Raw genomic sequence first — 212,219 nt, 5'->3', positions numbered from 1 at the left:
CTGCCAACACATCGCGCTGCTGACATCGACCAGTTGCTGCCTCATCGTTGGAAACCTGACGTAGCCGCGATATAACCTCAGCTCGCGCCAGCGCTACCTGCCGTGCCTTCCCCGGGCGCTTACCCTATATTCCTATATTCCGGCACAGCATTCGCTGCGGTCTCTGAATCCTTCCCTATTTTAGGCACTCGTCTAAGATCAGCGTATTTCTAACAAATCTCCACCAAAAAATTTCCGACAAAAACTCATTTTTGTCGGCGTTTGTTTTCATCTTCGCTCTATATCGCGGATAGTGCGCTCTGCACTCTGAAGAAAAGGTCCACCCTTTCCTTCCGGGCACGCCTTCGCTCACCTTGCCTTAACAGCAATCTCAAAATACTGTATAAATATACAGTACAAACTCATTGCCTCTAGTTGCTCGAAGCCGGGCAGGGCGGAGCATTCCCTATTAAACGAGCGTGTCTATGGCAGCAGCGATTCAGCTTGCGACAACTCCCCTGTCATCGCAATTGCGACGACACATGTGGCAAGGCAACGAGCTTGCCGAGGGAGAGTCGAGGGTAGTGCCGAGCGGCTATGTCGCGCTGGATCACGTGTTGCCAGGACAAGGCTGGCCGGCTAGTAGCGTGACGGAGTTGCTGGTCGAACACTGTGGCGTAGGAGAAATGCGCTTGTTGGCCAACGCGCTTCGTCATCTTACGAAGCAGGCCGGGCGGCATGTCATGCTCGTGGCGCCTCCTTATCGGCCATGCGCCGTGACATTGAGGGCGTGGGGCGTCGATGTCGAACGCGTCCTATGGGTGCGTTCGAACGAAGACAAGGCGCTGTGGGCGGCCACCCAGGCATTGAAGCAGGATGGCGTCGGCGCGGTTCTGGTGTGGTTGTCGAATGCGCGCGCCGATAAAGTCCGGCGTTTGCAAGTTGCAGCTCTAGAGTCGAGCGCTCTGGCATTTTTGATCCGCCCCGTCGAGGCCGCTACGCAATCGTCGCCCGCGCCATTGCGCATGATCTGTGAACCGCTCCTGCCAGCTAATGCGGAGACGATCAATCGTCGTCAGTGGATCCAGGAGATTGGTCTGTCGATAGATATCTTCAAGCGCCGCGGACCGCCGCTCGCCAAGCCTCTTCGTCTCGTTTTGCCTCTGCAAGGCGCCTTGTTGCCGAAGGACGGAGCGGGCAGCCATCAAGTATTAGAGACCCAACATGTTGTGGATCGCCGTCGCATTGCCTCTCTTGTCGCTGGAAGCGGTAAAGCCGTTGATACCGCTCCCGGATGGTTCGTCCGCGCAGCGGAATCGGTGTGAGCCGCGCGGCAACGCAAGCCCGTCGCGCGCAGCCGAAAGCGCCGCCGAGGCGCGCTGTTATGCGCTCGCCGATCACGCGCATATTCTGCTGCCTGACGCCGCTGCGTTGCATGCCGGCGTACAACGCGGTCATTCGCGTTCGTCCGCGGTGGCATTGGCGCCCGGACTCGAACTGCTGAGCGCCGATGCCGCCCGCGAAACTCAGGCATTCGAAGCCATCGCGCTTGCCTTGTTGACCTACACGCCGAAGGTTTCGCTGGCCGACGCGCATACCTTGCTGCTGGAAGTCGGCTCCGGTTTGAGATTGTTCGGTGGCTTGCGGGCCTTGTTGTCGCGCGTGTCGGCCACGGTCGCCGAATTCGGCTACACCGCACGCATCGCCTGTGCGCCGACGGCGTGGGGCGCGTGGCTATTGGCGCAGGCCCGCGCCGATCGGCAGGGGCGTCGTTGGCATGTGATGAAGGACGCTTCGCTTATACGTGTGCTCGACCGGTTGCCTGTTTCACTGCTGCCGGTGGCACAGGTTCATCGCGATGCGTTTCGGCATGTCGGATGCGCAACGCTCGCCGATTTGCGGCAGTTGCCAAGATCAGGCGTGGTGCGGCGTTTTGGCAGCGGCATTCTCGATCTGTTGGCGCAGGCGTATGGCACGCGCCCCGATCCGCGTGAATCGTTTCGCGCGCCGGCGTCGTTTCATGCGCAACTGGAGTTGCCGTCGCGCGTCGATAACGCCGATGCGCTCCTGTTCGCCGCGCGTCGGCTGCTCGTGCAGTTGGCCGGTTGGCTGAGTGCGCATCATGCGGCGCTCAGCGGTTACACGTTGCTGCTCGAGCATGAATTGGCGTCCCGTCATGCACCGAAGACATCGAGCCTGAAGGTCGCGTGGGCCGTCCCGTCGCGTGATGCCGAGCATCTCATCTGGCTGCTGCGAGAGAAGTTGAATCAGACTGTTCTTGCCGCGCCGGTCATCGAATTGAAGCTGATTGCCGATCAGATCGCCGAGTATGCGGGCCAGTCGGACACTCTGTTCCCCATGCCGGAATCCGACGGCGAATCGATCGCGCGTCTGCTCGAACGCTTGAGCGCACGGCTGGGTCCGGAGAACGTGCTGCAGATGTCGGTGCAGGACGATCATCGCCCGGAGCGGGCAATGCGTGTCGAGGCGTACCAGGCACAGGCGTTCTCGCGCAAGAAGCGTTCGCAGGCGAAGGCGCGGCCCAGAATCAAGGCGGATAAAACCTGGCTCACCGATGAGCTGCGGCACGCCGCCGCGGAAGAAACGCGCACCTCGGGCGCGGCCGGAACCGAAACCGAAACCGAAACCGGAACTCAGCCAATCCCGCGCCCATCGGCATCGGCCAACGCAAAAACCGCCAGTGCTTCCACAGCGCAACAAACATCGCTGAATCTGCCCGACAGTGTATTGCCCTCGCAACCTCGCCCGGTCTGGATGCTCGATCAGCCACTGCGTCTGATGATGCGCGACCAGCGTCCTGTTTATCGCCGGCCACTGAAAATGCTCACACGCACTGAGCGGATCGAGGCAGGGTGGTGGGACGGCGATCTTGTCGAGCGTGATTACTACGTCGCAGCCGACGACCGCGGCCATATGTTCTGGGTGTTCCGCGACCGTATCAATGGCGAGTGGTATTTACAGGGTATGTTCGGTTGAACATCATGACAGTTTCCGTATCTTCGCTTCTCCCGCAGCGCCCGCCCGCCTCGAACTTGCCCGCGTATGCGGAGTTGCATTGCCTGACCAATTTCACGTTTTTGCGTGGCGCCTCGCATCCGCATGAACTCGTCGGGCGCGCCCTGTCGCACGGCTATAGCGCACTCGCCATTACCGACGAGTGTTCATTGGCGGGCGTCGTGCGCGCGCATACGGCGTTAAAGGAAATCAAGGCTGAGCAGAATCGTCAACGGAAAGAGATCGAGGAAAAGCTGCAAGGAGCGCAAGCGTCGCAATCAGATCTGCTTCCGGAAGGAGCGTTGGACGCAGCGGTTCAGCAGGAGGCCGAAGAAAACGAGGTGTTGAAACCGCTTCCTCATCTGATCATAGGCAGCGAACTGAATCTGACGGATGCAACCGGCGAGCCTTTTTGCACACTGATTGCGCTTGCAACCAATCGCAACGGCTATGGCAATCTTTCCGAGCTGATCACGCTCGCCCGCTCACGCGCGGAGAAAGGCAGCTATCGGTTGGGCCCGTCCGATTTCACCGATTCGTTGCCGCATCTCGATCATCTGCGGACTTTGCCCGATTGCGTGCTGATTCTCGTGCCGCAACGCACGGCCACGCTGTCGCACACGCTGCATTGCGCGCACTGGCTTGCCTCGTTCGCCGCGCAACGATCGTGGATTGCACTCGAGCTTTGGCAAACCGGCAGCGACGATCTCCAGATCGACGCCTTGCGGACGATTTCAAAAGCGAGCGGTTTGCCGCTGGTTGCAGCGGGCGGCGTTCTGATGCACACGCGCTCGCGCAAGCCTTTGCAGGACACCATGACCGCCATTGGCCTCAACACGCCGCTTGCGGCATGCGGCCATGCACTCGAAGCCAATGCCGAACGGCATATGCGTACGCGCGTACGCCTGTCCAGGCTCTATCCGCGCGATACGCTCGAAGAAACGCTGACGATCGCCGCGCTATGCCGCTTCTCGCTCGACGAACTCAAGTATGAGTACCCGGAAGAACTGGTGCCCGTCGGCGAGTCGCCGGCGAGCTATCTGCGCAAGCTCGTCATGGCGGGGGCGATGGAGCGCTGGCCGAACGGCATGGATCTGAAGCGCATCAGTCAGATCGAAAAGGAATTGGAGCTGATCGCCGATCTGGAATACGAAAAGTACTTTCTGACGGTTCACGATATCGTGAGTTTCGCGCGATCGAGAAACATTCTGTGCCAGGGCCGGGGGTCGGCGGCGAATTCGGTTGTCTGCTATTGCCTGCATGTGACGGAAATCGACCCCGTGCACATGAACATGCTGGTCGAGCGCTTCATCTCGCGCGCACGCAACGAGCCGCCCGATATCGACGTCGATTTCGAACATCAGCGCCGCGAAGAGGTGATCCAGTACATCTACGGGAAATACGGGCGTCATCGCGCGGCGCTGACGGCATCGCTGATTACCTATCATGTGCGCAGTGCACTGAAAGACGTCGGCAAGGCGTTGGGTCTCGAGGCCTCGTTGATCGAGCGAATCAGCAAGTCGCAGCAATGGTGGGACGGCTCCGAGGCCGTCGCCGGCTATCTGGCGGAAGCAGGCTTCGACGCCAATTCTCACATTACGAAGAATCTGATCCGTCTCACGAAGGAGTTGCGTCTTTTTCCGCGCCATCTGTCGCAACACGTCGGCGGCTTTGTGATCGCCAAAGACAAGCTCTCGCGGCTCGTGCCGATCGAGAACGCGACGATGAAAGACCGTAGCGTGATCGAATGGGATAAAGACGATATCGACGCCCTCAAGCTGCTGAAGGTCGACGTGCTCGCGCTCGGCATGTTGTCGGCCATCCGCCGGGCGCTGGAATTCGTCGCGCTGAGACGCGGTTTTCCGCAATTCCGTGTGCAGGACATTCCGCGCGAGGACCGCGCCGTCTACGAAATGTGCGGTCATGCGGACACGGTCGGTGTATTCCAGATCGAATCGCGCGCGCAGCAAAGCATGCTGCCGCGCCTGAAGCCGAGCAAGTACTACGATCTCGTGATCGAAGTCGCGATCGTGCGGCCGGGCCCGATTCAGGGCGGCATGGTGCATCCTTATTTGCGCCGCAAGCAGGGCCTCGAGCCGGTCGACTATGCGAAAGACGAACTTCGCCCTGTGCTGGAGCGCACGCTCGGCGTGCCGATTTTCCAGGAGCAGGTCATGCAACTGGCAATGGTCGCAGCGAAATACACCGGCGAGCAGGCCGACCAGTTGCGGCGCGCGATGGCGGCTTGGCGCCGCAGCGGTAATCTCGCGAAGTATCAGAAGGATTTGAGCGACCGCATGTCGGCGCGCGGCTACGAGCCGAAATTCATCGAGCGCATTTGCCAGCAGATCGAAGGTTTCGGCGAGTATGGTTTCCCGGAGAGCCATGCGGCGAGCTTCGCGCTCCTCGTCTATCTGAGTGCGTGGTTAAAGCGCTATGAACCGGCGGCCTTCCTGGCCGGCTTGCTCAATAGCCAGCCGCTGGGCTTCTATTCGCCGTCGCAACTCGTGCAGGATGCGAAGCGCCACGGCGTCAAGGTATTGCCGCCCGACGTGACCCTGAGCGACTGGGAGTCGGTCTTCGAACAACGCGGCCAGGAAGGGCGGCGGATCGCTTCGAGCGAAACCTGTTTGCATCGCCAGCAGGCCGTGCTATCCGGGCAGCAATTGCGCGATCTTTCGCTGCGCCGCCTGACGGTGAGCCGGACAGTGCGGCGCGCCGCGAAACGGTTGACCGCGCGCGTATTGCAGCCGTCCGGCACGTATGGCGCGCGCGGTCCCGCCGTGCGTCTCGGCATGCATCTGATCAAGGGCCTCGCGCAGACGGCCGCCGAGCGCATCATGGCGGCTCGCCGCGAGGCGCCGTTTGCCAATGTCGACGATCTCGCGCGCCGCGCGGCGCTCACGCGGCGCGACCTCGAAGCGCTGGCGGCGGCGAATGCGCTGGCGAGTATCGCGGGCCATCGGCGCGAAGCATGGTGGGCCGTGACCGCGCAACACGTCGTGCCCAGGTTGCTGCGCGATGCGCCAATCGCCGAAGCTCCACTCGTGTTGCCGCAGGCAGCGGAAGGCCGCGAAATCATCGACGATTACGCGAGCCTCGGTCTCACGCTCAATCGTCATCCGCTTGCGCTGTTGCGCGCACGTCTTGCGCAACAGCGCTTTCGCACGGCCGCTGATCTCGCCGCGTGCCGGCACGGCACGCTGGCGCGCGCATGCGGCATCGTCACCGTGCGACAGCGGCCGGGCACCGCGAACGGCACCATCTTCGTTTCCATCGAAGACGAGACTGGGTCGATCAATGTGATCGTCTGGCCGTCGCTGGTGGAAAAGCAGCGCAAGGCGCTACTGGGCGCTTCGCTGCTCGCCGTCTATGGCGTCTTGCAGCGCGACGACGGCGTCGCCACCGGCGGCAATCAGGACGAGAGCGCGGCGCGCGCGAATCAGGCGGGCAGGGCGCGACAGAAACACAAGGGCGAGGTGGTCCATCTCGTTGCTCATCGTCTGGAAGATCTGAGCGAATGGCTCGGCGACCTGGCTACCGCGAGCCGCGATTTCCATTGATGCCGCGCGTTGCCGTTTCAGTCTGGCGTATCAGATGTCCTATCGCCGCGCCACGGGAAGGCGGCCAACACCTGGCGTATCGCCGTATCGAACGGTGTGCGGCGGCCGATGCCTGACTGTTCGAGCCGCTCCGAAATGAGGTGGCAGTTGTGCGGGCGGGGCGTCGCATCGGTCGGCGTGGGTTGCGGCGTCAGCCGCGCGTCGAGTTCGAGCGCCTCGGCAAGGCGCACCGCGATTTCATATTTGGTCATCGGCTCGTCGCCCGACCATTGCACGATGCCGCGAATCGCGTTGCCCCCGGCATGACGCTCAAGCATTTGCCGGATCACGAACGCGACATCTGGCGTGAAGGTCGGATAGCGGATCGCCCATGCGTCCATGGCAGCAGCTTTGCCTTGCGCCGACGCCGATGCCGCAATCGCCGGTACGAGGCTCGTCACGGCGGATTCAGCCCAGTCGACGATCGGCCCATACAGCAACGGCAAACGCATCACACAGCCGAGATCGGTTGTCTCGGTCAGCGCGCGCTCGCCCTCCAGCTTGCTGCGCCCGTATGCATTGAGCGGCGCGGGCTGAGAATCGTGCCGGTAGGGCGGATGAGTGCCGTCGAAAACGTAGTCGGTGGACAGGGACAGCGTCCAGGCGCCGCGCCGCTGCGCAGCGGCGGCGATCGCGCGCACGGCCTCGACATTGAGCGCGCGTGCCAGGTCCGGGTCACGTTCGCACACGTCCGGGCGGCGCTCGGCGGCGGCAATCACAAGCGCGTCGGGCGCCTCGCGTTCGACGAACTGCCCGATTGCATGCGGGTCGCGAACATCGAGCGCGACAGTGGTGGGCGCCGGCCGGCTGAACGCGGTGCCGACGACCTGCCAGTCCGGTTGCCCTGCCAGTTCATCGACGATAGCGCGGCCCAGCAGGCCCGAAGCTCCTATGACGGCGACTTTGAACATGATCGCGTCCCGGCTAGCGCGCCGCGCCGGACGCAACGCCCGTGACGGTGTAGCCGGCCTCGTCGATGGCGGCCTTCAGTGCCTGTGCCGATTGAGTCGATTCCACGGCCACGCGGCCGGTCGCGAGATCCACCTGCACTTGCGCTCCGTCGTCATGTTCGCGGATAGCGTTCGTGACAGCCGCCACGCAATGCTGACAGCTCATGCCTTCAACCTGAAGTTCGGTTTTCATCGGAATTGCCTCGGGAAATGTCTGTAGCGATAGTTGGATTATGCCTGCGGTCCCAAATTTAAGTGGCTGACCTTCCCACGATGGGAAGGTGTACGATCGAAGCAAACACTGGGGAAATGATGATGAACATCGGTGAAGCGGCCCGCGAGTCGGGCGTCACGGCGAAAATGATTCGCTACTACGAAAGCGTCGGCTTGCTCGCGGCCAAATCCCGGACCAGCGCGGGTTATCGCGTCTACGGCCCGCAGGAGGTGCATTCGCTACGTTTCATCCGCCAGGCGCGCCGGCTCGGCTTTCTCGTCGAGGACATTCGGCGGCTACTGGCGCTCTGGCATGACCGCTCGCGCGCCAGTGCCGAAGTGAAAGCCATCGCGCTCGACCATGTAGCGGAACTCGATCGCCGAATCGCCGAACTCACCGACATGCGCAACACGTTGGCGCACCTCGCCACTCATTGCCATGGCGACGACCGCCCGGATTGCCCGATCATCGAGCGGCTCGCCGATGCGGAGCCGGTTTCCGCGGAGCACTGAATTCCGCTCGTTATCAGATGCGTTGACGGGGACAGGTGCAACCTCACCGACGAAACGTCGCGTTCAGCGTGCTTGCACCAATTTTGTGCTTAAAATAAAGGCATGCCTCACATCCCGCGCGGCAACACCCAGACGAACCGTGTCAAATCAACGCGATGCACGCACCATCTTTGTGCGTCATTCCAAAACGGAATGCACTTCATGCGAGCATTTCACTAGCGCGGTTGCACCACAAGCTTATAATTCGGGTTAACCCTTTTACGGGAAATCCCTGATGCCCAATCCACCGGGGATTCACGTCTGATCCTTGGAGAACATCATGTTTGCATACGTCCTTGAAAAGCTGAGCACCTGGTTTGAAACTGCCGAGCGCGATCGCCGCGAAGCGTATCTAGCTTCGTCGTCGGACATCGTCCAGCTCGAACAGCGCATCCGTTCGCTGGAAGCCAACGGCTATTCGCTGTAAGTTGCAGCGGCGCGCATGTTGCGCGGCCAGCGCACTTTAGTTGCAGCTGGTGGTAGTTGGATAGCAGTCAAGCGTTGAGCCCCGTTTGTGCGGGGCTTTGTCACATCTGGGCGCCAGAATTGCCTTCGGGGCGCCTAAAAATTCGACATGGCGAATCTCGGCTAGTCGCGAGGCCCGCGCCGCGGTAAGGTGAAGCGTTGCAACGCAACCCGCCCGCCATCCGGCATCTTTCACTCGAACCGGTCCGTCCATGTCTTCCATCCGTTCGCTCAAGCCCGCTCTGCCCGTCGTCGCGGTTTCATTGGCGATGGTTTGTGCCATGTCCAGCGCATTGGCCGCATCGAGCCATAGTCGCCAACCGCTGATCCTCGACTCGCAGAACGGTATCAGCGACGGCGAGAGCGGAACCATTCTGCAGACGGCGCCGCTATCGCGGCAACCCATTGTCGAAGCGCGGCCGATTGCGTCGCCTGTCGAGCTGGCGCCGAATTCATCCGTGCCGTTCGTGGTTGCGCCTTATATCCGGTTGCCTGTGGGCGGCAGTGCAGCCGGCGCGACGCCGCAACCGCAATCTCGTCCGGTGCCGCGTCCGCAATAGACGCACTTCACGCGAACTCCGTTTGTCGTTCTGCCGGTAGCGCTTGTTGGTTCGTTTGTTCGTGCGCGGCGTGTCCACGCCGGGCAGCGGATGCGCGCACGCGCACGTTCATTCGGGTTTGGGCGCATGGCGCGGCTCAGGTCGGACGACGACAATCTCCGGGCGGTCTCTCGCCCAAACCGGCCGATAGCTGGCCGCCGCGGCCGCCGCATCGAACGAAAACAGAAAAAAGGAGACGTCAAATGCGCAATAACTGGATGCGAGGTGCCGCCAGCTTCTGCGGCGCGTTGCTTGCCGCTGTCACCCTGCACGGCGTGGCATTCGCGAAAGACACGCCGGAAAAGCCGACGCTGACGATGGCCGTCGGCGGCCTGCCCGGACTTTACTATTTGCCGGTGCTCACCGCGCAGCAATTGGGCTACTTCAAGGACGAGGGCCTCGATGTCACGCTCGAAGATTTCGCAGGCGGCTCCAAAGCACTGGAGGCGGTGGTGGGCGGCAGCGCGGATGTCGGCGCGGGTGCATTCGAACACACGCTGTTCATGCAGGCGAAGGGGCAGCGCTACCGGGCATTTGCGCTGATGGGCCGCGCGCCGCAGATCGTGGTTGCGGTATTGACGTCGAAAGCCGACAAGATCAAGACGCTCGCTGACTTCAAAGGCGCGAAGGTGGGCGTGAGCGCGCCGGGCTCGTCGACGGATCTCGTGCTGACCGTGGCTTTGCGCAAGGCCGGCGTCCAGAGGAGCGACATCGCGGCGATCGGCGTAGGCAGCGGCGCAACGGTGCTCGCGGCGGTTGGCAACGGTCAGATCGACGCGCTTTCCAACGTCGACCCGATGATGACCAAGCTCACGCAAAGCGGCGCGATCAAGGTGCTCGTGGACACGCGCACCGTGAAGGGCACGCAGGAAATTTTCGGCGGGACGATGCCCGCCGGCACGCTCTACGCACCCGAGAGCTTCATCCAGAAGTATCCGAAGACGACACAGGCGCTCGCCAACGCCATCGTGCGTGCGGATCATTGGTTGCAAACCGCGAGCGACGCCGATCTGCTGAAAATGGTGCCGCCAGCCTATCTGCTGAACGACTCCGCGCTCTATGTGCAGGCCTTCCACAATGTGCGCGAAGCGTATTCGCCGGACGGCATCATGCCCGCGGACGGCCCGGCAACCTCGTTGCGCGCGCTCGCTTCGTTCGACACACGGCTCGATCCGAAGAAGATCGATCTGAACGCGACCTATACCAACGACTTCGCGCGCAAGGCCGCGGCGCAGCTCAAATAGGCACGCGGGGCGAAGGCGCGCCGACTCGTTGCGCGCGCTTGCGCTCGGACTCAATCGCCGCGGTATTCCACCTTGAATTGCGCGGCCTTGTCTTCGCCGAGCGTTTTCACCAGCCACGGCATCTGTTCCTTCAGCATTTTCGGCAGCGTGTACGGCGGATTGAGGATGAACATGCCGCTGCCGAAAAGCCCAAAGCCGTCCGCCGGCGGATTGCTCACTGTCAGACTCACGTGCAGCCAGTTGCGGTCCTGCAATTTCTTCAGCTGTTCGGGGAAGCGCTGCGACTCCGGCCGCTTCACCTGCGGATACCACACCGCGTACGTGCCCGTCGGAAATCGCTTCAGGCTTTCCTCGACGCAACGCAGCGTGCGCGTGTAGTCCCGCTTGTCCTCATACGATGGGTCGAGCAGCACCAGCGCGCGGCGCGGCGCGGGCGGGAGCAACGCGAGAATGCCGTCGAAACCGTCGCCCGCGTAGAGCATGGCGCGGCGGCCCGCATCGCGGAAATTGTGGCGCAGCACGTCGATTTCGGTGGTGTGCAGCTCGAACAGACGCATACGATCCTGTTCGCGCATCTGCCGCCAGGCGATATACGGCGAGCCCGGGTAGAAGCGCAACTGACCGTCGGGATTGAGCGCGGCGACTTCGTCGACATAGTCGGCGAACATCGACGGCAGATCGTTGCGTTCCCATAGTTTTGCGATGCCGGTTTGAAACTCGCCGGTCTTGACAGCAAAGCCTTCCTTCAGCGAATAGACGCCTGCGCCCGCATGCGTGTCGATGTACCAATAGGCTTTGTCCTTCTGGCCGAGATAGCGCAATAGCTGCAATGCGACGGCGTGTTTCAGAACGTCGGCGTGATTGCCTGCATGAAAGGCGTGGCGGTAGCTGAGCATGATGAGGAGATGCTGAAAGAGGACGCCGCTCCAGGCGGATTCGGCGATGCGGATGCAATGTGGCGGCACGGCGGCAAAGAGCGCCAGCGTGCAGCGCGGTCGCGTATTGTACGCGACGCCGAACGCCGAACGCCGCGGGTTGCCGCCGCCGGAAGGCCGAAACGACGAGCTTAGTCGCACGCGTCGCCGATGATTCCTTCAATCCGCTCCTTGATCTCCGGCGTAATGCGCTCGGCGACTTCGGCGGATTTCATGTTTTCGCCAATCTGCTCGACGCGCGATGCGCCGGTAATGACCGTGCTGACATGCGGATTTTTCAGAATCCACGCAATGGCGAGCTGGCCCACCGTGCAGCCCAATTCGCCGGCCACGTCGCCCAGGTTGCCGACGACATTGTTCTTGCTCGCGTCGATGAGCTGGTTGCGCAGCCAGTCGTAACCTTGCAACTGCGCGCGGCTGTCCGCCGGCACGCCGTTGCGGTATTTGCCCGTCAGCAGTCCGGACGCCAGCGGGCTCCACGTGGTGAGCCCAAGTCCGATATCCTCATAGAGACGCTTGTATTCCTGCTCCACGCGTTTGCGGTGAAACAGGTTGTACTGCGGCTGTTCCATGACCGGCTTGTGCAGATGATGCTTCTGCGCAATCTCGTAAGCGGCTCGGATTTCGTCGGCGCTCCACTCGGAGGTGCCCCAGTACAACGCCTTGCCGCGCGTGATCATGTCGCTCATTGCCCAGACGGTTTCCTCGACGGGCGTGTTCGGGTCCGGACGATGACAGAACACCAGATCGACGTAGTCCAGCTGCAGACGTTTGAGCGACGAGTCGATTGCGTTCAGCAGATATTTGCGGTTGAGCGTGTGATATTGATTGGGCGCTTCCGCGAGGCCCCAGAAGAACTTGGTCGACACCACGTAGCTCACGCGCGGCCACGCCAATTCCTTGAGCGCCTGCCCCATGATCTCTTCCGACTTGCCGCCCGCGTAGACCTCGGCATTGTCGAAGAAATTGACGCCCGCGTCGCGCGCGGCCGCGAGCGATTCCCGCGCCGCGCGATGGTCGACCTGATTGCCGTACGTGACCCACGAGCCGATGGACAATTCGCTGACTTGCAGGCCTGAGCGGCCTAGACGCCGATAATTCATGCAATTCCCCTCGAAAGTGAAGCGACCGGAATCCCGCCAGACGCCTAGTGTAAATACATAAGCCTGAGTGCGCGTTTTCCCGATCCGGTTCACATGCTTCATGCACAATAGCAGGATTGGCCGCAGTGCAGCATTCGGCCGAACGGTATAGGAAAACTCCAACGCGGGCCTATGACGTTTGGTCGACTTCACGCTGCGCGCGGCTCGTGTTCTCATTGCTCATTAACTGCACGGAGGTTCTGGATGTCGTCACTGAACACAAATCTGAATGGCAAGGTCGCGGTGGTTACGGGCGCCGCGAGCGGCATCGGCAAACAGATTGCGTTGACCCTTTCGGCTGCGGGCGCGGCTGTCGCGATCGCCGATCTGAACCAGGACGGGGCGAACGCCGTCGCTGAAGAAATCAGGAAGGGCGGCGGCAAGGCGATTGGCATCGCAATGGACGTCACCAACGAAGACGCGGTCAACCAGGGCATCGACAAAGTCGCCGCGGAACTGGGCTCCGTTGACATTCTCATATCCAACGCCGGCATTCAGATCGTCAATCCGATTGAAAACTACTCGTTTTCGGATTGGAAAAAGATGCAGGCCATTCACGTGGACGGCGCGTTCCTGACCACCAAGGCGGCCCTCAAGCACATGTACAAGGACGATCGCGGCGGCATTGTGATCTACATGGGCTCCGTTCATTCGCACGAGGCGTCGCCGCTCAAGTCCGCCTACGTGACGGCCAAGCATGCGCTGCTCGGGCTCGCCCGGGTGCTGGCGAAGGAAGGCGCGAAACACAACGTGCGCTCGCATGTCGTGTGTCCGGGCTTCGTGCGCACACCGCTCGTCGACAAGCAGATTCCGGAGCAGGCCAAAGAACTGAACATCAGCGAAGAAGAAGTGGTCAAGCGCGTGATGTTGGGCGGCACCGTCGACGGCATTTTCACCACCGTGGAAGACGTCGCGCAAACAGTCCTGTTCCTCTCGACTTTCCCCACGGCCGCGCTCACCGGCCAATCCTTTATTGTGAGTCACGGCTGGTACATGCAATAAGGAGGCGCGCATGGCGCAACGCAATCTCAAACGGGCGCGCGTCGGTGCGCCCGGCAATGGGGAAGGCGCAGGCGCCGGCGCAGCGTCGGCCGCGGCGCCTCATGGCCAGCTCCAGTTGCCCAATTACGAGACCATCGCGCTGACGCTACAAGGCGGAGGCGCGCTGGGCGCTTATCAGGCCGGTGTTTTCCAGGGGCTTCATGAAGCCGGTATCGAGCCGAACTGGCTGGCGGGCATTTCGATTGGCGCGTTGAATACGGCGATCATCGCGGGCAATCCGCCGGAAAAGCGCGTCGAGCGGCTTCTGCAATTCTGGGAGACGATCTGCCAACCTGCATTCGGGCCGCCTCTGCCGGCGTTTATCGAGCACGCGCTGTTCAATTCGAGCGACGCCGTGCGCAAAGCGTTCACCGCAACGCAGGCAATCGGAGCGCTCGTCGAAGGGCAGAAGGGCTTCTTCGTGCCGCGTTTTCCGCCGCCGTTGCCTACCTTGTCAGGGCCGCCTCAAGCGGCCAGCTACTATGACACCGCGCCGCTCAAGAGCACGTTGGAAGCGCTGTGCGACTTCGATCGCATCAACTCGCGCGAAATGCGTGTGTCTGTGGGCGCGGTCAATTGCGGGACCGGCAATTTTGCGTACTTCGACAATACCCACACCACGCTGAGGGCAGAGCACTTCATGGCGTCGGGCGCGTTGCCGCCGGGCTTCGCGGCAGTCGAAATCGACGGCGAGTATTACTGGGACGGCGGTTTGATGTCGAATACGCCGCTCTACGAGGTGGTGCAGACCACGCCGCGTCGAGACACGCTCGCGTTCCAGGTCGATCTGTGGAGTGCAATCGGGCCGGTGCCGGACAATATCACCGACGTGCAGGGCCGCATGAAAGACATTCAGTATTCGAGCCGCACACGACTTGTGACCGACATGCTGCAACGTTCGCAGCGTTTCCGTCACGTGCTGCGCGAGGTGCTGGATCGCGTGTCGCCTGACGAGCGCGATGACCCGTGGTGCAAGCTCGCCGAAGATCTATCGTGCTCGAAGCGCTATAACGTGATCCATCTCATCTATCGGAACAAGGAGTACGAAGGGCATTACAAGGACTTCCAGTTCGGTCTCTCCACCATGCAGGAACACTGGCAAAGCGGTCTGGAAGACATTCGCCATTCGCTCGCACAACCCGATTGGCTCGCCATGCCGGACAACGACGCTGGGTTCGTCACGCACGACATTCATCGCGATTCGCGCTGAAAGCTCATGCGGAAAAGTCAGGTCCGGAAACATGTCTGGAAACAGAAACGGCGCCCAGAAGGGCGCCGTTTTCACGACAATTGAAAACGCAGCAATCCGCGCTGCAATTCAATTTCAACGAAGGCGCACGTCACCGCGCGCCCTGCGAATCGCTTTACTTCAGGACGTGGGCTACCGCGTTGGCCACCACGTCCAGGTTGCGCGTGTTCAGCGCAGCCACGCAGATGCGGCCGGTGCTGACGGCGTAGATGCCGAACTCTTCGCGCAGCCGGTCCACTTGCGGCGCCGTCAGACCCGAGTACGAGAACATGCCGCGCTGTGCATTCACGAAGCTGAAGTCGCGGTCCACGCCGCTTGCCTTCAAACGCTCGACGAGACCATTGCGCATGGCGCGGATACGGTCGCGCATTTCGGCCAGTTCCGTTTCCCACGTGGCGCGCAGTTCCGGAGACGCGAGCACCGCGGCGACCACCGAACCGCCGTGCGTGGGCGGGTTCGAATAGTTCGTGCGGATCACGCGCTTGAGTTGCGACAGCACGCGAACGGCTTCTTCCTTGCTGCCGGTGATGATCGACAGTGCGCCGATACGCTCGCCGTACAGCGAGAACGACTTCGAGAAGGACGACGACACGAACACGTTCAGTTCCGATGCCGCGAAGAGGCGCACGGCTTCAGCATCTGCTTCGATGTTGTCGCCGAAACCCTGGTAGGCGATGTCGAGGAACGGCACCAGATTGCGCGCCTTGACGACTTCGACCACCTGCTTCCACTGATCGGCGTTGAGGTCGACGCCGGTCGGGTTGTGGCAACAGGCGTGCAGCACGACGATCGTGCCCGCCGCGTAGCTGTTCAGCGCGCTCAGCATGCCTTCGAAGTTCACGCCGTGCGTAGGCGCGTCGTAGTACGGGTACGACACGACTTCGAAGCCCGCGGCTTCGAACAGCGCGCGGTGGTTTTCCCAGCTCGGATCGCTGATCGCGACCTTGGCGTTCGGTTCGAGGCGCTTCAGGAAGTCGGCGCCGATTTTCAGCGCGCCCGTGCCGCCCAGTGCCTGCGCCGTCACAACGCGGCCCGCGGCGATCAGCGGCGAGTCGTTGCCGAGCAACAGCTTTTGCACGGCTGCGTCGTATGCGGCGATACCTTCGATCGGCAGATAGCCGCGCGGCAGCGCGGCTTCGACGCGAGCCTTTTCCGCGTCGCGCACGGCGCGCAGGAGCGGAATCTTGCCTTCTTCATTGAAATACACGCCGACGCCAAGATTGACCTTGGTGGCGCGCGTGTCGGCGTTGAAAGCTTCGTTCAGGCCCAGAATCGGGTCGCGGGGAGCAAGTTCGACGGCGGAGAACAGAGACATGATGGGTGGGCAGCAGTAGTGAAAAGAGGGCGGCTACGAGCATGGGCGGACGCACCGGAGCGTCTGAACGCAACCTGGCAGCGGACGGTGGCCACGCGAGCGCAACTTCGCATTGTAACGAATCCGCGAACGTTTTTCGGAGGAGAACGCCCTTTGGCGTGCCTATTTGCTTGAAAAACAGGCAGTTCGTCGCTAAATGACCAAGGTGTAGCGCGAGCGATGGCGTTGCAAGCCTACGCAGACCCGCTCAGTCTGTCTGTGTTCAACCCGTTAGAATGGTTTTTTGCCCAAGGCCGCAGCCGTCCCATGTCCGAACAACATCTGACCGAAGCCGAAGTAACTCTCGACGAATCCAAGTTCGTCCGATTCGAAGGCTCGCCGTTTCAGCTCTACCAGCCTTATCCGCCCGCCGGCGACCAGCCGACGGCGATCGAGACGCTTGTCGAAGGGGTGGAAGACGGTCTTTCGTTCCAGACGCTTCTCGGCGTGACGGGTTCGGGCAAGACCTTCACGATGGCCAATACCATCGCGCGACTCGGCCGTCCCGCTATCGTCTTCGCGCCGAACAAGACGCTGGCCGCACAGCTTTATTCCGAGTTCCGCGAGTTTTTTCCGCGCAACGCGGTCGAGTACTTCGTTTCGTACTACGACTACTACCAGCCGGAAGCGTACGTACCGCAGCGCGACCTGTTCATCGAGAAGGACTCGTCGATCAACGAGCATATCGAACAGATGCGTCTGTCGGCCACCAAGAGCCTGATGGAGCGGCGCGACGTGGTGATTGTCGCGACGGTCTCGGCGATTTACGGTATCGGCAATCCGTCCGAATACCATCAGATGATTCTCACGCTGCGCACGGGCGACCGGCTCGGGCAGCGCGACATCATCGCGCGGCTGATCGCGATGCAGTACAACCGCAACGAAGCGGATTTCCAGCGCGGCTCGTTCCGCGTGCGTGGCGACACGATCGATATTTTTCCGGCCGAACATGCGGAAATGGCGGTGCGCGTCGAACTGTTCGACGACGAAGTCGAAACGCTGCAGCTATTCGACCCGCTCACCGGCCGCGTGCGTCAGAAAATTCCGCGTTTTACGGTCTATCCGTCGTCGCACTATGTGACGCCGCGCGATACGGTCGTGCGCGCGGTCGAAACCATCAAGGCCGAGCTGCGCGAGCGGCTGGAGTTTTTCTATAGCGACGGCAAGCTGGTCGAAGCGCAGCGGCTCGAACAGCGCACCCGTTTCGATCTCGAGATGTTGCAGGAGCTCGGTTTCTGCAAGGGCATCGAAAATTACTCGCGGCACTTTTCGGGCGCAGCGCCCGGCGAGCCGCCGCCCACGCTGGTCGACTACCTGCCGTCGGACGCGATCATGCTGCTCGACGAATCGCACGTGCTGATCGGCCAGTTGAACGGCATGTACAACGGCGACCGGGCGCGTAAGGAAAATCTGGTCGACTACGGCTTCCGCTTGCCGTCGGCATTGGACAACCGGCCGCTCAAATTCAACGAGTTCGAGCGCAAGATGCGCCAGGTCGTGTTCGTGTCTGCCACGCCGGCGGATTACGAGAAGAAGACCGCGGGGCAGGTGGCGGAACAGCTCGTGCGTCCCACGGGCCTCGTCGATCCCGAAATCGAGGTGCGTCCGGCGCGCAGCCAGGTCGACGACGTGCTCGCCGAGATCAACGAGCGCGTGAAGGCCGGCGACCGCGTGCTCGTTACCGTGCTGACCAAGCGCATGGCCGAACAGTTGACGGAGTTTCTCGCCGACCACGGCGTCAAGGTGCGTTATCTGCACAGCGACATCGATACGGTGGAGCGGGTTGAAATCATCCGCGATTTGCGGCTCGGCACATTCGACGTGCTCGTCGGGATCAACCTGCTGCGCGAAGGTCTGGATATTCCGGAGGTGTCGCTCGTCGCGATTCTCGACGCCGACAAGGAAGGCTTTCTGCGCGCCGAGCGCTCGCTGATTCAGACCATCGGCCGGGCCGCGCGGAACGTGAACGGCAAGGCCATTCTGTATGCGGACAAAGTGACGGATTCGATGCGCCGCGCCATCGACGAAACCGAGCGGCGGCGGGCCAAGCAGATCGCCTTCAACCAGGAACACGGCATCACGCCGCGCGGCGTGGTGAAGCGCATCCGCGACATTATCGACGGCGTGTACAACGTCGACGACGCTCGCGCCGAACTGAAGGAACAGCAAACGCGCGCGAAGTTCGAGGACATGTCCGAGAAGCAGCTCGCCAAGGAACTCAAGCGCCTCGAAAAGCAGATGATGGAGCACGCGAAGAATCTCGAATTCGAGAAGGCCGCGCAAACGCGCGACCAGCTTGCGTTGCTGCGCCAGCGTGTGTTCGGGGCGAATGTCGGCGATCACGTGTCGGGCGCCGAGTAAAAAACGAAACCCGCTACAGAAAAGGCCGCGGCACTGCGCCGCGCCTTCCGCTTTTTTCCGTTTCCTTCGCGGGCGAGGACGCCCAACTTCGCCTCGTCCGGTCACTCCCTTTCCTTAAGGCTCCCTTAAGACCCTGCTCCCATAAGGCTTTGGGTTCGTTCGGATTTGTTCCAACAGACGAACGATGATAAACTCGACCAATATTGAGAATGGTTCGCATTAACGTTCGTAGCTGCGATGCCGGGTTGCGATGAATGAATGCGATCTGCTTGGGTTGTCGCCCGACGCGCTGTTCCAATGGATCGAATCGAGTCTGATAAAAACAAGGAGTGGTAATGCGGATTTCTTCATTTGTTCGTGGCGGCGTCGCAGCGGCGGCCGTGATGGCGGCTCTGTCGGCAACGGCAGCCGAGTACCCGATCGGCAAGCAGCAGATCCAGGGCGGCATGGAAATTGGCGCGGTGTATTTGCAGCCGATCACGATGGAACCCGAAGGCATGATGCGCAAGGCGTCGGAATCGGACATCCATCTGGAAGCGGACATCCACGCAATCAAGAACAATCCGACCGGTTTTGCCGAAGGCGACTGGATGCCCTATCTGCAAGTGCGTTATGAACTGACGAAGGCCGGTTCGAAAGACGCGCAAAAGGGCGATCTGATGCCGATGGTCGCCAACGACGGCCCGCACTACGGCGACAACGTCAAGCTGCAAGGCCCCGGCAAATATCACCTGAAGCTGATCGTCGAAGCGCCGATGCAAATGGGCCACATGGCATTTGGCCGCCACGTCGACAAGGAAACCGGCGTGGGTCCGTGGTTCAAGCCGTTCGCGCTGGAATACGACTTCACGTTCGCCGGCATCGGCAAGAAAGGCGGTTACTGATCGCCATGTTCGTCGCGGCGTGCCACGCAACAGGCTGCGGGCGACGCGCGACGAGTGAGTGAATGCAGCAGGCGGCGCGCGGCCCTTGTGTCTCGCGCCGCGTTTTCCGAAAAAAGCCCATGAGAATCAACCGAAAGATCGCAGTCCTCGTGTCGTCCATCTTGCTGGCGAGCGCAGCGCATGCCGCCGATCTGCCGACCTTCAAGCTGGAAATGAACGACGGCAAGCTCAATCCGGCGCGCATCGAAGTGCCGGCGCGGCAGCGTATCAAGATTGAGGTGCGCAATACCGGCAAGGGCGCGGCCGAGTTCGAGAGCGTCCAGTTGCGCAAGGAAAAAGTGTTGGCGCCGGGCGCGGATTCGTTTGTCGTGATCGCGCCGCTCGATCCGGGCGAGTACAAGTTTTTTGACGATTTCCACCAGCAGGCGCAGGGCGTGATCGTCGCGAAGTAGCCGTGGATGGAAGAACGCGGGCTTCCGACAGCCGGCGTTCGCTCCACCACTAGCAGAAAGAGCAGAAGGGAGAGCTTGATGGGTCAGATTCTATTCGTCGTGTGGCGGGAAAGTGTCGAGGCGTTGCTTGTCGTCGGCATCCTGTACGCGTGGTTGAAAAATGGCGACGACGACGCGCGCCGCGGCTTGCCGTACCTGTGGGGCGGCGTCGCTGCCGGCCTGATCGCGGCGGTCGCGCTCGGCGCGGCGCTGGTCGGCTTCACCGAAGTGCTCTCCGGCGACGCGCAGGACTATTTCCAGACCGCGATGGTGCTGATCGCCTGCGTGCTGATCGTGCAGATGGTCTTGTGGATGAAGCAGCACGGCCGCTCGCTCAAACGCGACATGGAACAGTCGCTGCAAAAAAGTCAGCGCGACTCGAACTGGTGGGGCGTCGCGCTGCTGGTCGCGCTGGCGATCGCGCGCGAAGGCAGCGAGACGGTCATCTTCCTGTACGGCCTGGGCTTCGGCCAGTCCGGTCACGTGGACAGCAGCCAGATGCTTGCGGTCGTGATCGGCCTCGCGCTCGCCTTCCTCACGTTCTACGTGCTGCAACTGGGCGGCAAGTTCTTCTCGTGGCGGCTCTTTTTCCGCATCACGGAAATCATGCTGCTGTTCCTCGGCGCGGGCCTGTTCCAGACGGGCGTCGACAAACTGATCGACAAGGAATTCCTGCCGACCATCGTCGACCAGGTGTGGAACACCTCGGGCATTCTCGACGATTCGAGCACCTTCGGCTCGCTGGTCGCGACGCTCACCGGTTACCGCGCACATCCGGCGCTGATGAATCTGATGGCCTACGCGGTCTACTGGGCGGTCGTCTATCTGCTGGTGCGCCGTGCCAACCGTAAGCCGACGCGGCAAGCCGCAGGGCGTGCGGCATGAGTACAGTCATGACCCGTCCGGGGCGGCTCGCCGCGGCGGGGCAGTGGATGCAGCGTCACGGCGCCGTGATCCGCGGCATCCAGTGGATCGTGGTGGCGGTGTATGCGTTGCTGATCATCGTGCCCGCGGTGTTGCCGCTGCCGGACGACAGCGCGCACTTGTGGAACAACCTGACGCTTGCCGCGCAGTTCGTGTTCTGGGGCATCTGGTGGCCGTTCGTGCTGCTCTCGATGGTGATGCTCGGCCGCGTCTGGTGCGGCGTGCTCTGTCCCGAAGGCGCGCTCGCGGAATTCGCCAGCAAGCACGGTCGCGGCAAGGCCATTCCGCACTGGATGCGCTGGGGCGGCTGGCCGTTCGTCGCGTTCGGCATCACGACCATCTATGGTCAGATGGTGAGCGTCTACCAGTATCCGAAAGCGGTGCTGCTGGTGCTCGGCGGCTCGACCCTGGCCGCTATCGTGATCGGCTTGCTTTATGGGCGGGAGAAGCGCGTCTGGTGCAAGTACCTGTGCCCCGTGAACGGGGTTTTTTCGCTTCTGGCGCGCCTCGCGCCGTTCCACTACAAAGTCGACGAAGACGCGTGGCGCCGCTCGTACAAGAACGGCGAGCACGGGCATCGCGTGATTCCGATCAACTGCGCGCCGCTCGTGCCGTTGCGCAATATGAAGGGCGCCTCCGACTGCCACATGTGCGGCCGTTGCAGCGGCCACCGCGACGCGATTGCGTTGACGTGGCGCGCACCTTCGTCGGAAGTCGTGCAACTCGGCGACAAGCAAGCGAACGCGTGGGATACCGCGCTGATCCTGTACGGCCTGCTCGGCATCGCGATCGGCGCGTTCCACTGGAGCGCTTCGCGCTGGTTCGTCGACCTCAAGATGTTCTTTGCCACCTGGCTTGTCGATCACGACATCACGTGGCCGCTCGACACCAACGCGCCGTGGTTCCTGTTCACGCATTATCCGGAACAGAACGACGTGTTCTCGTGGCTCGACGGCACGATGGTGATCGGCTACATCCTCGCGACGGCGCTCGTGTACGGCACCGCGCTGCTCGTCCTGCTGATGGGCGCGACGCGGATGCTCGGGCGCTTCAGCAGCGTGCGTCTGCATCATCTGACGCAAGGGCTGATTCCGATTGCGGGCGCCGGCGTGTTCCTCGGCTTGTCGGCGACCACGCTGTCGCTGTTGCGGGCCGAGCATGTGCCGTTGTGGTGGGCGTCGGACGTGCGCATCACGATTCTGGCGATCGCCAATCTGTGGAGCGCATGGCTCGCGTGGCTCGTCACGCGGCGCTACAGCGAGCGCTTCGTGCAGCGCGGCCTCGCGATGATCTGGTTCGCGGCTGCTCTCGCCGTGGTCGACAGCGCGTGGTGGCTGATGTTCTGGGGCTGGGCCTCGAAGTAGGGCGGCCTGATCGGGCGGCCTGATCGGGCGGCCTGCAAAGACATCGCCTGACGCCGGCAAATTCGAGTCAGCAAAAACAGAAGCCGTGGAGATGACATCATCTCCACGGCTTTTTCTTTCAACATGACGGCACACGCGTTTCGTGTCCGCATGGGCGGGAACCAAAAAAGCGGCCTGGCTGGCTGCGACGGCTGGCTTGGTGTCTGCACGAAGGGGTCTAGTTCTCACGTGCAAGCCGTCGTGGCTGGCTACTGCCGAACACCTCTCAAAGGAGGTGGTCCCCACAATACCCGGTACTGAAATTCCGTTCGTCCTACTTGGTCAGAATCAGCTTGCCCAAACGCGTGGCGCGCAATTGGTACGTCTCGCCGTTATGCACGATGCTGATGTGGCTATGTCCTTGCAGCAAAACCTCGCTGCGCACCACGCGTTCCGCCCGTTCGGCTGTCTCGCTCGACCCGTTCGTACGGCCTGTGGCCGGTTTGGCGGCGGCCGTTGCTGTTGACGCCGCTTTCGGACGGCTGGTCAACGCGGCGGATGGGCGGCGCAGGCTGAGCGTGGAGGGGCGCGTGGTATCGGTCATTCGGTTCGTGTTGTTGCTTGATTCGATGGATGAATTCTAAATGATAACCATTCCTATTTACAAGGGGCGAAAATTCATTGGATCTGGTTTTCGATAGATAAGGCTAACGGAAGAGAGAAGGCGCGAGGAAGACGGCGAAGGCCGCGCGTTGCACGCCGCCTCCGCCACGCGGCGCCCAATGCCATCGAGCGCACGCGCGTCGAGCGGCTGGCACGGCAGCACGGCTGCGGACGTGTCAGTGCAAGGAACCCGGTTCCTGCTTGGTCGTGACGTACTGACGGATCAGCCTGACTGTATCGATGTCGTTCTCGCGATACGCGGACTTCACGATCTCCTGTGTCTGCACGGCGTCCTGATCGTCGGAGACGGGCAGCGTGGTCGCGTACTCGAAGCGCAGAAACAGTTGCAGTTCGTCCGGCTGCTCGATGGTCATGGTCAGCGAGCCGCCGACGTAGTCCGCGGTCGGCAGGATGTCGTAGCGCACGCTCTGACTTTCCTGCAATGTGACACGGTCGCGCACCGTGGCCTGGCCGTAATGCAGCTCGCGTTCGAGCGTATTGCCCTCGCGCGAGAGAATCGTGCAACTGTCGAGTCCGATCACGAATAGTTGCGGCTGTTCGGCACGCAAAACGAGCCCTTCCCACAATTGCTCGCGGGTCATGGAATCGACAAGCGGATTCAACGGGTCGTTGATCTGGATAAGGTGTTCAAAATTCAAGACGACAGCTTCCTATGAAAGCGTTGCAATGACGTGGCGCAGCTTTACACAACCCGGCCATTCGCTGCTCACGCGGCAGTCAGACCCGAGCGGATCGCAATCGACCCGGTGAGGATCTTGTGAACTGGGCATGCATTGGCAATTTGCAAAAGTCGTTCCCGCTGCTCGTCGGACAGATCGCCGTGCAGCGTGATTTTGCGGTCGATGGTCGAGCCCTCTTCGCCGCTTTCGAAACTGAGCGCGACATGCACTTCCTGAAGAGGCCAGCCTTTGCGCTGCGCGTACATTTTCAGTGTCACCGACGTGCACGCGCCGAGGCTCGACAGCAGCAACGAAACCGGCGTCGGGCCGCGGTCGCCGCCGCCGAGCGATTCCGGTTCGTCGGCGAGCCACGTGTGTCTGCCGTCATCGAAATGGACCTGGTAATTCGTCGAACCGATATGGGCGGTGACGGTCGCTTCTGCCATGCGCGCTCCTGAGCCAAGGACGGAAATGGCCGTGCGCAACGGCTCGATAGCCTGATGGCTCGAAGGCGAAGGCGCGGCGGGAATTGCTATTGTGAACGAAGTCGGCGGCGTTTGTGCCGCGCGGTGGGTGCCTTTCGTGCGAGCGCCATCGCGCGTCGTGTGATGTGTGACGCGGCGGAGGAATCGCGCCGCGCCTGCTGCCCAACGCGCTCAGTGCGTGATCGAGCCCATGCGTCCGGTCTGATAGTCGACCACCGCCTGACGGATTTCGTCTTCCGTATTCATCACGAACGGGCCGTAGCGCACCACCGGTTCCTTCAGCGGCACGCCGCCAAGCAGCAGCACTTCCAGCGGCTCAGCGCCGGCCGTGAGCGTGACCGAGTCGCCGTCGTTGTTGAACACGACCATCTTGCGCGCGTCGATTTCCTGGCGCGCGTCGCCTTCGCCGTAAAAGCCTTTGCCCGACAAGCCATAGGCGAACACGCGATAGTCGGCGGGCACCGCTTGCCGGATCGTCGCGCCCGGCTGCAACGAAAAGTGCTGATACAGAATGGGCGTGCGCGTTTCGACCGCGGCCTTCACGCCAAGCGCCTCGCCGGCAATCACCTTGACGCGCACCTGGCCATCCGCAGAGGTGGCCACGGGAATCTGCGACGACGGCATTTCCTGGTAGCGCGGCGCGATCATCTTGTCGCGGCGCGGCAGGTTCACCCACAGTTGCAGGCCGTGCACGCGCCCGCCCGTGCGCACGAACGACGGGTCCGGCATTTCGCTATGCACGACGCCCGCGCCCGCGGTCATCCATTGCACGTCGCCGGCATGCAGGGTGCCGGAGTGGCCCGCTGAATCCTTATGGCCGAACTGGCCTTCGAGCACATATGTGACGGTTTCGAAGCCGCGATGCGGATGGTCGGGCGCGCCCTTGGCTTCGCCCGGCGCGTAGTCGACCGGTCCCATTTCGTCCAGCAGGAGGAACGGGTCGAAATCCATCAGCATGCGTGTGGGAAAGGGGCGGTGGACGATAAAGCCGCCGCCCTCGGTCGTGCGAACGGCGGGATACGTGCGTTCGATGGTGCGTGTCGCGGTCATCAAAGTCACCTCGAAAAATGGGGAATAGCGTTATTTTTGAAACATGAGGCTATTATAGGGACCGTTTTTATGGGTGCCAGCCGCCGTCACGCAATGGATTGTTCTATTACTGGAACGATGAGATGAAGATCGATTCACACAATCTGAATGACCTGATGTACTTCTCGCAGGTCGTCGAGCATGGAGGATTTTCCGCCGCCGAACGTGTGCTGGGGATTTCCAAATCGCGTCTGTCGCGCCGCCTGACCGAGCTGGAAGCGTCGCTCGGCGTGCGCCTCTTGCAACGCTCGACACGCAAGCTGGCGCTCACCGAGGCCGGGCAACTGTTCTACCAGCATTGCCAGGCGATGCTCAGCGAGGCGCAGGCGGCCGTCAACGTCGTGCAGCAACTGCGCTCGTCGCCGCGCGGCACGGTACGCGTGAGCGTGCCGGTCACGATTTCGCAGACCATTCTGTCGACGATCCTGCCGGAATTCATGCATCGCTATCCCGAAGTGAAAGTGGTGATGCGTGTGACGAATCGCGTGGTCGATCTGTTCGAAGATTCGATCGACGTCGCGTTGCGCGTGCGTTCCGATCCGCCGGAAAACGCCAATATCGTCGTGCGCCCGCTGTGGCGCACGCAGCAGATGCTGGTCGGTGCGCCGAGCCTGTTGCAGCAGAACGCGCCGCCGTTGCAGCCGAACGATCTCGCGCGTTTCGAAACCCTCGACGTGCCGACGAGCGACGGCCGCCACGTCTACAACCTGATCGCGCCCGACGGCACGCGTCACGCGCACGAACACGAGCCGCGCCTCGTGACCGCCGATCTTCTGACGATTCGCGAAGCCGTGCTGGCCGGCGTGGGCATCGCCGCCTTGCCGGAGATGATGTACGGCGCGTCGCTGCGCGCGGGGCAACTGTCGCCGGTCATGCCGGGCTGGACTTTTCCGATGCCGCAGTTGTATGCGGTCTTCGTGTCGCGTCAGGGCATGGTGCCGGCCGTGCGTGCTTTTGTCGATTATCTGGTCGAGATGCTCGATCCCGACGAAGGCAAGCACATCATGGGCGAATGCCCCGCGGCCAGCCCACCGGCCGCTTCGCGTGCGCAGGCGACCATTGCGTCGTAACAGATTGCGCGCCGCGCGGCATCGCTTTTAGCATTGAAGCGTGGCCTGTCATGAGTACTTTCAATGACCGTTTGCTTGAATGCGACGGCTCATAGGGCTATATTGAAATCCCTTCGCTAAGGAGTCTCTTATGCGAAAACTCATGGCCGCTATCATAGCGAGCCTGATAGGGCTGACAGCGCTGTCCGTGTCGAGCACGGCTGTCGCATGCGGTGATTCGAGCCAGCAGTCTTCGACCGATGGTAAATGAACCCGCCGCCCGAAGGCGCCGAGCGCGCACAAAAAAAGGCCTTCATCTGACGATGAAGGCCTTTTACTTTTCAGCCCTTGTTTCAAGGGGTTTTCGAAAAATCCCGTTCACTTGCCTTTCGGTTGCGTGACGAAACCGATCTTCGTGAGGCCGCCCGCCTGCGCCGCCGACATCACTTGCGCGACCTTTTCATAAGGCACTTTACGGTCTGCATCCAGATGCAATTCCGGCTGCGGATTCATTTGCGCGGCCTCTGCAATTTTCACGCTCAATTCGGCTTCGTTGACCTGCTTGTCGTTCCAAAGCACGTTGCCGTTGGCATCGACTGCGACCGTGACTTGCGCGGGCTTGCTGTCTTCCTTTTGACTGCTCGCATGCGGCAGATCGATTTTCACCGCGTGACGGATCACCGGAATCGTCACCATGAAAACGATCAGGAGAACCAACATCACGTCGACGAGCGGCGTCATGTTGATTTCGTTCATCAGGCCGTCGTCATCGTCGCCGGCGAAGGGGCTCATTGCCATCTGTGTGCCTCGTCGTTCAGTTGGCGCTTCAGTTGGCGCGAGTGGCGAGACGCAGGCCGTCGCCGCGTTTGGACGACGACAGGCGCGCGCCCGTCACGAAGAAGGCGTGCAAGCCGTGCGCGAAGCGGCTCAGCTTGGCGACGATCGACTTGTTCGCGCGCGTCAGCGCGTTGTAGCCGAGCACGGCCGGAATCGCGACGAAGAGACCGAACGCGGTCATGATCAGCGCTTCGCCGACCGGTCCCGCCACCTGGTCGATCGACGACTGGCCGCTTGCGCCGATCGCCAGCAGCGCGTGATAGATGCCCCACACCGTGCCGAACAGACCGACGAACGGCGCCGTGCTGCCGATCGACGCGAGAATCGCGAGACCGCTCTGCATGCGCGCGACGCTTTCGTCCATCGTGTCCTTCAGGCAGCGCGTGATCCAGTCGGACACGTCCATGCGATCGTGCAGATGCGGCTGTGTCTGGTGATGATGATCGGCTGCTTCCTGGCCCGACAGCGCGAGCGCGAGGAACGGGTTGGCCTGCGGCGTCGACGAGCCGGCGCCCAGCTTCTTCACGCCGTCGGCGAGATCGTCCGAATGCCAGAACGCCTGTTCGGCGTTCTTCGTGAGGCGGTTCAGACGCATCACGTTCCATCCCTTGATGACGATCACGCTCCACGACATCACCGACATCACCAGCAACGCGAGCGCGATGCCGCGCGTGACGAAATCCCCTTGCGCCCACACATGCGCCAATCCGTAGTTTTGCATTGCAATTCCTTTTTTTCGAAATTCGCTTCAATCTTCGAGATTGAAGTTGTAAGGCTGGGTATAGGCGGCTCGGACCGGCTGGCCGTCCTCCAGATAGGGCTTGCACGCGCTCGCATGCGCGGCGGCGAGCGCGGCGTCGTCCAGACGCGAAAAGCCGCTGCTTTTCTTCAATTCGATGTTTTCTAGCTTGCCGGTGAGGCCAACCACGAACTTCACATACGCGGTGCCTGTTTCGCCGCGCCGCCTGGAAAGCGCCGGATAGTCCGGCTTGGCAATATTGCAGTCGAGGTGCGAGACGTTCTTCGGCGCGGTGATTTCCATCGTTTGACGGCCGATCGCGGGCGCGGCGGGCGTTGCCGGCGCAACCGCAGCGGCAGGCGCGGGCGGCGTCGGCGCCGCGGCGGCTACGGGCGACGGCGCGGGCGCTTCGTGCAATGGCGTGAGCGTCGGCTTAGGCGTCGGCTTAAGCGTCGGCCTGGGCTGCACCTTGGGCTTGCTGCGAACCGGCGGCGCGGGCGTGGGCGGCGGCGCGATCGACTGCATCGCGACCGGCGCGGCGGCGGGCGCGGGCGGCAGCAGTTGCGCGGTCATGACGTGCGATTCCAGCGCGGGCTGAACGGGTTCGTGATGCGCCGGGACGATCACGGCAAGCAATGCAATGTGAACCACCGCGACCATGGCGGTCGCGCTCAGGACGCGGGGATTCATTCGGGAGGATGAAGCCGGTGCGGCACCGGCGGAAACGGTATGCGAGGCCTGCATGTTAGCGTGGCGGCGCGCTGTCGATGCAGCGCGTCTGGCAAGACTTCGTCATGTTCGAAAGATCAGCAGCGAAATGAACAAGGTGGTCACGAAACCAATCAGCAATTCCATCTCGAACTCCATTGACGGGTGAGCGGGTAGCTGGCTGGTACGGGTACTGGCTTGCTGACGGCAGTGGGATAACAACGCTGGAAACAGGTGCAGCAGTGAAGGGTGCAGCAGCGACAAACGGCGACAAACGGCGACAAACGGCGACAAACGGCGACAAACGGCGACAAACGGCGACAAACGGCAAGGCAGAAGCGGCGCGGGCGCCGAAACGAGCGCTGCGCCAGGCCCGGATAAACCGGTTCAGGCCGCCTTGCGTTCGTAGAACGTCAGCGGCACGGCTTGCTGATGATGCTCGAAGCCGCAGCGGCTCGCGCATACGCCGCTTTGCATCATGACGTCGCGCACGGAATCCGCGCACTTGCCGCAGCAGGAAGCCACGCCGAGTTCGAATTGCAGCTCGTCGAACGAATCGACGCCTTCTGCGATCGAGGCACGGATCTTTCGGTCAGAAACGGACTTGCAGACACAGACAATCATGGCGGGCGTCACAGCTAACGTTAATGCGAATTATTATCATTATGTTTGAGGCGTTTGGCAAGCGTCGGAGGGGCTTTTTTGTAACAAAACCAGACTCTTAGAAGGGTTTCGGCGGCGAGGCGAAGCAGTGCGCGTCCGCCCGGCGTGCCGCGCAATGCGTTCGATCTGAATGAAAAGCGCGCGGGCGGGACGCGAAAAACTGCGCCAGAAGCGGCCTTCAGGCCGGCTGGGAAGCCAATGCCGCCGTCCGACGGGAGGGAATCGCGACGTGCTCGACATCGGCGTCGATATGCAGCAGCGTCGCGACGAGTTGCCGCAGATGTGTGCCGTCGCCGGTGGAATAGAAACGGGGCAGCGCGGCGCCCGCCGTGTTCGGCGCGGCGCGCAGGCCGTGCTGCTCCAGCACGCGCTCCAGCTGGCGGGCAATGGCGACGCTCGTGTCGATCAGCGCCAGCCGGTCGCCGACAATGTCGCGAATCGCCGCGTCGAGGAACGGATAGTGAGTGCAGCCGAGCACCAGCGTGTCGGCGCCCGCATCGAGCATCGGCTGAAGATAGTCGCGCAGGCGGGCCCGTAGTTCGGCCGAACCGACGTCGCAGCGCTCCACGGCCTGCACGAGCCCGTGGCCGGGCTGGCACAGAAAGCGGCAATCGGCGGCGTAGCGTTCGAGGAGCGCCTGAAAGCGTGCGCTGCGCAACGTGACCTGCGTGGCCAGCACGCCGGCGACACGGGTTTTCGATTGCAGCGCGGCGGGTTTGATGCCCGGCTCGACGCCGACGAGCGGAATCGGCAGCTTTTCGCGAACCAGCGCAATGGATTGCGCCGTCGCCGTATTGCAAGCGACCACGAGCGCCTTCGCGCCCTGTTTGACGAGCCACTCGCCGATGGCCAGCGTGCGGTCGGCGATGAAGTCGTCGTCACGCTCGCCATAGGGCGCGTAGAGCGAGTCGGCGACATACAGCAGCGCCTCGCCGGGCAATTGCGCCCGAACCGCCCGCAGCACCGACAAGCCGCCCAGACCCGAATCGAAAATGCCGACCGGCGCGCGCGAATCCGCCTTCGGCGAGGCGATTGACGCATTCGAAGACGATAATTCTGCGGACATAAGCGATCAGACGCGCGCGAGGCGGCGCTCAGACAAATCGTGGGAAAGGCAAGCGCGCCAGTATATCGCCCGCGCGGCGCATGCGCCGTTGCGCGGACCTGGCGTGCAATTCAACGATGCGGCCGTTCAGGACTCTACGGAGCCCATGGCGGTTTGCTGGTAATTCTGAATGCCGACCTTGTCGATCAGATCGAGTTGGGTTTCGAGCCAGTCGATATGCTCTTCGGTGTCGTCGAGAATCTTCACGAAGATTTCGCGCGAGATGAAATCGCGAACCGATTCGCAATATGCAATGGCTTCCTTGCAAGTGCTTTGCGAAATCTGTTCGAGTTTCAGATCGCATTCGAGAATTTCTTTGGTTTCCTCGCCGATCAGCAGCTTGTGCAGATCTTGCAGGTTCGGCAGGCCGTCGAGCATGAAAACCCGTTCGATCAGCCAGTCGGCATGTTTCATTTCGCCGATCGACTCGTCGTATTCATGCTTGCCGAGTTTATCGAGGCCCCAATGCTTGTACATCCGCGCGTGCAGGAAGTACTGGTTGATCGCGGTCAGTTCGTTTTTCAACTGCGCGTTGAGGTACTCGATAACTTTCTTGTCGCCTTGCATGATCTTTCCTTTCTGGGGGACTTCGATTTTCAACAACAATAAACGCCGTGCCTGAAAAAGCCAAGAGAACGGAACATCTTTCGGAGCCTTTCCCGGCGATGTTCGCGGCGCGTGGCCGGTCATGAAAAAAGCCGGGACCGTGGTCCCGGCTTCTCACTTCACGCGAAACGCGTGAGCGGCGAATCAGGCGGTTGCGACCGGAATCTTGCCGATCTTCGCTTGCCATTCCTTCGGGCCGGTCTGGTGGACCGAGGTGCCGGTCGAATCGACTGCGACTGTCACCGGCATGTCCTGTACGTCGAACTCGTAGATCGCTTCCATGCCGAGGTCTTCGAATGCGAGCACCTTCGCGCTGCGAATCGCTTTCGACACGAGGTACGCCGCGCCGCCCACGGCCATCAGATACGCGGCCTTGTGCTTCTTGATCGCCTCGATCGCGACCGGGCCGCGCTCGGCCTTGCCGATCATCGAAATGAGGCCTGTTTGCGCGAGCATGGTCTCGGTGAACTTGTCCATGCGCGTGGCGGTGGTCGGGCCCGCCGGGCCGACGGCTTCGTCGCGCACCGGATCGACCGGGCCGACGTAGTAGATCACGCGGTTCGTGAAGTCGACCGGGAGCTTTTCGCCCTTCGCCAGCATGTCGGCGATGCGCTTATGCGCGGCGTCGCGGCCCGTCAACATCTTGCCCGACAGGAGCAGCGTCTGGCCCGGCTTCCACGCGGCGACTTCTGCCGGCGTCAGCGTGTTCAGATCGACGCGTTTGCTGGTTTCCGTGTTCGGTTCCCATTGCACTTTCGGCCATGCGTCGAGCGACGGCGCCTCGAGCTTCGCGACGCCCGAGCCGTCGAGCGTGAAGTGCGCGTGACGCGTGGCCGCGCAGTTCGGGATGATCGCGATCGGCTTGGACGCGGCGTGCGTCGGCGCGGCCATGATCTTCACGTCGAGCACGGTGGCGAGGCCGCCCAGACCCTGTGCGCCGATGCCGAGCGCATTGACCTTCTCGTGCAGTTCGACGCGCAGTTCCTCGATCCAGTCTTTAGGGCCGCGTGCGATCACGTCCTGAATGTCGATCGGGTCCATCAGCGATTCCTTGGCCATGACCATCGCCTTCTCAGCCGTGCCGCCGATGCCGATGCCGAGCATGCCCGGCGGGCACCAGCCCGCGCCCATGGTCGGCACGGTCTTCAGAATCCAGTCGACGATCGAGTCCGACGGGTTGAGCATGGCGAACTTCGACTTGTTTTCCGAGCCGCCGCCCTTGGCCGCGACCTGCACGTCAACCTTGTCGCCCGGCACGATCTCGTAGTGGATCACGGCCGGCGTGTTGTCCTTCGTATTCTTGCGGCCGCCTTCGGGCGGGCTCACGATCGACGCGCGCAGCACGTTGTCCGGGTTCAGATAACCGCGGCGCACGCCTTCGTTGATCATGTCGGTGACGCCCATCGTCGCGCCGTCCCAACGCACGTCCATGCCGATCTTCACGAATACCGTGACGATGCCCGTGTCCTGGCAGATCGGACGCTTGCCCTCGGCGCACATGCGGCTGTTCGTGAGAATCTGCGCGATGGCATCTTTCGCGGCCGGGCTCTGTTCGAGTTCGTACGCGCGGCCCAAGGCCTGGATGTAATCGAGCGGATGGTAATAGCTGATGTACTGAAGCGAATCAGCAATGCTCTGAATCAGATCTTCCTGTTTGATGACGGTCATGGCTAAGCTCGGTGGGGACAGTGGCGCTTCTTTCTGTTCGCAGGCTATGCGGTCAGTCGTGCGCTTTCAGGGGAGTGGAACCGCTGGAACCCAGCGGACGCAAATCCGCGGGTTCCTGAAAATGGCTGGGATGCGTGTGCGTGGTCAGACGGTCGACAAAGGCCATAACGAGCGCCGAGACGAGGAACGCCACGTGAATGATGACCTGCCACATGATGGTGTGGGTCGTGTTCTGGTCGGGGCTGATAAACGTTTTCAGCAGATGGATCGACGAGATGCTGATGAGCGCCATGGAGAGCTTCACTTTCAGCACGCCGGCGTTCACATGGTCGAGCCACTCCGGTTCGTCCGGATGGCCTTCCACGCCGAGACGCGACACGAAGGTTTCATACCCGCCGATGATCACCATGATCAGCAGGTTCGAGATCATGACCACGTCGATCAGGCCGAGCACGACCAGCATGATGCTGGTTTCGTCGAGCGTCATGGACGCCGTGACCAGATGCCAGACTTCCTTCAGGAACAGCACCACGTACACGCCTTGAGCGACGATCAACCCCAGATAGAGCGGCACCTGGAGCCAGCGGCTCATGAAGATGACGACAGGCAGCGGGCGCATGGGTCGGCGTTGACGCGCGGAGTCGGGTCGCAAAGCGGACATGGGCAGAGTCGGATTGAACGCAGGTGACGGATCGTGGACCAAACGCGCCGGCCCGCGTGCGATTCACGCGCGCGGGCCGGGCACGCAAAGCGAGGCGCGGGCGGCGCGGCGCAGGCGGGAAGCCCCGGCCGGCAACCCTTGTGTCAGGCGCGCTATTGTACAGCGTCGGCCGGATTTGCTGCGGCGCGGCGGGCACGCTCGCCGGGAAGCGCGACGGCGTGGCGGCTAATGAGAAAAGAGCCGGGAAAAAAAGCGAGAAACAAGGCGGAGCGATTCCAATGGAATCCAGGCGGCTAGTTCAGTTAGCATTGTATTAGGTACGCAATGCACGATAAGTGCGTCGTACGAATGACATAAGGGTTTTTGCGGGGCATACGCTTGCGGCTCGCGTAAGTGGCCGGTAAGTTGCACCGCTTAAGGTTGAGCACGAGCGCGGACGTCGCCTCGCCTGCATTCATGTCGCGTTGCCACACGCATGCAGGCATAGGCAAAGGGCCGCGGCGCGGCGGCTGATTGCGGCTTGGGTGGGCGCGGCGCGAGGGCGGGAGACAGCGCGCCGTCAGTCGGGTTCCGATTGCGGCGTCTACAAGACAGGGCGCGCCAGAAGGTGCGCCGGCACAGGTTTTACGTTTTTCATCTTCACCAAGGGGTTGTCGATGTCTGCGATTGAATCGGTTCTTCAGGAACACCGTGTTTTCCCGCCCTCCGCTGAAGCAGCGGCCGGCGCCACGATCTCCGGCATGGACGCCTACCATGCGCTCGCCGCCGAGGCGGAACGCGACTATGAGGGCTTTTGGGGCCGCCTCGCTCGCGAAACGTTAAGCTGGAACAAGCCTTTCACCAAGGTGCTCGACGAATTGAACGCGCCGTTCTACACGTGGTACGAAGATGGCCTGCTGAATGCGTCGTACAACAGCATCGACCGTCATGTGGAAGCGGGCAACGGTGAGCGCGTCGCGATTATTTTCGAAGCCGACGACGGCAGTGTCACTCACGTCACCTATCAGGATCTGCTGCAACGCGTGTCGCGCTTTGCGAATGCGCTGAAAAAGCGCGGCGTGAAGAAAGGCGATCGCGTCGTGATCTATATGCCGATGTCGATCGAAGGCGTTGTCGCGATGCAGGCGTGCGCGCGGATCGGCGCGACGCATTCGGTGGTGTTCGGCGGCTTTTCGTCGAAGTCGCTCAACGAGCGCCTCGTGGATGTGGGCGCGGTCGCGCTCGTCACTTCGGATGAACAGATGCGCGGCGGCAAGGCCTTGCCGCTGAAGAACATCGCCGACGAAGCGCTCGCCATGGGCGGCTGCGAGGCGGTGAAGAGCGTGATCGTCTATCGGCGCACCGGCGGCAAGGTTGCCTGGAACGAAGGCCGCGACCTGTGGATGCACGAGCTTACGCAAGCCGAATCCGATCAATGCGCGCCCGAGTGGGTCGGTGCGGAGCATCCGCTTTTCATCCTCTACACGTCCGGTTCGACGGGCAAGCCGAAGGGCGTTCAGCACAGCACCGGCGGCTATCTGCTGTGGGCCGCGCAGACCATGAAATGGACCTTCGACTGGAAACAGAACGATGTGTTCTGGTGTACGGCCGACATCGGCTGGGTCACGGGCCATACCTACATCACATATGGTCCGCTCACGCTCGGCGGCACCCAGGTCGTGTTCGAAGGCGTGCCCACTTATCCGAACGCCGGCCGCTTCTGGGACATGATCGCGAAGCACAAGGTGTCGATCTTCTACACGGCGCCGACCGCGATCCGCTCGCTGATCAAGGCCGCCGAAGCGGACGGCAAAGTGCATCCGAAGAGCTACGACCTGTCGTCGCTGCGTATCATCGGCACGGTGGGCGAGCCGATCAATCCCGAGGCGTGGGTGTGGTATCACGAGAACGTCGGCGGCTCGCGTTGCCCGATTGTCGACACGTGGTGGCAAACCGAAACCGGCGGCCACATGATCACGCCGCTGCCGGGCGCGACGCCGCTCGTGCCGGGTTCGTGCACGCTGCCGCTGCCGGGAATCATGGCGGCGGTCGTCGACGAAACCGGGCAGGACGTGCCGAACGGGCAGGGCGGCATTCTTGTGGTGAAGCGGCCGTGGCCGTCCATGCTGCGCAACGTCTGGGGCGATCCGGACCGCTACAAAAAGAGCTATTTTCCCGAGGAACTCGGCGGCAAGCTGTATCTCGCCGGCGACGGCGCGGTGCGCGACAAGGAAACCGGCTACTTCACGATCATGGGCCGTATCGACGACGTGCTCAATGTGTCGGGTCACCGCCTCGGCACAATGGAAATCGAATCGGCGCTAGTGTCGAATCCGATTGTCGCGGAAGCCGCGGTGGTGGGGCGTCCCGATGCCACGACGGGCGAAGCGGTGTGCGCGTTCGTCGTGTTGAAGCGCGCGCGTCCGCAAGGCGAGGAAGCGGTGAAGCTCGCGAACGAACTGCGCAACTGGGTCGGCAAGGAAATCGGTCCGATCGCGAAGCCTAAAGACATCCGCTTCGGCGAGAATCTGCCGAAGACGCGTTCGGGCAAGATCATGCGCCGTCTGCTGCGTTCGCTCGCGAAGGGCGAGGCGATCACGCAAGATGTGTCGACGCTGGAAAATCCGGCGATTCTCGATCAGCTCGGCGAGTCGCTGTAAGCGTGCCGTTCGTGCATGACCGCTCAGGAGCCTGTCGAATGACGTGCTCCTGAGTGAAGCCTTCAACATCCTTCAATATCCTTCGATAAGCCACCGCGCGGTCAATCCCGATTGCCTGCCCGGTGGCTTTTTGATACATAGGCGCATGGCCGCGCCGCACCATTCCTCTCACGCAACGCTCAATCCCGCGCCCGAACCGCCGGTGGTGTCGGAGACGCTCGCGCGCGCGCATCGGAAGTACTGGCGTTTCAACCTCGTGTTGATCGCGGCATTGATGAGCGTCGGCTTCGCGGTGTCGTTCCTGTTGCCGCTGGTTGCGCCCGCGCTGGCGCAGATGCGTTTTGCCGGCTTCAGGTTGCCGTTTTACTTCGGCGCTCAGGGCGCGATCCTGATCTACCTCGCGTTGATCGTCGTCTACATTGTGTGGATGCAGCGCGCTGACCGTCACTTGCAACGCGCGTTCGATGCCGACGCCCATGTCGCCGCGAATTCAGGCGCGAATTCAGGCGCAGGCGTCAACCCGGCGGCAAGCCCGGCTGCCGCCGCCGATGCCAGCGTGCGCGGAACCTGAGCTGATGAAGCTCACGAACCGGTTGATCCGCTCCTACGCGTTTTACACGCTCGGTTTCCTGCTTTTTATCTACGTGATGTGGCGCATCGAGCGCACGACGGGACCGGGCATGTGGATCGGCTATGTGTTCCTGTTCGTGCCGATCGCGGTATACGCGGTGATTGGCTTGCTGTCGCGCACGTCGGATCTCGTCGAATACTACGTGGCGGGGCGGCGCGTGCCGTCCGCGTTCAACGGCATGGCGACCGCGGCCGATTGGCTCTCGGCGGCGTCGTTCATCGGCCTCGCCGGGTCGATTTACGCAACCGGCTACGACGGCCTCGCGTATCTGATGGGCTGGACGGGCGGCTATTGCCTCGTGGCATTTCTGCTCGCGCCCTACGTGCGCAAGCTCGCGCGCTACACGATTCCCGACTTTCTCGGCACACGCTTTTCGAGCAACGCGGTGCGCGGGCTCGCCGCGTTGTCCGCGATCCTGTGTTCGTTCGTCTATCTCGTCGCGCAGATCCAGGGCGTCGGTCTGATTGCGACGCGCTTCATCGGCGTCGATTTCGCCGTCGGCATTTTCTGCGGGCTCGCCGGCATTCTCGTGTGTTCGTTTCTCGGCGGCATGCGCGCGGTGACGTGGACGCAGGTCGCGCAATACATCATTCTGATCGCGGCGTTTCTGATTCCGGTCTCGATGATCGCGCACAAAGACGGCCTCGGCTGGGTGCCGCAATTGAGCTACGGCCGATTGATGGAGCGCGTGGAGGATCTCGAGAAGCAGGTGCGCGAGGCGCCGCTCGAACAGACCGTGCGCGATGATTATCGGCACCGCGCCACGCTGATGCAGCAGCGGCTCGACGCGCTGCCGCATTCGTTCGTCGAAGAAAAACTGCGGCTCACGCATGAAGTGGCCGACTTGCGCCGCCGCAATGGTCCGCTGCGCGAGATCAAGGAGCGCGAGAAGGCGCTCGAACAGTTTCCACGCGATGCCGCCGCCGCGCAGATCGTGTGGACTCAGCAACGCGATGACATGCTGATGCGCGCGGCGCCGCCGCTGCCGATGCACGAGCCGTTTCCCGCTGCAAGCGGCGACGACCGCCGCATGCACGAACTCAATTTTCTTTCGCTGCTGCTGTGCCTTTCGCTCGGGACGGCGAGTTTGCCGCACATTCTGACGCGCTATAACACGACGACCTCGGTGGCTTCCGCGCGGCGGTCCGTGGGCTGGACGCTCTTTTTTGTCGCGCTGTTTTATCTGACCGTGCCGGTGCTCGCGGTGCTGATCAAGTACGAGATATTGACGAACCTCGTCGGGCATCACTTTGCCGATTTGCCGCAATGGCTCACGCAATGGCGCAAGGTCGAGCCGAGCCTGATCAGTCTCGCGGACACCAACGGCGACGGTATCGTGCGATGGAGCGAGATTCAGATGCAGCCCGATATGGTGGTGCTCGCCGCGCCCGAGATCGCGGGGCTGCCGTACGTGATGTCGGGACTCGTCGCGGCGGGCGCGCTGGCCGCGGCGCTGTCGACCGCCGATGGTCTGCTGCTCACGATCGCCAACGCGTTGTCGCACGACGTGTATTACCACATGGTCGATCCGGGCGCGTCCAGTCAGCGGCGCGTGACCATTTCGAAGATCCTGCTGCTGGGTGTGGCGCTGTTCGCTTCGTATGTGGCGTCGCTCAATACGGGCAACATTCTGTTTCTGGTGGGCGCCGCGTTTTCACTGGCGGCATCGAGCCTCTTTCCGGTGCTCGTGCTCGGCGTGTTCTGGAAGCGCACGACGCGCTTCGGCGCGGTGGCCGGCATGCTGGCGGGGCTGCTGGTTTGCATCTACTACATCGTTTCGACGTATCCCTTCTTCGCGCAGATGACGGGCTTCGCGGGACCGCGCTGGTTCGGCATCGAGCCGATCAGCTCAGGCGTATTCGGCGTGCCGGCGGGTTTTCTGGTGACGATCGGCGTGAGTCTTTTCGACCGCAAACCGGATGCCTATACGCGGGCGCTGGTGGACTACATCCGGCATCCCTAGATCGCATTGCACGATGGGTGTGGCGCACGGCGCGAAGTTTGCTATAATTCGGCTCCCCGCGGAGAGATGGATGAGCGGTTTAAGTCGCACGCCTGGAAAGCGTGTATAGGTTAATAGCCTATCCGGGGTTCGAATCCCCGTCTCTCCGCCAGAATTCACCCAAGTGCTTGAGCAGCTTGGAAAATCCCGATAAATCAAAGGCTTCGATTCCTGCGGTCCACAACAAGTGGTACACAGAGGACTCGGAGGACATGAAAAATACACCGGGATTGGTGCGCCGAGGTGGCATCTACTATGCGCGCAAGCGCGTTCCCAAGTTGCTTGTCGCCATCCTTGGTAAGCAGGAAATCAAGCGCACTCTTGATACTAAGGATCTGAACGAGGCTCGGGCCAAGTTGCCCGCCGCGCTCGTTGAAATCCACAAAGAGCTTGCAGCCGCAACCAATGTCGCGGACGTCGTTGCTGCGCCTGTCGAAGAGGTCGGACGTGGCGTGCTTGAGCAGATTGCTCGCACGTGGTTCGAGCCACGTTGGCGTGAAACAACGGCTTCTCTCTGGAAGCCGATTCCGCCTGGAATGACGGCCAACGACGCGCTGTGCAATATCGATCCCGAACTTAGCCGCTTGCTGCCACCCGACGAAGAGACGTTTGGCACTTACTTGCATGAGGCACGGCGACTGCTCGCGACGGCTGGATATTCGGAGCCGGCCGGAAGTGCTGTCGAGGCGCTAGCGCAGTACTTGGTCCGTGGCGAGGTAGAGTGCTTAAAGGCATCGCGTCGCTTCATCGTTGACGGTCAGCTTTTCAGCGTCATCGAAGACCCACTGTATCGGCCCGTAGGCGGCTCGGCTGAGAGCGTTGCGTCCTCCGATGCCTTGAAGGCCCAAGTCGGCGTAACGGTCGATCAGGCGATCGAGAAATTTACGAACGACTCGCAGCGTGCGAACCTTAGCCGCAAGAACATCAAGGGCTATGAACCCGGGTTCAAAATACTGCGCGAGGTAGCTGGCGGTAGCTGCCCGTTGGGCGCTGTGACGCGGGAGCACGCGCGTCGAGTGTTGGACGTACTGGCACACTTGCCAGCTAACGCAACGAAGCGATTCTCCGGCATGACTCTGCTGGAAGCTGCGGACCACGCGAAGCGGAACGGGGTGCCCCCAATCTCGGCAAAGACTGCCGAGAACATTCTCTTCAACTTCTCAAGTTTCTTTCGGTGGGCTGTGCGAGAGCACGTCATCGAGCGTTCCCCGGCCGACGGCCTGAAGCCTGCGCAGCAAAAGCGTAGCAAGGACGAGGGCCGCCAACCGTTCGGCGACGTGGACCTTGTGAAGCTCTTCTCGGCAGACCTTTATCGCACGCCGTACCGGCAGGTCGATCGGACGCAGTTGGGCCGCTACTGGGTGCCGCTGCTCGCGCTGTATCACGGCGCGCGGATGAACGAACTGTGTCAGCTCGAAGTGGCCGACGTTCGCGAAACGGATGGCATCCCGTTCATCCGCATCACGGAGGAGAGTGAAGCCGGCGAAGACAAAAAGGTGAAGACGCGCAACGCTGAGCGTGAAGTGCCCGTGCACCCGATGCTGCTGCGGCTTGGCTTTCTTGATTACGCCGACGGTATTCGGCGGACGGGGCAGCAGCGCCTGTTCCCGGACCTGACCCGTGCAGCGACGGGTTACTTCTCCGACAACTTTTCTAAGTGGTTCGGCCGTTTCAAGAAGCAACGAGGGGTGACCGATAGCCGGCTGAACTTCCACTCGTTCCGGCATGGCTTCAACGACGCAACCCGCGTCGTCGATATTCCCGATGCCATCGTGAAGGAACTGTGCGGGTGGTCCAAGGGCGACTCGATGCGTGAGCACTATGGCACCGGTCATGCGCTGAGTCGTAAGGCCGATGAACTCGCCAAGGTACGGTTTCCGGCCGTTGAAGCAATTCTGCCTCTACAGGGGGTAAACGAAGAACGCGATGATGGATAGATCGAGAACATGGCAACACGTCGGCTGAACGAGAATGGCGTACTCATCCGCACGCGCACCCGTGCTCCATATCGGCTGCCTCGCTTTGATGGCGATGCCGAGCTTGCTGTCGAAGCTGCATGCCTCGATCGATTGGAGTTCACGCGCGAGTACCTCCTGCAATCCCTACCGCACGACTATGAAGGGCCAATCGAATTAGCCCTTGAGATTGGGCGGGCTCACCAATCGGCGGTAGCGCTCACACCGTTGGACGCACGCTGCCTCGCGTTTGCTCCATGGTCGGAGGGGCGGGGAGAGGGCGGCATCAAGCTCACGCTTGGGAGCACGGTGGCAGGAAGACGATGGCTGATCGAATTGTCGGTCGAGTTCCGTAACGCGCATGCGGTGCGTGCCGGCGGTGTCGGGACGGATGCGAGACCGCCCGTCCGACTAAAACTTAGGACCGCCATGAGCCCAGCGCGCTTGGTTGCCCATGCACAGAGCCGTGGCGTCTCTCCGACCTGTACAGACTGGCGAGAACTGCTGACATCGGACGCAGAGACCTATCGTGCGATTGCCGATACATCTGTCAGCGGGACTCATGACAACCTGCGGCCGACACAGTTTTTGCAACCGGTTGCACTGTACGGCATGATCGGCGAGACGGAGCGGTTCCTCACCGCCATCGATGCGCTGATCGAGCACGTCATTGGTGTCGAGATGCGACATGAGCGTCCTGCGCATGGCGCGTGGCTGGCATCGTCGCGGCCGTGGTCAATAAGGCAGGCTGAGGCATACTGGGAGTTCGGACACCTCGATGCTATCGAATATGTCCGTCACCTTCGCCCGACGTTGTGGGCTCTTGGGAACGATGCGGGCGAACGCGTGTGGAGGCTGGAAGACAGCCCTGAAACCATCGCATTCACCGCCCGGCTGACCGACGCCATTCGCTTGGCTCTGTACCCGAAGACGGTCGATCGTGTCCGGCTTGAGGTGCGCTATTTGAAGAAACCGCCGGGCAACAGCCGGCAGAGCATTGCTGAACGGCTTCAGGGTATTGCTATCGAGGCCACGCGAAGGGCCAATGGTGCCCGCCGGGCGATCGTTGAGCGGTTGGGGATCGTGCGAGGCGGAACCGTGAACGATTCTCTGGATGCGCTATGCGACCTGACCATGCTGTTGCAGGACTGCTATCGTGATCGTCCAGATCGCGCTGGCGACATTCTGCGGCTGCTGCTGTCGCGTGGTGGAATTCGTTGCTTGGCCGATGACTTCCCCGTGTCGAAAGCAGAGGCTCAAATGTTGAAGAGCAGAAGGATTGTGACAACGTCACCGCTGGGCCGCCACTCCACGACGGGCGATCTCATGTATTCGATCGCTGCCCGTTATCAGCCGTTGTTCGAACTGTTCTCTGGACTCGGCGACGAGCGACGCGAAGCACCGTAACGGGTTCGCTAGTCGGTGGCGGAGGTTCGTTTCGCATGCTCGGCAAGGCGGGCTTCCGCTGCGGCCAAAAATGCGGACGGCGTCACGTCTAGTGCCGCGCATATCTTCCAGATGACGCGAATGCTCGGGCTGTGGCGACCCAACTCAATCAGCGAAACGTAGTTCCGTTCCATCTCGGCAGCATGGGCGAGCGCTTCCTGCGACAAGCCTTTCTGCCGTCGCAACGCCCGTAACACCTCGCCTACCGCATGTTCCGGCTCCAAGGCCGCGCCCTCAAAATCTAAGACGCTCGACGTTAAGCAAGCGTCACGGGCACGTCTTCACAAAATATTGGGCAAAGTTTGTCAGGGCGGGTATTCTTGCGTCATTCGAAGCTGTACCCGCGACCACTGGCAAGAAAGAAAAAAATGAGTGCAGGCTTGACGTTGAAGGAGCGTGCGGAAACTGACCCGGCGCTTCAAAGAGCGCTGGAATTCCATCGTGTATTGGGACAGTCCTTAGCAAGGGATTACTGGAAGACATTCCGGGAATTGCATAGAACGACTGGCCTAGAGTCCGCGCTCACCTGGGGGATGAGGATGCAAGAGCCCATCAGGGCTAAAGCAGCGGAATATGAGATCGAGGCTGGAATTCCCGGGCTTGGCGAGCAGTACCTCGCATACTTCCGAGGGGAGCAAACGAGGCAAGAGCAGGAGTTTCCGCTCGATCCGGAGCCGGTTAGCGACGACGCCACAATCGGCCGCGACGCCGAAGTGCGGAAATTTGCCGATGATCTGGTTGAGCTACATTGGCGGCTCTTCCTTAGCGCTGCTGGTCGCGGTGATGAGGATGGTGCACGCAAGCTTGTGCTTGGTTTCGCCCGGGATTGCGAGGAAAACAATGCGAAGGTCATCCGTGGCGAAGGCGGTCCCAAAGACAGCCCGGAAAACTTCAGAAAAATGGTCCAGTACATCGAGGAAGCCCGTAGTCGCATCGCGGATGAATATGACCGCGATCCGGCTGCCCTGAAGCGGAGGCTAGGCGTTCCAGTCAGTGTGACTGCTAGCGTACCCGTGAGGCACGGCAGCCGCATGGGCATCGGCGAGATGGCCGTACGCACAGCGGTACGCGCGACAGTCTGGACAGTAGTACGGGATCTAATTCGGGCAATCCTGCGCTGAACTTATTTAAGCCATCCCAGCGACCACACGAACGACACCGATGTCACATCGACTGCGAATACGCCGCATTTTGACGCCAGATTTTGAAACCGGTTGCACGCACCCAACAAAAGGGACATCGAGTTGACTTCGTTTCTGCGCGTGCCTGCGCCGCGCATTGTCGATAGCGGCGCTCACGAGACAGCGCGTGACATGTGTTATCGGCTGGGAAGTGGCAATGACATAGAACCCGTCGTGCATCGCTTCCAGTTCGTCACACTTGTCTTTGACAAGCCTCAGACGGTGTTCCGGTTGCCTCAATGGGGCTGGCCCGTCACGCGCCCGTATAACGGGTTCAGCGGGGGAGCGCGCATCCTGGGCTGGCAACTTATGCGCTTCTACCAGCAGAACGGCTGGCTTCACTACGACGACGTGTGTTCGGTCAACCGCTCCGTCATTCCGCTGTATTCGCTGGTACTCGCGACAGAGCCGTTGCCCCGGCAGCTTCGCGAGCAGCTGAAGCTCGATCATCGGCTGGCTTTCAACGACATGCGTCACCTGCGGGTGTACGGCCAGGTGACGTCGGAAGGGCGTCTGGTGTTCGGCGGCCGCGGCGCGCCATACCGCTTCGGCTCGCGAATGGCACCCGAGGACGACCTGGCCGACAAGGTCCACGCGAACATCCGCGCGGCCATGCTGGAATTCTTCCCCGCGCTGGCGGATGCGCGCATCACGCATCGCTGGGGCGGCGCGCTGGGCGTGTCGCGGGACTGGTGTCCGACCGTCAGTATGGACCGCGACGCGCGCATTGCGTGGGCGGGAAATTACGTCGGCGATGGCGTCGCCACCAGTAACCTCGCCGGCCGCATCTTGCGCAATCTTATCCTCGGGCTCCACGACGAACTCAACCGCTTGCCCGTCGTCAATCATCGCTCACCAGCGTGGGAGCCGGAGCCGTTTCGCTGGATCGGCGTGAATGCCGGTCTCACAGCGGCGGGCTTCAGTGATTTTGAAGAGCGTGTAACCAGACAACCATCGCGTACAGCACGAGTTCTCGAGAAGCTGACCGGTGCCCATTGAAAAAGGAGTGATACATGGCGAAGTTCACCATCGTCAAAGCCGCCGAGATTGCCTCGGCTCGACTCGCCGCGGCCGGCCAACGAGCCGGCGCCGATAGCGGCGATCCCCAGATTGCCGCCCAGACTCTAGCGCCCGAAGCGGTCGGCAATGTGGGTATATGGGAATGCCAGCCAGGAGGCTGGCCGGTGATAAACCGCCCCGATACCGAATTCACGTACATCATTTCCGGCCGTGCGAGGCTGACCGACGACTCGACCGGTGAAGTGACCGAGATCGCCGGCGGCGACCTCGTGATCTTGCCGCCCGGTTGGACCGGACGCTGGGATGTCCTGGAGCCGGTTCGCAAGGTCTACGCAATTTACTGAATCGATGCAAGTCGGAGCCGCTCGGACGACGACTATATTTTGCATACCGAAATTTTAATTGAGGGAACAGACATGACAGCCGCTTTCAACGATACGACCGATGTCGTGCACTACATTCATGGCGAGCGCGTAAGAGGAGCAGGGGCACGTTCGCAGCCGATCTTCAATCCGGCGACCGGCGAAACGCCCCGCAAGCTGCTTCTCGGCGACGCCGCCGATGTCGACATGGCCGTGCGCAGCGCCAAGGCGGCGTTTCCGGCGTGGTCTGACATGCCGCCTATCCGGCGTGCACGCGTGATGCACAATTTCCTGCATCTGATGAACCGGCATCGCGACGAACTCGCGGCTATCATTACCGCGGAGCACGGCAAGGTGTTCCCGGATGCGCAGGGTGAGGTTGCGCGCGGGATCGACATCATCGAGTTCGCTTGCGGGATTGCGCAACTGCTGAAAGGCGACTACACGGAACAGGTCTCCACCGGGATCGATAACTGGACCACGCGCCAGGCGCTGGGTGTCGTCGCGGGCATTACCCCGTTCAACTTCCCTTGCATGGTGCCGTGCTGGATGTTCCCCGTTGCGATCGCGGCGGGCAATACGTTCATCCTGAAGCCGAGCGAGCGCGATCCGTCGGCGTCCCTGTTCATCGCCGATCTGTTCAGGCAGGCCGGGCTGCCCAATGGCGTGTTCAACGTCGTGCAAGGCGACAAGACGGTCGTCGATGCACTGCTCACGCACCCGGACGTCAAGGCCATCAGCTTCGTCGGTTCGACGCCGATCGCCAACTACATCTACGAAACCGGCGCGAAGCACGGCAAGCGCGTCCAGGCACTGGGTGGTGCGAAGAACCACATGGTGGTAATGCCGGACGCCGATATCGACAAGGCCATCGACGCGCTGGTGGGCGCCGCTTACGGCTCGGCCGGCGAACGCTGCATGGCGATTTCGGTCGCGTTGCTGGTGGGCGATGTCGCCGACCGGATCATGCCGCGCCTCGCCGAACGCACACGCGAGCTGATCGTGAAGAACGGCATGGAGCGAGACGCCGAGATGGGTCCGATCGTCACGCGCGAGGCACTCGAGCGGATCGAAGGCTATATCGCCGAGGGCGTCAAGGAAGGCGCGACGCTGGTCGTCGACGGGCGCGGACTGAAAGTGCCGGGTCATGAACAAGGTTTCTTCACCGGCGGCACGCTGTTCGACAACGTCACGCCGGAGATGCGCATCTATAAGGAGGAGATCTTCGGACCGGTGCTCGCCTGTGTGCGCGTCAAGGACTTCAAGCAGGCGGTCGAGCTGATCAACGCGCACGAGTTCGGCAATGGCGTGGCGTGCTTCACGAGTGACGGGCATATCGCGCGCGAGTTTGGACGCAGGATCGAAGTCGGGATGGTCGGCATCAACGTGCCGATTCCGGTGCCGATGGCATGGCACGGGTTTGGCGGTTGGAAACGGAGCCTGTTCGGCGACATGCACGCATATGGCGAAGAAGGCGTGCGCTTCTATACGCGGCAGAAGTCGATCATGCAGCGCTGGTCTGAGAGCATCGAAAAGGGCGCCGAGTTCGCGATGCCGACGGCCAAATGATCTTTTGAAGCCTGCCAATAACACTACCTCTTGTTTGGAGACAAAGCATGCGCAAACTCATTACTCTTGGCGCGACGGCCTGCACGGCAGTCGCTCTTACGCTGCCGGCCATGGCGCAGGAAGTCGTCGTGATCGGACACTCCGCCCCGTTAACCGGCCCTCAGGCGGCAAACGGCAAGGACAATGAAAATGGCGCGCGCCTGGCGATCGATGAACTCAACAGGCAGGGGGTAGTGGTAGCGGGTAAGAAGGTCACATTCAAGCTGGAATCGCAAGACGATCAGGCCGATCCCAAGACCGGCGTGCAGATTGCGCAGATCCTTGTCGACCACAACGTCGTCGCCGTGCTGGGGCCGTACAACTCGGGCGTGGCGATTCCCGCATCTCGTGTCTACAACAACGCCGGAATTCCGCTGCTGCCCGTCGCCTCGAACCCGTCGATCACGAAGCAGGGCTTCAAAAACATCTTCCGTATCGGTGCCAGTGACGCGCAGCTTGGCGGCACGATGGGGGACTTCGCGGCGAAGGAGTTGAAGGCCAAAACGGTTGCAATCATCGACGACCGCTCTGCGTATGGGCAGGGAATTGCGGAGCAGTTCGAGGAGTCGGCGAAGGCGCACGGCCTGGAAATTGTCGGCAAGCAATTCACCAACGGGCAAGCAACCGATTTCCTCGGCATTCTCACGGCTCTCAAAGCCAGGAACCCCGATGTGATCTTCTTCGGTGGCTACGCGTCGCAAGCCGCGCCGATGGCGAAGCAGATGCGGCAGCGCGGTCTGAGAGCGAAGTTGCTTGGCGGAGACGCCATCTGCACGGCCGACATGGGAAAGGTCGCAGGCGATGCGGCCTCAATCGTCTACTGCTCGCAAGGAGGGACCGCTCTCGATCAGACCGAGGAAGGCAGGAACTTCATCAAGAAGTACAAAGACACGTACCATGCCGATATGCAGGTTTATGCGGTCAACTACTACGATGCAGTAAAAATGTTGGCCGACATGATGGCGAAAGCGGCGACGACGACTGACAAAAGCAAACTGATCGCACAGCTGGCGAAGGAACAATACAAAGGGATCGCCGGCACCTACTCATTTGATGCCGAAGGCAATCTAAAGGGCGCGCCAACAACTGTGTATGTCATTAGAAACGGTTTGCCCGTTCCTTATGCCAGAGGCGATTAGCGGCGAGCCTCAACCGCATCCGGCGATCGGCTTCTCGCTCTGGCGGGCACGGCGGCAAGACGGCTCGGCTATGCGGCCGCGTGACGATGCGGGCTCAAGCCACGCAACGCGGCCTGCCTGCTAACAGCGTTCAGCCAGCATATCGTCGAAGATCGGCACAACGGCGAGCGTGATAAGGACGATCGCCAGAGGAACCGTCGAGACGAACCCGAGGTGCCTGAAGCCCGCTGCGCCCGCGAGGCCTCCGGTCAGAAACGACAGTAGCAGCGATCCGAAAAGAACCAGCTTCTTTCGGTCCGCGCGGACAAAGTCCTGGGGCGTTGTTCCCGCATTCCAGTAAAAGAGCTTGCCGAGTTCGATTCCAATATCCGTGACGAGGCCGGTGACGTGAGTCGTCCGAATCTCCGCCTTGGAGATCTTTGTGATCACGGCGTTCTGCAGGCCCATCACGTAGCAGAGAAGACAGACGGTCGCGGGCACGAACAGCAGGTGGTGCGCTTCGAGATTCGAGCCAAGAAGCCCGAAGAGGAGAAGCAGCGCGGCCTCGAGGACCAACGGCATTGCGTACTGGCTGCGTAGCTGCTTGCGGCGGCCCCAGTTGATCAGAATCGCGGATGTGGCGGCCCCGGCAAGAAACGACAACAAGGAACTCAATCCCGCTACGGCGAAAGTGATGTTGCCGAGCGCGAGGCTATCGGCAAGCGACGACACAATGCCGGACATGTGCGATGTGTACTGCCCCACAACGAGAAATCCGCCGGCGTTGGCCGCGCCCGCGACGAACGCAAGCGATCGCCCGAGACGGCGATTCGTCGCGTCGCTGCGCTCGGGTCTCGTGAATTCGCGAAGGTAGTTGATGGGCATGTCGACCCCGAATGTTGACGAGTGAGCCCAGGCGGTCCCACCGGGGTTAGCCGATCGTAACATGCACAATATGCATGAGACGAAGCCCATGTCCGCGCGAGCCCGCATGCAGAAGGCGCGATCTGGCTGACGGCCGCGCCCGGCAACTGGCGACGGCGGATTCGACCGGCCACGCGCCTGACAGCCCGCTCACTGCGCGGAGCCGCCGCGCAGCAACGCGCTTGCGGGAAATGGCAGGACGATTGCGCCTGCCAGGTCCAACCATGTTCCTCGAACGCCTAAAGTCGCATCGCCTCGGCTATGGCCGAGCAGAGCGGGGCGGTTCCTATATCATGAACAGGCTCCAGCCATCCTCCATCCGCACGGGAGCTTACATGGCCAACCCGGAACCTCCCCATCGCAAACCGAAGGCCGCGCACGTCATTGCTGCGCAAGCGAGTCCGTGCGACGAACTCGTCATCCGCGCGCAGTCCACGGCACTCGACCGTCCGTGCCGGCGCAAGCGCCTCGCGCTCGCCGCGACGATCCTCGGTTCGAGCATGGCGTTCATCGACGGCTCCGTGGTCAATGTCGCCTTGCCGTCCATCCAAAGCGAACTCGGCGCGAGCGTCGCGGCGATGCAGTGGGTCGTCAACGCGTATTTGCTCTTTCTCGGCTCGCTCGTGCTGGTGGGCGGCTCGATGGGCGACAAGCTCGGCCGCCGCACGGTGTTCGTCGCGGGCATCGCGCTCTTCACGCTGGCGTCGGCCGCTTGCGGGCTTGCACCGAATGCGGCTGCGCTCATCGCCGCGCGCGCGGTTCAAGGCATCGGCGCGGCACTGCTCGTACCCAGCAGTCTGGCGATCATCGGCGCGGTGTTCGACGACGCAGCGCGCGGACGGGCCATCGGCACCTGGGCGGGCGTCGGCGCGATCACGTCGGCGGTGGGGCCAGTGGCGGGCGGCTGGCTCGTCGACGCGTGGTCGTGGCGCGCAATCTTCTTCCTCAACGTCCCGCTCGCGGCGCTGACGATCGCGTTCGCACTATTGTCGGTGCCCGACAGCCACAAGTCCGATGCGCCTCGACAGCTCGACTGGCCGGGTGCGCTGACCGCGGCCGCGGGGCTCGCCGCGCTGACGTTCGGCCTGACGCTGGCGTCGGCGCGCGGCTTCGCGCATCCGCTCGTGTTGTGCGCGATGGGCGCCGGCGTGCTCGTACTCGCCGCATTCGTGCTGATCGAAGCGCACAGCGCCAATCCCATGATGCCGCTCGACGTGTTCCGCTCAGGCGATTTCACCGGCGCCAACCTCGTCACGCTGCTGCTTTATTTCGGGCTCGGCGGAGCGTTCTTCTTCCTGCCGTTCACGCTCATTCGCGCGCACGACTACACCGCGACGGAGGCGGGCGCGGCGCTGCTGCCGGTGCCCGTCATTATTGGTTTGCTTTCGCGCTTCACCGGCGGGCTGACGAGCCGCTTCGGTTCGCGCGCGCTGCTGACGGCTGGGCCGGGCGTTGCCGGAATCGGCTTCGCGTTGCTGGCGCTGCCGTTCGCGCGCGGGAGTTATTGGGCCGGATTCTTTCCCGCGCTCGCCGTGCTCGGGCTCGGCATGACGATCACCGTCGCGCCGCTCACCACGACCGTGATGGGCTCGGTGACAAGCGACCGCACCGGCGTCGCGTCCGGCATCAACAACGCGGTTGCACGCGTGGCGAGCCTGCTGGCGATTGCGGTGCTCGGCATTGTGTTCGTCTGGTCGCACCACGCGGCGTTATCGGCGCGCCTCGATGAATTGCACGTGCCGCAAGACGCGCGTCAATCGGGGCAGTTGATGGAGCCGGATGCGCACGCCGGAGCGGCATCGGGCGCGCGCCCTATCTCGCGCGAGACACCCGTGGCGCGCGCGGAAGCCGACGCCATCACCGACGCGCTGCGCGCCGTCGCGCTCGTGTGCGCCGCGTGCGCGTTCGCGGGGGCGGCTATTGCGGCGGCCACGCTACAGCCTCGCAAGCGTGCGTCGTTTGCGAGCCCGAACTGAGTGAAGCGAAAGCGGTGGAACATGACGCGCCTCGCGTTCGCGAGGTTGCTCGGCGTCGCCAAGATTCGCGTGGCCGGCCCAAGAGCGGTCGCGGATGTGCGAGCCGATCCGGCGGCCAAGGGCGCGGGCCGGCAGCGCAAGGAAGCATCGGCCAGCGCTTCGCGCATGTTTTGAAGGCGTCGCGACCAACCGCGGGTGGCGTGCTTGGGTTGTGTCATCGGCGGGGCACATGCATTGCGGGCATAGTTCCTGTGCTGCCATGTTCTGCGCCGGGCACCGGCGCGACGGTCAGGAATCGACGACAATCGCTTGAGAAACGATTGCGCGCCGTGCTCCGTCTCGCGAGACGACGCTGAACCATAGAGGCAACATGAGACGACTATTCGCCGCTGCATTGGCAGCCATCTCTTTCACAACGTGCGTTCACGCGCAAAGCAACGCGTCCGGCCCGCTCGGCACGCCCTCGGGCACACTCCAGTTCGCGCGCGCCGATCGCGATATCGTGGCGATGCTCGACAACGCAGTATTCGATCGCTTCGCCGCGAGCGCGCTCACTCATTTCGACGACGTGGATACCACCCAGGACACGGTGCGACGCACGCTCGTGCAGACAGATTCCGGGCCGGTGCTGTACGACTTTCGCCAGCGTCCTCCGCTTGTCGAGCGCGCCGGTCTGCGCATGACGGTCAAGCGCGCATTCTGGCAACGCGATGAAGTCGTGATGCAAGGCTCGCAAGGCTGGTTCCGGTTCAGGCACGGCGCGTTGACGAAGCTACAGTCGTCCACGACGACGTATCACTGATCACGCGCACGCCGAACCATTGGGCGGCCATCGCGTATCGCGCTTTACCTCGAAGCCGCTGGCTTCTTCCACCAGGTCGACAGCACCCACTCGTCGGCGGCGAAATAAAGCGGGAGCGTCGCGGGATAAGCCAGGCTGTTCCGGTACGCGATGCGGTGAACCGCGGAATACCAATGCGGAATCACGTAATAGCCGTTCATCAACACGCGGTCGAGCGTGTGCGTTGCGTCAACCAGTTGCTCGCGCGTTTGCGCGGCCACGACTTTGCGCAGGATCGCGTCGATGGCCGCAGACTGCACGCCCGCAAGATTGTCGGAGCCCGGTTGATTCGCGTACTTGCTGCCGAAACGCGAGAGCTGCTCGGTGCCCGGCACTTGCACATCGGGCAGACGCACCGTCGTCATGTCGAAGTCGAACGCGTCGAGACGCCGTTGAATGAGCGCGAAATCGGCGGTGCGAAAGTTCATCGTGATGCCTAGCTTCTGCAGATTGCGGCCGAACGCGGCAGCTACCGGTTCCATCGACGTGCCGCCGCCCGTGTCGCCAAGAAGCTCGAAGACGAACGGCTGTCCTTTCGCGTTGCGCAGCGCGCCGTCGCGATAAGTCCAGCCCGCCTGCGCCAGCAGTCCACGCGCCTTGATGAGATTCGCGCGCAACGAGCCGGGTGGATCGGTGTCCGGCTGTTGCGGAATGTCGCCGAACACCGCAGCGTTCAACTCCTTGCGCAGCGGCGCCAGAATCGCGAGTTCGCCTGCGCTCGGCTTGCCCTTCGCCTGCAAGTCCGTGTTGACGAAAAAGCTGTCCGTACGCTTGTACTGCTGATAGAAAAGCTGCCGGTTGAGCCACTGAAAGTCGAACGCGAGATCGAGCGCCTGACGCACGCGCACATCCTGAAAGAGGGGCCGCCGCAAGTTGATGAAGAAGCCCTGCATGCCCACGCCGTTGTGATGGGCAAACTCACGCTTGATCAGCTCGCCGCTGCGAAAGCGCTTGCCGATATCGCGCCGCACCCAGCTTTGCGCGACGTGTTCGACGAGCACGTCGTACTCGCTGGCCTTGAACGCTTCGAGTTGCGCGACCGCGTCGGAATACAGCTTGTAGTCGATGCGCGCGAAGTTATGCGTGCCCACGCGCACCGGCAGCGACGCGCCCCAGTAGTTCGGATCGCGCCTGTAGCTGATGGTGCGGCCGTTATCGTAGCGGTCGATCAGATAGTCGCCGCTCGCAATGGGCTTCTCGAATGCGAGCTGGTCGAAAGGAATGCGCGTGCCGTCCGGCCTCATGCCCCATTTGCGCGAAAACACCGGAATACCGCCTGCGAGCAGCGGCATTTCGCGCGTCGCGACCTTGAATTCGAAGCGGATCGTGAGCCGGTCGACCACCACCGCGCGCGCAATCTGCCCGAAATACACCGAGAACTGCGGGAGCGCTTGCGGACTCCTGAGTGTGTCGAATGAGAACTTGACGTCTTCGGCCGTGACCGGATCGCCGTTGGAAAAGCGCGCCTTCGGATTGATGTGAAAGGTCGTCGAAAGGCCGTCTCGCGCGACGTCGATGTCGTCCGCGAGGAGGCCGTACGCGCTCGCCATTTCGTCGGAACTGCCGGTCGTCAGGCTCTCGAACATCAGCCCAAGTCCGGGCGCGGGATTGCCGCGCAGCGTGAACGGGTTGAATTTGTCGAAGCTCGTCAGCCGGTTCGGGTTCGCGAGAATCAGCGTGCCGTCGCGCGGCGCATCGGGTTCACGTAATCGAAGTGTTTGAAACCGGCGGGATATTTGGGTGTGCCGTATTGCGCGATCGCATAAACGGCGCACGCGGGGTTGGCGAGCCACATGGCCGATGTGCTCAACACGAGCGCGGTCAGCCAGCGCCAGGGGTTGAACGACCGGGTCCGTGCGTGAGTCATAAACCCCTTTGACGCAGTGCTCAGGTTTGAACGTCGATGACGGTGTTGCTCAGCAAGACCCGGACCGAAAGATCGGGTTTGATAGATTCGCGCTCTCTGTGTTATTATTTTTATAACGTCGAGCCTGAGAGAAAAAGCAGCAACGCGTTTTGTGCACAGTTTGTGCACAGCGCGGGCTGCCGGAGTGAGCCTACGCCTCGCTTCGCGCGTTTTGCGCGCGTCGGGGCAGCGGCAATAGCGCCAGAATGCCTTTGACCGCGTAGAGCATGATCAGTGCGCCCGCGAAATCGCCGACAAACATCGCAAAGAGGCGCTCGGCAAAATTTTCCGTATCGCCTTGCAGCGCGAACCAGATGTGATGAAGCAGCGGGTTGGCAACGGAATAGGCGAGGGCAAGAACAAGCAGCCGCGTCGGCGTGAGATTCGTCAAAGACGCGCGCAGGTCGTAGCGCTCGAGCGCGAGCCGGTAAACCGCGTACGGCGCGACAGTCGCAATGATGCCGCCGGCAAAAGAGCGAATCGGCTCATGCGGAAAGAAGTAAAAGAAGTCGACCAGCCAACTGGCAATGAGCAGGCCGATTGCGCCGTCGCCGCCCAACAGCAAGGTGCTCAGAAGCCGCACGCCGGAGGGCAGGTAAATCCAGTTCACGCCGCGCACCAACTCGGTGTGGGTGAAGATTTCCTGATTGATCCAAAGCGAGAGCATGAATACGACGGCGGTGCCGGTCACCGACCAGAAATGCAAACGTAAGGTGGACATCGGTAAAATGAGGGTCGCCCGCACACACTGTAGCGGCCGGTAAGAGAGGGAAAGAATCATAGCCCACTCGCCGGTCTCTGTGCGGTTGATCCAGTACTTCGAGCGTAATTCATGACGCGCCCTGCCGACCTTTACCTCAGGTTTCTCCAGCTTACCGAAGCGCTTCGCGGCCTGCCGTCGCTGCCTTTGCTCGACCCGCTGGAAGAACGCATTCTGGAGTTCATCGCTCGCGCCGCGCAATCCAAAGACAGGCTTTCCGTCAGAGACATGATGGCGGTCAGCGAACTCGGCTCGCCCGCCACGTTGCACGCCCGCATCACGTCCATGCGCGACAAGGGCTGGATCATGCTCTCCGACACCGAAGACGCGCGGCGCAAGCAGATCGAGCTGACACAAGCCGCCTTGCGCCACTTCGACAAGCTCTCCGAATGTCTCGTGAAGGCCGCGAAGCAGGGCTAACGCGCTGCCGCCTTCAGCTTCACCGCGGTTCCATAGCACAGCACTTCCGTAATGCCGCGCCCGAGTTCCGTGGAGTCGTAGCGCATTCCAACCACACCACTTGCACCCAGTTGCTCGGCCTCCGCGAGCATTCGCGCAAATGCGTCGCGACGTGTGCGCTCGCACAGCGCAGCATATAAGGTGATGTTGCCGCCGAAGAGCGTCTGCAACCCCGCGCCGATCGAGCCCACCAACGAGCGCGAACGCACCACGATTCCCCGGACGACGCCCAGCGACACATCGATTTCATAACCCGCCAGATCGAAGGCGGTGGTGACCTTTTGCGTTTCTATCATCGTTGCTTGCCAGTCGAAGTTGGATGAACCGATTCCGGCGCAACCCATGTCGCATGTCGTGGATGCACCAGGTTCTTCCGGTTCGTGCGGCAACAAAAAATGTTATAAAAATTATATCAAGTTTTGTTTTGCGCCGCCGTTAGCTCTGTTACCGGCATCGTTGGCTTGCCTGCGATGGTGCCGCAGAGTGTTTCATTCAAATAGCGCAGAGGTGACCTGATGGCAACAAAAATTATTCTGAAGCACCCGGCAACCGGTCTGATGAAAGACGGTTATTACGGCTATAGCTGGACCTATCTGTTTTTTGGCTGGTGGGTGCCGCTGATTCGAGGCGAGCTGGGCGTCGCCGCGTTGCATCTGCTCTTTAGCTGCTTCACGTTCGGAGCATGGCAGGTGATTGTGTCGTTTCTCTATAACAAGCAATACATGACGCGAATGATGATCGACAAAGGATTCGTTCTGGCTGGCTCGCCGGAAGCGAATGCGCGCGCCCGCATGCGGCTTGGCGTGGCCGCGCCCGAAGCGCAGGTGCAATTGGCCTGATTGCGCCGGTGGGCGAGCTGTGTTGCCGACCAAAAGCGCACTCGCCCGTCGCGTGGCGCCAGGCGCATTCCAACGTTTCGTTTTCCATTCGATTCAACCGCAAGAGAGAAAGAGGGTTGTCGTGAAAAAATGGGTTTTCCTGCTCCTCGTAGTGAGCCTCGCAGCATGTTCGAAAAAGCACGACGTCGCCTGTAACGGCGACGATTCGACGTCGGTGATGACGTCGCTACTGAAAGACGCGCTCGTCAAGCAGGTGACGTCCGCGCTGGCCGCCGACGGCAACGGCAATGCCAATGTCAACGTGGATAGCGCCTCCATTCGCGCGACCGTCGAGAAAATATCGATCAGACTCGAAGATGTGCTCACGACAAAGAGCGATCCGAACAGCACGAAAAAATTCTGCGAATCGACGCTGAAACTTTCGCTGCCCACCGACGTGATCGCCAGCGCCGACGCGACGCGCAGCATGCTTTCGCTGAACAGCACACGTCAGGGCGCACTGCAATCGGGCGTGGAGTTCGATGCGGATACGGTCAAGGCAAGCATGTCGTACAGCGTCCAGCCGACGGACGACGGCAAGAAAATCTACGGCAGCACCGAAGGCGACAACGCGGCACTGGCGTTCGCATCCACGATCGTCGAGCAATCGTTGCTGAAGTCCGCGCTCGAAAGGCAAAAGGCAGCGCAGGCGCAACAGCAGCAACAGGCGGCGTTGCAGGCGCAGCAGCAACAGGCGGTGGTCGCCCAGGCCCAGGCCGCCGAGGCGCAAGCCGCACTCGACAAGGCGCAAGCCGACATCAAATCCGCGAACGATGCGATCAACGTGGTGTGGAACGCGGGCAACAAGGAGTGGCGCCAGAGCATGCTTCCCGAACAGCGCCTGTGGCTCGCGCAACGCGAGAACGACTGCAAGATCAAGGCGCTCGACAGCGGCGGCGCCGATTCGATCGCCTTCCAGACCAGCAAACTGAACTGCGAGGTGCAGATGACGGTGGATCGAACCCAGGTTCTGAAGACATCGCTGCAACAGAGCATCGCGCAGGTGAATTCGCAGACGAGCCAATAACGGCCGCATCGATGTGCAAGGTACAAATCATCTAGCAGGGCTATCCCATGAGTTTTTGCATGCACTGCGCCGCTTCCATGCATGAAACGGCAAACGCCTGTCCGCAGTGCGGCGGGTTGCAGCGGGTCGTTGCGAGTTCGCCGACTGGCGCGGGCGCGACCGCGGGGGAGTTGTGGATGCCGATCACGGCTCTCATCACCGGCATCCTCGGCGCTAGCACGATGCTTCAGGATTCAGGCTGGGATCGGGACGAAGTGGTCGGAGTCATTCTTTTCTTCGTTTTACCCAGCGTCATTCTCGGCGCGCTGTCTTTGAACATGAAGAAGAACGGGAAGGGCATGGCTTTCGCCGGACTGATTTTGGGCATAGCGACCGCGACGTATGTGGTGTTCGAATCAACTCAGCTTCTTTGAAAACGAGAGGACCAAACAATGGATGCAGTTTTTTGTCGGGGATGTGCAAAGTCGATTCACAAGACGGCGCTGGCTTGTCCCGGTTGCGGCGCGCCGCAACAGGCCGTGGCGGCGCCGGCTGCGAAGTTCGAGCAGCCGTTCACCTACTATGTCGATGTGCTCAAGCAATACGCGGTTTTTAGCGGCCGCGCGCGCCGCAAGGAGTTCTGGTACTTCACGCTCTTTAGCACGGCTATTTCCATTGTTCTGAGTTCGATCAGCGCCGCGATGGGCGTGTCCGATGTGCTCGGCTCGATCTACAGCCTCGCGATCCTGTTGCCGTCCGTCGGCGTCATGATTCGACGGCTGCACGATACCGGCCGCAGCGGATGGTGGAGTCTGCTGGTTGTCATCAACATTATTTTCCTGGCTCAGGAAGGCAACCCCGGTCAGAACCCGTATGGTGACGATCCTAAGGCATCCTGAAGAGTCATGATGTGAAGCGCGCCGGCTAGCGCCCGACGATGCGCGTGGCGATCTGGTCGGCCAGCTGTCCGAGAATCCGGCTCAGCGCGGCCGCTTGCGCGGGCGCGTCGCGCGCGCTCATCGCGGACGTGAGCGTGGCCTGTTGCGTCAGGACGGCGTGGGCAGGGTGGCCGGCCAGCAACGTCCACGCCGCCTGCAACGTCAATGTCCCGCTTGCATCGGCCTGCGAATCCAGCACGGTGACGACGAGCGTGCGCGTGTCAGGCGGCGCGGGCGCATCCGGCACGATGAAGGCGCCGGGAGGCAGACGTGTCATCAGATCCTGTGCAAGCGTGCGGCGCATCATTTGCGCGAGCGGAGCGCCCCAGCGGTCGGTTCCGTCGATGGCAAGCCGGTTCGGCGAGGGCTGCGTGACCACTTCGAGCCGGTCCAGCTCGGCGGGAATATGCACGGCGGTCAATTGCACAGGCTGTATCTGAACCGTTGCGAGCGGCGCGGCGCCTGGCGCTGCGTTGAGCGTGACGTAGCGCGTCGGCGGGCTATGTGCGCATCCGGTCACGGCGACCACGATCGCGGCGGCCGTCGCCGCAATCCTGAGTGAAGCGGACGCGCATGTTCGTGGATGCGCGGTTCCGTGCGTCATGGTTTGTCCTCCTGCCTGCCGCGAACGAGTGCTTCCGGATGGCGATCGAGATAGTCGGCCAACGCCCGGATCGAACGCGCGGTATCGGTGAGTTCGCGCAAAGCCGCAGGCAGATCGTTCTGGCTTGTCGCGTCGCCGCCCAGCGTATGGTTGGCCGACGCCACGGCCTGGTCGGCCGAATTCGCCGTGTCGCGCAGTTGCGCAACGAGCGGGCCGATTTGCGGCGAGACCTGCTGTAACGTTCGATCGATCTGCGTCACGGCGCTGTCGATGTGCGCGAGACTGTCCTTGATCTGCGGCGACGCACTCAGCGCATTGATTCTCGCCGCGATACCGCGCACCTGTTCCCCGGTTTCCCTGATCGGAAGCGCGTCGATCTTCGTGATGATGTCGTGGGCCTGCGCCGTCATGGCGTCGATGTCCGCGGACGCGACACTTGGAATTACCGGCGTGCCGTCTGCGGCGGCGAGCGTGGCGCCCGGCGCGTCCTTCACGAAGTCGAGGCTCACTTTGCGCGGACCCACGAAAGCGGGGTCTTGCGTGAGGCGCGCGCGCAACCCCTGTGCGATGAGCCGATTGAGCATGCCGTCGACGAGAGGCCGCCAGTTGCCGTTGTCGGGCGGCGGCGCGCCGACGATGCCGAGCGCCGATGGATCGAGCGCGAGTTGCACGGGCGTGCTCAACGTGCCCGTGCCGGCGTCGTAGTGGAGATGAACGCTCGTGACCGCGCCTACATGAAAACCGCGCAGTTCCACCGCGGCGCCAGGTTCGAGTCCGCCGACCGCGCCGTTAAAGCGCACCGCATACATCACGATCGGACCATGTTGCGGCGCGAGTGGAGGCCGGCGCTCGCCGCCGTCGAAGTGATCCGCAGGCTTGCCGGGACCCGGCTCCATGACGATTTCAGGCCCTGAAAGCAGGGCTTTTATCGACGACAGGTCGCTGAAGTCGGGTTGCGCGCCGCGCAGAAAGAAGCGCGTCCCGCTGCGCAAGTATTTTTCCCCGGCGCTGTCTATCTTCAGTCTGGCTTCGATGTGCTGGCCATCGGATGCAAGCGCAACGCTCGACACGGTGCCCACTTTCACGCCGCGCAGCATGACGCTCGTGTCGTCGGGCTTCATCCCATAGGCATTGGCGAAAGTCACGGTGACCGTCTCGCCGCCGTGAAGCAGCGCGCGAATGCCGAGCCATCCGGCCACGCCCAGCGCCGCGATCGGCACAGCCCAGATCCAGCCCGGCCAGGCGCTGCGCCGCACTTCGGCCCGTGTACGCCGCGCGCGCGCCCCAGTCACGGCTGTCTCCCGATGCCGGCGTCCCACAGGATGCGTGGATCGAACGCGCGCGAGGCCATCATCGTGAAGAAGACGACGAGTGCGAACGCCGTTGCGCCGGTCGCGGGTCTCGACGAGGCGAGGCCGCCGAACCGGATCAACGGGACAAAGGCCGCAATCGTGAAGACGTCGACGTTCGACCATCGTCCGAGTTCGTCGATCCACCGGTACAGGTGCGCCTTCGAACGCAAGTGCTTGCGCGAGCCGCGCTTCACGGAAACGATGAACCAGCCCATGCCCGCGAGCTTCGCCACGGGTATCACGATGCTCGTGCAGAAGATGAGAATGCCGAGTGGCCACAATCCCGCATGAAAGAGCTGATACACGCCGTCGACAATCCGATGAGGCACGTCCTTTCCCAGTTGCGTCGAGAAGGTCATCGGGTACAGGTTCGCGGGCAGCGTCAGAACGAGCGCGGCCAGCGACAACGCGGCCGCTCGCACCACGGCGTCGGGTTTGCGCGCATGCAGCTTGCGTGCGCAACGTGGGCACGGCCTGCCCTCATGCGAGAGCGGTTCGACAAGATCGCACACGGTGCAGGAGAGCACGGGTTCGTCGGGATTGTCTTCGGCCAGCGCGTGATCGGCGGCGATTGCGCGCCACACGGTTCGACGATCCAGCGCTGCACGCGTGAACATCGACATCAGCGCGGCCGCGATGAAACAATAGCCGCCTGCGCCGATCGTGCCGGTCAGATTTTGCGTGACGCGCGCATAGCCGACGAAGCAGCCGACGAGGTACACGTCGGGCATCGCCCAGATGTCGAGCCAGAGTGTCCAGCGAAACAGCGCGCCGATGTGTTTGAAGCGCCATCCGAACCGGATGGAGGCGAGCACGAGTGCGAGGCCGCCGAAGCGCACGAACGGCAGCACGATGCCGAACATCCCCAGCAATAGTGCGAGGATTATCCAGCCGCTATTCCACATCGCCACGATGCCAGACGACAGCACTGACGAGCGCTCGGCGCCCAGCATGTCGACGGTCATCAGCGGCGCGAGGTTGGCGGGAAAAAGGAGAACGAAGGTCGTCGCGGCACAGGCGAGCGCTGCGCTCACACTGCGGCCGCTGCGGCGTTCGAGCGGATAGCGGCAGACACGGCAACGCGCGCGGTCTCGCGCGGCAAGTGGTGGGATGTCCACGAGCGCTCCGCATTCGGGGCAGCCGATCGTCATGGGTTGTTCCGTTCGTCTATGCCATCAGTGGCTTCCTTCGCGTAGCATCACTCGTTCCCGGTGGCGGGACGCATTCGGGTCGAAAGGGAAATGTCGGCAAGAACGCCGCTTGCCGATGTCACATGCGCCGCATGTCACGCGGTTCGCTATACGCCCGATGAGAAATTGATGAAGCAGCTTTGCCGGCTGCTTGGGCTCGATTCTATGTCGCGCGAGGCCGTTTGGAAGGTCAGGCGCGCCATGGCGACGGGCGACATCGTTGCGATACCTCATCCTCCACCTTATACAGATGTGGCCAGCCGCGAAATCGATAACTCCAGGCCACCTGTTGCCACATACACACCTGCTCAACTCTTTCGTGGTGCAGCCCGAATCGCCCCCGCCATCAATCTCGTGCGACCGGTCCTGCCCGCTCTGGATGTCGCCAACTGGATGGCGAAATGGAGCGCCAATTACGGCGACACGCTACCCGATGGTTCGATTGCCAAAGCGCTCACCCGATTCTCCGGCGACCTCGATGCTGCTAAAGATTCGACGCCGCCCGGCGATGCGCAGCCGTTTGTTTATCGGCGAGAAGATCGATCAATAGGTGATGCATTCGACATTGCCAAGAGCCCCAATGAGGGCGAGCCCGGTACGTGGTACACGAACTCCGGAAGCGGGCAGATGCGCCTCTATGGAGACAACGGCAAACCGCTTGTCGACTTCGACTTCGACTTCGACTTCGACTTCGATTTTGACCACGATCACGGACAAGGCACGCCTCACTCGCACAATTGGAATAATGGATTGCGAGGTCCCGGACTTCCCTTTTCCGTGCTGCCGTAACTTTATCTGGAGTGGTATGGACATGGTCACGTTCACGGATATTCGAAACATTGCCGACTTCCCGAGCTTTCATGATGCGGAGCTATGCGGCATCGAACACGACGCCAGCGCGCGCTCTCTGGAGCTTCGCTTTCGTCGCGTTGGCGGCGAAATCGAATGGCTCAGGTTTTCCGGTGTGATTGCTCAACGCATGATCGATTTCGCCGGACAGAACGTTGCATCAAGGCTCCTGATCTCGTCGCGATTTGCCTTTACATCGGCTGAGGCTCGCGCATGGGTTCAATGGATCAACAGTCGCGATGATTCGAAGGCTGCGGTCATCAGCGAAGAGACGGGCGAAGAATACGTCAGGGACTTCCACGCAGGGCGACGCGTGCTGTTTGTTCTTGAGCCATCGTGTGGAGCGGAATTAGCCGTGCTGTGCGAGTCCGTTTCACTAAAGCGCTGATCCGCTCGCAACCGGAACCACGCCGGCGCTCGCCGCGAATGCGGCAAACAGCACGAACAACGCGGCGCATCACCATTCGCGCCGCATCATCGATTCCCCCATAAAAAAGGATGCATTAGCTCAATCGCGCATGAGACGCCGCGCGCTGCGCCACAGCATCCACATGACTTTTCTCGACGGCCTTAGGTGACATCGCGGAACAATTCAACGCAGATTTTTCCAATCGCCAGCACGACCCGCCGCCACCGCCGTCATCCTCCTCACACGGGCCAATTGACCGAAATCAAGACGGTCCGCAATTCATGAGTCATCTTTACATATGCAGCTTCGCATCCTTTAATGTGTGAGACGTTCCCCGACCGAAGCAGGATTTTCATGAGCCACTTTCTGGACAGGTTGCGTTACTTCACTGCCGCTCGCACGCAGTTTTCCGACGGACACGGCGCCGTCACCGACGAAGACAGAAAGTGGGAAGACGCGTACCGGCAGCGTTGGCAGCACGACAAGATCGTACGTTCTACGCACGGAGTGAACTGCACGGGCTCATGCTCATGGAAGATCTACGTGAAGGGGGGCATCGTCACGTGGGAAACGCAGCAGACCGACTATCCGCGCACACGTCCCGACATGCCCAACCACGAGCCGCGCGGCTGTTCGCGTGGAGCGTCGTATTCGTGGTACCTGTATAGCGCGAACCGCCTCAAATATCCGCTCGTGCGCAGCGCGCTCGTCAAATTGTGGCGCGAGCGTCGCAAGACCATGGAGCCGGTGCAAGCCTGGCAATCCATCGTCGAAGACGAGGCTGCGCGCCGCAGCTATCAAACGCGGCGCGGACTCGGCGGTTTCATTCGCGCCACGTGGGACGAGGTCAACGAACTCGTGGCCGCCGCGAATGTGCATACGGTCAAGCGTCATGGGCCCGATCGCGTGGTGGGCTTCTCGCCGATCCCCGCGATGTCGATGGTCTCGTATGCAGCGGGTTCGCGCTATCTGTCGCTGATTGGCGGCGTGTGCCTGAGCTTCTATGACTGGTATTGCGATCTGCCGCCGGCCTCGCCGCAAACCTGGGGCGAGCAGACCGACGTGCCCGAATCCGCCGACTGGTACAACTCCACGTTCATCATGATGTGGGGCTCCAACGTGCCGCAAACGCGCACGCCCGACGCGCATTTCATGACCGAGGTCCGCTACAAGGGCACGAAGATCGTGTCGATTTTCCCGGACTACGCGGAGGGCGCGAAATTCGGCGACATCTGGCTGCATCCGAAGCAAGGGACCGACGCCGCGCTCGCCATGGGTCACGTGATCCTCAAGGAGTTTCATCTCACGGGCAAAAGCGAGTACTTCGCCAGCTATTGCCGCCGCTTCACCGACATGCCCTGTCTCGTGCGCCTGGTCGAACGCGACGGCCGCTATGTGCCGGAGCGCCTCGTGCGCGCATCGGATTTCGACGGCGCGCTCGGGCAGGCCAACAATCCCGACTGGAAAACCGTGGTGATCGACGCGCCGAGCAACGCTGTCGTCGTGCCGACGGGTTCCGCCGGTTTTCGATGGGGGCAGAAGGAAGGCGAGGACAAAGGCAAATGGAATCTGAAAGAGGAGTCGGCGGCGGGAGAAGCGATCGAGCCGCGCCTCACGCTCGTCGACGCGCACGACGAAGTGGTCGATGTGCTCTTTCCTTATTTCGGCAACATTCGCCATCCGCACTTCAATCACACGTCGCATGCGTCGGAGTTGTCCCGCAAGATCGGCGCGCGAAGAGTCGCCACGCGTGAGGGCGACATGCTGGTCGCCACCGTCTACGACCTGTTCGTCGCGAACTATGGCCTCGATCAGGGACTCGGCGGCGAACACATCGCCGCGAGCTACGACGACGATCTGCCATACACGCCGGCATGGCAGGAAGCGATCACGGGTGTCAAGCGCGCGGACGTGATCAACGTCGCGCGCCAGTTCGCGGAGAACGCACATAAGACGCAGGGCAAGTCGATGGTGATCGTCGGCGCGGGGATCAATCACTGGTTCCACATGGACATGGCGTACCGCGCGATCATCAACATGCTGATCATGTGCGGCTGCATCGGCAAGTCCGGTGGTGGATGGTCGCACTACGTCGGCCAGGAAAAGCTGCGCCCGCAAACAGGATGGACGGCGCTCGCCTTCGCGCTCGACTGGAACCGTCCGCCGCGCCAGATGAACGCGACCTCGTTTTTCTACGCGCATACGGATCAATGGCGCTACGACTCGATGGACCCGACCGCGTTGCTTTCTCCGCTCGCGGACGCCACGCAATTTCACGGCGCGCCGATCGACTACAACGTGCGCGCCGAACGCATGGGCTGGCTGCCGTCCGCGCCGCAACTGAGCGCGAATCCGCTGGATGTCGGGCGCTCGCTGCGCGAGCCGGCGCAAGCGGGCGCTGCCATCGCCGGCGATCTGAAATCGGGAAGCTTGCGCATGGCGTGCGAAGACCCGGATAGTCCGGCGAACTTTCCGCGCAATCTCTTTGTGTGGCGCTCGAACCTGCTTGGTTCGTCGGGCAAGGGTCACGAATATTTTTTGAAGCACCTGTTGGGTACGACCAACGGCGTGCGAGGCGACGAGGTCTTCAAGTCGGGCCATCCGCGTCCTGAAGAAATCGCCTGGCATGACGACGCGCCGCGCGGCAAGCTCGATCTGCTTGTCACGCTCGACTTCCGCATGTCGACCACCTGCATGTACTCCGACGTCGTGCTGCCCACCGCGACGTGGTACGAGAAGGACGACATGAATACGTCCGACATGCATCCGTTCATTCACCCACTGTCCGCCGCGGTCGACCCGGCATGGCAGTCGAAGAGCGACTGGGAGATCTTCAAGGGTCTCGCCAGGCGCTTTTCGGAGTTGAGCGTGGGACATCTCGGCGTCGAGCGCGATGTCGTGCTCGCGCCGATTGCACACGACAGCCCCGGCGAACTCGCGCAACCCTTCGAGGTGCGCGACTGGACGCGCGGGGAATGCGAGCCGGTGCCGGGCAAGACCATGCCGTCCGTGATCGTGGTAGAGCGCGATTATCCGGCCACGTATGACCGCTTCACGTCGCTGGGTCCGTTGCTGGAGAAGCTCGGCAACGGCGGCAAAGGCATCTCGTGGGATACGAAAGAGGAAGTCGCGCTGCTTGGCGAACTCAACTATCGCGTGGCGAATGGCGATGCCAATGGCAACGCCAACGCCAACGCCAACGCCAACGCCAACGCCAACGCCAACGCCAACGCCAACGCCAACGCCAACGCCAACGCCAACGGCACGGCGGGGCGGCCGCGCATCGACAGCGCGCTCGACGCAGCCGAAGTGATCCTGTCGCTCGCGCCGGAAACCAATGGCGCGGTCGCGGTGAAAGCGTGGCAAGCCGTATCGGCGATGACGGGCATCGAGCACGCGCATCTGGCCAACGCGCGCGCCGACGAAAAAATCCGCTTCCGCGACATTCAGGCGCAGCCGCGCAAGATTATTTCGTCGCCGACGTGGAGCGGCATCGAGTCTGAACACGTGTCGTACAACGCGGGCTACACCAATGTGCACGAGCTGATTCCATGGCGAACGCTCAGCGGACGCCAGCAGCTCTATCAGGACCATCTGTGGATGCGCGCATTCGGCGAATCGCTGTGCGTGTACAAGCCGCCCATCGAAACGGGCAACTACGAGAAGATGCTCGGCGCGCGCTCGAACGGGAATCCGGAAATCGCATTGAACTTCCTGACGCCGCATCAGAAGTGGGGCATCCACAGTACCTATACGGACAATCTGCTGATGCTCACGCTGTCGCGCGGCGGCCCGATCGTATGGCTGTCGGAGATCGACGCGAAGCGGATCGGCGTGGTCGATAACGACTGGATCGAGTGCTACAACGCGAACGGCGCGTTGTGCGCGCGCGCGGTGGTGAGCCAGCGCATTCCGCACGGCATGGTGATGATGTATCACGCGCAGGAGAAGATCGTGAACACGCCGGGCTCGGAAATCACCGGTACGCGCGGCGGCATTCACAACTCCGTCACGCGCGTGGCGCTCAAGCCGACGCATATGATCGGCGGCTACGCGCAACTCGCCTATGGCTTTAACTACTACGGCACGGTCGGATCGAACCGCGACGAATTTCTGATCGTTCGCAAGATGAAGCACGTCGACTGGCTCGACGACGCGCCGGCCGATCCCGTGAATGCCGCCGCTGAGTATCAACACCGCCAGGGAGAAACCTCATGAAGGTGCGCGCACAGATTGCGATGGTGCTCAATCTCGACAAATGCATCGGTTGCCATACGTGTTCGGTCACCTGCAAGAACGTGTGGACGAGCCGCGAAGGCATGGAGTACGCGTGGTTCAACAACGTCGAGACGAAACCCGGCATCGGCTATCCAAAAGACTGGGAGAACCAGGACCGCTGGCGCGGCGGCTGGAAGCGCAAGGCCGACGGCAAGATCGAGCCGCGCCTTGGCAGCAAGTGGCGATTGCTTGCGCAGATTTTCGCCAATCCCCATCTGCCCGAAATCGACGACTACTACGAGCCGTTTACTTTCGACTACGCGCATCTCCAGGAGGCGGGCAATACGAAGGCCATGCCGGTTGCGCGCCCGCGCTCGCTGATCAGCGGAGAGCGGCTGGAAAAGATCGAGTGGGGACCGAACTGGGAAGAGATTCTCGGCGGCGAATTCGAGAAGCGCTCGAAAGACTACAACTTCGAGAACATCGAGAAGGATATCTACGGGCAGTTCGAAAACACTTTCATGATGTATCTGCCGCGGCTGTGCGAGCACTGCCTCAATCCGGCGTGCGTCGCGGCGTGTCCGTCCGGCTCGATCTACAAGCGCGAGGAAGACGGCATCGTGCTGATCGATCAGGACAAGTGCCGCGGCTGGCGCATGTGCGTGTCCGGTTGTCCGTATAAAAAGATCTACTTCAACTGGCACAGCGGCAAGGCCGAGAAGTGCATCTTCTGTTATCCGCGTATCGAAGCGGGACAGCCGACCGTCTGTTCGGAGACCTGCGTGGGCCGTATCCGCTATCTCGGCGTGATGCTGTACGACGCGGACCGCATCAGCGAGGCGGCGAGCGTCGAGAGCGAAGCCGATCTGTACGAGGCGCAACTGTCGGTCTTTCTCGATCCCAACGATCCCGAGGTCATCGCGCAGGCCGAACGCGACGGCGTGCCCGCCGCGTGGCTCGAAGGCGCGCGGCGCTCGCCGGTCTACAAGATGGCGATCGACTGGAAGCTCGCCTTCCCGCTGCACCCCGAATATCGAACACTGCCAATGGTCTGGTACGTGCCGCCGCTTTCGCCCATCAACGCGGCCGCGAACAGCGGTGAACTCGGCATGAACGGCTATTTGCCGGACATCGGATCGCTGCGCATTCCGCTTCGCTATCTCGCGAATCTGCTGACGGCGGGCAACGAAGCGCCCGTCAAGCTCGCGCTCGAGCGGCTGCTCGCCATGCGCGCCTTCATGCGCGCACGTCACGTCGATCAGATCGACGTCCCAGGCGTGCTCGACCAGGCGGGCCTGAGCGTCGCGCAAGTGGAGGACATGTACCGCTATCTGGCAATTGCGAACTTCGAGGATCGCTTCGTGATTCCCACGTCGCATCGCGAGTATGCGGAAGATGCTTTCGATCTGCGCTCGTCGTGTGGATTCTCGTTCGGCAATGGCTGCTCGGATGGACGTTCCGAAACGAGTCTCTTCACGACTCGAAAGAGCAATCGAAAGATTCCAATTCGTCAGGAGTTCTGACATGAGTTCTCGCGACATCGACCTGAACATCGAAAGCCCGAACGGTGCGATCTACGCGGTGCTGGGCGCGCTGCTCGGCTATCCGGACGAGCCGTTGCTCGACGCGTTGCCGGAGGCGCAGCAACTACTGCGCGGCGAGCGTGGCCTGACACGCGACGCGCGCGCGGGCCTCGATCAGTTCATCGGCTATTGCGCGGAGCGCGACCTGTTCACGCTTCAGGAGAACTACGTGGCGCTATTCGATCGCGGGCGCGCCACCTCGTTATATCTGTTCGAGCATGTGCACGGCGAGTCGCGCGATCGCGGACAGGCCATGGTCGATCTTCTGCGAATGTACGAGGAATACGGGCTGCATCTGCATGCGGGCGAACTGCCCGACTATCTGCCCGTGTTTCTCGAATACCTGTCGCGCCTTCCCGTCGCGCAAGCACGCGGGCTGCTCGCGGAGACCGGCGAGATTCTGCAATCCATCACCGCGCAACTCGCGAAACGCGGCAGTCCGTACAGCTTCGTGGTGGGCGCGCTGTTGCCGCTCGCGGGCATCGGCAAAGGCGATGTGCAGGTGCCCGGCACGCTCAACGAAGACGACGCGCAATCGCCGCCATCCGCAGCCGACTATCGCGCGCTCGACGCCGCCTGGGCCGACGAGCCCGTGCGCTTCGCCGGCGCGGCGACGCCCGCGCAGGCGCCCATTCACTTTTACGGCAGCCGCACCGGTATCCGGGAGAACAGGTCATGAGCGACTATGTGCATCAGTTCGTGTTTGGCATCTATCCGTACATCTGTCTTGCTGTTCTGCTGCTCGGCAGCCTCGTGCGTTTCGATCGCGAGCAATACACGTGGAAAAGCGATTCGTCGCAGACGCTGCGGCACGGTGCGTTGCGACTCGGCAGCAACCTGTTTCATTGGGGCGTGCTGATCGTGGTGGGCGGCCACTTTGTCGGATTCCTCGCGCCGCACTGGCTCGTCTCGCCGTTCATGTCGGCGTCCGCGCATCAGCTTGCCGCGATGGTTGCGGGAGGCACCGCGGGCATCGTCGCGATTATCGGTTTGACGATCCTGATTTACCGGCGTCTCTTCGACGTTCGCATTCGCCGCAATAGCCGCGTGTCGGACATCGTCATCGTGCTGATGTTGTGGCTGCAACTCGCGCTCGGGCTCGGCACGGTGGTGTTGTCCATGCGTCATATGGACGGCGCGATGTTCGAGCAACTCACCGACTACGTGAAGGGCGTGGTCACGTTCCGCCCGAATATCGCGAGCCTGCTCGTGGGCGTGCCGCTGACTTATCGGATGCATATCGCGCTCGGCTTCACGGTCTTCCTCGTGGCGCCGTTCACGCGGATGGTGCACATCTGGAGCGGATTCGCGTCGATCGCCTATCTGATTCGCCCGTATCAGCTCGTGCGCAAGCGCTGAGGAGCATGCCATGAGCATGATCGAACAGCACGCGCGGGCGGGCGAGGGCGGCGCGTTGCGCGTGAACGGCATCGCAATCGAGGCGGCTGCCATTCACGACGAAATCGCGCAGCAGTCCGATGCGCCCGATCCGCAAGCGGCCGCGAAGCAGGCGCTCGTGATTCGCGAACTGCTGCGGCAACGCGCGATCGAGCTGAAGCATGTCGCCGATGGCGCCGCGTTCGACGACGCGTCGCTCGACCAGTTGCTCGACAGCGAACTGAATGTGCCGACGGCGACGCGCGCCGACTGCGAGCGCTACTACGAGAGTCATCCGGAGCGCTTCAGGCGCAACGACATTGTGTTCGCGAGCCACATTCTCTTTGCGGTGACCGGCCGCGCGCCGCTCGCGTTGATCCGGCACAAAGCCGAGACCACGTTGCAACAGGTGCTGAGCGCGCCTGACACGTTCGGCGACATGGCGCGTGAATGGTCGAACTGCCCGTCCGCGAAAGTGGCGGGAAGCCTCGGGCAGCTATTGCGCGGCGACAGCGTGCCGGAATTCGAGCGCGCGTTATTCGACTCGCAGAACATCGGCGTGATGCCGGGACTCGTCAATACACGATTTGGCTTTCATATCGTGCGAGTCGAGAGGCGAGTGGAAGGCGAGCGTCTTCCGTTCGAGTCGGTCGAGGCCGACATCGCGCGCTTTCTCGGCGAACGTGTCCGCCACAAGGCGATCCAGCAATACGTGAGCGTGCTCGCAGCGCGTGCGCGAATCGAGGGCGCGGTTCTGGGCGACGCCAACGGCCCGCTCGTTCAATAGATAAGGAAACAGCCATGAGCGCACAAGGCGACATGAAGAATTTCGGCGCGACGCCCGGCGTCAGCGCGCAGGCGTGGTCGGTGTTGCTGGCGAGCACGCTCGCGTTTCTCGTCTGCTTCGTCGTATGGATGATGTTCGGCGTGCTCGGTGTGCAGTTGCGCGAGGACCTGCATCTGAACAGCACGGAGTTCGGACTGCTGACATCGACACCGGTTTTGACGGGCGCGTTGATGCGCCTGCCGCTCGGCGCGTGGACCGATCGTTTTGGCGGACGCATCGTGATGACGGTGCTGCTAGTCGTTTGCACTGTACCCGTTTATATTGTCAGTTATGCAACCGCGTTGTGGCAGTTTTTGTTGATCGGGCTGTTTCTCGGCTGCGTGGGTGCGTCGTTTGCAGTGGGCACGCCGTACGTCGCGCGTTTTTTTCCGCCCGGGCGGCGCGGCTTCGCGATGGGCTTTTTCGGCGCGGGCACGGCCGGGGCCGCGGTGAACCTGTTCGTCACGCCTTCGTTGCAGGCCGCGTATGGCTGGCGCTTCGTGCCGCGCGTGTACGCGCTCGCGCTGCTGGCAACCGCGGTGATCTTCTGGTTCGCGTCGGCGCCCGATCCGGGCGCCGGGCGAAAACAGGGGTCGTGGCTCGACGCGTTCAAGGTATTGCGTAATCCTCACGTCTGGCGCTTGTGCCAGTTCTACTCGATTACGTTTGGCGGCTTTACGGCACTGTCGCTGTGGATACCGCAGTATCTGAAGGCCGAATACGGCATGTCGCTCGTGGTGGCGTCCGCGTTCGCTGCGGGATTTTCGCTGCCAGGGTCGATTTTGCGCGCGGTGGGCGGTGGACTCGCCGACCGCTTCGGCGCGCACAGCGTGACGTGGTGGGGGCTGTGGGTTGCCTGGGTTTGCCTTTTTTTGCTGTCGTATCCGCCAACCGACCTCGTCATTCACACGGTGGGCGGCACGGTGAGTCTGCATATCGAAGTCACGCTGATCTTGTTCGTGGTACTGACGTTTGCGCTGGGCGCGGTGTTCGCGTTTGGGATGGCATCGACGTTCAAGTACGTTGCAGATGACTTCGCCAACAACATGGGCGTGGTGACAGGAATCGTAGGTCTTGCGGGCGGGCTTGGCGGGTTCCTGCTGCCGGTTATTTTCGGCGTGCTGTTGGACCTGTTCAAGGTGCGCTCGAGTTGTTTTATGTTCCTTTACGGGATTGTCTGGGTGTCGCTCATTCTGATCTATCTGTCGGAAGTGAGAAGGGCGCCGGTGGTGGGGAAAGTCGTGGGGTAAGTCGGGTGGCCGCGCATGCGGGCCTGCGGTTGACTACCTCGCGCATGGCAAGCGGATGGCGGTTGTCAGCCTGATCACGATGGCGACTAACGTGCCGTTCTTGCCCCTGCCGGAAAAGAATCCAATTGAACCCCACACGCGGGGAACATGGATGAGTCGTCACGATGGGCTTGTACAGGCCGCAGGAGCCACTCTTCGACCAAGCGTGGATGCTACCCGACGTCGAGGAAGTTGCCTCACAACAATGAACAGGAAAACTCCATGAAAAAAAACCTGATCGCCGCGCTTGCCTTCGCCTGCGCGTCCGCGCTTGCGTTCGGCGAAGAAACTGCGCCGGTGACGGTCGATAACTTCGTTCGCGCGGAAACCGATCTTTATTTCACCAACTCCGTAAAAGGCGGCGGGTTCGGAGGATGGCACCATATTCGCGATCTCTTGCCGGTCGACCATCAGAGCGTAATTCGAGGCAATCGCGATACGTTGTACTCGTCGCGGGTATTCGACCTCGACGCCGGGCCGGTCACGATTACGCTGCCCGATGCGGGGCAACGGTTCATGTCGCTTCAGATCATCACCGAAGATCAATACACGACCACCGAATACGGAGCGGGGCCGCATCAGCTGAGCAAGGAAAAAGCCGGCACGCGTTATGTGCTCGCCGGCATTCGCACGTTGACCGATCCGAGCGATTCCGGCGATCTGGCTCGCGTACATGCACTGCAAGATGCGATCAAGGTCTCGCAACCCGGCGGTCCCGGCAAGTTCGAAACGCCGAACTGGGATAAAGCCAGCCAGAAGAAAATTCGCGATGCGCTCCTCGGCCTCGCAAGCACGGTGACGGACACGCGCCGCGCCTTCGGCACGAAAGACGAGGTCGATCCGGTTCAATATCTGATCGGCGCCGCTTCGGCCTGGGGCGCCAACTCACCGCGCGATGCGATCTACCTCAACGTCGTCCCGACACAAAACGACGGGAAAACAAGCTATTCATTGAAGGTGAAGGACGTACCGGTCGACGGATTCTGGTCGGTCAGTGTCTACAACGCAGAGGGCTATTATCAGAAGAACGCGTATAACGCGTACTCGTTGAATAGCATCACCGCGAAGAAGGGCAGCGACGGCGGTGTCACGATCCGGTTCGGCGGCTGCGACGGCAAGACGCCCAATTGCCTTCCGATCATGGACGGTTGGAACTACATGGTTCGGCTGTATCGTCCGCGCGCGGAAATACTCGACGGCAACTGGAAGTTTCCTGTCGCGCAGCCAGCGAGCTAGCCGGCTCGCGGCCGCCTGACATTAATTGGGGCTTATTTCGAGCTTGTTTCGGGCCTAACTCCCACCGCGCAGAAATACCTGGCCCGAAACCCGCCCTCGATATTCTCAAGCACCAACTGTCCTCCGGTCCGGCGCGCGAGTTCCGAGACGATGGAAAGCCCGAGACCACTTCCCGCCGAGGCCGAATGATCGAGCCGATAAAACGGCTCCAGCACCCGCTGCAATTCGTCCTCGGGAATGCCGTTGCCGGAATCGGAAACCTCGAACATCACCCGGCCGTCCGAGAGGACGGCCGAAATATCCACCTTGCCGCCAACCGGCGCATACCGCACGGCGTTGTCGATCAGATTTCGGAGGATCACCGCGATAGTGGCCTCGTCGAGCCACACGATCGCGTCGTCGAATCGTTCGAAACCAATGTCTATCTGCCTGTCGCGCGCCATGTCGAGAACACTGTTCACGGCTTCCGTCGCGATGACGCGCAGCGACGCTTCCTGCATCGGCAGGGGCGGCGTGTGTTCCGAGCGCGCGAGTTGCAGCAACTGCTCGACGAGCCGCTGCGTTCGTCGCAGCCCCGCTTGAAAGGCCTTCAGTCTTGCCGCGCCCGACGCGGTGGTCACCGCGCTGCCGAGGTTTTCGGCTTGCAGCGACAGCGCCGCCAGCGGCGAACGCAGTTCGTGCGCGGCGCTTGCCACGAAACGGCGCTGGTGTGAAATCGCGTCGCGCAGCCGCTCGATCAGGTGGTTGATCGAGCGGACAAACGGCAGAACTTCCAGCGCGATGCCTTCCTCCGACAACGTGTCGAGAGAAGTCTCCGTCTGCCGGTCGATCGCCGCCGAGAGCCGCGTCATCGGAGCCAGTTGTTTGCGCACCACCACCACGATCACGATAAACAAGGTGGGCAGCAACACCAGCGCCGGCACCAGCGTTCGCATCGCGCCGTCGCGGGCGATCTCGTCACGCAGCGCAGACGGCTCGGCGACCGCGATGCGCTCGCCGCTTGCGAGCGTGTGGACATTGAGCCGCCACCACTGGCCGCCGCCCTCCATGTCGTGGAAGCCGTCGGTTATCGTCGCGGGAATCGTGAGGCCGGTGGCTTGCAGCATGCCCGCCGTGCCGCTTTCCAGCTTGTCGATCACGATCCGCACTTCGGTGTCCGGCGAACTCGTCACCGCGGCGGACGGATCAGGCAGCGTGATCGCCTGCCGGTCGATCAGCGTGGCAATCTCCTTTAACTGGCCGTCCTGAAGTTCGCTGGCTTCCTGATAGGCGAAAACGAACGAAAACCCACACGCGACAATCCCTGTCGCCACGATCACGCCGCCGATCCACACGAGCAACTGTGAAGTGAGCGAGCGCGGGCGCGTCATTTTTCCACCAGCCATCCCACACCCCGTACGTTGCGAATTGCCGGAGCACCCAGCTTTTTGCGGATGCCGTGAATGAGCACTTCGACCGTGTTGCTTTCGATGTGCTGTCCCCACGCATACAGCTTCTGTTCGAGCTGCTCGCGCGAGAGCACGGTGCCGGGACGCAAAAGCAAGGCGCTGAGCAAGGCGAACTCGCGGCTCGTGAGGCGCGCCTCTTTGCCTTCGTACGTCGCCATGTGCGTCGCGGCGTCGACGGTGAGGCCGGCGCTCGTCATTTTCGATTCGCGATGTTCGCCGAGGCGCCGCGTCACCGCTCGCAGGCGCGCAAGCAGTTCGCCGATTTCAAATGGCTTGACGAGATAGTCGTCCGCGCCCGCATCGAGACCAATGATCCGGTCCTCGATGCTGTCGCGCGCGGTCAGGATGATGACCGGTACCTTCTCGCGCCGCGTCCGCAGCTCGCGCAGCACATCGACACCGCTGCGTCCCGGCAGATTGAGGTCGAGCAGCACGACATCGTGCTCGCGCACCATCAATGCGGCGCTCGCCAGGTTGCCGTCGCGCACCCAGTCGGGCGCATAGGCGGCGTCCTTGAGCGCCTCCACCACGGCCTCGCCAATCATTTCGTCGTCTTCGATCAGAAGCACTCGCATAGCTGTGGGCGGCCGTGGCCGCGTCTTAAGTGAAAAATAAGTGTCGCCCAATACGATCCGCAGGTTCTCTTCCCGCCAGGTCCCTCATCGTGACGCACGGTTCGTACGATAGCAAACTGCCCCGCGCAATTCTCGCGACGATGGGGCGATCGCCACGCGCGATGTGCCTCCTGCCGCTCGAATGCGCGGCCTTCCTGCTGATCGGCGGATGCACGACCTATGTGCCGCGGCCCTTGCCGGACGCGCCGCAATGGGCTGCGGCGAGCGATGCCCGCGTGGATGCCCGCGTGGATGCCCGTTTCGATGCCCGTTTCGATGCCCGCGCAGCCCCGTTGACCGCCGATCAGGTCGTGTCGCGCGCGCTCCAGTACAGCCCGGAGGTCCGCATGGCGCAGCGCGAGGTCGACGTCGCGAAGGCAAAGCGCTATGCGGACGGTCTGCCGCCCGATCCCACGCTCAACTTCAGCACGGACCGTCCGGGCGCCGCCGGCTTTGTGCCTGCCTTCATGGTCGAGTTGAGTTACGAGGTGTCGGCGCTCGTCGATCGTCCCGCCAAAAAGAAGGCGGCCAATGCCTTGCTCGACCAGAAACAGCTCGCGCTCGAATGGACGCGCTGGCAGGTCGCCAATCACGCGTATGCGCTTTATGTGCGCAACGTGAACCTCGCGCGTCTCGAAGACGAGACCGACCGGATGGCGACGCATCAGCGGGCTGTCGCGAGCCGGATGGACAGCGCGCTCGCGCGCGCCGACATCACGCGCGATGCCGACATGCTGGCGCAAACGCGGTATCGCGACAGCGCGCAGGAATCGTTTGGGTTGCGGCGCGAGCATCTGCACGCGATCCAGGAACTCGATACGCTGCTCGGCCTGCGTCCGGGCACCCAGTTCACGCTCGCCGCGCCGCCGGAACCGGCGGAGATTCCGGATAGCGTGATCGAGACGGCGCTCGCGGACCTCGGGCAGCATCGTCCGGACCTGCTGGCGCTGCGCGCGGGCTACGACGAACAGGACGAACGCTACCGGGCGGCGCTGCTCGGCCAGTTTCCGAAGCTCGACATCGGCGTGACGCGAGGCCGCGATACGTCGGCCATTTATACGTCCGGGCTCAGCCTCTCGGTGACGCTGCCGCTTTTTAACGGCAACCGCGGCAACATCGCCATCGAAAAGGCCACGCGCGAACGCCTCTACGAGGAATACGTGCAACGTCTGGACGACGCCTACGCGGCCGTGCAGGTCATCACCGCCGACCTGAAACTTCAGCAGGAACAGCTACAGGCCGCGCGTGGCGCCGAAGCCGCGCTCAACACCTCGTTGGAAAAGGCGCGGGCCGCTTTCCAGCAAGGCAACCTCGCGCTTGGCGCGCTCGCCGACCTCGAATCGCAGTACGGCGCACAGCGCATTGCCTCGGAGAAGCTCGCGAACTCGGTGCTCCAGGAGCACGTGGAGTTGTGCACGCTGATCGGCGTGAGCGCGATAGATCATCAACCGTTTCAACAGGCCATACGATGAAAGCGAGCCGACTCTCAACTTTTGCCGCAGTGTCCGTGTTCGCAGTGTCCGTGCTGATGGTCAGCCAGGGCGCGTTCGCTGCGGATGTCGTCACGATGCCCGCCGTGCCGAAGCACATCACGCAGACCGTGTCGGCGCCCGCGCGGGTTCAGGCGGCGTCGAACGTCGCGTTGACGGCCTCGACCGCGGGAACCGTCGAGGGTCTGCGCGTTCTGCCAGGCGATGCCGTGCGCCGCGGGCAGATGCTTGCCCGTCTGACGGGCCCCGCGGTGATCGCGGAGCGGACGCGTTTGAACGCCGAGCAAAAATCGGCGGACATTCGCGCGCGCACGGCCATCCAGGCCGCCACGATCGAACAGCAGAAGCTCGACGACCAGCTCAGCACGCGCGACGCCGTTCTGCATGCAGAGGCCGAGCGCGACAGCGCGCGTCAACAGTTGCTCGCCGCGCAGGCCGCGAGCAAAAACTATGAGAGCCTGGTGTCGCTGAGCGCGCCGCAATCGGGCACGGTGACCGCCGTCAGCGCCGCCGACGGACAGCTCGCGAGCGCGGGGCAGGCACTCGTGACGATCGCGCCTTCGAACGGGCTGTATGTCGTCGCGAGTGTGTATGGCAACGGCGCGACGCGGGTGGCGCCCGGCATGGCAGGCACGTTCTTGCCGGAGGGCGCTGCTGCGCCGCTGCGCGTGGTCGTCGAGCGCCTGTCGCTCAGCGCGACCGTGCCGGGACAGCAGGACGTGTGGCTGAAGCCGTCGGATAGCCAGGCGTTGCGAGTCGGCGCAGTGGGCACGCTGACACTCGCCAGGACGACCGACAGGCTCGCGGTGCCCGCGAGCGCGCTGGTGCTCGACGGCGGCCAATGGTGGGTGCTCGTGCACGACAAGGCGGGCGAGCATCGCAGGAAGGTCGTGCCGGGCGCTTCCGACAACGGATGGACGTCCATCGACCAGGGACTCGCGCGGGACGAACGTGTCGTGACCCAGGACGCGTATCTGCTGTTTCATCAGGACTTCGCCCAACGTTACCAGCAAGCCGATTGATGACTTTTCGAACTATCCTCGCCGATATCGTCAGGCGACCGCTGCTGTGGGTCATGCTCTATGCGGGCCTGATTGCCTACGGCGTCTACGCCCTCGTCAATATTCACGCGGAAGTGTTGCCGCAGTTCAACATGCCGCAAGTGAGCATCGTCGCGCAGTTGCCGGGCGCGACGACGCTCGATCTGGAAGGTCTGGTGGCGCGTCCCATCGAGGCCGAGCTGACGTCGCTGTCCACGCTGAGCGATGTCCGCACGGTGATCGGCCAGGGCTCGGTGCAGATCGAGGCACGCTTCACGGAAGGCACGCACGCCAGCAGCGCGCTCCAGGACGTGAACGGCGTGATCGGCCGCATTCATGGTTCGTTGCCGACGGGCAGCAGCCTCACCACCGAGATCTCGGGCAACGCGATCAACGAAGTCGCGGATTACGCGGTGCAGATTCCGCCGGGCGTCGATGCATCGCAAGCGCAGCGCGTGATCGAAACCGATATCGTGCCGCGTATTCGCGCGGTTTCCGGCGTGCAGAAAGTGTCGGTCGCGGGGCCGGGCGCCGACGCGATCTGGGTCCGCCCGAACCTCGGGAGAATGCAGCAGTTCAATGTCTCGGTGACGGACCTCGCGTCGTCGCTGGCCGCGGCGACCGCGATGGTGCCGAGCGGCTATGTCGATCTCGGGCATCAGGATATTTTCATCGAAGGCCGCAGCCTGCCCGCCACGCCGGCGCAATATGACGACATTGCATTGTCCGCGCCTGCCGGCACGATTCCGCTGAACGCCGTGGCCGACGTCACGCGCGCCGCGCCGCCTTCGCATCACGCGGTCACGCTCGACGGCCAGCCGACTATCGCGCTGATCGTGTTCAAGCAGCCGGGGGCATCCACGGTGCCGGTCGTCAAGGAGGTGGACAAGGCGCTGGACCAGCTCCAGCCGCAATTGCCGGGCGGCGCGAAGTTCGTGCGGATCTACAGCCAGGGGCATATCGTCGGCCTGGTGTCGGCCGATCTCACGCGCAACCTCGCGATCGGCGCGGTGCTCGCGGTCGCGGTGCTGTTCTGGATGCTGGGCGCGAGCCGCGGCATCTGGGCCCTCGCGGTGAGCATTCCGCTTTCGCTGCTGCTCGGCATCGCCGGCCTGTATCTGGGCGGCCAGAGCCTGAACCTGCTGACGTTCGGTGCGTTGTCCGTCGCGGTCGGCCTGCTCGCCGACGACGCGATCATCGTGCTCGAAAGCATCTATCACCGTTGGGAAAGCGGCGACGATCGATGGGAAGGCGTCGCGCGCGGCTTGCGCGACATCGCCGGCCCGGACATCTCGGGCACCATGACGACGGTCGCCGTGTTCCTGCCGCTCGCGTTTGTCGGCGGCCTGGCGGGACTCTTCTTCGTGCCGTTCTCGCTCGCGATGACATTGAGCCTGATCGCCTCGCTCGTCATTTCGCTGACGCTGATTCCGCTCGTCCTCGGCTTCGTCGGGCCGCGCGTGCATACGCGGCCTAGCTCCGGCGCGCGCGCCGTCGCCTGGTTGAAAGCGCACAACCTGCGCCTCTTCGATGTCGCGCTGCGCCGCCCGCGCATGGCGCTGTGGGGTTGCGTCGGCATCTTCGCGATCTCGGTCGCGGGGCTGGCGCTGGTGCCGGTCGATTTTCTGCCGCTGCCGAACGAAGCCGTATTGCTCGAAAGCTTCACGTTGCCGCCCGGCACGTCGCTGCACGATTCGCGCGATGCCGCCGAGCGCATTTCGACGCGGCTTCGCGGCCTGCCGTTCGTCGCGCACGTGTTCGCGCGCATCGGCTCGGCCTCGGGCACGTCGTACACCGAACCCGCCTATGCGGGCGAAATCCAGGTCGCGCTGAAGCCCGACGTGAATGCGGGCAGCCTCGATGACATCGGCAAGCGCATTTCGGATGCGTCGAAACTGCCCGGCGTGCAGACGATTGTCGGCACGCCCACGCTGGAGCGTCTGGGCGAAACGCTGTCGGGTTTGCCGCAGCCGTTTGTGATCGACGTGTATGGCAGTTCGGTGGACACGCTGCAATCGCTCTCGACCGAGGTCACGCGACGCCTCTCGACGGTACCGAATCTCTCCGACGTGTTCAACAACGACGGCTATCCCGTCACGGAACTGCAAATCACGCCGAAGGCGGGGGCGCTCGCGCTGCATGGCCTCACCGCCGCGCAGCTCTTTTCGCAACTGCACATGCTGCTTGCGGGGCAGATCGTCGCAACGGTTCCGGAGGGCAATGGCCATCTCGATGTCTTCATCCGGCTCGGCGAGCCCACGCAATTCTCGCTCGACGAACTCCGGCAGATTCCCGTCATGGCGAAAGGATGGACTGCGCTCGGCGACGTCGCCGACGTCTCGATGAAGACCGGCCCTAACGTGATCCGCCATCTGGATGGATTGCGCGCGGTCGAAATTCTCGCGACGCCCACCGCGCCGCTCGGCAAGGTCATCGCGGATTCGAAACAGGCATTGGCCACGCTGAAGCTGCCGCCCGGCTACGACGTGAAGTTCGGCGGCCTCTATCCGCAGCTCGAACGCGCGGTGATCAACGTGGCGGTCGCCGCCGCGATCGCGCTCGCGCTGATGCTCGGCATTCTCACCTTGCAGTTCGATGGTTTCCTCGTGCCGGGTCTTCTGCTGTTGCAGATGCCGCTCGGGTTTTCGGGCGGCGCGATTGCGCTTCTCGTCAGCGGCGTGGGTCTGAATGCCATCGGGCTCATTGCGTTTCTCACGCTGATCGGCGTGAGCCTGAATCACGGCATCGTGCTTCTTCAGATGGTGAAGCGCAATGAAGCGAGTGGCCAGCCGGTCGTGGAGGCGGTGAGGCATGCAGTGGAAGTGCGCTTCAGGCCGATTCTCCTGACTGTGCTGACGGCGTCGCTCGGTCTGTTGCCGACCGCGCTCGGTTTCGGAACGGGCGCGGCGCCGGAACAGGGGCTCGCCATCGTCACGCTGGGCGGGCTCGTGTGGAGCGGTTTGCTGAGTACGAACCTGCTGCCGGCCTTGTATGTCCACGGCCGAAACAGGCAGGCGCGACGGGCATCGGCGGCACGGTCTTGAGGGCGTGAGCGGCCGCGCGCAGCCGCATATTGCGCCCGGCAGAATCTTCGTCTACGAGTTCCAGCTGGAGCAGCACGGCGGGTTCATGTATCACCCGCATGCCGACGGAATGATGCCGATGGCGATAGTGAGCCTGGAGTGGAAAGCGCGCGCTTCGTCCGGTTACTGCCGGTTACAGGATTCACAGTCCGGCTTTACTTCGGCGGCCATGGCACTTTTATAATCCGTGCGTTCGTCCCTCGTTGTTGTTCGGCATCCGCCGGCATGGAGCAGGGCAGGAGAACACCATGAAACGCGCTACCCTTTTGATCGCAGTGGGACTGTCCGCTGCCTGTGTTTCGAGCGCGGCTTTCGCCCATGCGGATATCGGCGTTTTTCTGGGTGTGCCGGGTCCGATGTACGTGGCGCCGCCTCCGGTCGTGTACGAGCCGCCGCCGCGCGTGGTGTATGCGCCGGCTTACGGCTACGGATACCGCTACGAAGACGACGATGACGACGGCCACCGTTGGCACCACGATCACGGTTGGCATCGGGGCTGGGAGCACCACCACCATCATCACGACGACGATGACTGATTTGCGAGGACAGTAGGCGGTCTTCATTGAAGTGAAGTGCGCCGCTCGTCGCCATCGCCGGTAAACTATCCGTTTGCGACGATGCGAGGCTCCAGATTGTGAAGACGGGACATAGCGCGGTGTTCACCGCACTGGCTGCTGCGGCATTGTTCGGCGCGGCGACGCCGCTTGCCAAGGCGCTGCTCGGCGCGGTCAGTCCGTTCATGCTCGCAGGACTGTTTTATCTCGGCAGCGGCGTGGGTCTTGGCTTGAGTCTCGGCCTGAGTCGCGCGTGGCGCTCGCTCGCAAAGCGCGGCGCTGCGTCCGGCGCGCAACACCACATTCAGAAAGCGGAACTCCCCTGGCTTGCCGGCGCGATAGCCATGGGCGGCGTCGCCGGTCCGGCGCTGCTGATGCTCGGGCTCGCGAGCACGCCCGCGGCAACCAGTTCGCTGCTGCTGAACCTCGAAGGTGTGCTGACCGCCGTGCTCGCCTGGGTGGTGTTCCGCGAGAACGTCGATCTTCAGGTCTTTCTCGGCATGGTCGCGATCGTCGCCGGCGGCGTGCTGCTGTCGTGGCATCCGGGACAGGCGGGCGTGCCGCCCGGCGCATTGCTGATCGCCGGCGCGTGTCTGTGCTGGGCCATCGACAACAATCTGACCCGCAAGGTCTCGGCCAACGACGCGATGGTCATCGCGTGTCTGAAGGGCCTCGTGGCCGGTCCCGTGAATCTCGGCATTGCCATGGCGAGCGGCGCGACGCTTCCGTCCGTGGCAACGATGGCGGCGGCAATGCTGACCGGTTTCGCCGGCTATGGCATCAGCCTCGTGTTGTTCGTGGTCGCGCTTCGTCATCTCGGCACGGCGCGGACCGGCGCTTACTTTTCCGTTGCGCCGCTATTCGGCGTGATCATTTCCTTCGCGATGTGGCCTGCGCGGCCCGATCTGTCTTTCGCGATCGCCGCCGTTCTGATGGCGCTGGGCATCTGGCTGCACGTGCGCGAGCGGCACGTGCACGAGCACCGTCATGAATGGCTGGAGCATACGCATCGGCATCGCCATGACGAGCATCATCGGCACGAGCACGACTTCCCTTATTCCGGCGACGAACCGCATACGCACCCGCACGTGCATCTGCCGATCACGCATTCGCATGCGCATTTCCCGGATATTCATCATCGGCATTCGCATTAGCGGGCGCGCGCTCGCATTGGCGAGCCTCGTGCGATGCCCGCGCCGATAGCGCACAATGAATCACCCACGGGCGCCTGCCCAGCAGGTGTGAAGGTGCGCGACACTCGCCAGCGTACGGTCGGAACAATCGCCCGACACAGTGGCGCGGACATAGCAGCCGGAGTAACGCCCGGCCGCCCGTGGCATCGCCGTTTGCTCTCACCATCGCAGCAGCTTCGGTCCGAGCCACGCGCCGATGCCCGCGGGCGCCAGCATCCCGATTGCGTACCACACGCTCCAGAACGCCGGGCTCATCTCGGGACAATGCAGGCAATACACGATGGTCGCAGCGGAACTCGCGAGCAAGCCGGCGACGGCGCCCGCGAGCCGCAGTTGCGTCGGCGCAAGCGATTTGACGGCCCAGAATACGGCAGGCAATGTCGGCAGCGAAAGCAGCATGATGTTCAGAGGACACGTGCGCCAGGTCTGACCGAGGACGAGCGGCCAGCGTGCCCCCGGCGCCGCGCCGTCGAGCACGAGCAGGCTCGCGGCCCACACCGCGATGAACGGCAGCGCGATCAGCGCCCACGCATAACCCGCGCGCGCGCCCGGCCGACCGAGCCGCGTTATCGCGAGCAGCGCGCCGATCGCGATGGCCAGCGGATACGCGAGCTTGGCCCAGAAGATGGCCGTGCGCGCGACGCTCGCGAGATCGTGCCGCACGCCGAACACCACGCACATCAACACGAGCGAGCCCAATGCGCCCGCAACCAGCGCCTTCGCGAAACGGCGCGCGACAGCGCCGCGCTCGACGCGCGTCACCTGGTTCGACAGAAGGCCGATGAGATCGTCGGTTTTCATCGCAGTCCCCGGATGCGCGCGGCCAGCGCCTTGAGACCGCGATGCACGCCGACCTTCACCGCCGATTCCGACAGGCCGGTGATGCGCGCCGTTTCCGTCACGGAGAGGCCTTCGAGTTTCATGTGAACGATGGGCAGGCGCTGTTTGTCAGGCAAATGGTCGAGCAGCTTGCCGATGTCGTGCCGCGCTTCGGCGGGATCGTCGTCGATGCTGGCGAGCAGGTCGGCATGGTCGTCGAGCGGGTCGTTGAGCGATTCGCGGCGCGCGCGCGAGCGGAAGTAATCCATTAGCTTGTAGCGGGCAATGGCGTGCAGCCACGCTGTCAGCGGTTCGTCCTGACGATAGGTGTGACGCGCGTTATGCACGGCGAGCAGGATCTCCTGAACGAGGTCTTCCACGTCGTCGCGATAGCGCGGAATGCGCTTGCGCAGAAACCCGCGCAGATGCCGTGTGAGTGCTTGCAGAAAGTCTCGATAAGCGTCGGCATCGCCGTCCAGACCGCGAACGAACAACGCTTTCAGGCGGCTTTCCGCTTCTTGCAGCATGGCTTCTCGATTGACGGGACGACGAGACGACGAGACGCGCGCACCGTCCGCCGCCTTGGAGGCGAGCGGGGCGCCCGGCTTCGGATCGGTCGCTTCGGCATAGCCGAAGCCGCAATGCGCCACTATAGCGCGGTCGTCGGTCATCTTCTTCATCCGGCGCTTCACCGGCCTCCTTTCACGGGTTAATTCGCTGGTTCGCGTTCGCCGGTTACATCGCGCGTTAAAGTTTTTTTGCGTGCAATAGCTGTAACCCGCTTCATGTCGCGGACGAATTCACCTGTATCAACCTGCCACGGTGATCGACATGAAGACGATGAAAGCGACTCTCACTGCGGCGCGCGAAAGCGTGCCGCTCAATGCGCCGGCGCAGTTGCCGGTTCATCCGCTCTGGTTGCGCGTCACGCATTGGCTGAACGCCTTGGCGGCGCTCGTCATGATGTTTTCCGGCTGGCGCATTTACGACGCGTCGCCCGTGTTTCGGAACATCGTGATTCCGCCGTCGCTCACGCTCGGCGGCTGGCTCGGCGGCGCGCTGCAATGGCACTTTGCGGCGATGTGGCTGCTGGTGTTCAACGGCATCGTCTATTTCGCGCTCAACATCGCGAGCGGGCGCTTCGTCGCCAGGTTCTTTCCGCTTTCGCCGCGCGCCGTGTTGCGCGACTTGATGGCGGCATTGAGAGGCAAGCTCTCGCATGCGGATTTGCGCGAGTACAACGCGGTGCAGAAGCTCGCGTATCTCGTCGTCATGGTCGATCTCGTGGTGCTCGTGCTGTCGGGGTTCGCGATCTGGAAGTCGGTGCAGTTTCCGCTGCTGCGCGACCTGATGGGCGGCTACGACAACGCGCGCGTCGTGCACTTCTGCGCGATGGCGGTGATGGCCGCGTTCGTCGCCGTGCATGTCGCGATGGTGGCGCTCGTCCCGCGCTCGCTGTTGACGATGCTGCGCGGCCGCTGATCCTTGCCGGAGTGAACGACATGAACCCGAACGACAAGCGGCCCATTCTGCTGGACCGCGCAACGATTCTCGCCGATGCGCGCCGCGAGTTGCAGATGCCTTCGCGCCGTCTCTTCGGAAAGCGCATGCTGACGCTCGGCGGCCTGTCGCTGCTGACGGGCTGCACGATCACCGACGCCGACTCGGTCAGCACATTTCTAAAAGCCGTGTCACGCCTGAACGATCGCGCGCAGGCGCTGCTGTTCGATCCGAAGCGGCTCGCGCCGACCTACACCGAAGCGCAACTCACGCGGCCGTTTCCGTTCAACGCGTTCTATGGCATCGACGAAGTGCCCGATGTGAACGGCAGCGACTATCGCCTGACAGTGAGCGGTCTCGTGACCGGACAGCGCGTCTGGACGCTGCCGCAACTGTACGCGTTGCCGCACGCGGAACAGATCACACGGCATATCTGCGTGGAAGGATGGAGCGCGATCGGACGCTGGGGCGGCACGCCGTTCGCCGCGTTCCTGCGCCGCGTGGGCGCGGACACAACAGCGAAGTACGTCGGCTTTCGCTGCGCGGACGACTACTACGAAAGCATCGACATGCCGACAGCGCTGCATCCGCAGACGCTGCTCACGTTCGAGTACGACGGCGAGCGCCTGCCCGCGAAATACGGCTATCCGATGAAGCTGCGCATGCCGACCAAGCTCGGCTACAAGAACCCGAAGCATATCGTCGAGATCTTCGTCACCAACACGTATCCCGGCGGTTATTGGGTCGATCAGGGCTACAACTGGTTCGGCGGTTCGTGAGCGGGGCGTTTTTTTCCGGTTCCGGTCATGCCGGACCACTGTCAACCCACCAAGGAGATGAGCCATGAAATCACTGACCACGGCTGTATTCGCAGCGCTGCTGACGCTGGGCGCGCCGGCTGCATTCGCGCAGGCGGCGAGCGGCGCGATGGGCAACGACGCCATGTCGCACGACGCCATGAGCAAAGGCGGCATGTCGCACGATTCGATGGGCAAGAGCAGCATGTCGCACGATTCGATGAAGAAGAGCAACAAGATGAAGAAGCACGACGCGATGGGCATGGAGCATGGCGCGTCCGGCACGATGAATCAGTAAGTTCAGTAAGCCGGTGTGAGCAGCGAGGCCGGGACGCGATACGCGATACGCGATACGCGCCCCGGCGCCCATTCCCCCAGGCCACAGCGCCAATCGGCCTCGTCCCTCAAGAAATCCCTTCATCCTGCCGATATCCCATACGGCCACGTCCGTCTCATAGATGCCGCTTGAATAAGGCGGCGAGCCTTTGGCCGGCGTCGCGTATGCGTATGGCCTCGGCGTCGGACGCGATCCGGCTGCGGGCCGCGTCTGGCTGGAAAAAGCGATGGCTGCGGGCGACGACTGGGCCGCCAGCGACCTCGTGACTTGTACGAAATCGGGCCCCGAGCGCTGCGCGATTCGACCCGAGCGATGCAGCTGCATCGGCAAGGTGCGCGAGCCGGCGCCGGGCAGTCGCAGATCGCGCTCGCCTTGCATGCGCTGGCAACCGGCGCGGAAACGGACCTCGGCAAAGACGAGCGGCGTTGGCTCGTGCCTGCCGATGCGGCGTCGAACCTGTGGTGCGACGATACGCTCACGCCCGCCGGCGAACTGCGCCAGCGCTGGGATGGTTTGTCTTCGCTGAATCAGGCCTTGCTCGGCAATCCGCTGATGCAATACGGCGTCGGCATGCGCTTTCTGACCGGCAGCGGGGTTCCGCGCGACCGTGCGCTCGGCGCGGCATGGATCGCCCGCGCGCGGGCGGGCTTCGAGGCTCTGGACGGCGTGCCGGCGTACGCCGCCGCGATCAGGATCGTCGAGGCGAGGCTGGCGGAACGCATGGGCGACGACGAGAAGCGACGCGCTCGCGAGATCGCGGCGAATCTGAGCGCGACGGTGACGGAGTTGCGCTGAAGCGACGCGGATGCGGTGACGTATGCGCGCCGTTCAGGTGGGGTGGAAGGCGTCGATCGCACTGCGTAGCGCCGCGATCACGCCACGCCAGTCGCCTCGGCCGGTTTGCCGGAAGAGCCGCGCTTCGCTGTACCAGGGACTGTCGCTTCGGTTCAGTTGCCATCTCCAGTCCGGCACGAGCGGCAGCGCAATCCATACAGGTTTGCCGAGCGCGCCCGCCAGATGCGCCACGGCCGTATCGACGCTGATCACGACATCGAGGGAATCGATCAGCGCGGCCGTCTCGGCGAAGTTCGTGAGCCGCGCGGACACGTCGCGCAATTTGCCCATTCGATCGAGTTGCGCGAGCGCGGCGCGATCGCTCTCGCGCACATCGGGTTGCAGCGCGAAAAAGTCCGCGTCGGCCTCCAGCAGCGGTTTCAACTGTTCCAGCGACATCGACCGGTTCCGGTCATTCAGATGCGTTCTGCTCCCCGACCACGCGATGCCGATTCGCGGACGCCGGGCAGACGTTGCAAACAGCTCGCGCCATTGAGCAACGAGCGCCTCGTCCGCGTGCAGATAAGCTTGCGATACGCCGAGATCGTGCGCCCGAAGCTTGAGCGCGAACGGCAGGCTGAGCAGGGGAACGTGGTAATCGAAAAAGGGCGTGTGGTGCGTCTCGCCGATCACTTCCGCCGCATCCGGATAGCGCCGCAGAAGAGGCAGCAGCGCGTCCTGAACTCGCAACACGACACGCGCGCCGGCCGCGCTCAGCCGGTCGACGAAACGCACGAATTGCAGCGTGTCGCCGAAACCCTGCTCGTGATGCACGAGGATCGTCTTGCCGTGGATCGGCTGCGCGCCCGTCCATAGCGTGCTGGCCGGAAAGCCGTGACTTTGCGCGCCGTCGCGCCAACGCCATTCGTACTCGCGCCAGCCATGCTCGAATTCGCCGAGCAGCAGATTGGTCTGCGCTCGATTGGTGCGCGCGCCGGCGTCGTTGGGATTGACGGCGAGCGCCTTCTTGAATTGCTGCAAGGCTTCATCGAAACGCAGCAGATCGCGCAGCGCAACGCCGAGGTTGACATGCGCGCTCACAAAGCGCGGATTGAGTTTGATCGCGAGCCGGTATGCGTCGAGCTCGTCTTCGTAGCGGCCCATTCTGCCGAGCAGCGTTCCCCGGTTGTAATGCGCCTCGGCGGAGTCCGGCTGGATCGCGCAGAGACGCGTGAGCATGTGCTGCGCGCGGTCGAGTTCGCCCAGTTGCATCAGCGACATGGCGGCGCCGTGCAGCGAGGCCGCGCGATTCGGCGAGTGAGCCAGACTGCGCTCGAACAGATCCGCCGCGCTGTCGTGACGTCCCGCCGTCTGGCAAACCTGCGCGGCGAAATCCAGTTGATCGGCGGACATCGGCATGTGTAACGACGCCTGTAACAGATGCTGCGCCGCGCCCGCATAGTCTTGCTGCCGGATCGCAAGGTAGCCGAGGCCTTCGAGCGCTTCGCCATGGTCGGGAACGCGCGCGAGAATCTCATGCAACAGACGCGTGGCGTCGTTCAACTGCCCGGCTTCGGCGTGGCGTCGAGCGGCGGCGAGTTTGTGGTCGATGTCGTGAATCATGGATGGCAACCTGAGGGGCAAACAACACGTCGGGCAATATTGTCGCAGGCCACGAGATCGCGCTCAACGTTCCGCCGCAGGCCCCGCTGCGCGCTGCTCGTGTGCCCCGCTGCAACGCGTCAACCGTCAAAACGAAAACGTCGTATTCAACATCACGAGCCGCGCTTCGCCCACCGCGATGATCAGGTTGCTATTGCTCGACGGATAGTACGTTTTGTCGAACACGTTCTTCACGTTCAGTTGCATATGCGTCGGGATCTTGCCGAACTTCGTGTCGTACGCGGCGAACACGTCCGCGACGACATAGCCTGGCAGCGTGAAGCTGTTCGCCGTGTCGCCCGGCCGTCCGCACACGAGCCGCGCGCCGTCGTCGCGGTCGGTCGCGTTCGTGTACGCGTAGCTGCCGATCACGCTCACGTGTTGCGTGAGCCGTCCCACGACGTCCAGTTCGATGCCGCGCGACCTCGCGCTGCCGTGCGCGTCATACCTCAGGCCGGTCTCGAAGACGCGCCCGCGCTCCGGCGCAAGCGGCGCGCTGACTTCGGTGGCGACGTTCGGCACGAACGATTTGCTGAAGTTCGCGTAGGCGGAAAACGCGGGCGTGAGCCGGTACACGAGTCCGAATTGCGGCAGTCACACTTGCCCATGCGAGTGATCGGCGATCACGAAAGGGCGGCCTGCGCCCGACAGTTGCTGCCAGCTTTCCCAGCGCACGCCGGCGGACGCCATCAGCCGGCCGGTCAGATGAACCGTGTCCTGCGTCACGACCGAATAAGTATGAACCTTCGACAGACTGTCGCTTTGCGTCGCGCTCGGCGTGCCGCCCGCCGCGAGCGCGCCATAGACCGGGTCGTACAGATCGAAGCCCGACACCGCCTTGCCGCGAATCGTGTCGCCACGAAAACTGCGAGAGCATCATGTAAATGAGAATGACTATCAAATGAAGGCGTGATGACGGGATGTACGGATGCGTCGCAGGGGTGTTGACTTGTAATGAACGGTGATACGCAGGCGATCCGTCGGCGGCGCGCGCGGCAGCAGCGCAGGGCACGTTGCTCTAAACTAGCTGCCCGGCCACGGTGGCCGCGCCGCCCACGCCGCCCACGCCGCCCACGCCGCCCACGTCGCCCACGCCGCCCACGTCGCTCACGCGGCCATGTGGCCACGCCGTCCCGCAGTCACCTAAAGACCTCGATGCCTCCCATTCCCGCCGATTCCCGCGACACTTCCGACGCCCCCGCCGTCAGCTTGCCGAAGCAACCGGCGTTTCAACGCTTCTGGTGCACCCGCATTCTCTCGTCGCTGTCCTTCCAGATGCTCGCCGTCGCCATGGGATGGCACATCTACGCGCTCACGCACAGCGCGTTCGCCTTGGGCCTCGTCGGCCTCGCGCAGTTTCTGCCGATGTTCCTGCTCACGCTCCTGGTCGGCCATGTCGCGGATCGCTACGACCGGCGGCGCATTGCGGCGATCTGTCAGAGCCTCGAAAGCGTCGCTGCGCTGGTCTTCGCGTGCGGCACGTTCGGCGGCTGGATCAGCGCGCCCGTGATCTATGTGCTGGCCGCGTGCGTCGGCGCGGCGCGTGCGTTCGAATCGCCCGCTGTCGCTTCGTTGCTGCCGGGCGTGGTGTCGCGCGCCCAATTGCCGAAGGCGACCGCATGGGCCACGTCGGCGAACCAGACCGCGCAGATCGCCGGTCCGGCGCTCGGCGGTCTGCTTTACGGCATCGGTCCGGGCGCCGCCTACCTCGCGTGCATGGCGTCGTTCGCCGCGGCGGCCACGGCCGTGTGGGGCGTTCCGCTGCGCACGAAACCGGCGAACCGCGCGCCCGTCACACTCGAGTCGGTGTTCTCCGGCATCGCGTTTATCCGCAAGCAGCCGGTGATTCTCGGCGCGTTATCGCTCGATCTGTTCGCGGTGCTGTTCGGCGGCGCGACCGCGCTGTTGCCGGTCTTCGCGCGCGACTACCTGCACACGGGGCCGCTCGGCCTCGGCCTGTTGCGCTCGGGCACGGCCATCGGCGCGCTTGCGGGCACCATCTGGCTCGCGCATTTCCCGCTGCGCAACCGGCCCGGCGCGGCCATGTTCGGCGGCGTGATCGCGTTTGGCTGCGCCACGCTCGTGTTCGGTCTGTCGCATCAGTTCATTGTGTCGCTGCTGGCGCTGATGGCCTTGGGCGCGTCCGATACGATCAGCGTCGTCGTGCGGCTCTCGCTCGTGCAACTGCGCACGCCCGACGAAATGCTTGGCCGCGTCAGCGCCGTCAATTCGCTTTTCATTGGGACATCGAATCAATTGGGGGAGTTCGAATCCGGCGTGACGGCGGGCTGGTGGGGCGCGCGCACGGCCGTGCTGGTGGGCGGCCTCGCGACGATCACCGTCGCCTTACTGTGGATGAAGCTCTTCCCCGAACTGAGGAACACCCGCTCGCTCGCCCACGAGGAGGAACTGGCGGCGAGTTCGTAAGCGCCCCGCGCGCTATTCTCGATTTCTGAAAACCCGGTTCCCGATCCGGCCGGGTTCTGTGCGCGAAGTGGAACGGGTAAGGTGGAGCGCGTCGCTTGCGGAGTCGTCCGCGAAGGAGCCGTTCCATGATTCAACCAGATGCCCACGCTTATCCAAGCGATATCGCTTTCACGCCGACCGTCAAGGCATGGCAGCGCCGTCACGGCTCGCGCGAAGCCTACGCGCGCATGGAAGAGGAGCACGGCTGGCAGACGCGGCTCACGCCCGAGGTCGCGAGCTTCATCGAGCAGCAGACGAGCGTGTTCCTCGCCACGGCGAGCGCGGACGGGCAGCCGTATATCCAGCATCGCGGCGGACCTGCGGGCTTCCTGCACGTGCTCGACGATCACACGATTGCGTTTGCCGATTTCGCGGGCAATCGCCAGTACGTCACGACAGGCAATCTCGCGGACAACCCGAAGGCGCATCTCTTTCTCGTCGACTATGCGCATAGGCGGCGCATCAAGATCTGGGGCGAGGCGCGCGTGATCGAAGACGATCCCGCGCTGCTCGCAAAGCTGATGCCCGAGGGTTACAAGGCGCGCGGCGAACGCGTCATTGTGATGACCGTGCGGGCCTGGGACGTCAACTGTCCGAAGCATATTCCGCAGCGCTTCGAGGCCGCGGACGTGGCCGCCGCGCTCAAGGCGCGCGACGAGCGCATCGCGGAACTGGAGGCGTGCGTGGCGCGCCTGGAAGGCGAAAAAGCCGCGCTGCGCGCGTGATTCCGGGCGCTTGAGCGAAGCCGGCAACCGCTATCATGAGGTCATCGCGACTCGGCTTCGTTCATCATGCGCATTGCTCCTTTACCCCCGCTCCAATATCTCGTCGCGTTCGAATCGGCCGTGCGGCATGCGAGTTTCACCAAGGCGGCCGCTGAGCTGCATCTCACGCAAAGCGCGGTGAGCCGGCAAATCCAGCAACTCGAAGAGTTTCTCGGCCGCTCGCTTTTCGTGCGCGAGCATCGCGCGTTGCGTCTGACCATCGCCGGCGAAGGTTATGCGAAGCATGTGCAATGGCTGCTCGCGAATTGTTCCGAAGCCACGCTCGATGTCATGAAGCGCTACGGCGACCAGGAATTGACGATCGCCTGTTCGTCGGGCGTCGCGGTGTTGTGGCTGACGCCCCGGCTCGGCGCGTTTCGCGCGGCGTATCCGCAGGTGAAAATCAGAATGATCGTGCGCGATGGGCTCGCGTCGCTGTCGCCCGCCGAATTCGATGTCGGCCTGTACTACATACGCCAGCGGGCCGAGCCGCATTTCACCGCGCGCCGCCTTTTCGACGAAGAGGTGTACCCCGTCTGCTCGCCCGCGTATCTCGCCGGCCGCGTGCTCGAACCCGTCGATCTCGTGCACGAAACGCTGCTGATTCAGGAGGACGGCCAGCGTCAGTGGATGTCGTGGCCCGAATGGTTTCGCATCAACGGCGTGGCCATGCCGGCGTCGCCGCAAGCGGTCGTGGTCAATCACTATCCGCAGCTCGTGCAAATGGCGATTCTCGGGCAGGGTGTCGTACTCGGCTGGCGTCACATGATCGACAGCTGTCTGGAAGCAGGACTTCTCGTGCGCGCCACGCATGCCTGCGCGAGCCACGGCGGGGGCTACTACGTGGTGTCGCCGAACGACCGCTCGCAGAACCAGGCGGCCCGCGTCTTCACGCGATGGCTCTTCGAACAGGCCGAAGCGCAGACGGGCAGGGCGGCGGCCTGAAGCTTTTTCGCATGCGCTGCACGCATGCGTGCATGCGAATCTTTCGTTTCGCAAATAATTCGGGTCTCTCTACGATCAAGGTCATGCATGCGAAAGCGCCGCGAAGACGGCGCGGCGTGTTGCCGATATTTCCCCCGACAGGCAGCCAGACAAGGAAGAGACCATGCAAGGAACGCTTGTATCCAACGTAGCGCTTTCCGTCGACACGCTCGCGCGTCAGCGGCGGCGCGCCATCATCGCGACGGTGCTCGGCAACGGGCTGGAGTGGTTGCTCAAGAGCCCACTATAAATTTTTACGTTGAAATGCCGGAAGTGTTATCTGGTCGGGCTTTTGTCGTTCACTCCACCATACGTGCAGTATCGGCGCGGGCGCTTCCATTGAAATGAGGCCGTGTTTCCGCGGTAATGCAATTGCCATTCCGGAGAGGCGTCTGCATTCGCCAATACCTCCGGCGGCCTGCTTTTCGATTACGCGACGGACAATGTTTGTTGCCGACTCACCAATATGCAGCTGCATGTCGCATGGTGCCCTTCGAGCGCCACAGGCATACCGAAGACAACGGTTGAGTCATCACCCTCGGCAATTGAGTTGACGCCGTGTTTAACACAATTCACACGGTCGCCCCTTCGGGCAACCTTGCGGCCATCAATGCTGTCAGCATTCGATCCTTGAATCACCTCCCGCCGAAAGGGCTCAGGGTGTCGCCAATTACGATAACATGACGCGCCATATTTTTTTATTACCTGCTGTGTTATTTTAAAATCGAACGGCAACAGAAAGGCGTCTTTGCTTCCAGCCCTTCTCCGCAATCAATAAATTCCATTGAGATATTGGTATGTGCCGTCGTTAACCGATCAGTGCGTTGAGTTTCGATTGTCCACTATCGCTTTGAGGTCGCCACCCTGTTCACAGAGATCTCCCTCAGTGCCATGCGTTTTAGTGAGGTCCTTGCAATTCATATATATTGTTTTTGCTTTATCGTCAACCCCATAATGATAGATGTTATGCATATTTAGCGTATCTTTCTGCGAGAAAGTCTCGTTTCGATAGGCCCAATCAATTCTGTATCCGTTCTCAATCTTCTTTACTATAGGATCTGGCCTAACAAAGGCAAGAGGGACCTTTTTAGCTTCCATGCCGGATCGCCAGAAATCCAGAATAATTGCAGTTTTAACATCATATAGATAATAGTCGCTGCTAAACTTGACTGTTCCCGGAGCAGCTTCATCAGAATAGCAATTTTGCAAAATTACAGCGTGATCAAGGGATGCATAAATAATTCTTATGCTGTAGCGCGGGCAAAGTTGATCTCCACCGGAAGGGCCTTGAATTGCAAATGCCTGTTTAAAGTTATTTCCTTCAAAAAAAGGGTGGTTTCTCTTTGAATCAAGGAGCATATTAAAATTCGAACTTTTAATAAGCGAAATATTTAGCGCCTTTGGATTAATGTCTTGATTGTTCAACAGCAACAAACCCCAGCGTCTCTTGTCACTATCTGACTTGCGGACATTATTCGATACTTTTTCGCCTCTTTTTTCGAGATGGCGCCAAAATGTTGATTTTCTCCATCAGGCGAATAAAGCGATGCCTGTGCTAGGGTGATCGCAAGCAAGCTAGTGGCAATGCAAATTGGATTTTTTTCACAATATAAACAGTTTATTTGTTTGTGCAATTGACGATGAATACAAGCGGATCAACTCGATTATCAAGTCCCTCGCAGCGCTTCAGCGCATCCAGCCGAACCTCAAAGTGAAGATGTGCTCCAAGTGGGATCGTACTCATCCCGTTTACGTTACCCGTACAACCGGTTTTCCCAATGACATCTCCAGCATGAACGGTAACTGGCACGATGTGTCCATTAGAATCGTACGTCTCAGGATACTGAATTTCACTCAGATGCACGTAGAAAAATCCGATTGTTTTTCTTGCTGGATTTGCCTTGCAAAAAGTTCCGCGTGATCTGGTGGCAAGTCGTTTAACTCAACCTCAAGGACCGAGGTGCTCCCATAGGAATATTGTGAATTTGGCCTCTTCGCCACATGAATTCGTCCGTTGGCGACCGCCCGAATAGGCGTCCCGGGCTCTGCGGCCAGATCAATTCCTTGGTGGTATTTCTTTCCATTATTTCTTGTCCACTCGAACTCTCCGCCCAGTTTATTTTTCAGATGAGCGGTACGAATCGTGCAGACCGCCAATGGGTCAACCCATACTGAGCCATTTTCAGCAGCCGATTGCGCTCCCGTATTACTCACTGTTCGTGATGTTGGTTGGCTAGCTATTGCCTTTGGGCGTGGCTGAGGACGAGGCGGCGGAGCATGGCCACTTAAGGCGATCGAACCAAACTATCCGCCGCTGTGCCGCGGGTCCGCGGCTCGCAGAATTTATTAAATTAAATTAAGCGGGGGCTCTTTACTTCCTATTATTAAACATTAACTTCAAATTCGCCGGCCCATCGCACATGTCACCCTCATCAATTCCCACACTCGTCAAATCTTTGCATTTTAAATAAAATGTCTTTGTTTTATTGTCGAATACGAAACTGTATTTATTTCGCATCACGATCTCTTTCAGCGAAGGATTCGTTGCATCATGGAATTTCCAATCAAGATCATAGCCATTGAGAATTTTCTTGATTGCGGGCCAAGGCTTAACGAATGGACCAGGTATTGACTTATCTCCAGTGGATGAAGACCATAACGTCAACATCGTTGCCGTCTTGATATCGTACAGATAGTATTCCTCAGATGTAAAATTTTTGCCCTTGGAATCGGTAAAGGGCTGGCAGTATTTTACGATTACTGCGTCCGTTGGTGATGCGCTAAGAACCTGGATTCCATATTGTGGGCATACGTCCTGTTTTGCCCAGATATCAGATTTTCTTACCGGAGCCGAAATTGCAAATACCTGACGCAATCCACGCCTTTGGAAATGGAGCAGCCCGGATTTTGGCTCTAGCCGCATGGAGAAGCCAGCAGATCTCACCAAGATGAGACTCAAATCTTTTGGATCCGTGCTGTCGCTATATAAAATAAACGATTTCCACTGATCCTCGTCGCTGCCGTTTTTTCGTATGTCATCTGCCATTCTCGCACCCTCTCTCTCTGCGATGGCACCAGGCGTCTCGGATTCGTCTGAAGCCGCGCGACTGCAGTTTGCGCCAAGACATGCACCCGATTGAGCTGACCGGGCAGTCGTTGCCGCTATAGATAATTGGCTATGCGGGAGGTAGGCTGCGACGCTTCCAACTACGACTAAATTAAGAATGATTTGATGGATTTTCATCTTGAAGTTTTAATGATTGGTGCAAATAACAATAAAGGGGAGCGGATCTACCCGATTAGCCAAACCAATACACCTTTTTTTTGCCTCCTGCCGGACTTCAAAGTGGAGGTGTGCCCCCAGTAGAATATTGTTCATTCCCTTCGCGTTGCCCGTGCAACCGGTTTTCCCTATGGGGTCTCCAGCGTGGACAGTGACCGGCAGAATGTTCCCTTGAGAATCGCGATCGATCGGATATTGGAATTCACTAAGATGCGCGTAAAAAAATCCAATTGTCTCGCGTCCCGGATTAACCGTTTTGAATATCTTTGCTTGCGCAGGCGGTAAGTCGTTTATCCCGACCTCCAGAACGAGAGTGTTCCCATATGCGTAGTCCGAATTTGCAGTTACGGGGGCCATATAAACAATTCCATTTGCGACCGCCCGAATAGGCGTCCCAGGTTCGGCGGCCAAGTCGATTCCCTGATGGGCGCGTGTGCCGAGGTTGCGGGTCATACCGAACTCAGCGGCACCTTTGCTTTTCAAATGAGCAGTGCGGAGCGTACAAATCTCAAGTGGGTCAAACCACGCTGAACCGGTTGCTGACACCGCACGTGACATCGCTGTCGAACTGCTCGCCGGTTTGCCATTGCTTGCCGCGGGCTCTGGTCGTGGCTGCGGATGGGCAGGCCGCGTCCCCCCGCCGAGACCCTCGACAATTTCCGCCATATTCCGCGGCGGCTTCGCGAATTCTTGCTTATCCTGAACGGTAAAGAAATTCACATCAATTTTTGTGTCGATATAGCTAAAAAACCAGCTCTTATAGGCTTCCACCGCCTTCCCATGATGCTGAAGCACAAGCTGATTCGCCTTCTCAACGGATTTAAGCTGCTTTGCGAGGCGTTCGGCTGCCTGTTCCGCCGTATATTGATCAGGTCTGCCCATTAACAGCCTCGTCGTACCCCTCACTCCCTCGTGATGCAGCATATAGGCGAGCTTAGCCTTGTCTTCGGGTGCCAGGCTTTCCACATCCCAACCACTATCGGACGCGAATTGCCTCAGATTCAGTGCGGCATAGGCGCCTGCGCCATCGATTGCATACTTCGCTTCAAGGCGCTTGCTCATCCATTCCTCTTCGCTCATTGACTTGCAGTCCTGACAGAGCAGTGAAGGCGGGTACTTGAAGACTGCCGTCCACGCATCAGGAAAAAACTGCGCCAGACCCTGCGCCTTTTTGGGGTGATCCTCGTTGGAATCCGCGCGCCATGTCCCGTCCGGATCAGACGTCGCTTCGGCACCGATCATCGCGGCAATGGACTGAGGAGTCAGCGTGTACTTCGAGGCGGCAGCGATAATCGTAGCCCGGTATTTTTCATTACCTTGGGCCAGACGCAGATTGCTTTCCGTATAGATTGTGGCCACTACGTGAACCGGCTGACCTCCCTCGACACGCGTCTGCTGCTGTGTAGTTCTTCCTTTGCGGTGATGGTTATGCGATTGGCCGTTTGAGTGATGTTCAGCTTTGCGAGAATATTGACGCTATCGGCCAGCGCTTTAAGATCGATGTCGCCTCCAGCAGCGACCAGTTTGATTCCCGCTTTCTGGCAGAACAGCCTGACGCCTTTCGTCACGCTCGCTAGCAGGCGACCGCCGGCCGACAGACTCAAATGCTGCCCGCTCGTCAGGGCAATGTGCTCAGTACTCGCGATGTGTGTGGACTGCGCACTGGTGGTCTCAATCCCGACAGGACTTGCGAGAATCAGGTGCGGCCTGGCCAACTCGGGGAATTTGCCGTCCGCGCTCTTTCCTCCCAGTCCCCGGATTTCCTCGTTCTGGGCCTTGATGGCTTTCGCGACATCGCTTTGGTCAGCGCCGTGATCCTGTGCCTGATTCTGTTGTGCAAGGTCGGCAAGTCCTTCGTGCAGCTCGCGCGCCTGCGTCAGCCGCTGCACCGTCTCGCCCATGTCTTTCACGGGCGCGCCAGCGCCTGCGCGCGGCTCGGTCGTGATCAGCATGCCCTGGTTGGCGCGCGCCACACCATGCGCCTCGGTCGCCAGTTCGAACCCTTCCACGGCGTCCGCCAGCGCGCCGGGCGCGCGGTTGAGCAGGATAACGATCTCGACTGCGTTGCCTTCGATAGCCTTCAGGCCCCGGGCAAGACCGGTCAGCGCGAGAAACCAGAAACGCGCCGGGCACGCAAAGTACTCCTGCATGAGGCCATGTCCGTGCAGCGGGCGCGGCACGTCCGGCAGCACAGCCTGCTCCGGGTCAATGCCTTCATGGACCACGGCGTCATGCGCGACCCCGTAAAGCGGACCATCCGCGAACCGGCCCGGCGCGGCCATGACAGTGGCGATGCCCGCAGCGTGGATCAGTTCGAACAGGTGCGACGCGATGCGCTCGTCCCCGGCCAGATACAGGGGCAGCCGGTCCAGATCTTCCAGGTTCGCGATGGACGCGCCATGGGTCGTTTCCAGCGTGAGGCGCACCGCACCCCGTACCGGCTGGCCGTCCGGCACGTAGAGGCCGAGCGAGGGGATGTCGGGCGGAATCATCGTTACCCGCGCGAGCCTGATGCGCAGCGGATAGACCGTCACGTCCTGACTGCTGCGGAAAATGCAGGGCGTGTTCTCGCCCGTGGGCGTGTGCGACGTGAAGGCGGTGCCGCGCGGGATGAGAAAGCCCTGGCCGAGGTGGCCGCTGTCGTGCCCCGGGTACAGGCGGGCCACCCCGATGGCGGGCGTCTGCCGGACGTAGTTTGGATAAACCGTTTCCAGCATCGGCTGCATCAGTTCCGGGAACGCCGCGTCAATACGCATCTGCGTGCGAGCCGTCATGAACGATGATGCCTGAACCAGCCGCTCGACATAAGGATCGCCGATCTCGCCGGCCTGCATGCCCAGACGCGCTGCGATCTTCGGATGCTGCTGCGCGAATTCCAGCGCGAGCGCGCGCATGTAGATGAGTTCGCGTGTGTAGTAGTCGAGCAGTTGCGGGTCTGCGACCGGTGGATGCGGCTTCGTCATGTCGTTGGCTTCGTTTGTCCGCCAGGGCTTGTGGCCTGTCCGTGAAGGCCATGCCCGTACCTGTCAAATGACGGGCCTGTTGCGCGCACAACCTTTGAGGGTCATTTTCTACATCTGGCGAGGACTGACTGCAATTTTTGGGATGAATGTTTGACGCAAATTTACGGTTATTTCTGACTTCGTTCCTGACGTGGGTGCCTCGTTTGCGCATTGGACGGGCAGGTCTTTCGCCCGAATGCAAACCGGCGAATATGGCTTCGCACCCGGGAATCCAGTCATGCCGTTGCGCGCATCGAAGCACATGCGTGTTCGTCCGGACTGACGAAAATATTGCAGCTGACTGCGCGATGAACGGCCAGTGGCGCAACGCATCAGGGCGGCGGCCTGAAGCTTTTTCGCATGCGCTGCACGCATGCGTGCATGCGAATCTTTCGTTTCGCAAATAATTCAGGTCTCTCTACGATCAAGGTCATGCATGCGAAAGCGCCGCGAAGACGGCGCGGCGTGTTGCCGATATTTCCCCCGACAGGCAGCCAGACAAGGAAGAGACCATGCAAGGAACGCTTGTATCCAACGTAGCGCTTTCCGTCGACACGCTCGCGCGTCAGCGGCGGCGCGCCATCATCGCGACGGTGCTCGGCAACGGGCTGGAGTGGTTCGACTTCACCGTCTATAGCTTTTTCGCGGTCGTCATCGCGAAGCTGTTCTTTCCGACCGGCAATGAGCTGAGTTCGCTCCTGCTGACAGTCGCGACTTTCGGCGTGGGCTTTTTCATGCGGCCGGTGGGCGGCATCGTGCTCGGCGTCTATGCCGACAAAGTGGGACGCAAGGCCGCGCTCTCGCTGACCATCCTGCTGATGGCGGGCGGCACCGCCCTGATCGGCATCGCGCCGACATATGACCAGATCGGCCTGTGGGCGCCCGTGCTGATCGTGGTCGCGCGTTTGCTGCAGGGCTTTTCGGCCGGCGGCGAAATGGGCAGCGCCACGGCGTTCCTCACCGAATACGCGCCTTCCGACAAGCGCGCCTACTATTCGAGCTGGATTCAGTCGAGCATTGGCTTTGCCGTGCTGTTAGGCGCCGCGGTCGGCACTTTCGTGACGAGCAGCCTGAGCGCCGACGCGCTCCATTCGTGGGGCTGGAGAATGCCGTTCCTGATCGGCATTCTGGTCGGACCTGTCGGCTATTTCATTCGCAGCCGCATGGACGAAACGCCCGCGTTCAGCGCCGTGGCCGAGGAAGCGAAGGACGACTCGCCGCTCGCCGACGTATTCCGCCGCTTCCCGCGCGAAACGTTCGCGAGCTTTTCGATGGTGATTCTGTGGACCGTATGCACCTACGTGCTGCTGTTCTACATGCCGACGTATGCGGTGCGCACGCTGCATGTGCCGCAATCCACCGGCTTTCTGGCGGGCATGCTGGGCGGCACGATGATCATGTGTTTCTCGCCGCTGATCGGCAAACTGGCTGACCGCTTCGGCCGCCGTCCCTTTCTGTCGGGCGCCGCCGTGTTGATCCTCGTGCTCGCGTGGCCGATGTTCGCGTACATCAACCGGACGCCGGGCCTTGCTTCTCTGATGGTGTTTCAAGGCGTGTTCGGCCTGTTGATCGCAGCCTACACCGGCCCGATTCTCGCGGCGTTTTCGGAACTGTTCCCGACCAGGGTGCTCTCCACAGGACTCTCCGTCGCCTACAACTTTGCCGTGACGATTTTCGGCGGCTTCGCACCGTTCTTCATCACGTGGCTGATCGCGTCGACGGGCAGCAACATGGCGCCCGCTTTCTACGTGATGATCGCCGCGGCGATCAGCCTCGCGGGGACATGTTTCGTGCGCGATTCGCGTCGGCACTGATTCCAGACAGCGTGTGCGGCCCGATCTGGTCGCACGGATTCCTAATTAAATCAGGGCACATTCCATGAGCATCACGGTTATCAAGGGTGGCAACGTACTCGATCTGAAGCAGGGCGTTCTGCTCGAACATCATCATGTCGTGATCGAAAACGGCCATATCGTCGAAGTCACCGATCGTCCCGTCGATCTGCCGAACGCACGCGTGATCGACGCGCGCGGCAAGACGGTGATGCCCGGCCTCATCGATTGTCATGTGCACGTGCTGGCTTCGCGTGCGAACCTCGGCACCAACGCGACGCAGCCGAACATTCTCACCGCGATCCGCGCGCTGCCGATTCTGAAGGCGATGCTCGGCCGGGGCTTCACCACCGTGCGCGACGCGGGCGGTGCCGACTGGGGTTTGACGCAGGCGCTCGAAAGCGGCCTGATTCCGGGGCCGCGTATTTTTCCGTCGGGCAAGGCGCTTTCGCAGACGGGCGGCCACGGCGATTTTCGTCCGCGTGGCGACGTGCTCGAACCGTGCTCGTGCTGTTTCCGTGCGGGTGCTATCGCGCGCGTGGTCGACGGCGTCGATGCGGTGCGTCTGGCCGCACGCGAAGAGATCCAGAAGGGCGCGACGCAGATCAAGATCATGGCCTCGGGCGGCGTGGCGTCGCCCACCGATCCGATCGGCAATACGCAGTATTCCGAAGACGAGATCCGCGCGATCGTCGCGGAGGCGGAAGCCGCCAATACTTACGTGATGGCGCACGCCTATACCGGCCGCGCGATTTCGCGGGCGATCCGGTGCGGCGTGCGGACCATCGAGCACGGCAATCTCGTCGACGAAGCCGCCGCGAAACTGATGCGCGAGCACGGCGCGTTCGTGGTGCCGACGCTCGTCACCTACGATGCGCTCGCGAAGCACGGCGCGGACTACGGCTTGCCGCCGGACTCGATTGCGAAGGTCGAAACGGTGCGGCAAGCCGGCCGCGACTCGCTGGAAATCTATGCGAAGGCCGGCGTGCCGATGGGTTTCGGCTCGGATCTGCTCGGCGAGATGCACACGTTCCAGAGCGACGAATTGCACATTCGCTCGGAAGTGCTCGGCAACCTCGAAGCGTTGCGTTCGGCCACCACGATCGGCGGCCAGATCGTCTCGCCCGAGGGCAAGCTCGGCATGATCGAAGCGGGCGCGATTGCGGACGTGCTGGTGGTGGACGGCAATCCATTGCAGGACATCGCCGTGCTGAGCGGGCAGGGCGAACGTCTCGCCTATGTGCTGCAGCGCGGAGAAGTGGTGAGCGAGCGCGGCGTGGTCGCTTCGCGGTGAGGCGTGCGGGATGCACGCGCATCCCCGCCCCAAACACCTGTTTGCTTTTCGAAGCGAGCGTCTACGACCTAAGATGAAATCCTGGGCGCTTTGACGGCTTTCCGGCTCGCTTTCCCTAGTCACAAGATCCTGCGTTCCGACGCCATGGTGCGCCGCCAGGCACACCGCTTGCGCCCTCGTGCAGACGTCGAACGGAGGATTACGATGAGCAAGCGAGAAGTACCAGGCGTCGGGCCCTATGGCGGCCCGGCGGGCGGCTGGGGTGCGTTGCAAGCGGTCGCGCGTGCGCTGCGCCAGCAGATGGGCGTAGGACGCGAGGCGAAAATGCTGTTGAAGGTCAATCAGCCCGCGGGTTTTGATTGCCCCGGCTGCGCTTGGCCCGATCCGCACAGCACGTCATCGTTCGAGTTCTGCGAAAACGGCGCCAAGGCGGTGTCGTGGGAAGCCACGAGCAAACGCACGACGCCCGGTTTCTTCGCGCGGCATCCGGTGAGCGAACTGTGGACGTGGAGCGATTTCGCGCTCGAAGACGAAGGGCGGCTCACTCATCCGATGCGCTACGACGCCGCCACGGATCGCTACGTGCCCATCGAATGGGACGAAGCTTTCGCGCGCATCGGCGCCGCCATGCGCGCGTTGCCCGATCCGGACATGGCCGAGTTCTACACGTCGGGCCGCGCGTCGAACGAGGCGGCGTTTCTGTTCCAGTTACTGGCGCGCCGCTTCGGCACGAACAACTTTCCGGACTGTTCGAACATGTGCCACGAGCCGACGAGCGTCGGCCTTCCCGAATCGATCGGCGTGGGCAAGGGCACCGTCACGCTCGCCGATTTCGACCATTGCGATGCGATTTTCTCGATTGGACACAACCCAGGCACCAATCATCCGCGCATGCTCGCCACGTTGCGCGAGGCCGCGCGCCGCGGCGCGAAAATCGTGGTCCTCAATCCGCTGCGCGAGCGCGGTCTGGAGCGTTTCACGTCGCCGCAAGATCCCGTGGAAATGGCCACGGGGCGCTCCACGCCGATTGCCACCGACTACGTGCAGCTGAAAATCGGCGGCGACGTCGCGGTGCTGAAAGGCATGATGAAAACGCTGCTCGCGATGGACGACGAAAGCCGTCAAGCGGGCGGCGAGGGCGTGCTGGATCGCGCGTTCATCGACGCGAACACCACGGGTTTCGACGAACTCGTGCAGGATCTGAAGGCGACGCCGTGGGACGATATCGTCTCGAGCTCGGGCGTCGCGCGCGAGGAAATCGAAAAACTCGCGCGCATTTATGCGCAGGCGCGCGCCGTGATCGTGTGCTATGGAATGGGCATCACGCAGCATCGCAGCGGCACGGCGAACGTTCAGCAACTGGCCAACCTGTTGCTGCTGCGCGGGAACATCGGACGCGACGGCGCGGGCATCTGTCCGCTGCGCGGTCACTCGAATGTGCAAGGCGACCGCACGGTCGGCATTACCGAAGTGCCGCCGCCTGCTTTCCTCGATTCGCTCAAGCGCGTGTTCGGCTTCGAACCGCCGCGCGAGCATGGGCACGGCGCGATTGCTGCAATCGAGGCCATGCACGAGGGACGCGCCAAGGCGCTGATTTGCCTCGGCGGCAATCTGCCGGTCGCGATGTCGGACCCCGGCGTGTGTTTCGACGCGATCCGCAAGCTCGATCTCGCCGTGCATATCGCCACGAAGCTGAACCGCTCGCACCTGCTGGCCGCCAAAGAGACGCTGCTGTTGCCGTGTCTGGGGCGCACGGAACTCGACATCCAGAAGAGCGGGCCGCAGTCCGTGACCGTCGAGGATTCGATGTCGATGGTGCATGCGTCGCAAGGATCGTTGCAGCCGGCCTCGGCGCTGCTGCGCTCTGAACCGGCGATCGTGGCCGGCATCGCGAAGGCGACACTCGACGATCCGATGCTCGACTGGGACGGCTGGATCGCCGATTACAGCCGCATTCGCGATATGATCGAAGCGGTGTTTCCGCAGTTCGAGCGCTATAACGAACGCATCCGCGAGCCGGGCGGGTTTCGTCTTTACAACGCCGCTTCGGCGCGCCGCTGGGACACGCCCGAGGGCCGCGCGCGCTTCATTGCGCACAAGGGCGTGATGGAAGATCCGCGCGCCGACCGCAGCGACGCGCTGCTGCTCGCCACGATCCGCAGCCACGATCAATACAACACGACGATCTACAGCTTTAACGACCGCTATCGCGGCATCACGGGCCGGCGCGATGTTGTCTTCGTCAACGAGGAGGATCTCGAGGCGCGCGGCTTGCAGCATGGCGATCTCGTCGATCTGGAGGCGATCGAGACAACGGTAAGTGTCGGCGGATCGCGGCGTCTGTGCGGGCTCACGGCTGTCGCTTACGACATTCCGCGCGGCTCGCTGGCGGCTTACTATCCGGAGGCGAATGGTCTCGTCTCGCTGCACGACTTCGATGTGCGCAGCGGCACGCCTTCGTACAAGTCGGTGCCGGTGCTGCTGTCGCTCAGCACAGCAGACTGTGTGACGGAGAGTTCGGCGTCGCGCTGGCAGGACGGTGACGTGCGCCACGATCAAACCGGCGCGGCGATTGCGGCGGCCGAGCCGCATCGTCCGAACGACGGCTCGACGCCCATGTAGCGGCAAAGCGAGGCCCGGCGCTTCGAGGCGCCGGGTTGCGCCACGTCATGCGTTTTATCAGACGGACGCTTGCGCCGGCGACATCAGCGCGGTGCGAATCGCATCCGCCAGTTCGGCCGCGGCGAACTTCGCGACGTAGCCATTCGCGCCGGCGTTCTTCACGTGCGCTTCGTTGGCCGCGCCCGTCAACGACGAATGGATGATCACCGGAATGTCGCGCATGCGTTCGTCGGCCTTGATCTGGCGCGTCAGCATGAAGCCGTCCATTTCCGGCATTTCGAGGTCGGTCAGAACGAGCGCGATGCTGTCCTGCACGCGCGCGCCGGTCGATTGCGCTTCTTCCGCGACCTTCTGCAAGGTCTGCCAGGCTTCCTCGCCGGTCTTGGTCATCACGTACTCGGCGCCGATCGCGGTCAGCGCCTGTTCGATCAGCTTGCGCGCGAAGCCGGAGTCGTCGGCGGCGAGAATCTTCGCGCCGGGGCGAATGCCCAGCGCGTCGCCGACGGAACTCGGGTCCACGCTCGGATGCTGCGACGGGAACACGTCGCGCAGCACCTGTTCGACGTCGATCACCTGGGCGAGCCGCGAGTTGCCGGTATTGCCGTCGATCCGCGCGATGCTCGTCACGAGATTGCCGCCCGCCGCGCCCTCGGCGGTCAACACCTGATTCCATTCGAGCCGCACGATGTCGTCCACTTCCTCGACCGCGAACGCCTGAGTGGAGCGCGCGAATTCGGTCACGAGCAGGATGTTCAGGCCGCGCGTGGGCTCGCAGCCCATCAGGCGCGGCAAGTCGATCACGGGAATGATCTGGCCGCGAATGTCCACCGCGCCCATCACGAACGGCGACGAACCGGCGATCGGCGTGACCGGCGGCATCGTCGAAATCTCGCGGACCTTGAATACGTTGATCCCGTAAAGCTCGTGCGCGTCACTGCCGGGGACGGAACCCAGCCGGTACAGCAGCAGTTCGAATTTGTTGGAACTCGTCAGATTGCTGCGTTCGTCGTGCGCGCGGTTTTCTGCTGCCATCGAATCTCTCCAGAATGTCGGTGCGTGGGCGCGCGCTGACGTTGCGTTCATGCCGACGCGCCGCTTCCCTTTTGTTATCGGCGCGGTTGCCGAAAAATTCAGCGCGTCGGCGCGGATGGGCTGGGAATCCCTGGTTGGGTGTGGTTTGGCGCGGTTTGACCGGGCTTGCGGTTGGCGCGCGGCGCGTTTGCGCGTGCTTTTCCGCCTGGCTCGCGCCGCGATTCCACCCCTTTCGCCAAGCGCGTCCCGCCGGATGACGCTAAGATTTCCGACGCGCCGCGCGTTTTCCGGGTTCATCGAATGAGCAAGCCTGCCTATTTGCCGCAACAGTTGGACCGAATGCTCCAGCAAGCCGTCGCGCTTCAGCGGAACGGCGCATTGGTTGAGGCGGAGGAGCTTTACCGGGAGATTCTCGAACTCAAGCCTCGTCACGCTGACGCGCTGCAATTGTCGGGCGCGTTGGCGTTGCAGACGGGCCGCCTGCAAGAGGGCGTCGAATGGCTGAAAAAAGCGCTCGCGGTCAATCCGAAGCAGGCGGCGGTCCATTCCAACCTCGCGTATGCGCTGAACGCGCTGCATCGTTTCGGCGAAGCCCTCGCGAGCGCCAATCGCGCGCTCGCCTTGCAGCCTGAATTTCCCGACGCGCTGAACAATCGCGGCAATGCGCAAGCGGGCCTCGACGCGCCGCTTGACGCGCTGGCCAGTTTCGACCGCGCGATTGCACTCGCGGCGGATTTTGCCGACGCCTGGAACAATCGCGCGTGCGTGCTGCGTGATCTCGGCCGTCCCGCCGACGCGCTCGCGAGCTGCGACCGCGCGCTCGCCGTGCAACCCGGCTTTGCGCACGCATGGAGCAATCGCGGCAATGCGCTCGCCGACCTGAACGAGCCGGGGCAGGCTGAAGCGAGCTACCGGCGCGCGCTGGAACTGGCGCCGGGTTTCGTCGATGCATGGAACAACCTCGGCCTCGCGCAGATCGATCTGAACCGGCATGCAGAAGCGCTGATCAGTTACGGGCGCGCGCTGGCCCTGAATCCCGAGGCTGCGGAGACGCATTGGAACGAATCGCTGTGTCTGCTGCAAATGGGGCGCTTCGAAGCTGGCTGGCGAAAATACGAGTGGCGCTGGGAGCGCAGCCGCATCCGCGCAAGCCGGCGCGTGTTTGCGCAACCGCTCTGGCTGGGCGACTTTTCGCTCGCGGGCAAGACGATCCTGCTGCACGCCGAGCAGGGACTGGGCGACACGCTGCAATTCTGCCGCTACGCCGCGATGGTCTCGAAGCTCGGCGCGTCGGTGATCCTCGAAGTGCAGCCCGAATTGCTGCGGCTGATGTCCACGCTTGCGGGCGTCGATCAGTTGATTCAAGCCGGCGACCCGTTGCCGCCGTTCGATTGCCACTGCCCGCTGCTGAGCTTGCCGCTCGCGTTTCGAACCGATGCCGCCACGATTGCGTCGGTCACGCCTTATCTCTTCGCGCAGCCCGGCGCCGCGCGCGCATGGCGCGAACGCGTGGACGCCGACGCGCAAGGGCGTCTTAAGGTCGGGCTCGTGTGGGCAGGCGGCAACCGTCCGCATGTCGCGGAGCTTCGCAAGAACGACGCGCGCCGCTCGGTCACGCTCGCGCGCCTCGCGCCGATTCTCGACGTGGCGGACCTGTCCAATGTGCAGTTTTTCAGCCTGCAAAAAGGGCCGGCCGCGCAACAACTGGCCGCGAGCGAATGGGCGCCGCGCGTGATCGATTACACCGGGGAACTGCGCGATTTCGCCGATACCGCCGCGCTCGTGGCGAACCTCGATCTGGTGATTTCCGTCGATACGTCCACCGCGCATCTGGCCGGCGCGCTCGACCGGCCGGTGTGGATGCTGAACCGTTTCGACACCTGCTGGCGCTGGCTGCTGGAGCGCGGCGACACGCCCTGGTATCCGCGCGCGCGGCTCTTCAGGCAGCCCGCGCTGGGCGACTGGGACAGCGTGATGAAAGCCGTCGGCAGTGCGCTCGCTGGCGACGCCCTCGCGCGGAGCGGCGTAGACTGAAGCTCCGTTTAACGGCGGTCAGGCCACGGAGAATCATCAATGGAATACAGACATCTGGGTGCGTCCGGTTTCAAGGTGCCGGTGCTGAGTTTCGGCACGGGCACGTTTGGCGGCAAGGGCGAATTTTTTCAGGCGTGGGGCGCGACTGACGTCGCGCAAGCGCGGCGTCTGATCGACATCTGCCTCGACGCGGGCGTGAGCATGTTCGATACCGCCGACATCTATTCGAGCGGCGCGTCCGAGTCGGTGCTCGGCGAAGCGCTGAAGGGCAAGCGCGACCAGGCGATCATTTCGACCAAGGCGACCTTCCGCTTCGACGACGCTCCGAACAACGTCGGCTCGTCGCGCTTCCATCTGATCCAGGCTGTGGACGCCGCGCTCAAGCGCTTGCAAACCGACTACATCGACCTGTTCCAGTTGCATGGTTTCGACGCCCGCACGCCGGTCGCCGAAGTGCTGTCCACGCTCGACGATCTGGTGCGCGCGGGCAAGATCCGCTACACGGGCGTGTCGAACTTCTCCGGCTGGCATCTGATGAAATCGCTCGATACCGCCGACCGCTACGGCTATCCGCGTTATGTCGCGAACCAGACGTACTACTCGCTGGTCGGCCGCGACTACGAGTGGGAGCTGATGCCGCTCGGCGTCGATCAGGGCGTGGGCGCCGTCGTGTGGAGTCCGCTCGGTTGGGGACGTCTGACCGGCAAGATCAAGCGCGGCCAGCCGCTGCCCGATACGAGCCGGTTGCACAAGACCGCCGACATGGGGCCGCCGGTGCCGCAGGAGTATCTGTTCCGCGTGCTCGACGCGATCGACGAGATCGCCGTCGAAACCGGCAAGACCGTGCCGCAGATCGCGCTGAACTGGCTGCTTCAGCGTCCGACGGTCTCGACGGTGCTGATCGGCGCTCGCAATGAGGAGCAGTTGCGCCAGAACCTCGGCGCGGTCGGCTGGAACCTGACGCCGGAGCAGGTCGCGCGGCTCGACGCGGCGAGCGCCGTGCGGCCTGCTTATCCGTACTGGCACCAGGAAGGATTCGCGGAGCGCAATCCGGGGGCGGTGTAGGGGCGCGGCGGGCGCCTGGGTGCTGGCCGCCGCCGCCAGTCTCCGCCGGTCGCCGCCGGTCGCCGCAAATCGGCGACAGTGGGCGGCGGTCTGCGCCAGCCTGCGGCCATCGCCGGCCATCGCCGACATTCTCTTCCTGCTTCAAGCAAGCCCGCCGTTCGCGCGCAGCACCTGGCCATTCACCCAGCCCGCCTGCGCGCTCGCGAGAAACGCCACCACCGCGGCAATGTCGTCCGGCTGGCCGAGGCGCTCGAGCGGCGGCATCTTTGCAAAGTGCTGGATCTGCTCGTCGGTCTTGCCGTCGAAAAAGAGCGACGTGGCGACCGGACCCGGCGCCACCGCGTTCACGGTGATGCCGCGCCCGCGCAATTCCTTCGCGAACACCTGCGTGAACGCCTCCACGGCGGCCTTCGTCGCGTTGTAGATCGCATAGCCCGGCAGATTCAACGCGAGCGTGGTGCTCGAAAAATTGACGATGCGCCCGCCACGATTGATGCGGCCCGCGGCTTCCCGCAACGTGTTGAAAGTGCCGCGCACGTTGATGTCGAACGCGCGGTCGTAGAGCGCGTCGCTCGTGTCGGCGAGCGGCGTCGGCTTGATCACGCCGGCGTTGTTGATCAGCACGTCCACCTTGCCCAATTGCTGCTCGGCCGTGTCGAACAGACGGCGCACGTCGTCCGCTTGCGACACGTCGGCTTGCACCGCGATCGCCTTCGCGCCGCCTGCGTTCAGTTCGGCGACCAGCGTCTCGGCTTCGTTCGCACTCGCGGCGTAGTTGACGGCGACCGCGAAGCCATCGTGCGCGAGGCGCTTGGCAAGGGCCGCGCCGATGCCGCGCGATGCGCCGGTGACAATGGCGACCTGGGCGTTTGCATTCGTGTTCATGGTGCGCTTCCTTCTCGATAGTGGATGGATGACGCCATCATCGACGCTTTCCGCTTCGGGATAATCGGTTTAGACTCGCCATCATCATTCCAGTTGATTTAACAATAACCTTTTGAACAGGCACGGCGTCCATGGATCGTTTCGAGGAAATGCGGGTGTTCGTGCGCGTCGCGGAGCGCCAGAGCTTCACGCGCGCGTCCGACGACCTGCAGATTCCGCGCGCCACCGTGACCAACCTCGTCAAGCGCATGGAAGAGCGGCTCGGCGCGCGGCTGCTCGAACGCACCACCCGCACCGTGCGTCTGACGCCGGACGGCGAGGCGTATTACGGCCGCTGCGTGCGGCTGATCGCCGACATGGAAGAGGCGGAGGGCTCGTTTTCGAACCTCGCGCCGAAGGGTCTGTTGCGCGTCAATCTGCAAGGCACGCTCGCGCGTCATTTCGTGGTGCCGGCGCTGCCGGCGTTTCTCGCGCGTTTTCCGGGCATCGAGCTGACAATCGGCGAAGACGACCGCCTCGTCGATCTGGTGCGCGAGGGCGTCGACTGCGTGCTGCGCACAGGCACGCTGCAAGATTCGTCGATGATCGGGCGGCGCGTCGCGCAATTGCGGCAAGTGACCGTGGCGAGCCCCGGCTATCTGGAAAAATACGGCGAGCCTGCCGAGCCGTCGGCGCTTGCCGCGCACCGCGCGGTCAACTACGTATCGAGCGCGACGGGCAAGCCGGTGCCGCTGGAATTCGGCATCGAAGGACGCGTCACGCCGATGTTCCTGCCAGGCGCGGTGTCGGTCACGGGCACGGAGCTTTACACGGGCTCGGCGGTGGCCGGGCTCGGCATCGTGCAGGTGCCGCACTATCGCGTGACGGACGAACTCGCGGCAGGGCGGCTGAAAATCATCCTCGCGGACTTTCCGCCGCCGCCGATGCCGGTGTCCGTGCTGTATCCGCAGAACCGGCAATTGTCGTCGCGCGTGCGGGTGTTCGCGCAGTGGCTGCGCGACCTTTTCGAGGCGGCGAAAGCCGACGATCGTCTTCGAGGGAGTTGACCATGTTGTCAGCGCAAGAACTGGCCTTGCTCGAAGCGATACGGCAGACGGGCAGCCTGTCGCGCGCGGCGGCGCGGCTCGGCAAGGCGCCCTCGACGGTCTCGCACGCCGCGCGGCAACTCGAAACGCGCTTCGACGCGCTGCTGTTCGACCGGCGGCGCTACCGCCTGCAACTCACGCCCGCAGGGCAGCTTCTCGCCGACGAAGCCGCGCGTCTGATGCTCGACATGTCGCGCATGACGCAGCGCGTGCGGCAGATCGCGAGCGGCTGGGAAGACCGGCTGTGGATCGTGACCGACGAGGTGATCGAGTTCGAGCTGCTGATGCCGGTGGTGCGCGCATTCGATCAGCTCGACTCCGGCGTCAGGCTGCGTTTCACGCACGAGGTGCTGGGCGGGACATGGGAGGCGCTGCGCGACGGCCGCGCGGATGTGATCGTCGGCGCGACCAACGAGCCGCCGGCGATTCCGGGCCTGCGCTGGTTCGAGCTGGGCGTGATGGACTGGGTATTCGCGGTGTCGCCGCGTCATCCGCTCGCGAGCGCCGACGGTCCGCTCGAACGCGAGCGGATTCTCGCGCATCGCGCGGTGGTGGTGGCCGATTCGTCGCGCGGCGGCGCGCCGGGCACGGGGCGCGCGTATGGCGTGATAGGCGGGCAGGCCGCGCTGGCCGTGCCGAGCATGCGGGCCAAAATTCTGGCGCAAAGGGACGGGCTGGGCGTCGGCTGGCTGCCGCGCGAGCGGATCGCGTCGCTGCTCGCGCGCGGCGATCTGCTCGAAAAAGTCACGGCCGACCCGCGCGAGCCGAACGTGCTGTATGTCGCCTGGCGCGGCGAGCATGAAGGCCGCGCGCTGCAATGGTGGCTCGATCAGCTGCGCGAGGCGCGGCTCGCGCAGCGGCTCGTGCGCGGCATCGATATAGCGGCGGGCGCATGAGCGCGCGCGCCGCGAGTCAGACAATCAACGGAGCACGACCATGATAGATGGACTGGTGAGCGGACGTTTATACGGCGAGGCGCAGATTCGCGCGGGGCAGAACGGCACGCGTTTCGTGACCTGCAAGGTTCGCGCGACGACCAACGACGGCGACACGATTTTTATCAATGTGATCGCTTTCGACGACGACCTGCAAAGCGCGCTGCTCGCCTTGAGCGATGCCGACAGCGTCGCATTGAGCGGCGCGCTGACGCCGAAGGTGTGGACCGACAAGAACGGCCTCGTCAAACCCGCGATCGACATGGTCGCGCACAGGCTGCTGACCGCGTTTGACGGGCGTAAGGAGGGCGGCGGCTGAAGTTGCAACTGAAGTAGCAACTGAAGTTGCACTGACCACGCCTGCCGGGCTGCCTGCACAACTGTATAGATATACAGTATAGTGTTCCACTTCAAGCCAGGCTTCGGCGCGTGTCGGTCGCCGCGCGCTTGCACTGAACTTGCGCGGTCGCGAGGCGTCCGTGAGAGGTGGCCCACTCATTCACACGGTCGGAAAAATTGTCATCCAACGGCACTATCAAGATTCGCGGCGCGCGCCAGCACAACCTCAAGAACGTCGATCTCGACGTGAAAACCGGCGAAATGACGGTCGTGACCGGCCCGTCCGGTTCCGGCAAGTCGAGCCTCGTGTTCGACACGCTTTACGCGGAAGGGCAGCGGCGCTACGTCGAAACCTTCAGCGCGTACGCCCGGCAGTTTCTGGACCGCATGGACCGGCCGCAAGTGGACCGGGTCGACGGCGTGCCGCCCGCCATCGCGATCGACCAGACCAATCCGGTGCGCAGTTCGCGTTCCACGGTCGGCACCATGACGGAACTCAACGACCACCTGAAGCTGCTTTACGCGCGCGCGGCGGAGCTGTTCGACCGCAAGACGGCGCGGCAGGTGCGTCACGATTCGCCTGAAACCATTTACGCGGATCTGCTCGAACGCACTGCGCAGGACGATCCGCGCCTCGTCGTCACATTTCCGGTGGAATTGCCGGAGTCCGCGTCGGAGCAGGAAGTCGAGCAATGGCTGTCGGCAAGCGGCTATACGCGCGTGCAGGCGCAGCGAGAGGTCGATTCGCCCACCGGCAAGCGCAAGCTGCTCGACGTGGTCGCCGACCGCTTCCGGCTGCGCTCGGTGGACAAGGCGCGCGTGGTGGAGGCAATCGAGGCGTCGCTCAAGCGCGGCGGCGGACGCGTGAATATCTATGTGCTGCCCGCCGCCTCGGACACGCCCGGCACGCCCGGCACGCCCGACACGCCCGACACGCCTCAAAGCGAACCGGAAATCTGGCGTTTCTCCACCGGCTTGCACAGCCCCGAGAGCGATCTGCGCTACGCCGATCCGCAGCCGGCGCTGTTCTCGTTCAACTCGGCCTACGGCGCGTGCGAAGTCTGCCGCGGTTTCGGCCGCGTGATTGGCGTCGATCTCGGCCTTGTCATTCCAGACGCGCGCAAGACGCTGCGCGACGGCGCGATCAAGCCGATGCAAACCCCCGCGTGGAAGGAGTGTCAGGACGATCTGATGCGCTACGCGGCAAAAGCCGACATCCGTCGCGGCACGCCGTGGGGCGAACTGACAGACGCCGAGCGCGACTGGGTGATCAACGGTTCGCCGGACTGGAACGGCAAGTGGCAAAGCCATTGGTATGGCGTCAAACGCTTCTTCGAATATCTCGAATCGAAGGCGTACAAGATGCATATCCGCGTGCTGCTGTCGAAATACCGCAGCTACACGCCGTGCGAAACCTGCGGCGGCGCGCGTCTGAAAACGGAATCGCTGCTGTGGCGTCTCGGCAGCAAGGCGAACGCGGACGAGGTGCTCGCGCCCGGGCAGCGCTTCATGCCGCGCGGCGTGGAGTGGCGCCGCGCGCAGCTCGAAGCGCTGCCCGGCCTGACCGTGCACGACCTGATGCTGATGCCGATCGAGCGAATCCGCCGCTTCTTCGACGGCATCACGCTGCCGAGCGCGCTGCTCGACGACGCGCTCAAGCTCCTGCTCGCCGAAGTGCGCACGCGCCTCAAATATCTGTGCGACGTCGGCCTCGGCTATCTCACGCTCGACCGGCAAAGCCGCACGTTGTCCGGCGGCGAGGTACAGCGGATCAATCTGACCACGGCGCTCGGCACGTCGCTGACCAAAACGCTGTTCGTGCTCGACGAGCCGAGCATCGGGCTGCATCCGCGCGATCTCAACCGGATCGTGGAGGCCATGCACCGTCTGCGTGACGCGGGTAACACGCTCGTGGTGGTCGAGCACGATCCGTCGGTCATGCTGGCGGCGGACCGTCTGATCGACATGGGGCCGGGACCGGGCGAGCGCGGCGGCTCGATCATTTTCGACGGCGCGCCCGAGTCGATCCGGTCGTCGGGCACGCTGACCGGCGAGTATCTCGGCGGCCGGCGCCAGGTGGCGGACGCGGCGCACTGGTCTCAGCGTCCGGTGGATGCGAGCACGCCGCGCCTCGTGCTCGAAGGCGCGACCGAACACAATCTGCGCGACGTCACGGTGGAAATTCCGTTGCAGCGGCTCGTCTGCGTGACGGGCGTGTCGGGCTCCGGCAAATCCACCTTGCTGCAAGACGTGCTGTATCCGGCCATGGCGCGGCACTTCGGGCTCGCCACCGAATCGCCCGGCGCGTTCCGCAACCTGAGCGGCGCGGACCAGGTGACCGACGTGGTATTCGTCGACCAGTCGCCGATCGGCAAGACCGCGCGCTCGAATCCGGCCAGCTATGTCGGCGCGTTCGACGAAATCCGCAAGCTGTTCGCGAAGGCGCCGCTCGCGCAGCAACGCGGCTACGGGCCGGGCATGTTCAGCTTCAATTCCGGCGACGGGCGTTGCCCGACGTGCGGCGGCTCGGGCTTCGAACATATCGAAATGCAGTTTCTGAGCGACGTGTACCTGCGTTGTCCGGATTGCGACGGGCGCCGTTATCGCGCGGAACTGCTGGAGGTGAAGATCGAGCGCGGCGAACCGGCGCGTGCGTTGAGCATTGCGGACGTGCTGGAACTGACCGTCAGCGAGGCCGCCGCCTACTTTGCGCAAGATACGGAAGTGGTGCGCGTGCTGCAGCCTATCGTCGACGTGGGGCTCGAATATGTGAAGCTCGGGCAGCCGGTGCCCACGCTGTCCGGCGGCGAGGCACAGCGGCTCAAGCTCGCCGGTTTCCTCGCCGAATCCGCGCAAACGCGCACGGGGCGTGGCGCGAAGCAGGCGGTTGCAAAACGGCTTTTCATGTTCGACGAGCCCACCACGGGTCTGCATTTCGACGACATCGCGAAGCTGATGCAAGCGTTCGGCAAATTGCTGGCAAGCGGCCATTCGCTGATCGTGATCGAACACAATCTCGATGTGATCCGCGCGGCCGACTGGATCATCGATCTCGGTCCGGAAGGCGGCGACGGCGGCGGCCGCGTGCTGTGCGCGGGCACGCCGGAAGACGTCAAGCACTGTCTGGAATCGCATACCGGCGAGGCGTTGCTGCAATACGGCCGCGCGGTGGGCGCGGCGGCGGAATCGGCGGAATCGGCGGAGTCGGTCTCACAAGGCATGCCGTTGCAGAAGGCGCTGAGCGCGGCGCGCGCGCGGCGGGCGATCGAAGGCGAGGACGTGGTGCGCATCGTCAATGCGCGCGAGCACAACCTGAAGGCGCTGGACGTCGATATTCCGCACGGCAAATTCAACGTCATTACCGGCGTGTCCGGGTCGGGCAAGTCCACGCTCGCCTTCGACATTCTTTTTCATGAAGGGCAGCGCCGCTATCTCGAATCGCTCAATGCCTATGCGCGCTCCATCGTGCAGCCGGCGGGGCGGCCCGAAGTGGATGCCGTGTACGGCATTCCGCCAACGGTGGCTATCGAGCAGCGTCTGTCGCGCGGCGGCCGCAAGAGCACGGTGGCGACCACCTCCGAGGTGTGGCATTTTCTGCGCTTGCTGTATGTGAAGCTCGGTTTGCAGCATTGCATTCATGACGGCACGCCGGTTACATCGCAGAGCGTCGAGTCGATCGCGGCGCAATTGCTGCGCGACCACAAAGGGCAGCACGTTGGTTTCCTCGCGCCGCTGGTGGTCAATCGCAAGGGCGTCTACACCGATCTCGCAAAGTGGGCCAAGGCGCGCGGCAACACGCATTTGCGGGTGGACGGCGAATTCGTGCCGGTCGACCCGTGGCCGAAGCTCGACCGCTTCCGCGAGCACACCATCGAATTGCCGGTCGCCGACCTGACCGTGTCGCCGGACAACGAGGCAGAGCTGCGTCACGCGCTCGATCAGACGCTGGAAGCCGGCAAGGGCGTGATGCACCTGCTCGCGCCGCTCGACGGCCTGCACGACGCAATGAACGGCGGCTTGCCCACCGCGAAGCTCGGCGCGGTGAAAGTACTGTCCACCAAGCGGGCGTGTCCGGTGTGCGGCACGAGCTATCCCGAACTCGATCCGCGCATGTTCTCGTACAACAGCAAGCACGGCTGGTGTACGACCTGCGTCGGCACGGGACTTTCGCTGACGCGCGAACAACGCGCCGCCTACGACGACACCATCGTGGTGGACGACAACCGCGGGCGTGAGCAGAGCTTGCCGTCGGAGGAGCAGGAGCCCGAAGGCCTCGTCGACGAACCGTGTCCGGATTGCGCGGGCACGCGTCTGAACCCGGCGGCGCGTGCCGTCACGTTCGACGCGCACGCCATTACCGACGTCGCGCAATGGACGGTCTCCGGCACGCGCGCGTGGATCGACAGTCTGCAGATGACCGGCCGCGACGCGGAGATCGCGCGCGACGTAGTGAGCGAGATTGGCAGCCGTCTGCAATTTCTTGAAGAAGTCGGGCTCGGTTATCTGAGCCTCGACCGCGCGGCGCCGAGCCTGTCGGGCGGCGAGGCGCAGCGCATCCGGCTCGCCGCGCAACTCGGCAGCAATCTGCAAGGGGTCTGCTATGTGCTGGACGAGCCGACCATCGGCCTGCATCCGCGCGACAACCAGATCCTGTTGAACGCGCTGCGCAAACTCGGCGACAAGGGCAATACGCTCGTGGTCGTCGAACATGACGAGGACACGATCCGCCGCGCCGATCACATCATCGATATTGGGCCGGGCGCCGGTAAGCGCGGCGGCACGCTGATCGCGCAGGGCAGCGTCGCGGATCTGTCCGCGCAACCCGACTCGCTTACCGGGCAGTTTCTTGCAACGCCCATCGTGCATCCGTTGCAGCCGCGCCGCACGGTCGTCGCGCTGGGCAAACGCGCGGCGCCCATGCCGGAGAACTGGCTCACCGTGCATGGCGGCAAGCTGCACAACCTGCGTAATGTGACGGTGGCGATTCCGCTGTCGCGGCTCGTCGCGGTGACGGGTGTCAGCGGCTCGGGCAAGTCCACGCTCGCGCGCGACGTGCTGATGGCCAATCTGCTTGACGCGGTCGGGCGCTCGGTGTTGTCATCGCCGGCCACGCGGCGCGCGCGCGCCGCGGCGGCCGAGGAGAAGCCGGCCGCGAACCGTCGTTCGAGCGTGCTCGCGCGCAGCGCGCCGCGCGCGCCGCTGAACGTCACGCATACGTGGCAGGGCTGCGATTCGATCACCGGTTGGGAGAGCATCGACCGCGTGCTCGAAGTCGACCAGACGCCGATCGGCAAGACACCGCGTTCGTGTCCCGCGACCTACATCGGCGTGTGGGACGCGATCCGCAAACTGTTCGCCGGTACGCTCGAAGCGCGCGCGCGCGGCTACACGGCGTCGCGCTTCTCGTTCAATACGGGCGAGGGCCGTTGTCCGGCTTGCGAAGGGCAAGGCGTACGCACCATCGGCATGAGCTTTTTGCCGGACGTGAAGGTGCCGTGCGACGTGTGCCACGGGCAGCGCTTCAATCCGGAAACGCTCGCGGTCACGTGGCGCGGCAAGAATATCGGCGACGTGCTGACCATGGAAATCGACGAAGCCGTCGAGTTTTTCGAGCCCATCTCAAACATCGCGCATCCCTTGCAATTGATGAAAGACGTCGGGCTCGGCTACCTCACGCTTGGCCAGCCGTCGCCTACGTTGTCGGGCGGCGAGGCGCAGCGCATCAAACTCGTCACCGAGTTGAGCAAGGTGCGCGACGACATCACGCGGCGCGGTCAGAAGCCGCCGCACACGTTGTATGTGCTCGACGAACCGACCGTCGGCCTGCACATGGCCGACGTGGCGAAGCTGATACGCGTGCTGCATCGTCTCGCGGACGGCGGTCATAGTGTGGTCGTGATCGAGCACGATCTCGATGTGATCGCCGAGGCGGACTGGATCATCGACCTGGGCCCGGAAGGCGGCGTGGGCGGCGGCACGGTCGTCGCGGCCACGAACCCCGAAGGCATCGTGCAGGTGCGCGCGAGCCATACCGGCGCGGCGTTGAAGCCTGTGCTCGCGCGAACCGCAAGCACGGGAGCAGGCGCGGCCGCGCAGGTCGAGGCGGGTGAGGGCACGAACGGATAGCGCTTTGCGCATCGGCTGTCCACAGTGCCCTCATGTCTTTTCTGGAGCTTGAATGATCGACGAACGTTGGGCGCAAGCCGCCCACTCGCTTAAGAGCCGCGCGGCGTTCTGGTCGCTGCGCATTGTCGATGAACAAGTCGACAATCACGAAATCCGCAACGACGTCGCGCAGCCGTTGCGCACCGTGCGCGATCGCGGCGCGATGCTGATCGCGTGGGTCGGCGCGGGAGCAGGTTACGCGGCAACGGCGAATCTGTCCGCGGCCGGTTTGCAGCATGCGCTCGATCTCGCCACCGCCCGCGCCGAAGCGAGCGCGGCATGGTCATTGATCGACCATCGGCAGGTGGTGCGTCCGTCGGCGAGCGGCGAATATATGTCGCGGAATGCGCAGCACGCACTGCCGGGGCGTGCCGAATGGCTCGACCGTCTCGGCGCCGAATGCGCGGCGGCGAATCTCGATTCGCGGATCGTCGAGCGGGTGGCGGCGGTGCAGATCACGCACACCGATCAGCTCTACATCACATGCGACGGCGTGCGTATCGATCAACGATTCCGCTTCGTGATGCCGCAATTGAGCGTGACCGCGCACGCGAACGGCGACACGCAGGTGCGCACGCTCGGCGGCGATTACGGCACGCTCGCGCAGGGCGGCATGGAGGTGCTCGCGCGCTTCGGCTTCCACGGCGCGGGCACGCGCGTGGCGCGCGAAGCCTTGCAATTGCTGGTTGCGCCGAACTGCCCGTCGGGCAAGCGCGATCTGCTGCTCATGCCCGACCAGATGATGCTGCAGATTCACGAGTCGATTGGGCATCCGCTGGAACTCGACCGCATTCTCGGCGACGAGCGTAATTTCGCGGGCTGGAGTTTCGTCAAGCCGGACATGTTTGGCTCGTATCGCTACGGCTCCGAGTTGCTGAACGTGACCTTCGACCCGGAGTTGCGCGAGGAAGCCGCGGCCTATGCCTTCGACGACGACGGCACCGCAGCGCACAAGCAATACCTGATTCGCAACGGCGTGCTGGAGCGGCCGCTCGGCGGCGCGCTGTCGCAGCAACGCGCGCGCATGCCGGGCGTCGCAAATTCGCGCGCGTCGAACTGGAACCGGCCGCCCATCGACCGCATGGCCAATCTGAACGTCGAGCCCGGCGAGAGTTCGCTCGCGGACATGATCGGCAACATCGAACACGGCATCCTGATGCGCACGAACACGTCGTGGTCGATCGACGACCATCGCAACAAGTTTCAGTTCGGCTGCGAATTCGGGCAGCTTATCGAGAACGGCGAGCTGACCCAGGTCGTCAAGCAGCCGAACTATCGCGGCATCTCCGGGAATTTCTGGCGCAGCCTGAGCGCGGTGGGCGACGCGTCCACGCGTGAAGTTTATGGCACGTCGATGTGCGGCAAGGGCGAACCGGCGCAGATCATTCGCGTGGGACACGCTTCGCCGGCCTGCGTGTTCAGCCATGTCGATGTGTTCGGAGGCGCATGATGAGCGAGTCCACGCCATCGCACGACACGCACGCCGTGAACTGGCAGCGGCATTTCACTTCACTCGCCGACGCCATCGAGCGCCTTCGGCAACCGGGCGAAACCACGCTCAGTTCGTTTGCCGGCGAGCAGTCCGACTTTATCCGCTTCAATTCCGGCAAGGTGCGGCAGACCGGCGTCGTGTCGCAAGGCAAGTTGACCTTGCGGCTGATTCAGGGTTCGCGTCAGGCGTATTTCACGCTGACGGTATGTGGCGATTTACAGCAGGACATTCACGAAGCGAGCGCCGCGCTCGTCACATTGCGCGAAAGTCTGCGCGACGCCGCCGACGATCCGCATCTGCTGTTCGATAGCTCTTCATGGCAGCGCGTCACGCAGCGATCCAGCACGTTGCCTGAGCCCGAGCGCGTGTCGCGTCTCGTCGCCGAATGCGCGCGGGGGCTCGATTTCGTCGGCTTTTACGCGGGCGGCACGATCGTGCGCGGCTTCGCGTCCACGCGCGGCAGCCGCGGCTGGTATCAAGTGGACAATTTCAACTTCAGCTGGTCGCTGTACGACCCGAGCGGCCGCGCGATCAAAACCACGTACGCCGGCGACAACTGGAGCGATGCGGTGTTCGCGGCCAAAGTCCAGCAGGCCGCCGCGCGTCTCGCGGTGCTCGCGCGCCCGCCGCGGACACTCGAACCGGGGCGCTATCGCGCGTGGCTTGCACCCGCCGCGCTGGCCGAATTGCTGGGCGTCACCGCGTGGCGCGGGTTCTCGGCACGCGCGCAGGCCAGTTCGCGCAGCGAGTTGTACAGGCTGCATGTCGGAGAAATCGCGCTCGATCCGCGTGTGACCGTCGGCGAAGATCTGAATCTGGGCATCACGCCGGGCTTTAACGACGACGGCTATTTGCGCGAAAGCGTCTCGCTCATCGAGGCCGGCCGCAGCGCCGGTCAACTGACCAATGCGCGCAGCGCCCGTGAATACGGCTTGACGCCGAACGGCGCGCTCGCGGAAGAATCCCCGGCGGCGCTCGCCATGCAAGCCGGCGATCTCCCGGAAGACGACATCCTCGCGCAACTCGGTACGGGTCTTTACGTCGGCAATGTGTGGTACGTGAACTTTTCTGATCGGATGACTTGCCGCCTGACCGGCATGACGCGTTTCGCGACGTTCTGGGTCGAAGACGGACAGATCGTCGCGCCGCTCGAAGCCATGCGCTTCGACGACAGCCTGTATCGCCTGTTCGGCAGCGAGTTGGAGCGAATCGGCGCGCACGCCGAACTCCAGTTGAGCGACTCGACGTGGGGCGAGCGCGGCACGGGCGGCATGCAGGTGCCCGGCGTCCTGTTGAAGTCGTTCGAATTGACCTTGTGAGCGCGCCGGGCGAGGCGCGCCGGGAAGACCGAGCGCGCTCGCCGCACTGCAACATTTTTGCCCGCCAACCGAAAATCATCTAACAATTCGGCTAGTATTTCGCCGCCATTCGTTTAAGTCAGACAAATACGCCTTTGATGTTTCAAAAATGAAACGTTTTCGGCACGCGAGAAAATGCGGCCTAAAGAGATAATCATGAAAATAGAATCAGGTCTGTCTAATTGCCAATAGGGATGCGGCTGATTCCCGATTTGCGAATAAAAATTGAAATTAAAAGGGACATTGTGACGCGCCGGCGTGTTCAGCTTTGAAACATTTCGGGACGGTACGAAAATCGACGTGAGGGCGATTCCGCCGGGTCATTTTAGCGCGCAATCGGCGAACTGCCCGCTGCGTGGAGAGCCCCAGTACATGCGCCTCTCCGGGGCGGATTTCCGCAGCGCGGTATGTTTTTCCGCTGCTTGTCCACAGTTGCTATTTATTACTCGCATCAAACGAGAATGGTTTTCTTCATACATTAAATCAGGCGCCATTTCGCCGGATTTCAAATTTACTAATCCGATTCATTCGGCTACCATCACGCATAATCCGTGAAGCAGCGTTTGCCATAGATTGAATCTCGATTATCAATTCACCGATAACGTCGGGCTAACGCGCGTCCTCGTCCAACCACGTAGATATTTTGAGGAAGACCATGTCTCACATTCACGTCGATACTGCGAGGGTTACCTGGTTGCACACGCCAACGGTCAACGTCCGTACTGCAGCGCGGCGAATTGGCGTTTTGTTGTTCGACGGTTTCTGGCTGCTCGGTCCCGGCACGGTCGTCGAGATGTTCCAGAGCGCGAACGAACTGGCCGGTGTGCGCCCAGGCGAAGAGCCGCCATACGAAGTCCAGTTTCTCTCGCTCGACGGCGGCAGCGTGCCGAGTTCTTCGGCCGCGCGCATCTGGACCGATCGCATCGACACACGCTATGGCAGCGGTTTTGACGTTCTGTTCATCGCGGGCGGACACGGCGCGCACGCGGCGGCGCGCGACCCGAGGCTCGTCGGCTGGCTGCGCTCGGTGCAGGCGCGCACGCGCGCCATCGAGACGATCGGCGAAGGGCGCCTCGTGCTGGAAGCCGCCAATCCCGGCGAGCCGGAAACGTTGCAGATCGGCCGCTATGGCCGCCCCGCGACAGACCCGATTCTCAGCGCGTCCAACGACCGCAACGACTGCGCCCGCAGCGCGCTGATGTTCATCAAACGTGATCTCGGCGCGGAACTTGCCCGCAGCGTTGCCGAGCGCGTGATGCCGGGCATGGCCGCGACATGGGTTCCGCTGCCGGCCGAAGGCGGCACGCTCAGCGTCGCCGAAAAAATTCGTGCGGCGGCGCGGTGGATGGAAGCCAACTGCGACCGTCCGGTCTCGGTCGCCGACGCGGCTCAGGTCGCCGCCATGAGCGAGCGCAACTTTCTGCGGCGCTTCAAGCATGAAATGCAGGTCACGCCGTCCGATTATCTGTTGCAGGTGCGGCTGCGCATCGCGTGCAATTTCCTGACGGAAACCGAACTGCCGGTCGACAAGATCGCGCGGCGCAGCGGCACCGGCAACGGCGACCGTCTCGCGAAGATTTTCCGCAAGCGCATGGCGTTGTCGCCGACGGAATATCGCGCGCGCAGCCGTCTCGCGTCATCCGAGGTCTGACAGTGATGCTGCGCCTGTGGGGGCGCGTTACACGACCGCCGCGCGCGCGCGCGGCGGCTTCCGGTACTTTGTCGGATAGCTTCTTACGGGCACAGAGGCATGGGCAACCAGGTGTTGGCAACGGCACTACCGGAAGTGAAGATCATCGAGCCCGAGGTATATGCCGACGAACTAGGTTTCTGCTATGAAACCTTCAGCGCGGACGAGTTTCTCGACGACGTCGCGCGCGACTTCAACTTCGTGCAGGACCGGCATTTGCGCGCGGTGCATGGTGTGTTGCGTGGGCTGCATTATCAGGTGCAGCGCCCGCAAGGCCGGCTCATGCAAGTCGTGGTGGGCGAGATATTCGACGTCGCCGTCGACGTGCGGCTCAATTCGCCGAACTTCGGCAAGTGGTGCGGCATGTATCTGAGCGCGGAAAACCATCGGCAGGTGTGGGTGCCGCCGGGCTTCGCGCATGGCTTCGTCGTGCTTTCCGAATCGGCCGAGTGTCTGTGGAAGTCGACCGAGTACTGGTTTCCTGAACTCGAACGCTGCATCTTGTGGAGCGATCCGGATATCGGCATTGAATGGCCGGTCGACTTCGAGCCGATTGTCGGGGCGAAGGACGCCGCCGGCCGCCGTTTGTACGAAGCGGAGAACATGCCATAGCGGCGCGCGCTTGGGCTACGGCTCGCGTTGCGCGCGGCATTCCTTGCGGCGTTGCTTGATGCGCCGCGAGATTTTCCTATCGCGCGGCCGCTACCGCGCCGACACTCGCCGCTACCACGAGCAACGTGCCGGCGATCTGCAACATGCCCATCGGCTGATGCAGAACAATGAAGCCGGCCACCGCGCCGATCGCCGGCTCGACACTCATCAGGATGCCGAACGAACCGGCCGGCATATGCCGCAGCGCCACCATTTCGAGCGCATACGGCAGAAGCGGCACGAGTATTGCGAGACCGGCCGTCGCCGCGAGCTGGGCCGCCGCGAGATGCAGGCCGCTTTCGGCAAGGCCGAAGGGCGTGGCGACGAGCGAAGCCGCGATCAACGACACCGACAGGCCTTCCAGTCCGGCAAAGAGCTTGCCGGCTTTCTTCATCAGCAGGATGTAGCTGCCCCAGCCGCACGCCGCCGCGCACGCGAGCAGGACGCCTAGCGGCTCTCCGACCCAGCCCGCGCGATCGCGCGAAAGCAGCACGACGCCCGCAATCGCGAGCAGTGGCCACGCGAGCGCGCGCGCGCGGCGCACGGCGAGCGTCGCGACGGTGAGCGGCCCGAGGAAATCGATGGCGACGGCCAGGCCGAGCGGAATGCGCTGAAGCGCAGCGAAAAAGCACAAGGTCATGCCGGCCATGGCGGCGCCGAGCGCGAGCGCGGCGAACCAGTGCGCGCGCGAGTAGGCGAAAAGCCGCGGACGCACCAGCACCGCCAGCACCAGCGCGGCCCAGCACAAGCGCAACCAGGTGGTGCTGAGCGAGCCGTGGGCGGCCATCGTCGGCGCGGAGAGGGCGGCGCCGAATTGCACGCTCGACATCGACAGCACGCACAGGAGCGCGGCGCCGGCTGCCGCGCTCGACGGTTTCAGCAAGGCGGCCGCGGGGCCCGCGGCAGATTTGATCGTCGTGTCCTGCATGGTGTCGTGGGGGGTGTTGTGCGTTGTCGTGTGGCGTTTCAGGGAATCTTCGCGCTATCTTATCGGCTCGCGCGCTATTAAGATAAGTTGATATTTCTTATATCGGCTTCAAAAATCCTGATGACCCGTGATCTCGACAGCAGTCTGTTGCGCACCTTCGTCACCGTCGCCGAGACGGGCGCGGTGGGCGCGGCCGCGAGCCGCCTCGCGCGGACGCAGGCGGCGGTCAGCATGCAATTGCGCCGCCTCGAAGAGGACCTCGGCCAGCGTCTGCTCGACCGTTCGCCGCGCGGCGTGCAGCTCACCGAAGCGGGACATCTGCTGCTGCCATACGCGCACACGATTCTCGGCGCGAGCGCGGATGCGCGCCGCGCGCTAGGCGCCGGCCAAGTGTCGGGCACCGTGCGGCTCGGCATGCTGGAGGACATCGCAGTGGGCCGTTTGCCGCGCGCGCTGCGGCGCTTTTCGATTGCGTATCCGCGCGTCGCGCTGGAGATCGTCGTCGATGGCAGCGTCGCATTGTCGAAGCGGCTGGCGGAAGGCGCTCTCGATGTCGTCGTGGCCGATCCCGCGCTCGTGGAGGCCGCGCCGCTGCTGACGTGGACCCAGCCGTTGTTCTGGGTCGGCGCGCGCGGCTATGGCCGCGACGCGAACGAGCCGCTCGCCCTGGTCGCATTCGGCGGACCTTGCCTGTGGCAGCAGAACGTGTTGACCGCGTTGCGCCGCGCGGGCATCGCGTGGCGCATCGTGTGCACGAGCACGAGCTTGCCGGCGGTGCAGTCGGCGGTCGAAGCGGGGCTCGGCGTGTCGGTTCTGCTCGAAGGCAATATTCGTTCGGAGTCCATGCGGATTCTCGGCCGCGCCGATAACCTGCCGGATGCGCCCGCCGCGGACTTCGGCCTTTTCATGCGCGAGGCGGCCGGCGCGCAGGTCGAAGCCGTGCGCACGTTGCAGCGTTTTCTGTGTGAGGAGTTGCATCTGGGCTTCTGTGAGAGCGAGCCGCGGGTGCCGTCAATGGAATGATGCCGATGCGCATGAAGCGCGCGAAGCGTGTTCTGAAACCGCTCTGCACGCGTCCGGGCAGGGCGCGTGTTGCGTTGCGGGAAGCCCGGCGGGGGCGGCAAGTATTGCAAGACGCTGCGGCAACTATTGCAAGACGCTGACAAGACCTTGCTGCCCGCCCGCCGGGGCGGGCATTCCTCCGCTTATATGGTCGATGCGGGCATCAGCGCCGCATCACGCCCATCAACAAGGTCACGAGGAAAATCACCACGAAGATGAAGAACAGCACCTTGGCGATTTCCGTCGCGCCCGCGGCGATGCCGCCAAAGCCGAATACCGCGGCGATGATCGCGATGACGAAGAAGATTGCAGCGTATCGAAGCATGAGGCCTCCCACGATGAATTGCTGGATTGAACTTGAACGGCGACTCGTGCTTTGCATTTCATGCTTGGACGAGTGATCTGCCGGCGAGCGAATCCCAGCAATAGCCGTGCCCATCGAGCCCGCATCGAGGCCGGCGCGACGAAGGAAAGCCGGACGATGCCGCCGTCGATTCCCCGCCCGTCGCGCGTGATTCAACGCAACTGTGTGGCGGCCAGCAGCAACACCATGCTGCCGATCGCGCCATCCAGCACGCGCCATGCGCTCGCCCGGCGAAACAGCGGCGCAAGCGCGCGCGCGCCGAAACCCAGGCCGATGAACCAGACGCAGCTCACCGCCATCGCGCCCAGCGCGAAAGCGAGCCGGGCGCCATCCGGCTCGCGCGCGCCCGCCGTGCCGATCAGCAAAAACGTGTCGAGATACACGTGCGGGTTGAGCCAGGTGAAGGCGAGCGTCATCAGCACGATGGGCAGCGCGCGTTGCACGGGCGCCGCCGCGGGGTTCGCGTCGGCGTCCATCACGGCGTGTGCCGGGCGCACCGCGCGGCGCAGCGCGTTGAGGCCGAACCACGCGAGATAGGCGAGCCCCACGTACAGCATGACGTGCACGAACACCGGATAGCGCTCGACCAGCACCGAGGCGCCGCCGACGCCCGCGCTGATCAGAATGCAGTCCGACAGCGCGCACAGCGCGACGATTTTGCCGACATGCGAGCGCATGATGCCCTGGCGCAGCACGAAGGCGTTCTGCGCGCCGATAGTCACGATCAGCGACGCGCAGAGCGCCGCGCCATGAGAGAGAGACAGCCAGTTCATAAACGATCCAGTAGACGGGAGAAGCGAACACGACTAGTCTGCGGCTGTGCCATGCATAAGCAAAGCTAATTTACCTAACGCCGATTAAGGATCGCTAATGCTCGACTATGCGTTGCTCGATGCGCTCGCCGCCGTGGTGCGTCACGGCTCGTTCGACCGCGCGGCCAGCGAACTGAATGTGACGCCCTCGGCGGTGTCGCAGCGCGTCAAGCTGCTGGAGGAGCGCGTGGGCAGCGTGCTCGTCAAGCGCGGCCAGCCTTGTGTCGCGACCACCTCTGGCGCGTTGTTGTGCCGTCATACCGAGCGCGTGCAGTTGCTCGAAGCGGAGTTGACCGGTCGCGTGCCCGTCTTGCCGGGCGGACTCGTAAAAGGGTGGCCGACGCTGCGCGTGGCGGTCAACGATGACAGCGTCGGTACGTGGTTCATCGACGCCGTCGCGCCGTTTTGCGTCGAGCGTCAAATGCTGCTCGATCTGGTGATCGACGATCAGGACCACACCGCGCAGCGGATTCGCGACGGCAGCGTGCAGGGCGCGGTGACCACGCAAGCCGAACCGGTGCAAGGCTGCCGGTCCACGCGCCTTGGGCGCATGCGTTATCTCGCGGTGTGCTCGCCGGCGTTTCTCGCGCGCCATTTCGCGGACGGCGTCACGCGCGACAGTTTGCGGCGCACGCCGTGCGTGGATTTCAATCCGAAGGACCAGTTGCAAAAGCGCTTCATGCGCCGCATCACGCGAGCCGAGGTCGAGCCGCCGTTGCACTGGATTGCGCACGTCGCCGGATTCCTGCGCGCGTGCGTGACGGGACTCGGCTGGGGCATGTGCCCCGAGCGCATGATCGCCGCGCATCTGGCAAGCGGCGAGCTGGTGGAGATGGTGCCCGGCAAGCATATCGACGTCGATCTCTACTGGCAGAGCTGGCGCCTGTCGATTGGCTGGCTCGACGACTTCAGCGCGGTGCTGCGCAAGCGCGCGGCCGAGTTTCTCGACTAGTGTCCCGGCGCGCCGCTAGAGCAGCAACTCGATGGAGTGAAAGAGCCGCCGCTGCTCCGGGTCTTGCGAGCGCGCGCCTTCGTCGATCACTTCGCGCAGGCAGTCGAGAAAGCACGCGGCCGCCGGACTCACCGGCGCGCCGCGGCGCGCGGTGATGCAGACCAGGGTTTCATCGACCGTTTCGCGCAGCGGCAGCGCCCACAGGTTTTCCTTCGCGAGCGTGACCTCGACGAGCGGCCACGGAAAGATGCTCAGCATGTCGGTGTGCGCAAGCAGCCCGAGCACGACCGCGAGCGAATGCGCGAGGTGGATGGTGTGCGGCACGCGCATGCCGCGCTTGCGAAACAGGTTATCCGAGATCGATTCGCGGCTGGCCGGGTCCCAGTTCAGCACCCATTCGGCGTCTTCCAGTTCGAGCAGCGTGCGGCAACCGGCTTTCGGATGATCGCGCCGCGCGACCACGGCGGAGTGCGTCGAAAAGAGCGGCGTGTTGTGAAATTCCGATTCCGGCGAGGCAGGCGGCGGGCGGCCAATGGAGAAGTCGAGGCTGCCGTCGCGCAGACGCGGTTGCACGACCGCGAGCAATCCTTCGAAAAATTCCAGCTGGACTTCCGGCATGCGCTGCCGGAAACGCTGCACGGTGGGCGGCAGAAACGTCAGCGCAACCCAGGGCGTGACACCGATGGACAGCTTGCCGGCCGCCGCGCCGCGCAGCGCCTCGATTTCCGCTTGCGCCCGCTGCAATTGCCCGAGCACCACGCGCGCGTGCACGACCAGCGCGCGGCCGAACTCGGTGAAGGCGACGCCGCTGGCGCTGCGCACGACGAGCGGCGCATGCAGATCGGCCTCCAGTTCGCGCATCGCCTTGGTTACGGCAGCCGGCGAGAGCCCGAGCGAGCGCGCAGCGGCCCGGATACTTCCGGTATCCGCGATGGCCGCCAAGGTATTGAGCTGATGGAGTTTCATCCGACGAGTTTCGTTCAGGGTGGCAACCAGAAGTTGCTGGCGCGACGATTCTACGCCTGCCGCTCAAAAATCGGCGTCGTTATGCTGGGTTCACTCATTCATCGATGGAGACGATTTGTGAACACCATGGCCATTCCGGCAGGCATCGCCGAACTCGAAGACGAAATGATCGCGCTGCGGCGCCGCATCCATGCACAGCCGGAGTTGGCCTACGAGGAATTCGCCACCGGCGATCTCGTCGCCGAACGCTTGCAGGAGTGGGGCTACACGGTGCATCGCGGCCTTGGCCAGACGGGTGTCGTGGGCCAGTTGAAAGTGGGCAACGGCACGCGGCGCCTCGGTTTGCGCGCCGACATGGACGCGTTGCCGATTCACGAAAACACCGGCTTGCCGTACGCGAGCACCGTGCCGGGCAAGATGCACGCATGCGGTCACGACGGCCATACGGCCATGCTGCTCGCCGCCGCCAAGCATCTGGCGCGCGAAAAATCTTTTGACGGCACGCTGAACCTGATTTTCCAGCCCGCCGAGGAAGGTCAGGCCGGCGCGAAAAAAATGCTCGAAGACGGTCTCTTCGACAAATTTCCCTGCGACGCCGTCTTCGCCATGCACAACATGCCCGGCTTCCCGACGGGAAAGTTCGGCTTTCTGCCCGGCTCGTTCATGGCTTCGTCGGATACCGTGATCATCACCGTGACGGGGCGCGGCGGTCACGGCGCAATGCCGCATAAGGCCGTCGATCCGGTCGTGGTCTGCGCACAGATCGTGCTCGCGTTGCAGTCCATCGTGTCGCGCAATATCGCGCCGCTCGACATGGCGATCATCACGGTCGGCGCCATTCATGCCGGCGACGCCCCCAACGTGATCCCCGAGACGGCCGAAATGCGCCTGTCGGTACGCGCGTTGCGGCCCGAGGTTCGCGATCATCTGGAGGAGCGCATCACGGCGGTCGCGTCCGGACAGGCGGCCGTGTACGGCGCGCGGGCGCAGGTCGATTATCAGCGCCGCTATCCGGTGCTCGTCAACGACGTGGAGATGACCGGCGTCGCGCGGCAAGTCGCGCTCGACTGGCTCGGCGAAGAGGGCCTCATTGCCGGCATGCAGCCGCTCACCGGCAGCGAAGACTTCGCGTTCCTGCTGGAACGTTGCCCGGGCAGTTATCTGATCATCGGCAATGGCGACGGCGAGGGCGGTTGCATGGTCCACAACCCGGGCTACGACTTCAACGACGATTGCCTCGCCACCGGCGCGGCCTACTGGGTGCGACTCGCGCAGACGTTCCTCGTCTGACGCGCGAGGCGGCAGGCGCACACGCCGCCGCAGAAAGAACATCAAGGAGACACAGATGGACTATTCAGCCACACCGCAATCCGCCGAACTCGCACGCGCCGCCCCGCGCGCGAGCCACGCGAAGGCGATTGCCGCGATCACGCTCGGCAACGGCCTGGAGTTTTTCGACTTCACGATTTACAGCTTCTTCGCGACGATCATCGGCAAGCTGTACTTTCCGGTCGAAGGACAACTCGCTCAATTGATGCTGGCCGTGGGCACGTTCGGCGTGGGTTTCATCATGCGTCCGGTGGGTGGCGTCGTGCTCGGCGCGTACGCCGACCGCGCCGGCCGCAAGGCCGCGATGAGCCTCACGTTGTGGCTGATGACGCTCGGCTCCGCGATGATCGCGTTCGCGCCGACCTACGCGAGGATCGGCATCGCGGCGCCGCTGCTCGTGATCGGCGCGCGTCTCGTGCAGGGCTTTGCGCTGGGCGGCGAGGTCGGCGCGTCCACCTCCTTGCTGATGGAGTATGGCAGCGACAAAACGCGCGGCTTCTACGGCAGCTGGCAATTCGTGAGTCAGGGCTTGAACACGGTGTGCGGGTCGCTGCTCGGCGTTGCGCTCGCCGCCGCGCTTTCAACTGCGGCGCTCGAAAGCTGGGGCTGGCGCGTGCCGTTTTTGATCGGCATGGCAATGGGCCCGATCGGAATCTATATCCGGCGTCATCTGGATGAAACGCTGCCCGGCGTCGAAGACGGCACCTCGCCCGCGCAGAGCGGCGCGCCGGCTGCGCAGCCCGTGCGCAAGCTCTTTCGCGAGCATTCGCGCGTGATCACGACCGGCGTGCTGACCACCATCGGCGGGACGGCGGCGAATTACATCGTGCTGTTCTATCTGTCCACGTATGCGATCCGCATTCTGCATTTGCCGATGTCGTCCGCGCTGTGGGCGGCGTGGACTGCCGCGGCGGTGACGGTGGTGTGCTCGCCGTTCGCGGGCGCGCTTTCGGATCGCGTCGGGCGCAAGCGCGTCCTGTGGGTGTCGCGTGTCCTGCTGATTGCCGCCGTGTATCCGGCGTTCATGATGATCAACGCGTCGCCGACGGTACCGGTGCTGCTCGCGGTGGTCGCCGCGCTCGCTGTGCTGGTGGCGTTCACGGCGGTGCCCAACATCGTCATGTTGCCGGAGATGTTCCCGCGCCAGATTCGCGCGACCGGCATGTCGATTGTCTATTGTCTCGGCGTGTCGATTTTCGGCGGATTCGCGCAGTTCTTCGCGACCTGGATGATTCAGATTTCCGGCAACAACCTGGCGCCGGCCTGGTATCTGATCGGCTGCGGGCTGGTGTCGCTGCTGCCGTTGCCGTTCATGCGGGAGACCGCGGGGCGGGCAATCGACTGACGCCGCCGCGCGGAATCCACCTTGCCGGTTCGAGCGTGATGTGAAAGCCGCGCGGTTCGTTTATTCGGGATGCCCCGGGCGTTGCCGCGACGCATGCGGCTCGCCGTCCGCCGCCGCTTGGGCTTCGGCCTCGGCGGCGTCGCGCGTTTCCGGCATGGCCGCCCAGACCAGCAGCACCGCCAGCGCCCCCGCGGCGGCGAGCCCGAAAAAGGCCACGCCGTTGCCGAAATGATCCGCGACGAAACCCGCCGCCGTCGTGCTGAGCGTCGCGCCGATACCGGCCGCGAGTCCGAACAGGCCGATACACAGGTTGTAGCGTCCCTTGCCGCCCGCGACATCAGCGGCGATCAGCGGCAGCATCACGCCGAACACGGCCGCGCTCAAACCGTCGAGCATCTGCACCGGCACCAGCAAGTACGGGCTGCTGATTCCGGCGAACAGCAACGCGCGCAGCGGCAGCGCCGAAAAGCCGAGCAGCAGGATCGGCCTGCGTCCCCAACGCTCGGCGGAGCGGCCGACCCACGGCGACATCATCGCGACGATCGCTTGCGGCACGATGATGCACGCCGCGATCACGAGCTGAACGTTGTCGCCCATGCCGGCGGTCACTTCACCGGCGGCGAGGTTCAGCATCGCCGCATTCGACAAATGGAACAGCACGATGCACGCCGCGAACAACAGCATGCGCTTGTCGCGCAGCAGCTCGCGCAGGCTCTCGCGCCGTTCCAACTGCTCGGGCGTCGGCGCGGCTTTCGGCAACTGGATGGTGTCGGTGCGCTGGATCATGGTCAGCGCGATCAGCGCGGGCAACGCGAGCCCGGCTGTCAGCCAGAACACGGCGCGCGGCGAATAGTATTCGCCGAATACGCCCATGAGCCCGGCTGCGACCGCGCTGCCGATCGATGCCCAGCGCGCGTTGCGCCCGAGCCGGTCGCCGAGATTCGCGCGTCCGACGAGCGCGAACGAGATCGCGGCGAGCGCCGGCGTCAGCATGCAACTTGCGAAGCCGTGGAAGACTTCGGCGGCGATCACCGGCAGCACCGTCGGACTCGCGGCCAGCAACACCGCGCTCAGGATGATCGCGAAGATCGCCCACGCGGCCGCGCCTTTTTTGTTGCGCAACGCGTCGACGGCGGCGCCGCCCGGCACCTGGCTCACCATCGCGCTGATCGTGCCCACCGAGAGCGCCATGCCGATCTCGCCCTGCGTCCATTTATGCGACGCGAGGTACGAGGCGATGAACGGCCCAAAACCCGTCTGCACGTTGGCGACGAAGAAGTTCAGCCAGTCGAGCGCGCGCAGGCTGCGCGCCGTAACCAGAGTGCGGCCTGTCATCGGACCGCCCGTGCGTTGGAACCCGTCGTGGCGGCCGCCGCCGACGCAGGCGCGGCGGCAGGAGCGGGCGGCGCCGGCGAAACCGCGCGGATCGGCTTGTCGTTGGCGTAGGGCGGTGTCGCGTTGATCTGCGCGTCGCTCAAGTCCAGCAGCGGGTGCAGCTCCTTGTCTTTCGCGACGAAGCGCAGCGCCGACCAGCTCGCGGCAATCGTGCGCCGCTCGGTGCTCACCATGCCGTTGACGTCGAGCACCACGGCTTGCGGCTGCGCATTGGCGTCGATCAGCACGTCGATCACGCGGCCGACCTTCACGCCGTTCGAGCGCTCGACGGTCGCGTCGATCAGCGGCAATTGCGGGGCCGCCGATTTAGCGGGCAGCACCGGCGCCGCCGCCGGGTTGAGCGTGATCGGCGCGGCCTTGGCGGCCGGTGCGAAGCGGAACGCGGTCCACGCGAAATTGACCTTGCGATCGCCGACGCCGAGAAAGCCTTGCAGATTCACCACGACTTCACGCGGCTTGCCGCTCGCGTCCGTGGTCATGTCGACCGCGCGCCCGACGACTTTGCCGTCGGGTTTTTGTACTTCGCTGTCGAGCAGCGTATGGGCGTCGTTGCGCTCGATGGTGCGCAGCAGGATCAGCGGCGCGGGCGGCGAAGGCGGCGGCGGGGCCGCGACGACGGGCTGCGGCGGCTCGACCTTGTGCGGCTTGACGACGGGCTTCTTCGGCTTCTTCGGCTGCTCGGGTTCGGGCTCGGCGGCTTCGGGCTCGACCGGTTCGGGCGCGGAGGCGACCACCGGCGCGCTCGCGGCTTCCACCGGCATGACCGTCGCATCGACGATCGGCGCTTGCTGCGGCCCCCACAACAGGCTGCCGCAGCCGGACAGCGCGCAGAGCGCCAGCAGCGCGAACGCGGCAAGAATCAGTCGACGCCAGGCAGGAAGCGAAAGGCCGCCACTCATCAGGGAGAACTCCATGGACCGGGTGCGGGCGGGCTCTTTCGAGCACCGCGGTTGGGACAGTACGGCCGAGAGTTTAACCCGCGACGCCGCGCGGCCCCCTTTTCGAGCCCGTCCGACGGCTGAGCGCGAAGCACGCCGCATGCCGCGCGGGCCATCTCGAAAGCTCTCAAAACGCTTTCATCTCGGGACGGCAAACCTCAAGCCAACCTCGACCAAACCGTAGGTGTAAACACGCGGATCGCCGTCGGGCTGTGCCGTCGCATAAACGATATAAGCGTCGCGACATGGCCGACATGCCATTCATGCGATGGGAGATATATTTGTCTTGCCCTACATTTCGAGACAACAAACGGGCCCTGAGACGAGCCCCAGAACGAGCGCCCCCATCGCGCCAGACATCGCACGCCGTGAGGCGCGCGCCGCACATTAAACCAACCCAAAGAGACGAACCTGATGACGGCCACTTCGACGGCCGTTTCAGCATGCTGATAAAGGAGGCCTCATCATGATGGAACCCCACGCCCAGCCGCTTTCCGAAGCCGGCTCCGAATCATTCGACGGAAAGGGCTTTCTCGACCGCTACTTCGAAATTTCCTCGCGCGGCAGTTCGCAGCGTCAGGAGATCGTCGCGGGCGTCACGACTTTTCTCGCAATGGTCTATTCCGTGTTCGTCGTGCCGGGCATGTTCGGCAAAGCGGGCTTCGACACGAGCGCGGTGTTCGTCGCCGTGTGTCTCACCACCGCGTTCGGCTCGCTGCTGATGGGCGTGTGGGCGCGGCTGCCAATCGCGATCGGCTGCGCGATTTCGCTGACCGCGTTCACGGCGTTCGGCCTCGTGCTCGGCAAGGGTTTGCATCCCACGGTCGCGCTCGGCGCTGTGTTCCTGATGGGCGTCGTCTTCACCGGGATTTCGGTGACGGGCGTGCGTTCGTGGATTCTGCGCAATCTGCCGACGGGTATCGCGCACGGCACGGGCATCGGCATCGGCTTGTTCCTGCTGCTGATCGCGGCCAACGATGTGGGTCTCGTCGTGAAGAATCCCGGCGCCGGCCTGCCGGTTTCGCTCGGTCATATCACGGCGTTGCCGGCTCTGATGTCGGTGGCGGGGCTCGCGGCGATCTTCGGTCTGGTGCGCCGCCGCGTGCCGGGCTCGATCCTGATCGTGATCGTCGCGATTTCGGCGATCGCGCTGCTCATCGATCCGGCCGTGTCATTTCATGGCGTGTTCGCGGTGCCGTCGCTGAGCGCGCCGGGCCACGAGTCGCTGATCGGCGCGATGGACATCAAGGGCGCGCTTTCCATGGCGGTGCTGCCGAGCGTGCTCGCGCTCGTGATGACCGCCGTGTTCGACGCCACCGGCACGATCCGCGCCGTGGCCGGACAAGCGGGCCAGCTCGATGAAAACGGCCGCATCATCAACGCAGGCCGCGCGTTGACGGCCGACTCGATCAGCTCGATTTTCTCGGGCCTGCTCGGCGGCGCGCCGGCTGCGGCGTATATCGAATCGACGGTCGGCGTGGCGGCCGGCGCCAAGACCGGCATGGCGGCGGCGGTGGTCGGCCTGCTGTTCCTCGGCGTGATGTTCTTCTCGCCGCTCGCCGGCCTCGTGCCTTCGTATGCGACGGCGCCCGCGCTGATGTATGTCGGCCTGCTGATGCTCTCGAACGTCAGCAAGCTGCACATGGACGATATGGTCGACGCGATGTCGGGGCTCATGTGCGCGGTGTTCATCGTGCTCACGGCCAATATCGTGACCGGCATCATGCTCGGTTTCGCGACGCTCGTGATCGGTCGCGTGGTCAGCGGCGAGTTCCGCAAGCTGAATGTGGGCACGGTGGCGATCGCGGTCGTGCTGGTCGGGTTCTATCTCGGCGGCTGGGCGATCTGATTGTTCCGTCTGTTCCGTCTGTTCCGCCGAGGCGGCGCGCGCAGTAAATGCCCGCGCCGCGCACGATTCGCCGGGCAGTGCACAATGACGCTGCATGTCACTGTGACGGAGGCGAAGATGGAATCGCAAAGAGACCCGCGAAATGACCCGCAACACCGGATCGGTTCAAGACAGGAATGGCTGGAGGCGAGCAGGGCGCTGCTAGTCGAGGAAAAAGCCCACATGCGCGCCGGCGACGAACTCGCGCGCAAACGCCGCGCGTTGCCGTGGGTGAAGGTGGACAAGACGTATGTGTTCGATACGCCGCAGGGCGAGAAGACACTTGCCGATCTGTTCGGCGGACGCAGCCAGCTGATCGTCTATCACTTCATGTTCGGCGCGGATTGGGAAGAGGGCTGCGTCGGCTGCTCGTTTCTATCGGATCACATGACCGGGATCGTGACGCATCTCGAACATCATGATGTGTCGTACGTGACGGTCTCGCACGCGCCGCTCGCCAGAATCGAAGCGTTCAGAAAGCGCATGGGCTGGACGTTTCCGTGGGTGTCGTCGGCGGGAGGCGATTTCAATTTCGACTATCACGTCTCGTTCACGCCCGAACAGCTCGCGAGCAAGCAGGCCTTCTACAACTTCACGGAGCAGGACGTCGGCATCGACGAACAGCACGGCCACAGCGTCTTCTATCGGGACGCGAACGGCGACGTCTATCACACGTATTCCTGCTATGGCCGCGGCGACGAGCGCTTCATCAACACGTACGCGCATCTGGACGTCACGCCGAAAGGCCGTAATGAAACGAGCAGTCTCGTCGACTGGGTGAAGCATCATGACCGGTACGACGAAGAGCCGCCGAGCGGCGGCGGTTGCGCCGCTTGCGGTTCGTGACTGACGGGAAGGGAAGGCGCTGCACGCGCGCCGTGGCGGCGAGCTTACAGCGCCATGTCGAACGCGGGCTTGAGAAACGTCTCGATGGCCATCACGACGAGAGCCATCAAGCCGGCTGACAGCGTCAGCGTGCCGTACTCGTCGTAGCGCGAATCATAAAGGCACGCCACGACGAACAGAATCGCCAGAAAGTTGGTCAGCCAGTCGAAATTCAACGCCAGGTTCATCGATCGAATCGCAGCTCATGGCGGCTCGAACAGGCAGCCGCGCGGGTCAAATGAGCCCGATTCTATCGAGTGGAGCTTACGGATTCGTTAATGATCCTTCTCTCGCGGCGCACAAGGCTCACACGCTTCCGTTTTGTGCCTGCCTGGCGGGCCGTGCTCCTGCTTTGCGCGCGGGTTTATCTAAAGAATCAGTATGTCTATGGCTACGAATCGTGTGGTCGCGCAAAAAGTTGTGCATGCAATGTGCGGGCGGCGCATGTCCGCTGGAAAATAACAGGGTATAAATTTAGGACGTCAGGTCATTATAGAGAGTCCAATTAATCTGCGAATTTCGCTAAGTTATACAGAGCAATATCAATGGATGGAACCGCGGCTGCTCGACTATTACACCCGGTCTTCGGGGCCGAAGTCATAGACGGCGCATTTCGTCGCCAGTAGTGAACGTTTGGGAAAGCCTGCAGTGGCCCAGATACTGGATTCGGCGCAGCAGGAGTAGCCCACTAGTGCAGCGCCGCCTGCCCCGACATCATCTCCCGCTCGATCCAGTCGATCACCGACGTGCGCTCCGGCTGCCATCCCAACAGCTTGCGCGCGCGCTCGCCGCGCACGCGGCTGTTCGAGCCGAGCCCGTACGACGCCATTTCGTAGCCCCATTCCTTTTGCGCTTCCTCGAGCGGCCAGTCTTGCGGCGCGCCGAGCTTCATCGCGCGTGCAATGGCCGCGCTCATGTCGCGAAACGACGCCTCGCCGCTTTCGACGAAGTAGAACGCCCCAGCCGGGCTTTTCTCCAGCGCGAGCCGGTAGAGTTCGGCGACGTCGTCGATATGCACGTTCGACCACGTGTTGCCGCCGCTGCCGACATGGCGCACCACGCCGCTCTTCTGCGCTTGCCGCACGAGCCGCGGCAACTGCACGCTCGCGCTGCCCGCCACCGCGCCGTGGCCATAGATCAGCGTGTTGCACAGCACCGCCGAGCGGATGTTGCGCTGCGCGGCTTCGAGCACCCGGCGGTCGATCGCGACGCGCGCCGCCTTGTCGGCGGTCGGCTCGGGCAGCGCGTCTTCGTGATAGATGCGCGCCTCGGCCGCTTCCCCGCCCGACGCATCGCCGACGATGCTCGACCCGCTCGTGTGCAGAAACGGCTTGCCGGAGCCGGCGAGCGCTTCGATCAGCGCGCTCACCGCGCCTGCGTGATCGCTGCTGGCCGCGTTGATGACGGCGTCGGCGGCACGCGCTTCGGCGCTCAGCAACGCGTGGTCGTCGAGCGTGCCGATCACCGGCTCGATGCCGAGCCGCTTCAGCTCGCCGCTCTGTTCGGGTTTGCGGATCAGACCGCGCACCTGATGCCCGGCGCGCACGAGATGCGCCGCAATGGAACCGCCGATAAAACCGCTTGCACCTGTGATGAAAACCTTCAAGACGTTCTCCCGAGTCGAAACACGATGACAGGTAGGCAGTATCCATCGTCTGGATTCTCGCAAAAAGCGTGTTAGTCTCAAATCAATCTTGACGTGAAATCAACAATGAAAACCTCCACCGACGAGTTGCTCGTGTTCGTTACCGTGATCGACAGCGGCTCGATCACGTCGGCCGCCGAGAAACTGGGGCAGACCGTGTCCGGCGTGAGCCGCGCGTTGACGCGCCTCGAAACGAAACTCGACACCGCGCTGGTGCGGCGCACGACCCGCCGTTTGCAGTTGACCGAAGAGGGCGAGAGCTTCCTGCAGCGCGCCCGCGCCATTCTCGACGCCATGGAGGAAGCCGAGGAATCCGTCACGCGAACGCGCCAGCGGCCTTCGGGGCGCTTGCGCGTCGATGCCGCTTCGCCGTTCATGCTTCACTGCATCGCGCCGCATATGACGGCGTTTTCCGACGCGTATCCCGAGATTCGTCTGGAGTTGACGAGCAACGAGCGCATCGTCGATCTGCTGGAGCAGAAAGTGGACATCGCGATCCGGATCGGCGCGTTGCAGGATTCGACCTTGCACGCCCGCGCGCTCGGCAGCAGCAAGTTGCGGGTGGTCGCGAGTCCCGCGTATCTGGCCGAACATGGCGAGCCGAAATCGGCCGACGCGTTGCGCGAACATCGGTTGATCGGCTTCACCGCGCCCGAGCATCTGAACCGCTGGCCGTTGCGCGAGCGGGCGGCGCGCAAGGGCATCGGTAACAGCACAGGCAAAACCCCGCGTAAGGCCGAGCCGCGGAGAATCGAGCCGTCGATCACCGCGTCGAGCGGCGAGACCTTGCGGCAACTCGCGCTGTCCGGCTGGGGCATCGCGTGTCTCGCGGACTTCATGATCGCCGCCGATATTCGCGACGGGCGTCTCGTGCCGATTCTCGGCAACGCGTTGCTCGACGAGCGGCAGCCGGTGAGCGCGGTGTATTACCAGAGCGCGTCGCTGGCGGGACGCGTGCAGTGCTTTCTGGATTTCATCGCGGCGCGCGTGCGGTTGTAGCGGCGCGTGTCCGGTCCCGGTTGCCGGAACAGAAAGCCCGCGGCGCGAAAGCGCTCGCGGGCTTTCTTGCGTGATGGCGATGTCCCCGCCCGTTGGCGGCGTCGATTCCAAATGTGTATAGACAAGTTGCGCATTCATGGAGCGCACCGGACTCCGCCCGCAGTCGCGCCCGACGCGGCGGAAACTCAAGGTTTGAACGGGCTGCGAGCGTAGCCAGCCGCGCTTTAGTGGAAAGCCCTGGGGGCTCGACATTAAAAAACAAGTTGTATATACAAGGCCGCGACGCTAGACTTCATTGAAATTGTATAGACAGGACGACAACCATGATTACTCTGAAGCCCGGCTACCTGACTCTCCCGCAACTGCGCCAGATCGCGCGTGCCCATGTGCCGCTGCAACTCGATCCCGCGAGCCACGCCGCTATCGACGCCTGCGCGAAAGCCGTGGCGGACATCGCCGCGAAGGGCGAGCCGGCCTACGGCATCAACACGGGTTTTGGGCGCCTTGCCAGCACGCACATTCCGCACGACCAGCTCGAACTGCTGCAACGCAATCTCGTGCTGTCGCACGCGGTCGGCGTGGGCGAGCCGATGTCGCGCCCGGTCGTGCGTCTGTTGATCGCGCTGAAGCTGTCGAGCCTCGGCCGCGGCCATTCGGGCATTCGCCGCGAAGTGATGGAAGCGCTGATCACGCTGTACAACGCCGACGTGCTGCCGGTCATTCCAGTGAAGGGCTCGGTCGGCGCGTCGGGCGACCTCGCGCCGCTCGCGCATATGTCGGCGGTGCTGCTCGGCGTCGGCGAGGTGTTCGCGAAGGGCGAGCGCCTGGCCGCCACGGAAGGTCTCGCGCTCGTCGGCCTGAAGCCGCTCACGCTGCAAGCGAAGGAAGGTCTCGCGCTGCTCAACGGCACTCAGGCTTCGACCGCGCTCGCGCTCTACAACCTGTTCGCCATCGAAGATCTGTACCGCACGGCGCTGGTGGCGGGCGCACTGTCGGTGGATGCGGCGGCCGGTTCGGTCAAGCCGTTCGACGCGCGCATTCACGAATTGCGCGGCCATCAAGGCCAGGTCGACGCCGCCGCGGCGTACCGCTCGCTGCTGCAAGGTTCGGGCATCAACGTCTCGCACGCGGATTGCGACAAGGTGCAGGACCCGTACAGCCTGCGCTGCCAGCCGCAAGTGATGGGCGCGTGTCTCGACCAGATGCGCCATGCCGCCGACGTGCTGCTGATCGAAGCGAACGCCGTCTCCGACAATCCGCTGATTTTCCCGGACACCGGCGAAGTGCTGTCGGGCGGCAATTTCCACGCCGAGCCGGTCGCGTTCGCCGCCGACAACCTGGCGCTCGCCGCGTCGGAAATCGGCGCGCTGGCCGAGCGCCGCATCGCGTTGCTGATCGACGCGACGCTCTCCGGCTTGCCGCCGTTCCTCGTGCGCGACGGCGGCGTGAACTCGGGCTTCATGATCGCTCACGTGACCGCCGCCGCGCTGGCCTCGGAAAACAAGACGCTCGCGCATCCGGCGTCGGTGGATTCGCTGCCCACGTCGGCGAACCAGGAAGACCACGTTTCAATGGCGACGTTCGCCGCGCGCAAGCTCGGCGACATCGCCGACAACACGGCGAACATCCTGTCGATCGAACTGCTCGCCGCCGCGCAGGGCGTCGATCTGCGCGCGCCGCACAAGACCAGCCCGAGCCTGCAGAAAGTGATGGACGCCGTGCGCAAGGACGTCGCGCATTACGAGCTGGATCACTACTTCGCGCCGGACATCGCGGCGGTCACGAAGCTCGTGCAGGACGGCGCGATTGCGAAGCTGAGCCCGTTCTCCTTCGTGTCGGAACAGTAAATTTTCAGTACCCGGATCACGCCATGAACGCACCGGCTTATCAGGGCATCAAGGACTTCATCCTCGCGCGCATTCACGCGGGCGAATGGGCCGAAGGCGATCAGGTGCCCTCCGAAAACGAGCTGGCGCGCGAATTCAACGTCGCGCGCATGACGGTCAACCGCGCGCTGCGCGAGCTGACTTCGGAGCAGGTTCTCACGCGTGTGCAGGGTTCGGGCACCTTCGTGGCGCGTCCCAAGTACGAATCGACGCTGGTGGCGATCCGCAGCATTTCCGACGAAATCGTCGCGCGCGGTCATCGCTATCAGGCGAAGGTGCTGCACATCGGCGCAAGCATTGCCGATGCCGCGCTCGCGGAGGAAATGCAGATGAGCGCGGGCAACCCGCTGTTTTATTCGCGCGTGCTGCATTTCGAAAACGACGAGCCGGTGCAGCTCGAAGAGCGCTGGGTCAATCCGGCTGTCGCGCCCGAATACGCGTTGCAGGACTTCACGAACACCACGCCGAACCAGTATCTCGTGCGAGTCGCGCCGTTGCAGCGTGTCGAGTACCGCATCGAGGCATTGGCGGCGGACGGCGACACGCGCGAGCTTCTGACCATGGACGAACTCGAACCGTGTCTCGTGCTGCATCGGCGGACCTGGTCGCAAAGCCAGGTCGCGTCGATCGCGAATCTCTGGCATCCGGGCAGCCGTTACCGCTTCACCGGACATTTCTGATTTCAGCTTTCCCCGACTTCTTCGCCGACATTTCCCGATCATCTTCAGGCATTCCGAGGGCCACCATGAACAACCCGAAACACATCGACCCGCGTCTCGATCCCACCCGCACGATCCGTGCGCCGCGCGGTGCGCAAAAGACCTGCAAGACCTGGATCGCGGAAGCCGCCTACCGGATGATCCAGAATAATCTGGACCCCGAAGTAGCCGAGCATCCGCATGCGCTCGTCGTGTACGGCGGCATTGGCCGCGCGGCGCGCAACTGGGATTGCTTCGATCAGATTCTCGCGTCGCTGAAGGATCTGAACGAAGACGAAACGCTGCTGATTCAATCGGGCAAGCCGGTCGGCGTGTTCCGCACGCACGCGGACGCGCCGCGCGTGCTGCTGGCGAATTCGAACCTGGTGCCGCATTGGGCGACGTGGGAGCATTTCCACGAACTCGATCGCAAGGGCCTGATGATGTACGGGCAGATGACCGCGGGAAGCTGGATCTATATCGGCAGCCAGGGCATCGTGCAGGGCACGTACGAGACGTTCTTCTCGGTGGCCAACCAGCATTTCAACGGCGATCCGCAAGGACGCTGGATTCTGACGGGCGGTCTCGGCGGCATGGGCGGCGCGCAGCCGCTCGCGGCCACGATGGCCGGCTTCTCGATGATCGCGGTGGAATGCGACGAGACGCGCATCGACTTCCGTCTGAAAACGCGCTACGTCGATAAAAAGGCGAAGACGCTCGACGAAGCGCTCGCCATGCTCGACGAAGCGAAGCAGGCGGGCAAGGCAGTGTCGATCGGCCTGCTCGGCAATGCCGCCGACGTGTTCGCCGAGTGCGTGACGCGCGGCATCACGCCGGACTGCGTGACCGATCAGACGAGCGCGCACGATCCGATTCACGGCTATTTGCCGCAAGGCTGGAAGCTCGAAGACTGGCGCGAGCGTCAGAAGACCGCGCCGGATTCGATCGTGATTCCGGCGAAGCAGTCCATGGCGAAGCAGGTGCAAGCCATGTTGACGCTCCAGCAGCGCGGCGCGGCCACGCTCGACTACGGCAACAACATTCGTCAGATGGCGCTGGAAATGGGTGTGGAAAACGCCTTCGATTTCCCCGGTTTCGTGCCGGCCTATATCCGCCCGCTTTTCTGCGAGGGCAAGGGGCCGTTCCGCTGGGTCGCGCTGTCGGGCGATCCCGAGGACATCTACAAGACGGACGCAAAGGTCAAGGAACTGATTCCCGACGATCCGCATCTGCACAACTGGCTCGACATGGCGCGCGAACGCATCGCGTTCCAGGGCTTGCCGGCGCGCATCTGCTGGGTCGGCGTGAAGGACCGCTACCGTCTCGGCCAGGCGTTCAACGAAATGGTGAAGAACGGCGAGCTGAAGGCGCCGATCGTGATCGGCCGCGATCACCTCGACACCGGCTCGGTGGCGAGCCCGAATCGCGAAACCGAGTCGATGAAGGACGGCTCGGACGCAGTGAGCGACTGGCCGCTTCTCAACGCGCTGCTGAACACGGCGGGTGGCGCGTCCTGGGTGTCGCTGCATCATGGCGGCGGCGTAGGCATGGGCTTCTCGCAGCATTCGGGCGTCGTGATCGTCGCGGACGGCACGGATGCCGCGAAGGAGCGCCTCGGCCGCGTGCTGTTCAACGATCCGGCGACCGGCGTGATGCGTCACGCGGATGCGGGCTACGAACTCGCGCAGCAAACCGCGCGCGAGGCGGGCCTCAATCTGCCGATGCTGGGCCGTTGAGCATGACTCTGGCGGGCGGCATGGGCGTCGTGACCTTGATCCGCAACGCGGATCTCGTGGCGACGCCGTGGAAAAACGGCGGCGGTGTCACGCGTGAAGTGGCGGCTTGTCCCGCCAACGCCGGGCTCGATACGTTCGTGTGGCGCGTGAGCGTGGCGGACGTCGCGCAAGCGGGTCCGTTCTCGCGTTTCGCCGGCATCGACCGCACGCTCGTGTTGCTCGCCGGCGCGGGCATGCTGCTCGACGAAGCGCGCAGCGAGGGCGCCGTGCACACGCATGCGTTGACGCAAGCGCTCGACGTCGCGCGTTTCGCGGGCGAGGCGCAAATCGACGCGCGGCTGATCGACGGCGCGACGCGCGACTTCAACCTCATGGTGCGCCGCGACGCGGCGCGAGGCGAACTCGACGTGTGGCGCGTCACGCCACAGCAAGCGCATGAGGCGCGGCAGGAACGCAGCTTATCCGCTGACGTCGCGCTGTTGTTCTGCTCGAACGGCCCGCTTGCCGTCACCTTGGGCGACGCTCAGGCGCTACGGCTCGAAACCGGCGACACGTTGCGCATCGACACGCCGGACGCACTCCCATGCAGAGCCGAAGGCGAGGGCGCGTTGCTCGCCGTCGGCATCCACTACACGCAACGAGCTGCAAAGAGCACGCGATGAAGCAAACCGTCTGGCATCAACTGAAACTGTGCCCGCAGGGCGATCCGCAACACACGCTCGCCGATGCCGCGATTGCCGTCGAAGACGGCAGGATCGCGTGGCTCGGTGCAGTAGCCGATCTGCCCGCGCGCTATGCGGCGTGGCCGCGCGAAGATTTGCAGGGCGCGTGGGTGAGCCCGGGGCTTGTCGATTGCCATACGCATCTCGTGTACGGTGGCCAGCGCGCCGATGAATTCGCGCAGCGCCTCGCGGGCGTCAGCTACGAAGAGATCGCGCGGCAGGGCGGCGGCATCGTCTCGACGGTGCGCGCCACGCGTGCCGCGAGTGAAGACGCGCTGCTGCTTCAATCAGCCGCGCGGCTCGAACCGTTGCTTGCCGAAGGCGTCACGGCCATCGAAATCAAATCGGGCTACGGGCTCGATCTGGAAACCGAGCGCAAGATGCTGCGCGTCGCGCGGCGCCTGGGCGAGCGCTATCCGGTGACGGTCTACACGACGTTTCTCGGCGCGCACGCGTTGCCGCCCGAATTCGCGGGCCGCGCCGACGCCTATATCGACGAGGTCTGCCACACGATGCTGCCCGCGCTCGCGGACGAAGGCCTCGTCGATGCGGTCGATGTCTTCTGCGAGCGCATCGGCTTTTCGCTCGAACAAAGCGAGCGCGTGTTCGACGCGGCCGCGCGCTACAAGCTGCCCGTGAAGATGCACGCGGAGCAGTTGTCCAATGGCGGCGGCACGGCGCTCGCGGCACGCCATCGCGCGTTGTCCGCGGATCATCTGGAGTTTCTCGACGAAGCCGGCGTGGCCGCGATGAAAGAGGCCGGCACGGTCGCGGTGTTACTGCCCGGCGCGTACTACTTCATCCGCGAGACGCAGTTGCCGCCGCTCGATCTGCTGCGGCGCTATGACGTGCCGATCGCCATTTCGACTGACAGCAACCCCGGCACATCGCCCGCCACGTCCTTGCTGTTGATGATGAACATGGCGTGCACGCTGTTTCGCATGACCGTGCCCGAAGTGCTCAAAGGCGTGACGACGCACGCGGCGCGCGCGCTCGGCAAGGCGGACATGCACGGCTCGCTCGAAGTGGGCCGCGCGGCTGACTTCGCGGTGTGGTCGGTGGAGTCGCTTGCGGAACTGGCTTACTGGATCGGGCGTCCGTTGTGCGCACGGGTCGTGCGCGCGGGCGAGACCGTTTATACGCGGCGCGAACTGAAGCGCGAATCGAATTGAGGCTTGAGAGATGACGCAACCGGATCAATCGCTATTCGCCGACCATGCGTATCTGCCGGATGGCTGGCAGCGCAATGTGCTGCTCGAATGGGACGCGAACGGCACGCTGAGGGCGGTCACGCCGAATGTGAAAGACGCGCCCGCGGGCGTGCCGAAAGCGGCGGGTCCGATATTGCCTGGCATGCCGAATCTTCATTCGCACGCGTTTCAGCGCGCCATGGCTGGACTTACCGAATATCGCGCAGCCGGCATCGGCGCGACGGATAACTTCTGGAGCTGGCGCGACCTGATGTATCGCTTCGCCGCGCGCATCACGCCGGACGGTTTGGCGAGCGTCGCGCAATGGCTCTACATTGAAATGCTGAAGGCGGGCTACACGTCCGTGTGCGAGTTTCACTACGTGCATCACACGCCGGAAGGCGGGCGCTACGGGAATCAGGCTGAACTTGCGCAGCGCGTGGTGGATGCGGCATCGGCGAGCGGCATCGGCATGACGATGCTGCCCGTGCTGTATCAGTACAGCGGCTTCGGCGCGCGTGCTCCGCGCGAGGATCAACGGCGCTTCATCAATACACCCGAAAGTCTGCTCGATCTGCTCGGCACGTTGCGCGCGGCGCGGCCTGACAATGCGGCGTTGCGCTATGGTGTCGCGCCGCATTCGCTGCGCGCGGTGTCGGAGCCGTCGCTGCGCGCGCTGCTTGGCGGAATCGGGAGCGATGCGCCGGTTCACATTCATATCGCCGAACAGACCGCCGAAGTCGACGCGTGCATCGAAACAGAAGGCGCGCGTCCGGTGCAATGGCTGCTGGATCGTTTCGATGTCGACGGCCGATGGTGCCTCGTGCACGCCACGCATGTCGATGCGAACGAAACGCTCGCGCTCGCGAAGAGCGGCGCGGTCGCCGGTTTGTGTCTGACCACGGAAGCGAATCTCGGCGACGGCATCTTTCCCGCGCACGACTATCTCGACGCGCAAGGGCGCATCGGCGTCGGCTCGGATAGCCACATCGGCGTGGACTGGCGCGCCGAATTGCGTCTGCTCGAATACGGGCAGCGTTTGACTCGGCGGCAGCGCAACGTGCTCGCATCGGCCCATGCGCCGCACGTCGCGGATCGTCTCTTCGACGCGGCGCTCGAAGGCGGCGCGCGCGCCACGGGCCGCGCGGTCGGCGCGTTGCAGGCCGGCCATCGCGCCGACTGGCTGGTGCTCGACCCGGATCACGCGAGCATCGCCGAACATGCGCCGGGCGCGTGGCTGTCGGGCGTCGTATTCTGCGAACATGGCGAGACGCCGATTCGCGACGTCTACGCGGGCGGCGACAAAGTGGTCGACAATCGTCGGCATCGCGACGAAGAGGGCGCTTACGCGCGCTATCGCGTGGCGCTGGCCGATCTGCTGAAGTAATACGAAGCGCGTGCATCGCGTGCATCGCGTGCATCACTCGCTGCCGGACACCTTCGATTCAGGACTGACATGACTGCTACGAACACTCCGCCGGTTTTCTCGCTGCATCGGGGAAGCCTGCCGTTGCTGATCTCGATCCCCCATCTGGGCACGCGGATTCCCGCCGACATCGCGGGGACCATGACGCCGGTCGCGCAAAGCACCGACGATTGCGACTGGCACCTGGACCGGCTTTACGCATTTGCGAAGCGCATGGACGCGTCGATTCTCGCGCCCACCTATGCGCGCTACGTGATCGACCTCAACCGTCCGCCCGACGGCGCGAATCTGTATCCCGGCCAGGACACCACGGGACTGCTGCCCGTCGATACCTTCGACAAGGAAGCGCTGTACCTCGAAGGTCATCTGCCCGACGAGACTGAAGTGGCGCGCCGTCGCGAGGCTTACTGGAAGCCGTATCACGAAGCGTTGGCGAACGAACTCGCGGCGCTCAAGGCTCGACACGGCAAGGTGCTGTTGTGGGAAGCGCATTCGATCCGCTCGCATGTGCCGCGTTTCTTCGAAGGACGTCTGCCCGATTTCAATTTCGGCACGTCGAACGGCGCGAGCGCGGCGGCGGGTCTGGGCGAGGAACTGGCCGCTGTGGTCGAGCGGCATGGCGGATATTCGGCTGTCGCGAACGGGCGCTTCAAGGGCGGCTACATCACGCGGCAGTATGGTCAGCCTTCGCAAGGCGTGCATGCGCTGCAACTGGAGTTGTCGCAGATCACCTATATGCAGGAAGAGCGCCCCTATGCCTACGATGAAACGCTCGCCGCGCAAGTCGAGCCGCTGCTCGAAGAACTCGTTGCCACGGCGCTGGAGCGCGTTAAAGCGTGTTAGCTCGTGTTAGTTCGTGTTAGTTCGTGTCATATAGCGCGCTAAAGCGGGTCGAGGCGGCCTGAACGCCTGACGACCAAGGAGCCGTGTCAACCGGCCGGCTCGCCGCATCTCTTCCTTCTCTCCACGCGGTCGCGGCGCTGGCGCGATCCGCCAGACCCTGCCGAGTCGGCTTGCACCGTCAAGGTGTAACAGCGTGTGTCCGCGATTGCGCGCCGCGCTTTTCGCGCACAACGTATAGCGTGAGCGCCTTCCCGCCGATCGGCCGAGGAAAAAAAAGCCCCGCATAGTGCGGGGCTTTGCGATGCACGCGACGCGATGCGTGCGCGGCTATCGTCACCATCGGCGAGATCGCGACGATTAACGGCAGTGGCGTTCCCAGTGATGATGCACTCGCACCTTGTGGCATACCTGATGATGGTGATGCGTGGCAGCTTGTGCGGGGGCGATTGCGCAGAGCGCAGCGGCGGCTGCGGCAACGGCCAGGACGATCTTCTTCATTACAGAATCCTTAAGTCAGTGGTGGAGTACTCGCAGTGCAGCACGACGCATGCCGCACGGTCGGATAGCATGCCACATCGACCAGTGAATGCGCGAGCAACAATGTCGCAATGCACCTGTCCCTTTGAACGGCGAACGGCGAACGGCGAACGGCGAACGGCGCGCGCGGCCGCGTGAAGGGACGTTGCGCGATGCGACTCGATCTGGCACAACAGAGCGTGCGCGTCGCCGCGCATGTCGCTTGCAAGCGAGGCGATGCAACGGCTACCCTTTCGAAACGATGACGCACGCAACGGCGTCATCTTTATATCGGGCAAAAAGATGGAAGACCGAGCGATGGAAGATTCCGACGAATTGCTGCTCCCGGTCTGGCGCGCGAACCTCGTGCTGTTGACGAGCGAGGTTGGCGCGGCAAGTCGCCTCGCACGCATGATGACCTTCTCCGCGAGCTATCTGAAACTCATGTTGTCCGGCCAGCGCGAATTCAGCGAGGAGTTCGTGCGCGGCATCGAAGCAGTGACCGGCTTGCCGAACGGCTGGATGAACACGCCGCATCTCGGGACCGAGATTCCCGCCAACGCGCGCGAAGCGATCGACAACGAGCAGCCGCTCGCGCGCTTTCGCGGCACCGCGCATCCCGTGCGAAAAAAGACCGTGCTGCGGCCGCCGGAGCCGATCTTCGGGCAGGCGTCGCCCGCACGACGCAGCGAAGACGACACTTTGGAAGCCGAAGCGCATCGGCGTCAGGCGCATTTCCGCAAGGTGCGCGAGCTTGCGGTTCAGGAGGTTCGGCGTTTCGAGCGGCATCTCGTGCATGCGCCGGTCGAGCTTGCTGCATTGCGAACGAAGGTGGAAGACGTGATTGCCGCCGCCGATCTCGACGATCCGATTCAGGCCGATCTTGCCGGGCGTCTCGAACAGATCGAAAAGCATCGTCATCTGCTGCTGCGGCATGTCGAGCGCTTGCAGGCGTTGCTGCTCCAGCTCGGCGAAGGCGATTCGTGAGCGGCGGCGCTGCGGCGAGGCGCGCGCGAGGCGCGGAACATCGTTTATGACGCACTGCATGGCGTGCCTGCGGCCAGCCCGCGCGGCTGTTGTGTTCGCGTTTTGCGTGGCCGCCGTGAGCGCGTTCACCGCCCCGGTTGCGTTTGCCGAGGAGGCGAACGCGGACTCGTCGCCCGACGATCGCGCGCCCTACACGACTGAAAGCGACGTCCATCTCTTCACGATCCAGAAAGACGGCTCGGTGGTTGAGCACGACGACAGCGTGTTGCGTGCGAACACGACCAGCGGCGTCGACGACATCGCACAACGCTATGTCTGGTTCAACAAGGACATCGAGCAGGTGCAACTGCTCGCCGCGGAAACCATCGATCCCGACGGCGCCGCGCACCCGGTCGGTCCCGAAGCGATCCGCGATGTCCAGGAGCCGCGTTCCGCGGGCGCGCCGAGTTTCGAGGACGGCGTGCTGCGCACCGTGATCTTTCCCGGTGTCGAGCCCGGCTCGCGCGTGCGTCTCGCGTTCGGCAAGACACGCGAAAAGCCCTTGCAGGCAGGCACTTTCGCGTATCTCGTGGAGCCGACGCGCGAACCGGTCGAGGCGCAGCGCCTGATCTTCGATCTTCCCGCCGACGTGCCGCTTTATGCCGACGCGCGCGGCTACGCCGCGTTGCCGCCGGTCACGGCAAATGGCCGCACGCGTTATGAATTCGACTACCGTCACGGGCCCTATGCGCGGCTCGAAACGGGCGCGGTCGGCTACGCGAACTGGGGCGACCGGCTGATGGTCTCGACGGTGCCCGACTTCGCGAACTTCGCCGCGCGCTATCGCGGCCCCGCGACCGACGCCACCATGAACGATCCGGCTATCGTGCAGCTTGCGCGTTCGCTGACCGCGCGCGCGGCCGATCCGCGCGCGAAGGCGCAGATCCTGTACGACTGGATGCGCATGAATATCCGCTACGTCGCGCTGTTTCTCGGCGAGACGGCCGCGATTCCGCACAAGGCGACCGACATCCTGCGCAATCGTTATGGCGACTGCAAGGACCACGTCGCGCTGTACAGCGCGCTGCTGGCGGCGGTGGGCATTCGCAGCGAAGCCGTGCTGCTCAATCTCGGTCCGTACTACAGCCTGCCGGACGTGCCCGGTTATGGCGCGAGCGCGATCAATCACGCGATCGTCTGGATTCCCGAGCTGGCGCTGTACGCCGACACGACGGCGGGCGGAGTGGGCTTCGGCTATCTGCCGGCGGGCGTGATGGACCGGCCGGTGCTGCGGGTCGGCGAAGGCGTGCTGTCGCGCACGCCCGCCACGCAACTGCGCGAGCGAACCGCGCGCGTGCAGATCGACGTCGATGAAAACGGCGCCGCGCATTACGCGTATCGCGTGGAAGACGCGGGCATGACCGCCGAGATCGAACGCAACATATTCCGGCGCGCGACGCGCCAGCGCGCGCAGCAGATCGCCGCGAGCCGTCTGTTGCAGACGGGTTTGCATGGCACCGCGCAATTGCAGACCGGCGATGTGGCCGCGACAGGCGGCCCGTTCGCGACATCGATGCAGGGCAAGGTGGAGCACTTCGTGTGGACCGACGGCGCCACGGCGCTGCCCACGCTGACGAGCTTGGCGGGCGGCATGGGCTCGCAGGTCGAGGCATGGCTCGCCGAGCCCGCGCGCACCCAACCGTGGGCGTGCGTGGGCGGCGAATTCGACGAGACGCTCGAACTCACGCTGCCGCGCTTCGTCAAGATGACGGACCTGCCGTCCGATACCGATGTGCATAACCGGTTCGTGACGTTTTCATCGCGCTACGTGTTCGATCCCGCGGCGCGCGTGTTGCAGATCAGGCGGCAGCTTCGCGCCGCGTTCGGACATCAGATGTGTTCGGCGGAGGAATTCGCCGCGATGAAGGACGACCTGGTGCGTATCGAGCGCGACCTCGACGCGCAAATCGTGGTCAAGGCCGCGAACAGCGCTCACGTTGCGGGCGCGAAATAGCGCGCTGTTTTTGCCGCTGTTTTTACCGCTGCCTTGGCCCGCTGTCTTTACCGCTCGCCTTGCTGGCGCAAAACTTCTTCACGCAGACGCACGAGCGGCGCTTTCGTTTCGTCGTCGGCCCACGTGTCGAGATCGTCGATGGCGCGCTGGCAGCCATCGAGCACGAGGTCGAGGTCCACCGGCACACCGTTGTTCAGCGCGAATTCGATCGTCTCGGCGAACTGCTGGCACTCGTCCTCGCCGTAGGAAATGTCGAGGTTGTCGGCGATCACTTCGGCGATGTTGCTGCGCGCCTTGTCGTCGAGCGTCACCATGTCGATGATGCCGCGCGCCACCGCCGGCGAGTAGTACAGCGCGATGTCGAGCCACTGCGCGGGATCGAAGTCCGGCTGGTCGAACTGGTTCTCGAAGAACTCGATGGCTTCCTGTTCGTGCGTTTCGTCGGCGTCGACGCTCACGCACAACTGCTCAAAATATTCTTCCCGCTCGCTGCGGATATAACCGTCCATCGATGCCTCGTCTGCTGAAATGCCGGATGCTGGAAAAGTTGGCGCGCGTAAGGGCATGGCCGCTCGCGCGCGGCACGCATTATAGGACGGCCGGCGGCGAGACGAGGTTCCCCGGCATCCGCGCAATGCCGTGGTGCGATGCGGGTTCGGGCCGCGCCCGGCAGCGTAACCGCTACGCCGATTCCGCCACCCAGGCGTCGAACCACTCGCGCGGCTGCGCGATTTCGTTTTGCGCGGCCACCAGTTCCAGTTCGTAGCGCCCGGCCTGCCAGGTCGTCTTGACGACCGCGTTGACGGCGGCGAGCGTGTGTTCGAACGCCGCGCGGATCGTATCGCCGAGCAGAATGCGCGCGACGAACACCGCGCTCGTCAGATCGCCGACGCCGACCGGCTGCCGCGCGAACGGATAGAGCGGGCGCTGCGCCATCCACGCCTCGCGTTCGGTGACGACCAGCATGTTGAAGCGGTCGGCGAGACTGTTGCGATCCAGCAGATGTTTGACCAGCACGAGCCTCGGCCCGCGCGCGATGATCTCGCGGCACGCGGTGACGGCTTCTTCGAGCGTCTCGATCTCGCGGCCCACGAGGCGCTGCAACTCCGGATGGTTCGGCGCGATTGCGTCGGCCATTTCCGGCATGGTGCGCACGAGAAATTCCTGGATGCCGGGCTCGACCTTGTAGCCGCTCGCCGCGCCCATCACCGGGTCGCAAAAGTACCAGGCGCGCGGATTGGCGGCCTTCACCGCCTTGACGATCTCCAGCACCGACTGCGCCTGCTCCGGCGTGCCGAGGTAGCCCGAGAGCACGGCGTCGCAGCGCGGCAGCATGCCGATCGCGCCGATGCCCTCGGCGAGTTCTTCCATCTGCGGGGCGTTGATGGCCGTGCCGGTCCAATGGCCGTATTGCGTGTGATTCGAGAACTGCACCGTGTTCAGCGGCCACACGTTCACGCCGAGCCGCTGCATGGGAAATACGGCCGCGCTATTGCCCGCGTGCCCGAACACGACATGTGACTGAATACTCAGAACGTTCTTCGTCATGGTATGGCTCGCGCAGCGGGCCGCGCGACTGATGGATACGGAGGGTTGCAACGCGATGGCGGCCCGGCTCACGTCCGGCTGAAGTTCGGCTCGACCCGCTGCCTCGACTCGCTGCCTCGACTCGCGCGCGGAACTTCCGGAACTGCCGGAGCTGCTTTAGCGATGCTGCAACAATAATGCACGCTGTGCATCGTCGGGAAACAATACATGAGTTTGCAGCAAGGCAGGGTGATCCGTCCCTGTGTTGTTGCGCCGAACCATCATCTGCAAGGGGATGCGGCTTCGCTTCGACGCCGCCGCGCCGGCGGTTCAGGCCGCCGGCGCGCGGATCACGCCAGCTCGCGGTAGAGCGCGAGATAGCGGTCGGCCGACGCGCCCCAGCCGAAGTCCTGGCGCATCGCGCGCCGCTGCGCCGCTTTCCATTCGGTGCGGCGACCGTAGAGCGCGAAGGCGCGGCGGATCGCGGCGGCGAGGCCGCGCGGCTCGAAGTGCTCGAAGACGAAACCGGTCGCGAGGTCGTCGGCGAGATTTTCCAGCGAGGCGTCCACCACGGTGTCCGCGAGACCGCCCACGCAATGCACGAGCGGCAGCGAACCGTACGCGAGGCCGTAGAGCTGCGTGAGCCCGCACGGCTCGAAACGCGACGGCACGGCGACCACGTCGCTGCCCGCAATGATCGTATGCGCGAGCGTTTCGTCGAAGCCGAGTTCCACCGCGACCGACTCGGGATGCGTCTGCGCGACGCGCTTCAAGCCGTTTTCCAGCGCCGGATCGCCGCTGCCGAACACGATCAGTTGACCGCCGCGTTTGACGATCTCCGGCACGCATTCCAGCAGCAGATCGAGGCCTTTTTGCTCGGTGAGCCGGCTGACCACGCCGAACAGCAGCGCATCGGTTTTCTGCGCGAGGCCGAAGCGTTTTTGCAACGCCTCCTTGCACGCCAGCTTGCCGGCGAGCCGCGTCGGGCTGTAGCGATTGTCGAGCAGCGCGTCGCTCGCGGGATTCCACACCGTGTAGTCGACGCCGTTCAGAATGCCGCTCAGGTCGTGAGCGCGCTCGCGCAGGAGCGCGTCGAGTCCGCCGCCTTGCGCAAGTGTCTGGATTTCACGGGCGTAGGTCGGGCTCACGGTCGTGATGCGGTCGCTGTAGAAAAGCCCCGCCTTCAGGAACGACAACTGCCCGTAGAACTCGACGCCATGCATGTTGAAAAAATCGTCCGGCAGGCCGAGTTGAGCAAATTGATGCGCGGGAAAAATGCCCTGATACGCGAGGTTGTGCACGGTGAACACGCTGCGCGCGGGCGCGCGGCCATGCTGCCGCTCGGCCGCTTTCAGATAGGCGGCGGCGAGGCCCGCGTGCCAGTCGTGCGCGTGGACGATCGATGGCGACCACGCCGGATCGAGGTGCTGCGCGAGCTGCGCGGCGACCCAGCCGAGCAGCGCGAAACGCTGCGCGTTGTCGCCGTACGGCACGTGTTCGTCGTTCAGATAGGGATTGCCGGGCCGGTCATACAGTGTCGCCGCGCGGATCATGTAGACGGTCAGTCCGTTCGACGGCAGCGTGCCCTGTTCGAGCGTGACGCCCGGCGCATCGAAACGGCGGCCCAGTTGCGCGACCGGCCGCAAGTCGCGCAAGCCGGCGGCCACGGCGGGAAAGCCGGGCAGCAGCACGCGGACGTCGGCGCCGCGCTCGATCAGCGCGGCCGGCAAGGCGCCCGCGACGTCGGCGAGACCGCCTGTTTTCAGAAGCGGATACAGCTCGCTGGCGACATGCAGGGCGCGAATCGTCATGGGCTCGGTCTCGTTCCTTGGATCGTGGCGGGGCGGTCTTCATGCGGCGGATCGCGTGCGGCGCGGGCCGACACGCGACCGCGCAGCGTCATTTCACGTCCTGCTGCAGCGACTCGGGCGTGACCAGCACCACGCCGTCGTCGGTGCGATAGAAACGCTCGGCGTCGCGCACCGGATCTTCGCCGATCACCGTCCCGTTGGGAATCGAGCAGCCGCGGTCCACGACCACTTTCTGCAGCCGGCAACTCGCGCCGACGGTGACCTGCGGCAACAAGACTGCCTCATTGATGTTACAGAACGAACTCACTTTCACATTCGACGACAACACCGAGCGCGAAATCTGCGAACCCGAGATCACGCAGCCGCCGCAGACGATCAGATTGTTGCCCGAGCCTTGCAGCCCCTTCATGTCGCGCACGAACTTGGCGGGCGGCAGTTGTTCCTGATACGTCCAGATCGGCCAGCTACGGTCGTAGAGGTCGAGCGTCGGGATCGTGGAGGCGAGGTCGAGATTGGCGGCCCAGTAGGCGTCGATCGTGCCGACGTCGCGCCAGTACGGCTCCACGTTCGGGTCCGACGACACGCATGACATGCTGAACGGATGCGCGATCGCGGTGCCTTGCGTGACGACGCGCGGCAGGATGTCCTTGCCGAAGTCGTGATCCGTATCGACGGTCGATATGTTCTCTTCGAGCAGCGAATACAGATAGTCGGCATTGAATACGTAGATGCCCATGCTCGCCAGCGCGGTATCCGGGCGGCCCGGAATCGACGGCGGATCGGCCGGTTTTTCGACGAAGCCGGTGACGCGGCGGTTTTCGTCGACGGCCATCACGCCGAAGGCGACCGCGTCCATGCGCGGCACCTCGATGCAGCCGACCGTGCAGTCCGCGCCGCTGTCCGCGTGATCCGCGATCATGCGCGTGTAATCCATTTTGTAGATGTGATCGCCCGCGAGCACGACCACGTATTTCGGCCGGATCGAACGGATGATGTCGAGATTCTGGAACACGGCATCGGCCGTGCCGCGATACCAGTGCGCGCCTTCCACGCGTTGTTGCGCCGGCCACAGGTCGATGAATTCGCCGAACTCGCCGCGCAGGAAACTCCAGCCGCGTTGCAGATGGCGCAAAAGCGAGTGCGCCTTGTACTGCGTGACGACGGCGATGCGCCGGATGCCGGAGTTCAGGCAATTGGACAGCGCGAAGTCGATGATTCTGTATTTGCCGCCGAAATGCACGGCCGGTTTGACGCGCTTGTTGGTGAGCGGGCCGAGCCGCGTGCCTCGCCCGCCGGCGAGGACGATGGCGAGAGTAGTGCGTTGCAGGTCGTTCAGCCGAGCCGGAGTATCCATGTCTTGTCTCCTGTCGACCGGAGTTGCCGCCTTGGCGGCTTACTCCGGTCCCATGCAGTTTTATCGCGGTCGACCGGAGTTGCCGCCTTGGCGGCTTACTCCGGTCCCATGCAGTTTTATCGCGGTCGACCGGAGTTGCCGCCTTGGCGGCTTGCTTCGGTCCCACGCAGCCTTATCGCGATCGCGTTCGACCAGAGTGGTGCAAAGCACTTACCTTGGTCCCATGCAGTTTTATCGCGTTGACCAGGGGGCGCGTATCAGCGCGCGACTCCGGTCTCATGCCAAGCACTTACTTCGGTCCCATGTAAATTGCTGCTGGCTTTCCTGCCCCGGATGACGCTGTCGCCTGGCTTTGCGCGATCGACTCCTGCTGGCGGCCGGCTTCGTTGGCGAGCCCGTCCCGTAGTTCTAGCACTGAATGGCCTCGAGTGGACAGCGTTTATCGCACGCAAGCCTGTTGGGTGCTCAACTGCGAACGATCGCCGCTTGCATGCCGACGCACCGTGCGCCATGCCACATTGCGCGCGACGTGCGCCGCGCAATTTATGTGCCACGGGTGCCCGGCCCGGCTGGCTTGCGCGTGCGGCTGCACGTCGCGGGTGTGCGTCGCGGGTGTGCGTCGTAGAATCGGTCGCTGCCTGTCTGTCGTGATGCCGTCGCGGATTGACGTCCGCCGCCCGCCGTCCCATTGAAAAAATATTCATGACCTTTCGCCCATTTCCATTGATCGCAACATTGAGCGCTGCTGCGTTTTCCGCCTTCCCGATGGCGGTTCAGGCCGTTTCAGCTGCTTCGGCTTCCGCTTCGGCTTCGGCTTCGGCTTCGGCTTCGGCTTCCGCTTCGGCTTCCGCTTCCTCTGAAGCGCCCGCTGGCAATCCGGGCGCGGCGGTATCCGCCAGTGGCGCGGTCGGCAGCAAGGGGGGCGATGACAGCAATAATGGCCCCGTCTATGGCCCTGAGCTGGAAGGCTTCAACTATCCCGCGCCGGTCGCGCAATACGACTTCACGTCGCAAGGTGTTGCGCTGCACATGGCGTACATGGATGTCAAACCCATGCATCCTAACGGCCGCACAGCCGTGCTGCTGCATGGCAAGAATTTTTGCGGCGCGACATGGGACACGACGATTCATCGCTTGAGCGACGCCGGTTATCGCGTGATCGCGCCGGATCAGATCGGCTTTTGCAAGTCGAGCAAGCCGGAGCACTATCAGTACAGTTTTCAGCAACTGGCGCGCAACACGCATGCGCTGCTCGAATCGCTCGGCGTGAGGCGGGCGACGCTCATCGGCCATTCGACGGGTGGCATGCTTGCCGTGCGCTATGCGCTGATGTATCCGCGAGAGACGCAGCAACTGGTGCTGGTCAATCCGATCGGGCTGGAGGACTGGAAGGCGAAGGGCGTGCCGTCGCTGTCCGTCGATCAGTGGTATGAGCGCGAGTTGAAGACTCGCGCCGACGGCATTCGACGTTACGAGCAGGCGACTTATTACGCGGGCCAATGGCGCGCGGACTACGAACCCTGGGTGCAGATGCTCGCGGGCATGTATCGCGGGCCAGGCAAGCAGATCGTCGCGTGGAATTCCGCGCTGCTGTACGACATGATTTTCACGCAGCCGGTTGTTTATGAACTCGGTCAGTTGAGCATGCCCACGCTGCTGCTGATCGGCCAGAAGGACACGACGGCCATCGGCAAGGACGCCGCTTCAACGGACGTGCGCGCGAAAATCGGCCACTATCCGGAGTTGGGGAAGGCCGCGGCAAAAGCGATTCCCCACGCGACGCTGGTCGAATTCGCCAACCTGGGGCACGCGCCGCAGATGCAGGACCCGGCGGCATTCCATCGGGCGCTGCTCGATGGAATGGCGGCGGTGCCGGCGAACCGTTGAACGGCGCGCTTATCGTCCGCCAGCCAGTTCCTCGCGTATTTCCGCTCCGATTTCGAACGAGCGCAGCCGCGCGTGGTGATCGTAAATCTGCGCGGTCAGCATCAACTCGTCGGCGCCGGTTTGCTCGATGATCGATTTGAGCCCTTCGCGCACGGCATCGCGGTCGCCGATCGCCGTGCACGCGAGCGAATGCGCGACCGAATTCAGTTCCATCTCCGAAGCGGCGATCTGATCGACCGGCGGCTGCAATTGTCCCGGCGTGCCGCGCCGCAAATTGACGAACTGCTGCTGCAGCGAGGTGAAAAGACGCGTGGCTTCTTCTTGAGTATCGGCGGCGAACAGATTCACGCCGACCATCGCGTACGGCTTATCGAGCGTTTCCGACGGACGGAATTGCGCGCGATAAACCTGCAATGCCTTGAGCAGGTAATCCGGCGCGAAGTGTGACGCGAACGCGAACGGCAAGCCGAGCGCCGCCGCGAGCTGCGCGCTAAAGAGCGACGACCCGAGCAGCCAGAGCGGTACGTGCAAACCCGCGCCGGGCACCGCGCGAATCCGCTGGCCTGCCACCGGGTCCGCGAAATAACGCTGCAATTCGACGACGTCGTCGGGGAAAGAATCCGCGCTGTTTTGGAGGTCGCGGCGCAGCGCGCGCGCCGTGCTTTGATCCGTGCCGGGCGCGCGGCCGAGGCCCAGATCGATGCGCCCGGGATAGAGCGATTCGAGCGTGCCGAACTGTTCCGCGATCACGAGCGGCGCGTGATTCGGCAGCATCACGCCGCCCGAGCCGACGCGGATCGTCTTCGTGCCGCCGGCCACATGGCCGATCACCACCGAAGTCGCCGCGCTCGCGATACCCGTCATGTTGTGATGTTCCGCGAGCCAGAAACGGCGGTAGTTCCACCGTTCCGCATGCTGCGCGAGATCGAGTGTGTTCCTGAAGGCGTCGGCGGGCGTGGCGCCCGCAATGACGGGCGAGAGGTCGAGGACCGAGAAAGGGATCATTGTCTGTTCGCTTGCTGCTTCTGGCGCTTTCACGCGATGGCGCATTCTCGCAAAGCTTCCCGCTTTCTGCTGGCGAGCCCGCCATGTCCACGTTTGCGGAAGGGTCTGTCGGGGGCTTCACATTCCACGCAAAGCCGGTGCAACGTCGATAGGAATATGGCCGATCCCTATTTAAGAGGCGCATTTAACCGGCGCGTGGCGTGCTCCCCGCTCGACCCGTAATTCCTGTTGTACGCGCACTCGCGGCAGCGCTTTTCGAGCGTCGGTTTCATCCGGGACCGGGGAGGGCACGCCGGTGAAGGATCACATCGTATGGGCTTGATCGGCGTGCTCCGTGGCGCGGAAATTGCGCAGCGTTACCGCGTATCGGCGATATGCATCGCTTGAGTAATGTGCGTGAACAACGCATGTGAGCAGTCTTTTGGTGACCGTACGTCGATCGGCATTCACGTGTACGGTGGAAATATCGGAGCGGTGACGCGTTCGGTCTACCCTGGCGGCACGAGCCGCAAGCCGGTCAGCTCCGGCTATCTCCGGTGATTAGAACGACGTGTCGCCGAACATCTGGAATGTCTCGAAGGAGTCCGCGAACCCATGACTTTCGTGAAAGATTTTCGTACCCGGTCCTATCCCGACGTGCGCCGCGCCCTGCTCGAACGCGAGGAAATCGCGCTCGCCGACGTGCGCGAGGAAGATCCGCACGCGCGCAGTCATCCGCTTTTTGCAGCGAACCTGCCGCTCTCGCGGATCGAACTGGAAGCGCCGGTGCGCCTGCCGCGCCGCGATGTGCCGATCGTCGTGCTCGACGACGGCGAGGGTCTTGCCGCGCGCGCCGTGCAGCGCCTCGGCGAGCTGGGCTATAGCGATGTCGCGTTGCTCGAAGGCGGTCTGCAAGGCTGGCGTCAAGCCGGCGGCGAGGTGTTTCAGGACGTCAACGTGCCGAGCAAGGCGTTCGGCGAACTGGTGGACAGCGTGCGCCACACGCCGTCGCTGCCCGCGCAGCAGGTCCAGGCGCTGCTCGATCGGGAAGCGAATGTCGTGGTGCTCGACGCGCGCCGTTTCGACGAGTATCAGACCATGAATATCCCCGGCAGCATCAGCGTGCCGGGCGCCGAACTCGTGCTGCGCGCGCGCGAGCTTGCGCCGGACCCGGCCACGCGGATCATCGTCAATTGCGCGGGGCGCACGCGCAGCATCATTGGCGCGCAGTCGCTCATCAACGCGGGCGTGCCGAATCCGGTTGCGGCGCTGCGCAACGGCACAATGGGCTGGACGCTGGCCGGGCAGCCGCTCGCGCACGGCAGTTCGCGCCGGCCGGATTCTCCCGTCGACGACGCGCTGCGTCTGGTCGCCGCCGATGGCGCGCGCGCGGTCGCCGATCGCGCGAGAGTAGGGCGCACCTCGCGCGACGAAGCGCGCCGCTGGGCCGACGAAGCGGTGCGCACCGTGTATCGCTTCGATGTGCGCACGCAGGAGGAATACGAAGCGGGTCACGTGCCCGGTTTTCGTCACGCGCCCGGTGGCCAGCTCGTGCAGGAAGCCGACATGTTCGCGCCGGTGCGCGGCGCGCGCGTGATTCTCGCGGACAGCGACGGCGTGCGCGCGAACATGAGCGCCTCCTGGCTCGCGCAGATGGGCGTCGAGGCTTACGTCGTGGATGGTTTGACCGCCGCCGACTTCGGCGAGAAAGGCCCCGCGCCCGCGCCGCGTTTCGCGCCGGAACCGCCCGCCGCCGATGAAATCGCGCCCGCCGAACTGGCCGCGCTGCGTCAGTCGCCAGGCACCGCCGTGCTCGATTTCACGAGCAGCGCGAACTATGTGAGGCGCCACATTCCGGGCGCTTGGTTCGCGATTCGCAGCGAACTCGCGCAGGCGTTGCACAAGTTGCCGGATGTCGAACGCTACGTGGTCACATGCGGCAGCGGTCTGCTCGCGCGCTTCGCCGCGCCGGAACTTGCCGCGTTGACCGGCAAGCCGGTGCAGGTGCTGACGGGCGGCACGGCGGCGTGGATCGAAGCGGGTCTGCCGGTCGAGGGCGGCGAGACGCGCATGGCGTCGCCGCGCATCGACCGATACCAGCGTCCTTATGAAGGCACCGATAACGCGCGTGAAGCGATGAACGCGTATCTGGAATGGGAATATGGACTCGTCGCGCAACTGGCTCGCGACGGCACGCACGGTTTTCATGTGATCTGATCGCGTGCCCGGCGTGCTGGAAGATGCTCGAAGATGAAGGCAAACGCGCGGCTCATGTCGCGCGTTGCGCGCGTGTCTGCTTGAACTGCCGTTCGATGGCGGCGCCGACGCGCTCCACCGGCGGCTGCCATTTGCCGGACATGCCCAACGGGTTGACTGGCATTGCGAATGACTGTGACATAGGCGTCGATCTTCACGATGGCCAATAGATTGGTTCGTTGGCCTGATGAAATTGCATTACGCTTCGCTCAAGGATCAAACCTCGCGTCGAACAAAAATTCGCCTGTTTGCTTAGCAGAATAATGCGTTGGTTTTATAGAGGCCGCTCGCTTGCAGCGTCGTGACCTCACCGCAGCGCCACGCCGACACCGACAAAGCGGCCAATGTAATTCGCGCGCATCCGGATGCGCGTGCCGATTCGATCACCGCTTCCCGCCGCCCTGAAGTGGCACTCCGCCGCAGCGCGTTCACCGCGAAATCCTCTGCCGATTCGGTGTAAACGCGCTCTCGTCTAAAGCGTCCAATCCGTTTAGATTAACGACACTTGGAAGGCTTATCGAGGGACCAGGGCGGCCACACAAGCAGCGGTCCGCCACTTCCGGCGATGGCGCAAGGTGTGCGGCCAAGGCCGTTCATCGCTGCACCGGAACCGGGCCGCTGCGCGTCGTCCGCTGAATGGGTTCTGCCCGCTTTTCGCGCACCCCCGGGGCGTGCCGACCGGACCGGTCGAATCCGATGCCGGAAGACCAGGGCGACGCCTTGCACGGCGTCGCTTTTTGCTTCTTGTTGCGTCTGTTGCTGTTTGCAATAAATCCCCCGCAGACGGCGCGCTTTTCGTCAAAACGCTTGACGTCCCCCCGTTTTTCGCACTTCGAGCCCTGCGGCGCGGCACTCGCACGCGCCGGCGCTCGCTCGCGGTTTTTTCTCCACACGGTTATCCTGTAGTACACCCTGAATGAAAACCCGTTCGGGGAATCATTCGACAACCGATGCAAGCCGATGCGCTCGCATCGATACAGGAAATTCGCTGTGAGCCTGAAATTGCCTATTGTCGCGATGCTGGCCGCGTGCGTTGCGCTCGCCGGTTGCGACGACCAACAGAGCGACCGCGCCGTGCAAAAAATCAAGGAATTCTTCAACGCCGTGAAGCCCGACGCACTGCTGCTCAGAAACATGACACCCGGCGTCACGTCCGAAGCGCAGATTCGCGAGCAGATGGGCAAGCCCGAAACCGAACGCACCTATACGGACGGCTCGAAACGCTTCGAGTATCCACGTGGTCCGCAAGGTATGAATACGTACATGGTCGACATCGACCGCGACGGTAAGCTTCAATCCATCACGCAAGTGCTGACGGCGGCGAACTTCGGCAAGATCCGCATCGGCATGAGCGAGGACGAAGTGCGGCGGCTGCTCGGCAAACCCGGCGAAATCGCGGTTTTTCCGCTGAAGCCGGAGACGGTATGGAGCTGGAAGTGGCGTGAAGGCGGCGTGGCCGAAGAGGGCATTTTCAACGTGCACTTCGATCAGAACCAGCAGGTGTACACGACATCGCGGTCGGATGTGGTGCGCGGTCGATAAAGCAGTCGAAACAGACAGACAAAAGCGGGCGGGGAATCATGATACGTCGACGTCGATACAGCCGGATCGGGCTGGTGCTGGGAGGCGGCGCGGCGCGCGGCTGGGCGCATATCGGTGCGATTCGCGCGCTGCACGAAGCGGGCATCAAGCCCGACGTGGTGTGCGGCAGCTCGATCGGCGCGTTGGTCGGCGCCGTCTACGCAAACGGTGACCTCGACTGGCTCGAGGAGTGGGTCTCGCGGCTCACGTGGCAGACGGTCGTGCGGCTGCTCGACTTGCGGCTCTCGGGCGGTTTGCTCGGCGGACGCAAGGTGATCCAGCTTTTCGCCGACAAATTCAATGGGCGTTCCATCGCGCAACTCAACATGCCCTTCGCGGCGGTCGCCACCGAACTCGACACGGGCCGCGAAAGCTGGCTGCAGGACGGCAGCGTGCTCGACGCGGTGCGCGCGTCGATCGCGATTCCCGGCATCTTCACGCCGGTGTGGCACAACGGCGTGTGGCTCGTCGACGGTGGTCTGAGCAATCCGGTGCCGGTGTCGGTGGCGCGCGGCATGCGGGCGGACTGCGTGATCGCGGTCGATCTGAACAACGACATTCTCAACGGACGCGATTTTGGCGGCGCGGTGGTCGAGACGCCCGCCATCGACCCGAGCGCGCCGCCGCCCGTTTCGCTGCGCCGTAACGGCAAGCCGTGGCCGCGCTGGCTCGCGCCCGCCGACGAGCGCGCCACCGACGACGTGCGCGTGCCGCCCGCGCCCAGCGCGCGCGTGCCGTCCATGCTGAGTTCGATCGCGCAAAGCATCGACATCATGCAGGTGCGGATCACGCGCAGCCGTCTCGCAGGCGAGCCCGCCGACATCCTGATTCAGCCGCGCCTCGGCGGCATGGGCATTTTCGATTTTCACCGCGCGGCGCCCGCGATCGAAGAAGGACGCGCGGCCGTCGAATACATGCTGCCGGCGATTCGCGCGCGGCTCGGCGTCGACTAGCGGCACGGCGTTTTCAGCGCGGCGCGCACCTCTGAAGGCGTTGATGCCGCGCGCGAAGCCCACGTCATCTATCGAAAAAGCGACCGCAAACTTGCGAAATCGCGGCGGCGCCCCCAGCGGGCGCATCGCCTCGCCCACCACGACGCCCCGCAAAACCAAGCGCCACGAGCCGCGCCGCGGGTTCGAGTCTGCCTTGCTGCGACGCAGCAAAGCGCGCGCTTGCCTTTGAGATTTTAATTTTCGCTTGCGAGACTCCGCGCCATGCCGGATGAGTCGAGCCTTGCCGACTGCATCCGTGGAGATTGCAAACGAACTCAATGGAGACGCGCGTGTTGCTATACGGCTTTGGTCCTGTGTTGCTGGCCGGCACGATCCAGACGATCGAGCTGTCCGTGCTGTCGCTCGCGGCCGCCGTGCTGCTCGGTCTCGCGGGCGCGGCGGCGAAACTCTCGTTGAACCGGCCGTTGCGCGCGCTCGCCACCGGCTACACGACGCTGATCCGCTCGGTGCCCGACCTCGTGCTGATGCTGCTGCTTTTCTACAGCATCCAGATCGCGGTCAACAATCTGACCGACGCGCTCGATCTGCCGCAGTTCGACATCGATCCGTTCGTGGCCGGCGTGCTGACGCTCGGCTTCATTTACGGCGCGTATTTCACCGAGACGTTTCGCGGCGCGTTTCTCGCCGTGCCGCGCGGCCAGCTCGAAGCGGGCAGTGCGTATGGCATGAGCGGCGTGCGCGTGTTCACGCGCATCCTCTTTCCGCAGATGATGCGTTTCGCGCTGCCTGGCATCGGCAACAACTGGCAGGTGCTCGTGAAAGCGACGGCGCTGGTGTCGATCATCGGTCTCGCCGATGTCGTCAAGGCCGCTCAGGACGCGGGCAAGAGCACCTTCAACATGTTCTTCTTCATTCTGATCGCCGCGTTGATCTATCTCGCGCTCACCACCGTTTCGAACCTCGCGCTGATCTGGCTGGAACGCCGCTATTCGATCGGCGTACGCCACGCGGAGCTTTAAGACCATGATCGACATCCTCAATCAGTTCTGGCGCGCGTTCCTCTACTGGGACGGGCAGCGCATGTCCGGTCTCGCGGTCACGCTGTGGCTGCTGGTGGCATCGGTCGGCATGGGCTTTTGTCTTGCGATTCCGCTCGCGGTCGCGCGTGTTTCGAGGAATCGCTGGCTGTCCACGCCGGTGCGTCTCTACACGTACGTGTTTCGCGGCACGCCGCTTTACGTGCAGCTTCTGCTGATCTACACGGGCATGTACAGCCTCGAATTCGTGCGCTCGCATCAATGGCTGGACGCGTTCTTCCGCAGCGGTTTTCACTGCGCGATTCTCGCGTTCGCGTTGAACACCTGCGCGTACACCACGGAGATTTTCGCGGGCGCGATCCGCTCGAGCTCGCATGGTGAAGTGGAAGCGGCGCGCGCGTACGGCATGAGCTGGTTCACGATGTACCGCCGCATTGTGATACCGTCCGCGCTGCGCCGCGCATTGCCGTTGTACAGTAATGAAGTGATCCTGATGCTGCACGCCACCACGGTCGCCTTCACGGCCACGGTGCCGGACATTCTGAAAGTGGCGCGCGACGCGAATTCGGCAACCTATCAGTCGTTCGATGCGTTCGGCCTCGCGGCGCTGATTTACCTCGTGGTGTCGTTCGCGCTCGTCGCGTTGTTCCGCCGCGCCGAGCGTCATTGGCTGGGTTATCTGGCGGTGCGCACGCATTGATCGCGCCGTGTTTGCAACAGGCGGCGCGACGCAGGTCGCCGTCGCAAGTCGATCCGTCTTTTCACAGGGAGAGCATCTTGCTCCACACCACTCAAACCGAAGCTTGCAAGCTCGCCGTGCAGGACATCCATAAGCGCTATGGCGACAATGAAGTGCTCAAGGGCGTGTCGCTCAACGCGAACAAGGGCGACGTGATCAGCATCATCGGCGCGAGCGGCTCGGGCAAGAGCACCTTCTTGCGCTGCATTAACTTTCTGGAGCGGCCGAACGCCGGGCAGATCGTGGTCGACGGCGAAGCGGTGAAGACGAAAACCGACCGTGCCGGCAATCTCGAAGTGGCCGATCACAAGCAACTGCAACGTATCCGCACGAAGCTCGCGATGGTGTTCCAGCACTTCAATCTGTGGGCGCATATGAACGTGATCGAGAACATCGTCGAGGCGCCGATTCACGTGCTCGGCGTGCCGCGTCGCGAAGCCGAGGAGCGCGCGCGCGAGTATCTGGAGAAAGTGGGTCTCGCGCCGCGCGTCGAAAAACAGTATCCGTCGCATCTTTCCGGCGGTCAGCAGCAGCGCGTAGCGATTGCCCGCGCGCTCGCGATGAACCCCGACGTCATGCTGTTCGACGAGCCTACTTCGGCGCTCGATCCCGAACTGGTCGGCGAAGTGTTGAAGGTCATGCAGAAGCTCGCCGAGGAAGGGCGGACCATGATCGTCGTCACACACGAAATGGGCTTCGCGCGCAACGTGTCGAACCACGTGATGTTCCTGCATCAGGGCCGCACCGAGGAAGAAGGCTTGCCCGCCGACGTGCTGAGCGCGCCGCGCAGCGAGCGGCTCAAGCAGTTCCTCTCCGGCAGCCTGAAGTAACGCGGCCCGCACTCAGCGTTTTATTCAAGCGATGGCCCGTACGTCCAGTCCTGCCCGCACCACGCAGGTCGCAATCGTTGCCTTGCCGCCCGTGTCGATGTCGGGCGTCGGGCCGATTGTCGACGCGCTCAATCTCGCCAATGAAATCGACGGCCGCGCGCTGTACCGCGTGCAGGTCTGCTCGTGGGACGGCCGCGCCGTGCCGCTGTCGGGCGGCGCGCAATGGCCCGCCGACGCCGCGTTCGGCGACGCGATTGCGTGCGACTGGCTGGTCATTGTCAGCGAACGGTTTCAGCAATTCGCCGACTATCGCCTCTTTCTCGCGAGCCTCGCGCGCGTCGGTCAGCGCACGCCGCTCGTCACGGGCATTCATCACGGCGTGTGGTGGCTCGCCATGGCGGGACAGTTGTCCGGCTATCGCGTAAGCGTCAACTGGGAAACGTATCAGCAGTTCTCGGAGCAGTTCGAGCGTTCCATCGTCACGCAACAGATTTTCGAAATCGACCGCGATCGCGCGACGTGCGCGGGCGGTCAGGCGACCGTCGACTTCATGCTCGCGATGGTCGGCCGCGAGCATGGTCCGGAGCTTGCGGACCGGATCGCGGATACGCTGGGCGTCGGCGTGTTGCGCGCGGGCGAGGAGCGTCAGCGCATTCCGTTCGTGACCGCGCCCGGCGAGCGCCATCCGCGCCTGAACGATGCGCTGCTGCTGATGGAAGCGAATATCGAAGACCCGCTCACCACGGACGAAATCGCCGGTCTCGTCGGCGTGTCGCGGCGGCAACTGGAGCGCCTCTTTCGTCAGTATCTCGGCTCGATGCCGTCCAAATACTATCTGGGGCTGCGGCTTTCGAAAGCGCGCACGCAATTGCAGCGCACCAGCAAGTCGGTGGTGCAGGTCAGCCTCGCGTGCGGGTTTTCGTCGGCGGCGCATTTCTCGAATGCTTATCGCGAGCGCTTCGGCGTGACGCCGCGCGAGGATCGCCGCAACTGGATCGACAGGCACACCGGCGCGAGCGGCGCCGCCTTGAATGAGCCGCGCGCGGGCGCGTTGATCGAGCGGCCGGATCTCGACGGTTGATCCTGGTTGACCCTGCTCGCCCCTGCTCGACCCGGACTGGCAGCGGCGCGTTGTGCAAACCGTCGCGCGCCTGAAAGCCCACAGAAAACGTCGCGTATGCGCAAGACGTAATGCGTGCGGTTTCCTACACTAGCTGTATTACCTCTCACCGTAACGAGGATTTGCCATGAACGATCTGACTGTGACACGCAAGACCTTCGACGAAGTCATGGTGCCGGTGTTCGCGCCCGCCGCCTTCGTGCCGGATCGCGGTCTCGGCTCGCGCGTCTGGGACACGCAAGGCCGCGACTATGTCGACTTCGCCGGCGGCATTGCCGTCACCGCGCTCGGTCATGCGCATCCCGAACTGCTGAAAGTTTTGCAGGAGCAGGGCGGCAAGCTCTGGCATATCGGCAATGGTTACACGAACGAGCCGGTGCTGCGTCTGGCGAAACGTCTCGAAGAACTGACCTTCGCCGAGCGCGCATTCTTCGCGAACTCGGGCGCGGAAGCGAATGAAGCCGCGCTGAAGCTCGCGCGCCGCGTCGCGTTCGAGCGTCACGGCGCCGACAAATTCGAAATCATCTCGTTTGCGCAGTCGTTCCATGGCCGCACGTTCTTCACCGTGAGCGTGGGCGGGCAGCCGAAGTATTCGGAAGGCTTCGGGCCGGTGCCGCAAGGCATCGTCCATTTGCCGTACAACGACATCGAGGCCGCGAAAAAAGCGATCGGCGCGAAGACCTGTGCGGTGATCGTCGAGCCGATTCAGGGCGAAGGCGGCGTGATTCCCGCCGATCCGGCTTTCCTCAAAGCGCTGCGCGAAGCGTGCGATCAGCACGGCGCGCTGCTGATTTTCGACGAAGTGCAAACCGGCGTGGGCCGCAGCGGCTACTTCTACGCGTACCAGGACACGGGCGTGACGCCGGACATCCTGACCACGGCGAAGGCGCTCGGCAACGGCTTCCCGATCGGCGCCATGCTGACCACGAACGAACTGGCTGCGCATTTTAAAGTCGGCGTGCATGGCACGACCTACGGCGGCAATCCGCTTGGCTCGGCCATCGCCGAAAAAGTGGTCGAGCTGGTCAGCGACCCGAAGCTGCTCGAAGGCGTGCGCACGCGCAGCGAAGTGCTGAAGGGCCATCTGGCGAAGCTCAACGAACGCTTCGGTCTCTTCAGGGAAGTGCGCGGCAAGGGGCTTCTGATCGGCGCGGAACTGACCGACGCCTACAAGGGCCGCGCGAAAGACTTCGTCACGGCGGCGGGCCAGCATGGCGTGATCATGCTGATGGCGGGGCCCGACGTGCTGCGCTTCGTGCCGTCGCTCATCATGCCGCTCGACGATATGAACGAGGGCTTCGAGCGCCTCGCGAAAGCCATCGCGGAAGTGGTCGGCGCGAAGGCCGAAGCGGCGTCGAAGTAAGCCGACTCATGCGTCACATTCAACAGGAACGATGATGCTCTTCGTACGCCCCGGCCGCCTCGCCGATCTCGACGCGCTCGAACACATGGCGCGCACCGCGCAACCGGTGCTGCATTCCCTTCCGCACGACCGGCACGCGCTCGAAGCGCGCGTCGCGCTGTCGGAAGACTCGTTTCGCGCGGACGTCGACTTTCCGGGCGAGGAGTTCTATCTGTTCGTGCTCGAAGATTCGGACAGCGGCAAGCTGATGGGCACGGCGAGCATCGTCGCCGCCGCCGGCTATTCCGACCCGTTCTACGCGTTTCGCAACGACGCGCTGATTCATGCGTCGCGCGAACTGCACGTGAACCGCAAGATTCACGCGCTCACCATGTCGCACGAACTCACGGGCAAGAGCCGGCTCGCGGGCTACTACATCGACCCGTCGCTGCGTGGCGACGCCGCCGCGCATCTCATGTCGCGCGCACGGATGATGTACATCGCGGCCAATCGCAAGCGCTTCACGCCGGAGGTGTTCTCGCTGCTGCTGGGCGTGACCGACGACAAGGGCGTGTCGCCATTCTGGGAAGCAGTGGGGCGCAAGTTCTTCGGCCGCAATTTCGCCGACATCGAAATCGAATCGGGTGGCCGCAGCCGCACCTTCATCGCCGAAGTCATGCCCACTTATCCGATCTATGTTCCCTTGCTGCCGGAAGCGGCGCAACGCGTGCTCGGCGAGCCCGATACCAACGCGTTGCTCGCGTATGAGATCCATCTGGAAGAAGGCTTCGAGACGGACCGCTTCATCGATATTTTCGATGCCGGCCCCGTGCTGACCGCGCAGGTGGATCGCAGCGCGTGCGTGGCGCGCAACGAAACGCGCGCGGTGCGCGAGGTGGCGTCGGCGGCGAGCGGCTCGACCTATCTGATCGCGCATAACGGTGCGGACGGCGAATTCCGCTGTGTACTCGGCGATCTGCCCGCGGCCGCAAAAGAAGGCGCGCCGCTCGCGCAGGCGGCGCGCGCCGCGCTCGGCGTGCAGGACGGCGAAGCGGTGTGTTGCGTGCCGCTGCATCAATCGCAAAAGCAGGAACAATCGGGAGACGCGCAATGATCGTCGTTCGCGTTGTGCAACGAGGCGATGTGGACGCGTTGATGCGGCTCGCGCAGGAAACCGGCCCTGGCCTCACGACCTTCAAGCCGGATCGCGAGGCGCTCGCCGCGCGCGTCGAGCGTGCGCGCCGCACGATGGAAGACAAGGCCGCGCCCCATGAAGCGGGCTATTTCTTCGTGATGGAAGACACGCAAACCGGCGATGTGGCCGGCGTGTGCGGCATCGAAACGGCGGTCGGGCTGCAACAGCCGTTCTACAACTATCGCGTGAGCACGGTGGTGCACGCGAGTCAGGACCTGGGCATCTGGACGCGCATGCGCGCGCTCAACATCTCGCACGACCTCACGGGTTACGCGGAAGTGTGCTCGCTGTTCCTGAGCCCGCGTTATCGCACGAGCGGTGTGGGCGGCTTGCTGTCGCGCTCGCGCTTCATGTTTCTCGCGCAGTTTCGCGAGCGCTTTCCGCAGCGTCTGTGCGCGGAATTGCGCGGCCATTTCGACGAAGCGGGCACCTCGCCTTTCTGGCGCGCGGTCGGCTCCCATTTCTATCAGATCGACTTCAACGCGGCGGATTACCTCAGTTCGCACGGGCGCAAGGCGTTTCTCGCGGAGCTGATGCCGCGCTATCCGGTGTATGTCGAGTTGTTGCCGCAAGAGGCGCAGCAATGCGTCGGCCTCACGCACAACGACACGATTCCCGCGCGCCGCATGCTCGAAGCGGAAGGGCTGCGCTACGAGAATCACGTCGATATTTTCGACGCCGGTCCGGTGCTCGAATGCCATATCTCCGACTTGCGCACGGTGCGCGAAAGCATGCTGGTGCCCGTCGAGATTGCTGACATGCCAGCGGGCGCGCCGCAAGATGCGCCGCGTTCGATGGTGTCGAACACGTCGCTCGGCGATTTTCGCGTGGGCGTCGCGGCGGGCGTGCCGCAAGACGGCGTGTTCCGCATGAACGCATTCGAGGCGTCGGCACTGGGCGTCAACGCTGGCGACCCGGTGCGGGTGCTGCCGCTGAAACACAAACAGGGATGATCATGAGCGAGCTTTTCATCGACGGCGAATGGGCCGCCGGCACAGGACCCGCGTTCGCATCGCGCAATCCGGGCACGGGCGCGACGGTGTGGGAAGGCAACAGCGCGTCGGCGCAAGACGTGGATCGTGCCGTGCGCGCCGCGCGCCGCGCGTTCGCGGCCTGGTCGGCCAAAACGCACGACGAGCGTTGCGCGGTGGTGCGCCGCTTCGCCGCGCTCGTCACGGAACGCAAGGAAGCACTGGCCGAAGCGATCGGCCGCGAGACTGGCAAGCCGCTGTGGGAAGCGCGCACGGAAGCCGCGTCGATGGCCGCGAAAGTCGAGATTTCGATTCAGTCCTACAACGAGCGCACCGGCGAAAAGCGCTCGGCGATGGCGGACGGCACAGCGGTGTTGCGGCATCGTCCGCATGGCGTGGTGGCGGTGTTCGGACCGTACAACTTTCCTGGGCATCTGCCGAACGGGCACATCGTGCCGGCTTTGATTGCGGGCAACGCGGTCGTGTTCAAACCGTCGGAGCTTGCGCCCGGCGTCGCCGCGCTCACCGTGCAGACCTGGCGCGACGCGGGCTTGCCCGCCGGCGTGCTGAATCTCGTGCAGGGCGAGAAGGACACGGGCGTGGCGCTCGCCAATCACCGGCAGATCGACGGATTGTTCTTCACCGGTAGTTCGGACACCGGAACATTGCTGCACAAACAATTCGGCGGACGCCCGGAGATCGTGCTCGCGCTGGAAATGGGCGGCAACAATCCGCTCGTGATCGGTCCGGTCGCGGATCTCGACGCCGCCGTGCATCACACCATTCAATCGGCGTTTCTGTCGGCGGGGCAGCGCTGCACATGCGCGCGCCGCATCTTCGTGCCAAACGACGCGTTCGGCGAGCGCTTCCTCGCGCGTCTTGTCGAGGTGACGTCGCGCATCGGCGTCGGCGAATATAACGCCGAGCCGCAGCCATTCATGGGCGCGGTGATCTCGGCGCGCGCGGCGTCGCGGCTCGTCGCGGCACAGGAACGGTTGCTCGCCGACGGCGCGCGGGCGTTGCTGAAAATGGAGCAGCGCGATCCGAACCTCGGCTTCGTCACGCCGGCCATTCTCGACGTGACCCACGTGAAGAGTCTGCCCGACGAGGAGCACTTCGGGCCGCTCGCGCAGATCATCCGCTACGGCAGCTTCGATGAAGCGCTCGACAAAGCCAACGACACCGAATTCGGCCTCTCCGCAGGCCTTCTTGCCGACGACGAATCGCTGTGGGCGCATTTCCAGCGCACCATCCGCGCGGGCATCGTCAACTGGAACCGGCCGACCAACGGCGCTTCGTCAGGCGCGCCGTTCGGCGGTCCGGGCCGTTCCGGCAATCACCGGCCGAGTGCCTATTACGCGGCCGATTACTGCGCGTATCCGATGGCTTCCGTCGAAAGCGCGCAACTGCACATGCCCGCGAGCGTCTCGCCGGGCCTTCAATTCTGAGGATCGACGATGCAAGCCACTGAAGCCAATTTCGACGGTCTGGTCGGCCCGACCCACAACTACGCGGGGCTGTCGTTCGGCAATGTCGCGTCGCAGAACAACGAGAAATCCGTTGCGAATCCGAAGGCGGCCGCGAAGCAAGGTCTGCGCAAGATGAAGCAATTGGCCGATCTCGGCTTTCATCAGGGCGTGTTGCCGCCGCAGGAGCGTCCGTCGATGCGTCTGTTGCGCGAGCTGGGTTTTTCCGGCGACGACGCCACGGTGATCGCGCGCGTGTCGAAAAGCGCGCCCGAGTTGCTGGCGGCGGCGAGTTCGGCGTCGGCGATGTGGACCGCGAACGCGGCGACGGTGAGTCCGTCCGCGGATACGCCCGACGGCCGCGTGCATTTCACGCCGGCCAATCTGTGCAGCAAGCTGCATCGCGCGATCGAGCACGAGTCGACGCGCCGCACGTTGCGCGCGATCTTCAGCGACGCGAATCGCTTCGCGGTGCACGAAGCGCTGCCCGGCACGCCGGCGCTCGGCGACGAAGGCGCGGCGAATCACACGCGCTTTTGCTCGGAATATGGCTCGCGCGGTGTCGAGTTCTTCGTGTACGGCCGCAGCGAATATCGTCGCGGGCCGGAGCCGACGCGCTTTCCCGCGCGCCAGACCTTCGAGGCGAGCCGTGCCGTCGCGCATCGCCATGGCTTGCAGGAAGACGCCACGGTGTACGCGCAGCAGAATCCCGAGGTGATCGACGCGGGCGTTTTTCATAACGACGTGATCGCGGTCGGCAATCGCAACACGCTGTTCTGTCACGAGCTTGCGTTCGTCGGGCAGAAGGCGGTGCACGACGAATTGCGCGCGAAGCTCGCCGGCATGAAGGCGGAATTCAACGTGATCGAGGTGCCCGATGCGCAGGTCAGCGTCGCGGATGCGGTCTCGTCATATCTGTTCAACAGCCAGTTGCTGACGCGCCCGGACGGCAAGCAGGTACTCGTGGTGCCGCAGGAATGCCGCGAAAATCCGCGCGTCGCCGTGTATCTCGACGATCTGACATCGCACACCGGTCCGATCGACGACGTGCTCGTGTTCGATCTGCGCGAGAGCATGAAAAACGGCGGCGGCCCGGCGTGCCTGCGTCTGCGCGTGGTGCTGAACGACACGGAACGCGCGGCCGTCACGCAAGGCGTGTGGATCAACGACACGTTGTTCGGGCGGCTCGACACGTGGATCGAGAAGCACTATCGCGACCGCCTCGCGCCGGCCGATCTCGCCGATCCGCAATTGCTCGCCGAGTCGCGCACCGCGCTCGACGAACTCACGCAGATTCTCGGCCTGGGCTCGCTGTATGACTTCCAGCGCTGAGCGCGACATGACGGCCTCGCTCTCCATGCTGGACGATTTTCTCGCCTATACGCTGGCGCTCGCGCGGCCGGCCGCGAACGAAACGCATGGCTCGTGTGCCGGCGGCGTGCGCTGGGCGTGGCTCGCCGACGGCGTGTTGTCGATGGAGCCCGCCGTGTTGACCGCGGACACGCGCAGCGTGCTTGCGTCGGCGGGCGTGCACGGCGACGAAACCGCGCCTATCGAACTGCTGTCGTGTCTCGTGCGCGACATTGCGTGCGGCGAGGCGGCCTTGACGTGCCGCCTGCTGGTGATTCTCGGCAACGTCGACGCCATGCGCGAGGCCTGCCGTTATCGCGACGACGATCTGAACCGCCTCTTTAGCGGGCGGCATCTGCAATTGCCGCACAGTCACGAAGCGCCGCGCGCGGCCGCGCTCGAACAGGCGGCGGTGCAGTTCTTCGCGAGCGCGTCGCGGCAGCCGGGCGCGCGCTGGCATATCGACATGCACACGGCGATCCGCGCTTCGGCATTCGAGCGCTTCGCGTTGCTGCCGCATACCGGCAGGCCGATTTCGCGCGCGATGTTCGAATGGCTCGGGCACGCGCGCATCAGCGCCGTGCTGTTGCACACCGCGAAAGGCAACACGTACTCGCATTTCACCGCGCACACGTGCGGCGCCGAGGCGTGCACCCTGGAGCTGGGCAAGGTGCGCCCGTTCGGTCAGAACGACCTCACGCGTTTCGCCGGCGCAAACGAGGGGTTGCGTGATTTGCTCGCCGGCACGAAGCGTCGCGGCGAAGCCGAACTGCCGCGCGCCTTCACGGTGATCGACCAGATCACGAAACAAAGCGACGCGTTCGAATTGCTCGTCGCGGCCGATGTCGCGAACTTCACGCCGTTTGCGAAAGACACCTTGCTCGCGCGCGACGGCGACTATCGCTATGTCGTGCAACACGACGAAGAGCGTCTCGTATTTCCGAACGCGACGGTCAAGCCCGGCCTGCGCGCCGGCCTGATGGTGATCGAGACCACGCGCGGCACGCTGTCGTCGCTCGTCTAGCGGCGCGCGCCGCGATCTCTCATGTGCGTTGGCGCTCGTGTGGTTTGCGCCAACGCGACATCAAGTTGCAGCTTTGCGCGCCCGCTCGCGGCGCGCGTCGTCATCGCGCCTTCCCATGACCTGCCCACGGGCGCGGCACCCGGGCCTGTACAATCCCCGCCTCGCGGCTGCTGCGCTGCACCACGCCGGCCGCACGAGTTTGAATCGCAATTTTGACGCGGCAATCATGCCTGTCCGGATTTGGCTCCCGTCTTATTCAATACCGTAGAGGAACACCCGTAATGAAGATGAATTGGCGAAACATGACCGTGCTCGCGCTGTTCGCGACGACCACGGCAATGGCAGGCTCCGCGGTCGCGGCGGACATCAAGGAAGTGCGCTTCGGCGTCGAGGCGTCGTATGCGCCGTTCGAATCGAAGTCGCCCTCGGGTGAGTTGCAGGGTTTCGATATCGACGTCGGCAACGCCGTGTGCGCGAAGCTGAAGGCGAAGTGCGTGTGGGTCGAGAATTCGTTCGACGGCCTGATTCCCGCGTTGCAGGCGCGCAAGTTCAGCGCGATCAACTCGGACATGACGATCACCGACCAGCGTCGCCAGGCGGTCGAGTTCACCGATCCGATCTACACGATCCCGAATCAGATGATCGCGAAGAAGGGCAGTGGTTTGCAGCCGACGCCGGCTTCGTTGAAGGGCAAGCATGTCGGCGTGTTGCAGGGCACGATTCAGGAAACGTATGCGAAGGCGCGCTGGGCGCCGGCGGGCGTCGACGTCGTGCCGTATCAGACGCAGGATCAGATTTACGCTGACCTCGCATCGGGCCGTCTCGACGCCTCGTTCCAGGACGCCGAAGCGGCGTCCAAGGGCTTCCTGAAGAAGCCGCAAGGCGCGGGCTTCGAGTTCGCCGGTCCCGCCGTCTCGGACGAGAAGCTGCTCGGCGCGGGCGTCGGCTTTGGCATCCGCAAGGGCGACAAGGCGTTGAAGGACGCGCTGAACCAGGCGCTGAAGGAACTCAAAGCGGACGGCACGATCGACCGCTTCGCGGCGAAATACTTCGACGTGAAGGTGGTGCTGAAGTAGACCTGCGCCCCTGCGTCATGCTCTCGCGCCCCGGCGCTCGATAACGGAACGGCCGCTCTCGATGCGGCCGTTTTACATGGAGCGCCGCGACAATCCATTGCTTCGCGGCCCGCCAAAAATTTCCAGATATTGCTTGCCGGACATGCCCGCGTAAGACGGCCTGAGCTAGAATCGTCAGGCGTGCCGCGGTCGACTGGCGAAAACGCCAGCCCGCGCGCAATCATGCACCGATAACCACAAGACAGCAGCAAGCGCCAGGGGCGGCGCCTCGCGGGGGACCAGAATGAGCACCATCGCAGTCGAGAGTCCGGGCCACACAGGCTCGAAGGACGATGCGCAGTTGAACGCCGGCTTCGCACGGCAGCCCATCCTGAATCGGGACGGCATGCTGTGCGGTTACGAACTGAAGGTGCGCGCGCCGGAACTGTCGGCCGCGGCGCTCTCCGAATCCCATCCCGGCGAGGGGCGAACTTCCGAAAGACCAGGCCGCGCGGCCACGCCCGCGCAACGCGTGGCGGGCGCGATCCTGCGCGGACTCGTTCAGGGCAATGTGCGCGGCGCGCTGACCGGGCATCCTGCCTATGTGGACACGACCCGCGACATGCTGTTCGACGACGCGATCCAGCGACTGCCCGCCGACCGGTTCATGTTCGAACTGTCAGCGAGCCTCGAAGCAGACAACGAACTGATCGCGCGCGTCGTGCAACTGCATGGCCGCCGCTATCGTTTCGTGCTCGACGACGTGACGCAACCCAACGAGACCTTCGCGAAGCTGCTGCCCTACGCGGAAGCCATCAAGATCGACATGACGCGCGCGTCCGCTGCGCTGTTGCCCAAGCTGACGAGCGTGCTCAAGTCCGCGGGCAAGCTGCTGATCGCGTCGGGGCTCGACGCGCACGCGCAATTCGAAACGGCGCAAGGGCTCGGCTTCGACCGTTTTCAGGGCTATTTCTTCGCGCGTCCCCAGACGTCGATGACACGCCGCGTGAGCGCGCCGCGCCATGCGCTGCTGAATCTGCTGCAATTGCTGGGCGGCGAGCCGACGGTCGCGCAGCTCGAAGCCGAGCTGAAGCTGAACCCGGTGCTTGTGATGCATCTGATGAAGCTCGCGAATTCGAGCGGCCTCGCGGTCGGTCACAAGGTGACCACGCTGCGTGAGGCGATCAACGCAACGGGCACCGACCGCATCGCGCGCTGGACCCAACTGCTGCTCTACGCCGACGGCCGCAAGGTCGCGCTCGAAGACGATCCTCTGCTGCAACTCGCGGCCACGCGCGCCCGTTTCATGGAACTGGCGATCGGACACTTGCCCGAAGCCGGGCGCGACGAAGCCGACGCGGCGTTTCTCACCGGCGTGTTTTCATTCGTCGATGCGGTGTTCGGCGGCTCGCTCGAAAGCACGCTGAATGTGCTGACGCTATCGCGTCCGATCCAGTCGGCGATTCTGCATCGCGAGGGCGTGCTGGGTCGCTTGCTGAGCGCGGTCGAGGCGCTCGAAACCGGCGCATGGGACACACTCGCCGGGTTCTGCGCGCAACTCGCGCCATTGACGGTGGAAGAGGTCGCGCAGATGGGACTTGCGGCTGGCGCGTGGGCCGGCGTGGCGGATCGCAGCGCGGAAGGCCTGGAAAGAATCGAGGACTGAAGCCGCGCGCAATTTAAAACGTTGCACACGCTGGAACGGCTGCCGGCGCATTAAGCGCGCCGGCATCGGCAATCAGGCTTGAATCGTGAAGCCTGAGTCGTGAAGCTTGAAACGTGAAGCTTGAAAAACCCGGCGTCGGGCAAATACAGAATCTGAAAACTCGCGCATCGTGATCAGCGATCACACCACGTCTTTACATCGTCTCCATTTCCCGCATCTGCCCCAGACCAAAAAAACGGCCTAACTCCTTGGCCAGTTCGTTCAGCACGCTCATCTCCTTCTGTGAGATGCGGCGTGGCTCCTGAGTGTGAGACCAGTCGCCGTACAGCAGCGCGACAGTCTTTTCGGTTTCGTCGACCACAGGCAACAGCACGAAGGCGCGGGCGTCGTCGAAGGAGCGGCGGAACCACTCCGGCAGCCGCGCGACCATTTTCGGGTCGCGCGCGTTTTCGATAAAGATGCCCACCGAATTCGCTATCGCGAGATGGAACACGTCGGGCTCGAATGCCGAACTGAACGTGAGCTTCGGCAACGCCGCGTCGATTTTCGGGCCGAGGCCGAGGCGCGCGCGGAAAGTGCCGTTGCTGTGCTTGACGAACACCACCGTGCGCGCAAAGCCGAGCGCCGCGAGCACAGTTTCCGATGCCATGGCGAGAGCCGGCGCGAGCGGGCTGCCGTCGGGCAGGCCGCGTAGATCCTCGACGCCGGCCGCGATGCGCGTCTCCGGGTTCATCGCCTCGCGCGCCATGGCGTCCGCATTCGCGCGCAACTCGACGATCTCGCGCATCACGCCGTCGCCGCCTTCCTCGCGGGCGAGCGCGATGCTCATGTCGAGCAGCACTTCCGGGTCGGTATTGAGCACGCCGCTGAATTGCTGCGCCAGTTCGGCAATGCGTTCCTCGCGTTCGAAATCGGGAACGTTCTGTTGCGTGAGGACGTCCGCGACGGCCGTCGAGTAGTTGGTGATCGCGCGCAGCCACTGCACCTGGCGCGGCTGCTCGGTGTCCTGCGGGTCGAATTCGCCCATGCCCGAGCGGATCATGTCCGGCAGACGCCAGCGCACCGCGGCTTCGGCGCCGATTTCGTCGAACGTGACGCCGAGCACCAGCACGCAGGCCTCCGCCTCCAGCGTGCCGCCGTCGATATGCCGGCGAATCTGGTCCCACTCCGCGTCGAGATAGAACACCACCAGCAGCTTGCCGATCTGCCGCATCAGCGTGCAGACCACCGCTTCTTCGCCCGCGCGCAGATCGCCGCGCTCGGTCAGCTTGCGCGCGACGCAGCCCGACAGCAGCGTGCGGTTGAGTTCGAGCTTGGCGTCGATGCGGCGCGGCGCGCTGTGATGAAAGTGATCGACGATTTTCAGGCCGACGACGAGATGGCCGACGGCGTCCATGCCGAGCACCATCAGCGCGCGCGATACGGTCGTGATGTTGCCGCCGAACGCCATATACATGGCGGAGTTCGCGAGCCGCAGCACTTTTTGCGTCAGCGCGAAGTCAGAAAGCACCACCTGCACGAGGCCGGTGAAATCCAGATCGTCGTTGTTCATTGCCGCCATGGTGGTGCGCAACGACTGCGACAGCATGGGGAAATCGCCGCGCTCGCTCATTCGCGTCCAGAGCCGGTCGAGCACAGCCGCCTTTACCATGTGAGTCCCGCAAAAGCCATACATGTTCCAATGAATGCCACGCCGGCATGACGCCGGCTTGTGCCGCTGCGTAAGCGCTTGACCTGCACCGCTATGCGCTGTGCAAGTGAAGCGAGCGCGCTTCGAAACGCTGCGCCAGTTCGTCGGAGGGCAACGCCTGGCAGACGAGCCACCCCTGTATGTGGTCGCACCCCATCTCGGTGAGCAGGGCGCGTTGCGCTTCGGTTTCGACGCCTTCGGCAACCAGTTCGAGGTCGAGCGTCTGTGCAAGGCCGACCACCGCACTGACGATCGCCTGATCGTTCCGGGAGGTTAGCAGATTCTCGACAAAACTCCTGTCGATCTTGAGCTTTGCAAGCGGAAACCGTTGCAGGTAAGCCAGGCTCGAATAGCCGGTGCCGAAATCGTCGACTGCGAAGCGGATGCCCATGGCCGTCAGATCTTCGAGCAGGACCTTCGCGTGCGCCGGGTCGTGCATCAGCAGACTCTCGGTGATTTCGAACACGAGCCGCCGCGGGTCGATGCCGGTCAGGCCGATCGCTTCGCGCACCGCGTCCTTGAAGCGCGGATCGCGGAACTGCTGCGGCGACACGTTGACCGCCACGTATTGCAGCGAAATGCCCCGCGCGTCCCACTGGATCAACTGCATGCACGCAACCTTCAACACCCAGTTGCCGAGGAAGTTGATGAGACCGATCGACTCCGCGAGCGGAATGAACATCGACGGCGGCACGAGCCCATGCACCGGATGCAGCCAGCGGATCAGCGCCTCCACCCCGACCACGCCGTGCGTGCGGCTGCTCGTGATCGGCTGGAAGTGTAGCGAGAACTCGCCGTTGCGCACACCGTCGTAGAGGTCGGCCTCCAGCTTCAGACGCTCGGCGTCGGCGGGATTGTCGTCGGGCACGTAGAACGCGAGCGTGTTGCCGCCGGCTGCCTTGGCCTGCAACAGCGCGTGGTCGGCCCAGCGCAACAGATGCGTGTCGTGCGCGGCGGTGTCGTTGGCGTGGCGCACGTCCGGATAGAGCGCAATGCCGATGCTCGCGGACAGATGCACCTGCTGCCCGCTGAACGCATACGGCTGCTGGATCGCGGTCAACAGGCGCCGCGCCAGCGTTTCGGCGGCGGCGGCCGCGTCGGTGCGGTTCGCCGCGGGCTTCACGAGAATCGCGAATTCATCGCTGGCCACGCGCGCCACGGTCTCGCTCGGGCTCGTCATGTTCGTGAGACGCCGCGCCGTGTCGCGCAGCATTTCGTCGCCGGCATCGTAGCCGAGCGCGCGGTTCACGCGCTGATAGTCGTCGATGTCGAGCAGCAGCAGCGCGGCGGGCGTGCCGTGCGCGTCGGCCTGCTGTTGCGCTTCGAGCAGCGCCGGAATCAGCGCGGACTGATTGGCGAGGTTGGTCAGGCGGTCCAGATGCAGCGCTTGGATCAGGCGCTCCTCGCTCGCGCGCCAGGCGGACACGTCGAAGCCGGCAATCGCATAGCCTTCGATGCCGCCATGGACGCTCTTCACCACGCGCAACTCGACGGTGATCGGATAGGTCAGCGACTTGATGAGCCCGAGCGTGGCTTTCTCGACATTGCCCGACGCCGCGGCGCGCGCGAGCAGCGCATCGAGGCGCGCCACGTCGGTCTGCGCGACCAGTTCGTGCAGCGTGATCGTCTCCAGATACTCGCGGTGATAGCCGATGAAGCGCAGGCTCGCGTCGGACACATAGATAAAGCGCAGCTCGCTGTCCACATGCGCGAGCAGGTCGACGGCGCCGACCACCTGTTCCAGTTGCGGCGCCGGCGCGGCAGCCGGAGCGGGAGCCGCTTGCGGTTTCCCGGGGACGTGCCGGCCGAGCGCGAAAAGCCGGTCGACGACCGTGCGCAAGGAGCCCCGGCGGGGCGCGGTGATCCTGTTCGCTTCCATGTTTGTCGCTGGCAACCTGTATTTCGTCTGCAGTCGGAGCGGTTTGTTATTCGCCTTTAAGGGCGGTCGAAAGGTATCAGGCCGCCCCATCAGAACAAGATAACGACCTGCGCCCCGAAATCTTTAGCGGCACGCGAGAAAAACATTCGGCAAGGGCGCGCCGGGCGCGTTGGCGGCGGGCCGCCGCCGATTCGGCTAAAGTGCGCTGCCCAATGTCCGTTAATACGACAAATCCCGTGTGCGGTGGCGGTGCGCCGCTGCCGCGCAACCTTTCGAACGCTGTACCGATGATCCATGTCTGAACTTCATTTGGTCCGCTGCGCCGGCCGGCGCGACCCGGTGCCCGACTCAGCCGAGACGGGCGCCGATCCAGTCGCCGTGGCGCAGTACGTGTATCTGGGCCGGCAGCCGATTCTCGATCGCCAGGGCGCGCTCACTGCCTACGAGCTGCTGTTTCGAGCCGGCGCGCATAACTTTGCGGAAGTCACCGACGACGCCCAGGCGACGGCGCAAGTAATGGCGCGCACGCTCGGCGGCATCGGCGTGCCTGCCGTGCTGGGGCGGCATCGCGGCTTCGTCAATATCGACCGCGCGATGCTGTTCGACGACATCGTTCACGTGATGCCGCCCGAGCGCTTCGTGCTCGAAATCCTGGAGACTGTGAAGTTCGACGCGCATCTCGCGCGCCGGTTGACCGACCTGCGCCGCATCGGTTTCCAGATCGCGCTCGACGACGTGTGCGAACTGTCGGACGAACTGCTCGCGATGCTGCCGCACGCGGACATTGTCAAGATCGACTTCATGCAGACGGAGCGCGCGCATCTCGCGGAACTCGCCGCCGCGATACGCGAGAGCGGCAAGACGCTGATCGCCGAAAAAGTGGAGACGCGCGAGGAATTCGCGCTCGCCCGCGACCTCGGCTTCGATCTCTTTCAAGGGTACTTTTTCGCGCGGCCGCAGGTGCTGGCCGCGCCGCGCAACCGCTCGCTGCGTCCGGGGCTGCTGCGCCTCCTGGCGTTGCTGTCGCGCGATGCGGGCATCGTCGAACTGGAAGCCGAGCTGAAGCTCAATCCGAGCGTGGTCGTGCAATTGCTGCGCCTCGTGAACTCGAGCGCGTTCGGCCTGGGACGCAAGATCGCGTCGTTGCGCGAGGCGATCATTGCGACGGGCACTCGGCAGATCGCACGCTGGGCGCAACTGCTGCTTTACGCGGACGGCGGCGATCTGCCGTGGCGCGCCGATCCGCTCGTGCAACTCGCAGGCACCCGCTCGCGCTTCATGGAACTGGCGGCGGGCTGGATGCGCCCCGCCGACGACGAATTCGCCGATGCCGCGTTCATGACCGGCATCTTTTCGCTGGTGCACGTGCTGATCGGCAGCACGCCGAAGGCCGTGCTGGAGAGGCTCGGACTTGCGCCGCAGATTCGCGACGCGATCGTGTCGCGGCGCGGGCCGCTCGGCACCTTGTTGCGCATCGCCGAGGCGGCCGGCGAGGGCGCCGATGCGGGCTCCATCGCGCTCGGCCCCGAAGCGCCGCCCGGCTTTGGCGCGCTCACGCCCGAAATTCTGGCCGAGCTGAATCTCTCGGCGGCCGCCTGGTTCGGCGCGCATGTCGAGGAAGCCGCGGCCTGATCCGCGTCGGCGGTTTCATCGCGCTGCCGGGTTCCACACGCGTTTCGCGGGTACGTGGTCCAATAGAGGACGGGGATACGTCCCGGCAACCCTATGCAACCACGCTCAAAGGAACAGCTGATGAAGACAGGACTCATCTCGGCGGCGCTGGCCGCTGTCGTGTCGGTGGCGTTCGCCGCGTATTCGGTGAGCGCGTCGGCGACGCTCAAGCCGGGCGATGCCGCGCCGCCATTCACCGCGCAGGCTTCACTGGGTGGCAAGACGTACACCTATTCGCTCGCCGACGAGTTGAAGAAAGGCCCCGTGGTGCTGTACTTCTACCCGGCGGCTTTCACGAAGGGCTGCACCATCGAGGCGCACGAATTCGCCGAAGCCGTCGACGAGTACAAGAAATACGGCGCGACGGTGATCGGCGTGTCGCACGACAACATCGACACGTTGACGAAATTTTCGGTGAGCGAGTGCCGCAGCAAATTCCCGGTGGCGGCGGACGCCGAGGCAAAAGTGATCGGCGCCTACGACGCCGGCTTGCCGATGCATAGCTCGATGGCCAATCGCGTGTCGTACGTGATCGCCCCCGACGGCAAGATCATTTACGAGTACACGAGCCTTTCGCCGGAGAAGCACGTCGAGAATACGCTGAAGGCCGTGAAGGATTGGACCGCGACGCACAAGCAATAAGCCATAAGCACGGGTTCGCGATGCCGATTCTGGTTGGACTGTTGGCGCTGGCCGCGTTGGTGTACGGCGCGATCCGCGCGTTCGATGCATTGCAGGCGGCGTTTGGAATGGCGGTCGCCGTCGGCGTCGCGGTGCTGGCCGCGCTGCTGCTGATGGCGGCGGTGGCTTATTGGTGGCGGCGTCGCAGGGAAGTCGCGCCGAACATTCGCGACGGCGAGTGGACGCATCAATTGAGCGGCAGTTGGGGTTCCGTGCGGCTCGCGGCGGGCAAGCGCCTATGCGAGATTCGTGTCGGCGCGCAGCATGGCGCTTATATCTTCGCCGATCTGCTTGGGGCCGAAGCGCAACGCCATGAAGCGCAGTGGCAGGTCGCGCTGACAGTGAAAGACGCCGCGCGCGGCCTGTGGCTTTTGCCCATGCAGAGCGAGCGTCAGGCCAGGCAATGGCAGCGGATTTTTCTGCTCGCGATGGAGCAGAAGCTGTAACGCGCATTAACGTTCATTAACGCGTATTAACGCGTATTAACGCGTATTAACGCGTATTCACGCGTATTCACGCGGGTAATGCTGGTAATGCGACATCGCGCGTCACATCACGAAGACGGAGCGATACCGCTTCTTCGCGCCTTTCGCGACTCCCAACGCACGCGAATCCGGTCCATATAAAGATAAACGACCGGCGTCGTGTACAAGGTCAGCATCTGGCTCACGATCAGGCCGCCGACAATCGCAATGCCGAGCGGCGCGCGCAACTCCGCGCCTTCGCCGCGTCCGAACGCGAGCGGGAACGCGCCGAGCATGGCGGCGAAGGTGGTCATCATGATCGGGCGGAAACGCAGCAGACACGCCTGGTAAATCGCGTCGCGCGACGACAGGCCCTGGCGCGACGCCTCGATGGCGAAGTCCACCATCATGATCGCGTTCTTCTTCACGATGCCGATCAGCAGAATCACGCCGATCAACGCGATGATGCTGAACTCCGTCTTGAACAGCAGCAACGCGAGCAACGCGCCCACGCCGGCCGAGGGCAGCGTCGACAGAATGGTCAGCGGGTGAATGTAGCTTTCGTACAGTATGCCGAGCACGATATACACGGCGGCGAGCGCGGCCAGAATCAGAATGGGCTGATCCGACATGGACTGCTGGAATGCCTGCGCCGTGCCCTGGAAGCTGCCGTGAATCGTTGCCGGCATGCCGATTTCGGCCATGGTCTGATAGATCGCCTGCGTCGCCGTGGATAACGACACGCCCGGCGGCAGATTGAACGAAATCGTCGAGGCCACGAACTGGCTCTGGTGATTCACCGACAACGGCGTATTGCCCGGCCCGAAGCTCGCGATGGCCGACAGCGGCACCATGGTTTCCTTCGAGGTCGACACCGCCGCGCCCGACGAGGCGCTCGACTTGCCGCTCGCGGCAATCGAGTTGATGGCCAGGTTGCGCGCGGAATCGGCGGCAATGGTCGCGGCGCTCGAAACGGTCGTGCCCGCCGTGCCGCCCGCCGAAGCGCTGGTGGAAGTGGTTTTGGCCGCCGTGGCTTTGGCCGACGTGACCGTGCCCGCCGGCGCATTGGTGGTCTGCGCGCCGCTCGCGCTGCCGCCCGACGTGCTGATGTAGACCTGCTTCAGCATGTCCGGGCTCTGCCAGTATTTCGGCGCGACTTCCATCACCACGTGATACTGGTTCAGGGGGTTGTAGATCGTGGAGACCTGGCGCTGGCCGAACGCGTCGTACAGCGTGTTGTCGATCTGCGCGGGTTTGATGCCGAGACGCGACGCGCTCGCGCGGTCGATCGAGATCATCGCTTCGAGGCCGCCTTGCTGCTGGTCCGAATTGACGTCGGCGAGTTCATGGCGCGCCTGCAATGCCTCCGTCAGCTTCGGCCCCCACAGATACAGGTCGGGCGTGGAATCGGCGAGCAGCGTGAACTGATATTGCGCATTCGATTGCCGGCCGCCCACGCGAATGTCCTGCACCGCTTGCAGGAACGTGCGCGCGCCGGCCACGTCGCCGAGCGGCGCGCGTAGTTGCTGGATCACCTGATCGGCGGATAGCTTGCGCTGGTTTTTCGGTTTCAGCGAAACGAACATGAAGCCCGAGTTGGTCTGCCGCCCGCCCGTGAAGCCGACCACGCTATCCACCGCCGGATTTCTGCCGACGATGTCCATCATTTCCGAGAACTTGCCCTTCATGGCCTGGAACGACGTGCTCTGGTCGGCCTGAATGCCGCCGACCAGCCGCCCCGTGTCCTGCTGCGGAAAGAAGCCCTTCGGCACGACGATATACAGCCAGATATTGAGTCCGATGGTCGCGAGCAAGATGAACAGGATCAGGCGCGGATGCAGCAGCGCCCAGCCGAGCGTGCGTTCGTAGCCGCGCTGCATCGACGTGAAGCCGCGCTCCAGCCAGCGCGCGAAACGGCCTTCCTGCTTCTGGTCGTGCGGCTCGCGCAAAAGGCGCGAGCACATCATGGGCGTGAGCGTGAGCGAAACGAGGAGCGACACCCCGATGGCGAGCGACAGCGTGATCGCGAACTCGCGGAACAGGCGGCCGACAATGCCGCCCATCAGCAGGATGGGCAAAAACACGGCGACGAGTGAAATGCTGATCGACATGACCGTGAAGCCGACTTCGCGCGCGCCGACGAACGCGGCCTTCATGCGCGGCACGCCGTTCTCGATATGCCGTGAGATGTTCTCCAGCACCACGATCGCATCGTCCACCACGAAGCCGGTCGCGATGGTCAACGCCATCAGCGAGAGGTTGTCGATCGAGAAGTTGAGCAGATACATCGCGCCGAACGTGCCGATGATCGAAATCGGCACGGCCACGCTCGGGATCAGCGTGGCGCGCCAGTTGCGCAGAAAGAGGAACACGACCATCACGACGAGCGCCACCGCGATCATCAGCGTGTGCTCGGTGTCCTTGAGCGACGCGCGAATCGTGACGGAGCGGTCGGAAGTGGGCGAGATATCGACGTCGGCGGGTAGCGACGCGTGCAGTTGCGGCAGCATGGCCGTGACGCGATCGACCGTCTCGATGATGTTCGCGCCCGGCTGGCGGTACAGAATGACCAGCACCGAACGCTTGCCGTTGAAGAGGCCGAGGTTGCGCAGGTCTTCGACGGAATCGACGACTTCGGCCACGTCCGAGAGCTTGACCGCCGAGCCGTTGCGATACGCGATCACGAGGTCGCGATATTGCGCGGCCTTGCTCGCCTGGTCGTTCGTGTAGATCTGCACGCGGTTCGGGCCGAATTCGATCGAGCCCTTCGGACTGTTCGCGTTGGCGGCGGCGAGCGCCGCGCGCACGTCTTCGAGGCCGATGCCGTAGTGGAACAGCGCCTGCGGCTCCAGTTCGACGCGCACGGCGGGATTGGCCGAGCCGCTCACGTCCACTTCGCCCACGCCGTCCACTTGCGACAGCGACTGCTGCAACACCGTGGCCGCCGAGTCGTAGAGCTGGCCGGCGGTGAGCGTGCTGGATGTGAGCGCGAGAATCAGGATCGGCGCGTCGGCCGGATTGACCTTGTGATAGGTGGGATTGCTGCGCAGGCTCGCGGGCAGATCCGCGCGCGCGGCGTTGATCGCGGCTTGCACGTCGCGCGCCGCGCCGTCGATGTCGCGGTTCAGGCCGAATTGCATGGTGATGCGCGTCGAGCCGACCGAACTCATCGACGTCATTTCGGTGACGTCGGCAATCGAGCCGAGGTGCCGTTCGAGCGGGCTCGCCACGCTGGTGGCCACCGTATTCGGGCTTGCGCCCGGCAACGAGGCCTGAACCGAAATGGTCGGGAAATCGACTTGCGGCAGCGGCGCGACCGGCAGCTTCATGAACGCGAAGATGCCGGACAGCGCGATGCCGATAGCGAGCAGCGTGGTGGCGACGGGGCGCGAGATAAACGGGCGCGACAGGTTCATCGCATCAGTTCCCGGAATCCGTGGCGTTCGCGCGCGGGCCGCCGCGATTAAAGCGCTCGCGCGCGCGACGGGCGAGCGAATCGAAGCCGAGATAGATGACCGGCGTGGTGAACAGCGTGAGCAACTGGCTCACGATCAGGCCGCCCGCGATCGCGATACCGAGCGGGCGGCGCAATTCCGAGCCGGCGCCGGTGCCGAGCATCAGCGGCAGCGCGCCGAGCAGCGCCGCGAGCGTGGTCATCAGAATCGGGCGGAAACGCAGCAGACACGCCTGGTAAATGGCCTCGCGCGGCGGCTTGCCTTCCTCGCGCTCGGCGTAGAGCGCGAAGTCGATCATCATGATAGCGTTCTTCTTCACGATGCCGATCAGCAGCACGATGCCGATAATGCCGATGATGTCCAGATCGTGCCCGGTAATGAGCAACGCGAGCAGCGCGCCGACGCCCGCCGAGGGCAGCGTCGACAGAATGGTGATCGGGTGAATGAAGCTTTCGTACAGCACGCCGAGCACGATATACATGGTGACGATGGCCGCGAGAATCAGGAACAGCTCGTTCGAAAGCGACGCCTGGAACGCCAGCGCCGCACCCTGATAGCGCGTCTGGAACGAGGCCGGCAAGCCGATGTCCTTCTGCGCCTGCTCGATCGCCTTGACGGCCGCGCCCAACGACGAACCCGGCGCGAGGTTGAACGACACCGTGGTGGCGGGGAACTGGCTCAGGTGCGTGACGAGCAGCGGCGCCGGCTTCTCGATGAACCGCGCGATCGACGAGAGCGGCACCTGTCCGCCCGACGACGTGGAAGAGGGCAGATAGATGGATTTCAGCGACTCGGTGTAGTGCTGCATCGAGGGCTGCGCTTCCAGAATCACGCGGTACTGGTTCGACTGCGTGAAGATGGTCGAGATGATGCGCTGGCCGAACGCGTCGTACAGCGCGCTGTCGACGGTGGCGGGCGTGATGCCGTAGCGCGACGCGGTGGCGCGGTCGATCTCGATATAGACCGACTGGCCGTTGTCCTGCAGGTCGGTGGCGACGTCCGCGAGTTCCGGCGACTGTTTCAACCGTTCGACGAGCTTCGGCACCCACGTGGTGAATTCGCTCATGTTCGGATCGGTGAGCATGAACTGATACTGCGTGGGACTCACGGTCGAATCGATGGTCAGATCCTGCACCGGCTGCATGTAGAGCGACGCGCCCGGAATATGCGCGACGTCCCGCTGCAACTGCCGGATCACTTCGCTCGCGGTGTTGCTGCGGTCGTCGCGCGGCTTCAGGTTGATCAGCATGCGGCCGCTGTTGAGCGTGATATTGCTGCCGTCCACGCCGATGAACGACGTCAGGCTTTCCACGTCCGGATTCTTCAGGATCTGCGCGGCGAGTTCCTGCTGGCGCTCGGCCATCGACGCATACGACACCGACTGCGGCGCCTGCGTGATCGCCTGAATCACGCCGGTGTCCTGCACGGGGAAAAAGCCCTTCGGAATGAACACATACAGCAGGCCGGTCAGCACGAGCGTGAGCACCGCGACGACCAGCGTGGAGCGCTGCCGGTTCAGCACCCACGTGAGCGCGACCGCGTAGCGGGCGATCACCCAGTCGATCGCGCGGTGCGCACGCGCCTCGAAACGGTGGCTGTCGTGCGGCGGCGTATGGCGCAGCAGTTTCGCGCACATCATGGGCACGAGCGTGAGCGAGACGACCGCCGAGATCACGATGGTCACGGCGAGCGTGATCGCGAACTCGTGGAACAGGCGGCCGACCACGTCGCCCATGAAGAGCAGCGGAATCAGCACGGCGATCAGAGAGACGGTCAGCGAAATGATCGTGAAGCCGATCTGCTTCGAACCCTTCAGCGCGGCTTCGAGCGGCGCTTCGCCTTCCTCCACGTAGCGCGCGATGTTCTCGATCATCACGATTGCGTCGTCGACCACGAAACCGGTCGCGATGGTCAACGCCATCAGCGACAGGTTGTCGAGCGAGAAGCCGCACAGGTACATCACCGCAAGCGTGCCGATCAGCGAGAGCGGCACCGAGAGACTCGGAATGATGGTCGCGTAAATGTTCGCGAGGAACAGATACATGACCAGCACGACGAGCACGACCGACATGGCCAGTTCGAACTGCACGTCGCGCACGGACGCGCGGATCGTGGTGGTGCGGTCGGTGACGATCTGCACGTCGAGCGAGGCGGGCAGCGCCTGCTGCAACTGCGGCAGCAGTTTCTTGATGCTGTCCACGACCTGGATCACGTTCGCGCCGGGCTGGCGCTGCACGTTCAGGATGATCGCGGGCGTGCCGTCGACCCACGCGCCGAGCTTGGTGTTTTCCGCGCCCTGCACGATGGTGGCGACGTCGGTGAGCATGACCGCGCGGCCGTTCTTGTACGCGACCACCGCGCTCTTGTAGGCGTCGGCGTCGGTCAGCTGGTCGTTCGCGTTGATCGTGTAGTTGCGCGTGGGACCGTCGAAGTTGCCCTTCGGCGTGTTGACGTTCAGGTTCGAGACGGTGGTGCGCAGATCGTCGAGATTCAGGCCGTACGCGGCGAGCGCGCGCGGGTTCGCCTGAATCCGCACGGCCGGGCGCTGGCCGCCCGAGATGCCCACGAGGCCGACGCCCGCGACCTGCGAGATTTTCTGCGCGAGACGCGTGTCCGCGAGATCCTGCACCTGCGTGAGCGGCAGCGTTTTCGACGTGATGGCGAGCGTGAGGATCGGCGCGTCGGCGGGATTGACTTTCGCGTAGATCGGCGGCGCGGGCAGGTCCGATGGCAGCAGGTTGCCCGCCGCGTTGATCGCGGCCTGAACTTCCTGCTCGGCGATGTCGAGTGGCAGATCGAGGCTGAATTGCAGCGTGATGATCGACGAGCCGGCCGAGCTTTGCGACGACATCTGGTTCAACGACGGCATCTGCCCGAACTGGCGCTCGAGCGGCGCGGTGACGGACGAGGTCATCACGTCGGGGCTCGCGCCCGGATAGAACGTCTGCACCTGGATGGTCGGATAGTCGACCTCGGGCAGCGCGGACAGCGGCAGAAAGCGCAGTGCGACGAGGCCGACCAGCATGATCGCCGCCATCAGCAGCGCGGTGCCGACGGGACGCAGAATAAAGGCGCGAGATGGATTCATGCGGTAAGTGCCGTGCCTTTATTGCGAGGCTTGCGCCGCGTGCTTGCCGTGATGCGCCCGCGCGCCCGATGCCGCCGACGCCGCCGCGGCGCCGCTCGCAGCGTGAGCGCCGCTGGCGCCGCGTGGCTTGTCGGCGGGAATGGTGATCTTCGCGCCTTCCTTCAAACGGTCCGAGCCGTCGATCACGACACGCTCGCCCACCTGCAAGCCCGACTTGATGCTGGTGCGCTCGCCGTCCACGGGGCCGATCTTCACGGGACGCACGGTCACGGTGTTGTCCGGCTTCACGACATACACGAACTGGCCCATCGAGCCGTTGAGCACCGACGATGTCGGCACGATCACCGCGTCCCTGATCGTATTGACGAGCAGGCGCGTGTTCACGAACTGGTTCGGAAACAGCAGATTCTTGCTGTTCTGGAAGACGCCGCGCAGCTTGACCGTGCCGGTGGTGGTGTCGATCTGGTTGTCGAGCGTTTCGAGCGAGCCGCCTTCGAGCGACGTGGTGTTGCTGCGGTCGTACGCGGTGACGGAGAGCTTCGCGCCGGTTTGCGTCTGTTCGAGGATCTGCTGGAGGTTGTCTTCGGAGGTGGTGAAGATCACGCTGATCGGCTGCAACTGCGTGATCACGACGATGCCGTTGGTCAGGCTCGGCGTCACATAATTGCCCGGATCGACCTGGCGCAACCCGACGCGCCCCGACACCGGCGCCGTGATGCGCGCGTAGACGAGATCGAGCTTGTAGGTATCGACATTCGCCTTGTCCGACTTCACGGTGCCTTCATATTGGCGCACGAGCGATGCCTGGGTGTCGACCTGCTGGCTCGCGATCGAGTCTTGCGAGAGCAGCGTCTGATAGCGCTTCAGGTCGAGCCGCGCGGTTTGCAGCAGCGCTTCGTCGCGCGCGAGCGTGCCTTGCGCGTTGTCGAGCGAAATCTGATAAGGACGCGGGTCGATCTGCGCGAGCAGGTCGCCCTTTTTGACCATCTGGCCTTCCTTGAAGTACACGTCCTGGAGCGTGCCGCTCAATTGCGGCAGCACGGTCACGTTCGCGAGCGGCGTGACCGTGCCGAGCGCCGTTAGCACGACCGGCATTTCGCCTTGCGTGGCGCTCGCGACGTGAACCGGCTGCGGCATGTTGGCCATGCCGCCCGGACCGCCGCGGCCGCTATGGCTGGCGCTCGCGCCCGAGGGCGCGCCGGCGCCGCCGGGCGAGCCCCACGGATGCCAGCGCCACAGCACGAAACCGAGTATCACGAGCGCGAGAACGATCAGCGCGATGTTGCGCCCGCGATGGCTTCTGACCGCGCCGGGCGGCGTGTTCCGCGAATCCGGCGGATCGCCTTGCGGGCCGCTCGGAGACCTGGAAGGAGCCGGAGCGGCGGGGCGTGAAGTTTCCGAATGCTGTTGTTGTTCGTCCATCGGTTCGGTCAGTGACTGGCTTGGAGGTGTGGCGTTCGTGCGATTGTGCCGCATCGACGCTCGGCGCTGATGTGCGGGTGGCACGACAGGCGGTTTCGACAGCGGGCGCGCCGCGCGCGTTCAGCGCGATGCTACCCGAGATGCGGACAGGAATGCTTGCGCAGTGCGGCGCCGGTTCCGCCCCGTCCGGGCGCGGACGGTCGGGGCGAAGGGGGCGAACGGGGCGAATCTGTCGGGTCTGTCGAATCGGCCAAGGCAGGCGCCGCGCCGCGCGAGCGTCCCGCGGCAGGAATGCATGATCCTACGTCGCGGCCTCTGTAACAGTCCACCCGTCTATTTTTCTTTTGATTACGCCGGTTACAGGATGTAGGGCGCGAAGGCCGCGGCGCGCGGCGCTTCAGGTATCGAGGCGGCGCCCCGGTGTGCCGCCGATTTCCAGCACGATACGCGCGACGCAGTCGAGCAGTTCCGGCCCCGCGCGGCTGATCAGCCAGTCGCGCGGGCACTGGTCGACCGAACCGCCGCAGTTCACCGCGTAACGCTCGCCTGACGGCCCCGTGAAGCCGAGCGCGATGGCGTTCAGGCCGTCATGCCATTCGCCCGTGGCAACGGCGAAGCCGCGTTCGATGGTTTCCTGCAACGCGTTGTCCAGCTGGCCGCTGACGTTGCCCCAGTCGTCGCCCTCGGCGGCTTGCAGGCCGGTCAGCAGTTTGTCGCGCTCCGCTTTGTCGAGCGCGGCGAGATACGCGCGGCCGATGGCGGTGCGGCTCAAATTCATGCGCGCGCCGATTTCGAGGCGCGACACGAGCACGGCCGAACGCGGCCGGATGACGTCGATCACCACCATGTCGAGACGGTCGCGCACGGCGAGATGCACGGAAAGCCGCGTGCGCTCGGCAAGTTCGATCAGAAACGGGCGGGCGCGCGCGCGAATGTCGAAGTTGCGCAGAAAGCCGTTGCTCAGTTCCAGCACGGAAGAGGTCAGCACGAAGCGCTCGCTGTCGGGCAGGCGGAACAGAAAGCCCGTGCCGACGAGCGTCGCGGTGATCCGCGAGACCGTCGGTTTCGGGATGCCCGTGAGGTCGGTCAATTCGCGGTTGCTGAGCGGCGCGTCAGCGGCGGCGATCGAGCGCAGCACGGTCAGACCGCGCGCAAGCGCGGTGACTTCGTCGCCGGAACCGTCTTTGTCTTTGACGGGCTCGGAGGCGGTGCTGGATCGCGTACGTGAGTTCATGTGGTTTTTTGGAACAATATTTCAGTTATTGCGCGCAGTGGCGCCGCTGCGAAGGCTTTCGGGCCGCCGTGCAGTGCGGGCGTACGCTGGAGACGAATCGTATTATTCATTGTATCGGAATAATTTTCCGCTACGGCCCCGCGCTGTTCAGATTTTTCTTGACTTAGTCAGCGGAAACGGAAAAAATGGAACCTCATTTCGAAAGACAGTATTCAGGCTGCATTTGTGCGCCGCTGCCGTGCTTTCGAGATACCGTCTCTCAGGTTCTAGCACGGCCCTCGGAATGGCTAGAACTTTTTAAGGCGTCACGGCAACGTGACGCCTTTTTTTTTCGTCTGCTGTGGGTGCAACAAAGTCCGCATGCACGGCGTTAGCCGCTTTCACGTGCAACGAAGTCTAGTTGCAGCGCACCATTCGGGAAGCTACGGACGGCAAGATCTCGCCGATCCGGCATTTCGCCTCGGCGACCTTCAAATCAGAAATGGGGCGAAGCGTTTGGCACGTGCACAGAGCGTAACCAGCTAACGCCGTGCCAGCCCTTCAGGCGCGCAGGTGCCACGATTCCAAGCCGGTCGGTCAACCGGCGCTGCGAGTCCGCCGCCGACCCGGAGCGTCAGCCTTGAATCGACGCTTGCAGCATTCGTGTCGCGCCGAAACACGGCAAAAAAAAGCCGGTCTTGCGACCGGCCACCCAACGTTTCCCCTGGAAAGAAACATACGGACAACTTGTGCCATGCGCTGCGGCAAGCTTGATCAGGCCGCCGCTTTCAGACTGCCGTGCGGGTCGATAACAAATTTCTTGGGTACGCCCGAATCGAATTCGGCGTAGCCGCCAGGTGCCTGGTCCAGTTCGATGACGGTCACGTTGACGACCTCAGCGATGTTCAGCCGGTCCCACAGAATCGCCTGCATCAGATTCCTGTTGTATTTCATCACGGGCGTTTGACCCGTGAAGAAGGAGTGCGACTTGGCCCATCCAAGGCCGAAACGCACCGAAAGGCTACCGTTTTTGGCGGCGGAATCCGTGGCGCCGGGGTCATCCGTCACATAGAGACCGGGGATGCCAATCTTACCGGCGGCCCGCGTGACTTCCATCAGCGAATTCAGGACGGTCGCAGGGGCTTCCACTTGCGAACCGGAGTGGCCATGACCTCGTGCTTCGAAACCGACGCAGTCGATGGCGCAGTCCACTTTCGGCTCGCCAAGCAGAGTGGCGATCTGGTCGGCGAGCGAGGCGTCTTGTGAAAGATCGACGGTCTCGAAGCCGACCCGTCGCGCATGTTCGAGCCGCGTCGGATTCACATCGCCGATGATCGTGACGGCCGCGCCGAGCAGCCGCGCGGACGCCGCGGCGGCCAGCCCGACCGGACCTGCGCCGGCGACATACACCGTCGAGCCGGGGCCGACTCCGGCAGTGACGGCACCGTGATAGCCGGTCGGCAAAATGTCCGACAAACAGGTGAGGTCGCGAATCTTCTCCATGGCACGGTCGCGGTCCGGGAACTTCAAGAGGTTGAAGTCCGCGTACGGCACCATCACGTACTCGGCCTGACCGCCAATCCAGCCGCCCATATCGACGTATCCGTACGCACCGCCGGCGCGCGCCGGATTGACGTTGAGACAGACACCGGTGTTTTGCGCCTTGCACATCGGGCATCGACCGCAAGCCACGTTGAAAGGGACAGAGACGAAGTCGCCTTTTTTCAGCGTCATGACGTCGGAGCCGACCTCGATTACTTCGCCGGTTATCTCATGCCCGAGGACGAGCCCGGCGGGAGCCGTCGTTCTGCCGCGAACCATGTGCTGGTCCGACCCGCAGATATTCGTCGCGACGACACGAAGAATGACGCCGTGATTGGCCTTTCTGCCGGCCGGGTCAACGAGTTCCGGAAAGGCGATTTTCTGTACCTCGACCTTTCCGGGGCCGATATAAACGACGCCACGATTGCCTGACATGCTGTCTCCTGATGTCATGTGTAGATGATGGAATGCGAATGCGGTCTTACTGAGCTACGTTAAAGCCAGTCGGTCTCGAAACCGCAATCCGTCAGCGAGACGCAACCGTTCTCGGTCAGCACCACCTGCTGTTCGAGCTTCACGCCCTGAGTACCGCCTTGCGCGCCGATATAGCTTTCGACGCACACCGTCATGCCGACCTCGAACAGGCCGTCATAACCCGCGCCTTCCCAGTCGATCTGGTGCGCGATCGACGGATACTCGTCAACCATTCCGATGCCATGGGCAAGACAGCAATATCGGTTTTTGACGTAGGGGTCAGGAATCTTCCATGCTCGTTCGGAAAACTCACGAAATGTCATCCCCGGTCGAAGAATGTCCATATTGAAGTGAACCTGCGCGTAGGCAAGCTCGTAGAGCTTGCGCTGCTCGTCGGAAGGGCGGCCGTCGCCGACGAGCCAGGTGCGTGAAATATCGGAGCAGTAACCATTGGGCCCGACCATATCCGTATCGAATGCAAGGAGGTCGCCGGCTTGCAAGACCCTGTTGGAGCTTTCATGCATCCACGGATTGGTTCGGTCACCGGACGCGAGCAGTCTCGTTTCAATCCACTCTCCGCCGTTTCGGATGTTCTCGTAATGCAGGTTTGCCCAGATGTCGTTCTCGGTGAGTCCTGGACGAAGCTCACGGCGCATGCGCTCGATGCCCTTTTCGGCGGTGCGCAGCGATTCGCCGATTAGAACCAGTTCGCCCGGTGACTTGATGAGGCGCGCCGTTTCCATCAGCGCCTGGCCGTCCAGCAGCGTAATTCCGTGCTTTTCCAGAAAGGCCGTGCCGAACGGGTCGAGCCGGTCCACCGCCAGTACGCTGTCGCCAGGCGCGTTTTTCCGGAACACGTCGAGTATTTCCGCGCCCCAGATCTTCGCGCGACGCTCGGCTTCATGACCCGCATTGAAGAAAGTCCAGCTAAGCGCGCCGCGTAATTCGACGTTCAGGTCCAGTCCGTCCCATACGTGCTCGCTGCTGTGAAATTCCCACGCGATCACGCGGCCGTCGGCAAAGACCATCACGTAGCGCGCGGGATTACGGCCTGCCCAAACCTGCATATTCGATGTGTCGGTCGCGTATCGGATGTTGACCGGGTCGTAGAGGAGGATGGCGGGGCATTTGTTCTTGCGCAGCTGTTCCTGTACCCGGGCGAGCCGATATGCCCGAACCTCACGCAAGATGCTTTCCTTGCCACGGGTTTGGGCTGCGGTGCCTTCATTCAAGAGCTGGTCTTCTGTCACGCTCTGTGCTCCAGACATTATTGTGAGTGTGGGGTTGCGCAAAGTGATGAATGGTCTCGCTGCTGAGTGCAAAACCTGCCGCACAGTTTTCCTTTGCTGCTTTGCTTTGACACGGAGATACCGGCGCTCGTCAAATCTCCAGCACCAGATCCGAGGTTGGACGGCTGCAGCAAAGGAGTCGAAATCCTTTCTGAACTTCTCTCTCGCGAATTCCGCCGTTATGGTTCATGTCGACCGTGCCTTCGACCACCTTCGTCTTGCACGTACCGCACATGCCTTGACTGCACGACGACGGGATGGCGACGCCGGCTTTTCTTGCGGCAGAGAGCACCGTTTCGGAAGCGTTCATCGTGAACGACTTCGACGAGCGCGAGAGCTTGACGGTGAAAGTCGCTTGCGGTGTGTCGCTGGCCGGTACGGCGGGTTCCGGTGCGACGCCGGCGCTGATGTCGAAACTTTCCTGGTGGTAGCGCGCGGGGTTGTGTGCGCCTTCCTGAAGCAAGGCTCGCACTGCGCCCATATAGCCGGCGGGCCCACACGTAAACACTTCGCGCTCGGCGTAGTCGGGCACCCACTTCGAGAGAAGCTGGAGGCTGAGTCGGCCCACGGGTCCAGACCAGCCGTCTTCATCGCCGACGCCCTCGCAGACAAAAAATGTCCGAAGGCGGGGCGACAGCTCGGCCAGCCTCTGAAGCTCCTTTCTGAAGACGATATCAGCAGGCGTCCGCGCGCTATGAACGAACACGATGTCGCGGTCCAAGCCGAGGTCGATGCTCGCACGCGTCATCGACATTAATGGCGTGACACCCGACCCGGCGGACAGATACAGCGACTTCGCCGCTGGAGCGGCGGTCGGCGTAAAGCTGCCCGATGGTCCATAGGCGCGCAGCGAGGTACCGGGCTTCATGTTCTCGTGAAGCCAGTTGGACATGACGCCACCCGGAACGCGCTTGACGGTGATGGACACGAGATAGGGCCGCGTCGGCGGAGACGAAATCGTGTAGCAGCGCTCGACAGCTTGTCCTTGCACGTTAGCCGATACGGTCATGAACTGGCCCGGCTCGAAGCGGATGGGTAAGCCGTCGCCGACACGAAATTCGAAGCTCTTCACGTCGTGAGTTTCATTCACTACTCGACAACATGTCAGTGTCTTCTGCTCGCCACTGGCCCAGAGCGTGCCGCCGCTCTCCCATGTGCTTGCGTCCGAGAGTCTGTCGTCTGTTTCAGGCGCGGGGTCGAACATTCTTTCTACCGAGTTCATAGCATCAAATCAGTTAGGACACCTTGTGCTTATCCGGCTGCTGACCAGCGCATGAACAGCTCAACGTGCATTGTGGTACTCGCGGACAGGAGGTGAATCCGGCGCGCGCTGCTCGGCCCATTCTTCTGATATTGCCTCTGCGCGATACCACCACCTTTGCTGTGCCTTGAGTATTGGTGGCTGATAAATCAGCGTCAATGCGCTTTATTTTCGCGGCGCCATTACTTTAAGTTATGCGTCGCTCGGCGCTATTTCCGACTTCAGCGCCTCTTTCTCAGTACCTTCCCTGATAAGACCCATTGTCGGCTTGACGAATACAATTTGTAGACACACGATGGTCTCAACAGGAGAGCACATGAAGGCGAACGTCGTTGAAATCGATCGCGAGGACGGGCTGGCATCGTCCCCGGACCGCAAGTCGGCGCTGGGACAGGCATTGCGCCACCGCATTCTCAGCATGGAACTCGCGCCGGGCGCGTCGCTGGACGAAGTGGCATTGGCTGAGGAATTTGGCCTGTCGCGTCCGCCGGTGCGCGAACTGATGCGGCAGATGGCGGCGGAAGGTTACATCGAGCTTGAGGCGAATCGCGCGGCGCGCGTGGCTTCAATGAACTACGACTCTTTGCGCAACTATTTTTTGGCGGCGCCGCTGATCTACGTCGCGACGACCAAGCTTGCTGCCGTCCATGCGACGCAAGCCGAAATCGATGGCCTGAAGCGCATTCAGGAACGGTTTCGCGCAGCAGTGGAAGGTGTCGATGTCGATGAGCGGGTTTTGCAGAACGACGGGTTTCACCTTGCAATCGGCAAGATGGCTCACAACCCGTATCTGTTGCCGAGTCTGTGCCGCCTGCTGATCGACCATGCGCGGCTAGGCAAGACTTTCTATCAGCCGCGCGACGGGCGAATGGACGCGGAGCTTGCGGAAGCGGTGCAGCAGCACGAGGACATCATTGACGCCATTCAGCACCGGGATTCAGAGGCCGCCGGCGAAATCGTGCGCGCGCACGTGTATCTCGCGCGGCGAAACATGGCGTCGTACGTGGCACCGGATGGGGTTGATGTGCCGATCAATTTTTAGCCTTGCGAACCGAGGAATGTATTCGGAATGCTAATGAAATCATGTGTCGATGAAAAGCTCATATGCTGATTTCACTCATTTGGCGGACGCGACAACCCGCTTCACGCGCATGACCAGTACACATAGCTGAAGGCCATCTGGCTCGATCTGAGCGACAACGAAACGGACGAAGAGTAACGACATGAAAGACTTTTCCTTTGTCGGCATCAACCTAGCGATTAGTACTCCTTTCGATGAAAACGGAAAGCCGGACCACGGCCGTCTGGAGCAGCTGATTGAGCGCTATCTTGCTGCTGGCATTCGCGGCTTCGTGCTCAGTTCGGGGACGGGCATGCACGTGTATCTGTCACAGGAAGAGTCGAAGGCGTTGATTGCGTTCGGTGCGAAGGTCATTAACGGCCGCGCACGCATCATCGCCCAGACGTCTGCTCTGCTCATCGAGGACGTGCTCGAGCGCACCCGTCACGCAGCTGACAGCGGCGCGGGCGCCGTGATGGTGCTGCCGCCGTTCTTCGAAGGACCAACAGACGACGACGGTGTCGTAGAGTTTTATGCGGCCGTTGCGCGCGCGGGCTTGCCCATCATCGGCTACAACGTGCCACAGGCCGTCGGCGTGGAAATTACGCCGTCGCTCCTGCGCCGTCTCTGCGAGATTCCCGAATTCCTCGCGGTGAAGGACAGCAGCGCAGACTTGAGTAAACAGGCAGCGCTTGTTCGCACCGGTCTCCCGATGATGAACGGCGCGGACCCGCTCATGCCTTATGCGATGTATGCGGGCGTCCGTGGGCTCATCTGGGGCGGCGCAAACTTTGCCCCGAAGACGTGCACGCAGTTCGTCGCGGCGGCGCAAGAACATCGCTGGGACGACGCGAGGGAAATCTGGCGGGCGCTTGAACCTGCCATGTCGCTGGTCTGGGAGGGCGATTACGTCCAGTCCGTTTATGCGGCAGCGGAAATGACCGGCTACGGCGCCGGGAATCCGCGTCGACCGCTCGCCCGGCTTTCGGCGAAGAAGGCCGACGCCTTGCGCTGCGCGCTCGGCGAGCTGGTCGAGCGTGAAAAGCTCGCTGTTTAAGGACTTGGGCCAAACGTCATGTACGTCGCGAGCAAACTTCCGCAACACCTCGGCCAATCAGGCTGGGTCTCGATGCTGCCGCCAAGGACGCCGTGCCCGACGCTCGACGGAACAGTGAATGCCGACATCGCGGTGATCGGTGGAGGCTTCGCCGGGCTGTCAGCGGCAAGGCGTCTTTCACAACTCGACCCCGGACTGAAAGTCGTCATCCTTGAGGCAGGAGAGATTGCGGAGGGCGCTACAGGGCGCAATTCGGGCTTCATTATCGATTTGCCTCACGAAGTTTCGTCCGAAGACTACGGTGGTGCCGAAGGTAACGAGCGTCAGCACGATATCAAGGTTCACCGCATCGCCATTGCGCTCGCGCAGGAGCTTGCCGACGAGAAGCGTTGGGGCAAGGACGTCTTCGACCCTTGCGGCAAATACAACGTCGCGCTGGGACAACAGGGGGACGAGCATGTCGCGTCCTACGCGAAGCAACTGGACAAGGTCAACGAACCGTACCGGATGCTCGATGCGAACGAGATTGCCGCCGTGACCGGAACCCAATCTTTTACGTCGGCGATTTTTACCCCTGGCACCGTCATCATCCAGCCCGCCGCGTACATCAGGGGACTGGCCGATTCATTTCATGATCCCGTGAAGCTTTACGAGAACACGCCTGCCTTGTCATTCGAACGCCAAGGCACGTCCTGGGTGATCAGGACGCCGAATGGTTATGTCCGCGCAGGAAAAATCATTCTGGCGAACAACGGACAGGCGCAAAGCTTCGGTCTCTTTCGTGGGCAGCTTCTGCACGTTTATACCTACGCGTCGATGACGGAAGCGTTCGATCCGAAGCGGCTGGGCGGCCAGCGATCGTGGGCCGCAACACCCGCATTCCCCATGGGGACGACTGTCCGTCGTGTGGAAGGCGATCAGGGCGACCGGGTGTTGATTCGCTCGCGGTACACCTATAACCCGCGCATGCAGGTGAGCAAAAGCGCGATTGCACGCGCCGGTCGGGTGCACGACCGCAAGTTCGAAACACGCTTTCCCATGCTGAAGGGCGTCCCAATGGAGTACCGGTGGGCGGGCGCAATGGCGCTCACCTGGAACGGGGTGCCCGCGTTCGGGGAAATCGAGCACGGCGTCTTCGCGGCGATTGCCTGCAACGGAGTCGGTGCAACGAAGGCAACCGCGTCCGGAATAGCCGCCGCCGAGGCCGCATTGGGGCAGGATTCGTGGCTGGTTCAGGTCTTCCGGGGATTCGCAGCACCCAGGCGGCTGCCGCCCCAGCCTTTCCTGACGATTGGCGCGGCGGCCAATCTCAGCATGAAGGAATGGGCGGCCGGCGTGGAGTAATCACATTGCACGTCGCAAGCCAGTAAGCGCTGGCGCGCGACTGAATGATGGAGGAGCACATGGACTGGTTAAACAAATTCCCACATATGCAAGACGATGCGCTTTTGCATATGAAGCGTTCAATCGACGACAGCTTCCGCGCGTTCACGGCGGCATACGGCGACCCGATCGACAGCTTCTTCCATCCGCTGCAGGAGTTCCTGATGGCGGCGGAGCGCTTCATGACCCAGACGCCGTGGCCCGTCATCATGCTGCTCGTTCTGGTCATCGCATGGGGCGCGAGCAGAAACTGGAAGGTGGTCCTCGGCTGTTTCGTCACGCTCGCGCTGATTGGCTATCTGGACATGTGGCTAGACACGATGCGCACCGTGTCGATGATTTTCGTGTGCACGTTTCTCTCGATTGTCATTGGCTTGCCCATCGGGATTCTCATGGCGAAGTCGGACCGGGTCCGCAAGCTGGTGGACCCGATCCTCGACGTGATGCAGACCATGCCGAGCTTCGTCTATCTGATTCCTGTCGTGATGCTGCTGGGTATCGGCCGTGGTGATCTACGCGATCCCGCCGATGATCCGGTTGACCAATCTCGGCATCCGGCTGGTCGATCGCGACATCCTTGAGGCAGCGGATGCGTTCGGCTCATCGGGCTGGCAACGTCTCTTGAAAGTTCAATTGCCGCTCGCACTGCCGACCATCATGGCAGGGGTCAATCAAACCATCATGATGGCGCTGGCGATGGTGGTTGTCGCGGCGATGATCGGCGTTCAGGGTCTCGGACAACCTGTGCTGAAAGCAATCGCGAATCAGTATTTCACGCATGAAACTGAAATTTCCAGTGGCGCTCGTCGTGGCGGTCGGGACACTCTGCCTTGGCACGCAGGCTCACGCAGCCGCTTGCGGGAACGTCACGATTGCAAGCATGAACTGGCAGAGCGCTGAACTCGAAGCTGCCGTGGACAAAGTCATTCTTCAGGAAGGTTACGGCTGCTCGGTCAATAGCGTTGTCGGAGATACGGTTCCGACCATTACGTCGATGGTGGACAAAGGCAAGCCCGATGTCGTGCCGGAAGGCGCAATCGATCTGCTGCCAACGGTTGCCAAGCAGGGACTCGATTCGAAGAAAATTGTGCTGGCGGGCAACATCATCAAGGAGGGCGCGGTGTACGGCTGGTACATTCCGAAATACATCGCCGATGCGCATCCGGACATCAAAACGATTTCCGATGCGCTGAAACATCCGGAACTCTTCCCAGACCCGGAAGCGGTGCACAACCGTGGCGAGCTGTCCTGACCCGAAGCCGACCGGCTGGCCGGGTAGCCGGCTGTTCACACTGGTCTCCAAACCCTTCGCCGACAGGGCCGCGCCTGACGTCATCAAGTATTTGAATACGCGCACGTACACGACCGCCGACGTCCAGCAGGCGATGTCCTGGATGAGCGATAATCAGGCGACCGGCGAGGACGCGGCGAAGCACTTCCTGAAAGAGAAGCCGCAAGTCTGGACAAAGTGGGTAACGCCGGCCGCTGCCGAGAAAATCAAGGCATCGCTTTAAAGGCAGAGGGATGGCTTGCGCGCGTTTGTCTGAGAGGCGAGTCTTCGAGAGGGTGACGGATACCGCCCTCTCGAAGCCATATCTATAAGAAGACTACTGATCATACGCTCACGATGAAAGCCGCGAACCATGGCGCGAAGGATTATCGCCGACTCATACCGTCCCTCACGGCGCTGGTCGAATTCGAGGCGGTGGCGCGGCTTCGTAGCTTCACCAACGCCGCAAATGAACTGGGCGTCACGCAAGCGGCGGTGAGCCGGCAGATCCGGCTTCTGGAAGAACTGCTGGGTGTCCGGTTATTGGATCGCTTGCATCGAAACCTCGCGCTCACCAAGGAAGGTGACGCGCTCTATGCGGTCGTGTCGGAGGCAATGGGAAAAATCGCCGGTGTTTTCGATCGCCTGTCGACAGGCATCGGCGACGAAGAACTGGTACTCGCGACAACCGCCGCGTTTTCGCATTTCCGCCTGATGTCCAGTGTGGGAAAGCTTCAGCGTCTTCATCCGAATCTGCGGGTCCGGCTGACCACGACAATGTTCACGGCCGACCTGCGCCACAACGAGACGGATGCAGTAGTGCGTTTCGGAAACGGAACATGGACCGACGGCACGTCATACCTGCTGTTCGAGGAATGGGTCTTTCCGGTCTGCTCTCCTAAATGGATAGAGGTCAACGGGCGGCCCGAATCTCTGGAGGAATTAGCCAATTGTTCCCTGATTGCCGATGACCCGACCTCGGAAGGCTGGCTGACATGGGAGCAGTGGTTTCATGCAGTAGGCGGGCGGCCGGGCAAGCTGAAGTATGGGCTGCGCACGTGTCTTTATCCCGATGCAGTGCAAGCCGCTCGCGATGGCCAGGGTATTACGCTCGGCTGGGCCAGATTGCTTCATGACCGTCGCGATCTTGGCGACACGCATATGTGGACTCACAACTCGTGGACCCACGTGATGAGTGATCACGCGATGATTTCCTACATCATCCCGCTCACTCCCGAAAAGACCCTGGTTCGCACGAAGTGGCTGGTTCACGCGGACGCCGTGGAAGGCGTCGACTACGACCTCACGAAGCTGACCGAGGTGTGGGTCGCCACGAACGCGCAGGATGCAAGCCTCGTCGCGATCAATCATCGCGGTGCGCGGGACCCTGGCTACATTCCGGGCCCGTACTCACCGTCTAGTGAAAACTACGTCGATCAGTTCGTCGGCTGGTATGCGGGGCGTCTGCAGGCACACGGCATCTGACACGCCCGACCGCTCGACACACTTTGAACCAGCGGACATCTCATGAACAGATGTCCGCGGCCGCACTGAATTCGCGCGGCGGCTTCGGCGTTGAACATCGGGATTGTTATCTCAGTCGAAGCTGACAGTAGAACGCGCGACGGGCTCGGCTTGCTGCCGGGCGCCCGCCTGCCGGCCCAACTCCAGCAGCGCGATGCTGCCGAAAATCATCACGCAGGCGATCAGTTCCAGCAGGCCGACGCGTTCGCCCACCCACCAGCCGATCAGCAGCGCGACGACGGGCGTTACATACACGGCGCTCGCGGCGGCGACCGCACCCAGTTGGTCGAGTAGATAGTAGTAGAGCAGGAACGCGCCGCCCGTGCCCAGCAATCCCAGTCCGAACACCAGTCCCGTGGCGGCTTTCCAGTCCTGCACGATGCGGCCCATGCCGTGCAGGTCGGTCAGACAGGCGAGCATCACCAATGCGAGTCCCATTTGCCATGTGACGATCGCAAGCGGAGGAAGGCGGATCGCCGACAGATACCGGCGAACGTAGACGTACGACAGCCCGAACGCCATCGATCCCGCCAGCATCCACCCGACGCCCAACGCACTGATCGCGCCATCGGAGCCGGCGCTTGCCCAAGGTCGCGCAATCAGCACGATGCCGACGATCCCGAGCAGCACGCCCGCACCCATCATCCTGTTCACGCGCTCTTGTCGCAGGAACACGCCCGAGGCGATGGCCGTGAAGAGCGCGGGCGAGGCGCCCAGCACGCCGGCGATGCCCGATGGCAGAAGCGCCGTGCCGTGCGCCATGGCGAAGTACGAGAACGCGGTGGCGAACGCCGCCATCATCGCGAAGTGATGGAGATAGCGGATCTGGCCGAAGCGGAACACGCCCTTCCAGCAGGCGAGCGCCGCGAGCGGCGCAAAGCCGAAGAAAACCCGTAACAGGGAAATCTGTCCCGAGGTGATCAACGCGGACGCCCACTTCATGTAGATGAAGTTCGAGCCCCAGAAAATGCCAAGCAGAACGAAGGCTGAGTAAATCCGAATCACGGTCGGTCTCTATTCCGGTTACGCATCTCCAGTGGCGCTCATGCCGCTCATGCCGCGCTGGGAGGCTGTCGTAGCGTAAGCGCGAAGCGCCGCACCGCCATCGAATTTCAAGTTGCTTATGAATAGCGCAAGCGGCCTTTGTGCAACGATGCGCAGCCGGGCGAAATGCTAAGGTTGAGATGCGCCGGCCGGTTCAACGAACCAAGGGCGCATGCGTTAATCAGTCATGGAAACCGCTATGTCAAACCCGGACAGCCCCGCTATCGAGACGCTGTTGCGCGGCGATTCGCCTGTTCTCGTCGTGACGCCTCATACGGGCACCGCGCTGCCCGAGGCGTTGCATCGGCACGCGGGCTGGCGTCCGGTCGAAGGGCGGCTGGCCGATCCGGCCGGGCTGCTGTTCCAGCACGCCGCGCGCCGCTGCGGGGCGACGCTGGTTGCCGCGCACTATCACCCGTGCGTGATCGACTTCGTGGTGTCGGCGGACGGCGCGTTGTCCGTGGGCGCGGATCGCGGTGGACTGTGCCGCACGCATACGTCGCGCGGCGAGTCGCTCTACGAAGCGGACCGACCGCTCACCGCCGCCGAGGTCGACAGTCGCGTCGAGCAGCTTTGGCGGCCGTTTCATCGCGCCGTCGCCGACGAAATCGCGCGCCTGCGCGCGCGCCACGACCACGTTCTGATGCTGGTGCCGCACGCGAGCTGGTGGCTTTCGCCTTTCCGCGCCGACTCCGCGGGACGCGATTGCAACGTCGGCACGGACAACGGCAAGGCGTGCGATCGGCTGCTCGTCGCCGCGCTGACTGAAGCGGCCACGGCAGAGGGGCGCTCGTGGGTCGTCAACGGCAACATCGCGGACGGCTTCACCGCCGGGCATTACGGCAATCCGGGTTCCGGCATCCACGTGATGAATGTCGAGATATCGGGGCAATGGCGCCTCGATTGTGCGTCGCAAATCGATCAGGCCGTGTCGCGCCCGCTCGACGGCGGCACGTTCCCGGCTGCGCGCGTGCCGGACGCGAGTCTCGTCGACACGAGTTTCGCGCCGCTTCTGAAAAGCCTCGAACGCGTGCTGCGCGGCCTGCCTGGCGGGGCGCATGCAAACGGTGGCCGTCATACCGGCGCGCGCCAGGTTTGACGGTGCCGGCCGCGCGGCTGGTGACCTCGCTAATCGACGTGCTACATTCAGCCATCAACTGAGCCGCTGGATATGAACGAGAGCCTTTCCGAACAGTTTCCTGACTGGGATTTGCTGGCGAGCTGGGTCGCCGTCGTAGAAGCCGGGTCCATCTCCGAGGCGGCCATCCGGCTCGCCATCTCGCAGGCCGGCGTATCGCACCGCATCAAGGTACTGGAAACGCTGCTCGACGCCACGCTGCTCGATCGCGCAACGCGTCCGGCGCGGCCCACGGCGGCCGGACAACGGCTCTTCGAACACGCCACGGTGCTGCTCCAGGGCGCGAACCAGATGGTGGAGAGCGTGCGCAGCGTGACACGCGCCAAACGTGTGGTGGTGCGGCTCGGCTGCGTGGATTCGTTTGCCGCCACCATGGGTCCGATCGTGATCCGCGCGCTCGCGGGCACCTCGCATCAGATTCGCCTCTGGTCGGGCATCGGTCCGACGCTCGAGGCGCAACTCGAAGCGCGGCAGGTGGATATTGCGGTGACCACGTCGGGTCAGACGGGTGCGCCGGGCATCATCCGGCAAAAGCTTTTTTCCGAGCCTTATCTCGTCGTGCTGCCGCGCAATTTCGAAATCGACCGCTACGGCACGCTGACGGACCTCGCGCGGCATCTTCAGTTGATCCGCTATAGCGCGCGCTCGGTGATCGGTCAGCATGTGGACGGCTATCTGGCGGCGAATGCCGAAAGCATCGAGCGCACTTGCGAACTCGATGCAACCGATCCCATGCTGAGCCTGGTTGCCGCCGGACTCGGTTTTGCGCTGACCACGCCCATGTGTCTGTGGCAGTCGCGTCAGTATCTGAACGACGTGCGCGTCGTGCCGCTCGCGTCGTTCTCGCGGCACGGGCGTCCGTATCAGATGCTGAGCCGGTCCTTCTACCTCGCATTCCGCGAAAACGAACTCGGCAAACTGCCGGTCGATATCTACGACATGCTGCGATTGACGTTCCAGCGGCAAGTCGGGCGCGATATCGCGGCGGCGCTGGCGCTGCCCCCTGAAGACGTTTTCATGATGGAAGGCGTCTGAGCGCAGACTCGCTGCACAAACGCCGCCGATTCTAAACATAAGCGAGGTTGGCTTAGTCGGCGTCCGCGCGAAGGCGGGCTAGTCTTGTGTCTGACACCGGCCGGCCGGCAATCCCGGCGCTGCGTCTTCCACGACGCGCTCGCACCGGCCGGCCATTCGTCCCATCGTTCTGAAGGAGCAGCGGTTGAACTCGAATCCACATTTCCCATTCCCGGCCAACGAACCCGAAGTGCACTTCGGCGCCGGCACGAAGGCCGCCGAAGCGCTCACCGCGGCGTTGAATGCACGCGACGTGGTCGAGATTCCGACCGTGATCGGCGGAAGACGCTATTACTCGGACGACACCGTGGAAGTGCGCGCGCCGCACGACCAGTCGCGTCTGCTCGCTCGCATCCATCGTCCGACCGAGGCGCAGATCGGCGAAGCGATCGCCAACGCGAAATCGGTGTCGCGCGACTGGGCGTCGCTCACGCACGCGAGCCGCGCGACGATCCTGCATCGGGCCGCCGACATCATCGCGACGCGTCAGCGCATGCGCATCAACGCGGCGACCGTGCTGGGCCAGAGCAAGACCATCGACCAGGCCGAGCCGGATTCCGCCTGCGAACTGATCGACTTCCTGCGTTTTAACGCGCACAACGCGCAGCGCGTGTATGCCGAGCAGCCGCTGTCCGTTTCGACGGCCGTGAATCGCACCGACTGGCGTCCGCTCGAAGGCTTCGTGTACGCGGTGTCGCCGTTCAACTTCACGGCGATCGGCGGCAATCTGACGACCGCGCCCGCGATCATGGGCAACACGGTGTTGTGGAAGCCGTCGGAGAAGTCGGCGCTCGCGAACTGGATCTTCTATGAAGCGCTCGAAGAAGCCGGTCTGCCCGCGGGCGTGATCAACTTCGTGCCGGGCGAGGCGGAACTGACCACGCGCACCGTGCTGAATTCTGCCGATCTCGCGGGCATCCACTTCACGGGATCGTCGGCGGTGTTCCAGTCGCTGTGGAAGGGCGTCGCGTCGAAGGTCGATTCGTTCCGCACGATTCCGCGCCTCGTCGGCGAGACCGGCGGCAAAGACTTCGTGCTCGCGCATCCGTCCGCGCATCCGTCGGAAGTCGCTATCGCGCTGATTCGCGGCGCCTTCGAATATCAAGGGCAGAAGTGCAGCGCCGCGTCGCGCGCCTATATTCCACAAAGCCTGTGGCCGGCCGTGCGCGAGCAACTGGTCGAGCGCCTCGCGCAACTGAAGGTGGGCGATCCCGCCGATCTCGGCAAGACGTTCATGGGCGCGGTGATTTCGCAGGCGTCGCACGCGAAACTGACAGCGGTGCTGAACGCCGCCAAAGACGACAGCAAGGTGACGGTCGTCGCGGGCGGCAAGACGTGGTCGGAGCCGGGCTTCTTCGTCGCGCCGACGGTGCTCGAAGTGAGCGATCCGAAGCACGCGCTGATGACGCAGGAACTGTTCGGCCCGGTGCTTTCCGTGTTCGTCTACGCGGACAACGCGTGGTCCGACACGCTTGCGCTGATCGACGCCACGAGCCCGTATGCGCTGACCGGTTCGATCTTCTGCACGGACCGCTACGCGCTGCACCAAGCGGAAGCCGCATTGGTGAACGCGGCCGGCAATCTGTATCTGAACGACAAGCCGACCGGCGCGATGATCGGCCAGCAGCCGTTTGGCGGCGGCCGCGCGAGCGGCACCAACGACAAGGCCGGCTCGCACCTGAACCTGCTGCGCTGGGCGTCGCCGCGCGTCGTGAAGGAAACCTTCCTGCCGCCGCGCGAGTGGTCGTTCGGCGCCTGATCGCCCGAATGTCCTGACAGGTCGTACGCACGAAGCCGCACGGATCATCCGGTCCGCGCGGCTTTTTTATTCAGCCGCGAGCATGGCGCAACCGCGCGCCGGCTTCTCGCGGACTCAGGAGAAACCCCGACGTGACCGACTCACCGGTGTTCGACTTCAAGGCAGGCCATCTGCCTGTGCTGGTTTCCATTCCGCATCTGGGCAGGATCATTCCCGACGATCTGCGCGACGCCTACACAGAGGTGGCGCACACCCTCGCCGATACGGACTGGCATCTCGACCGGCTTTACGATTTCGCCGCGCAGGCCGGGGCGTCCGTGCTGAGCGCGCGCGTGTCCCGCTACGTGATCGACCTGAACCGGCCGCCATCCGGCGAAAGTCTCTATCCGGGGCAGACCACCACCGGCCTGTGTCCCGCCGAAACGTTTCGCGGCGAACCGCTCTACGTGGAAGGTCGCGCACCGTCCAGGCAGGAGATCGCGGCGCGGCTCGCCGCTTTCCATGCGCCGTATCACGCGAAGCTGCGCGACACGCTCGGCGCGCTGAAGGCCGAACACGGAAACGTGCTGCTGTGGGAAGCGCATTCGATTGCGAGCGTGTTGCCGCGTCTTTTCGACGGCAAGCTGCCCGACCTCAATCTGGGCACGAACGCCGGTCACGCGTGCGCGCCGCACGTGCTGGACGCGGTGACGGAAACGCTCGCGGGCCAGCCTTTCACCTGGGTCGCGAACGGCCGCTTCAAGGGCGGCTACATCACGCGCGAATTCGGGCGGCCGGAAGAGGGCGTGCATGCCATCCAGCTCGAAATGTGCCAGTCGATCTATATGAACGAAGACGCGCCGTTCGACTATCGCCCCGAGCTTGCGGCGAGGGTACAGCCCGTTGTCGAACGGATGATGACGGCCGCGCTCGACGCCGTGCGACATCTGCCTCGCTAACGGCACGCGAAAAGGCACGCTAACGGCACGCGAAAAAAACCGTCACTGCGGCAAGGCAGTGACGGCAGCGGCGGCCCATGTCGAGCCGCTCGACCCGATCCCTGGAGAGATCGATCCTGATCAGAGTGATTGCGTGATTTGCGGCACGGCTTCGAACAGATCGGCCACCAGGCCGTAATCCGCGACGCTGAAGATCGGCGCTTCCGCGTCCTTGTTCACCGCGACGATTACCTTCGAATCCTTCATGCCCGCGAGATGCTGGATCGCGCCGGAAATGCCGACCGCGACGTACAACTGCGGCGCGACGATCTTGCCGGTTTGTCCAACCTGCCAGTCGTTCGGCGCGAAGCCGGAATCGACGGCGGCGCGCGACGCGCCGATGGCCGCGCCCAGCTTCTGCGCGAGCGGGTCGAGCAGGCCGAAGTTTTCGGCGCTGCCCATGCCGCGGCCGCCCGACACCACGACGCGCGACGACGTCAGTTCAGGGCGTTCGCTCGCCGCCACTTCGCGTCGCACGAAACGCACGCGCGTCGTGCACGCGAGCGCGTCGCGCGGTTCGACCAAGGCCGCGCCGCCCGTCGCGGGCGCGGCTTCGAACGCGGTCGTGCGGACCGTCGCTACTTTTACGGCGTCGTCGCACTGGACGGTGGCGATGGCGTTGCCCGCATAGAACGGGCGGTCGAACGTGTCGTCGGAATGGATCGCGATCACGTCGGAAATCTGCGACGCATCGAGCTTCGCGGCGACGCGCGGCGCGACGTTCCTGCCCGCCGCCGTTGCCGGAAAGAAGAGGTGCGAGTACGACGGCGCGAGCGCGAGCACCTGTGCCGCGACGTGTTCGGCGAGGCCGTCGGCGAGACTCGGCGCGTCGATCAGAATGACCTTGTCCACGCCGCCGATCTGGCTCGCGGCCTGCGCTGCGGCGCCCGCATCGTGACCGGCCACCAGCACGTGCACGCCGTGGTTGAGTTGACGCGCGGCTGCCACGGTGTGCAGCGTCGACGCCTTGAGTTGCGTGTTGTCGTGTTCCGCGATGACGAGAGTGGTCATTTAAATTACCTTCGCTTCGTTTTTCAGTTTGTCGATGAGCGCGGCGACATCCGCGACGCGCACGCCAGCCGGGCGCGCAGCCGGCTCCACGACCTTCAGCGTCTTGAGCCGGGGCGCGGGATCGACGCCGAGGTCGGCGGGGCTGAGCGTGTCGATCGGCTTCTTCTTCGCTTTCATGATGTTGGGCAGCGTCACGTAGCGCGGTTCGTTCAGCCGCAAATCCGTCGTGACGATGGCGGGCAATTGCAATTCGATCACTTCGAGGCCGCCGTCCACTTCGCGCGTCACCGTGGCAGTGCCGGCACCGATCTCGATGTGGCTCGCGAACGTCGCCTGCGGCCAGTCCAGCAGCGCGGCGAGTAGCTGGCCGGTCTGGCCGGCGTCGTCGTCGATGGCCTGCTTGCCGAGAATCACGAGTTGCGGCTGTTCGCGTTCCACCGCAGCCTTGAGCAATTTGGCGACGGCGAGCGGCTGCAATGGCGCGTCGGTCTGAATATGCAAGCCGCGATCCGCGCCGATGGCCAGCGCCGTGCGCAGCGTTTCCGTGCTCTGTGCCGGACCGCAAGTCACCGCGATCACTTCGCTGGCGTTGCCTGCTTCCTTCAGACGCGTGGCCGCCTCGACGGCAATCTCGTCGAACGGGTTCATCGACATCTTCACATTGGCAATGTCGACGCCAGTCTGATCCGCCTTCACGCGAACCTTCACGTTGTAGTCCACAACGCGTTTTACAGCAGCAAAAACCTTCATGTGACGGTTCCTTCGGTTTCGATAAAGTGGGGAGCCAGCGGCTCGATCAGCACCAGCACAGCGGCTTCGCCATCGACGACAGCGTCGAGCGGCGTCAGCCACAGATCCGCGCCGTTCATTGGCCGCATGAGGACGGCGTCGGATTCGAGCGGCGTTGCGGTGGTCATGTCCGGCGTGCGCCAGGCGCAGCGTCCGTCGAGCGGCAGCACGAGCGCGAACGGTGCGCAAGCTGCCCAACGGCCGCCCGCGACGAACGTGGTTTCCCGCAACGGCACCATGCGCGCACGGAAGCGGGTGCGCAGAACCATCGTATTGAGCGCGACGACGGGGCCGTCGCGCAGCGTTGCCTGCCATGCGAATTCGCCGTCGTATCCCGCGGCGCGGCCCGGCTCCAGCACGACTTCGTGCGCTTCGTGCCGCAGCTCGACGCCGGCGCCGCGAATGATCAGCGACATCCGGTCCATGCCCGGAAAGCGCGAATACGGACCATCGCTCGACACGTCCGCGAGACTGATACGCCAGCCGCGATCCGCCGCTTCGGCTAGCGCGCGTGTCGTGCCGCCGCCATTGCGCCATGCCTGCGATTCGAACGAGGCGAGCGGCGTGATCGCGAGGCCGGACGCGAGGCTCATGTCAGGAGACCGCGCCGAGGCCATATTTGCCGGTCAGAAGATCGCCGGTGGCGAACCGCTCAATCGAATACGGCTTGAGCGACACATCCGTGGACAAGCCCAGCGCGCTTTGCGCGAGGATTTTGCCGACGGTCGGCGAGAGCTTGAAGCCGTGGCCGGAGAAGCCGTAGCCGAGCGTCAGGCCTTCGATGCCGGGCAGCGCTCCGAGCACCGGGTTCCAGTCGGGCGTGACGTCGTACACGCCGGTCCACGACGAGGCGATGCCGGCCGTTTCGTAGGCCGTGAAACGCTCCGCGACCTGTGCGCCCACATCGACGATGTAATCCATCGGGATGTCGCCTTGCTCGGTGTCGGCCGCGTTCAGCTTTTCGCCCACCACGCCTTCGCTCACCAGCATCTGGTTGCCGCCGTAGCTGCGGTAATACAGCATGCCTTGGGACGCGAGATCCTTGAACACGGGCATTTTGAACGTGTAGGGCGCCTCGGGGCATTCGAGCGCGAGCACCGCGTGACGTTCGGGCGCGACGGGCAGCGTCTTGCCGGTCCAGCCCGCCAGTTCGGGCGTCCAGATGTTCTGCGTGCTGATGACCGTCGACGTCGCGAAGTCGCCCGCGCTGGTCGATAGGCCGACCACCTTGCCGTTTTCGATCAGCAGTTTGTTGACGTTCACGTTCTCGCGGATCGTCACGCCGCCGCGGCGCGCCGCGCGCGCGAAGCTCGTTGCCGTGAGATAGGCGTCCGCGAAGCCGGCTTCCGGCTCGTAGCCGATCAGGGCGGCGTCGTGGAACTGGGCGATCGGCAGCAATTCATGGGCGGCGCGCGCGTCGAGCAGTTCGAGCGGAATGCCCTGGCTCTTCTGCTGTTCGAGCGACGCGCGCAGCGGTTCGAGCTTGTCGCCTTCGGACGCGACGATCATGTAGCCGCATTTGACGAGACCGCACGACGCTTCGTCGTCGCCGAGATAGGTGGCGAAGTCGTTGAACACCGACCATGACTTGCGCGCCAGCTCGACGTTTTCCTTCACCGAATAATGCGTGCGCAGAATGCCCGACGATTGCGAGGTCGTGCCCGCGCCGATCGTCGCGCGATCCAGCACGAGGACATTTTTTGCGCCGAGTTTTTGCAGGTGAAACGCCACCGAAGTGCCGATCACGCCCGCGCCGATCACGACCACATCATATGTATTCACGATTCCGCTTCCTTGTTGGTTGGCTACCGTGAGCGCAGTGTGCGGGCTTCGAGCCGCGATCGCACCAATATCAATCGTGGCGATGTTTAGCAGAAGAGTCGCGCGTGTTGCGGAGGTGGCGGCGCGCTCCTGCCGCGCATCTTGTCTTGCTGGCGCGCCGCAATTCAACTGCCGCTTGTTTGCAATATCACCGCCGTTGATAACGTCGTGAGGCGTGCGGTTGCGAACTACGATTCGTTCGACATGTTTTCGATCAATGGGTTTGGCACATGGATACAGCAAGTCTCATTGAGCAGTACGGCCCGCGCGAGTCGATGGAATATGACGTCGTGATCGTCGGCGGCGGCCCGGCTGGGCTGTCCGCGGCGATCCGCCTGAAGCAGCGGGCGGCGGAAAAAGGC

The 212,219-nt window shown here is 63.4% G+C and carries 185 protein-coding genes, 1 tRNA gene and 2 pseudogenes; 120 read left to right on the top strand and 68 right to left on the bottom strand.

What is annotated here, in order from left to right:
- Positions 1-464: 464 nt before the first annotated feature.
- Genes imuA through VOM14_RS21270 form a run of 3 tightly spaced genes read left to right on the top strand, consistent with a single transcriptional unit; the run spans position 465 to position 6,557 of the window.
- Positions 465-1,304, top strand: coding sequence for a translesion DNA synthesis-associated protein ImuA (imuA, locus tag VOM14_RS21280; RefSeq protein WP_327630712.1), 840 nt, complete (start codon positions 465-467; stop codon positions 1,302-1,304).
- Positions 1,204-2,976 (top strand): Y-family DNA polymerase, encoded by a 1,773-nt coding sequence (locus VOM14_RS21275; RefSeq protein ID WP_327630711.1) that lies wholly within the window; start codon positions 1,204-1,206, stop codon positions 2,974-2,976. The genes imuA and VOM14_RS21275 overlap by 101 nt, the downstream gene beginning before the upstream one ends.
- 5 nt (positions 2,977-2,981) lie before the next feature.
- Complete coding sequence (locus VOM14_RS21270) at positions 2,982-6,557, top strand: error-prone DNA polymerase (protein ID WP_327630710.1); 3,576 nt, start codon at positions 2,982-2,984, stop codon at positions 6,555-6,557.
- A 17-nt stretch (positions 6,558-6,574) separates the two neighbouring features.
- On the opposite strand, the gene VOM14_RS21265 is transcribed toward VOM14_RS21270, so the two are convergent.
- Together VOM14_RS21265 and VOM14_RS21260 are read right to left on the bottom strand one after the other, a co-directional pair.
- Positions 6,575-7,507, bottom strand: a complete 933-nt coding sequence (locus tag VOM14_RS21265; RefSeq protein ID WP_327630709.1) for a dTDP-4-dehydrorhamnose reductase family protein — start codon at positions 7,505-7,507, stop codon at positions 6,575-6,577.
- A 13-nt stretch (positions 7,508-7,520) separates the two neighbouring features.
- Positions 7,521-7,739, bottom strand: a complete 219-nt coding sequence (locus VOM14_RS21260; protein ID WP_327630708.1) for a heavy-metal-associated domain-containing protein — start codon at positions 7,737-7,739, stop codon at positions 7,521-7,523.
- A gap of 122 nt (positions 7,740-7,861) precedes the next feature.
- Here VOM14_RS21260 and cueR point away from each other — a divergent pair, with 122 nt between their 5' ends.
- The 4 genes from cueR (at position 7,862) to VOM14_RS21240 (ending at position 10,619) form a co-directional block, all read left to right on the top strand.
- The gene (gene cueR, locus VOM14_RS21255) at positions 7,862-8,272 is read left to right on the top strand and encodes a Cu(I)-responsive transcriptional regulator (RefSeq protein WP_327630724.1); all 411 of its coding nucleotides are present in this window, start codon (positions 7,862-7,864) and stop codon (positions 8,270-8,272) included.
- A gap of 319 nt (positions 8,273-8,591) precedes the next feature.
- The gene (locus tag VOM14_RS21250; protein ID WP_020069992.1) at positions 8,592-8,738 is read left to right on the top strand and encodes a DUF3563 family protein; all 147 of its coding nucleotides are present in this window, start codon (positions 8,592-8,594) and stop codon (positions 8,736-8,738) included.
- A gap of 250 nt (positions 8,739-8,988) precedes the next feature.
- The gene (locus VOM14_RS21245) at positions 8,989-9,336 is read left to right on the top strand and encodes a hypothetical protein (protein ID WP_327630707.1); all 348 of its coding nucleotides are present in this window, start codon (positions 8,989-8,991) and stop codon (positions 9,334-9,336) included.
- A gap of 242 nt (positions 9,337-9,578) precedes the next feature.
- Positions 9,579-10,619: an ABC transporter substrate-binding protein gene (locus tag VOM14_RS21240; protein WP_327630706.1), complete on the top strand. Its 1,041-nt coding sequence runs from the start codon at positions 9,579-9,581 to the stop codon at positions 10,617-10,619.
- A gap of 50 nt (positions 10,620-10,669) precedes the next feature.
- On the opposite strand, the gene VOM14_RS21235 is transcribed toward VOM14_RS21240, so the two are convergent.
- Together VOM14_RS21235 and VOM14_RS21230 are read right to left on the bottom strand one after the other, a co-directional pair.
- A complete protein-coding gene (locus VOM14_RS21235) occupies positions 10,670-11,515 on the bottom strand; it encodes a 23S rRNA (adenine(2030)-N(6))-methyltransferase RlmJ (RefSeq protein WP_327630705.1) in 846 nt (281 codons plus the stop codon).
- A 170-nt stretch (positions 11,516-11,685) separates the two neighbouring features.
- Positions 11,686-12,657, bottom strand: coding sequence for a potassium channel beta subunit family protein (locus VOM14_RS21230; protein ID WP_327630704.1), 972 nt, complete (start codon positions 12,655-12,657; stop codon positions 11,686-11,688).
- A 243-nt stretch (positions 12,658-12,900) separates the two neighbouring features.
- Here VOM14_RS21230 and VOM14_RS21225 point away from each other — a divergent pair, with 243 nt between their 5' ends.
- Positions 12,901-13,698: a 3-hydroxybutyrate dehydrogenase gene (locus VOM14_RS21225; protein WP_006053105.1), complete on the top strand. Its 798-nt coding sequence runs from the start codon at positions 12,901-12,903 to the stop codon at positions 13,696-13,698.
- A gap of 10 nt (positions 13,699-13,708) precedes the next feature.
- Positions 13,709-14,947, top strand: coding sequence for a patatin-like phospholipase family protein (locus tag VOM14_RS21220; protein ID WP_327630703.1), 1,239 nt, complete (start codon positions 13,709-13,711; stop codon positions 14,945-14,947).
- Between the two features lie 154 nt (positions 14,948-15,101).
- On the opposite strand, the gene VOM14_RS21215 is transcribed toward VOM14_RS21220, so the two are convergent.
- Entirely contained in the window at positions 15,102-16,301 is a 1,200-nt protein-coding gene (locus VOM14_RS21215; protein ID WP_327630702.1) for an amino acid aminotransferase, read from the bottom strand.
- Positions 16,302-16,607: 306 nt separating this feature from the next.
- Here VOM14_RS21215 and uvrB point away from each other — a divergent pair, with 306 nt between their 5' ends.
- The 5 genes from uvrB to VOM14_RS21190 all read left to right on the top strand — a co-directional run bounded on the left by uvrB (position 16,608) and on the right by VOM14_RS21190 (position 22,364).
- Positions 16,608-18,701, top strand: a complete 2,094-nt coding sequence (gene uvrB / locus VOM14_RS21210) for an excinuclease ABC subunit UvrB (RefSeq protein WP_327630701.1) — start codon at positions 16,608-16,610, stop codon at positions 18,699-18,701.
- A 335-nt stretch (positions 18,702-19,036) separates the two neighbouring features.
- Complete coding sequence (locus VOM14_RS21205; RefSeq protein ID WP_327630700.1) at positions 19,037-19,585, top strand: iron transporter; 549 nt, start codon at positions 19,037-19,039, stop codon at positions 19,583-19,585.
- A gap of 119 nt (positions 19,586-19,704) precedes the next feature.
- Positions 19,705-20,037, top strand: a complete 333-nt coding sequence (locus VOM14_RS21200; protein ID WP_327630699.1) for a cupredoxin domain-containing protein — start codon at positions 19,705-19,707, stop codon at positions 20,035-20,037.
- A gap of 78 nt (positions 20,038-20,115) precedes the next feature.
- Positions 20,116-20,961 (top strand): FTR1 family iron permease, encoded by an 846-nt coding sequence (locus VOM14_RS21195; protein WP_327630698.1) that lies wholly within the window; start codon positions 20,116-20,118, stop codon positions 20,959-20,961.
- Positions 20,958-22,364, top strand: a complete 1,407-nt coding sequence (locus VOM14_RS21190; RefSeq protein WP_327630697.1) for a 4Fe-4S binding protein — start codon at positions 20,958-20,960, stop codon at positions 22,362-22,364. Before VOM14_RS21195 ends, VOM14_RS21190 begins: the two co-directional genes overlap by 4 nt.
- 313 nt (positions 22,365-22,677) lie before the next feature.
- Here VOM14_RS21190 and hemP read toward each other — a convergent pair whose 3' ends face one another.
- From hemP to VOM14_RS21170, 4 genes are all read right to left on the bottom strand, one after another.
- Positions 22,678-22,947: a hemin uptake protein HemP gene (gene hemP / locus VOM14_RS21185; protein ID WP_327630696.1), complete on the bottom strand. Its 270-nt coding sequence runs from the start codon at positions 22,945-22,947 to the stop codon at positions 22,678-22,680.
- A 235-nt stretch (positions 22,948-23,182) separates the two neighbouring features.
- The gene (locus VOM14_RS21180; protein WP_327630695.1) at positions 23,183-23,665 is read right to left on the bottom strand and encodes an SRPBCC family protein; all 483 of its coding nucleotides are present in this window, start codon (positions 23,663-23,665) and stop codon (positions 23,183-23,185) included.
- Positions 23,666-23,733: 68 nt separating this feature from the next.
- Complete coding sequence (locus VOM14_RS21175; protein ID WP_327630694.1) at positions 23,734-24,132, bottom strand: OsmC family protein; 399 nt, start codon at positions 24,130-24,132, stop codon at positions 23,734-23,736.
- Positions 24,133-24,342: 210 nt separating this feature from the next.
- Entirely contained in the window at positions 24,343-25,221 is an 879-nt protein-coding gene (locus VOM14_RS21170; RefSeq protein ID WP_327630693.1) for a pirin family protein, read from the bottom strand.
- A 122-nt stretch (positions 25,222-25,343) separates the two neighbouring features.
- Between VOM14_RS21170 and VOM14_RS21165 the strand changes: the two genes are divergently transcribed.
- Positions 25,344-26,330, top strand: a complete 987-nt coding sequence (locus tag VOM14_RS21165; protein WP_327630692.1) for a LysR family transcriptional regulator — start codon at positions 25,344-25,346, stop codon at positions 26,328-26,330.
- A 357-nt stretch (positions 26,331-26,687) separates the two neighbouring features.
- Here the strand turns inward: VOM14_RS21165 and VOM14_RS21160 are convergent, their stop codons facing one another.
- The 8 genes from VOM14_RS21160 to VOM14_RS21125 form a co-directional block, all read right to left on the bottom strand.
- Entirely contained in the window at positions 26,688-27,107 is a 420-nt protein-coding gene (locus tag VOM14_RS21160) for an ExbD/TolR family protein (RefSeq protein WP_327630691.1), read from the bottom strand.
- A gap of 28 nt (positions 27,108-27,135) precedes the next feature.
- Positions 27,136-27,867, bottom strand: coding sequence for a MotA/TolQ/ExbB proton channel family protein (locus VOM14_RS21155; protein WP_327630690.1), 732 nt, complete (start codon positions 27,865-27,867; stop codon positions 27,136-27,138).
- 27 nt (positions 27,868-27,894) lie between these two features.
- Entirely contained in the window at positions 27,895-28,629 is a 735-nt protein-coding gene (locus tag VOM14_RS21150) for an energy transducer TonB (protein WP_327630689.1), read from the bottom strand.
- Between the two features lie 351 nt (positions 28,630-28,980).
- Positions 28,981-29,217: a (2Fe-2S)-binding protein gene (locus VOM14_RS21145; protein ID WP_102635636.1), complete on the bottom strand. Its 237-nt coding sequence runs from the start codon at positions 29,215-29,217 to the stop codon at positions 28,981-28,983.
- A gap of 217 nt (positions 29,218-29,434) precedes the next feature.
- Positions 29,435-30,322 (bottom strand): glutamate racemase, encoded by an 888-nt coding sequence (gene murI / locus VOM14_RS21140; protein WP_327630688.1) that lies wholly within the window; start codon positions 30,320-30,322, stop codon positions 29,435-29,437.
- Positions 30,323-30,448: 126 nt separating this feature from the next.
- A complete protein-coding gene (gene bfr / locus VOM14_RS21135) occupies positions 30,449-30,928 on the bottom strand; it encodes a bacterioferritin (protein ID WP_327630687.1) in 480 nt (159 codons plus the stop codon).
- 183 nt (positions 30,929-31,111) lie between these two features.
- Positions 31,112-32,635, bottom strand: coding sequence for a fumarate hydratase (locus VOM14_RS21130; RefSeq protein ID WP_327630686.1), 1,524 nt, complete (start codon positions 32,633-32,635; stop codon positions 31,112-31,114).
- Between the two features lie 52 nt (positions 32,636-32,687).
- Entirely contained in the window at positions 32,688-33,254 is a 567-nt protein-coding gene (locus VOM14_RS21125) for a TIGR00645 family protein (RefSeq protein WP_327630685.1), read from the bottom strand.
- Positions 33,255-33,952: 698 nt separating this feature from the next.
- Here VOM14_RS21125 and acs point away from each other — a divergent pair.
- From acs to VOM14_RS21095, 6 genes are all read left to right on the top strand, one after another.
- Positions 33,953-35,935, top strand: coding sequence for an acetate--CoA ligase (gene acs, locus VOM14_RS21120; protein WP_327630684.1), 1,983 nt, complete (start codon positions 33,953-33,955; stop codon positions 35,933-35,935).
- Positions 35,936-36,080: 145 nt separating this feature from the next.
- Positions 36,081-36,506, top strand: a complete 426-nt coding sequence (locus tag VOM14_RS21115; protein WP_327630683.1) for a DUF4212 domain-containing protein — start codon at positions 36,081-36,083, stop codon at positions 36,504-36,506.
- Positions 36,507-36,510: 4 nt separating this feature from the next.
- Positions 36,511-38,529 carry a sodium:solute symporter family protein gene (locus tag VOM14_RS21110; RefSeq protein ID WP_327630682.1) on the top strand — a complete coding sequence of 673 codons (2,019 nt, stop codon included), beginning with the start codon at positions 36,511-36,513 and terminating at the stop codon, positions 38,527-38,529.
- Positions 38,530-38,589: 60 nt separating this feature from the next.
- A tRNA-Ser gene (locus VOM14_RS21105) sits at positions 38,590-38,680 on the top strand.
- A 100-nt stretch (positions 38,681-38,780) separates the two neighbouring features.
- Positions 38,781-40,505, top strand: a complete 1,725-nt coding sequence (locus tag VOM14_RS21100; protein ID WP_327630681.1) for a site-specific integrase — start codon at positions 38,781-38,783, stop codon at positions 40,503-40,505.
- Positions 40,506-40,514: 9 nt separating this feature from the next.
- The gene (locus VOM14_RS21095; RefSeq protein WP_327630680.1) at positions 40,515-41,930 is read left to right on the top strand and encodes a hypothetical protein; all 1,416 of its coding nucleotides are present in this window, start codon (positions 40,515-40,517) and stop codon (positions 41,928-41,930) included.
- Between the two features lie 8 nt (positions 41,931-41,938).
- On the opposite strand, the gene VOM14_RS21090 is transcribed toward VOM14_RS21095, so the two are convergent.
- The gene (locus VOM14_RS21090; protein WP_327630679.1) at positions 41,939-42,193 is read right to left on the bottom strand and encodes a helix-turn-helix domain-containing protein; all 255 of its coding nucleotides are present in this window, start codon (positions 42,191-42,193) and stop codon (positions 41,939-41,941) included.
- Positions 42,194-42,508: 315 nt separating this feature from the next.
- On the opposite strand from VOM14_RS21090, the gene VOM14_RS21085 reads away from it, so the two are divergent.
- The 5 genes from VOM14_RS21085 (at position 42,509) to VOM14_RS21065 (ending at position 47,279) form a co-directional block, all read left to right on the top strand.
- Positions 42,509-43,090 carry a hypothetical protein gene (locus tag VOM14_RS21085; RefSeq protein WP_327630678.1) on the top strand — a complete coding sequence of 194 codons (582 nt, stop codon included), beginning with the start codon at positions 42,509-42,511 and terminating at the stop codon, positions 43,088-43,090.
- A 123-nt stretch (positions 43,091-43,213) separates the two neighbouring features.
- Positions 43,214-44,149 (top strand): NAD(P)/FAD-dependent oxidoreductase, encoded by a 936-nt coding sequence (locus VOM14_RS21080; protein WP_327630677.1) that lies wholly within the window; start codon positions 43,214-43,216, stop codon positions 44,147-44,149.
- A gap of 14 nt (positions 44,150-44,163) precedes the next feature.
- Positions 44,164-44,514 carry a cupin domain-containing protein gene (locus VOM14_RS21075; protein ID WP_327630676.1) on the top strand — a complete coding sequence of 117 codons (351 nt, stop codon included), beginning with the start codon at positions 44,164-44,166 and terminating at the stop codon, positions 44,512-44,514.
- A gap of 72 nt (positions 44,515-44,586) precedes the next feature.
- The gene (locus VOM14_RS21070) at positions 44,587-46,101 is read left to right on the top strand and encodes a CoA-acylating methylmalonate-semialdehyde dehydrogenase (RefSeq protein WP_327630675.1); all 1,515 of its coding nucleotides are present in this window, start codon (positions 44,587-44,589) and stop codon (positions 46,099-46,101) included.
- Between the two features lie 47 nt (positions 46,102-46,148).
- Positions 46,149-47,279, top strand: coding sequence for a branched-chain amino acid ABC transporter substrate-binding protein (locus VOM14_RS21065; RefSeq protein WP_327630674.1), 1,131 nt, complete (start codon positions 46,149-46,151; stop codon positions 47,277-47,279).
- 120 nt (positions 47,280-47,399) lie between these two features.
- On the opposite strand, the gene VOM14_RS21060 is transcribed toward VOM14_RS21065, so the two are convergent.
- Positions 47,400-48,143: a YoaK family protein gene (locus VOM14_RS21060; RefSeq protein ID WP_327630723.1), complete on the bottom strand. Its 744-nt coding sequence runs from the start codon at positions 48,141-48,143 to the stop codon at positions 47,400-47,402.
- 374 nt (positions 48,144-48,517) lie between these two features.
- On the opposite strand from VOM14_RS21060, the gene VOM14_RS21055 reads away from it, so the two are divergent.
- From VOM14_RS21055 to VOM14_RS21045, 3 genes are all read left to right on the top strand, one after another.
- Positions 48,518-50,158 (top strand): MFS transporter, encoded by a 1,641-nt coding sequence (locus VOM14_RS21055; protein WP_327630673.1) that lies wholly within the window; start codon positions 48,518-48,520, stop codon positions 50,156-50,158.
- A gap of 21 nt (positions 50,159-50,179) precedes the next feature.
- Positions 50,180-50,332: a hypothetical protein gene (locus tag VOM14_RS21050; protein WP_327630672.1), complete on the top strand. Its 153-nt coding sequence runs from the start codon at positions 50,180-50,182 to the stop codon at positions 50,330-50,332.
- Positions 50,333-50,528: 196 nt separating this feature from the next.
- Positions 50,529-50,960 carry a hypothetical protein gene (locus tag VOM14_RS21045; RefSeq protein WP_327630671.1) on the top strand — a complete coding sequence of 144 codons (432 nt, stop codon included), beginning with the start codon at positions 50,529-50,531 and terminating at the stop codon, positions 50,958-50,960.
- Positions 50,961-51,004: 44 nt separating this feature from the next.
- Here the strand turns inward: VOM14_RS21045 and VOM14_RS21040 are convergent.
- Together VOM14_RS21040 and VOM14_RS21035 are read right to left on the bottom strand one after the other, a co-directional pair.
- Positions 51,005-52,794, bottom strand: a pseudogene (locus tag VOM14_RS21040) (extracellular solute-binding protein).
- Positions 52,795-53,056: 262 nt separating this feature from the next.
- Entirely contained in the window at positions 53,057-53,626 is a 570-nt protein-coding gene (locus tag VOM14_RS21035; RefSeq protein WP_327630670.1) for a hypothetical protein, read from the bottom strand.
- A 111-nt stretch (positions 53,627-53,737) separates the two neighbouring features.
- Between VOM14_RS21035 and VOM14_RS21030 the strand changes: the two genes are divergently transcribed.
- Positions 53,738-54,085 carry a winged helix-turn-helix domain-containing protein gene (locus tag VOM14_RS21030; protein WP_327630669.1) on the top strand — a complete coding sequence of 116 codons (348 nt, stop codon included), beginning with the start codon at positions 53,738-53,740 and terminating at the stop codon, positions 54,083-54,085.
- Here VOM14_RS21030 and VOM14_RS21025 read toward each other — a convergent pair.
- Positions 54,082-54,420 (bottom strand): YbjQ family protein, encoded by a 339-nt coding sequence (locus VOM14_RS21025; protein ID WP_327630668.1) that lies wholly within the window; start codon positions 54,418-54,420, stop codon positions 54,082-54,084. The two genes, VOM14_RS21030 and VOM14_RS21025, sit on opposite strands and share 4 nt — an antisense overlap.
- A 219-nt stretch (positions 54,421-54,639) precedes the next feature.
- Between VOM14_RS21025 and VOM14_RS21020 the strand changes: the two genes are divergently transcribed.
- The 4 genes from VOM14_RS21020 to VOM14_RS21005 all read left to right on the top strand — a co-directional run bounded on the left by VOM14_RS21020 (position 54,640) and on the right by VOM14_RS21005 (position 56,907).
- The gene (locus VOM14_RS21020; protein ID WP_327630667.1) at positions 54,640-54,963 is read left to right on the top strand and encodes a hypothetical protein; all 324 of its coding nucleotides are present in this window, start codon (positions 54,640-54,642) and stop codon (positions 54,961-54,963) included.
- 121 nt (positions 54,964-55,084) lie between these two features.
- Complete coding sequence (locus tag VOM14_RS21015) at positions 55,085-56,029, top strand: lysozyme inhibitor LprI family protein (RefSeq protein WP_327630666.1); 945 nt, start codon at positions 55,085-55,087, stop codon at positions 56,027-56,029.
- A 59-nt stretch (positions 56,030-56,088) separates the two neighbouring features.
- Positions 56,089-56,442 carry a hypothetical protein gene (locus VOM14_RS21010; protein WP_327630665.1) on the top strand — a complete coding sequence of 118 codons (354 nt, stop codon included), beginning with the start codon at positions 56,089-56,091 and terminating at the stop codon, positions 56,440-56,442.
- Positions 56,443-56,460: 18 nt separating this feature from the next.
- Complete coding sequence (locus VOM14_RS21005) at positions 56,461-56,907, top strand: DUF805 domain-containing protein (protein WP_327630664.1); 447 nt, start codon at positions 56,461-56,463, stop codon at positions 56,905-56,907.
- Between the two features lie 25 nt (positions 56,908-56,932).
- Here the strand turns inward: VOM14_RS21005 and VOM14_RS21000 are convergent, their stop codons facing one another.
- The 3 genes from VOM14_RS21000 to VOM14_RS20990 are packed head-to-tail and all read right to left on the bottom strand — an operon-like array spanning position 56,933 to position 60,053.
- Entirely contained in the window at positions 56,933-57,550 is a 618-nt protein-coding gene (locus VOM14_RS21000; protein ID WP_327630663.1) for a PqiC family protein, read from the bottom strand.
- Positions 57,547-58,842 carry an MlaD family protein gene (locus tag VOM14_RS20995; protein WP_327630662.1) on the bottom strand — a complete coding sequence of 432 codons (1,296 nt, stop codon included), beginning with the start codon at positions 58,840-58,842 and terminating at the stop codon, positions 57,547-57,549. The genes VOM14_RS21000 and VOM14_RS20995 overlap by 4 nt, the downstream gene beginning before the upstream one ends.
- On the bottom strand, positions 58,839-60,053 hold the full coding sequence (locus VOM14_RS20990) for a paraquat-inducible protein A (RefSeq protein WP_327630661.1): 1,215 nt from the start codon (positions 60,051-60,053) through the stop codon (positions 58,839-58,841). The genes VOM14_RS20995 and VOM14_RS20990 overlap by 4 nt, the downstream gene beginning before the upstream one ends.
- A gap of 90 nt (positions 60,054-60,143) precedes the next feature.
- Here VOM14_RS20990 and VOM14_RS20985 point away from each other — a divergent pair, with 90 nt between their 5' ends.
- From VOM14_RS20985 to VOM14_RS20945, 9 genes are all read left to right on the top strand, one after another.
- Positions 60,144-60,881: a hypothetical protein gene (locus VOM14_RS20985; protein ID WP_327630660.1), complete on the top strand. Its 738-nt coding sequence runs from the start codon at positions 60,144-60,146 to the stop codon at positions 60,879-60,881.
- A gap of 16 nt (positions 60,882-60,897) precedes the next feature.
- On the top strand, positions 60,898-61,329 hold the full coding sequence (locus VOM14_RS20980) for a hypothetical protein (protein WP_327630659.1): 432 nt from the start codon (positions 60,898-60,900) through the stop codon (positions 61,327-61,329).
- A gap of 375 nt (positions 61,330-61,704) precedes the next feature.
- Positions 61,705-65,568: a nitrate reductase subunit alpha gene (locus VOM14_RS20975; RefSeq protein ID WP_327630658.1), complete on the top strand. Its 3,864-nt coding sequence runs from the start codon at positions 61,705-61,707 to the stop codon at positions 65,566-65,568.
- The gene (gene narH, locus VOM14_RS20970) at positions 65,565-67,091 is read left to right on the top strand and encodes a nitrate reductase subunit beta (RefSeq protein ID WP_327630657.1); all 1,527 of its coding nucleotides are present in this window, start codon (positions 65,565-65,567) and stop codon (positions 67,089-67,091) included. The genes VOM14_RS20975 and narH overlap by 4 nt, the downstream gene beginning before the upstream one ends.
- Position 67,092: 1 nt before the next feature.
- Positions 67,093-67,830, top strand: coding sequence for a nitrate reductase molybdenum cofactor assembly chaperone (gene narJ, locus VOM14_RS20965; RefSeq protein ID WP_327630656.1), 738 nt, complete (start codon positions 67,093-67,095; stop codon positions 67,828-67,830).
- Entirely contained in the window at positions 67,827-68,510 is a 684-nt protein-coding gene (narI, locus tag VOM14_RS20960; RefSeq protein ID WP_327630655.1) for a respiratory nitrate reductase subunit gamma, read from the top strand. The genes narJ and narI overlap by 4 nt, the downstream gene beginning before the upstream one ends.
- 10 nt (positions 68,511-68,520) lie before the next feature.
- Positions 68,521-69,315, top strand: coding sequence for a peptidylprolyl isomerase (locus tag VOM14_RS20955; protein WP_327630654.1), 795 nt, complete (start codon positions 68,521-68,523; stop codon positions 69,313-69,315).
- A gap of 14 nt (positions 69,316-69,329) precedes the next feature.
- Positions 69,330-70,604: an MFS transporter gene (locus VOM14_RS20950; RefSeq protein ID WP_327630653.1), complete on the top strand. Its 1,275-nt coding sequence runs from the start codon at positions 69,330-69,332 to the stop codon at positions 70,602-70,604.
- A 261-nt stretch (positions 70,605-70,865) separates the two neighbouring features.
- Positions 70,866-71,879: a DUF1254 domain-containing protein gene (locus VOM14_RS20945; RefSeq protein ID WP_327630652.1), complete on the top strand. Its 1,014-nt coding sequence runs from the start codon at positions 70,866-70,868 to the stop codon at positions 71,877-71,879.
- Positions 71,880-71,911: 32 nt separating this feature from the next.
- Here the strand turns inward: VOM14_RS20945 and VOM14_RS20940 are convergent, their stop codons facing one another.
- Positions 71,912-73,249 (bottom strand): ATP-binding protein, encoded by a 1,338-nt coding sequence (locus tag VOM14_RS20940; protein ID WP_327630651.1) that lies wholly within the window; start codon positions 73,247-73,249, stop codon positions 71,912-71,914.
- Positions 73,246-73,902, bottom strand: a complete 657-nt coding sequence (locus tag VOM14_RS20935) for a response regulator transcription factor (RefSeq protein ID WP_327630650.1) — start codon at positions 73,900-73,902, stop codon at positions 73,246-73,248. The genes VOM14_RS20940 and VOM14_RS20935 overlap by 4 nt, the downstream gene beginning before the upstream one ends.
- A gap of 161 nt (positions 73,903-74,063) precedes the next feature.
- On the opposite strand from VOM14_RS20935, the gene VOM14_RS20930 reads away from it, so the two are divergent.
- The 6 genes from VOM14_RS20930 to VOM14_RS20905 all read left to right on the top strand — a co-directional run bounded on the left by VOM14_RS20930 (position 74,064) and on the right by VOM14_RS20905 (position 81,262).
- Positions 74,064-75,413 carry a TolC family protein gene (locus VOM14_RS20930; protein ID WP_327630649.1) on the top strand — a complete coding sequence of 450 codons (1,350 nt, stop codon included), beginning with the start codon at positions 74,064-74,066 and terminating at the stop codon, positions 75,411-75,413.
- A gap of 35 nt (positions 75,414-75,448) precedes the next feature.
- Positions 75,449-76,453, top strand: coding sequence for an efflux RND transporter periplasmic adaptor subunit (locus tag VOM14_RS20925; RefSeq protein WP_327630648.1), 1,005 nt, complete (start codon positions 75,449-75,451; stop codon positions 76,451-76,453).
- Positions 76,453-79,515 (top strand): efflux RND transporter permease subunit, encoded by a 3,063-nt coding sequence (locus tag VOM14_RS20920; protein ID WP_327630647.1) that lies wholly within the window; start codon positions 76,453-76,455, stop codon positions 79,513-79,515. Before VOM14_RS20925 ends, VOM14_RS20920 begins: the two co-directional genes overlap by 1 nt.
- Positions 79,463-79,738 carry a multicopper oxidase domain-containing protein gene (locus tag VOM14_RS31455; RefSeq protein ID WP_442955570.1) on the top strand — a complete coding sequence of 92 codons (276 nt, stop codon included), beginning with the start codon at positions 79,463-79,465 and terminating at the stop codon, positions 79,736-79,738. The genes VOM14_RS20920 and VOM14_RS31455 overlap by 53 nt, the downstream gene beginning before the upstream one ends.
- Before the next feature lie 64 nt (positions 79,739-79,802).
- Complete coding sequence (locus tag VOM14_RS20910; RefSeq protein WP_327630646.1) at positions 79,803-80,090, top strand: hypothetical protein; 288 nt, start codon at positions 79,803-79,805, stop codon at positions 80,088-80,090.
- Positions 80,091-80,188: 98 nt separating this feature from the next.
- A complete protein-coding gene (locus VOM14_RS20905) occupies positions 80,189-81,262 on the top strand; it encodes a DMT family transporter (protein ID WP_327630645.1) in 1,074 nt (357 codons plus the stop codon).
- A 198-nt stretch (positions 81,263-81,460) separates the two neighbouring features.
- Here the strand turns inward: VOM14_RS20905 and VOM14_RS20900 are convergent, their stop codons facing one another.
- Both VOM14_RS20900 and VOM14_RS20895 read right to left on the bottom strand, forming a co-directional pair.
- The gene (locus VOM14_RS20900) at positions 81,461-82,102 is read right to left on the bottom strand and encodes a DUF1109 domain-containing protein (protein ID WP_327630644.1); all 642 of its coding nucleotides are present in this window, start codon (positions 82,100-82,102) and stop codon (positions 81,461-81,463) included.
- A complete protein-coding gene (locus tag VOM14_RS20895) occupies positions 82,099-82,647 on the bottom strand; it encodes a sigma-70 family RNA polymerase sigma factor (protein ID WP_327630722.1) in 549 nt (182 codons plus the stop codon). The genes VOM14_RS20900 and VOM14_RS20895 overlap by 4 nt, the downstream gene beginning before the upstream one ends.
- A gap of 313 nt (positions 82,648-82,960) precedes the next feature.
- Here VOM14_RS20895 and VOM14_RS20890 point away from each other — a divergent pair, with 313 nt between their 5' ends.
- From VOM14_RS20890 to VOM14_RS20875, 4 genes are all read left to right on the top strand, one after another.
- The gene (locus VOM14_RS20890; RefSeq protein WP_327630721.1) at positions 82,961-83,602 is read left to right on the top strand and encodes a cytochrome b/b6 domain-containing protein; all 642 of its coding nucleotides are present in this window, start codon (positions 82,961-82,963) and stop codon (positions 83,600-83,602) included.
- A 20-nt stretch (positions 83,603-83,622) separates the two neighbouring features.
- The gene (locus tag VOM14_RS20885) at positions 83,623-84,399 is read left to right on the top strand and encodes a molybdopterin-dependent oxidoreductase (protein WP_327630643.1); all 777 of its coding nucleotides are present in this window, start codon (positions 83,623-83,625) and stop codon (positions 84,397-84,399) included.
- A gap of 64 nt (positions 84,400-84,463) precedes the next feature.
- Complete coding sequence (locus VOM14_RS20880; RefSeq protein WP_327630642.1) at positions 84,464-84,715, top strand: pentapeptide MXKDX repeat protein; 252 nt, start codon at positions 84,464-84,466, stop codon at positions 84,713-84,715.
- A 351-nt stretch (positions 84,716-85,066) separates the two neighbouring features.
- The gene (locus tag VOM14_RS20875; RefSeq protein ID WP_327630641.1) at positions 85,067-85,549 is read left to right on the top strand and encodes a hypothetical protein; all 483 of its coding nucleotides are present in this window, start codon (positions 85,067-85,069) and stop codon (positions 85,547-85,549) included.
- 33 nt (positions 85,550-85,582) lie between these two features.
- Here the strand turns inward: VOM14_RS20875 and VOM14_RS20870 are convergent, their stop codons facing one another.
- Both VOM14_RS20870 and VOM14_RS31450 read right to left on the bottom strand, forming a co-directional pair.
- Positions 85,583-87,151, bottom strand: coding sequence for a tetratricopeptide repeat protein (locus tag VOM14_RS20870; protein ID WP_327630640.1), 1,569 nt, complete (start codon positions 87,149-87,151; stop codon positions 85,583-85,585).
- A gap of 126 nt (positions 87,152-87,277) precedes the next feature.
- Positions 87,278-88,060, bottom strand: a pseudogene (locus VOM14_RS31450) (TonB-dependent siderophore receptor); the annotation flags it as partial.
- Positions 88,061-88,345: 285 nt separating this feature from the next.
- Here VOM14_RS31450 and VOM14_RS20855 point away from each other — a divergent pair.
- From VOM14_RS20855 to VOM14_RS20840, 4 genes are all read left to right on the top strand, one after another.
- Positions 88,346-89,617 (top strand): MFS transporter, encoded by a 1,272-nt coding sequence (locus tag VOM14_RS20855; RefSeq protein ID WP_327630638.1) that lies wholly within the window; start codon positions 88,346-88,348, stop codon positions 89,615-89,617.
- 125 nt (positions 89,618-89,742) lie between these two features.
- Complete coding sequence (locus VOM14_RS20850; RefSeq protein WP_327630637.1) at positions 89,743-90,381, top strand: pyridoxamine 5'-phosphate oxidase family protein; 639 nt, start codon at positions 89,743-89,745, stop codon at positions 90,379-90,381.
- 66 nt (positions 90,382-90,447) lie between these two features.
- A complete protein-coding gene (locus tag VOM14_RS20845) occupies positions 90,448-91,365 on the top strand; it encodes a LysR substrate-binding domain-containing protein (protein ID WP_327630636.1) in 918 nt (305 codons plus the stop codon).
- A 163-nt stretch (positions 91,366-91,528) separates the two neighbouring features.
- Positions 91,529-91,654 carry a hypothetical protein gene (locus VOM14_RS20840; protein WP_327630635.1) on the top strand — a complete coding sequence of 42 codons (126 nt, stop codon included), beginning with the start codon at positions 91,529-91,531 and terminating at the stop codon, positions 91,652-91,654.
- Between the two features lie 179 nt (positions 91,655-91,833).
- Here VOM14_RS20840 and VOM14_RS20835 read toward each other — a convergent pair whose 3' ends face one another.
- The 6 genes from VOM14_RS20835 to tssF form a co-directional block, all read right to left on the bottom strand.
- Positions 91,834-92,043, bottom strand: a complete 210-nt coding sequence (locus VOM14_RS20835; RefSeq protein WP_327630719.1) for a PAAR domain-containing protein — start codon at positions 92,041-92,043, stop codon at positions 91,834-91,836.
- A 177-nt stretch (positions 92,044-92,220) separates the two neighbouring features.
- Positions 92,221-92,838 carry a hypothetical protein gene (locus VOM14_RS20830; protein ID WP_327630634.1) on the bottom strand — a complete coding sequence of 206 codons (618 nt, stop codon included), beginning with the start codon at positions 92,836-92,838 and terminating at the stop codon, positions 92,221-92,223.
- Between the two features lie 420 nt (positions 92,839-93,258).
- The gene (locus VOM14_RS20825) at positions 93,259-93,618 is read right to left on the bottom strand and encodes a M23 family metallopeptidase (RefSeq protein ID WP_327630633.1); all 360 of its coding nucleotides are present in this window, start codon (positions 93,616-93,618) and stop codon (positions 93,259-93,261) included.
- Between the two features lie 157 nt (positions 93,619-93,775).
- Positions 93,776-94,648 carry a hypothetical protein gene (locus VOM14_RS20820; RefSeq protein ID WP_327630632.1) on the bottom strand — a complete coding sequence of 291 codons (873 nt, stop codon included), beginning with the start codon at positions 94,646-94,648 and terminating at the stop codon, positions 93,776-93,778.
- 9 nt (positions 94,649-94,657) lie between these two features.
- Positions 94,658-96,046: a M23 family metallopeptidase gene (locus VOM14_RS20815; RefSeq protein ID WP_327630631.1), complete on the bottom strand. Its 1,389-nt coding sequence runs from the start codon at positions 96,044-96,046 to the stop codon at positions 94,658-94,660.
- The gene (tssF, locus tag VOM14_RS20810) at positions 96,046-97,650 is read right to left on the bottom strand and encodes a type VI secretion system baseplate subunit TssF (RefSeq protein ID WP_327630630.1); all 1,605 of its coding nucleotides are present in this window, start codon (positions 97,648-97,650) and stop codon (positions 96,046-96,048) included. Before tssF ends, VOM14_RS20815 begins: the two co-directional genes overlap by 1 nt.
- Before the next feature lie 551 nt (positions 97,651-98,201).
- Between tssF and VOM14_RS20805 the strand changes: the two genes are divergently transcribed.
- The 3 genes from VOM14_RS20805 (at position 98,202) to VOM14_RS20795 (ending at position 103,437) form a co-directional block, all read left to right on the top strand.
- Entirely contained in the window at positions 98,202-99,503 is a 1,302-nt protein-coding gene (locus VOM14_RS20805) for an MFS transporter (RefSeq protein ID WP_327630629.1), read from the top strand.
- 64 nt (positions 99,504-99,567) lie between these two features.
- On the top strand, positions 99,568-100,815 hold the full coding sequence (locus VOM14_RS20800) for a metal-dependent hydrolase family protein (protein WP_327630628.1): 1,248 nt from the start codon (positions 99,568-99,570) through the stop codon (positions 100,813-100,815).
- 204 nt (positions 100,816-101,019) lie between these two features.
- Positions 101,020-103,437: an FdhF/YdeP family oxidoreductase gene (locus VOM14_RS20795; protein ID WP_327630627.1), complete on the top strand. Its 2,418-nt coding sequence runs from the start codon at positions 101,020-101,022 to the stop codon at positions 103,435-103,437.
- A 57-nt stretch (positions 103,438-103,494) separates the two neighbouring features.
- Here the strand turns inward: VOM14_RS20795 and VOM14_RS20790 are convergent, their stop codons facing one another.
- Complete coding sequence (locus VOM14_RS20790) at positions 103,495-104,469, bottom strand: chemotaxis protein (protein WP_327630626.1); 975 nt, start codon at positions 104,467-104,469, stop codon at positions 103,495-103,497.
- A 300-nt stretch (positions 104,470-104,769) separates the two neighbouring features.
- Here VOM14_RS20790 and VOM14_RS20785 point away from each other — a divergent pair, with 300 nt between their 5' ends.
- Both VOM14_RS20785 and VOM14_RS20780 read left to right on the top strand, forming a co-directional pair.
- Positions 104,770-106,503 carry a tetratricopeptide repeat-containing glycosyltransferase family protein gene (locus VOM14_RS20785; RefSeq protein ID WP_327630625.1) on the top strand — a complete coding sequence of 578 codons (1,734 nt, stop codon included), beginning with the start codon at positions 104,770-104,772 and terminating at the stop codon, positions 106,501-106,503.
- A 39-nt stretch (positions 106,504-106,542) separates the two neighbouring features.
- Positions 106,543-107,568 (top strand): aldo/keto reductase, encoded by a 1,026-nt coding sequence (locus VOM14_RS20780; protein ID WP_327630624.1) that lies wholly within the window; start codon positions 106,543-106,545, stop codon positions 107,566-107,568.
- Between the two features lie 141 nt (positions 107,569-107,709).
- Here the strand turns inward: VOM14_RS20780 and VOM14_RS20775 are convergent, their stop codons facing one another.
- The gene (locus VOM14_RS20775; protein WP_327630623.1) at positions 107,710-108,453 is read right to left on the bottom strand and encodes an SDR family oxidoreductase; all 744 of its coding nucleotides are present in this window, start codon (positions 108,451-108,453) and stop codon (positions 107,710-107,712) included.
- A gap of 131 nt (positions 108,454-108,584) precedes the next feature.
- Between VOM14_RS20775 and VOM14_RS20770 the strand changes: the two genes are divergently transcribed.
- From VOM14_RS20770 to rfbC, 9 genes are all read left to right on the top strand, one after another.
- Complete coding sequence (locus tag VOM14_RS20770) at positions 108,585-109,499, top strand: LysR family transcriptional regulator (protein WP_327630622.1); 915 nt, start codon at positions 108,585-108,587, stop codon at positions 109,497-109,499.
- A 2-nt stretch (positions 109,500-109,501) separates the two neighbouring features.
- Positions 109,502-110,434, top strand: coding sequence for a LysR family transcriptional regulator (locus tag VOM14_RS20765; protein ID WP_327630621.1), 933 nt, complete (start codon positions 109,502-109,504; stop codon positions 110,432-110,434).
- A gap of 40 nt (positions 110,435-110,474) precedes the next feature.
- Entirely contained in the window at positions 110,475-110,792 is a 318-nt protein-coding gene (locus VOM14_RS20760) for a single-stranded DNA-binding protein (RefSeq protein ID WP_327630620.1), read from the top strand.
- 197 nt (positions 110,793-110,989) lie between these two features.
- A complete protein-coding gene (gene uvrA / locus VOM14_RS20755; RefSeq protein WP_327630619.1) occupies positions 110,990-116,938 on the top strand; it encodes an excinuclease ABC subunit UvrA in 5,949 nt (1,982 codons plus the stop codon).
- Positions 116,939-116,990: 52 nt separating this feature from the next.
- Positions 116,991-118,427: a TldD/PmbA family protein gene (locus VOM14_RS20750; protein ID WP_327630618.1), complete on the top strand. Its 1,437-nt coding sequence runs from the start codon at positions 116,991-116,993 to the stop codon at positions 118,425-118,427.
- Complete coding sequence (locus VOM14_RS20745; protein ID WP_442955569.1) at positions 118,424-119,788, top strand: metallopeptidase TldD-related protein; 1,365 nt, start codon at positions 118,424-118,426, stop codon at positions 119,786-119,788. The genes VOM14_RS20750 and VOM14_RS20745 overlap by 4 nt, the downstream gene beginning before the upstream one ends.
- Before the next feature lie 297 nt (positions 119,789-120,085).
- On the top strand, positions 120,086-120,382 hold the full coding sequence (locus tag VOM14_RS20740) for a hypothetical protein (protein WP_327630617.1): 297 nt from the start codon (positions 120,086-120,088) through the stop codon (positions 120,380-120,382).
- A 100-nt stretch (positions 120,383-120,482) separates the two neighbouring features.
- Positions 120,483-121,478, top strand: coding sequence for a GlxA family transcriptional regulator (locus tag VOM14_RS20735; RefSeq protein ID WP_327630616.1), 996 nt, complete (start codon positions 120,483-120,485; stop codon positions 121,476-121,478).
- Positions 121,479-121,577: 99 nt separating this feature from the next.
- Positions 121,578-122,129, top strand: a complete 552-nt coding sequence (gene rfbC / locus VOM14_RS20730; protein ID WP_327630615.1) for a dTDP-4-dehydrorhamnose 3,5-epimerase — start codon at positions 121,578-121,580, stop codon at positions 122,127-122,129.
- Between the two features lie 76 nt (positions 122,130-122,205).
- Here rfbC and VOM14_RS20725 read toward each other — a convergent pair whose 3' ends face one another.
- Positions 122,206-123,096: an EamA family transporter gene (locus VOM14_RS20725; RefSeq protein WP_327630614.1), complete on the bottom strand. Its 891-nt coding sequence runs from the start codon at positions 123,094-123,096 to the stop codon at positions 122,206-122,208.
- A 120-nt stretch (positions 123,097-123,216) separates the two neighbouring features.
- Here VOM14_RS20725 and VOM14_RS20720 point away from each other — a divergent pair, with 120 nt between their 5' ends.
- Complete coding sequence (locus VOM14_RS20720; RefSeq protein WP_327630613.1) at positions 123,217-124,119, top strand: LysR substrate-binding domain-containing protein; 903 nt, start codon at positions 123,217-123,219, stop codon at positions 124,117-124,119.
- Positions 124,120-124,321: 202 nt separating this feature from the next.
- Here VOM14_RS20720 and VOM14_RS20715 read toward each other — a convergent pair whose 3' ends face one another.
- Both VOM14_RS20715 and VOM14_RS20710 read right to left on the bottom strand, forming a co-directional pair.
- On the bottom strand, positions 124,322-124,483 hold the full coding sequence (locus VOM14_RS20715; RefSeq protein WP_006051149.1) for a DUF1328 domain-containing protein: 162 nt from the start codon (positions 124,481-124,483) through the stop codon (positions 124,322-124,324).
- Positions 124,484-124,674: 191 nt separating this feature from the next.
- Positions 124,675-125,295, bottom strand: a complete 621-nt coding sequence (locus tag VOM14_RS20710; protein ID WP_327630612.1) for a LysE/ArgO family amino acid transporter — start codon at positions 125,293-125,295, stop codon at positions 124,675-124,677.
- 97 nt (positions 125,296-125,392) lie between these two features.
- Here VOM14_RS20710 and VOM14_RS20705 point away from each other — a divergent pair, with 97 nt between their 5' ends.
- Positions 125,393-126,286, top strand: coding sequence for a LysR family transcriptional regulator ArgP (locus VOM14_RS20705; RefSeq protein ID WP_327630611.1), 894 nt, complete (start codon positions 125,393-125,395; stop codon positions 126,284-126,286).
- Between the two features lie 15 nt (positions 126,287-126,301).
- On the opposite strand, the gene VOM14_RS20700 is transcribed toward VOM14_RS20705, so the two are convergent.
- On the bottom strand, positions 126,302-127,252 hold the full coding sequence (locus tag VOM14_RS20700; RefSeq protein WP_327630610.1) for a LysR substrate-binding domain-containing protein: 951 nt from the start codon (positions 127,250-127,252) through the stop codon (positions 126,302-126,304).
- A gap of 117 nt (positions 127,253-127,369) precedes the next feature.
- Here VOM14_RS20700 and VOM14_RS20695 point away from each other — a divergent pair, with 117 nt between their 5' ends.
- Together VOM14_RS20695 and VOM14_RS20690 are read left to right on the top strand one after the other, a co-directional pair.
- On the top strand, positions 127,370-128,542 hold the full coding sequence (locus VOM14_RS20695) for a M20 aminoacylase family protein (RefSeq protein WP_327630609.1): 1,173 nt from the start codon (positions 127,370-127,372) through the stop codon (positions 128,540-128,542).
- A gap of 55 nt (positions 128,543-128,597) precedes the next feature.
- Entirely contained in the window at positions 128,598-129,926 is a 1,329-nt protein-coding gene (locus tag VOM14_RS20690; RefSeq protein WP_327630608.1) for an MFS transporter, read from the top strand.
- Positions 129,927-129,986: 60 nt separating this feature from the next.
- Here the strand turns inward: VOM14_RS20690 and VOM14_RS20685 are convergent, their stop codons facing one another.
- Both VOM14_RS20685 and VOM14_RS20680 read right to left on the bottom strand, forming a co-directional pair.
- The gene (locus tag VOM14_RS20685) at positions 129,987-131,261 is read right to left on the bottom strand and encodes an MFS transporter (protein WP_327630607.1); all 1,275 of its coding nucleotides are present in this window, start codon (positions 131,259-131,261) and stop codon (positions 129,987-129,989) included.
- A complete protein-coding gene (locus tag VOM14_RS20680) occupies positions 131,258-132,220 on the bottom strand; it encodes a PRC-barrel domain containing protein (RefSeq protein ID WP_327630606.1) in 963 nt (320 codons plus the stop codon). The genes VOM14_RS20685 and VOM14_RS20680 overlap by 4 nt, the downstream gene beginning before the upstream one ends.
- A 505-nt stretch (positions 132,221-132,725) precedes the next feature.
- On the opposite strand from VOM14_RS20680, the gene VOM14_RS20675 reads away from it, so the two are divergent.
- Together VOM14_RS20675 and VOM14_RS20670 are read left to right on the top strand one after the other, a co-directional pair.
- A complete protein-coding gene (locus tag VOM14_RS20675) occupies positions 132,726-134,108 on the top strand; it encodes an NCS2 family permease (protein WP_327630605.1) in 1,383 nt (460 codons plus the stop codon).
- A gap of 117 nt (positions 134,109-134,225) precedes the next feature.
- A complete protein-coding gene (locus VOM14_RS20670; RefSeq protein WP_327630604.1) occupies positions 134,226-134,993 on the top strand; it encodes a DUF899 domain-containing protein in 768 nt (255 codons plus the stop codon).
- Between the two features lie 44 nt (positions 134,994-135,037).
- On the opposite strand, the gene VOM14_RS20665 is transcribed toward VOM14_RS20670, so the two are convergent.
- Positions 135,038-135,220 carry a hypothetical protein gene (locus VOM14_RS20665; protein ID WP_327630603.1) on the bottom strand — a complete coding sequence of 61 codons (183 nt, stop codon included), beginning with the start codon at positions 135,218-135,220 and terminating at the stop codon, positions 135,038-135,040.
- A gap of 500 nt (positions 135,221-135,720) precedes the next feature.
- Positions 135,721-136,638, bottom strand: coding sequence for an NAD-dependent epimerase/dehydratase family protein (locus tag VOM14_RS20660; protein WP_327630602.1), 918 nt, complete (start codon positions 136,636-136,638; stop codon positions 135,721-135,723).
- Positions 136,639-136,743: 105 nt separating this feature from the next.
- Here VOM14_RS20660 and VOM14_RS20655 point away from each other — a divergent pair, with 105 nt between their 5' ends.
- The 8 genes from VOM14_RS20655 to hutG (VOM14_RS20620) all read left to right on the top strand — a co-directional run bounded on the left by VOM14_RS20655 (position 136,744) and on the right by hutG (VOM14_RS20620) (position 146,177).
- Positions 136,744-137,676 carry a LysR family transcriptional regulator gene (locus VOM14_RS20655; RefSeq protein ID WP_327630601.1) on the top strand — a complete coding sequence of 311 codons (933 nt, stop codon included), beginning with the start codon at positions 136,744-136,746 and terminating at the stop codon, positions 137,674-137,676.
- A gap of 323 nt (positions 137,677-137,999) precedes the next feature.
- Positions 138,000-139,523 carry a histidine ammonia-lyase gene (gene hutH, locus VOM14_RS20650; protein WP_327630600.1) on the top strand — a complete coding sequence of 508 codons (1,524 nt, stop codon included), beginning with the start codon at positions 138,000-138,002 and terminating at the stop codon, positions 139,521-139,523.
- A gap of 23 nt (positions 139,524-139,546) precedes the next feature.
- Positions 139,547-140,242 carry a histidine utilization repressor gene (hutC, locus tag VOM14_RS20645; RefSeq protein ID WP_327630599.1) on the top strand — a complete coding sequence of 232 codons (696 nt, stop codon included), beginning with the start codon at positions 139,547-139,549 and terminating at the stop codon, positions 140,240-140,242.
- 65 nt (positions 140,243-140,307) lie between these two features.
- Positions 140,308-141,996 carry a urocanate hydratase gene (hutU, locus tag VOM14_RS20640; protein WP_327630598.1) on the top strand — a complete coding sequence of 563 codons (1,689 nt, stop codon included), beginning with the start codon at positions 140,308-140,310 and terminating at the stop codon, positions 141,994-141,996.
- A gap of 2 nt (positions 141,997-141,998) precedes the next feature.
- On the top strand, positions 141,999-142,658 hold the full coding sequence (locus tag VOM14_RS20635; protein WP_327630717.1) for a HutD/Ves family protein: 660 nt from the start codon (positions 141,999-142,001) through the stop codon (positions 142,656-142,658).
- A complete protein-coding gene (gene hutI / locus VOM14_RS20630) occupies positions 142,655-143,890 on the top strand; it encodes an imidazolonepropionase (RefSeq protein WP_327630597.1) in 1,236 nt (411 codons plus the stop codon). The genes VOM14_RS20635 and hutI overlap by 4 nt, the downstream gene beginning before the upstream one ends.
- Positions 143,891-143,900: 10 nt before the next feature.
- On the top strand, positions 143,901-145,295 hold the full coding sequence (locus VOM14_RS20625) for a formimidoylglutamate deiminase (protein WP_327630596.1): 1,395 nt from the start codon (positions 143,901-143,903) through the stop codon (positions 145,293-145,295).
- 69 nt (positions 145,296-145,364) lie between these two features.
- A complete protein-coding gene (gene hutG, locus VOM14_RS20620) occupies positions 145,365-146,177 on the top strand; it encodes an N-formylglutamate deformylase (RefSeq protein WP_327630595.1) in 813 nt (270 codons plus the stop codon).
- A gap of 357 nt (positions 146,178-146,534) precedes the next feature.
- Here hutG (VOM14_RS20620) and VOM14_RS20615 read toward each other — a convergent pair whose 3' ends face one another.
- Positions 146,535-146,675, bottom strand: coding sequence for a hypothetical protein (locus tag VOM14_RS20615; protein WP_327630594.1), 141 nt, complete (start codon positions 146,673-146,675; stop codon positions 146,535-146,537).
- A gap of 336 nt (positions 146,676-147,011) precedes the next feature.
- On the opposite strand from VOM14_RS20615, the gene VOM14_RS20610 reads away from it, so the two are divergent.
- Both VOM14_RS20610 and VOM14_RS20605 read left to right on the top strand, forming a co-directional pair.
- Positions 147,012-147,680, top strand: coding sequence for a hypothetical protein (locus tag VOM14_RS20610; protein ID WP_327630593.1), 669 nt, complete (start codon positions 147,012-147,014; stop codon positions 147,678-147,680).
- A gap of 46 nt (positions 147,681-147,726) precedes the next feature.
- A complete protein-coding gene (locus VOM14_RS20605; protein WP_327630592.1) occupies positions 147,727-149,673 on the top strand; it encodes a DUF3857 domain-containing transglutaminase family protein in 1,947 nt (648 codons plus the stop codon).
- Between the two features lie 47 nt (positions 149,674-149,720).
- On the opposite strand, the gene VOM14_RS20600 is transcribed toward VOM14_RS20605, so the two are convergent.
- The 4 genes from VOM14_RS20600 to glgC all read right to left on the bottom strand — a co-directional run bounded on the left by VOM14_RS20600 (position 149,721) and on the right by glgC (position 154,365).
- A complete protein-coding gene (locus tag VOM14_RS20600) occupies positions 149,721-150,182 on the bottom strand; it encodes a hypothetical protein (RefSeq protein WP_327630591.1) in 462 nt (153 codons plus the stop codon).
- 172 nt (positions 150,183-150,354) lie between these two features.
- On the bottom strand, positions 150,355-151,221 hold the full coding sequence (pdxY, locus tag VOM14_RS20595; protein ID WP_327630590.1) for a pyridoxal kinase PdxY: 867 nt from the start codon (positions 151,219-151,221) through the stop codon (positions 150,355-150,357).
- Between the two features lie 329 nt (positions 151,222-151,550).
- Positions 151,551-153,011 carry a glycogen synthase GlgA gene (glgA, locus tag VOM14_RS20590; RefSeq protein WP_327630589.1) on the bottom strand — a complete coding sequence of 487 codons (1,461 nt, stop codon included), beginning with the start codon at positions 153,009-153,011 and terminating at the stop codon, positions 151,551-151,553.
- Between the two features lie 88 nt (positions 153,012-153,099).
- Positions 153,100-154,365 carry a glucose-1-phosphate adenylyltransferase gene (gene glgC, locus VOM14_RS20585; RefSeq protein ID WP_327630588.1) on the bottom strand — a complete coding sequence of 422 codons (1,266 nt, stop codon included), beginning with the start codon at positions 154,363-154,365 and terminating at the stop codon, positions 153,100-153,102.
- 702 nt (positions 154,366-155,067) lie between these two features.
- Here glgC and VOM14_RS20580 point away from each other — a divergent pair.
- Positions 155,068-156,252, top strand: coding sequence for an alpha/beta fold hydrolase (locus tag VOM14_RS20580; protein WP_442955568.1), 1,185 nt, complete (start codon positions 155,068-155,070; stop codon positions 156,250-156,252).
- Positions 156,253-156,261: 9 nt separating this feature from the next.
- Here VOM14_RS20580 and VOM14_RS20575 read toward each other — a convergent pair whose 3' ends face one another.
- On the bottom strand, positions 156,262-157,257 hold the full coding sequence (locus tag VOM14_RS20575) for an LLM class flavin-dependent oxidoreductase (protein WP_327630587.1): 996 nt from the start codon (positions 157,255-157,257) through the stop codon (positions 156,262-156,264).
- 396 nt (positions 157,258-157,653) lie between these two features.
- On the opposite strand from VOM14_RS20575, the gene VOM14_RS20570 reads away from it, so the two are divergent.
- Together VOM14_RS20570 and VOM14_RS20565 are read left to right on the top strand one after the other, a co-directional pair.
- Positions 157,654-157,797 carry a hypothetical protein gene (locus VOM14_RS20570; protein WP_327630586.1) on the top strand — a complete coding sequence of 48 codons (144 nt, stop codon included), beginning with the start codon at positions 157,654-157,656 and terminating at the stop codon, positions 157,795-157,797.
- A gap of 54 nt (positions 157,798-157,851) precedes the next feature.
- Positions 157,852-159,453 carry a rhodanese-related sulfurtransferase gene (locus VOM14_RS20565; protein WP_327630585.1) on the top strand — a complete coding sequence of 534 codons (1,602 nt, stop codon included), beginning with the start codon at positions 157,852-157,854 and terminating at the stop codon, positions 159,451-159,453.
- Between the two features lie 52 nt (positions 159,454-159,505).
- Here the strand turns inward: VOM14_RS20565 and VOM14_RS20560 are convergent, their stop codons facing one another.
- The gene (locus tag VOM14_RS20560; RefSeq protein ID WP_327630584.1) at positions 159,506-159,634 is read right to left on the bottom strand and encodes a hypothetical protein; all 129 of its coding nucleotides are present in this window, start codon (positions 159,632-159,634) and stop codon (positions 159,506-159,508) included.
- 848 nt (positions 159,635-160,482) lie between these two features.
- Between VOM14_RS20560 and VOM14_RS20555 the strand changes: the two genes are divergently transcribed.
- From VOM14_RS20555 to VOM14_RS20490, 14 genes are all read left to right on the top strand, one after another.
- The gene (locus VOM14_RS20555) at positions 160,483-161,034 is read left to right on the top strand and encodes a hypothetical protein (RefSeq protein WP_327630583.1); all 552 of its coding nucleotides are present in this window, start codon (positions 160,483-160,485) and stop codon (positions 161,032-161,034) included.
- Positions 161,035-161,072: 38 nt separating this feature from the next.
- Positions 161,073-162,026: a patatin-like phospholipase family protein gene (locus VOM14_RS20550; RefSeq protein WP_327630582.1), complete on the top strand. Its 954-nt coding sequence runs from the start codon at positions 161,073-161,075 to the stop codon at positions 162,024-162,026.
- A gap of 329 nt (positions 162,027-162,355) precedes the next feature.
- Positions 162,356-163,045, top strand: coding sequence for an ABC transporter permease (locus VOM14_RS20545; RefSeq protein ID WP_327630581.1), 690 nt, complete (start codon positions 162,356-162,358; stop codon positions 163,043-163,045).
- Between the two features lie 4 nt (positions 163,046-163,049).
- Entirely contained in the window at positions 163,050-163,763 is a 714-nt protein-coding gene (locus VOM14_RS20540; protein ID WP_327630580.1) for an ABC transporter permease, read from the top strand.
- Positions 163,764-163,840: 77 nt separating this feature from the next.
- Positions 163,841-164,632 carry an ABC transporter ATP-binding protein gene (locus tag VOM14_RS20535; RefSeq protein WP_327630579.1) on the top strand — a complete coding sequence of 264 codons (792 nt, stop codon included), beginning with the start codon at positions 163,841-163,843 and terminating at the stop codon, positions 164,630-164,632.
- Positions 164,633-164,663: 31 nt separating this feature from the next.
- The gene (locus VOM14_RS20530; protein WP_327630578.1) at positions 164,664-165,713 is read left to right on the top strand and encodes a GlxA family transcriptional regulator; all 1,050 of its coding nucleotides are present in this window, start codon (positions 164,664-164,666) and stop codon (positions 165,711-165,713) included.
- 166 nt (positions 165,714-165,879) lie between these two features.
- Positions 165,880-167,115: an aspartate aminotransferase family protein gene (locus VOM14_RS20525; protein ID WP_327630577.1), complete on the top strand. Its 1,236-nt coding sequence runs from the start codon at positions 165,880-165,882 to the stop codon at positions 167,113-167,115.
- Between the two features lie 34 nt (positions 167,116-167,149).
- A complete protein-coding gene (aruF, locus tag VOM14_RS20520) occupies positions 167,150-168,208 on the top strand; it encodes an arginine/ornithine succinyltransferase subunit alpha (protein WP_327630576.1) in 1,059 nt (352 codons plus the stop codon).
- Positions 168,205-169,242, top strand: coding sequence for an arginine N-succinyltransferase (astA, locus tag VOM14_RS20515; RefSeq protein ID WP_327630575.1), 1,038 nt, complete (start codon positions 168,205-168,207; stop codon positions 169,240-169,242). Before aruF ends, astA begins: the two co-directional genes overlap by 4 nt.
- A gap of 2 nt (positions 169,243-169,244) precedes the next feature.
- Entirely contained in the window at positions 169,245-170,708 is a 1,464-nt protein-coding gene (gene astD, locus VOM14_RS20510) for a succinylglutamate-semialdehyde dehydrogenase (protein ID WP_327630574.1), read from the top strand.
- A 9-nt stretch (positions 170,709-170,717) separates the two neighbouring features.
- Complete coding sequence (gene astB / locus VOM14_RS20505) at positions 170,718-172,058, top strand: N-succinylarginine dihydrolase (RefSeq protein ID WP_327630573.1); 1,341 nt, start codon at positions 170,718-170,720, stop codon at positions 172,056-172,058.
- Positions 172,042-173,100: a succinylglutamate desuccinylase gene (gene astE, locus VOM14_RS20500; RefSeq protein WP_327630572.1), complete on the top strand. Its 1,059-nt coding sequence runs from the start codon at positions 172,042-172,044 to the stop codon at positions 173,098-173,100. Before astB ends, astE begins: the two co-directional genes overlap by 17 nt.
- 281 nt (positions 173,101-173,381) lie before the next feature.
- The gene (locus tag VOM14_RS20495; protein ID WP_327630571.1) at positions 173,382-174,176 is read left to right on the top strand and encodes an ABC transporter substrate-binding protein; all 795 of its coding nucleotides are present in this window, start codon (positions 173,382-173,384) and stop codon (positions 174,174-174,176) included.
- Between the two features lie 283 nt (positions 174,177-174,459).
- Complete coding sequence (locus VOM14_RS20490; protein WP_327630570.1) at positions 174,460-175,821, top strand: EAL and HDOD domain-containing protein; 1,362 nt, start codon at positions 174,460-174,462, stop codon at positions 175,819-175,821.
- A 193-nt stretch (positions 175,822-176,014) separates the two neighbouring features.
- Here VOM14_RS20490 and VOM14_RS20485 read toward each other — a convergent pair whose 3' ends face one another.
- Positions 176,015-177,472 carry an HDOD domain-containing protein gene (locus VOM14_RS20485; RefSeq protein WP_327630569.1) on the bottom strand — a complete coding sequence of 486 codons (1,458 nt, stop codon included), beginning with the start codon at positions 177,470-177,472 and terminating at the stop codon, positions 176,015-176,017.
- A 91-nt stretch (positions 177,473-177,563) separates the two neighbouring features.
- Positions 177,564-179,390: a putative bifunctional diguanylate cyclase/phosphodiesterase gene (locus VOM14_RS20480; protein WP_327630568.1), complete on the bottom strand. Its 1,827-nt coding sequence runs from the start codon at positions 179,388-179,390 to the stop codon at positions 177,564-177,566.
- Between the two features lie 294 nt (positions 179,391-179,684).
- Here VOM14_RS20480 and VOM14_RS20475 point away from each other — a divergent pair, with 294 nt between their 5' ends.
- From VOM14_RS20475 to VOM14_RS20465, 3 genes are all read left to right on the top strand, one after another.
- Positions 179,685-181,022: an EAL and HDOD domain-containing protein gene (locus VOM14_RS20475; protein WP_327630567.1), complete on the top strand. Its 1,338-nt coding sequence runs from the start codon at positions 179,685-179,687 to the stop codon at positions 181,020-181,022.
- A gap of 120 nt (positions 181,023-181,142) precedes the next feature.
- Positions 181,143-181,703, top strand: a complete 561-nt coding sequence (locus VOM14_RS20470; protein WP_327630566.1) for a peroxiredoxin — start codon at positions 181,143-181,145, stop codon at positions 181,701-181,703.
- A 20-nt stretch (positions 181,704-181,723) separates the two neighbouring features.
- A complete protein-coding gene (locus VOM14_RS20465) occupies positions 181,724-182,188 on the top strand; it encodes a hypothetical protein (protein ID WP_327630565.1) in 465 nt (154 codons plus the stop codon).
- Between the two features lie 107 nt (positions 182,189-182,295).
- Here the strand turns inward: VOM14_RS20465 and VOM14_RS20460 are convergent, their stop codons facing one another.
- The 7 genes from VOM14_RS20460 to VOM14_RS20430 form a co-directional block, all read right to left on the bottom strand.
- Complete coding sequence (locus VOM14_RS20460) at positions 182,296-185,622, bottom strand: efflux RND transporter permease subunit (protein ID WP_327630564.1); 3,327 nt, start codon at positions 185,620-185,622, stop codon at positions 182,296-182,298.
- Between the two features lie 4 nt (positions 185,623-185,626).
- Positions 185,627-188,749, bottom strand: coding sequence for an MdtB/MuxB family multidrug efflux RND transporter permease subunit (locus VOM14_RS20455; RefSeq protein WP_327630563.1), 3,123 nt, complete (start codon positions 188,747-188,749; stop codon positions 185,627-185,629).
- 18 nt (positions 188,750-188,767) lie between these two features.
- Positions 188,768-190,171 carry an MdtA/MuxA family multidrug efflux RND transporter periplasmic adaptor subunit gene (locus VOM14_RS20450; protein WP_327630562.1) on the bottom strand — a complete coding sequence of 468 codons (1,404 nt, stop codon included), beginning with the start codon at positions 190,169-190,171 and terminating at the stop codon, positions 188,768-188,770.
- A 397-nt stretch (positions 190,172-190,568) separates the two neighbouring features.
- On the bottom strand, positions 190,569-191,405 hold the full coding sequence (locus VOM14_RS20445; RefSeq protein ID WP_327630561.1) for an IclR family transcriptional regulator: 837 nt from the start codon (positions 191,403-191,405) through the stop codon (positions 190,569-190,571).
- 753 nt (positions 191,406-192,158) lie between these two features.
- Positions 192,159-193,361, bottom strand: a complete 1,203-nt coding sequence (gene fdhA / locus VOM14_RS20440) for a formaldehyde dehydrogenase, glutathione-independent (protein ID WP_327630715.1) — start codon at positions 193,359-193,361, stop codon at positions 192,159-192,161.
- Positions 193,362-193,420: 59 nt separating this feature from the next.
- Positions 193,421-194,650, bottom strand: a complete 1,230-nt coding sequence (locus tag VOM14_RS20435; RefSeq protein ID WP_442955567.1) for a M24 family metallopeptidase — start codon at positions 194,648-194,650, stop codon at positions 193,421-193,423.
- A 130-nt stretch (positions 194,651-194,780) separates the two neighbouring features.
- On the bottom strand, positions 194,781-195,911 hold the full coding sequence (locus VOM14_RS20430; RefSeq protein ID WP_327630560.1) for a hybrid-cluster NAD(P)-dependent oxidoreductase: 1,131 nt from the start codon (positions 195,909-195,911) through the stop codon (positions 194,781-194,783).
- 355 nt (positions 195,912-196,266) lie between these two features.
- Here VOM14_RS20430 and VOM14_RS20425 point away from each other — a divergent pair, with 355 nt between their 5' ends.
- The 8 genes from VOM14_RS20425 to VOM14_RS20390 all read left to right on the top strand — a co-directional run bounded on the left by VOM14_RS20425 (position 196,267) and on the right by VOM14_RS20390 (position 202,205).
- Complete coding sequence (locus VOM14_RS20425) at positions 196,267-196,992, top strand: GntR family transcriptional regulator (protein ID WP_327630559.1); 726 nt, start codon at positions 196,267-196,269, stop codon at positions 196,990-196,992.
- A gap of 181 nt (positions 196,993-197,173) precedes the next feature.
- A complete protein-coding gene (locus VOM14_RS20420) occupies positions 197,174-198,067 on the top strand; it encodes a dihydrodipicolinate synthase family protein (protein WP_327630558.1) in 894 nt (297 codons plus the stop codon).
- A gap of 18 nt (positions 198,068-198,085) precedes the next feature.
- On the top strand, positions 198,086-199,411 hold the full coding sequence (locus VOM14_RS20415) for an NAD(P)/FAD-dependent oxidoreductase (protein ID WP_327630557.1): 1,326 nt from the start codon (positions 198,086-198,088) through the stop codon (positions 199,409-199,411).
- A gap of 110 nt (positions 199,412-199,521) precedes the next feature.
- On the top strand, positions 199,522-200,031 hold the full coding sequence (locus VOM14_RS20410; protein WP_327630556.1) for an ABC transporter permease subunit: 510 nt from the start codon (positions 199,522-199,524) through the stop codon (positions 200,029-200,031).
- Entirely contained in the window at positions 199,979-200,350 is a 372-nt protein-coding gene (locus VOM14_RS20405) for an ABC transporter permease subunit (RefSeq protein WP_327630555.1), read from the top strand. Before VOM14_RS20410 ends, VOM14_RS20405 begins: the two co-directional genes overlap by 53 nt.
- Complete coding sequence (locus VOM14_RS20400; protein ID WP_327630554.1) at positions 200,331-200,702, top strand: glycine betaine ABC transporter substrate-binding protein; 372 nt, start codon at positions 200,331-200,333, stop codon at positions 200,700-200,702. Before VOM14_RS20405 ends, VOM14_RS20400 begins: the two co-directional genes overlap by 20 nt.
- The gene (locus VOM14_RS20395; RefSeq protein ID WP_327630553.1) at positions 200,686-200,964 is read left to right on the top strand and encodes a glycine betaine ABC transporter substrate-binding protein; all 279 of its coding nucleotides are present in this window, start codon (positions 200,686-200,688) and stop codon (positions 200,962-200,964) included. The genes VOM14_RS20400 and VOM14_RS20395 overlap by 17 nt, the downstream gene beginning before the upstream one ends.
- A gap of 113 nt (positions 200,965-201,077) precedes the next feature.
- Positions 201,078-202,205 carry a LysR family transcriptional regulator gene (locus tag VOM14_RS20390; RefSeq protein ID WP_327630552.1) on the top strand — a complete coding sequence of 376 codons (1,128 nt, stop codon included), beginning with the start codon at positions 201,078-201,080 and terminating at the stop codon, positions 202,203-202,205.
- Positions 202,206-202,316: 111 nt separating this feature from the next.
- Here the strand turns inward: VOM14_RS20390 and VOM14_RS20385 are convergent, their stop codons facing one another.
- On the bottom strand, positions 202,317-203,249 hold the full coding sequence (locus VOM14_RS20385; protein ID WP_327630551.1) for a DMT family transporter: 933 nt from the start codon (positions 203,247-203,249) through the stop codon (positions 202,317-202,319).
- A gap of 238 nt (positions 203,250-203,487) precedes the next feature.
- Between VOM14_RS20385 and VOM14_RS20380 the strand changes: the two genes are divergently transcribed.
- From VOM14_RS20380 to hutG (VOM14_RS20365), 4 genes are all read left to right on the top strand, one after another.
- Positions 203,488-204,387 carry an N-formylglutamate amidohydrolase gene (locus VOM14_RS20380; protein ID WP_327630550.1) on the top strand — a complete coding sequence of 300 codons (900 nt, stop codon included), beginning with the start codon at positions 203,488-203,490 and terminating at the stop codon, positions 204,385-204,387.
- Between the two features lie 72 nt (positions 204,388-204,459).
- On the top strand, positions 204,460-205,461 hold the full coding sequence (locus VOM14_RS20375; RefSeq protein WP_327630549.1) for a LysR family transcriptional regulator: 1,002 nt from the start codon (positions 204,460-204,462) through the stop codon (positions 205,459-205,461).
- Between the two features lie 184 nt (positions 205,462-205,645).
- Entirely contained in the window at positions 205,646-207,259 is a 1,614-nt protein-coding gene (pruA, locus tag VOM14_RS20370; RefSeq protein ID WP_327630548.1) for an L-glutamate gamma-semialdehyde dehydrogenase, read from the top strand.
- Positions 207,260-207,390: 131 nt separating this feature from the next.
- Positions 207,391-208,197: an N-formylglutamate deformylase gene (hutG, locus tag VOM14_RS20365; protein WP_327630547.1), complete on the top strand. Its 807-nt coding sequence runs from the start codon at positions 207,391-207,393 to the stop codon at positions 208,195-208,197.
- Positions 208,198-208,317: 120 nt separating this feature from the next.
- Here the strand turns inward: hutG (VOM14_RS20365) and VOM14_RS20360 are convergent, their stop codons facing one another.
- The 4 genes from VOM14_RS20360 to VOM14_RS20345 are packed head-to-tail and all read right to left on the bottom strand — an operon-like array spanning position 208,318 to position 211,818.
- Positions 208,318-209,247, bottom strand: coding sequence for an electron transfer flavoprotein subunit alpha/FixB family protein (locus tag VOM14_RS20360; protein ID WP_327630546.1), 930 nt, complete (start codon positions 209,245-209,247; stop codon positions 208,318-208,320).
- Positions 209,248-209,997 (bottom strand): electron transfer flavoprotein subunit beta/FixA family protein, encoded by a 750-nt coding sequence (locus VOM14_RS20355; protein ID WP_327630545.1) that lies wholly within the window; start codon positions 209,995-209,997, stop codon positions 209,248-209,250.
- On the bottom strand, positions 209,994-210,629 hold the full coding sequence (locus VOM14_RS20350) for a HutD/Ves family protein (protein ID WP_327630544.1): 636 nt from the start codon (positions 210,627-210,629) through the stop codon (positions 209,994-209,996). Before VOM14_RS20350 ends, VOM14_RS20355 begins: the two co-directional genes overlap by 4 nt.
- A 1-nt stretch (position 210,630) precedes the next feature.
- Complete coding sequence (locus tag VOM14_RS20345; RefSeq protein WP_327630543.1) at positions 210,631-211,818, bottom strand: NAD(P)/FAD-dependent oxidoreductase; 1,188 nt, start codon at positions 211,816-211,818, stop codon at positions 210,631-210,633.
- Between the two features lie 269 nt (positions 211,819-212,087).
- On the opposite strand from VOM14_RS20345, the gene VOM14_RS20340 reads away from it, so the two are divergent.
- Positions 212,088-212,219, top strand: a 132-nt coding sequence (locus VOM14_RS20340) for an FAD-dependent oxidoreductase (protein ID WP_327630713.1), incomplete at its 3' end; no start/stop codon positions are given.

Source organism: Paraburkholderia sp. MPAMCS5 (assembly GCF_036016995.1).
Lineage (GTDB): Bacteria > Pseudomonadota > Gammaproteobacteria > Burkholderiales > Burkholderiaceae > Paraburkholderia.
This window is presented reverse-complemented; position numbering and strand designations above follow the sequence as displayed.

Bases quoted from the DNA above. Each gene is read 5' to 3' on its own strand.
- VOM14_RS20930 (WP_327630649.1), top strand. From the start codon at position 74,064: ATGTGCCTCCTGCCGCTCGAATGCGCGGCCTTCCTGCTGATCGGCGGA.
- VOM14_RS21240 (WP_327630706.1), top strand. From the start codon at position 9,579: ATGCGCAATAACTGGATGCGAGGTGCCGCCAGCTTCTGCGGCGCGTTG.
- VOM14_RS20465 (WP_327630565.1), top strand. From the start codon at position 181,724: ATGCCGATTCTGGTTGGACTGTTGGCGCTGGCCGCGTTGGTGTACGGC.
- VOM14_RS20690 (WP_327630608.1), top strand. From the start codon at position 128,598: ATGGACTATTCAGCCACACCGCAATCCGCCGAACTCGCACGCGCCGCC.
- VOM14_RS20870 (WP_327630640.1), bottom strand. From the start codon at position 87,151: ATGATTCACGACATCGACCACAAACTCGCCGCCGCTCGACGCCACGCC.
- VOM14_RS20680 (WP_327630606.1), bottom strand. From the start codon at position 132,220: ATGAGTGGCGGCCTTTCGCTTCCTGCCTGGCGTCGACTGATTCTTGCC.
- VOM14_RS21200 (WP_327630699.1), top strand. From the start codon at position 19,705: ATGAGAATCAACCGAAAGATCGCAGTCCTCGTGTCGTCCATCTTGCTG.
- VOM14_RS20655 (WP_327630601.1), top strand. From the start codon at position 136,744: ATGAAAACCTCCACCGACGAGTTGCTCGTGTTCGTTACCGTGATCGAC.
- VOM14_RS20710 (WP_327630612.1), bottom strand. From the start codon at position 125,295: ATGAACTGGCTGTCTCTCTCTCATGGCGCGGCGCTCTGCGCGTCGCTG.
- VOM14_RS20605 (WP_327630592.1), top strand. From the start codon at position 147,727: ATGACGCACTGCATGGCGTGCCTGCGGCCAGCCCGCGCGGCTGTTGTG.
- VOM14_RS20635 (WP_327630717.1), top strand. From the start codon at position 141,999: ATGACTCTGGCGGGCGGCATGGGCGTCGTGACCTTGATCCGCAACGCG.
- VOM14_RS20565 (WP_327630585.1), top strand. From the start codon at position 157,852: ATGACTTTCGTGAAAGATTTTCGTACCCGGTCCTATCCCGACGTGCGC.
- VOM14_RS21030 (WP_327630669.1), top strand. From the start codon at position 53,738: ATGACGCGCCCTGCCGACCTTTACCTCAGGTTTCTCCAGCTTACCGAA.
- astE (WP_327630572.1), top strand. From the start codon at position 172,042: ATGACTTCCAGCGCTGAGCGCGACATGACGGCCTCGCTCTCCATGCTG.
- VOM14_RS20485 (WP_327630569.1), bottom strand. From the start codon at position 177,472: ATGGTAAAGGCGGCTGTGCTCGACCGGCTCTGGACGCGAATGAGCGAG.
- VOM14_RS21250 (WP_020069992.1), top strand. From the start codon at position 8,592: ATGTTTGCATACGTCCTTGAAAAGCTGAGCACCTGGTTTGAAACTGCC.
- VOM14_RS21115 (WP_327630683.1), top strand. From the start codon at position 36,081: ATGGCCGCGCCGCACCATTCCTCTCACGCAACGCTCAATCCCGCGCCC.
- VOM14_RS20955 (WP_327630654.1), top strand. From the start codon at position 68,521: ATGAGCATGATCGAACAGCACGCGCGGGCGGGCGAGGGCGGCGCGTTG.
- VOM14_RS20405 (WP_327630555.1), top strand. From the start codon at position 199,979: ATGATCCGGTTGACCAATCTCGGCATCCGGCTGGTCGATCGCGACATC.
- VOM14_RS20750 (WP_327630618.1), top strand. From the start codon at position 116,991: ATGATCGACGAACGTTGGGCGCAAGCCGCCCACTCGCTTAAGAGCCGC.
- VOM14_RS20990 (WP_327630661.1), bottom strand. From the start codon at position 60,053: ATGACGATCGGCTGCCCCGAATGCGGAGCGCTCGTGGACATCCCACCA.
- VOM14_RS21160 (WP_327630691.1), bottom strand. From the start codon at position 27,107: ATGGCAATGAGCCCCTTCGCCGGCGACGATGACGACGGCCTGATGAAC.
- narH (WP_327630657.1), top strand. From the start codon at position 65,565: ATGAAGGTGCGCGCACAGATTGCGATGGTGCTCAATCTCGACAAATGC.
- VOM14_RS20375 (WP_327630549.1), top strand. From the start codon at position 204,460: ATGAACGAGAGCCTTTCCGAACAGTTTCCTGACTGGGATTTGCTGGCG.
- VOM14_RS20455 (WP_327630563.1), bottom strand. From the start codon at position 188,749: ATGAATCCATCTCGCGCCTTTATTCTGCGTCCCGTCGGCACCGCGCTG.
- VOM14_RS21045 (WP_327630671.1), top strand. From the start codon at position 50,529: ATGAGACGACTATTCGCCGCTGCATTGGCAGCCATCTCTTTCACAACG.
- VOM14_RS20700 (WP_327630610.1), bottom strand. From the start codon at position 127,252: ATGAAACTCCATCAGCTCAATACCTTGGCGGCCATCGCGGATACCGGA.
- VOM14_RS21085 (WP_327630678.1), top strand. From the start codon at position 42,509: ATGCAAGAGCCCATCAGGGCTAAAGCAGCGGAATATGAGATCGAGGCT.
- glgA (WP_327630589.1), bottom strand. From the start codon at position 153,011: ATGACGATTCGCGCCCTGCATGTCGCCAGCGAGCTGTATCCGCTTCTG.
- VOM14_RS20400 (WP_327630554.1), top strand. From the start codon at position 200,331: ATGAACTGGCAGAGCGCTGAACTCGAAGCTGCCGTGGACAAAGTCATT.
- VOM14_RS20980 (WP_327630659.1), top strand. From the start codon at position 60,898: ATGGACATGGTCACGTTCACGGATATTCGAAACATTGCCGACTTCCCG.
- VOM14_RS21165 (WP_327630692.1), top strand. From the start codon at position 25,344: ATGAAGATCGATTCACACAATCTGAATGACCTGATGTACTTCTCGCAG.
- VOM14_RS20450 (WP_327630562.1), bottom strand. From the start codon at position 190,171: ATGGACGAACAACAACAGCATTCGGAAACTTCACGCCCCGCCGCTCCG.
- VOM14_RS21100 (WP_327630681.1), top strand. From the start codon at position 38,781: ATGAAAAATACACCGGGATTGGTGCGCCGAGGTGGCATCTACTATGCG.
- VOM14_RS21110 (WP_327630682.1), top strand. From the start codon at position 36,511: ATGAAGCTCACGAACCGGTTGATCCGCTCCTACGCGTTTTACACGCTC.
- VOM14_RS21220 (WP_327630703.1), top strand. From the start codon at position 13,709: ATGGCGCAACGCAATCTCAAACGGGCGCGCGTCGGTGCGCCCGGCAAT.
- VOM14_RS20670 (WP_327630604.1), top strand. From the start codon at position 134,226: ATGGAATCGCAAAGAGACCCGCGAAATGACCCGCAACACCGGATCGGT.
- VOM14_RS20550 (WP_327630582.1), top strand. From the start codon at position 161,073: ATGATACGTCGACGTCGATACAGCCGGATCGGGCTGGTGCTGGGAGGC.
- VOM14_RS20560 (WP_327630584.1), bottom strand. From the start codon at position 159,634: ATGTCACAGTCATTCGCAATGCCAGTCAACCCGTTGGGCATGTCCGGC.
- VOM14_RS20855 (WP_327630638.1), top strand. From the start codon at position 88,346: ATGCCTCCCATTCCCGCCGATTCCCGCGACACTTCCGACGCCCCCGCC.
- VOM14_RS20890 (WP_327630721.1), top strand. From the start codon at position 82,961: ATGAAAGCGACTCTCACTGCGGCGCGCGAAAGCGTGCCGCTCAATGCG.
- VOM14_RS20795 (WP_327630627.1), top strand. From the start codon at position 101,020: ATGAGCAAGCGAGAAGTACCAGGCGTCGGGCCCTATGGCGGCCCGGCG.
- VOM14_RS20800 (WP_327630628.1), top strand. From the start codon at position 99,568: ATGAGCATCACGGTTATCAAGGGTGGCAACGTACTCGATCTGAAGCAG.
- VOM14_RS20725 (WP_327630614.1), bottom strand. From the start codon at position 123,096: ATGCAGGACACGACGATCAAATCTGCCGCGGGCCCCGCGGCCGCCTTG.
- VOM14_RS21050 (WP_327630672.1), top strand. From the start codon at position 50,180: ATGACGCGCCTCGCGTTCGCGAGGTTGCTCGGCGTCGCCAAGATTCGC.
- VOM14_RS20350 (WP_327630544.1), bottom strand. From the start codon at position 210,629: ATGAGCCTCGCGTCCGGCCTCGCGATCACGCCGCTCGCCTCGTTCGAA.
- VOM14_RS21275 (WP_327630711.1), top strand. From the start codon at position 1,204: ATGTTGTGGATCGCCGTCGCATTGCCTCTCTTGTCGCTGGAAGCGGTA.
- VOM14_RS21155 (WP_327630690.1), bottom strand. From the start codon at position 27,867: ATGCAAAACTACGGATTGGCGCATGTGTGGGCGCAAGGGGATTTCGTC.
- VOM14_RS21035 (WP_327630670.1), bottom strand. From the start codon at position 53,626: ATGTCCACCTTACGTTTGCATTTCTGGTCGGTGACCGGCACCGCCGTC.
- VOM14_RS20900 (WP_327630644.1), bottom strand. From the start codon at position 82,102: ATGAAAACCGACGATCTCATCGGCCTTCTGTCGAACCAGGTGACGCGC.
- VOM14_RS20790 (WP_327630626.1), bottom strand. From the start codon at position 104,469: ATGGCAGCAGAAAACCGCGCGCACGACGAACGCAGCAATCTGACGAGT.
- uvrB (WP_327630701.1), top strand. From the start codon at position 16,608: ATGTCCGAACAACATCTGACCGAAGCCGAAGTAACTCTCGACGAATCC.
- VOM14_RS20530 (WP_327630578.1), top strand. From the start codon at position 164,664: ATGGCCCGTACGTCCAGTCCTGCCCGCACCACGCAGGTCGCAATCGTT.
- VOM14_RS20735 (WP_327630616.1), top strand. From the start codon at position 120,483: ATGTCTCACATTCACGTCGATACTGCGAGGGTTACCTGGTTGCACACG.
- VOM14_RS20840 (WP_327630635.1), top strand. From the start codon at position 91,529: ATGCAAGGAACGCTTGTATCCAACGTAGCGCTTTCCGTCGACACGCTC.
- VOM14_RS21170 (WP_327630693.1), bottom strand. From the start codon at position 25,221: ATGACCGCGACACGCACCATCGAACGCACGTATCCCGCCGTTCGCACG.
- VOM14_RS21205 (WP_327630700.1), top strand. From the start codon at position 19,037: ATGCGGATTTCTTCATTTGTTCGTGGCGGCGTCGCAGCGGCGGCCGTG.
- VOM14_RS20780 (WP_327630624.1), top strand. From the start codon at position 106,543: ATGGAATACAGACATCTGGGTGCGTCCGGTTTCAAGGTGCCGGTGCTG.
- hemP (WP_327630696.1), bottom strand. From the start codon at position 22,947: ATGACCGATACCACGCGCCCCTCCACGCTCAGCCTGCGCCGCCCATCC.
- VOM14_RS21095 (WP_327630680.1), top strand. From the start codon at position 40,515: ATGGCAACACGTCGGCTGAACGAGAATGGCGTACTCATCCGCACGCGC.
- VOM14_RS20470 (WP_327630566.1), top strand. From the start codon at position 181,143: ATGAAGACAGGACTCATCTCGGCGGCGCTGGCCGCTGTCGTGTCGGTG.
- VOM14_RS20910 (WP_327630646.1), top strand. From the start codon at position 79,803: ATGAAACGCGCTACCCTTTTGATCGCAGTGGGACTGTCCGCTGCCTGT.
- VOM14_RS20425 (WP_327630559.1), top strand. From the start codon at position 196,267: ATGAAGGCGAACGTCGTTGAAATCGATCGCGAGGACGGGCTGGCATCG.
- VOM14_RS20705 (WP_327630611.1), top strand. From the start codon at position 125,393: ATGCTCGACTATGCGTTGCTCGATGCGCTCGCCGCCGTGGTGCGTCAC.
- VOM14_RS20745 (WP_442955569.1), top strand. From the start codon at position 118,424: ATGATGAGCGAGTCCACGCCATCGCACGACACGCACGCCGTGAACTGG.
- VOM14_RS21225 (WP_006053105.1), top strand. From the start codon at position 12,901: ATGTCGTCACTGAACACAAATCTGAATGGCAAGGTCGCGGTGGTTACG.
- VOM14_RS20360 (WP_327630546.1), bottom strand. From the start codon at position 209,247: ATGACCACTCTCGTCATCGCGGAACACGACAACACGCAACTCAAGGCG.
- VOM14_RS20600 (WP_327630591.1), bottom strand. From the start codon at position 150,182: ATGGACGGTTATATCCGCAGCGAGCGGGAAGAATATTTTGAGCAGTTG.
- glgC (WP_327630588.1), bottom strand. From the start codon at position 154,365: ATGGATACTCCGGCTCGGCTGAACGACCTGCAACGCACTACTCTCGCC.
- VOM14_RS20885 (WP_327630643.1), top strand. From the start codon at position 83,623: ATGAACCCGAACGACAAGCGGCCCATTCTGCTGGACCGCGCAACGATT.
- VOM14_RS20920 (WP_327630647.1), top strand. From the start codon at position 76,453: ATGACTTTTCGAACTATCCTCGCCGATATCGTCAGGCGACCGCTGCTG.
- VOM14_RS20760 (WP_327630620.1), top strand. From the start codon at position 110,475: ATGATAGATGGACTGGTGAGCGGACGTTTATACGGCGAGGCGCAGATT.
- fdhA (WP_327630715.1), bottom strand. From the start codon at position 193,361: ATGTCAGGCAATCGTGGCGTCGTTTATATCGGCCCCGGAAAGGTCGAG.
- VOM14_RS20975 (WP_327630658.1), top strand. From the start codon at position 61,705: ATGAGCCACTTTCTGGACAGGTTGCGTTACTTCACTGCCGCTCGCACG.
- VOM14_RS21065 (WP_327630674.1), top strand. From the start codon at position 46,149: ATGCGCAAACTCATTACTCTTGGCGCGACGGCCTGCACGGCAGTCGCT.
- VOM14_RS20775 (WP_327630623.1), bottom strand. From the start codon at position 108,453: ATGAACACGAATGCAAACGCCCAGGTCGCCATTGTCACCGGCGCATCG.
- hutH (WP_327630600.1), top strand. From the start codon at position 138,000: ATGATTACTCTGAAGCCCGGCTACCTGACTCTCCCGCAACTGCGCCAG.
- VOM14_RS20430 (WP_327630560.1), bottom strand. From the start codon at position 195,911: ATGAACTCGGTAGAAAGAATGTTCGACCCCGCGCCTGAAACAGACGAC.
- acs (WP_327630684.1), top strand. From the start codon at position 33,953: ATGTCTGCGATTGAATCGGTTCTTCAGGAACACCGTGTTTTCCCGCCC.
- VOM14_RS20845 (WP_327630636.1), top strand. From the start codon at position 90,448: ATGCGCATTGCTCCTTTACCCCCGCTCCAATATCTCGTCGCGTTCGAA.
- VOM14_RS20460 (WP_327630564.1), bottom strand. From the start codon at position 185,622: ATGAACCTGTCGCGCCCGTTTATCTCGCGCCCCGTCGCCACCACGCTG.
- VOM14_RS20390 (WP_327630552.1), top strand. From the start codon at position 201,078: ATGAAAGCCGCGAACCATGGCGCGAAGGATTATCGCCGACTCATACCG.
- VOM14_RS20945 (WP_327630652.1), top strand. From the start codon at position 70,866: ATGAAAAAAAACCTGATCGCCGCGCTTGCCTTCGCCTGCGCGTCCGCG.
- VOM14_RS21260 (WP_327630708.1), bottom strand. From the start codon at position 7,739: ATGAAAACCGAACTTCAGGTTGAAGGCATGAGCTGTCAGCATTGCGTG.
- VOM14_RS20895 (WP_327630722.1), bottom strand. From the start codon at position 82,647: ATGCTGCAAGAAGCGGAAAGCCGCCTGAAAGCGTTGTTCGTTCGCGGT.
- VOM14_RS20420 (WP_327630558.1), top strand. From the start codon at position 197,174: ATGAAAGACTTTTCCTTTGTCGGCATCAACCTAGCGATTAGTACTCCT.
- VOM14_RS20935 (WP_327630650.1), bottom strand. From the start codon at position 73,902: ATGCGAGTGCTTCTGATCGAAGACGACGAAATGATTGGCGAGGCCGTG.
- VOM14_RS21075 (WP_327630676.1), top strand. From the start codon at position 44,164: ATGGCGAAGTTCACCATCGTCAAAGCCGCCGAGATTGCCTCGGCTCGA.
- VOM14_RS20940 (WP_327630651.1), bottom strand. From the start codon at position 73,249: ATGACGCGCCCGCGCTCGCTCACTTCACAGTTGCTCGTGTGGATCGGC.
- VOM14_RS20490 (WP_327630570.1), top strand. From the start codon at position 174,460: ATGAGCACCATCGCAGTCGAGAGTCCGGGCCACACAGGCTCGAAGGAC.
- VOM14_RS21000 (WP_327630663.1), bottom strand. From the start codon at position 57,550: ATGACGCACGGAACCGCGCATCCACGAACATGCGCGTCCGCTTCACTC.
- VOM14_RS20480 (WP_327630568.1), bottom strand. From the start codon at position 179,390: ATGGAAGCGAACAGGATCACCGCGCCCCGCCGGGGCTCCTTGCGCACG.
- astA (WP_327630575.1), top strand. From the start codon at position 168,205: ATGATCGTCGTTCGCGTTGTGCAACGAGGCGATGTGGACGCGTTGATG.
- VOM14_RS21230 (WP_327630704.1), bottom strand. From the start codon at position 12,657: ATGAATTATCGGCGTCTAGGCCGCTCAGGCCTGCAAGTCAGCGAATTG.
- VOM14_RS20580 (WP_442955568.1), top strand. From the start codon at position 155,068: ATGACCTTTCGCCCATTTCCATTGATCGCAACATTGAGCGCTGCTGCG.
- rfbC (WP_327630615.1), top strand. From the start codon at position 121,578: ATGGGCAACCAGGTGTTGGCAACGGCACTACCGGAAGTGAAGATCATC.
- VOM14_RS20415 (WP_327630557.1), top strand. From the start codon at position 198,086: ATGTACGTCGCGAGCAAACTTCCGCAACACCTCGGCCAATCAGGCTGG.
- VOM14_RS20985 (WP_327630660.1), top strand. From the start codon at position 60,144: ATGTCGGCAAGAACGCCGCTTGCCGATGTCACATGCGCCGCATGTCAC.
- VOM14_RS21125 (WP_327630685.1), bottom strand. From the start codon at position 33,254: ATGCGCCCGCTGCCTGTCGTCATCTTCATGAGCCGCTGGCTCCAGGTG.
- VOM14_RS20540 (WP_327630580.1), top strand. From the start codon at position 163,050: ATGATCGACATCCTCAATCAGTTCTGGCGCGCGTTCCTCTACTGGGAC.
- cueR (WP_327630724.1), top strand. From the start codon at position 7,862: ATGAACATCGGTGAAGCGGCCCGCGAGTCGGGCGTCACGGCGAAAATG.
- VOM14_RS20765 (WP_327630621.1), top strand. From the start codon at position 109,502: ATGTTGTCAGCGCAAGAACTGGCCTTGCTCGAAGCGATACGGCAGACG.
- VOM14_RS21145 (WP_102635636.1), bottom strand. From the start codon at position 29,217: ATGATTGTCTGTGTCTGCAAGTCCGTTTCTGACCGAAAGATCCGTGCC.
- VOM14_RS21150 (WP_327630689.1), bottom strand. From the start codon at position 28,629: ATGCAGGCCTCGCATACCGTTTCCGCCGGTGCCGCACCGGCTTCATCC.
- VOM14_RS21060 (WP_327630723.1), bottom strand. From the start codon at position 48,143: ATGCCCATCAACTACCTTCGCGAATTCACGAGACCCGAGCGCAGCGAC.
- imuA (WP_327630712.1), top strand. From the start codon at position 465: ATGGCAGCAGCGATTCAGCTTGCGACAACTCCCCTGTCATCGCAATTG.
- VOM14_RS20445 (WP_327630561.1), bottom strand. From the start codon at position 191,405: ATGAACTCACGTACGCGATCCAGCACCGCCTCCGAGCCCGTCAAAGAC.
- VOM14_RS20820 (WP_327630632.1), bottom strand. From the start codon at position 94,648: ATGAAAATCCATCAAATCATTCTTAATTTAGTCGTAGTTGGAAGCGTC.
- VOM14_RS21175 (WP_327630694.1), bottom strand. From the start codon at position 24,132: ATGGCAGAAGCGACCGTCACCGCCCATATCGGTTCGACGAATTACCAG.
- narI (WP_327630655.1), top strand. From the start codon at position 67,827: ATGAGCGACTATGTGCATCAGTTCGTGTTTGGCATCTATCCGTACATC.
- hutU (WP_327630598.1), top strand. From the start codon at position 140,308: ATGAACAACCCGAAACACATCGACCCGCGTCTCGATCCCACCCGCACG.
- VOM14_RS20575 (WP_327630587.1), bottom strand. From the start codon at position 157,257: ATGATCCCTTTCTCGGTCCTCGACCTCTCGCCCGTCATTGCGGGCGCC.
- VOM14_RS20355 (WP_327630545.1), bottom strand. From the start codon at position 209,997: ATGAAGGTTTTTGCTGCTGTAAAACGCGTTGTGGACTACAACGTGAAG.
- murI (WP_327630688.1), bottom strand. From the start codon at position 30,322: ATGTCCGCAGAATTATCGTCTTCGAATGCGTCAATCGCCTCGCCGAAG.
- VOM14_RS20665 (WP_327630603.1), bottom strand. From the start codon at position 135,220: ATGAACCTGGCGTTGAATTTCGACTGGCTGACCAACTTTCTGGCGATT.
- VOM14_RS21005 (WP_327630664.1), top strand. From the start codon at position 56,461: ATGGATGCAGTTTTTTGTCGGGGATGTGCAAAGTCGATTCACAAGACG.
- VOM14_RS21130 (WP_327630686.1), bottom strand. From the start codon at position 32,635: ATGACCGTCATCAAACAGGAAGATCTGATTCAGAGCATTGCTGATTCG.
- pdxY (WP_327630590.1), bottom strand. From the start codon at position 151,221: ATGACGAAGAACGTTCTGAGTATTCAGTCACATGTCGTGTTCGGGCAC.
- astD (WP_327630574.1), top strand. From the start codon at position 169,245: ATGAGCGAGCTTTTCATCGACGGCGAATGGGCCGCCGGCACAGGACCC.
- VOM14_RS20495 (WP_327630571.1), top strand. From the start codon at position 173,382: ATGAAGATGAATTGGCGAAACATGACCGTGCTCGCGCTGTTCGCGACG.
- VOM14_RS20850 (WP_327630637.1), top strand. From the start codon at position 89,743: ATGATTCAACCAGATGCCCACGCTTATCCAAGCGATATCGCTTTCACG.
- VOM14_RS20685 (WP_327630607.1), bottom strand. From the start codon at position 131,261: ATGACAGGCCGCACTCTGGTTACGGCGCGCAGCCTGCGCGCGCTCGAC.
- VOM14_RS20675 (WP_327630605.1), top strand. From the start codon at position 132,726: ATGATGGAACCCCACGCCCAGCCGCTTTCCGAAGCCGGCTCCGAATCA.
- VOM14_RS20525 (WP_327630577.1), top strand. From the start codon at position 165,880: ATGAACGATCTGACTGTGACACGCAAGACCTTCGACGAAGTCATGGTG.
- VOM14_RS20875 (WP_327630641.1), top strand. From the start codon at position 85,067: ATGCAGCTGCATCGGCAAGGTGCGCGAGCCGGCGCCGGGCAGTCGCAG.
- VOM14_RS20720 (WP_327630613.1), top strand. From the start codon at position 123,217: ATGACCCGTGATCTCGACAGCAGTCTGTTGCGCACCTTCGTCACCGTC.
- VOM14_RS21025 (WP_327630668.1), bottom strand. From the start codon at position 54,420: ATGATAGAAACGCAAAAGGTCACCACCGCCTTCGATCTGGCGGGTTAT.
- aruF (WP_327630576.1), top strand. From the start codon at position 167,150: ATGCTCTTCGTACGCCCCGGCCGCCTCGCCGATCTCGACGCGCTCGAA.
- VOM14_RS21270 (WP_327630710.1), top strand. From the start codon at position 2,982: ATGACAGTTTCCGTATCTTCGCTTCTCCCGCAGCGCCCGCCCGCCTCG.
- hutC (WP_327630599.1), top strand. From the start codon at position 139,547: ATGAACGCACCGGCTTATCAGGGCATCAAGGACTTCATCCTCGCGCGC.
- VOM14_RS20625 (WP_327630596.1), top strand. From the start codon at position 143,901: ATGACGCAACCGGATCAATCGCTATTCGCCGACCATGCGTATCTGCCG.
- astB (WP_327630573.1), top strand. From the start codon at position 170,718: ATGCAAGCCACTGAAGCCAATTTCGACGGTCTGGTCGGCCCGACCCAC.
- VOM14_RS20785 (WP_327630625.1), top strand. From the start codon at position 104,770: ATGAGCAAGCCTGCCTATTTGCCGCAACAGTTGGACCGAATGCTCCAG.
- VOM14_RS20715 (WP_006051149.1), bottom strand. From the start codon at position 124,483: ATGCTTCGATACGCTGCAATCTTCTTCGTCATCGCGATCATCGCCGCG.
- VOM14_RS21010 (WP_327630665.1), top strand. From the start codon at position 56,089: ATGCACTGCGCCGCTTCCATGCATGAAACGGCAAACGCCTGTCCGCAG.
- VOM14_RS20475 (WP_327630567.1), top strand. From the start codon at position 179,685: ATGTCTGAACTTCATTTGGTCCGCTGCGCCGGCCGGCGCGACCCGGTG.
- VOM14_RS20610 (WP_327630593.1), top strand. From the start codon at position 147,012: ATGGAAGATTCCGACGAATTGCTGCTCCCGGTCTGGCGCGCGAACCTC.
- VOM14_RS20805 (WP_327630629.1), top strand. From the start codon at position 98,202: ATGCAAGGAACGCTTGTATCCAACGTAGCGCTTTCCGTCGACACGCTC.
- VOM14_RS21070 (WP_327630675.1), top strand. From the start codon at position 44,587: ATGACAGCCGCTTTCAACGATACGACCGATGTCGTGCACTACATTCAT.
- VOM14_RS21020 (WP_327630667.1), top strand. From the start codon at position 54,640: ATGGCAACAAAAATTATTCTGAAGCACCCGGCAACCGGTCTGATGAAA.
- VOM14_RS21245 (WP_327630707.1), top strand. From the start codon at position 8,989: ATGTCTTCCATCCGTTCGCTCAAGCCCGCTCTGCCCGTCGTCGCGGTT.
- VOM14_RS20615 (WP_327630594.1), bottom strand. From the start codon at position 146,675: ATGAAGAAGATCGTCCTGGCCGTTGCCGCAGCCGCCGCTGCGCTCTGC.
- tssF (WP_327630630.1), bottom strand. From the start codon at position 97,650: ATGACGAAGCCGCATCCACCGGTCGCAGACCCGCAACTGCTCGACTAC.
- hutI (WP_327630597.1), top strand. From the start codon at position 142,655: ATGAAGCAAACCGTCTGGCATCAACTGAAACTGTGCCCGCAGGGCGAT.
- VOM14_RS20880 (WP_327630642.1), top strand. From the start codon at position 84,464: ATGAAATCACTGACCACGGCTGTATTCGCAGCGCTGCTGACGCTGGGC.
- VOM14_RS21235 (WP_327630705.1), bottom strand. From the start codon at position 11,515: ATGCTCAGCTACCGCCACGCCTTTCATGCAGGCAATCACGCCGACGTT.
- VOM14_RS21195 (WP_327630698.1), top strand. From the start codon at position 20,116: ATGGGTCAGATTCTATTCGTCGTGTGGCGGGAAAGTGTCGAGGCGTTG.
- VOM14_RS20410 (WP_327630556.1), top strand. From the start codon at position 199,522: ATGAAGCGTTCAATCGACGACAGCTTCCGCGCGTTCACGGCGGCATAC.
- VOM14_RS21190 (WP_327630697.1), top strand. From the start codon at position 20,958: ATGAGTACAGTCATGACCCGTCCGGGGCGGCTCGCCGCGGCGGGGCAG.
- bfr (WP_327630687.1), bottom strand. From the start codon at position 30,928: ATGCAAGGCGACAAGAAAGTTATCGAGTACCTCAACGCGCAGTTGAAA.
- VOM14_RS20950 (WP_327630653.1), top strand. From the start codon at position 69,330: ATGAGCGCACAAGGCGACATGAAGAATTTCGGCGCGACGCCCGGCGTC.
- narJ (WP_327630656.1), top strand. From the start codon at position 67,093: ATGAGTTCTCGCGACATCGACCTGAACATCGAAAGCCCGAACGGTGCG.
- VOM14_RS20770 (WP_327630622.1), top strand. From the start codon at position 108,585: ATGGATCGTTTCGAGGAAATGCGGGTGTTCGTGCGCGTCGCGGAGCGC.
- VOM14_RS21215 (WP_327630702.1), bottom strand. From the start codon at position 16,301: ATGTCTCTGTTCTCCGCCGTCGAACTTGCTCCCCGCGACCCGATTCTG.
- VOM14_RS21265 (WP_327630709.1), bottom strand. From the start codon at position 7,507: ATGTTCAAAGTCGCCGTCATAGGAGCTTCGGGCCTGCTGGGCCGCGCT.
- VOM14_RS21055 (WP_327630673.1), top strand. From the start codon at position 48,518: ATGGCCAACCCGGAACCTCCCCATCGCAAACCGAAGGCCGCGCACGTC.
- VOM14_RS31455 (WP_442955570.1), top strand. From the start codon at position 79,463: ATGTCCACGGCCGAAACAGGCAGGCGCGACGGGCATCGGCGGCACGGT.
- hutG (WP_327630595.1), top strand. From the start codon at position 145,365: ATGACTGCTACGAACACTCCGCCGGTTTTCTCGCTGCATCGGGGAAGC.
- VOM14_RS20380 (WP_327630550.1), top strand. From the start codon at position 203,488: ATGTCAAACCCGGACAGCCCCGCTATCGAGACGCTGTTGCGCGGCGAT.